The sequence below is a fragment of the Saccharopolyspora thermophila genome, from assembly GCF_014646075.1.
Classification (GTDB): Bacteria; Actinomycetota; Actinomycetes; order Mycobacteriales; family Pseudonocardiaceae; genus Saccharopolyspora; species Saccharopolyspora thermophila.
This window is the reverse complement of record NZ_BMMT01000003.1, coordinates 1-227,066: the sequence shown is the minus strand read 5'-3', so window position 1 is coordinate 227,066 and position 227,066 is coordinate 1. Positions and strand designations below refer to the sequence as shown.

The window sequence follows — 227,066 nt, the reverse complement described above, 5'->3', positions numbered from 1 at the left end:
TTCCTGGCGTTCGTGTACGGCATCGCCGCCCACAAGGTGGCTGATGCGCACCGTGCGTTGGCCCGCAACCGCTCCGAACCGGTGGCGGATGTTCCGGACACACCGGAGTCGGATGCCGGACCGGAGCAGCGGGCGATGCAGGGTGAGCTTTCGGGCAGGATGGCGCAACTGCTTCGCGTCCTCCCGGCCAAGCAGCGGGAGATCCTGCTGCTCCGGGTCGTCGTCGGCTTGTCCGCGGAGGAAACCGCCGAAGCGGTCGGTTCGACGCCGGGCGCTGTGCGCGTTGCCCAGCACCGCGCGCTGGCCCGGCTGCGAAAGACGCTGTCCGCGGAGGAGGTGGTCTGAATGGCTGAGCGGAAGGGGCCCGAGGAGGAGCAGGCAGGACAGGAACTCGAGTCCGGCCAGCTGAAGGACCGTTCGAACGGCGCAGACGAGCGGGACCAGGCTCCCGCGCAGGGGTCCGCAGACGAGGGAACGGAACTGAGCGAGAACCACCGGGATTCCGCCGACTCGGCCGAGTCCGAGACCGCCGAATCCGACACCGCGCAGACAGGGTCGGGCGGTGCCGAGGTGTTCACCTTCCGGCAGCGCCCCGACGCCGAGGACGAAGTGGTCGACATCGACGACGTCGGCGGCGAGCCGGTCGACCTGACCGCGTTGCAGGACGACGACGCGTTGCTGGACGCGCTCGGCGGGACCAACCCCGACGTGGCCTTCCCCGCCGACGACGAGCGCCCCAGCCTGGAGGCGCTGCTGGTCGCCTGGCGGCAGGACGTCGACGCCGCACCCATCGGCGAACTCGTCGACGTGGAGACCGCGGCCGCCGCCATCGCGGAGGGGCACCGCCCGCTCCGTCGGCTCAGGCGCCGCCACCTGGTGCCGGTGGCCACCGCGGCCGCGGTGCTGATGATCACCTTCACCGGTGTCGGCGTGGCCGCCCGCGACGCCCAGCCCGGCGACATGCTGTGGGGCGTGGCTCAGGTGCTCTACACCGACCATGCGCGTGCGGTGCAGGCTGCCAGCTCGGCGCGGGAGGACCTGAACACCGCCGAGAGCGCGATCGAGCACGGTAACCGGCAGGCCGCCGCGGCGGCGCTGCAGTCCGCGCAGGAGCAGATGCGCGGTGTCGACGACGAGCACGGATTGTCGGACCTGCGCGCCGCGCACGCCTCGCTGACCGCGCGGATGGACCGCGGCGACAACGCGCAGACCTCGGAGCAGTCGACGTCGCAGACGCCGCCGACGCCGAGCGTCTCGCCCTCGCCGTCGCAGCCGCAGATCCCGCCGGTGCCGCCGACCGACAGCACCTCCGAGCCGCCCACCTCGACCACGCCCACGGCGCCGACCACGTCGCCGAGTGAGACCAGCGGCAGCTCGGAGAACCCGTCCAGCGGCTGGGGATCGAGCCTGTTCCCCCACAACAGCAGCCGCACTCCCTGAGGTCGTCGGCGCAGGCCCGGACAGGGGTTCAGCCCCGCCTGAACCCCTTGGTCGTCGGCTGCGGTCAGAGGGCGGTTTCGCTCTCCGTGACGCCGTCCGCGTAGCCGCGGCAGTACTCCCAGGTCACGTACTCGCTGGGGTTCGGGTCGTAGGCCGGTTCGTGCGGGCGCATCCGGCCGTCGTGCAGCAGCTGCTCCAGGCTGGCGCGCAGCAGTTCCCAGTCGTGGTAATGGCATTCGCCGCAGTCCGCGCAGTCCACCACGATGCCGCGGATGCCGCGCGGTTCCAGGAGCGCCTGGTAGACGGCGAGATCGGTCAGGTCCGCGAGCAGCTCGGCCCGTTCCTCGTCGCCGAGCGGGGGGCCGTGGTCGGCGTCGTGATCACCGAGTGCCATGCTCGGGTCTTCCGGGTCGCCCGCGAACGGGTCTGGTGGCATCGGATCGTGCGGCACGGCCCGCACGGTACCGGCTGCACCGGCCCCGTGGGGGCCTCGGGGCGCCCTTTTTTGCGCGCTGGCCCGCGCGCGTGGCGTACCGCACGCCTGCACGGGCGGGGCGCACCCCCGCTGACCTGTGGTCCCTATCATTGGGGGAATCCCCACGCCGACACTGCGTTGTACGACGCAATCGCCGCATGGGCCGACCGACTCCAGCCGCTTCCCCCGGTTGTGGACCACAGCGTGAAGGAAGGCACATCCCTCGCCATGACCAGCGAACTCACCGCACCCGGCCTCCCCTCGAAGTTCGCGACTCTGGGTCTGACCTTCGATGACGTGCTACTGCTGCCGGACGAGTCCGACGTCATCCCGAGCGCCGTCGACACGTCCACCCAGCTCTCCCGGAACATCCGGTTGCGCATCCCGCTGCTGTCGGCGGCGATGGACACCGTGACCGAGGCGCGGATGGCGATCGCGATGGCCCGCCAGGGCGGCGTCGGGATCCTGCAGCGCAACCTGTCGGTCGAGGAGCAGGCCGCGCAGGTCGAGGTGGTCAAGCGCTCCGAGGCGGGCATGGTCACCGACCCGGTCACCTGCTCCCCCGACGACACACTCGCCGAGGTCGACGCGCTGTGCGCCCGCTTCCGGATCTCCGGTGTGCCGGTGACCGACCCGGACGGCACGCTGGTCGGCATCATCACCAACCGCGACATGCGCTTCGAGGTGGACCACACCCGCCGGGTGCGCGAGGTGATGACCCCGGCCCCGCTGGTGACCGCGCAGGTCGGTGTGACCGCGGAGGCCGCGCTCGGGCTGCTCCGGCGGAACAAGATCGAGAAGCTGCCGATCGTGGACGGCGCGGGCAAGCTGCGTGGGCTGATCACCGTCAAGGACTTCGTCAAGACCGAGCAGTACCCGCACGCCACCAAGGACCCGGACGGCCGCCTGCTGTGCGGCGCGGCGGTCGGCGTCGGCGTGGACTCCCACGAGCGCGCGATGGCCCTGGTCGACGCCGGTGTCGACGTGCTGGTCGTGGACACCGCGCACGGGCACTCCCGCGCGGTGCTGGACACCGTGGCCACGTTGAAGAAGGAGCTCGGCAACTCGGTCGACGTCATCGGCGGCAACGTCGCGACCCGCGCCGGCGCGCAGGCGCTGGTCGACGCGGGCGCGGACGCGGTGAAGGTCGGCGTCGGCCCGGGCTCGATCTGCACCACCCGCGTGGTCGCCGGGGTCGGCGTGCCGCAGATCAGCGCCATCTACGAGGCCAGCCTGGCCTGCCGCCCGGCCGGGGTGCCGCTGATCGGCGACGGCGGCATCCAGTACTCCGGTGACATCCCGAAGGCCATCGCGGCCGGCGCCAGCAGCGTGATGCTGGGCAGCCTGCTGGCCGGGACCGAGGAGGCCCCCGGTGAGCTGGTGCTGGTCAACGGCAAGCAGTTCAAGGTCTACCGGGGCATGGGCTCGCTGGGCGCCATGCAGTCGCGGGGCCAGGGCAAGTCCTACTCGAAGGACCGCTACTTCCAGGACGACGTGCTCTCCGAGGACAAGCTGGTGCCGGAGGGAATCGAGGGCCGGGTGCCGTTCCGCGGGCCGCTGGCCCAGGTGGTGGCGCAGCTCGTCGGCGGCCTGCGGTCGGGCATGGGCTACACCGGGTCCCGCACCATCCCCGAGCTGCAGGACGCGAAGCTGGTGCGGATCACCGCGGCCGGGCTCAAGGAGAGCCACCCGCACGACATCACCATGACCGTCGAGGCGCCGAACTACACCAGCCGCCGCTGAGGCGTCACCGGGAGGGCCGCGCGCCCGCGCCGCGCCCGGGCGTGTCGGTTCCCACTTCAGGTAGAACTGGGAAATCTCATCCCGGCGTGCGGGGGATGTCCGTCCCTCCCGGTGTTCTGACCCGCCGTGACGGTCCGGTGACCCGCAGCGAGGCATGCCCCCGTTGCAGGTCACCCGGATGCCGCAGAGAGAATGTCTCGTTGGACATCGGGGCCGCGAGGAAGGACTGACGTGCGGGATCAGGTGGAGATCGGCATGGGCCGGACGGCCATGCGCGGCTACGACTTGGACGACGTGGAGATCGTCCCGTCCCGGCGGACCAGGTCCTCCAAGGACGTGTCCCTGGCGTGGCAGATCGACGCGTACCGGTTCGACATCCCGCTGGTCACGCACCCCACCGACGCGGTCGTCTCGCCGGCCACCGCGATCCGCATCGGCGAGCTCGGCGGTCTGGGCGTGCTTAACGCAGAGGGCCTGTGGGCGCGGCACGAGAACGTCGAGGAGAAGCTGTTCGAGGTGGTGCGGGCCGCCGAGGAGAGCAGTGACCCGGAGGCGGCGATCCGCCTGCTGCAGGAGCTGCACGCCGAGCCGATCCGCCTCGACCTGCTCACCGCCGCGCTCCGCCAGATCAAGGACTCCGGCGTCACCGTGGCGGCGCGGGTCAGCCCGCAGCACGCCGAGGAGCTCACCCCCGACCTGCTCGCGGCCGGGGTCGAGCTGCTGGTGGTGCAGGGCACGATCATCTCGGCGGAGCATGTGGCGCGCGACGGCGAGCCGCTGAACCTCAAGCGGTTCATCGCCGAGCTGGACGTGCCGGTCATCGCCGGTGGGGTGGGCGACTACCGCACCGCGATGCACCTGATGCGCACCGGCGCGGCCGGGGTGATCGTGGGCTTCGGCCAGTCCCGCGCGACCACCACGACCCAGGTGCTGGGCATCGGCGTGCCGATGGCCACCGCGATCGCCGACGCCGCTGCGGCGCGCCGCGACTACCTGGACGAGACCGGCGGCCGGTACGTGCACGTGATCGCCGACGGGGCGCTGTCGTACTCCGGTGACATCGCCAAGGCGATCGCCTGCGGCGCGGACGCGGTGATGCTGGGCGAGGCGCTGACCGAGTCGTCGGAGTCCCCGGCGCAGGGTTACTACTGGACCTCGGCCGCGGCGCACCCGAGTCTGCCGCGCAGCGAGATCGTCGGCTTCGCCGGTTCCGGCGCGGACCTGGAGACGCTGCTGTTCGGCCCGAGCAGCGACCCGTACGGCACGCTGAACCTCTTCGGTGGCCTGCGCCGCGCGATGGCCAAGACCGGCTACCGCGACCTCAAGGAGTTCCAGAAGGTCGGCCTCATGCTCCGCGGTTGATCGCCGGGGCTCCTGCCTGGGACACCGGACCAGGCCCCGCTTCGCGTTCCGCGAGATTTCGCACGTCCGGCGCTGGCTACTGGTGAGTAGTTACGTCTAGTCTGTCGCGCATGGCGGGACGCGACGGGGCGCACGAGGACAACACCGACTTCGACGTGGTCGTGATCGGTTCCGGTTTCGGCGGCAGCGTGGCCGCGCTCCGGTTGACGGAGAAGGGCTACCGCGTCGCGGTGCTGGAGGCCGGTCGGCGGTTCACCGACGACGAACTGCCGAAGACGTCCTGGGACCTGCGGAAGTTCCTGTGGGCGCCGCAGCTCGGCTGCTACGGCATCCAACGGATCCACCTGCTGCGCAACTGCCTGATCCTGGCCGGTGCCGGGGTGGGCGGCGGTTCGCTGAACTACGCCAACACCCTGTACCGGCCGCTCAAGCCGTTCTACCGCGATCCGCAGTGGGCGCACATCACCGACTGGGAAGCCGAGCTCGCCCCGTACTACGACCAGGCGACCAGGATGCTCGGCGTCGTGGACAACCCGAGCGAAACCCCGGCGGACGTGGTGATGAAGCAGGTCGCCGCGCAGATGGGTGTCGCCGACACCTTCCACACCACGCCGGTCGGCGTGTACTTCGGCGAGCCGGGCCGGACCACCGCCGACCCGTTCTTCGGCGGCGCCGGGCCGGCCCGCACCGGGTGCACCGAGTGCGGGGCGTGCATGACCGGCTGCCGGGTCGGCGCCAAGAACACCCTGGTGAAGAACTACCTGTACCTGGCCGAGGCCGGGGGCGCGCAGGTGTTCCCGCTGACCACCGTGACCCGGCTCGCACCGGGCCGCGACGGCCGCTGGCGCATCGCGACCGTGCGCACCGGCGCGAAGCTGAACCGGCGGCCGCGGATCTTCCGCGCCGACCAGGTCGTGGTGGCGGCCGGGACGTGGGGCACGCAGAACCTGCTGCACCGCTGCCGGGCACGCGGCGACCTGCCGTGGCTTTCGCCGCGCCTGGGCAGGCTCACCCGCACCAACTCCGAGGCGATCATCGGCGCCCAGATCCGCAAGGCCGACCCCGAGCGGGACTTCTCCCGCGGCGTGGCGATCACCTCGTCGTTCCACCCCGACGCCGACACGCACATCGAGCCGGTGCGCTACACCAGGGGCGCCAACGCGATGGGACTCCTGCAGACCCTGGCGACCAGGGGCGGCGTCGAGGAGTCGCGGTGGCGGCAGTGGTGGCAGTACGTGCTCCGGCACCCGATCACCGCGCTGCGCCTGCTCTCGGTGCGTCGGTGGAGCGAGCGCACGGTGATCCTGCTGGTCATGCAGAGCCTCGACAACTCGCTGACCACGCGGTTGCGCAAGCGCTTCGGCCGCTGGCGGTTGACCTCCGAGCAGGGCCACGGGGCGCCGAATCCCACCTACATCCGGGCCGGGGAGCGGGCGAACGAGCTGGTCGCCGAGCAGATCGGCGGCATCGCCGGGGGCAGCTGGGGTGAGCTGTTCGACATCCCGATGACCGCCCACTTCCTCGGCGGCTGCCCGATCGGCGACAGCCCCGAGCGCGGCGTGATCGACCCGTACCACCGCGCCTTCGGCTACCCGACGATGTCCATCGTGGACGGATCGGCGGTCAGCGCGAACCTGGGCGTCAACCCGTCGCTGACGATCACCGCGCAGGCCGAGCGGGCCTTCTCGATGTGGCCGAACAAGGGCGAGCAGGACCCGCGCCCGCCGCAGGGAGAGGGCTACCGCCGGGTGGCCCCGGTGGCCCCGAAGTCCCCGGCGGTCCCCGCAACGGCTCCTGCGGCCCTGCGCCTGCCCCTGGTCTGAAGGCGCCCGCAGCACGAACGGGGTCGCCGCCGCTGTGGTGTCGGTTACCTGGGAGAATGAGCCGCAGCGCACCGGTTCCACCCTAGGAGGTCTCGACGACGTGTCCGGTTCCGCAAGCAACAGCGCCCAGGGGCCTGTTCTCGTTGTCGACTACGGCGCCCAGTACGCGCAGCTGATCGCGCGGCGGGTTCGGGAGGCGCAGGTCTACTCCGAGGTCATCCCGCACGACACCCCGGTCGCGGAGATCCTCCGCCGCAACCCGGCCGCGGTGGTGCTCTCCGGCGGCCCGTCCAGCGTCTACGCCGACGGCGCGCCCCAGGTGGACCCGGCGCTGTTCGACAGCGGCGTGCCGGTGTTCGGCATCTGCTACGGCTTCCAGGCCATGACCTCCGCGCTCGGCGGCACGGTGGAGCACACGGGCACCCGCGAGTACGGCCGCACCGAACTGGCCGTGACCGGCGACGGCGGCATGCTGCACGCCGAGCTGCCCGCCCACCACCCGGTGTGGATGAGCCACGGCGACTCGGTGAGCAAGGCCCCGGAGGGCTTCACCGTCACCGCCGGCACCAAGGACACCCCGGTCGCGGCGTTCGAGAACGTCGAGAAGCGGCTGGCGGGCGTGCAGTACCACCCCGAGGTGGCGCACTCGCCGCACGGGCAGGAGGTGCTGCGCCGGTTCCTGCACGAGATCGCCGGGGTTCGCCCGCAGTGGACGACCTCGTCGATCGTGGACGAGACGGTCGCCGCGATCCGCGAGCAGGTTGGCGACCGGCGGGCGATCTGCGGGCTGTCCGGCGGGGTGGACTCCGCGGTCGCCGCGGCCCTCGTGCACCGCGCCATCGGTGACCGGCTGACCTGCGTGTTCGTCGACCACGGCCTGCTGCGCTCCGGGGAGCGCGCCCAGGTCGAGCGGGACTTCGTCGCCGCCACCGGCGTCCGGCTGGTCACCGTCGACGCGACGGACCGGTTCCTCGGCGCGCTGGCCGGGGTGACCGACCCGGAGGAGAAGCGCAAGATCATCGGCCGGGAGTTCATCCGCGTCTTCGAGCAGGCCGCCCGCGACCTGCAGGCCGAGGCGGGCGAGGCCGGCGAGCAGATCGACTTCCTGGTGCAGGGCACGCTGTACCCGGACGTGGTGGAGTCCGGCGGCGGCTCGGGCGCGGCGAACATCAAAAGCCACCACAACGTGGGCGGCCTGCCGGAGGATCTGCAGTTCGAGCTGGTGGAGCCGCTGCGCGCGCTGTTCAAGGACGAGGTGCGCCGGGTCGGCCTGGAACTGGGCCTGCCCGAGACGATCGTGCACCGGCAGCCGTTCCCGGGTCCGGGGCTGGGCATCCGGATCATCGGCGAGGTGACCGCGGAGCGGCTGGCGACGCTGCGCGCGGCCGACGCGATCGCTCGCGAGGAGCTGACCGCGGCGGGACTGGACCGCGACATCTGGCAGTGCCCGGTGGTGCTGCTGGCCGACGTCCGCTCGGTGGGCGTGCAGGGCGACGGCCGCACCTACGGGCACCCGGTGGTGCTGCGCCCGGTGTCGAGCGAGGATGCGATGACGGCCGACTGGAGCCGTCTGCCGTACGACGTGCTGGAGCGGATCTCCACCCGCATCACCAACGAGGTGGCCGACGTCAACCGCGTGACCCTCGACGTCACGTCCAAGCCGCCGGGCACCATCGAGTGGGAGTGACCCCCGGCTGACCGGGGCGAGAAGCGGCCTGCACCGAGTTGCTCGGCGCAGGCCGCCTTCGTCACCGGATGGGGGTCACTGCTCGACGCGGACCCAGTCGATGAGGTACCGGACGTTGCCCACGGCCACCTTGTCCACCGTGGACTGCGGGAGACCGAAGTACGGCTCCGTGACGCCGTTGACGCCGTTCGGGTAGGTGCCGCCGAGAGCGAAGTTCAGGATCATGAACTGCGGGTCGTCGAACACCCAGGTCCAGCCGTTGTTCTGCATCTCCTGCCTGGTGATGCGGTAGACCTGGGTGTCGTCGACGAAGAACGTGAAGTCCCCCGGCGTCCAGTTCACCCGGTAGACGTGCCAGTCGGCCGGGTTCTTGCCCTCGAAGTTCTGCCGCGCGGCGATCGGCGTGTTGCCGTGGTACTCCGGTCCGTGCATCGCCACGCTCGTCCACGGCTCGCCGACGTGCTCCATCACGTCCACCTCGCCGCACTGCGGCCACGGCTTGCCCGCGTCGATGTTCGTGCCCAGCGACCACCACGCCGGCCACAACCCGGTGCCGGTGGCGTTCTCCGGGAGCTTCAGCCGCGCCGAGTAGCTGCCGTAGGTGAACTCGACCTTGTCCTGCGTCTTGACCCGGCCGGAGACGAAGTCGTACGTCTGCCCGTCCGGGGCCCGGAAACCGGGCCGGTAGCGGGGATGCAGCACCAGCGCGCCGTTGCTCGCCCCGGTGTTCGGGTCATGGTCGATGTAGATCGTCTCGGGGGAGTCGACGTACGCCTGCTGCTCCTGGTTGACGGTGCCGAAGTTCTCCCCGGTCACCTCGACCGTCCACTTCGAACGGTCGAGCTCGGTGCCGGAGAAGTCGTCGAAGAAGATCTCGGCGCGTGGCGCGGCGTCGGCTTCGAGCAGCGGGGTCGGGATCAACAGGGCGAGTGCGGCACCAGCCGCGAGCAGGCTTCGGGGGGCCATAACGCTCCTTCGTCGTGATGGGCGTGCCCCCCGTTCCGGACGCCGCCGAGTATGCTGGGACCCGGCCCCCAGCGGTCCGGTTTGGCGGAAACCCGCCGACTCACCCGTCCCGGCGGGGCCGCAGCGAGGCGACCAGCATGACAACGCCCACCGCGACGGCGGCGACGGCCAGCACCCACCGCAGCTGGCCACCGCCGCCGAACAGCACGTATCCGGCGGTGGCCAGCGAGAGCAGCCCGGCCACCAGCGTGACCATGTCGGGGCCATCGCGGTCCGGGCGGCGGTTCGGCTCAGTCACGGACGACCTCCACGTCTCCGGTGCCGACCGTCAGGTCGAGCACGATGTGGCCCCCACCAGGGCCGTTGTCGCCCTGGTCGACGACGGACCGCTCGACCGAGCGGCCCTCGGCCGAGTCGGACAGGCAGTGCACGGACCCCAACTCCGCCGCGCAGCGCGCGGTGATGTCCACATCGGACGGGACGTGGACGAGGATCGCACCGATGCCCACGGTGGCCCCGGTGCGCACCTCCTGGCCGTCGGCGATCCGCAGATCTCGCAGGTCCAGCGTGATGGAACCGGCCGATCGCTGGTAGTGCGGCGCGACCTCGTGCGGCGCCGCGGCCCGCACCTCGTCGTCGCCAAAGTCGCCGGTGAACCCGGTGCCCGGCAGCACCGCGAGCACCACCGCCAGCGCCCCGACCGGGATCGCGGCACCGATCAACCCGCGACCGCCGCGGGTGAACGCACCGACGACCATGCCCGCGCCCAGCACGGCCAGCGCGATGGCCAGCGACACCTCCAGCGGCGCGCCCAGCACCGAAGCCAGGCCGGCGGCGAACGCCGCCACGCCGAGCGTCACGAAGGTGATCCACCGCCGGCGCGGTCGCCGCGGGGCGGGTTCCTCCTCGGGCTCGCTCGGTTCGGGCAGGTCCCAGGCGAACGGTGCGACGCCCAGCGGGTCCCAGGACGGCGGGGTCTGGCGGGGCGCCTCCGCGGCGGAGGTGGTGCCCGGGTAGACCCAGGTGTTGGCGTCCTGCTGGACGACCGGCGCCGAGGTGGGCCCCGGGGTGGGCGCCGGGGGCGCGGTGCGGTCGCCGTAGTTGCGGTGCAGCAGGTAGAGCGCACCCAGGCCCAGCGCCAGACCGATGATCGCGCGAGAGCTCGTCAACCAGAACACGCTGGGAATCAGCAGCAGCACGAGTAGCACGGCCATCGCGGTCCCCGTTGGTTGCCGCGTCGGCTGCGCCGACCCCGGCATCGGGTCGCCCTCCTTCGGCAGCAGCAGCCATCCCAACAGGTACAGGACCAGGCCGGCGCCGCCGTAGAGCGCACCGACGACGAAGGCGACGCGCACCAGGATCGGGTCGATGCCGTACCGCAGGCCGATGGCCGCGGACACCCCGGCGATCTTGCGTCCGGCGCGTGGTCGCACCGGCCGGGTCTCCCACAGGTTCTGCAGGGTGTCCTCGACACCGGCGACACCCGATCGCTTTGCGCTGCTCATGGCTCCCACTATCGGCGTCCGCGGGGGCCGGAAGCATCGGGGACGCCCCTGAGACGGCCCGGAAAGTCAGGGCCGCTCCCTGATGCCGCCCCTGGCGCACCCGTGTGACCATCGAAGTCGTGAAAGCCCGGAACAAGCGCACCCACGCAGCGCCGTATGCCCACCTCGCACCGGAACCCCGGACCGTGGCCCGGCAACCGGAGGTGGCGCCCGCGTACGCGCACCTGCGGCGGCGGCGCACCGGGCGGCTGGTCGCGGGGGTGGCCGGTGGCGTGGCCGATCACCTCGGCCTGCCGGTGCTGTGGGTGCGCGCGGCGTTCACCGTGCTCGCCGTGTGCGCCGGGGCGGGGGTCGTGGCGTACGCGCTGCTCTGGGTCTTCGTGCCGCAGGACACCGGTGCGGAAAGCCCGGTCTCGGTCAAGGAGCGCCAGCAGGGCTTTGGCGTGATCCTGCTGGGCGCCGGGGCGATGGTCGCGCTGGGGTCGCTGGTGTCGCTGCCGCTCTGGTTCGCCGCCCCGCTGGTGGTGGCGTTGGTCGGGGCCGCGGTGGTGTGGCGGGAGGCCGACGAGTCCCAGCGCCGCCGGTGGCGGCAGGGCGCCCGCTCCGGGGTGGCCGGTGCGCTGCTCGGCGGTGGCGGCCGGGCAGCCGTGGTGCGGGTCCTCGCCGGCACGACGCTGGTCGTGGTGGGCATCGCGACCTTCGTGGCCGGCAGCGCGTCGATCGAGGACGTGCGGTTCGCGCTGGTGGCGGTGATCGCCACGCTGATCGGTGTCGCGGTGCTGACGGTGCCGTGGTGGGTGCGCCTGGTGCGCGACCTCAACGTGGAGCGGGCCAACCGCATCCGCTCCCAGGAACGCGCCGAGATCGCCGCGCACCTGCACGACTCGGTGCTGCAGACCCTCGCGCTGATCCAGAAGCAGGCCGACTCCGAGCGGGAGGTGCGGCGGCTGGCGCGCGGCCAGGAACGCGAGCTGCGGAACTGGTTGTACGGCCCGGACGGCTACGGCGCGGAGCGCGCGGCGCCGGTGGAGAACACCGCTCCCGCCACGTTCGCCGCGGAACTGGGCCGCATCTGCGGGGAGGTGGAGGACACCTTCGCCATCAAGGTCCAGCATGTCGTGGTCGGCGACTGCGACCTCGACGACCGGCTGTCCGCGCAGCTCGCCGCCGCCCGCGAGGCGGTCGTCAACGCCGCCAAGCACGCCGGGGTCGCCGAGGTCAGCGTGTACGCGGAAGTGGAGGCGAGCCAGGTGTCGGTGTACGTGCGGGACCGGGGCGCTGGCTTCGACCCGGACAGCGTGCCCGCCGACCGGCACGGTCTCGCCGACTCCATCCGCGGGCGCATGCAGCGGCACGGTGGGCGGGTCAAACTGCGCACCTCCCCGGGCTCCGGGACCGAGGTGCAGATGGAAATGCCCAGGACGGCGGCGTGACACCGCGTACGCTGCTGTCGGACGCAGTCTGTGGTGAAGGATGGTGATCGTGACCGGTGCAGCCGACGCCAGTGAAACCCGTCCGGTGCGGGTTTTCCTGGTCGACGACCACGCGTTGTTCCGCGCCGGGGTGCGCGCCGAGCTGGCCGCGGCGGCCGAGCAGGTGGAGGTGGTCGGCGAGGCCGGGTCGGTGGCCGAGGCCGTCGCCGGGATCGCGCACTACCAGCCCGAGGTGGTGCTGCTCGACGTACACCTGCCCGACGGGGGTGGAGCCGAGGTGTTGCGGCAGGTGCGCAGCCGCAACACCGATGTGGTGTTCCTGGCGCTGTCGGTGTCCGATGCCGCCGAGGACGTGATCGCGGTGATCCGCGGCGGTGCGCGCGGGTACGTCACCAAGACGATCTCCGGCCGGGAACTGGCCGACGCCATCCAGCGGGTGCGGGACGGGGACGCGGTGTTCTCGCCGCGGCTGGCCGGTTTCGTGCTCGACGCGTTCGCCGAGGGGCCGAACTCGGCGCCGGTCGGCGACCCGGAGCTGGACCTGCTCACGCCCCGCGAGCGCGAGGTGCTGCGCCTGCTGGCCCGCGGGTACGCCTACAAGGAGATCGCCTCGGAGCTGTTCATCTCGGTGAAGACGGTGGAAACCCACGTCTCCAGCGTCCTGCGCAAGACCCAGCTGTCGAACCGCTACGAGCTGTCCCGCTGGGCCTCCGACCGTCGCCTCGTCTGACTCCCGGGTGCGCCTGCCCGCGGGGTGCCCGGTCACTTCATGGGGTGGTTGGTGGCGAGGTCCGCGTAGAGCTGGGAGCCGCGCATGACGGCCAGCCGTAGCCGCGCCCAGCGGCTCAGCGGTTGAAGCGGCGGCAGCTCCGTGGCCGGGGCCGCGACGGCGGCCGCCAGACCAGCAGGGGCCGGGGTGTGCAGCGGGGTCGACGTCTGCACCACGGGAACCCGGGCCGGTTCGCGCGTCGGGCCGCGGCGGGTCAGCGCCACGCTGAGCAGCACCATCGCCATGCCCAGCAGCATCCGCGGGCCCAGCTGCTCGTCGAGCAGCAGCCAGCCCAGCAGCACCGACACGAGCGGCATCAGGTACGTGACGGTGGATGCCGTGGTCGCCCCCTCGTCGCTGATGACCCGGAAGTTGATGGCGAAGGCGATCCCGGTGCCGAAGACGCCGAGCGCGGCCACCGCCGCCAGCCCCACCGGATCCCAGTGCACCGGCCGCAGGCCGTCCAGCGGCAGTGCCACCAGCGCGAAACCGGTGGCCGCCGTCATCTGCATCGCGGCCAACGGCAGCGGTGGCACGCCGTGCCCGGTCAGCTTCCGTCCGATGTAGACGTACGCCACGCCGTAGCTGGCCGCGGCGGCCAGGCAGGCGAGGACGCCTCCGTCGAGCAGGTCACCGGCCTGCCACGGCGCGAAGAGCACCACCACGCCCACAAAGCCCAGCAGCAGCCCGGCGGCCCGCAGCGGCGGCATCGCCTCGCGGGCGGCGAACAGCCCGAACAGCGCGGTCCACAGCGGTGTCGTGGCGTTGAGCACGCCGGTGAGGCCGGAGTCGACGGTCTGCTCACCGAGGCCGAACAGCACCCACGGCAGGGCGCTGCCGAACAGCGCGGCCACCGCGACGCGCCGCCACAGCTGCCGGTCGCCGCTGAGCCGCAGCCCGCGCAGCGCGCACAAACCCAGCAACACCCCGGTGCCCAGCACGATGCGGACCAGCGCGACCTGGGTCGCCGACAGCGCGCCCAGCGCCAGTTTGATGAGCAGGAAGCTGGACCCCCACAGCAGCGCCAATGCGCCGATCCGCAGGTAACTGGTCGGGTTGTTCATGTCCCCTCCGTGTCCTGACGCGGGTTCGCCCGGAGGCTGGGTGGCGGTCGCTCCGGCCTCGGCCGAACCGATCTCCGCCTCCTACGGTGCGACACCCCAGCAGTAAGGACAAGTGAAATAATCTCCATCAACATTTAAGATTTGCTGTAACGTGGGGGCATGCTGGACGTACGACGGATGCAGGTGCTGCGCGCGGTGGTCAGCAGTGGCTCGGTCAGCGCGGCCGCGGCCAACCTTGGATACACCCCGTCCGCGATCAGCCAGCAGCTCGCCACGCTGGAGCGGGAGGCCGGGACTCCGCTGCTGGAGAAGGTCGGGCGCGGGCTGCGGCCCACCCCCGCCGGCACCCTGCTGGCCGAGCGCGCCGAGCAGATCGCCGAGGTGCTCGGTAGCACCGAGGCCGAGCTCGCCGACATCCGCGCCGGGCGCACCGGCCTGCTGCGGATGCGGTTCTTCCACACCGCCAGCGTCGGCCTGATCCCGCCGGCGGTCGCGAAGTTCCGCGCCGAACACCCCGAAGTGCAACTGGACCTGCAGATGGCGGAGGTCGGGCTGCTCGACGACGTGGCCGCGGGCCGGGCGGACCTGGCGATCATCGTGGTGGGCAGCCAGCGCCCCCAACGCCGCGGCGTGCGGCTGGTGCACCTGGTGGACGACCCGTACCGGGTGGTGCTGCCGACGTCGCACCCGATGGTCGAGCAGGACTGTGTCGACCTGGCCCAGCTCGCCGCCGAATCCTGGGTGAACAGCGCCGTGACCAGCGACGACGTCTGCTCTCGGCTGCTGCGCGACGCCTACGCCAGCGCCGGGTTCACGCCCCGGATCGCGTTGGAGACCGACAGCACCTACTCGGCGCAGGCGTTCGTCGCGGCCGGTCTCGGCGTCGCGCTCGTGCCGCGCCTCGGCCTGGACGTGGTGCACCCGGAGGTCGTCGTGCGCCCCCTGCGCAACCCCGAGCCGGTGCGGCACATCCACGTCGCGGTTCGCGACACCGTGGCGGACCGCCCGGCCACCCGCACCCTGCTCGCCACCCTCGCCGAAACCGCCCGCGGCTGACCGCGGCCCACCGGCCCGCGCGGGCTGCCGCGGCACCCGCGTTGGCCCGCGATATCCCCGGGGACAGGGCCCGGGCTCAGGCGCGCCGGTCGGTGTTGATCAGGGGCTGACCGTCGGTCGTGGTGACCATGCCCAGCACGTGCCGCTCGGTGATCTCGTCGTCGTCCCGGGAGAACCTGAGCACCACGATGACGTTCGATCCCATCATCACCGGCTCGCCGATGATCTCGACGTCGTCGATGGTCTTCCAGAACCGCTCGTAGCGCTCCTTGCCCTGCGCCTTCAGGTTCGGGCCCAGCAGTTTCCACGCCTGCTCGAGCTTGTCCGGCACCAGCGAGTAGTACCGCTGCACCACGGACACGACCTCGTCCGATGTCGGCTGCTTGGCCTTGCTCGACGTGGGCGGGTGGGAGGTCGGCGGGTTCGACGGCCTGCTGCTCGGCCGCGAGGACAGGGAGGTGGTGGCGGGCGCGGTGGGGGTGGCCGGGTCCGGGGCGGGGGTGTCCGGTGCCTGGCCCTGCGGCGCGCCGTCGCCGAAGGCGTTCGCCGCCAGCACGCCGACCAGCACCGCGACCACGATCGCCACCATCCACAGCGCCACCTGGCGGTAGTTGCGCCGCTGCGGCTCGACCGCGGGTGCGGCCGCGCCGACCCGGGTCGGCGGGTTGCTCATCGACGGACCGCCCAGGCGGGTCGCGGCCGCGGGCGTGCGCGGCGCCTGCGGGGCGGGCGGCCGCTGCCAGCCGGCGCTCGGCGAGGCGTTCGGGATCGGCCGCCCGTCGATCACCGCCTGCAGGAGGTCGCGGGCCTGCGCCATGGTCGGCCGGTCCACCGGGTCCGGGCGCAGCAGCTGCATCAGCGCCGGCGTCATCGGACCGGCCTGCCGCGGCGGCTCGAACTGCCCGCGCGCCACCCGGTGCAGCAGGCTGATGGCGTTCTCGTCCACCCCGAACGGCGGCTCGCCCTCGATCGCCGCGTACAGCGTCGACCCCAGCGAGAACACGTCGGAAGCCGGGGCCGGGTCACGCCCCAGCGCCACCTCCGGCGCCAGGTAGGCCGGGGTCCCGGCGAGGATGCCGCTCTTGGTGACCGCGACGTCACCGATCGCGCGGGAGATGCCGAAGTCAGTGATCTTGGCGATGCCGTTGTCGCCGAGCAAAATGTTGCCGGGCTTGAGGTCGCGGTGCACGATGCCCGCCATGTGCGCGGCGGCCAGCGCCGCGGCCACCTGCACGCCGATGCGGGCCACCTGCATCGGCGGCAGCACGCCCTGCTCGTCGATCACCGACGCCAGGCTCCGGGACGGCAGGTACTCCATGACCAGCACCGGCTGGCCCTCGTCCTCGGCGACGTCGAACACGACGATCGCGTTCTGGTGCTGCAACCGGGCGGCGATGCGGCCCTCGCGCATCGACCGCTGCCGGGCCTCCTCGGTCTCCTCGGGGGTGTATCCGGGCTGCAGCAGCAGCTGCTTGACCGCCACCGTGCGGTGCAGCCGCTCGTCGACAGCACGCCAGACCACGCCCATGGCGCCGCTGCCGATCTGTTCCTGCAAGCGATATCGGCCTGCGATAACCCGACCTTCGGCGCTCACCGGTGTCTCCTGGTACTGGCTGTGCCCAACTGGAACTGCCTGTGCGGACGTGCCTGCTTGGAACTGGGACTGACCGGACCCCCGTGGCCAGCTTTCACTCGACGGTGTGCAACGTTACTGGGCGTCTGGGAACCGGGTACACCCCGGGGCTATCACGCCGGCCGAAACGCCTGGTGGCCGGGGTGGTCAGCATCCCCGGCCACCGATGTCGACATCCGCCGTCAGTTCTCCGAGCTGTCCGCCTCGCTGGTGGCGGTCGGCCGTTCCTTGCTGCTGGTCGGCCGCTGGTGGGACGACGTCGGCCGGTTGTTGCTCGACGTCGGCCGCAGGCTGCTCGTCTCCTCCTCCGACGAGGTCGGCGGCGGCGAGGTGGTGCGCGTCGCGCTGCCGGTCGACGACTGCCGCGTGGCGCTCGGCTCCTCGTCGTAGCTCGTCGTCTCCACCGGCGGCGGAACCACCGGCGCCGACGTGGTCGGCTGCGTGTTGCCGGTGTTCTCCGGCTGGTTGTTGCCGTTCATCAGGGCCGACGTGACCAGCACCGCGATCACCGCGACGGCCACCAGTGCGATGCCGGAGATCACCACGGGCCGCTTGCTGCCCCGCGGTTTCTCGTAGATCGCCGCGTCGGCCCGCGGGTCCTTGCCCATGTACGAGGTGGCGTTCTCGTACGGCTGCTCGCTGTACGGGTCGTCTTCGTAGTAGGCGACGGTGGTGCCGCCCTGGCCGACGACGCTGGTCGGCGCGAGGTCGGGCCGGCTGGACTCGGGCGCCAGGGCGGGTGGGATCGGCGCGGCCATGGTCGGGATGGAGGTCACCGAACCGCCGTCGGCGACGGCCTGCAGCATCTCGCGGACCTGCGCCATGTCGGGCCGGTCCTCGACCCGGTTGGCCATCATCGCCATCAGCGGCTGGGTCATCGGCCCGGCCTGCTGCGGCGGCTCGATCTTCCCGGCCGCCACGGCGTGCAGCAGCGCGAGGGTGTTCTCGTTGAGTCCGAACGGCGGGCGGCCCTCGATGGCGGCGTAGAGCGTGGCGCCGAGCGAGAACACGTCGGAGGCGGGGGTGGGTTCGTGGCCCATCGCCACGTCGGGCGAGAGGTAGGCGGGCGTGCCCGCGAGCATGCCGGTCTTGGTGACCTGGACGTCGCCCTGGGCGCGGGAGATACCGAAGTCGGTGATCTTCACCGTGCCGTTGTCGCCGAGCAGGATGTTGCCGGGTTTGATGTCGCGGTGCACCACGCCGGCGGCGTGCGCCGCGCCGAGCGCGGAGGCGACCTGGGCGCCGATGCGCGCGACCTCGCGCGGCGGCAGCGGCCCGTGTTCGGACATCATCGCGGCCAGGCTGGTGGAGGGCAGGTACTCCATGACCAGGACCGGCTGGCCTTCGTCCTCCGCCACGTCGTACACCGAGATGGCGTTCGGGTGCTGGAGCCGGGCCGCGATGCGGCCTTCCCGCATTGCCCGCTGCCGCGCTTCCTCTGCCTCACCCGGATCCAACCCGGGCTGCAGGAGCAACTGCTTGACCGCGACCGTGCGGTGCAGGCGTTCGTCGACACACTCCCACACCACGCCCATCGCGCCACTGCCGATGCGTCGCTGCACTCGGTAGCGTCCGGCGACCAGGCGACCTTCGTCGCTCACCGACGTCTCCCCGTACTGCTATCGATGCCCGAGGAGCACCGCGACCCCCCGGGGAGTCCCCGGGCGCGGTCCCACCGAACATCGGCGGATTTGGCGGACCGGCTCCGGCCCTCCGACACGTACACGTTCTCACCACGACTCGGATTGGCTGGTGGCCGGGTCCGAACCGCGCTACGGGAGCCTAGCCGACGGCGCCGCGGCGTAGGCCCGAAGTCGCCAAGATCCGTACGCCGCTTTTCCGGCGGTACGCCGGGCGGGATGCCGACTCGGCCGAACAGGATCATCCGAACAGCCGTTTCCGCTGGTGATGTTGGTTCTCGCGGGTGTTCCGGGACACCGCACGGTAGTTGCGCGGCCCAACCGACCCGGTGCCGGTCGGTTTGCCCGGCGCCGGGCGGGACAGCTGTCGGCTGTCGCGGCGTGTCGATCGGTCGTTGCCGCATTGTTGTGAGAGCGCGGGCCCGCGGTCACCGCGGTGCCTGGTGGCGGGCGCTCACCAACTCGGCCCCGACGATCTCCGGTTCGATGCCGTGTTCGACGGTGAGCCGCTGGCGGAGCACCACGCGGTGCCCGTCCGGGTAGCCGGCTTCGATCTCGGCCAGCACCCGTCCGTCGGAGTCGACCCGCACCGACTGCTGCACCGAGTTGACCTCGGTCCACGCACCCAGCAGTTCCGCGCGCTGCCCGGCCAGCAGCTGTGGCGAGACGAGCGCCGTCGCGCTCGGCGGGTCCTGCTCCAGGCGCCGGTAGAACTCGGTCACCACGTTGATCGCGGACTTCTCGCTGCCCGCGGTGGGGTTCGCGGTGCTGCGCACGGCGGCGGCCGGTTCCTCGTCGACGGCACCGGTGCCGGACGCCGCGGCGACGCCGCCGTTGTCGGTGAACGGCCACGTCGCGTCGCGTACGAGGTCCGGCCGGAGCGCGAGCACCCCGGAGATCGGTGCGGTGGTGGTGACCGGGCGGGGTGCCGAGGCGGGGTCGGCGAGGATCATCGCGCCGGCGATCGCGGCGCCGACCATCAGCACGACGCCGAGGGCGCCGAAGGCCAGCCGGCTTCCCAGTGCGGGGGTGCCGTCGGTCGGTTCCGGCGCGGCGAGCAGCTCGGTCACGAGGCGTTCGTGCTCGGGCGTCAGCGGTTCGCGCCTGATCAGCTCCGCCACGGTGACCGGGCTCCGGCCGTTGTGGTCGTGCCGCCGGCTGGTCGATGGGTTCTCCACGACGTTCCGTCCTCGCGCGTGCGCCTGGTACCGACGAAAACTCGTACCCCGGCAGTGGCCCCGATCGCGAAGATCCGCCACCGAGTTCACCGAAAGGTGTGGTTGCGCAGGGTATCGAATGGAGTAGTGCGCACGTTCCGTGATCAACGGAGCTGTTCGTCCGAACTGACCAGTGGGTCGTTCCCCGAGGTGTACCGCAGTTCCCGGCGCTGCGTCCGCACGGACCCGTCGAGCTGCGTGACCCGCAGCGTGTGCACGGTGCTCGCCGGGGTGGCGAAGACGTCCACCACCTCCACCGAGTCGACGTTCGCGTACTCCGCGGCGAACGCGTCGTAGCCCTCCGCGCGCAGCGCACCGGCGGTCATCGCGTAGGCGCCGCGCAGGTCACCGCGGTTGATCGCGGCGAAATACGCCTCCGCGCGCTGTCGCATCGCCTCGGTGTCGGTCAGCACGGCGACGTACGGTGCCCTGCTGGTGCTCGGTTGGGCCGTCGGCGTGGGGCTGGGTGCGGCCGAGTCCGCGCCGGGCGCGGCTGCGCTGCTGGTCGGCGGCGCCCCTCGTGGTGCTTCCGCCACGACGGCGGGCGGCAGCGGCCGCACCTCCCCGGTCGGGCGCGGCGCCGCCGACCGCGTCGGGTCGCCGGCCAGGTAGTACGGGTCCGCGGACGGCCGCGGATACTCGCCGCGCGGCATGCTCGGCAGCTCCAGTCCGTCGAAGCTCGACCTGCCGTCCGTCGCGATCGCGCTCACCAGCACCAGGCCGCCCAGCGCGGCGGCCGCGGACGCGATCACGAACCACGCCGCGTGCCGCCACGTGCGCGGCGGGGTCACCGAGGCCGGGACCATGCCCAGGTCGAACTTGTGCAGGCCCCCGACGGGCGCGGTGTCGGCCAGCGGATCGATCACCAGGGGGTGTCCCGCCGTGGACGTGCGGGGCGCCGCCGAACCGGCCCTGCGAGGCCGGGCGGGTGGTTCGGGGGCCGGCGGCCGGTCGAGCTGACCGCTCCAGCCGGGGGTTCTGCCGCTGTGCATCCGGATCTCGACTTTCTGCGACTCGCGGGGAGTTCAGGACGTGTCGACCACGTGGAAGACCTCGGCGAGGCGGCCCGGCAGGCCGTGCCGCTCCGCCGTACGCGCCAGGTGCCGCCGGATCATCCCGCGCAGGTCCTCCAGGTGCGCGGTCTGTGACCGGTGCGCGGCCAGCGCCGCCAGCTTCGCCTCGAAGTGATCGGTCACGTCGACCGCGTGGTTGACCCGCTCGTCGGGTGATTCGGACATCCAGAGCTCGGGCACCGTCCACGGCGCCAGCCCCTCGGCGAGCAGTTCCGGGTGGGCGAACTCGTTGCGGGCATCCGGGTAGATGGCGGCCAGTGTGGCTTGACCGACGGCGCGGTGGTCGGGGTGTGACATCGCGAGGTGGTCCCAGTTGATCTCGGGAGAGTGGGTGACCACCCGGTGCGGCCGGACCGCGCGGATCATTTTGGTGATGTCCCGGCGCAGCTGCAGGTCGGCGGTGACCTGGCCGTCCCGGTAACCGAGGAAGTGCACGTCGGTGACACCGACGGCGGCGGCCGCCGCCCGCTGCTCGTCCTGACGCAGGCGCGGCATCGCCTCCCGTGGTGTGTCGTCGAAGCCGCCCGCGTCGCCGGAGGTGCACACGCAGTAGGTGACCTGGACGCCCGCGGCGGTCCAGGACGCGATCGTCCCGGCGGAGCCGAAGTCGACGTCATCCGGATGCGCGGTGACCACGAGAACGCGCTCCGCGGGCTCCGGCAACGTGGTCATGGTCACAGCCTAAGGCGCGGGCGCGCCGACTCCGCTCCGGGGTGGATCCATTGCGCACCGTGACGAACCGGTTCGTTCGGCCGCATGCCTGAAACCGAAAGGATCACTCCGGGGCGTGGCGCGGCTGCGCTCAGAACTCGCCCTTGCGGAACCTGCGCTGCGTCGACTGGAGGGCCTTGACCGAACCGATGCCGCCACCCGCGCCGAGCAGCGTCGCGAAGACGTCCGCGCCCGCCGAGTCACCGGTGCCGATCAGGAAGGCCAGCAGCGTCACCCCGAGGCCCACCCCGGCGATCGGGAAGCGCTTGCGGGCGAAGTCCACGGCCGGTTGGCCACCGGGCCGCTTCTTCGCCGCCGATGTCAGCATCGCCAGGTAGCCCGCGTGCCCGGCGGCCGCGAGCAGCGCGGCGAGCGTCACCAGGAAGGCCACTACACCGAGAACCACCATGACCACAGTCTGCCCTGCTCCGGCGTTGCCCGGTATGGGTGATATCCCGGATATCCCCGCAGGCTCCGCGGTCGCCGTCGCGAGGACCGCAATTGGTTGTCCTCGGACCCCTGGATTGAGACGGGACTCACGCCTAGGTTCTTTAGGCTATGAGTGATCGCTCGGCCGTGCCGGTTGGTACGAACTCCGCGCAAACCAGTGCCCGCGGTCCCGAGCTGCTGGGCAAACGCGCCCTCGTCACCGGCGCGGCCAGCGGCATCGGGGCGGCGGTGGCCCGCCGTCTGGCGGCGGCCGGCGCACAGGTCATCGCCGTGGACCGGGCGGCCGACGCGGTCGAGGCGCTGGCCGCCGAGATCGACGCCGAGGCCCGCGTCGTCGACCTCGTCGACCCCGACGCCGCCGCGCCGCTCGGCGAGCGGGCCGACATCGTGGTCAACAACGCCGGTCTGCAGCACGTCGCGCCGATCCACCAGTTCCCGACCGACGTCTTCAGCACCATGCTGCGGGTGATGGTCGAGTCGCCGTTCCGTATCGTGCGGACCGCGCTGCCCGGCATGTACACCCGCGGCTGGGGCCGAATCATCAACATCTCCTCGGTGCACGGGTTGCGCGCCTCACCGTTCAAGAGCGCCTACGTCACCGCCAAGCACGCGATCGAGGGGTTGTCCAAGACGATCGCCCTGGAGGGCGCCGCCCACGGCGTGACGTCGAACTGTGTGTGCCCGGGTTACGTGCGCACTCCGCTGGTGGAGCGCCAGGTCGCCGAGCAGGCCGAGTTGCACCGGGTGCCCGAGGACCAGGTCGTCGAGGACGTCCTGCTGGCCCGCACCCCGATCAAGCGGCTGGTGGAGCCCACCGAGGTCGCCGAGCTGGCGCTGTGGCTGTGCGGCCCGGCCACCGCCTCGATCACCGGGGCGTCGTTCCCGATGGACGGCGGCTGGGCAGCCAACTGACCCTGTGCGGACGAACGCGGCTCCGGCAGTGCGGGGCGGCTCGGCAGAGAGGACGTCGCGATGAGTTCCGAAGCAGTGACGGCGAGATCGTCCATCGCGCGGGTCGTGGTGGCCAGCCTGGTCGGCACCACCGTCGAGTGGTACGACTTCTTCCTCTACGGCTCGGCCGCCGCACTCGTGTTCAACAAGCTGTTCTTCCCGGCGGACGACCCCCTGGTCGGCACCATGCTCGCGTTCATCACCTACGCGGTCGGGTTTGTCGCCCGCCCCCTGGGCGGACTGGTGTTCGGCCACTACGGCGACCGGCTGGGCCGCAAGAAGCTGCTGGTGCTGAGCCTCATGCTGATGGGCGGGGCGACGTTCGTGATCGGCCTGCTGCCCACCTACCAGGCGATCGGTGTGGCGGCCCCGCTGCTGCTGACGGTGCTGCGGCTGGTGCAGGGCTTCGCCATCGGCGGTGAGTGGGGCGGCGCGGTGCTCATCGTGTCCGAGCACGGTTCGGCGCAACACCGCGGCTTCTGGGCGTCCTGGCCGCAGGCCGGCGTGCCGATGGGCAACCTGCTCGGCACCGCGGTGCTGGCGGTGCTGGCCGCGGTGCAGAGCGACGAGGAGTTCCTGGCGTGGGGCTGGCGGATCGCGTTCCTGCTGTCAGGGGTGCTCGTGCTGATCGGCCTCTGGGTGCGGCTGGCGGTGGCGGAGTCGCCGGTGTTCCTGGAGGCCGCGCGCAAGGCGGCCGAGCGGGGAGCGGAGCGGCACGCGCCGGTCGCGGAGGTCCTCCGCACGTACAAGCGGGAGGTCCTCACGGCGATGGGAGCCCGGTTCGCGGAGAACGTCGTCTACTACGTGCTCACGTCGTTCGTGCTCACCTACGTCGCGACGTTCCTGCAGCTGCCGCGCGGCGTCGCGTTGAACGCGTCGCTGATCGCGGCGGTGGTGCACTTCGCCAGCATCCCGCTGTGGGGTGCGCTGTCCGACCGGGTCGGGCGGCGGCCGGTGTACCTGATCGGCGCGATCGGCACGGGGGTGTGGGCGTTCGCGTTCTTCGGGCTGCTGGACAGCCGGTCGTTCCCGGTGATCACGTTCGCGACCACGATCGGGTTGGTGTTCCACGGCGCGATGTACGGGCCGCAGGCGGCCTACTTCGCGGAGCTGTTTGGCACCCGGGTGCGGTACTCGGGCGCGTCCATCGGCTACCAGTTGGCGTCCATCGTGGCCGGGTCGCTGGCGCCGATCATCGCGACCGCGCTGCTGAGCGCCTTCGGCTCGTCGGCGCCGATCTCGATCTACGTGGCGGTCTGCTCGGTGATCACCGTCGTGGCGGTGGTCCTCTCGCCGGAGACCCGGCAGCGTGACCTGGCGGCCGACAACGCGGTGTGAGGACGGGGTGGGAGGTCGGCCTCCCACCCCGCATCCCGGGTTCGAGCGCCGCGGCTCATCGCGGGCAGGTGTCGGCGTGCGGATCCGCTGGAACCGGCTGACGCGTGCTCAGCGGCCGAGGCGGCCCCGCCCGAGGCGGAGCATGATCATGGCCAGTTCGCGGCCCTCCGGGCCGAGTTCGCGGTAGCGGGCCAGGACGTCCATCTCGCGGTTGTAGACGATCCGCGGGCCACCGGCGGCCATCCGGGCCTGGCCGATCCGGCGGGAGATCTCGGCGCGGCGCTTGACCAGGCGCAGGATCTCGGCGTCCAGGTGGTCGATCTCCGCGCGGTAGCTGTCGATCGTCTCCGCGGTGTCCTGCGCGGTGGTGTCGGACTGCTGGTGGTCACCGTCCACGGCGGCGTTCATCGGGCGTTGTCCTCCGGTTTGGCCCCGTCCCCGGTCCCGGAACGCGCAACGCCCCGAGTCCGTTGGACCCCGGGGCGTCGTAGTGGTTTGTGAGCTCACGCAGCTACGGGCGCCGGAGTCCGGGCCCGTAGAAAAACTCGTACGTCTGCGTCAGCACGGGGACCAGTGTGCCACAAGCCGCGGTCGGCGGGCCATGAGGTGGGCCGCACCTCCCGGAGCGTGGACGCCCGGCGTCGATCACACGTTCGAGTTATTCCGTTGACGTGGCTGCTGACCAGCGAGGATCTTGGGACTCATGATGATCAGGCTTCCTGCCCGCCCGGCGACAAGTCGACCGGGGACACATCAGGCTGGCGCGATTCGTGGGGGCACCGCTTGCGCTTCTCGGCGACCGCTGCGGCTGCCGGTGCGGTGCGCTGCTTCGCGTGCTGCCGAGCGCTGCGGGCGATCACCCACACCGCCGCGAGACCACCTGCGCAGGCCAGCGCCAGCACCGCCCAGCCGTAGCCGACCGCGCGGGCGGCCTCGCCGAGGACCACCGCGACGACCGTCTGCACGGCGGCCCACAGCACGGCGCCGATCGCCGCGAACCCGGCGAACCGGCGGTACGGCAGCCGCAGCGTGCCCACCATGGCCGGGACCACCGCGTGCGCCACGGCGACGAAGCGGGTGGTGACCAGCGCGCGTCCGCCCGCGTCCTGCACGACATCCGCTGCGGCCTGCCAGCGGTGCGCGCCGATCCGGCGGCCCAGCCAGGTCGCGCGCAGCCCAGGGCCGACGGCCCGGCCCAACCAGTACCCGCCGGACTGGCCGAGCACGCTGCCGACCACGGCGGCGGCGAACAGGACCGGTGCCCACCGCGGCCCCAGCACCGCGGTGGTCAGCAGCAGGGTCGCTTCGCCCGGTACCAGCAGACCGACGAGGAGGGAGGTCTCCAACGCGAGCAGCAGCACCGCACTCAGCACGCACAGCCACGGGTCGAGCGTCGCGGCCCACGCCAGGCATGCCTGGATCGCCGTGTCGATCTGGTTGATCAGGTCCATGGGGCGGCTCGCTCCGCAGTAGTTCGGGATGATGGCTCCACCGTCCCGTGCCGCGGCCCCGGAAGGAATGGGGCCAACCCCCGGAATGGCCTCGACAAGGGATGCGGACGGCCCCCGGAATGGCCTTGCTATCGGCCGCGGACCGTGCGTTCCCGGGCATGGGCCGTGCGTTCCCGCGCCCGGACCGCGTGTTCCCGGGCCTGGCCGCGTCTTGCCGGCGCGGAAACCGGGATGCGGGTTCTGTCCGGGGTGGCCGGTAACGTGGAGGGACGATGAGCACCCTCTTCGACCTCCCGCAGCACGGATCGTTGCAGTCGGCCGGGAACGGCTCCGCCGGGCGGTCCGGACCGGATCCGGAAGCCCTGCTCAACGGCCTGAACCCGCAGCAGCGCGATGCCGTCGTGCACACCGGCTCGCCGCTGCTGGTGGTCGCGGGCGCCGGCTCGGGCAAGACGCGGGTGCTGACCCACCGCATCGCCTACCTGCTCGCCGGCGGCGTGCACGCCGGTCAGATCATGGCGATCACCTTCACCAACAAGGCCGCGGCCGAGATGAAGGAGCGCGTGGTTGACCTGGTGGGGCGCCGGGCGAACGCGATGTGGGTGTCGACGTTCCACTCGATGTGCGTGCGGGTGCTGCGGCGCGAGGCCAAGACGCTCGGGCTGTCGTCGAATTTCTCGATCTACGACGCCGACGACTCGCGGCGGCTGATCACCATGGTCGCCCGGGAGCTGGACCTGGACTCCAAGCGCTACCCGGCGCGCACGCTCGCGGTGCACATCTCCAACCTGAAAAACGAGCTGCTGACCCCGGAGGACGCCGCCGAGCAGGCGGGCAACGACATGGAGCGCAAGGTCGCCCAAGTCTACGCCGCCTACCAGCGTCGGCTCGTCGATTCCAACGCGATGGACTTCGACGACCTGATCATGCGCACAGTGCAGCTGCTCCAGGGGCATCCGGCGGTCGCCGAGCACTACCGGCGCCGGTTCCGGCACGTGCTGGTCGACGAGTACCAGGACACCAACCACGCGCAGTACGTGCTGGTCCGCGAGCTGGTCGGAACCGAGGCGACCGACACCGGCGTGGAACCGGCCGAGCTGTGCGTGGTGGGCGACGCCGACCAGTCGATCTACGCGTTCCGGGGCGCGACGATCCGCAACATCGAGGAGTTCGAACGCGACTACCCGCAGGCCCGGACGATCCTGCTGGAGCAGAACTACCGCTCCACGCAGACGATCCTGTCCGCGGCCAACGCGGTGATCCGGCGCAACCCGAACCGCCGCGACAAGCGGTTGTGGAGCGACGCGGGAGACGGCGAGCCGATCGTCGGCTACGTCGGCGACAACGAGCACGACGAGGCCGCGTTCGTCGCCGGGGAGATCGACCGACTGGTCGACGAGGGCATCGCGACGTTCAATGACATCGCGGTGTTCTACCGGACCAACAACCAGTCCCGGGTGTTCGAGGAGGTGTTCATCCGCCTCGGCCTGCCCTACCGGGTCGTCGGCGGGGTCCGCTTCTACGAGCGCAGGGAGGTCCGGGACGCGCTGGCCTACCTGCGGGTGCTGGACAACCCGGAGGACACGGTCAGCCTGCGCCGCATCCTGAACGTGCCCAGGCGCGGCATCGGCGACCGGGCTGAGTCCGTGGTGGCCGCGCACGCGGAGCAGGAGCGGATCTCGTTCGCCGCGGCGCTGCGCAAGGCGGCCGCGGGTGAGGTCCCGCTGCCCACGCGCTCGCGCAACGCCATCGCGGGTTTCGTGGCGCTGCTCGACGAACTGCAGGCGGTGGCGGCCGAGTCCGACGTGGCCGAGGTGCTGGAGGCCGTCCTGGAGCGCACCGGCTACCGGGCCGAGCTGGAAGCCAGCGACGACCCGCAGGACGCCACCCGGGTGGAGAACCTGACCGAGCTCGTCACGGTCGCGCGCGAGTTCACCGAGACCCGCGCGGGTGCCGCCCCGACCACCACCGACTCGGGCGTTGACCCGTCGGCGGAGTCCGTGGTGGCGGCGGTGCTGCCGGCCGGGGCGGACGACGAGGACGCCGCGGACCTGCCCGCGGACGACTCGCTCTCGGCGTTCCTGGAGCGGGTCTCGCTGGTGGCGGATGCCGATTCGCTGCCCGAGTCCGGTGACGGTGTGGTCACCCTGATGACCCTGCACACCGCGAAGGGCCTGGAGTTCCCGGTGGTGTTCTGCACCGGCTGGGAGGATGGGGTGTTCCCGCACCTGCGGGCCCTGGGCGAGCCGGCCGAACTGGCCGAGGAGCGGCGGCTGGCCTACGTCGGCATCACCCGGGCGCGGCAGCGGCTGTACGTGTCGCGGGCGCTGATGCGGTCGGCGTGGGGCCAGCCGATGACGAACCCGGCGTCCCGGTTCCTCACCGAGATCCCCGAGGAACTGATGCACTGGCGCCGGATCGAGCCGGAACGCGCGGCCCCGCAGGTGCGCAGCACCTGGGGCACCCGCGGCGGGTTCGACCGCACCGGAGCGGACTCGGCCCAGGCTGGGCTGGCGGCCCGCGGCATGCGCAGCACCGGCAGGAAGGGCTGGAAGGACACCGTGGCGATCAAGCTCAGCGCCGGTGACCGGGTCACGCACGACAAGTACGGCCTGGGCACGGTGCTGTCCACCGAGGGAGAGGGGCCACGGGCGACGGCGACCATCGACTTCGGCAGCTCCGGCACGGTCCGGCTGATGCTGATCGGCAGCGTCCCCATCACCAAGCTCTGACCACCGAGGCCGCCCAGCAGCTTGCGTCCGTCCCGCACCACCCCGGCGCTGGTCCCGACGAACGGGCCGCGCTCCGCCGGTCCGGGTTCCAGGGGCGTCTCCACGTGATCGATCCTCGCGGCCGTTCGGCGGAACGCCGTCACCCGTGGGCGTCGCCGAGGTCCGCGGCGGCCTCCCGCAGCCGGGCGCGCAGCCACTGGTGCCCGGGATCGGCGTCGGTGCGGGGGTGCCACGCCATGCCCACCGCGATCGGTGGCAGCTCCAGCGGCACCTCGAACGCGTGGAGTCCGAGCTGCCGCGCGGCGGATTCCGTGGTGAGGCAGATGAAGTCGGTCTCCCGGGCCAGGGCGAGCGCGGCGGCGTGCCCGGGCAGCACGGCGGCAACACGCCGCCGCAACCCGAGCTCGGCGAGCCGGTCGTCCACCGGTCCCCACGACCGGCCGCGCCGGGACACGCTGATGTGCGGGGCTTCGGCGAACCGCTCCGGGGTGATCGGCTGCTGGACAATCGGGTGGTCGGGGCGCACCGCGCCGACCAGGCGTAGCGACACCAGCGGTGCGGTGCGGGTTTCCGGGTCGAGGTGATCCAGCACGCCGACCTCGACGTCAACCAGGCCGTCGCGCAGCGCGGGCGTGCCCTCGGTCGCCTCGGAGGCGAACCGCAGCGTCACGCCCGGGGCGTCCCGCCGGGTCACGGCGAGCAACGCGGGCGCCAGCGCCGCGATCAGCAGATCGCTGGACTGCACGGTGAACGTGCGGGACAGGGCGGCCACGTCGACCGGCGCGCCGCGGGTGAGCAGGGCGCGGGAGCGCGTGACGACGGCGTGCACCTCGTCACGGAGTTCCGCGGCCCGAGGGGTCATGACCATGCTCTGGCCGGCGCGCACCAGGATCGGGTCGTGCAGGATCCGCCGGATGCGGCCGAGGGTGCGGCTCATCGCCGCAGGTGACGTGTGCAGCTTTTCGGCCGCGCGGGTCACGCTCTGCTCCTGCAACAGCGCGTCGAGCGCCACCAGCAGGTTCAGGTCCAATGTGGACATCGGTCTCCGCGGTGCGTCTCGTTCCCGGTGTCGGTGCCGGGTTCTTTACGTACGCGGCAACTATTCCATGCCGAGGTTGTGATGGCGGTAACTGGTTTTCCGGTCGAGGCTGGACGTGCGCCCGCGATCGCGGTCCTCGACCCGAATCCAGGAGGGAACAACACATGCCAACCGGTGACGTGCTCGCGGTGGTGAGCCAGAGCGGCCCGACCGTGGTCTTCCACGACGCCGACGACTTCCGGTTCCTCGGCACCGTCGAGGTGCCGGCGGAGCCGCACGAGCTGTGCTTCGACCCCGAGCACCGCCTGCTGTACTGCTCGATCGCCTACCGTGCGGGCTACTACCACGCCAACGAGGGGCGGGCTCGCGAGCTGGTGGTGATCGACCCCGATGCCCGCAGAGTCCTCGAGGTGATCGACCTGGCGCCGGAGCACGGGCCGCACGGCCTCGCGCTGGACGGTGCGCGGGGACTGCTCTATATCAGCGTCGAGGAAGGTTCGGCGGGGCCGGGCGGTGCGGTGGTGCTCGACACCAGGACGCGCAAGGTGACCGGCCGCATCGACACCGAGGCCCCGGGGCCGCACTGGTTCGCCATCACGCCGGACGGCCGCCGCGGCTACGCCACCAACAAGGAGGCCCCGTTCGTCTCCGCGGTCGACCTGGAGACCGGGCGGCTGCTGCGGCGCGTGCCGGTGCCGGGCAGCGAGGGCATCGCGATCACCCCGGACGGCGCGCAGGTCTGCGTCGCCACCCCGTACGGCGATTTCCGCAACCCGCTGCGCGCCCAGACCGCCATCCAGCTGATCGACACGGCAACGAACGAGGTGGTGCGCACGATTCCGACGGAGCATCGCGTGTTCCCCGTGCACTGCACCAGCACCGGGCTGTTGCTCGCGGGTGGGCTGCGGATGTCCGACGGCGAGTCGGCCCTGGGCGCACAGCAGCCCGGCGTGCTGTGGATCTTCGCCGTGGACAGCGGAGAACTGCTCGGCAGCGTCGACGTCGGCTGTTTCCCGCTCACCATCACCTCGTCGCCGGACGGGACCCGCGGGTACGTCGCGGCGGTGGTGTCGTCGACGGTGTCGGTCGTGGATCTGGAGTCCCACGAGACGCTCGCGACCCTGCAGATTTCCCGGAGCGGCGAGCCAGGCGCGCACGGCCTCGCGCACATCCCGGCGCGGTGACGCCGTTCGGGGCCTGTCCTCGAAGCGGCGCAGCCGCGTGACCGGCAGACCGCGGCGAAACCGTGCCACGGCGGCGGCTAGTTCGCTGCTGGATCTCGCGTTCAGAATCGGTAGCGGAGCAGCCGCCCCAGCCGGCGAACAGCGGTGATGCGCCCGGACGCGCGCAACGCGGTGCGTATCGGCCGCGGGTACCGGTCGAGTTCGGGCGCGTCGGTGAACGACCACTCGGTCACCAGCCGCAGCCCCGGCACGGCGGCCTCCAGCGAACGCGGGTCGTCGATGCCCCAGGACAGGCGCGCCCCTGCTCGCACCACGGCCGGATTGAATCGGTTCGACACCCACACCCCCAGGCTGCTGAAGGCGTCGAAGAGCAGTTCGCCGCTGGGGAAGTGCTCGCGGACGCGGCGCAGCAGCGCCACACCGTCCGATTCGGACAGATACATCGTCAGGCCCTCGGCGACCACCAGCACCGGCCGGTCCCCGGGGATGCCGTCGAGCAGATCCGGGGCGGTCACCGAAGCGCCGATGGTGTGGCGGTGCGGGCCATCGGGGAAGAAGCGGCGGCGCACCCCGACGACGTCGGGGTGGTCGATGTCGTACCACTCGACCGACTCCGGTGGGCAGATGCGCTCGAAGCGGCTGTCCATCCCGCACCCGAGGTGCAGCACGACCATCCCGGGGCGCAGCGCGTCGCGAACCCAGTCGTCCAGCGCCTTCGCGCGGATCGCCACCGAAGCCGAGTCGCGGCTGCTGACCCGGAACCTGCCGAAGTCGAAGTCGATGCGCTGCACGGCTTCGTCGGCGTAGTGGTCGCCGAGCAGCGGGTCGTCCGAGCGGTTGTCCAGCGCCCGCAGGTACAGCGTGGCCAGCATGGTCGCCTGGGCGCCGGTCAGGTCCACGCGCTCGGTTTCCCGGTGCGCGAAGCTGTAGTGCAGCAGCCGCAGGGCGTTGCGCATCCACCCGGTGCTGTTCATCAGCTTCGCGATCGCCCGCTCCGCAGCGGGCATTCGCGCCAGACCGGGCCGGTCCACCAGCGGCTGCTCGCGCCGCAGGCGCAACCCCGGCACCCGCAGCTCCAGGGAGTGCGGGTCGCCGACACCCCAGTGGATCTCGGCGTCGGCCCGTCGCAGGAAGCGCGAGTAGCGCGCGGCCCGGAGGACATACGGCAGGACGGCGTCGAACATCATCTCGCCGACGCGGAACCGTTCGACGATCCGCCGCAGCAGCCCGATCCCGCCGGCTTCGGTCAGGTACATGGTCAGCCCCTCGGCGACGACCAGGGTGGGTCGTCCCGTCGGGATCTCGTCGAGCCATTGCGGATCGGTCGCCGAGCTCGCGATCGTGCGGTAGTTCTCCGGGGTGTCCGGGTACAACTGGTCGCGCAGCTTGATGACGTCCGGCATGTCGACGTCGTACCAGTGCACCCCGGTGGGCAGGCCGAGCCGGAAGGCTCGACTGTCCAGACCGCAACCCAGGTGCAGCACCACCGCGTCAGGGTGGTCGGCGAGGTAGCCGGCGACCCAGTCGTCGAGTTCCTTGGCGCGCAGGACCACCGTCAGCTGATCCCCGATGTCGAGCCTGGCGGCGCGGAGGTCGACGTCGACGCGGTTCAGCACCTGTTCGGCGGCCTCGTCGCCGAGCACCGGATCGAGCCTGCGGTTGTCCAGCGCCCGCGCGTAGAGCGGGCCGAAGAGCGTCTGTTGTGCACCGGTCAACCGGATCTGGTTGGTCACGGCGCTCAAGCTACACTTGTTTCACAAAGTTGTGAAATGTAGAAACTGTGTGAACTCCGTCAGTGATCAAGCGGGTGGGGGAGGGAGCGGGACATGGCGCGTGACGAACGAACCGGGGAATCAGAGGGGGTTCGGCGGTTCGTCGAGCGGTTCGCGTTGGACCTGGCCGACGCCGGGATGCCGCGGATGGCGGCGCGGGTGTTCGCCAGCCTGCTCGTCGCCGAGGACGGCCGGCGCACCGCCGGTGAACTCGCGGACGTCCTGCAGGTCAGCCCGGCCGCGGTGTCCGGCGCGGTCCGGTACCTGGTGCAGGTGAAACTGGTGGTGCGGGAACGCAGACCGGGGGAACGACGCGACGACTACCGGGTGCTCGACGACCTCTGGTACACCACCGTCATGGACCGTGGCGCGCAACTGCTGGCCTGGGAAAACACGCTGGCCGAAGGAGAGGCGGCACTCGGCGCGGACTCGCGCGCCGGACGGCGACTGGCCGACACCCGAGAGTTCTTCGAGTTCCTGCGCGGCGAGTTCCCCGGGCTCATGGAGAAGTGGCGCCGCCAGCGGAAGTCGACAGGCACCACGTGACGGGTGGACCGGGCCCTGGCGGCGACCCGGTCCACACGGTCGTCAGACCGGGGAGATGCCGCGGGCCCGCATCCAGGGCAGCGGATTGATCTTCTTGCCGCTGGGGTTCCACACCTCGAAGTGCAGGTGCGGACCGGTGGAGAAGCCGCGGTTGCCCATGGTGGCGATCTGGTCGCCGGCCTTGACCTTGTCGCCCTCGTCCACCGTGATGGTGTTGACGTGGCCGTAGACGGTGATCGTGCCGTCCTCGTGCTGGACCCGGACCCACAGGCCGAAACCGCTGGCCGGGCCCGCCTCGATCACCACACCGTCGGCGACGGAATAGATCGGCGTGCCCTTGGCGTTGGCGATGTCGATGCCGTAGTGGGTGGTGCCCCAGCGGCCACCGAAACCGGAGGTGAAGTTGCCGATCGTGGGGAGGACGAACTTGGGGGCGCGAGCCGCTTCCTCAGCGGCGATGCGCTCCTGCTCGATGCGCTCGCCCTTGACGAGCTTGGCCATCTCGGCGTTGAGGTCCGAGGTCCTGGCCACCGGCAGCACCTCGGGGGCGGGGGCGCTGCCGCCGACTCCGGTGTAGCTGGCCTCGGTCATCGCGCTGTTCAGCGAAGCCGACGCGTCCGAGGGATTGAAGTCGTCGTGGTCCGGGGAAGCGTGCCCTTCGCCGGCGGCCAACGACTGACCGGCTGCCGCGAAGGCGCCGGCTGCCACGGCGGCGACGACCACGCGGCCGCGCCAGACCGAAGCGGTCGAGGAGCCCCGTCCCGGGCTCCCACTGCTGGAGGGGTCGTCGGGGGACGCCTCCGCACAGCCCACAGAAAGTCGTTCGCCGCCGGGGGAGCGGTGTCGAGCCAATGCCTGCCCTTCCGTCTCGGGGAGTCCGACCACTCGCCGGAGCGGGGGTCCCGGGCGCCGGTCGGGGAACCGGCGTCGTGATCAGACCGTGACAACGGACCGGGGGACAGTAACCAAGCTGGTCCCCTAGGGGCAAATCCCGGACCGTGACGCGTCGGACACGGTGGGTGGTCGGCCGTGGTGCTCGGGTGTCCGTTGTCGGGCTCGTGTGGATACTGGGCGTGGCGATCGCACACCGGAGCTGCCTGCGACTTCGTGATCACCGCGGGTCCATCCGATCGGCCCAGGGCGGGCGTCCCGGTGTCTTGATCCAGACACGCGGCGGCGCAAAATTGTGTCGTAAGTCACACTCAAAGAGCCGCTTGTCGAGCAACCTCGGGTGCTCCGTTCGGTCGGCCGATCCGGGATACCCGGGCGGGGCCGACCGGTGGTCCGCCGACGACCCCCGAGTTGCTAGCGTCGGCGCAGTGACTGCGCGGCCCGATCTTGGCGGTTCCTCGGCTCCGGCCACGAATCCGCAGCCCACCCCAGACCGACCAGCGCCTCTGCGCGCCGCGATCGCGCTCACCGCCGTCGGTGCCGCGCTCGTCGGACTGGGCCCGCTCGCCGGGCTCGTCGCCCCCGGTGCATCGGCGGCCTTCGCCGCCTGGCCTCTCCTCCTGCCGCTCGCGCTGGCCGCGCCCGCGCTTGCCGCCGCCTTCGCGAAGGTCGGCCACCCCGCGACCGCGGCCGCGCTGCTCATCGGGCCGGCGGTGCTGGCCCCCGGACGGTTGGTCCTCGACCTGCAGTTCCTCGTCAACGCCGGGCGCGCGGCCCGGCCGGAACTGCTGCGGGTCGACACGCTCGACGCCTACACGCCGTCGGCCGGGACCTGGCTGCTCCTCGCCGGGCACGTGGCCTCGCTTGTGGGCGGGCTCCTCGCCGTGCGCGGCATCCAGCACGGCGAGGAATCAGCCGGAGCGCACCGGCAGGGCCTGCTCACGCTCGTCCTGTGCGCCGGATTCCTGGCCGCGGTCGCCGTGCTGATGGCTCCGTTCGCCTCCGACGACCCGTACCTGCTGCCGAACCCCGCAGTCGACGCGCCGCTGCCGGTGCTGGTCGGCAGCGTGCTGCTCGCCGTCGGTGCTCCCACCGCAGCCGGGTTCTTCGCCGGTGCCGGTGACCCGGACGTCGCACGCGGCGGGCTGCTCGGGCTCGCCGTCGCGCTGGCCGGGATCGTCCTCCCCCCGCTGGTGGCGGTCGCCGTCCTCGACCAGCTCACCCTCGCCTGGGGGCCGGTCCTCGGACTGGTCGCGGTGGTCGCGCTGGCCACCCTCGCGTTGCCGGCCGGGCGGAACCGGTCGGTCGAGGCCACCGGGGACCTGAGCCTGCCGACGTTCACCCGGCTGATCGCCCTGGCAGCGGTGTTCGCCCTGATCGCCGGGACCCTGGCGCTGGTCGCGGCAGCCATGCCGCAGGTGGAGATGCCGTTCGGACTTCGCGACCCGTCGCCGTACCCGGCCCGGGTGCTGTGGCCCGCCGGCGGCCTGCTGGTGCTGGTCGGTGGCCTCCTCCTGCTGCCGCGCGTCGGGCGCTGGCTGCGGCCGGTGTTGCCGGTGGTGTGGGTCGTGGTCCCGCTCGCGGCGGCCGGAGTGCTGGACGCGGTGTTCACCGCGATGCAGGCAGCCGAAGCGGAAGCGGACTACGGATCGTGGGCCGCCGGGGCGGCAGTGCTGTTCGCGGCGCTCGCCGCAGCGATCGCGGCCGTCGCCGGCGGAGTGGAACGCGACGACGTCGACCTCACCGAGATGGCGATGCACCGGCTGGTCCTGTTCCCGTCGCTGGTGGCGCTCCCGCTCGGCGCGGGGGCGTTCAGCGTCCCGGTGGTGACCGCGTCCGACTACACGGCGCCCGGGGTGTTCACCGCCTTCAGCACGGCGTCCTGGGGGTTGGTAATCGCGCTCGCCGCGGTCGTCGGCGCTGCGGTGCTGGCCCCGATGTGCCGTCCGCAGCGGGCTGCCGCCCTCCTGTGCGGCGCGGCGCTGGTCGTGTCCGTCCGCGTGCTGGAGTACCCGCTCACCGCCGGCCGTTTCCCGGACGCCAACCCCGGCCCCGGCCTCTGGTTCGGACTGGCCTGCACCGCGGTCCTCCTGGGCACGGCCCTCGCCGCCGCCCGCAGTCGTCGCGATCCGGAACTGGCCTAGCGCGCGATCCAGCCCGTCCCCGGCGGGCGAATCACTCGATCTGACGGCTTGCCCGGTCGTTCGGGATCGGTCGAGAATCCGGCGACACCGTCACGGTGCGCTGTTCCGTTCGTCACCACGGACGTCGATATCGGCCTGCCGGAGCAGGCGAATCCCGTGCTGGACGGTTTGACCAGGCGCAACGCCCTACCGCAGGTGAGGCAGTTCACCGGGTGCGCCGCCCCATGCGTCGTCGCAGGTCGATATCGTCACCGGAGTCCGACACCGACGTCGCAGGAGAGTCGAGTGGACCTGTACGAATACCAGGCGAAGGAGCTCTTCGCCTCCCACGGCGTGCCGACGCTGCCCGGCACCGTGGCGACCGACCCGCAAGGGGCCAAGGCAGCCGCTGCAGAGTTGGGCGGGCCCGTCGTCGTCAAAGCTCAGGTGAAGACCGGTGGCCGCGGCAAGGCCGGCGGTGTGAAGCTGGCCGAGAACCCGGAGGAGGCCCAGGCCAAGGCCGAGGCGATCCTCGGACTGGACATCAAGGGCCACATCACCCGCAAGGTGCTGGTGACCACCGCCTCCGACATCGCTGAGGAGTACTACTTCTCCTTCCTGCTCGACCGCGCCAACCGCAACTTCCTCGCGATGGCCTCGGTCGAGGGCGGCATGGAGATCGAAGAGGTCGCCGCCACCAAGCCCGAGGCACTGGCCAAGATCGCGATCGACCCGATCGAGGGCGTCGACCAGGACAAGGCGCGGGAGATCGTGACCGCCGCCAAGTTCCCGGCCGAGGTCGCCGACCAGGTCGCCGACGTGATCGTCAAGCTGTGGGAGACCTTCGTCGCCGAGGACGCCACCCTGGTCGAGGTCAACCCGCTGGTCAAGGACCCGCAGGGCAAGATCATCGCGCTGGACGGCAAGGTCACCCTTGACGACAACGCCGCGTTCCGCCAGCCCAAGCAGGCCGAGCTGGTCGACAAGGAGGCGGAAGACCCGCTGGAGGCCAAGGCCAAGGAGAAGGGCCTCAACTACGTCAAGCTCGACGGCGAGGTCGGCATCATCGGCAACGGCGCCGGTCTGGTCATGTCCACCCTGGACGTCGTCGCCTACGCCGGTGAGAAGCACAACGGCGTCAAGCCCGCCAACTTCCTGGACATCGGCGGCGGCGCCTCCGCCGAGGTCATGGCCGCGGGCCTGGACGTCATCCTCGGCGACCCGGCGGTGAAGTCGGTGTTCGTCAACGTCTTCGGCGGCATCACCGCCTGCGACGCCGTCGCCAACGGCATCGTGCAGGCGCTGAAGATCCTGGGCGACGAGGCCACCAAGCCATTGGTCGTCCGGCTCGACGGCAACAACGTCGAGGAAGGCCGTCGCATCCTGGCCGAGGCCAACCACCCGGCCGTGACGATGGTGGACACCATGGACGGCGCGGCCGACAAGGCCGCCGAGCTGGCTGCGAGGGCATGAGGCCATGGCTATCTTCCTCAACGAGAACAGCAAGGTCATCGTTCAGGGCATGACCGGCTCCGAAGGCACCAAGCACACCGCTCGGATGCTGCGTGCCGGCACCAACATCGTCGGTGGTGTCAACGCCCGCAAGGCCGGTCAGACGGTCGAGATCGAGGGCAGGAAGCTCACGGTCTTCGGCACCGTCAAGGAAGCCATGAAGGAGACCGGCGCCGACGTGTCGGTCCTCTTCGTGCCGCCGAAGTTCGCCAAGGACGCCGTGATCGAGGCGATCGACGCCGAGATCGGTCTGGCCGTGGTCATCACCGAGGGCATCCCGGTGCACGACTCCGCCTACTTCTGGGCGCACGCCAGGGCCACCGGCAACAAGACCCGGATCATCGGCCCGAACTGCCCGGGCATCATCTCCCCCGGCAAGTCCAACGCGGGCATCATCCCGGCCGACATCACCGGCGCGGGCAAGATCGGTCTGGTGTCCAAGTCGGGCACGCTGACCTACCAGATGATGTACGAGCTGCGGGACATCGGTTTCTCCAGCTGCGTCGGCATCGGCGGTGACCCGATCATTGGCACCACCCACATCGACGCGCTGCAGGCGTTCCAGGACGACCCGGAAACCGAGGCCATCGTCATGATCGGCGAGATCGGTGGCGACGCCGAGGAGCGGGCGGCCGAGTACATCAAGGCCAACATCACCAAGCCGGTGGTCGGCTATGTGGCCGGCTTCACCGCCCCCGAGGGCAAGACGATGGGCCACGCCGGTGCCATCGTCTCCGGCTCGTCCGGCACCGCCGCGGCGAAGAAGGAAGCGCTGGAGGCCGCCGGGGTCAAGGTCGGCAAGACACCGAGCGAGACCGCCAAGCTGATGCGCGAGATCATCAAGGGCTGAGTCGACGGTTCTGCGCGCATTTCGGGGCCGGACGCCTTCGGGGGTCCGGCCCCGGTGGCTTTCCGCCGCTGTACGGCACACTGGCGTCCAGGCAACACCGGCGCGTGGACCGCTCCGACAGCGCCAGCCCGCGCCGCACCACGCACCCGAGCGTTTACCGAGGAGTCCGTTCCGCCATGTCCGCATTCCCCCAGTCGCCACCGTCGGCAAGCCCGGAATCCACCCGGCTCCCGCTCGGGATCAGGGAGATCCTGGCCCTGGTGGCGGCCGGAGCCGGACTGATCGGCTACCTGATCGGCTTCTTCGACGAGGCCGCCGGCGTCGTCATGGGCAGCCTCACCGGCTTCGCGCTGATCTGCGCCGCGGCGCTGGCCGGTCTCCGCTTCGTGCCGAAGACGCCCGACTGCCTGTTCGCGGCGGCACCGCTGGCCGCCTACGCCACGCTCGCCCTGCTGCAGGACCTGGTCGGCGGCACCGCGGGCGGCGTCACCGTCGTGCTCCTGCTGCTGACTCTCGCCCAGCTCGGCGGTGTCCTCGGCGTGCTGCTGATCGACGGCGGCATTCTCACCCTGCCGTCGTCGCAGCCCTCGCAGCCGTCGAAGCCCGCGTTCGGCCAGCCCGGTCCGTTCCAGCCCGGCAAGCCGGGCGCACCCGGCGGGCCGGGTGGTCCCGGGTGGCCAACGGGCCAGCCGGCGCAGCCGGGCACCGGTGGCTGGAGCCCGGTCGGCACCCAGCCGCCGCAGCCGGGCGGGTGGGTACCGGCCTCGGGCAGCCAGCCCGGGCAGCCCGCGGCTCCGTCCCACACAGCCCAGTCCGGTCCAGCTCCGTCCGGTCAGAACCAGTCCGGCCAGCCGGGCCAGGGCGGGTCCTCGTCCGGGCAGCACGGCCAGTCGGGCCACACCGGGCCGCAGGGCACCCAGCAGATGCCGCACCCCGGCGCCAATCCTTTCTGATCTTTTCACGGCCGCGCGCGTCGACGGGTCACCGTCGGCGCGCGTTGCTGTTCTGACGTCCCCCACCCGTGGCCCGCTCCCGGCACGGCGCGAACGCTTCGTGATCACCTCCGTCCGCAGTGGACAGTTGCCGTCGCCCGATGGGCGGAGTCGGCGGCGTGTTCTGGCCCCTTCGGCGGAACACCGGTGCGACATTCGGCCTCGTGTCCGTGCTCGACTCGATACCCCACGCCATCGCCGACGCCCCGCACGAGCGGAAAGTGGGCATCCGCTGGTGGTTGCTGGCCGCGGCGATCACCACCGTCCTGCTCGTCGGCTACCTCGCCACCGCCGGGCTGATCGCACTGGTCACGGCCACCGCGACCAGTGCGCAGTTCGACCCGGTCGTCGCCCTGATCGCCGCCCTGCCCGGATGGTTGGCGCTGCACCAGGCGGCGTTGACGATCACGGGTGCGCCGTTGAGCGTCCTGCCGTTGTTGCCAACCGCGCTCGTGATGCTGCTGATCGCCAGCGCCTCCGGCTGGGTCGCGCGCCGGTCGCGGGTGCGCCGCCCCGATCAGGCGTGGCCGGTGATCACCGCGATGGGCCTGGTGCACGGAATGGCGGGTACCGCCATTGCCGTACTGCTGGACGGCCCGGTCAACGCAGTGCCGGTGGACGCCTTTTTGAGCTGCGCGGCCACTGCCACCATCGCGGCGACGGCCGGTGTCGCCAACCGCTGCGGACTGGTCTACCTGGTCTGGGAACGAGTCGACGCCGTGGTCTGGTCTGGCCTGCGTGTCGGGCTGCTCGCGTTCGCCGCGCTGATCGCCGCGGGCGGTGTCGTACTCCTCCTCTCCGTCTGCCTGTCCGCGCCGGACATGGCGGCGTCCCTCGACCGGTCCGGCACCGCCGGTGACGCGATCGGAGCGACCCTGCTGTCGGTCGTGTACCTGCCGAACGCGGTACTGGCGGGCTGGGCGTTCGCCGCAGGCACCGGATTGTCGGTCGGTCGGCTCGCGGTGCACCCGCTCCACGTCGAGCCCGGGCCGGCACCGGACCTGCCGCTCCTCGCGGTGCTGCCAACGCACGCACTGCCGATCTGGTGGACTGGGTGTTTTCTCCTTCCGCTGTTCGTCGGGGTTGTGGTCGGGGTGGCCTGCCGCCGGATCGGCGGCCGACTGACCCGCCGTCTACGGGCGGTCGGCGTCGCGGCCCTCGCTGCTGCCGCGGCGACGTTCGTCCTCGCCCACGCCGCAGGCGGGGAGCTCGGCAACGGCCCGTTCGGGCTGGTCACCCTCCACCCGTTGTCGCTTGCTGCGGCGACGCTGTGCTGGATCGCCGCCCCGGCCGTGGCCGTCGCGTGGTTCGCGCCCCTTACCGACATCGAGGACGACACGACCGGAGAAGTCCGGGACGAAGAACCGGACTCCACTCCGGAGCCAGGAGCGGCCACCGAGACTGGCCCCCAGTGCGAAGACGCCCCGCAACCCGAGGACGAGGCAGCCGCGGCTGCTCCGGAAGAGCCTGCGGACACCCGCGACACCGAGGACCTCACCGCCGCGATCCCGCACGCCCGGGCGGCCGAGTACGACCACCTGGCCGCCAAGCCGGTCCAGGAACTCGACCCCACAGAGTTCGACGCCGACCTCGTCGAGGACGACGAACCGGACCCACCTCGCGGGCCGGCCGGACCGGGCACCGACCCGGACCGGGCACGCCGCGGGTGAGGGCTGCGCCACTCGGCCCGGGACCTGGCGGCGTCGCCGCCGCGAACAGCGCCTACGCTGCTGGCTGAGATCGTGCGTGCCGAGGCATGTCAGGAGCGAACGCTGAACCCGAGGACGACTGACCAGCCGAGCGCGGCGCGCTCGCAGCCCAACCGGTTCGCCACGGCTCGCCCCGCCCGGGTGGTCGTGCTGGTGTCCGGTTCCGGCACCCTGTTGCAGGCCCTGCTCGACGCGGCGGCAAAGCCGGACTACCCGGTGCGGGTGGTCGCGGTCGGCGCCGATCGCGACCGCATCGAGGGGCTGGCGCGCGCCGAGCGAGTCGGCGTTCCGACGTTCGTGCGCCGGGTCAAGGACCACCCGAGCCGGGAGGACTGGGACCGGTCGCTCACCGAGGCGTGCGCCGCGTACGAACCCGACCTGGTGGTCTCCGCGGGTTTCATGAAGCTCGTCGGCGCGGACTTCCTGGCCCGCTTCAGCGGCCGGTACCTCAACAGCCACCCGGCGCTCCTGCCGTCATTCCCCGGGATGCACGGGGTGCGCGACGCGCTGGAGTACGGGGTGCGCGTCACCGGTTGCACGCTGTTCGTGGTCGACGCCGGTGTGGACACCGGGCCGATCCTCGCGCAGGAGGCCGTCGAGGTGTTGCCCGAGGACGACGAAGCGAGCCTCCACGAGCGCATCAAGGCCGTCGAACGGCGGTTGCTGGTCGACACCCTGGAACAGCTGGCGTTGCACGGTTGGACCGTGCAGGGACGGAAGGTGAGTATCCCGTGACAGCGAACCCGCAGGAGCGGCGAGCCGTTCGCCGTGCGCTGATCGGCGTGTCGGACAAGTCCGGCCTGCTCGAGCTGGCCACCGGGCTGCACGCCGCCGGAGTCGAGATCGTCTCCACCGGCGGCACCGCGCGCACGATCGCGGAAGCAGGCGTGCCGGTCACACCGGTCGAGGAGCTCACCGGCTTTCCCGAGGCCCTGGACGGTCGGGTCAAGACGCTGCACCCGCGGGTGCACGCCGGGCTGCTGGCCGACCTGCGCCGCCCGGAGCACGCCGACCAGCTCCGCGACCTGGACATCGCGCCGTTCGAGCTGCTCGTGGTGAACCTGTACCCGTTCGTGCAGACGGTGGCGTCCGGGGCCGCCCCGGACGAGGTCATCGAGCAGATCGACATCGGCGGTCCGGCGATGGTCCGGGCGGCGGCCAAGAACCACGCCAACGTCGCGGTCGTGGTCGACCCCAGCCGCTACGAGTGGGTGCTGGAGCAGGTCCGGGAGGGCGGCTTCACGCTGTCCGACCGCGTCGAACTGGCCGCCGCGGCCTTCCGGCACACCGCGTCGTACGACGTCGCGGTGGCGTCCTGGATGAGCAAGGTCCCGACCGGGGACGAGTCGGTGTTCCCCGGCTGGATCGGGGAGACCTGGGAGCGTCGCTCCGCGCTGCGCTACGGCGAGAACCCGCACCAGCCCGCCGCGCTGTACGTCTCCGGCGGGGAGGCGACCGGTCTCGCGGCCGCAGCGCAGTTGCACGGCAAGGAGATGTCGTACAACAACTACGTCGACGCCGATGCCGCCTGGCGCGCGGCGCACGACCACCGTGAGCCCTGCGTGGCCATCATCAAGCACGCCAACCCGTGCGGGATCGCGGTCGCCGATGACATCGCCGCTGCGCACCGCAAGGCGCACGAATGCGACCCGGTCAGCGCGTACGGCGGCGTCATCGCGGTCAACCGCGAGGTGTCGGTGGCCATGGCCGAGCAGGTCGCCGAGATCTTCACCGAGGTGATCGTGGCGCCGGGTTACGCCGACGGTGCGGTGGAGGTGCTGAGCCGCAAGAAGAACATCCGGATCCTGACGGCCCAGCCGCCGCGGGGCGGCCGGGTCGAGATGCGCGCCATCTCCGGCGGCATGTTGGTGCAGGGCTCCGACGCGATCGACGCGGACGGCGACAACCCGGTGAACTGGACGCTGGCGACCGGGTCGCCGGTGGACGAGGCCACCCTGGCGGACCTGGAGTTCGCCTGGCGGGCCTGCCGGGCGGTGAAGTCCAACGCGATCCTGCTGGCCAACGACCGGGCCACCGTCGGCGTCGGCATGGGGCAGGTGAACCGCGTCGACTCGGCGCGGCTCGCGGTGTCCCGCGCGGGCGACCGAGCGAAGGGCTCGGTGGCTGCCTCCGACGCGTTCTTCCCGTTCGCGGACGGCCTGCAGGTGCTGCTGGACGCTGGCGTGCGCGCGGTCGTGCAGCCGGGCGGTTCGGTCCGGGACGCCGAGGTCATCGCCGCGGCTGAGGCGGCCGGTGTGCCGCTCTACCTCACGGGGACGCGCCACTTCGCGCACTGAGCGCGCCGATCCCCGGTCTGTGCGCGCGGTGCGGGCGGCTGTTGCCGTCCGCACCGCTTGCTTTTCTGGGCCGGTGGTGCCGGAGGGCCTCGTCGGGTTCGTGATCGTCGGCAGCGTGCGCATGGTCGTCTCCTCCGGGAGGTCGGGCCGGGCGGTGCGCCTGGCGTTCTGGTGGCCTGCGTGGCCGCGTGGGCGGGGCCGGACGGGCGGTGCCCGCATTCGCCGCAGGGCCGGTTCGAGCCGTCTCCGCGGAGCCTGCGGAAAGGGCGGTCGCTGATCATGTTGTAGCGGGTTTACGCAGGTAGATCAGCTGAATTTCGGACAATCGAACGAATGTTCACCCGATCTGGTCGGAGTTCTTGACGCGGGCCGCCGGGCACGGTTTACTTGAAGTGTTCGAACTGAGGTTCGAGTTCGGATGGATCGGAGCGGTCGGTGTCGGGGTCGACCGCTCCGAGCGGAGCGGCACTGTGTTCGGGTGCAGGCACAGTGCTGGCTCCTCCGCTGTCTTCCCCACAGCGGCGGATGGGTGCCCGCGCCGGGGTCGGGCACCCGTGCGGTCTCGATGTGGGGAGGCAGCGATGTCCGCGATGGCGTCTTTGACGACGTTGAACGCGTCCGCGGCTGCCGGGGTGTCCGCGGGTGCGTCCGCCGTCGAGGCGGCAGCTCCCGGAGCGGGGCGGGTGCTGCCCACGCGGACGGAACTCGCCGCCGTGCTGCCGTGGCCGGGTCTGCGCCGCGGCAGCACGGTGGCGGTGCATGGGTCGGTGTCGCTGGTGTTCGCCCTGCTCTCCGAGGCGACGAGGAACGGGTCGTGGGCGGCAGTGGTGGGCTTGCCCGGGATCAGCCTGGTCGCGGCGAGCGAGTGTGGGGTCGACCTCGACCGGTTGGCGATGGTGCCGCGGCCGGGCGGGGATCCGGTCGGCGTGGTCGCCGCGCTGCTGGACGGCGTGGACCTGGTGGTGGTCGGCAACACCCGGCAGGTGTCCGATCAGGACGCTCGGCGGCTTTCCGCGCGAGCGCGCAACCTCGGTTCGGTGTTGCTTCCCTTCGGTGCCTGGCCGGGCGCGGAAGTGCAGCTGCGCTGCGTCGGCGCGAGCTGGCACGGCATCGGAGAAGGCCATGGCCACCTGCGCGAACGCGCTGTGACGGTGCGGTCGCGCGGGCGCGGAGCAGCCGCTCGCCCGCGCTCCTGCCGACTGCTGCTCCCCGCGCGCGACGGGTCGATCGGGTTGCCCGCCGAGGACCGGGGCGTCCGGCCGCGACTGCGTCCGGTGGCGGGATGAGTTCCGTGCCGCCCCGCCGACTCGTCGTCTGGTGCCCCGACTGGCCGGTGGTCGCTGCCGCCCGCGCGGCCGACCTCGGCCCGCTGGTACCCGCCGCGGTGTTCGCGGCGAACCGGGTGGTGGCCTGTTCGGCGACCGCGCGCAGCACAGGGGTACGCCGCGGCATGCGGCGCCGCGAGGCGCAGGGTAGATGCCCGGAACTCGTGGCGTACGAACACGACCCCGCGCGGGACGCGAGGTTGTTCGAGCCCGTCGTGGCCGCGGTCGAGGACGTGGTGCCGGGGGTGGAGGTCGTGCGCCCCGGGCTGGTCGCGGTCCCGGCGCGCGGCCCGGCCCGCTACTTCGGTTCCGAGGCGGCCGCAGCCGAGAAGGTGCTGGACCAGATCGACGCGCAGGTCGGCGTCGAGTGCCAGGTCGGCATCGCGGACGGGCTGTTCGCGGCGGTCCTGGCCGCGCGGCGCGGCCAGGTCGTCGAACCCGGCCGCAGTCGCGAGTTCCTCGTCCCGCTGGCCATCGAGGAGATCGACCAGTTCACCGACCGGCTCACCGAGCGCGGCGCCGCCGAGCTGGCCGAGCTGGTGGACCTGCTGCGACGGCTGGGGATCCGCACCCTGGGTGAGTTCGCCGCGCTGTCGCCCGCGGACGTCGCCACCCGGTTCGGCCGGTTTGCGATGCTGGCCCACCGCGCGGCCGCGGGCCGCGAGGAGCGGCCGGTGCTCCGGCGGCGGCCCTCGCCCGAGCTGGAGGTGGCCGAGACTCTCGATCCACCGGTGGACCGGGTGGACCAGGCCGCGTTCGTGGCGAAGGTCCTGGCCGACCGGCTGCACGCCAGGTTGGCCGAACTCGGGTTGGCGTGCGCGCGGCTGGGGATCTCGGCGCGGACCGAGCACGGCGAGGAACTGCACCGGGTCTGGCGCTGCGCGGAGCCGTTGACCCCGTCGGCCACCGCGGACCGGGTGCGGTGGCAGCTCGACGGCTGGCTGCACGGCCGCGGGCGCGAGCGGCGCCCGACGGCCGGGGTCGGCCTGCTGACCCTGCGACCGGAAGAGGTGGTCGGGGCGGGTGGTCTGCAACTCGACCTGCTCAACGCGGCAACCGGCGAGGCGGACGCCCGGGCGGGCCGGGCTTTCGCTCGGGTGCAGGGGATGCTCGGGCCGGACGCGGTGCTGACGGGGGTGCTTGACGGCGGCCGGGATCTGCGTGACCGGGTGCGGTTCGTGCCGTGGGGCGATGAGCGCCGTCCGGCGCTGGATCCCGACCAGCCGTGGCCGGGGCGCATTCCGGCGCCCTCCCCCTCGGTGGTCCCGGACTCGCCGTGGCCTGCGGTGGTGCTCGACGCGCAGGGGCGACCGGTGGGCGTCACCGAGCGGCACCGCCTCACCGCCGCGCCGCGTCGCGTCGAGGTGTCGGGCGGTCGGTCCCGAGAGGTGGTGCGGTGGGCGGGCCCGTGGCCGGTGGCCGAGCGGTGGTGGGTGGAACTGCTGTCCGACGGTGCCGGGCAGACGGCTCCGGTGGCGCAGCTGCCGCCGCGGTCGGTGGTGCGGATGCAGGTGGTGCTCGCCGGCGAGGGCGGCTCAGGTGGGGACGATCTGGACGAGGGCGAGGTGGCGCTGCTGCTGGTCCACGAGGCGTCGCGGTGGTGGGTGCAGGGCGCGTACAAGTAGGCGAACACTCGTTCTAGTGAAGTATCCGATTTTCGGTGGCAGCAACGATTCGAACAGAAGTTCAATGGCCTCATGAGCTGGTTCAACCCGCACCAGAGCTGGTCCGAGCTGGAACGTGCGCTGTCCGGCCGACAGGTCCCGGACGAGGGGCGCGGTCCGCGCGACGAGCCGCACCCTGGGGACGGCAGCGACAGTCCATCGTGGACTCGGCGGTGTGCGCCGTACGAGGCGGTGGCGGGTGCCGCGGCCTCGGCGGTGCCGTACGCCGAGCTGCACGCGCACTCCAACTTCAGCTTCCTTGACGGGGCCGACCACCCCGAGGACCTGGCCGCGGAGGCGGCACGGCTGGGGCTGGAGGCGATCGCGCTGACTGACCACGACGGGCTGTACGGGGTGGTGCGGTTCGCCGAGGCCGCGGCCGAGCACGGGGTGCGCACCGTGTTCGGCGCCGAGCTGAGCCTGGGCCTGTCCGGCCCGCAGAACGGGGTCCCCGACCCCGAGGGGCAGCATCTGCTGGTGCTGGCCCGCGACCCGGGCGGTTACGCACGGCTGTGCCGGGAGATCAGCAAGGCCCAGTTGAAGGGTGCGGAGAAGGGGCGTCCCGTCTACGACCTGGAGGAGCTTGCCGATGCGGCGGAAGGGCGTTGGCAGGTGCTCACCGGCTGCCGCAAGGGTGCGGTCCCGGCGGCGCTCGTGGCGGGCGGCGTGGACGCGGCCGCCGCGGAGCTGGACCGGTTGATTGCGTTGTTCGGCCGCGACCACGTCACCGTGGAGCTGACCGACCACGGGCTGCCCACCGACTCCGAACGCAACGACACCCTCGCCGAGCTCGCCGGGCGCGCCGGGGTGTCCACAGTGGCCACCACGGGAGCGCACCTGGCCCGACCGGAGCGCGCGCGGCTGGCCGCGGTGGTGGCGGCGATCCGCGCCCGGCGGAGCCTGGACGAGATGGACGGCTGGTTGCCCGCCTGGGCCGGGAACCACCTGCGCTCCGGTGCCGAGATGGCCGAGATCTTCGCCCGCCACCCCGGAGCCGTGCAGCGGGCTGCCGAGCTGGGCCGGGAGTTCTCCTTCGACCTGCGCCTGGTGGCGCCCCGGCTGCCCCCGTTCGACGTGCCGCAGGGCCGCACCGAGGCCGACCATCTGCGCGAGCTGACCTACCGGGGAGCACTCCAGCGCTACGGCCTGCCCCAGGAGAACCCGGCGGCCTACCAGCAGATCGAGCACGAGCTGGCGGTGATCGAGGAGCTGGACTTCCCGGGCTACTTCCTGATCGTCCACGACATCGTGGACTTCTGCCGCACCCACGACATCCTGTGCCAGGGCCGGGGCTCGGCGGCGAACTCGGCGGTGTGCTTCGCGCTGCGGATCACCAACGTCGACCCGGTGCGCTACCAGCTGCTGTTCGAGCGGTTCCTGGCGCCGGAGCGGGACGGGCCGCCGGACATCGACCTGGACATCGAGTCGGACCGCCGGGAGGAGGTGATCCAGTACGTCTACCGCAAACACGGCCGGATGCACGCTGCGCAGGTGGCGAACGTGATCAGCTACCGGCCGCGGTCGGCGGTGCGGGACGTCGCGCGGGCCCTCGGCTACTCGCCCGGCCAGCAGGATGCCTGGAGCAAGGAGATCGAGCACTGGGGACCGCTGCCGGCGGACTCGGAGATCCCCGCACCGGTGCGGGAGCTGGCCGGTGAGCTGATGGGCTTCCCCCGGCACCTTGGCATCCACTCCGGCGGGATGGTGATGTGCCACCAGCCGGTCAGCGAGGTCTGCCCGGTGGAGTGGGCGCGCATGCCCGGCCGCACGGTCCTGCAGTGGGACAAGGACGACTGCGCCGCGGTCGGACTGGTCAAGTTCGACCTGCTCGGGCTCGGCATGCTCTCCGCGCTGCACTACGCGATCGACATGACCCGGGAGCACCACGGGATCGAGGTCGACCTCGGCGCCCTTGACCTCGACGACGACGAGGTCTACAAGATGCTGCGGCAGGCCGACGCGGTCGGGGTGTTCCAGGTGGAGAGCCGCGCACAGCTGGCCACGCTGCCGCGGTTGAAACCGCGGGAGTTCTACGACCTCGTGGTGGAGGTGGCGTTGATCCGCCCGGGCCCGATCCAGGGCGGCTCGGTGCACCCGTACATCCGGCGGCGCAACGGCCAGGAGAAGTGGGACTTCGAGCATCCCCTGATGGCTGGTGCGCTGAAGAAGACCCTGGGCGTCCCGCTGTTCCAGGAGCAGGTGATGCAGCTGGCCGTCGACGTCGCGGGGTTCTCCCCGGCGGAGGCGGACCAGCTGCGGCGCGCGATGGGCGCCAAGCGTTCCGCGGAACGGATGGAGCGGCTCCGCGGCCGGTTGTTCGACGGGATGGCGGCCAACGGCATCACGGGGGAACTGGCCGAGCGGATCTACCAGCGGATGCTGGCCTTTGCGAACTACGGCTTCCCGGAGAGCCACGCGTTGAGCTTCGCGCTGCTGGTGTTCGCCAGTGCGTGGTTCAAGCGCTACTACCCGGCGGTGTTCTGCGCGGCGCTCCTCAAGGCCCAGCCGATGGGGTTCTACTCGCCGCAGTCGCTGGTCGCCGACGCCCGCCGGCACGGGGTGCGGGTGCGGGGCCCGGACGTCAACGCCAGCCGGGCCAAGGCCGATCTGGAACCGGACGCCGGGAGCACGGGCGGACGGGCGGTGCGGTTGGGACTGGCGGCTGTGCGGCAGCTCGGCGACAAGCTCGCCGAGCAGCTGGTCGCGGAGCGCGAGGCGAACGGGCCGTACACCGGCATGGCCGACGTGGCGCGTCGGGTTCGGCTGACCGCGCCGCAGATGGAGGCGTTGGCGACCGCGGGGGCGTTCGGCTGCTTCGGGCTGTCCCGGCGGGAGGCGCTGTGGAATGCCGCCGCCGCGGCCGGCGACCGGCCGGACCGTTTGCCGGGGACCACTGCCTCGGCCGCGGCTCCGCCGCTGCCGGGCATGGACGGCGTGGACCTGGCCGCGGCCGACGTGTGGGCGACGGGGGTTTCGCCGGACAGCTTCCCGATCCAGTTCGTGCGTTCCCAGCTGGACCGGCTGGGCGCCGTGCCCACGGCACAACTGTCCGATGTGGAGCACGGGGCCCGGGTGCTGGTGGGTGGTGCGGTGACACATCGGCAGCGCCCGGCCACCGCGGGCGGGGTCACGTTCCTGAACCTCGAGGACGAGACCGGCATGGTCAACGTCATGTGCTCGCCGGGCTTGTGGGCGCGCTACCGGAAGGTCGGGCGCACCAGCGGGGCCCTGCTGGTGCGCGGTGTGGTGGAGAAGGCGGAGGGGGTGATCAACCTGAGAGCAGACCGGCTGCAGAAGCTGGAAGTCCGCATCCCCTCGGTCTCGCGCGACTTCCACTAGTTCCTGCACCAACGCCGGTGCCTGCGGCAGCTGACCGGCCCGGTCGTCTCGGAACCACCTCCCCTCCCAGGATGTCGCTTCGCGGGACGTCCGGACCGGACCAGCACCACAACCCCACTCCAACACACCCGAACATGCCGGCCCCAACTTCCACCAAACTGAGAAACCCCACCCCGACACCCGGGAATGCCGGCCCCAATTTTCGGCGAATTTGAAAGGCTTGCCGCGGCGCGCGTGTCGGGTGCTACGCCTGCACCACGCCGCACCGGCGGATGGCCAGGAGGGCGTAGGTGCGGGCCGCCTGTTCCAGCTCGGCGATCGGGACGTGCTCGTCGTGGGCGTGCGCGCAGCGGACGTCGCCGGGACCGTACTGCAGCGTCGGGATTCCGGCGGCCGCGTACAGACGCAGGTCCGTCCCGTAGGGCGCGCCCACCACGGCGGGTTCGGCGGCTCCGGCATCGACGACGGCGGAGCGGGTTTCGCCGAGCAGCGGGTGTCCTTCGGGCAGGCGTCCGCTGGCGAACATCCCGCCCGGCCAGCTGACCCGCACCGGGTGTTCGGCCAGCCACGGGTCCACCGCGCAGGCGCGCGCGATGGCGTCGGTGAACTCGGCCTGGGCGTCGGCGATGGACTCGTCGAGTCGCACCCCGTAGCGGCCCTCGGCAATGGCCAGATCGGGCACCGTGCTGGCCCAGTCACCGACCCGCACCAGGCCGACCGACAGCGGGTACGGCACCTCCAGGTGGGCGACCAGCGGGTCGGGGTCGGCGTTGCGGCGGGCTTCCAGATCCCGCAGCACCGGCAGCAGCCCGGCGAGCTTGTCCAGGGCGCTCACACCGCGGTACCGGGTCGATCCGTGGGTGCCCTGGCCGGCGATCTCGAGGCGGAAGGTGAGCGATCCGCCGTTGGCGGTGACGATCGTGCCCGAGCTGGGTTCGGCCAGGACGCAGGCGGCACCGCGGTGGCCGCGCCGCAGGGTCGCAAACGCCCCGAGCCCACCGTCCTCCTCGCCGACGACCGTGTGCACGGCCAGCGGCCGGGCGAGTTCGATGCCTGCGGTCCGCAGGGCGTGCAACGCCCCGAAGATCGCGGCCAGGCCGCCCTTCATGTCGCAGGTGCCGCGCCCGGCTGCGGTGTCGCCGTCGACGCGCAGCGCATACGAATCCCGGTTGGGCCAGCGGTCGAGGTCCCCGGGAGGCACCACGTCGGTGTGCCCGCAGAACACGAGCGCGGGTTCGGTGCCGTCGCCGCTCACCCCGACGCAGCCGTGGGCGATGTCGCGGTCGGCCTCCTGGCCGGGGAAGTCGTCGTGCTCGGCGAGTTCGCGGACATCGATGCGCCAGTGGTCCACCCGGTAGCCGAGGGAGGCGAGCTTGTCGGCGCACCACTGCTGGGCGTCGTGCTCGCCCACGGTGCCACCGACGCTGGGGATCGCGACTAGTTCCCGCAGATCTTCCAGGATGCTCTTCGCGTCCACCGCATCCAGCGCGCGACGTTCCAGGTCAGAGGGGATCGGTGCGGCGGTCACGTGTCGAGTGTGTCGCATGCGTCCAACTTCCCGGCGCGGGGGCCACTACCATTCCCGCGTGGCCGAAGGCGACAGGACCGAGCGGGAATTCGAGATCGGCAAGGACGGGCTGGGCGGCATCGTCGTGGGCATGGACGGCAGCCCGGCCAGCTTCCACGCCGCGGCGTGGGCGGCCGGCCTGGCGAGGCGGGAGCGCGCCCGCCTGGTGCTGGTCTACGTCGAGGCGGTGGGCGGCGTCGCCTACTGGTCACCGATGGGCGTCGCAGTGGCCAGCGAGGCGGCCGAAAGCCTGGTGGAGGAGTTGAAGAAGGAGGTCGTGTCGCATCTGAAGTGGGTGGACATCGACTGGGACTTCGTGCACCACCGCGGTGATCCGGCGGTCGGCCTGGAGCAGGTGGCCGAGCAGTACCGGGCCGACCTGATCGTGGTGGGACGTTCCCGCCGCCGGGGTGGTCTGCTCGGCACGGTGCCCGCCACCCTGGTGGTCGAAGCGGTGCGTCCGGTCGTCGTGGTGCCGTGACGGTCCGCCTGCCGGTGGGGGCCGGGGCGAAGCCGGACGACCCCCGGTAGTCGCGCTGCCACGGACAAGTCGGTGCGGAGTTGGCACACGCGTCCACGATGGACGGTTGCAGCCTGCTGGGGTCGAGTTTTGTCGACTGCCGCCTGGGGGCCTGGGTGTTGGGCGAGACGGATCTGACGCTGGTCGGCATGGGCCGCGCCGACCTGCGCGGGCTGGACCTGCGCGGCATCCGGTTCCCGCGAGGCGCCCGCATCGACACGGTGACCGCCCTGGCGTTCGCCGCCGCGCACGGCCTCCGCGTCGACTGACCGCACCGACGACAGGGCGCCCCCGACCGCGCGTCGGGGGCGCCCGCGAGCTGGGCCCGGATCACTCCATGGGCGGGCGCTCGGTGGCCGGCATCTCGGCGAGGGTGCCGTCCGCAAGCAGGTCGCTGATCGGTGCCGGCAGCACGAACGCCGTGCCGCCACCCGGCTGCTCGAACCACGGGACCGCCGTGCCGCGCAGCGCCTGGATCGGGCGTTGGACGCGGTAGGCGAAGTACGAGCGGTTCGCCCACTGCGGCGGCAGCGACCGGTGCGTGTAGGGCGTGCGCATGGCGTAGGTGACGTTGCCGTTCGGCTCGCCGAAGCGGTCCAGTTCAGTGCCGGGCTGCAGCATGACCACCCGCCGGTCCCGGTACAGGGTCAGCGGCGGTTCACCGCTGAGCGGCTGGATCTGCTGGCCCTGCGGCGGACGCGGCGGCCCGGGCGGGCCCTGCCGGTGCGGCCCGGCCATGCCGGGGCCGCCGGGGCCCGGACGCCGCTCCGCACCGCCGACCGGCGCCTGCGCGGGACCGCCCGGCGGCACCGGGGCTCCGCTCTCCCGGCGCGGCTGGCGCTTGGGCAGCGGCGGCGGCGCACCCGGTCCACCGGCGGCCGGGACAGCGGGCTGCCCAACCGGCGGTGACGGCGGGGACGTTGGCGGGGCCGCCGGAGGCGGCGCGGGACGGTCCAGACGCGGGCCGGGCTGGAACCGGGTGGCGTCGTCGCCCGGTTGGGCTGCCGGGTCCTGGAACGGCGGTTCCGGAGGGGTGCTCGGCAACTCCGGGTCCTGGTTCGCGGTGAACAGCGGGTTCCCGCCGGTCTGCGGGGGTTCCGGAGCCGGTGGTGCCGCCGGGGGTTCCGCGGCGGCCGGAGGTTGCGGTGCCGCCGGCGGTTCCGGCGCGGGGACCGGCGGTTCCGGCGCGGGGGCCGGAGCCGGGGCCAGGGGTACCGCGGCCGGCGGGCGGTCCATCAGCAGGCTGCCCAGCAGGTACGCGGCCGCGTGATCGACGCGGGCGAAGCGCACGTCCCCGCCGCCGTCCGCGCCGGCGGTGACGACCCAGTCCGCACCCTCCTGGACCAGGCAGCGCGCGGTCGGGCTGTGGCTGCCGACCCGGTAGGCGTCGCCGTCGACGCGGTAATCAGTGAGCCGGTCGTGCAGGGTGGCCAGCACTTCCTGGGTGTCCGGTGCCTCGGGCTCCTCGAGCACGTGCCGGGAGCCGCCGGGCTGGGCCGGTTCGTCGAGCACCGGCTCCGGCTCGGCCGGGGCGGTCGCCTCGACCTGCGGCCCCGGTTCGGCGGGCGCTTCCGGTTCGGCGCGCTCGGTGCGCGCGTCGGCACGCCGGTCCCGCAGTTCCGCGGCGGCCCGGTCCAGGGTGTCGCGGTCGACCTCGGGCAGCTGGAACCCGCGGTCGCGGATGTGCTGCACCAGCTCGGATTCCGGTGGCAGGCCGTACTGGGCGAGGTAGAAGGCCACCGAGCCGGGCCACAGCCACCTGCCGTCGGTGTGCCAGGCCCCGGGGACGGTGGTGGGCCGCTCCGGGTCGAGCTGGTCCTCCTCGTTCTCCTCGGCGCCGAGGACGACCGGGGCGTTCTCCAGGTACTGACGCAGCGCGCCGGCCTCGTCCGCCGCGACGGGCGGGCGTGTGGCGACCACCGGGCGGCCCTGGTCGTCGTAGTCGTCGAAGACGTTGGCGATGCGCAGCTCCGCGGTGCTCGGCTCCGGCACCGGCGGCGAGGGGAGGACGGGGTCGGGGGTGGGGTCGACCGGCGCCTCGGCGACCGGGGTGTCGGTCACGTCGGCGGACGGGGTGTCGGCCGGGGCGACGGGCTGCTGCGGCTGGGCGGTACCGTCGAGGCGTTCCCGCATCCAGTCGGGGATGTTCTCCTCGGCGCGCGGGTAGCGGCGCAGCTCGTCGATGTACGCGGCGCGCGGCAGCGGGCGCTGCCAGCGCGGCTCGGAGTCGAAGTTGATATCGATCCGGTAGCTCGACGGGCGCTCGACGACGTAGAGGGCGCTCAGCCAGGTCCCCACGTCGGGCCGGTACATGCCCTCGCGCAGCCGCTCGAAGATGTCCTGCAGCTCGGCCGGCGGCTCCCAGGGGCGGGAACTGCCGTCCTGCCCGGCAACCTCACCCAGCAGGTCGTGGTACTCACCGGTGGCGCGGTACTCCACCGTGATCTCCTGCCAGTCCTCCGGAGCGGCCTGTAACAGCACAACCCCGATCCGCCGGGCTATCTGCTCCTGCTCTTCCGGACTGATCGCTGTCGGACGCGACATGGGTGACATCCTCCCCCTCTCGACGAGGCAACCCGACTCCACCCTGCCAAGACGCTACTCGACGCGCGCCCCGCCATGTGCGCTGCGGGCGAGTTCGGTGCCGTCGATCCAGGACACGTGCCCATTTCCAAGATCGTGATCACTGCCTGCGGTGATCACGTCACAAAGCCTGCCCGCTGAGCGGCCGAAGAAACATCACACCACCAGGTGGAATGGATCAGCGGTGCGGATGCTGCGGTGGACGGTCGGCGGAAAACGAGTAGCGGTACGGCTGTGCCAGAAGCCACAGTGATCGGGTGCTGCGCCCCTACCGTCTACTCGCGTCGGTTCCGCACGCGCCGAGTCTCATGTTCTTCAGCCTCCTTGGCCGCCTGCACATGCCGGGCATCTCGATCGTGCTGGCGTTCCTGGTCGTGGACTGGACCGGCTCCTACGCCGTCGGCGGTGTGGTGGGCGGCACGATCACCATCGGACAGACGGTGGCCGGGCCGATGCGCGGCCGCGCGGCCGACCGGAGTTCGGCGTCGAAGCTGTTGGTGCTGACCGGGTTGCTGTCCGGGCTGGGCATGGCCGCGATCGTCGTGGTGACGCAGCTGCTGGACCCGGCGCGCTGGTGGCTGGTGCTCCCGGTGGCGCTGCTGACCGGGCTGGCGCACCCGCCGATCACGCAGGTGGGGCGCGCGATGTGGCCGCATCTGTGCACCGGTCCGTCGCGGGAGGCCGCGTACGCGGTGGAGGCCACGCTGCAGGAGTTGCTGTTCGTGGTGACGCCGACGCTGGCCGCGTTCACCGTGGCGCTGTGGGGTGCGGTGACCGCGATGGTGGCGGTCGCGGTGTGGGCGGCGGTCGGTCCGGTGCTGTTCGCGGGCGCGTTGTGGCGCGCCGGGTTGCGCGACGCGATGGGCGGCGGCGCGGGCGGGGCCGGCGGGGTCGGTGTGCTGTTCCGGGTGCCCGGTTTCACGGCGCTGCTGGCTTTCCTGGGTTTGCTGGTGGGTGGCCTGATCTCGATCGACCTGGTGCTGGTCGGCTGGGCACGCGGGCAGGGAGCGCCGGAGCTGGCCGGGGTGCTGGCGACCGTGTGGGCGGTCGGCTCGCTGATCGGGGGCCTGGTGATGGGCGGGGTGTCGGGGCGGCCCCGGTTGTGGTTGCGGGCGCTGCTGGCCGCCGTCGGCCTGCTGGCGCTGGTGCCGACGCTGCCACCGGTCGTCGACGTCGGCTCGCCGTGGGTGATCGGGCTGGTCCTGCTGGTCGGCGGCACGGCGGTCGCGCCGACGCTGGCCGCGAGCAACGGGCGGTTGGCGGACCTGGCGCCCGCGGCGCAGCGCAGCGAGGCGTTCGGCTGGTCCAGCAGTGCGACCACGTTGGGCGGGGCGATCGCGGCGCCGCTTGCGGGGTGGATGCTCGACATGTCGGGCCCGGCCGGGGCGGCTGCGGCGGCGGGCGGTCTGGCGCTGCTGGCCGTGGGGTTTGTCGTACATCACAGCGTCCGGACATCGCGTTCCGGCTGGTCGGCGCAGCAGACTGCGGTCACGTGACTGTTCCCCTGGTGCGACAGCAGCGTGACCGGCCCCGCGTTCGGGGCCTGGGCATGGTCGGCGCGACCGGGATCGGTGCGCTGCTGGCGGTCCAGGCGCGCATCAACGGGGCGCTCGGCGCCCGCATGGACGACGCGGTGGCCGCTGGCCTGGTCTCCTTCTTCGGTGGGTTCGTCGTGCTGCTGGTGGGCAGCGTCGTGCTGCCGCAGGCACGTCGCGGTGCACGCAACCTCGTCGCGGAGCTGCGTCGGCCCGGCGGGCTTCGCTGGTGGCAGTGCCTCGGTGGGGTGTGCGGCGGGTACCTGGTGTTCAGCCACGGGATGGCGGCGACAGTGCTGGGCGTCGCGATGTTCACGGTGGCCGTGGTCGCCGGGCAGGTCACCAGCGGGTTGGTCGTGGACCGGCTGGGACTGGGGCCGGCCGGGCCGCAGCGGGTGACCGCGACGCGGCTGCTGGGCGCGGGGCTGGCCGTGGTGGCGGTGGTGATCGCGGTCTCGGCGAAGCTGCGTGGGACCGAGGGGAGCTGGTTGGTGCTGCTGCCGGCGCTGGCCGGGCTCGGTCTCGGCTGGCAGGCGGCGGTCAACGGGCGGATGAAGCAGGCCGCTGATTCGGCGGTGTTCGCGGCCACGGTGAACTTCGGCGTCGGCATGGTCGCGCTGGCGGTGGCCTTCGCGGTGGAGGTCGTGCTGCGCGGGTTCCCCGCCTTCCCGGCCGAGGTGTGGCTGTACACCGGGGGACTCCTGGGCATCTTCGTGATCGGCGGGTCGGTGGCGCTGGTTCGCGTGACCGGGGTGCTGGTGCTCAGCCTCGGCATGATCGCCGGGCAGCTGGTGGGGGCGCTGGTGCTGGACGTGTTCGCCCCGGCGACCGGTGCGGGTGTCCCCGCGTCCACTGTGGTCGGTGTCCTGCTGACGCTGCTGGCGGTCGGTGTGGCCGCAATGCCGGACCGGGCGGGACGGGCCGCGCGCCGTCTGCCACGATGAACAGCCGTGAGTGCGACGATTCTCGACGGTAAGGCCACCAAGGACGCGATTTTCGAGGAGCTGCGGCCCAGGGTCGCCCGGCTCGTCGAGCAGGGGCAGGCCCCCGGGCTGGCGACGGTGCTGGTCGGTGACGACCCGGCTTCGCACTCGTACGTGCGCGCCAAGCACAACGACTGCGCGAAGGTGGGCATCACCTCGATCCGCAAGGAGCTGCCCGCCGACGCCACCCGGGCCGACGTCGAGGCGGTGCTCGACGAGCTCAACGCCGATCCGGCCTGCACGGGCTATATCGTGCAGCTGCCGCTGCCCCGGCACCTCGACGCGGGCCCGCTGCTGGAACGCATTGCCCCGGAGAAGGACGCCGACGGGCTGCACCCGATCAACCTCGGCCGCCTGGTGCTCGGCGAGCAGGCGCCGCTGCCGTGCACGCCGCGCGGCATCATCGAGCTGCTGCGCCGCTACGACGTGCCGCTGGCCGGTGCGCGGGTGGCGGTGGTCGGCCGCGGCATCACCGTCGGGCGGCCGATCGGTCTGCTGCTGACGCGGCGCAGCGAGAACGCCACCGTCACGCTCTGCCACACCGGCACCAAGGACCTGGCGGCGGAGGTGAGCCGCGCCGACGTGGTGGTGGCCGCCGCCGGCAAGCCGCACCTGATCACGCCGGACATGGTCAAGCCGGGCGCGGCGGTGCTGGACGTCGGGGTCACCCGCACCGACGCCGGACTGTCGGGGGACGTGCACCCGGACGTCGCAAAGGTCGCCGGGTACCTGTCGCCGAACCCGGGCGGTATCGGCCCGATGACCCGGGCGATGCTGCTGACCAACGTGGTCGAGGCCGCCGAGCGCCGCGCGGGCTGACGGGGTTTCCGAGTGAAACCGACGCGTTTTCCGGTGCAGGACCACGGGAGGGACGGCGTGGGAGATCGGTTCGGCGGCAGGTCACGTCTGCCGGTGCACGTGCCGTTCGCCCTGGTCGGGGCGGTGGGCCTGATCGGTCTGCTGCTCGTGGCGATGCAGCACTGGCGGCGCGGCGCGGTGATGCTCGGGGTCGCGCTGCTGCTCGCGGCGTTCCTGCGCGTCGTGGTGCCGCAGGAACGGGCCGGGCTGCTGGCGATCCGCAGCCGCGTTGTCGACCTGGTGCTCTACAGCGGGTTCGGCCTGGTGATCATCGCGGTGGCGATGACCATCCGCGGCGGCCTGTTCGGCTGAGCGGCCGTGGCGAGCCGACCAGCCGGTCCGTGCGGATTCCCGTCCAGGCTGGGGAGAGGGGGTACCCTGCACCGGGGTGCCTGTCACTCCCACCAGAACGACCAGGTACGGCGGCCGCGGATTTCCTGCGCGTACGCCGAGATGCTGCCCGTCTCCTGCAGGATGCGGTCCGGGCAGAAGGTCCAGTGCTCGGCCGCGACCGCGGCGGCGTGGTCCGCGTCCTGCGGCGGCGCCGCCACGCTCAGATCCAGCCGGTCCGGGCCCAGTCGCAGCAGCCGGGCCCCGAACCGGTCCTCCCAGCTGCGCGCCATCGCCGACAGCCCCGCGGTGCGCGACACGTGGTTGGCCGCGCCCGACCAGCCCAGCGCGGTCAGCACGTCCGCGCCGCGGCGCACCGGAACCAGCGCCAGCCGGGTGTTGTCGTCGATGAACCGCGGCAGCTGCTGGTTGGCCAGGATGTCCGGGTCCGCCAGCAGGTTCCCGGCCGGCGCCGGGCCGGGGCAGTGGTAGTCGAAGGGCGCCAGCACGTCGAGGTCGTAGGCCGGGCCGAGGTCGTCGTCGGCCTGCACCAGGCCGTCCCAGATCCGCGTCATCACGTCCACGACGCGCCACCGGTCGATGTGCTCCAGCGGCTCGGGCGGGACCACACCGACCGTGCAGCGCTCGCCGTACACCTCGTCGTTGTCGCACAGCAGCAACGGCCACAACCCGGTGGTGGGGTGCTCGGCGCGCAGCGCGGCGACCAGTTGCGGCGACGGTGCCTCGTCGCTGACCCAGCACAGCGGTGTCGGGTTGTCGGCGAGCGCCGTCTGCTCGGTGAGGATCTCGCCGGGCGGGAGCGGAACGGAAACCCCGGCATGGGTCCCGAAGAAAACAGCGGACAGGTCGGCCGGTGCCCCCACGTCCCGGTCGTCTCGCAACACTTCACCGCCTCCTAGCCGGACTCCCCTCATCGCGGACCACCTTAGAAGCTGTCTGCGAACTCGTTCTGCATAGGTGGTCACTTGACGCAACCGCAGACGCCGCCCGGAATGCGCCGATTCCCGGTGTGCCGCGACGCGCGTCGGAGCTGGCCTCGCCCGGGCACGCGGCTACGCCGCGGTTACGGCCGCCGCGAGCTGCGCGAGCAACGTGCCCCCCGCCACCGACGCCGTGCCCCGGCACCGTCTGTCCACTTCGGACCGCCGCGGTGCGGTGCAGCAGCTTCCAGGTGGTGACGCCGTTGAGGACCACGGCCACGGCTTCCGTGGCGTCCACTTTCCTCCGGTACCGCGACCAGGTCGGCGGTGCGGAGCACGACGTGGTCGGCCGCCGGTGCGGGGCATGGCCGCCACGCGCTACCCCGCGCGTCACCCGGTCACCCCGGGGCCGACCTCGACGATCCGGCCGATGAGGTCGCAGCCGGGCACGAACGGGGACCGGGGCTGGCCGGGTAGCGTCCGCGCAGCATCTGCACCTCGGCGAACGCCACCCGACGGCTTCGGTGCGCACCAGAACCCGGCCGCCAGGTTCCGGGGTCAGAAGCGGGATGGGCGTCGACCCGGAGCCCCTGTTCCAGGCCGAGGTGGAGTTGGTGCTCGACCAGCCCTGGGAGTGAACACGTGCAACGGGCCGGTCGGCGGCACCGACCGGCCCGACGTCGCAGCGGGTCAGTCCCCCTCGCGAGGGGTGGGCGGCTTGATCTCGCAGTCGCCGCCTGGATACACCACGCTCTCGTGGCCGTCACTGAACCGGACCCGGTACGGCGGCGCGCCGTCCTTTCCGCGGACTTCCAGGATCTCGCCGATCTTCTCGGCCTCGCCGACGTGCCTGCTGTGCACGTGGATCTTGTCACCCACGGCTGCTCTCATCACCCATCACCTCCGCGAATCCAGATTAGGTGACCCAAGCCACACCTCGCACCGGATGGCACACGGAGGTGGCGGAAGCGGCTGACGGCTCAGCCGCCGATCCGGGAGCAGGTCGTGGTCACCTGTTGGTACTTCTCCAGCTGGGCGGCGGTCCATTCGGCGCTGGATTCCAGGGTGACCTGGCCGGACGCCACCTGCTCCACCGACTTCTGCACGTCGAGCAGGTTCTGCCGCAGCGTCTGGTCCGCGGTCTGCTCGGCGAGCCGGCCGAGCTCCTCGACCTTGGCCTGCGCGTCCGCCCGCGCCTGCTGCGGATCGGCGAAGTTCGGCATGAAGCTCGCGACGTTGATCGCCTGCAGGCAGTCCCCCGCCGCGTCCAGGTTCTCCTGCGCCTGCTGGGCCTGCTCGCTGGCATTCTGCAGGCCCTGCTGGGCTTCCTGGATCTCGCCGCACGCGCCGAGGCCGACCAACAGCGGCAGCGCCAGGGCTGCCCCGACGAACTGCTTCCGAGCTCGCATCTTCCCTCCGGTGCTCCCAGCGGCACCGCCGTGGTGCCGCTCTTGCACCCTATCGACCCCGCAGCGCCCGATGGGCGAAATGTCGCATCCGATCGCCGCCCGGTACGCCGTTACGACGGGGCGATCCAGGCCATGACCTCCGGCGGCAGGTCCAGCTGTGCCAGCCAGGGGGCCGCGCCGATGCGGTAGAGCACCACCGAGCTCAGCACCAGCGCCGCGATCGTCAACCCGGGACCCACCAGCACCATCTCGACCCTGCCGCCGGTCTTCATGCGCAGTGCCTTCGGCGGCGCCACCGGGTACCAGGTCCTGCCGCCGAGCGGCACCGGCCACAGCATCGGGCAGCCCTGCTCGGTGATCGCGTCGCCGACGAAGTGCGCGACGCAGCCGATCATCACCGCCACACCGAAGGCCGCCGCGTCGGTGGGCTGGTCCCCGGCCCACGCCCAGCAGGCCAGCGTGAGCAGCAGCGACGCCGCGGTGATCAGCAGCGCGTCCTTGTTCGGGCTCCACGTGTGCAGCAGCCCGCGGACGGCCAGACCGGCGAACACGAACATCAGCACGCCCAGCGCGGTGCCCTCGCTGGTCTGCACGATGGCCGTGGTGATCAGCCCGGCCAGCACCGCGAAGACCAGGGTGTGCGTGAAGCCGCGGTGCGTGCCGTCCCGGTTGCTGTCCCGCTTGGTGCGGGTCAGCCGGTAGAGGAAGCCGCTGATGCCGCTGATGCCCGCCGACGCGCCGCGCGAGACGGCGCCGAACGTGCTGGCGACCGTCGACCTGGGGTGATCGATGTCGGGCAGCAGCGCGGCCCCGGAGGCCAGCGTGGCCCCGACCACCCAGGTCTTCGGGGATAATTGCCCTATCGCGTGCGTGTCGGCCAGGGCGGTCACCGCCGCCCAGGCGGCCAACCCGCTCATCGCGTGCGTCGGTCCGGTCGCCATGGGCACCTCCAGAGATCGCCCCGTCGAAGATCACTCGGTCGGGTATCGAGCGTAGAAGAAGATCACGACACCGCGGCTGGCCCTGCGGTAGTGGCGAACAGCGCTCCCGGCGAGGGTGGTGGTCGGCGACGGGGGCAGGGCACAATCGAACGCGTATAGCAGTACGCTTGTACCGCTTGCGTCTCGCGAGAGGAGCACCCCGCCACATGAGCAAGATCAAGGTCCAGGGCACCATTGCCGAGCTCGACGGCGATGAGATGACCCGGATCATCTGGTCCTTCATCAAGGAAAAGCTGATCCACCCGTATCTGGACATCAACCTCGACTACTACGACCTCGGCATCGAGCACCGGGACGCCACCGACGACCAGGTCACGGTCGACGCGGCCAACGCCATTGCCAAGCACGGCGTGGGTGTGAAGTGTGCCACCATCACCCCGGACGAGGCCCGCGTGGCGGAGTTCGGCCTGAAGAAGATGTGGCGGAGCCCCAACGGCACGATCCGCAACATCCTCGGCGGCGTCATCTTCCGCGAGCCGATCGTCATCTCCAACATCCCGCGCTACGTCCCCACCTGGACGAAGCCGATCGTCATCGGCCGCCACGCGCACGGCGACCAGTACAAGGCCAGCGACTTCAAGGTCCCCGGCCCGGGCACCGTCACCCTGACCTACACGCCGGAGGACGGCGGCGAGCCGATCGAGTTCGAGGTCGCCAAGTTCGGCGAGGACGGCGGCGTCGCGATGGGCATGTACAACTACCGCCGCTCCATCGAGGAGTTCGCGCGGGCGTCCTTCCGCTACGGCCTGGAGCGCGGCTTCCCGGTCTACATGTCGACCAAGAACACGATCCTCAAGGCATACGACGGCATGTTCAAGGACGTGTTCCAGGAGATCTTCGACAACGAGTTCAAGGCCGACTTCGAGGCGAAGGGCCTCACCTACGAGCACCGGCTGATCGACGACATGGTCGCCAGCGCCCTGAAGTGGGAGGGCGGCTACGTCTGGGCCTGCAAGAACTACGACGGCGACGTGCAGTCCGACACCGTGGCGCAGGGCTTCGGCTCGCTGGGACTGATGACCTCGGTGCTGATGACCGCCGACGGCAAGGTGGAGGCCGAGGCCGCGCACGGCACGGTCACCCGGCACTACCGCCAGCACCAGCAGGGCAAGCCCACCTCGACCAACCCGATCGCGTCGATCTTCGCCTGGACCCGCGGCCTGCAGCACCGCGGCAAGCTGGACTCCACCCCGGAGGTCATCGGCTTCGCCGAGACGCTGGAGAAGGTCGTCATCGAGACCGTCGAGAGCGGCCGGATGACCAAGGACCTGGCGCTGCTCGTAGGCGGCGACCAGCAGTACCAGACCACCGAGGAGTTCCTCGCGACGCTGGACGAGAACCTGCAGAAGAAGATGGCCAACCGCTGATCTTCGCCGACCCGCGAACGCCGTCCCGCCCAGGGGCGGCGTTGTCGCGTATCCGGGGCCGGTCAGGGCGCGACGACGCAGAACTCGGTGTCCTCCGGGGCGGGCGAGGACGTGCCGGTCGATCTCCGCGTCGCGGGTGCGGACCAGGGCGGCGCCCAGCGCGAGGTCCGTGCAGCGTGCGGCGATGCCACCGGGCTACCAGGCGTGCGCGGAAGCCGGGCGGGCGACACCTGACGCGTTGAACCGCTCGCGCCGACGGGTGCTTCCGGTTTCGCGGGCCCGCGACCAGGCATTACAGCTGTGGGTGACCGCACGCTCAACCAGGAGGTGTGTCGTGATCCCGGTACCCCGAACACTGCTGCTGGCCGCGACCGGCGTGCTCGGCCTGATCGCACTGACCGGCGTCGACCCGGCGACGACCAGCCTCGGTGGGGCGAAGCCGTGCACCTTCCACGTGACCGCCGACGCCCTGAACGTTCGCTCCGGGCCCAGCGTCGCGGAGCGCCGGGTCGGCTCGCTGCGGTACGGCGAGGAGGTCACCGCGACGCCAAACCTGGTCGGCGGCTTCCGCGACCTCGGCGCCGGTCGCTGGGCGGCGAACGAATTCCTCGCGCCGGTCCCCGGCAGCACCTGCGAACCCTGAGCCGACGCCGCGCCGACCGCCATGACAGCTGTCGCGGCCGACGGGAGACGCCGATGCCGTACCCACGCGCGCCCGGTCCGGGCCCAGGGGGTGCTGCGAACCGGTGATCGACCGTGGGCTAGACTCGGTGTCGAACGCAGCGAGCGCGATTAGCTCAGTGGGAGAGCGCTACCTTGACACGGTAGAGGTCACTGGTTCAATCCCAGTATCGCGCACCAGGTTTTTCCGCAGGTCAGCGGCTCTGCTCCGCCATGGGGTGCCAGCAGCCCGGAGCGGGTCATGACCAGCTTCGGCATCGGCCAGTCGCCGCGTATCGTGGCGACGGCGGGCAGCACCTGTTCGGCCTCCTCGCGCAGCTGCTCGACGACGATCACGCGGCCACCCGGCCCGGCGGCGCGCGCAGCCGGTGAGGATCTGCTGGGCGTGCGCCGCGTTCCCATCATGGAGGACGGCAGAAAGGACATGGGCGTCCGCGCCATCGTCGGCCGTCCAGGGATCTGTCCACTTCGGAGTATTCGCCTTTTCATTCCGGCGCGTACCACCCATTGTGGTGATCCAAGGGGTGCTCCGGCCCCGCCGCTGGTAGAGATCTTATTCGGATGACGGGAAATACCGTCTTCCATTCCGAAAAAGATCTTTGTTGTGGAGGGCTTGTCATGACGCGTGCACGGTGGATGCTGGGGGCGGCAGGGGCCCTGGCGACGATGGCTCTCGGTGCGGCGCTGCCCGCCTCGGCGGCTCCCGCGCCGGATGCGATCACGGAGATCACCAACGCGATCGACCGGACCAGCTGGGACGGGTCGTACCGGTACGGGCCGGTCCGGGCCACGCAGTTCTCGCCGGGCGCGACGAACAAGTGGATCCTCACGCCCAAGTACGACGGGAGCGTGACCATCCAGAACGTCGAAACCCGCCTGTGCGCGCAGCCCGAGGCATTCGTGCCCGGTGCCGAGGTCGTCACCGCGCCCTGCAACTTCAGCGACGTGCAGGACTGGCGCGTCCAGCAGCGGCCGGAAGGCACCGTGCTCAGCCCGGAGATCGCTCCGGAGCTGGCGGCCTCGGTCTACGAGATCGGCCTCCCGGGCAGCCCGGTGGTGCTCAAGCACAACCGGACGTTCGACCCGGACAGGTCGAGCATCTTCACGATCAGCCCGTTCTGAGGCGTCCCCGGGGAGGCAGGCCCGCTGGGTCGGTGCGCAGGCGCCGGCCCAGCGGGCCTTTCTCGTGCCCGGGAGCGGGCACTGTGGACAACGGGTGTCGCCCCGCGGCCCGCATTCGATCACTACATGGGGTGATCGCAGAGGTGTCGAGTGGCCCTCAGGCGCGATCTCGCCGGTAGGTTCATCCTGCTCCTGTTCAAGGAGTTGGGAAACGCGGGGAACCGGCCGCATTTCTGCCTCGCAGATCTGGTGCGCGGATTGTCCCCGACGCCTCAGGAAATGGTCGGTCTACGAAGGGAAACGGTTCATGCGTACTGCGAAGCGCCTGCTGACCGCGGTGGCTGTGGGGTTGCCGCTGCTGCTCGGAGTGGCAGGCACGGCGCTGGCCGACGACGGGCAGGGCCGCCCGGCGAAGGCTCCGAAGGCATCCCAGATCCAGAAGCGCATCCAGGAGCAGGCCCAGTCGCAGGCTGCACAGAACCACACGGTGCAGAACAACATCAACGTCTCACCGGTGACCCAGATCAACAACGGCAAGGGCGACCTGTCCGCGATGACCTGGACGCAGCAGCACAACGCCAACGGCACCGAGCAGACCGAGAGCGAGATGCAGGACGACGACTGAGCTGTCGCACCTGCGCGATAACCGTTCGCAGGACAAGGCTTGGCCCGGCGAATTCATCGCCGGGCCAAGCTGTTTCTTTCGAAGCTCGACTGCGGCCGCCCGCGGGCGGTGCAGCTCGGTGGAACTGCAGGACGGGTCAGTCTTCCTCTTCCTGCTCCTGCTCCTGAGCCGCAACCTCGACCTGGTCGGTGCTGCTGCTGTTGTCCTGGGCAACCCAGTTCAGCGCGTTCTGGTCGCCCTTGCTCCCGACGCTCCACTGGTAGATCGGCGACGAGTTGTGGTTCTGCTGGTCGGTGCTGGCGTGCTGGTCCTGGCTCAGGTCCTGGTCCTGCACCCAGACCTTCTTCTTGCCGTGCTTCCCGTCGCACTTCTCGTGGCACGGCTTGCCGTGACCGTGGTGGTCGCCGTCCGCCAGCGCCATCCCCGGAGCACCGAGCAGGAGGGGCAAGCCCAGAGCCGTGGCAGCGATGACGCGCTTGGCAGTCCGCATATCTACAATCCCCTTCGTACTTTTCCAATGATGGGTGAATGGCGCCGCAAGGAACCCCCGATTGCCCTTTCCCGTGGCGAATCGGCCCATGAGATTCCTGTCGGGGTTTTGGAAAAGCCCGCCGTGGCGGAGCCGTCTAAAACATAGCGCGGTCGGAAAGGCGCGCAAGCCGAGATTTGCGGGGCTCACCTCATGTGATGATCCAGGACGAAACCGGACTGGATCTTTCGACGCGGCGTCCGCACCCGAACGGGACTCGTCACCGCGTTGCGTGCAGGAAGGCGGCAGTCTCCGTGCGCGCGGTGATCACGAGCTGGAGGACGCGGCCACCAGCTGGTGTGTCATCTCGACTACTGTGCGTGCCCGATGTGCGACGTGATCTCGATTTGCGCGCCGGCCGGCCGCGGTGAGATGCGCGCGTCGAAAGGGCATCCGGGCGACTTGTCGACATGAATTGCGGTTGCCGGTTCCGCGTGAGATTCCGCGCCCGGAACACTGGTGGGGCAATTCAGGTTGCGTGGTGTCACGTCCGCCGGTCGCGGGCATCGCCGGGTCGTGCTGCGGTCATCCGGTCATGCGACGCGCTTTGCGCATCCGGCCCGATCCCGCGGTGGCGGGCGGTAGTGATGACCGTTCCGGGGCCATCCGAAAGGTGATCGTTGGGGTCTCGCCAGGAAAGATCGATCCGGGTGCGGTAAGAGAGGACAGGGGTCGAATTCCGGTCAACATGGAGGACGGCGGGACAATGAGCGCTCATCGGTTGCTGGGCCGTGTCGTGGCGGGAAGTGCGTTGCTGGTGGCGGCGTTGATCCCGGGAGTCGCGTCGGCCGCATCCAGCGCTGCGCAGAGCACCATCACCTTGACCGTGGCAGATCGTCAGATTTCCCGAAGTGTCGTCCTGCACTGCGAACCCGTCGGCGGCAACCATCCGCGCGCCGAGCTCGCCTGTGCGGACCTGATGAAGGTCGATGGGAACCTCGAGCGCCTGGGATCCGGCAGGGCCGGGCACTGCACCAAGGACGCCCGCCAGGTGTGGGCCACCGCGGTCGGGACCTGGCGGGGCCGCCCGATCGACTACCGCGCCACGGGGGCGAACCTCTGCGCGTTCAAGCACCAGACGGGTGCCGTGTTCGACTTCTGATCACCCAACGCCGCGTCGGTAGCTCGCTTGGCGGTTGCGGACGCGGCATCCTGCCGAGAAGGCGGGAGTGTGGCGTGAAAGTCACCGTTCGCGGGCCAGCGCACACCGCGGGCGGAGCCAAGGTGAGTTCTGCGTGCCCTGGAGGGCGTGACTCTCGCCCTTCGAACCGCCTGCGCCGCACTCGCGAAAGTGGCTCCACCGGGTTTCCCGGTGGAGCCACTCGTCGTTGTGCGGGCGGATCAGCAGCGGCCGGTCACCACCCGGTCCAGGACGACCACCTTGTCGCTGGTGGTGACAACGATCCTGGATGCCCTGCCGTTGGCGACGGTGACGCCGTTGGCGGAGATCCCGCCGCCGCTGACCGAGCCGCTGGCCCGGTGTTGACCGTCCACAGTGACCGAATACGCGATCGGGCGCGCATCTCCGGTGGAGCTGCGGACGGTCACCAGCACCGTGGGCTGTGGGGCGATCCGGATGCCCTTCGGCAGCCAGGCGGTGAGGTCGAACTTCGCGGGGTCGAAACACCGCACCTGGCTCATCTCGACGTGCAGCGGCGGGTTGGCCCAGGCCGTCGCGGTGGCCGCGGCACCCCCGGCGAGGGTGCCCAGGGCGGCCAGGGCGACCGTGACGTCACGGCGGATTCCCATGTCATGCCTCCTGAAATGAGGATCGTCAGCAAAGCAGTTACGAACGCTAGGCGGGGTCCGCGGGGGACGCCCGGCACTCGCGGACTACTTGGCACCAACGAGCTACCCACCCGAGCAGGGTTTTCCCCGTAGCGCCGTTTTCTTCGCCGCGGCAACAGATCCGGACTTAATTGATCTTCAGGTGATCGCGCAATTCTACTGTTTCGATCTTGTTCGCGTCGCTCGATTTCAATCATCTGATCAGTTGAGATGACTGCCTGGAAACAGTCGTCCCATGTAGACGGTGAGTAACCGGGCAGCCGCTCGTGTGGCGGGCAAATCTCTTTGGTGGTGCAGGGCATGGCAGAACCCGCGGAATGGTGCGAACGTTTCTCTTGCCGGTCGGTGCACCCCAATCTCCCGGATATCGCGGGAACCAACATGCCGACTTGGCACAGTCCGAACCATGGATGGGAGTAGATCGAATGCGTACGTCGATTCGCCTTCTGGGTGTTACTGCTGCTGCTGCGGCGATGCTGGCTGTCGGTTCCCCGGCCTTCGCCGGTGGCCACGACAAGCACAAGGACGACGGTCAGGTCGCGGTTGCCACGTCCGAGGGTGGTGACGGCGAGGGCGGCGACGGCGGCCTCGGCGTGAACCTCATCTGCGGCATCGGCGTCGGTATCCTCGGCGAGGGCGAAGGCTCCTGCGACGCGGGCAACGGCGGCAACGGCGTGGGTGGCGACGCCGACTCGCATGCCTCGAACAACGACTGAGGTCGCCTGAAGGGACATCCCTGATCGTCCGCACCGAGCGTGCCGATCGGCCAGTGCCGGTCGGCACGCTCTTTTTTCGCGCGCCCCCATCGCACCTCTGGGTGACTTCGGGGTGTCGCCCGCATGTCGGTCTGTGCGTGACGGCCGCTCCGGTGCCAGAGTCCACGCGTCGATTCTGGTTCGGTCGCGCGTTCCCGGCGCGAAGCCGGAATTCGACTCTGTGGTATCCATCCAGATCGGAGTACGTAGTGCGCACTGTTCGGTTCATGCTCGCCGGGGCTCTCGCAGCCGGGATGCTGGCTGCGGGCGCATCGCCCGCCCTCGCGGCCAAGAGCAAGGACAAGGAGTCCGACGACGACTCCACGGTCACTGCGGCCGCTGAGGGCGGCGACGGGGGCAACGGTGGCAACGGTGGTTTCGGCCTGAACATCTGCCCGTCCATCGCGCTGCTGGCCCCGGCGAAGGCCAGCTGCTCCGCCGGCGACGGCGGCAACGCCAACGGCGGTGACGCGGACGCCTACGCGGAGGACGACAACAACGACCGCGAGTACCACATCAAGAAGCGGAAGTAGCGCTCGGCGACTTCCCGCGCGCGAAACGGGGCCGGCCGCACACCAGCGGTCGGCCCCGCCGCTTTTCCCGCCCCCGAACGCAGAAGTGCCGACCCCACAGCGGGGTCGGCACTTTCCGTGGGCGCGCGGTGTCGCCTCAGTCGTCCGAGCTCTCCGAGTCCTCCTCGGACTCCGCGACAGCCGCCGTTGCCTCGCCGTCGGCAGCCCCGCCGTTCGGGGCGACCGAGCATTGCACCGTGATCTGGCCGGTGAAGCTGATCGGCTTACACACGCTGAACCCGGCGCCGTCCTCGCCCACGTCGCCGGCCTTGCCGATGTCGCTGTCGGCGAACGCGGCCGCCGAGGGCAGCAGGCCCGCCGCCAGCAGGCTCGTACCGAGGGCGACGGCGGTGCCGAGCAGGCGAACAGAACTGGTCACTGGTACTCCGTTTCAGGTCGTTCGATCTGAGCCGACCGCCATCGGGCCGGTGGGTCAGGGGAGAGATCCGGTACCCGCGGACCCCCCTGACCCGGCAGCGGTGTTTAGTCCCGATACCGCTCGATCTCGTTGCTGTCGTCCTCGGCCCACGCGTCCGCGTCGCCGCCGTTGGCGTCGCCGCCGTTCGCGGCGCTGCAGTCCGCCTCGGCCTTGGCGAGGATCCCGATCGCCGGGCAGATGTTCAGGGCGAACCCGCCGTTGCCGCCGTTGCCGCCGTCGCCACCCTCGGCGGCCGCGGTGACGGTGGAGTCGTCGTCGGACTCCTTCTTGCTGTCCTTCGCGGCCAGCGCGGGCGTGGCGCCCATCGCGAGCATCCCGGCGGCAGCGACACCGGCGAACAGCGCACGAACCGAACTACGCACTTCGCAGACTCCGATCTCGATGGTTGCTGACTGCGTCGTGCCGCCGGTCGGTTCCGCCAGGAACCGGACGTCGACCGGCGGATCGACGCGGCACAACCTGCCACCGAGATCACCCGTCGGCACGCCAACACGCCCACGATCCGAGTTGACCACCCATTAGAGGCTGCGGGGATGGTTTCGCGCGGCGGTGCCGGTGGCGGAACCGGTGGTGTGCGGCGGAATGCGGAAGCGTCCACACAGGATCGTCGGTCGCGAGGTACTCGCGGGTATCCCGAACGCTCCTCAGCCGCCCGCCATCGCGCCGACGATCAGGTACGGCTCCTTTCCGCTGACCACCTCCGGCGGCAGCGGGTCGTCCGGGGAGTCGTGGGAGCGGTCCTCCTCGCAGGCGAAGAACCGAATGAAGGCGCGCCGGCGCTGCGTCTGCTGGTCGCGGACCGTGCCGCGCAGCATCGGGAACCGGTCCTCGAGCGCGTCGAGGACCGCCCGCTGCGTCACCGGCTCGTCGACGTCCAGCAGCACCTCGTGGTCGGTGATCCTGGCGAGGTTGCGCAGGTGGGTGGGGAGTGCGACCCGGATCATGGCAGCGTCTGCACCTCCACCGACAGCACCGCCGGGAGGTCCCGGACGATCGGTCGCCAGCTGTTCCCGGCGTCGGCCGAGACGTACACCTGGCCACCCGTGGTGCCGAAGTAGACGCCGCAGTCGTCCAGCGAGTCGACCGCCATGGCGTCCCGCAGCACGTTGACGTAGCAGTTGCTCTGCGGCAGCCCGTCGGTCAGCGGCTCCCACTCGTGCCCGCCGACCCGGCTGCGGTACACGCGCAGCCTGCCGTCCGGCGGGTAGTGCTGCTCGTCGCTCTTGATCGGCACGACGTACACCGTGTCGGGTTCGTGGGCGTGTACCTCGATGGGGAACCCGAAGTTGGAGGGCAGGTCGCCGCTGATCTCGTACCACGACTCGCCGGCGTCGTCGCTGCGCATCACGTCCCAGTGCTTCTGCATGAACAGCACGTTCGGCCGCGCCTGGTGCAGCGCGATGCGGTGCACGCAGTGCCCGACCGCGGCGTCGGGGTCCGGGATGCCCTGCGAGTGCAGGCCGCGGTTGATCGGCTGCCAGCTCTTGCCCCCGTCGTCGGTGCGGAACACCCCGGCCGCCGAGATCGCGGCGAAGAGGCGGTCGGGGTTGTCCGGCGCGTGGATGATCGTGTGCAGGCACAGACCTCCCGCACCCGGCTGCCACCCCGCGGCCGACTCGTGCTCCCGCAGCGCCGGGAGCTCGTGCCAGGACTGGCCACCGTCGGTGGTGCGGAACAGCGCCGCGTCCTCGACCCCGGCGTACACCGTGTCCGGGTCGGTCGGCGACGGCTCCAGGTGCCAGACCCGCTCGAACTCCCACGGGTGCGGCGTGCCGTCGTACCACTGGTGGGTGCCGGGACTGCCCTCGTAGGTGAAGGCGTTGTCCACCGGCTCCCAGGTCCGGCCACCGTCGTCGGAGCGTTGGATGAGCTGGCCGAACCAGCCCAGCGACTGCGACGCGTAGAGCCGGTCCGGGGCGGTCGGCGATCCCTTGAGGTGGTAGACCTGCCAGCCGCCGAAGTACGGCCCGCTGATCTCCCAGTCCTGCCGTGTGCCGTCGGCGGTCAGCACGAAGGCGCCCTTGCGGGTGCCGACCAGAACTCGAACCCGGCTCATCCTGCACTCCTTGACCGTCCCCAGGGGCGTCTGTCGCTGGTCACGCTAGACCTGTCGGTCAGCCCTGTCTTCTCCGATCTTGCGCAATGGGGGAGGCCAGCGGCGGCAGCGCGACCAGCACGGGCGCCATCCAGTCGGCGGCGAGGTCGAGCAGCAGGTCGCGGTGGTGGTGCCGCTGCTGGGCGCAGATGTGCACCGGGCGTGGCGAGCTGCCGAGGACGCTGCGCGCGGGGACGAGCTGGGTGGAAGCGTCGGCCCGGGACGCCAGGGCGGTGGACAGCAGCCAGTAGTCCCCCGGCGGGACACCGGTGAGCGCGAACTCGCCGGTGTCGTCGAGCAGCGCCCCGCTAACCGGGATGCCGCGCGCGGACCGGCGCGGGAACAGCCCCACGTACACCGCGGCCGGACCGAGGGTGGCCTGGGCCGCCGGGCTGATGCGGGCCGAGCCGGTGACGGCGCCGCCGTGCGGCACCGGGCCCGGCACGTGCACCGGTTCCGGTGGTGCGTCGGTCAGGGCGTCCGGCAGGCGGCGGAACTCGGTCGGGCTGACCCCGACGACCTCGACGAACCGCCGGGTGAAGGTGCCGATCGAGTTGAACCCGACCGCGAAGCAGATGTCGGCGATCCGGTCGTCGCCGGCGAGCAGCAGCTGCTTGGCGCGGTGGAAGCGGTGCGCGGCCAGGAACTGGCCCGGAGGCACGCCGAGCACCCGCTCGAAGCACCTGGCCAGGTGAAACGGGCTGTAGCCGACGTAGTCCGCGACGTCAGCCAGCCTGATCGGGTCGGTGGCGTGGTCGGCGAGAAATCGCGCGGCATGCACTGCGGCGTTCGGCATACCCGCTGCCTCCCCTCGCGGGACCGGGTCCGGTCCGATGACCGTAACGCCGGTGACCGACACGCGGCACCGGCTCGCGGCGGCACCGGCGCCCTACCCCAGGCTGGCTGAACTGCCCGGTGCCCGCAGCCCCGCGGAACTATCGTCGTAGCGGCTGCGCGCCGGTGATCAGCGCTCCAGCTGAGCACGACGGGGCGCGCATGTGTCTGGATCACCGCGCAAGGAGGTTTCCTGACTTGTCCCGTTCCACGCCAACCCACCGCGCCTCGACGGCCGCGGCTCTCGCGCTGGTCGGCGCGCTCGCCAGCGGCTGTGCCGCCGCCCAGGGCGCCGGTGGCGCGTCCGGTGAGCCGCGACCGAACCTGTCCGACCTCAAGCAGTCCATTGTGGAGTACCACGATTCGGGTCGCTGGGACGCCGACATCGCCCGCATCGACGAGCAGGCCCGGCGGTACCTGGCGCACCGATTGCAGCAGGGCGTGCCGAAACCGGCTGTCGTGCTGGACATTGACGAGACCAGTCTGTCCACCTACGACTATGAGGTGGCCAACGACTTCGGCTACGACAAGGCGGAGTTCGACGAGTTCGTACTGGGCCGCAAGCCGACCGCGATCGGTGCGACCCGGGATCTGGTGCGCTTCGCCGACGAGCACGGCGTGGCGGTCTTCTTCGTCACCGGCCGCCGGGACACCGCGCAGATGCGCCAGGCCAGCGCGCAGGACCTGCGCGAGGAGGGCTACCCGGAACCGGATGGTCTGTACCTGCGGCCGGTCGGCGACCACAACCCGTCGGTGGTGCCGTACAAGAGCGGGGCCCGGGCGGACATCGAGCGGCAGGGCTACCGGATCGTCCTCAATGTCGGGGACCAGCAGTCCGACCTCGACGGAGGCCACGCCGAACGCCCGGTGAAGCTGCCCAATCCCATGTACGAGGTGGGTTGAGCGGAGTGGCCCGACCGAGTTCCCGCGCCGGGCGCCGTGGCGCGGGAACTCGGTTCTTTCGGGGGACACCCGGGCCGGAAGGGGGACGGCGGATGGATTTACCGGCGCCGGGGTCGGGGCGGGGCTGCGGGGCGGCGGTCCGCCTCTGGGGGCTCAGGCCGACGCGGCCAGCCAGGTCGAGCGGCCCGCGTGGGCGGGCAGCCAGCAGCCCTTGGGTTGCGCGCCCAGTTCCGGTGCCGGTTCGGACAGGGCGAGCAGGTCGTTGATCACCTCGCGGGCCGGGCCGGTGGTCCGCCACAGCACCTTGCTCGGGAACAGCACGTCCGGTTCGTCGCCGGGGATACGCGCCGCGTCGGCGTCGGTCTCCCCGAACAACTGCAGGATGTCGAACACGCCGCGGTGCACGCGGATGCCGACCACTGCGACCAGTCCGCCGTTGGCGTCGCGCGGGTGCGCGAACTGGAATCCGCGGGCCACCAGCGCCTGTAGGCCGTTCGTTATCTCGTTCATGGCGCCACCGAATTTCCTCGTAAGGGCTACGTCGACCATGGCTGGAGCCTCGGACGCCGGTGCGTCAGACGATCAGATCGTCGAACTCCCCGTCCTTGGCCCCATGGAGAAATGCGGCGATTTCGTCCCGGCTGTACACCAGTGCTGGGCCATCGGGGTAGCGCGAGTTTCTGACGGCGATCCCGCCGTCGACCAGTGGTGCCAATTCGACGCAGTTGCCCACCGCTCCGCTGTGGCGGCTCTTCCGCCACACCACGTCGGGAAGCTGCTTCGCGGGCATGCCGTTGCGGATGTCCGTCATCCGAACCCCACCCTTCCCCGAATAACTCTGCACGATCATCTGCACGTGCAGTTGATCGTGCACTCACGTTAGCAGGTGCAGATGCACGGTTAAATGCACGTGCAGATGAGTGAGATGTTGATCACTCTTCCGGCGGTAACGCGTGACTACGGCGCTGGCCCGTCGTTGTCCTCGCACTCGCCCGGCGTACGCTTTCTGACCTGCGGAAAGGCGTCGCGGGGTGGCTTGTCGGCCCAGCGCGGCGGACCCTGTCAACCGCCGGATCACTCCGGGAAGAACGGGAAGAGAGCGTGCACGCGAGCGCGGATCACCACGAGCGGGTCAGCGCGGCCTTGAGCGTCTTGCGGGTCTCCTCCGGCGTCTGCGCGTCAACCGCGAGCCGGTGGCTGACCTTGCTGTAGACCTCGACCTCGTCGGGTTTGTCCAGGTACAGCGCCCCGCAGAGGTGCTCCAGGTAGACGATGTCCGGGATTTCCGGTTCGGCGAAGCGCAGGATGGTGAACGCACCCTCGGCACCCGAGCGCCCAAGCTCGAACGGCAGGATCTGCAGCGTCACCGTCGGCAGCGCGGTCACGTCCAGCAGGTGCTCGATCTGCTCGCGCAGCACCTCGACCCCGCCGATCGGCCGATGCAGCACCGACTCGTCGATCACCGCCCACAGCCGCGGGCCCTTGGGCTGGTGGAGCAGCTTCTGGCGCTGCATCCGCAGCCGCACCCGCCGGTCCAGCTCCTCCTCGGTGAACTCCGGCCGCCCCTGCGTGGCGACCGCGCGGGCGTACCGTTCGGTCTGCAGCAGGCCGGGCACGAACTGGATCTCGTAGGTCTGGATCCGCGCCGCGGACTCCTCCAGGCCGACGAAGTCCTGGAACCACGGCGCGATCAGGTCGTTGAAACTGTGCCACCAACCCGGCTCGTTCGAGCGGCGCACCAGGTCGAGGAACGTGGCGCGCTCCTGCTCGTCGGTCACGCCGTAGAGCGTGAGCAGGTCGGCGACATCGCGCTCCTTGAAGCCGACGCGACCGAGCTCCAGCCGACTGATCTTGGAGCCGGAACCGCGGATCGCATAACCGGCGTCCTCGCGGGAGATCCCGTTTGCCTCACGCAACCTGCGAAGCTGGCTGCCCAGCACGAGACGGCGGGCCGTTGGGCCGCTTCCCGTGGCGCTGTCCGGGGCCACGCCGAGACCTCCTGCTGCTGCGGGCTTCTGCTCGCCTGTCGCGATCCGGTGGCGGAACGTTACGCGAGGGGATACTAGTGGAATCCCGCCACAGGTCGAGTGCCTTACCCAGATCGGGGGCAGCTACCCCGTACGTATCCGCAGCGCGGATTATCCCCTACGCTGGGTTTTGCCGGGGAAAACAGCGGTTGGGGAGAGGCATGGCGCGGACTGGTGACGGGCGGGTGGGTGTCCCGGCGGAAATCGACTCGACACGGCCCAGCAGCGCCCGGGTCTACGACGCTCTCCTCGGCGGTAAGGACAACTACGCCGCCGACCGCAAAGTACGCGACAAGCTCGCCGCGATCACCCCGAAACCGGGCGCGCTCGCCCGGGAGAACCGCGCCTTCCTGCTGCGGATCACCCGGTACCTCGCCGGCACGTGCGGCGTGGACCAGTTCCTCGACTGCGGCTCCGGGCTGCCCACCCAGGAGAACACCCACGAGGTCGCGCAGCGGATCAACCCCGACGCGACCGTGATCTACGTCGACAACGACCCCACGGCGATCGTGCACGGGCGGGCGCTGCTGGCGGAGAACGACCGCACCCACTTCGTGGCCGGGGACCTCACCGAACCCGCGCGGCTGCTCGCCGATCCGGGCGTGGCCCGCGGGCTCGACTGGTCGCGGCCGATCGCGCTGTATCTGCTCGGCATCCTGCACCACGTCGGCGACGAACACCGGCCCGCGGAGCTGGTGGCCCGCTACGTCGAGGCGCTGCCGCGCGGGTCCTACGTGGCGATCAGCCACTTCTGCCGACCCGACCCCGCGGACGCGTCGGCCACCGAGCTGGCCGACAAGATGGAGCGGGCCTACCTCGGCAGCGAGATGGGCACCGGCTGGTTCCGCCCGCACGCCGAGATCGCCACCTGCTTCGGGGGTCTCGACCTGCTCGAGCCGGGTCTGGTGCCGGTCACGGACTGGTGGCCGGACGGCCCGCGGACCGAACCCGTTGAGCCCTACCACCGGTTGCTGGTCGGCGGCCTCGCCCGCAAGCCCTGAGTCAGTACGCCTGCGTCGACACGCGGATCGGGCCGTCGTGCCAGGTCACGATCAGTGAGGAACCGTGCTGTCCCGCGGTGAACTCGATACGCAGCCAGCCGTCGGGGTGCTCCCACGTCCGCACCGAGTAGCCGGGGCTCGGCGTGGCCGAGATGAGTTCGGCGTAATTCGGGTGCAGCGAAAGGACCACCTGACCGCCCATGATGTCGTAGGCGCGCACGTCGCCGCCGTCGGACGCCGGTGCGGGAGCGGGTTCTCGGGCCACCGGTCGCTCCACTGTGGTCGTCCTGGGCATGGTTGGCTCGGGCGGTGGGGGTGTCGGAGTCGGGGTGCTGGTGACGGGCGGTGCGCCGGTGGTGGGCGGCGGCGCGGGCTCGGCCGCCGGACGGACCACGGGCACGGAGTCGGGCTGGTCGAACACGGCGCCGCGGATGACATCGCGCACGCCGAGCCAGGACAGCGTGACGGCCGCCGTGGTCGCGGCCAACCACACGCCGGCGTAGGTGAGAACTCGTTTCGCGCGCATGGGAGCCATATCCTCGACGTCCGGTCGGGGCCGCGCAAGCGCCGACCGGGCGTGCCTGACCCGCTGACCAGAATACGAAGCTTTCTCATACTCCCCGTATCGTCGCGCCATGGCTGTGGTGTTGGTTGTCGAGGACGACCCGGTCGTGCGAGCGGCCATGATCCGCGACCTCAGCGCGCGCGACTGGGTGGTGCGCAGCGTCGGGACCGCCCTGGCGTCGTTGCGGGAGGTGGCCGAACACCCGCCGGACGTCATCATCCTCGACCTCGGGCTGCCCGACCTCGACGGTCGCGAGACGCTGAAGATGATCCGCGGGATCTCCGACGTGCCCACCATCGTGGCCACCGCCCGCGACGACGAGACCGAGATCGTGCGCCTGCTGCGCGCCGGAGCCGACGACTACGTCGTCAAACCCTTCTCCAGCGAACACCTCAACGCCCGCATCGAAGCGGTGCTGCGGCGCGCCCGGGGCGCGCAACCACCGCAGCTGCTGGAGGTCGGCGGGCTGCGCATCGACGTCGACAGCCGGGTGGCACACCTCGACGGCACCGAGCTGGAGCTGACCCGCCGCGAGTTCGACCTGCTCGCCTACCTGGCCGCCCGGCCGGGGCGCGTCGTGCCGCGCCGCGAGCTGCTCGCGCAGGTGTGGCGGCAGTCCTACGGCGACGACCAGACCATCGACGTGCACCTGTCCTGGCTGCGGCGCAAGCTCGGCGAAAGCGCCGCCGACCCCCGCTACCTGCACACCGTCCGCGGTGTCGGCGTGAAGATCGTGGCTCCGGAATGAGGCGGACAATCGTGCTGGTGGCGCTGGCCGTGACCTCGATGGTCGCGCTGGCGTTCCTCATCCCGCTCGGGCTGATGATCCGCGAAATGGCCCGCGACCAGGCGATGTCCGACGCCGAGCGGCAGGCCGTGGCGCTGGCCCCGGTGCTGGCAACCACCACCGATCCCGGGCTCGTCGCCCGCGCGGTCGCCAGCACCCGCGCGGGCCAGAGTGGTCGCCTCGCGGTGTACCTGCCCGACGGCCGGGTCGTGGGGCGGTCCCGGATCGGTGCGAGCGAGGTCCGCGCGGCGATGGCCGAGATGCGCACCGCGTCCGTCGGGGTGCCCGGCGGCACCGCGTTCGTGCAGTCGATCGCACTGGATGGGGGCCGGACCGCGGTCGCCGAGGTCTTCGTCCCGGCCGAGGAGCAGACCCGCGGGGTGCTGCGGTCGTGGCTGGTGCTCGGCGCCGTCGGTCTGGTCCTGGTCAGCGCGTCGCTGGTGGTCGCCGACCGGCTCGGAGCGCGCGTCGTCCGGGCCACGACGCGGCTGGCGGAGGCGTCCTCGGCGCTCGGTGCCGGTGACCTGACGGTCCGGGTGGACCCCAGCGGACCGCCGGAGCTGGTCGAGGCGGGCCGGGCGTTCAACGCGATGGCCGACCGGGTCCGCCACCTCCTCGCCGCCGAGCGGGAGATGGCCGCGGACCTCTCGCACCGGCTGCGCACCCCACTGACCGCGTTGCGGCTCAACGCCGAAGCCCTCGGCGACGGACCGGCCGCCGAGCAGACCCGGCAGGCGATCGACCGGCTGGAGCGCGAGGTGGATTTGGTGATCACCAGCGCCCGCCGCGCCGGTCCGTGCGACGAGGCCGACTGCGACGTGGCGGAACTGCTGCGGGACCGGCTGGAGTTCTGGTCCGCGCTGGCCGAGGACCAGGGGAGGCCGTGGAGCCTGCGCGGCGCGGACGGCGAGGTGTACGTCCCGGTGCCGCGTGCGGAGCTGGAAGCGTCGGTGGACGCGGTGGTGGGCAACGTCTTCCGGCACACTCCCGAGCGCACCGAGTTCGTGGTGTCGTTGCAGCGCGGGGACGGGCTCGTAGGGGTCGTGGTGGAGGACGCCGGGCCCGGGGTGGCCGAGTCGTCCGCGGCGGTGCAGCGCGGCCGGAGCAGCGCCGGGTCCACCGGGCTCGGCTTGGACATCGCGCGCCGCGTCGCGGAGTCGACCGGAGGACGGCTCGCCGTCGACCGCTCGAGTCTCGGCGGGGCCCGGGTCTGCATGTGGTTGCGGCCGCGACCGGCCGCACCGCGCGCCGCCCGCTGCACGCGGTGCCGGGAGCCGTTCCGCCGGACCTGACCGGGCCGCGAGGTGCGTCACCGCAGCCGCACCGCGCGGACTGATCGGTTGGGGTGGTGGTTACCCTCGGGCCGTGCTGACTGTGTCGACCGTGAACGTCAACGGCCTGCGCGCCGCGGCGAAGAAGGGCTTCGTGGAGTGGCTGGCCGCCACCGGGGCCGACGTGATCTGCCTGCAGGAGACACGCGCGGAGCCCGACCAGCTCCCGCCCGGGGTGCGGGAGCCCGACGGCTGGCACAGCGTCCTGGCCCCGAGCTCGGCGAAGGGCCGCGCCGGCGTCGCCGTCTACAGCCGGGTCGAGCCGTCCGCGGTGCGCATCGGCTTCGGGTCCGCGGAGTTCGACGACAGCGGCCGGTACGCGGAGGTGGACCTGCCCGGCCTGGTGGTCGGCAGCCTCTACCTGCCCAGCGGCGACGTCGGCACCCCGCGCCAGGACGAGAAGGAGCGCTTCATGAAGGAGTTCCAGGCGTACCTGGGCGACCTCCGCGAGCGCGCCGCGGCCGACGGCCGCGAGGTTCTGGTGTGCGGCGACTGGAACATCGCGCACCGCGAGATCGATCTGAAGAACTGGAAGGCCAACCAGAAGGAGGCCGGTTTCCTGCCGGAGGAACGGGCCTGGTTGACCGAGATCTTCGACAGCGGCTACGTGGACGTGGTGCGCCGCCTGCACCCGGAGGGACCGGGCCCGTACTCCTGGTGGTCCTACCGGGGCAAGGCGTTCGACAACGACTCCGGCTGGCGCATCGACTACCACGTGGCCACGGCGAGTCTGGCGGAGCGAGCGGTGGAGGCCCGCGTGGAACGGGCTCCCTCCTACGACCTGCGCTGGTCCGACCACGCCCCGGTCACCGTGACCTACCGGGACTGATCCGGCGCCGCATCGGGTTGCCCGACGGGCCGACTCGGGCAGCAACCTCCAGGTTCAGGCGAACTTGGTGGTCGGTCCCGGTGTCGTGGCTGTGGGAGGCCGTGGAACTCCTGCCTACCCCAGGGCGGGGAAGCGGCGGGAAGGCCCGCGAGCGGCTGACTGAGAGCTTGCACCAGAAGACCTAGCTGCGGGTCTCGTCCACCACCCACGACAGGTACTCGGCCGAGCCACCCTCGATCGGGATCGCAACGATCTCCGGCACGTCGTAGGTGTGGATTTTCTTCAGGTGGTCCGTCAGGTCGGCCACTCGATCAGCAGCCGTCTTGATCTCGACGCGCCATTCCGGGTCCGTCTCGACCTTGCCCTCCCAGCGGTAGACGCTGGTGATGGGAACGATCTGCGCGCAGGCTCCCAGCTTCGCGTCGATCACGCTCGACGCCAGCTCGCGCGCCCTGTCCTCGCTGTCGGTCGTCGTTACCACGATCACGTGTCCGGCCATGCCCGGAGCGTACCGGCCAGGCCGAATGCCGAGATCAACGCGCGATCAGGTCATCCAACAGGGTGGCGATCACCGGTCGAACCCCGTAGCGCCACACCGTGGCCTAGCTCGTCCGGTGCGTGCTCGGCGCGCTTGGTGTAGGTCAGGTGGACGACGCTGCTGTCGAAGGTCTGGACGTTGGTCAGGTCGTACTGCTGGGGTGAGAATTCGCCGTTGAACAGGGGAATACCCGCTCCGGCGACGATCGGGTGGAGCTTGATGATGAGTTCGTCGATCGCCGGGCGCAGCGCCGCGGCCAGCGTCGCGCCGCCGCAGAGCCAGATGCCCGCGCCTGGTTCCCGTTTCAGCTGCAGGACGCGCTCCAGCGGGTCGGTGTTGACGAACTCCACCGTCGGGTCGGGGCTTTCGGTGATGCTGCGGGAGAACACGATGCTGCGCAGGTGCTGGTAGGCGTTCGTCATTCCGGCCTGGACGCCGATCTCCCAGCTGCGGCGGCCCTGCAGGACGGTGTCGAAGTGCTTGTTCGGCGCGTCGGTGAGGCCCACCAGCGGGCGGATGTGCGTCGGGATGATCTCCGGGTACTCGGCGTGGAGGTGGTCGCCGTGGTCGCCCTCGTGCAGGAAGAAGTCCGGGTTGTCGTTGGCCGGGCCGGTGATGACGCCGTCAATGGTCGACGCGACCAGGTAGGTGAGCTTGCGCATGGGAACCTCCGATCCCTGAACCACTTCGGATGTAGTACTTCGAATGTAGTACTCTGTACGTAGTGGTTGCAAGGCTCTTTCTCAGGAGGAGCGATGGTGCAGAACCCGGCGCGGCGGACCGCGCTGGTCAACGCGGCGATCGAGGTGCTGGCGCGGGACGGCGCGCGCGGCCTGACCTTCCGCGCCGTCGACGCCGAGGCCGGGGTGCCGAAGGGCACCGCGTCGAACTACTTCGCCAACCGGGACGATCTGCTCAACCAGGTCGGTGCGCACATCCACGAGCGCCTGTCCCTCGACCCCGCCGGCGTCGATCCGGCGCAGCCGCCGTCCCGTGACCTGCTCGCCGAGCTGATGCGGGCGCTGTACCACCACATCTCCGCCGACCGGACCGGCTGGCTGGCCCTGCTGGAACTGCGGCTGGAGGCGACCCGCCGCCCGGAGCTGCGGGCGGCGCTGACCGAAACCCTGCGCACCAACCTGGAACGGAACGTCCAGGGCCGCCGGGACTCCGGCCTCCCCGGCGACGACACGACCACGATCCTGCTCTACTACGCGATGACCGGTCTGATCCTGGAGAACCTCACGGTCCCCGACGTCCTGGCGCCGTTCGACGTCGACGACCTGATCGGCACCTTCGTCGACCGCTGCCTGGCCACCTGACTCACGCGGTCAGCAACCGCGCCAACTCCGCGCGCTCGTCGTTGTCCAGCAACATGTTCCGGGCGCGTGCGAGAGAAGTGCTCAGCGGGGGAGGAGGTCGTCGAGGGGGGTCTCCGTGTCGGCGAGGCGTGCTGGATCAACGGGGGAACCGGATCTGATCAACCTCTCAATCTGGTCGCCCACATCCCAGATGTTGACGTTCATGCCCGCGAGCACCCTGCCGTCCCGCAGCCAGAACGCCACGAACTCGCGGCCTTCGACATTGCCGCGCAAGACCACCTGGTCGTAGTCGTCCGGTCCGGCGAGTCCCCGGTATTCCATGCCCAGGTCGTACTGGTCGGTGAAGAAGTACGGCAGTTCGGCGTACTTGTCGTCGCGGCCGAGCATCGCCGCCGCCGCGACCGCGGGCTGGTTCAGCGCGTTCGCCCAGTGCTCCACGCGAATCTGCTTGCCCAGCAGCGGGTTGAAGGCGTTGGCCACGTCACCGGCCGCGACGATGTTCGGGTCGGCGGTGCGCAGCGAGGCGTCGACGACGATGCCGTTGTTCACCCGCAGCCCGGCTTCGCGGGCGAGCGAGGTCTCCGGGTCCACGCCGACCGCCACCAGCACCGCTTCGGCGGGCAGTTCGGTGCCGTCCCTGAGCCGGACACCACGCACGCGCCCGTCCGCGGTGATGATCTCGGTGACCACGGTGGCGAACCGGAAGTCGACGCCGTGGTCGCGGTGCAGGGCGGCGAAGACCTCCGCGACCTCACGGCCGAGCACCCGCAGCAACGGTAGCTCCGCGGTCTCCACGACGGTCACGGCCACCCCGGCCGCGCGCGCCGCGGCGGTCACCTCCAGGCCGATCCAGCCCGCGCCGACCACGACGAGCCGTTCCACCTCGGCCAGGGTCTGCTTGATCCGGTCGGAGTCCGCCACGCGGCGCAGATGCAGCACCCCGTCGGCCTCGATGCCCGGGACCGGCAGGGAACGCGGGTTGGCGCCGGTGGCCAGCAGCAGCTTGTCGAAATCCAGGCGGGAACCGTCCGGCAGCTCCACCTGCCGCAGTGACCGGTCGATGCGCCGCACCGACGTCCCGAGCTGCAGATCCACCCGGTTGTCGGCGTACCAGCGCTCCTCGTGCACGTAGGCGGTGTCGAAGTCGGTGTTGCCCATCAGGTAACCCTTGGACAGCGGGGGACGCTCGTACGGGCGGTGCCGTTCGTCGCCGATCAGCACGATCCGGCCGTCGAAACCCTGCTCGCGCAGCGCCTGCGCGCCCTTCGCACCGGCCATCCCGGCGCCGACGATGACGAACGTCTCCGAACCAGCCACGGTTCCGCCTCGCTCCCAGGTGACAACACCGTCCGATCAAACTCTCCTGCCGCAACCCCCGCCCAGCAACCCGGCCAGGCGAAAAGGCACCCCCGACCGGCCGATTCGGTCGGAGGTGCCCCGCACACATCACTCTTCCGGGCTATTTCACGGCGTCGAGGGCGTCCACCAGGCCCGCCCCGTAGAAACCCGCTCCGTTCGGGCCACCGGCGCACACCGCGTCCGGCTTGCCGTCGCCGTCCGGGTCGTAGTTCGCCGGGCACGGCAGGGTGTCCGCCTGGTTGGTCAGCGCGCCGACCACCTGCTGGGCGCTCCACGTCGGGTGCGTGCTCCGCAGCAGCGCCACCACGCCCGCCGCGTGCGGTCCGGCCATGGAGGTGCCCTGCATCCAGCCCCAACCGCCGCCGGGGACCGAGGACAGCACGCGGCCGTTCTGCGACGGCGTCGGCGGGATCTGCCGCGCGTCACCACCCGGCGCGGTGACCGTGATCGAACCCAGCCCGTAGTTGGAGTAGTACGACTTCACCGCCTGCACGCCCACGGCCGACACCGAGACCACGCCCGGCAGCTCGCCCGGCAGGATGTGGCACTCATGGTCGGTCAGGCGGTCCTGCGTCGGGCCGCCGTTGTTCGGGCTGTTGGTGTCGCGGATCGGCCTGGACAGGTCCCAGTTGCTGTTGCCCGCCGAGACGACCGTGACGACGTCCCTGCTCGCCGCGTAGGCGACCGCGCGGCGCACCGCCTCGGCAGCCGCCCGCTGGTCCGGGTCGCTGTCGCACCACAGGTACCACGGGTCGACGAAGTAGGAGTTGTTGGTGACGTCGAAACCATGCTCGGCGGCCCAGATGAACCCGCACACCGCGTACTCGGGGTAGATGAACCCGTCGTCGTCGATGACGCGCACCGAGGCGAGCGTGACGTTCGGGGCGACCCCGGCCACGCCGACGCCGTTGCGCGCGGCGGCGATGCTGCCCGCGACGTGGGTGCCGTGGGCCTGTTCGGTGTTCTGCGGCCGCCAGGCTTCCTGGCGGGTGTCCGGCACACCCTCGTTCACGCAGCTCACCGACTTGGACACGTCCAGGTTCGGCCTGAGGTCGGGATGCTGCGGGTCGATGCCGTAGTCCAGCACGCCGACCACGACGTCCTTGCTGCCCTGGGAGATCGCGTTGGCCTTGTCGGACCGGATCTGCCGCAGGTCCCACTGCTCCGGCTCCAGTGGCTCCTGCCCGGGCCTGGCGGCGAGCGCGTTGACGTTCAGCTCACCCTCCAGCGTCTCCAGTCGGGTGGACTGGGCGGGCGGCAGCTGCTCGGCGAGGTTGCGGCTGGCCCCGGCCTGTTCGACGGCGGGCTGGGTGCGCACGGCCGCGGCGAACCCGGGGTCGGTCGAGGTCGCGATGACCACGCCGATCTGCGGCCAGCTCTGCACGACGGTGCCGCCGGCGGCGCGCACCGAGTCCTCGGTCTGCCGCAGGCCGTCGCCGGTCGGGCCGAGCACGACGAAGTGCGCCGGCGCGGCGGTGGCCGCGGGCGCGGGTTCGGCGGCGCCGACGATGCCGGTGGGCACCAGCAGCGCCAGCGCGAGCACCGAACCGGCGATGCGCGCCGCCCGACCGCTCATCCTTGTGCGTGACACGTGTGTCCCTCCTGTGGAGACAAAGTGCGATTCACCCAGCGGTGCCCAGGGCGTTCCGCGCGGACCCACCCCGTGATCGCCGACGCGTCCACTACGGCACGTCGGCGCGGTCCTCGCCCGGCCCGAGCGGGTTTCGTCGGATTCTGACCTGATCCGGTGATCGCGGGTAGGGCGGAACGGAGTAATTCGGTAGCCGGGAACGACTCCTGCGGCCCTCCGCCACGATGTCCGAGACGCCGGGATCGCGCGACCGGCGAACGGGTTGCGGCACGTGCGGTTTCGCACAACGGGCTGCCGCGCCTGGGAAAGTGCCTAGAGTCGCAGGGGTGTCGGTAGATCTGGAACTCGCCCCGCCAGAGCCCACTCCCAGCGAGTCGGCGATGCGCCGCGCGCTCCGCCGCGCCGCGGACGGCGTCTCGCTGGACGTCACCGAAGCCGCGACCCTGCTGCACGCCCGCGGCGACGACCTCCAGGCGCTGATGGCCGCGGCCGCGCGGGCCAGGGACGCGCACCTGGTCGCCGAGGGCCGCGCCGACGTGGTCACCTACAGCCGCAACGTGTTCATCCCGTTGACGCGGTTGTGCCGGGACCGCTGCCACTACTGCACCTTCGCCACCGTGCCGCACCGCGTGGAGTCGGCGTTCCTGGAACGCGAGGAGGTGCTGGAGATCGCCCGCCAGGGTGCCGCCGCCGGGTGCAAGGAAGCACTGTTCACCCTGGGCGACCGACCGGAGGAGCGCTGGTCGGCGGCGGCCGAGTGGCTGGCGGCGCGCGGCTATTCCTCTACAGTGGACTATCTGCGCGCCTGCGCCATCGCGGTGCTGGAGGAGACCGGCCTGCTGCCGCACCTCAACCCGGGCGTGCTGTCCTGGACGGAGCTGACCAGGCTCAAGCCGGTCGCGCCGAGCATGGGCATGATGCTGGAGACCACCGCGGAGCGGTTGTGGCGCGGCAAGGGCGGCCCGCACTTCGGCAGCCCGGACAAGCAACCCGCCGTCCGGTTGCGGGCACTGGCCGACGCCGGGCGCGTCGCGGTGCCGTTCACCAGCGGAATCCTCATCGGCATCGGCGAGACCCGCACCGAGCGGGCCGAGTCGCTGCTCGCCCTGCGCGGACTGGCCCGCCAGTACGGGCACCTGCAGGAGGTCATCGTGCAGAACTTCCGCGCCAAACCCGACACCGCGATGCGCGACGTGCCCGACGCCGACCTACATGACCTGGCCGCGACCGTCGCGGTGGCCCGGCTGCTCATGCCCTCCGGAGTGAGCGTGCAGGCGCCGCCGAACCTCGTCGGCGACCAGCAGCTGCTGATGCTGCGCGCCGGGATTGACGACTGGGGCGGGGTGTCGCCGGTGACCCCGGACCACGTCAGCCCCGAGCACCCGTGGCCGCGGGTCGACGAGCTCGAGGCCATGACCCGGGAAGCCGGTTTCGAACTGCGTGAACGCCTGACGGCCTACCCGCGCTACGTGCGGGCCGGGCTGGCCGCGGACTCCACCCAGTGGCTGGACCTGCGGGTCGCCGGGCACGTCGCCGCGCTCGCCGGTCCGGACGGCCTCGCCCGTCCGGACGCCGAGCCGGTGGGCCGCGAGTGGCAGGAACCCGACGGCGGTTTCGCCTCGCTCGGCCGCACCGACCTGCACCGCAGCATCGACACCGCGGGCCGCACCACGGACCGCCGCGGCGACTTCGACACCGTCTACGGCGACTGGGACGAGCTGCGGCAGCAGCTGCCGGGCGGGCGCGCGCCGGAACATCTCGACGCCGACGTGCGCGACGGGCTGCGGCTGGCCGAGTCGGACCCGGCCGCGCTGCTCGACCAGAGCCGCACTGCGCTGGCCATGGCCCTGCTGACCTGCGACGGGCCCGCGTTGGACGAGCTGACGCGGATCGCCGACGCGCTGCGCCACGACGTCGTGGGCGACGACGTCACCTACGTGGTGAACCGCAACATCAACTTCTCCAACATCTGCTACGTCGGCTGCCGTTTCTGCGCCTTCGCGCAGCGGGAGCGGGACGCCGACGCCTACCGGTTCTCGCCGGAGGAGGTCGCCGACCGCGCCGAGGAGGCATGGCGCGCCGGGGCCACCGAGGTCTGCATGCAGGGCGGCATCGACCCGCGCCTGCCCACCTCCGGCTACGCCGAGCTGGTGCGGGCGGTCAAGCGGCGCGTGCCGGAGATGCACGTCCACGCGTTCAGCCCGATGGAGGTGGTCAGCGCCGCGGCCAAGGCCGGGGTGAGCATCGCCGACTGGCTCGCCGAGCTGAAGGAGGCCGGGCTGGGCAGCATCCCCGGCACCGCGGCGGAGATCCTCGACGACGAGGTGCGCTGGGTGCTGACCAAGGGCAAGCTGCCGGCGGCCGAATGGATCGAGGTGATCAGCACCGCGCACCGGCTGGGCATCCCGTCGTCGTCGACGATGATGTACGGCCACGTCGACGCGCCGAAGCACTGGCTCGGCCACTTCCGCACCCTCGCGGCGGTGCAGGACCGCGCGGCCGAGCACGGCGCGGCCGGGTTCACCGAGTTCGTGCCGCTGCCGTTCGTGCACCGCAACGCGCCCATCTACCTGGCCGGTCTCGCCCGGCCCGGCCCGACGCGCCGCGACAACCGGGCGGTGCACGCGATGGCCCGCGTCCTGCTGCACGGCCGTATCGACAACGTCCAGTGCTCGTGGGTGAAGCTGGGCGACGACGGCACATCCGAGGTGCTCGACGGCGGGGCGAACGACGTGGGCGGCACGTTGATGGAGGAGACCATCAGCCGCATGGCCGGTTCCGAGCACGGCTCCGCACGCACCGTGGAGGAGCTGCACCGGCTGGCGGACCGGGTGGGCCGTCCGGCGCGGCAACGGACCACCACGTACGGGCGACCCAGGCGGGTGCAGCTCGGCATCACCTCCGCTCAACCGCCTGGCTGTGCGCGGGCCACCGCGGCCCGCACCCCGCCGGAACCCCGCTGATCTGGGCCGACAGCGTCCGGCGGAGCCCCCGCGCCGAAGCCCGCGAAGCGGAAAATATGATCACTCCGTCGTGGCCGGTGTACGCGGAGCGACCACGACTTTCCCCGGCGGTCGGTACGGTCCGCCACCGAACTCGAACGAATAGGTGACCCGAACGGGTCAACTGTCGCAGGGAGGCACGCTCGTGCGTAGCCGAATGTCTCGCGTCGGTGCGCGGATCACCGTGCTCAGCGCCGCACCCACCGCCGCGCTGATGGTAACCGCAAGCGGCGCCGCTGCCGCTGAGCTGACCGTGATCGCCGAACGCAGCCCGCTCGAATCGCTGAGCACCCCGGTGGGCCTGACCGCCGTCGGGCTCGGCGTGGTCGGCATGGTCGCCGGTGCCTTCCGCAAGAAGAAGATCCAGCCGGAGAACCAGCGCAAGAACTGAGCAGGGGCGAACCGGTGGGTCGCTCCCGCCGCCGCGGCCGCACTTGCGAGAATCACGGCGTGAGCAGCGACAGCCCCGCACCCCAGAACAACGCACAGCCGCGCCCGCGCGTGCTGTCCGGCATCCAGCCGACCGCCGACTCGTTCCACCTCGGCAACTACCTGGGCGCCCTGCGGGAGTGGGTCACCATGCAGGACGACCACGACGCCTTCTACTGCGTCGTCGACCTGCACGCCATCACCGTCGCGCAGGACCCGGAGCTGCTGCGGCAGCGCACCCGGTTGTCCGCCGCCCAGCTGCTGGCCATCGGTATCGACCCCGACCGCTCGACGCTCTTCGTGCAGAGCCACGTCCCCGAGCACGCCCAGCTCGGCTGGGTCCTGGAGTGCCTGACCGGGTTCGGCGAGGCCGGCCGGATGACCCAGTTCAAGGACAAGTCCGCCCGCCAGGAGGCCGACCACGTCAGCGTCGGGCTGTTCACCTACCCGGTGTTGCAGGCCGCCGACATCCTGCTCTACCAGGCCGACGCGGTCCCGGTCGGCGAGGACCAGCGCCAGCACCTGGAGCTCACCCGCAACCTGGCGCAGCGCTTCAACTCCCGCTACGGGCAGACCTTCACCGTCCCGGCCGCGCACATCCCCAAGGACACCGCCAAGATCTACGATCTGCAGGACCCGACGTCGAAGATGAGCAAGTCGGTGCCCGCCGGGGTCGTCGAACTGCTGGAGCAGCCGAAGCGCTCGGCCAAGAAGATCCGCTCCGCGGTCACCGACCTGGAGCGCGAGATCCGCTACGACGTGGAGAACAAGCCGGGTATCAGCAACCTGCTGGTGATCTACTCGGCGCTGTCCGGCCGCAGCATCACCGACCTGGAGGCGGCCTACCAGGGCAAGGGCTACGGCGACCTGAAGAAGGACCTCGGCGAGGTCGTGGTCGAGTTCGTCACCCCGTTCCAGGAGAAGGTCCGCGGCTACCTCGACGACCCGGCGGAGCTGGACAAGCTGTTGCACCGTGGCGCTGAGCGGGCCCGCGAGGTCGCGTCGGAGACGCTGCGCACGGTGTTCGATCGGGTGGGCTTCCTGCCGCCGGTGCGCTGAACTGATCGACAACGGGTAGCCTGCCACCGTTCGGGGGAAGCCGTTGCGGCGGGAGGTGCACCGTGGCCGGTGAGCAGGACTCCACCAAGCCCGGTCGGCTGGCCCTGCTGCGGCGTCGGCACCCGTGGCTGGATCGGCTGATCCGGGCCTTCGAGCGCTACCAGCGCCAGTACGGCGACTACTACGCCGCCGCGATCACCTACTTCAGTGTGCTGGCCCTGGTGCCGCTGCTGATGATCGCCTTCGCGGTGGCCGGTTTCGTGCTGGCCGGCAACCCCGACCTGCTGGCCCGGCTGCAGACCTCGATCACCGAGGCGGTGCCCAGCCCGGCGATGAGCGAGATGCTCACCGGGGTCGTCCAGCAGGCGATCCGGCAGGCCGGTGCGGTCGGCGTGATCGGGCTGCTGGCCGCGCTGTACTCGGGGCTCGGCTGGATGACGAACCTGCGCGAGGCGCTGACCGCCCAGTGGACGCAGGAGGCGGAGAAGCAGTCGATCGTCCGGCGAACGGTGTCCGACCTGCTGTCGCTGATCGGCCTCGGCGCCGCGATCGTGCTCTCCTTCGGCATCAGCGCCCTCGGCGGTGTCGGGCGGCGGCTGTTCGAGCTGGTCGGGGTCGAGGACAGCCCGGTCGCGCTGCTGGTGCTGCGGTTGCTGTCGATACTGCTGTCGCTGGCGGCGAGCTGGCTGGTGTTCCTCTGGGTGCTGGCGCGGTTGCCGCGCAAACCCGTCTCGTTGCGCAGCGCGGTGCGGGGCGCGCTGTTCGGCGCGATCGGTTTCGAGATTCTCAAGCAGGTCGGCGTGCTCTACCTGAACAGCGTCACCACGTCGCCGGCGGGCGCGGCGTTCGGGCCGATTCTCGGTCTGCTGGTGTTCGCGAACCTCGCGTCGCGGTTCATCCTGTTCGTCACCGCCTGGACGGCGTCCGCGCCGGAGAACCTGGAGCTGGCGCGGCCGGAGCCGCCGGGCCCGGCCATCATCCGGCCGGTCGTCCAGGTCCGCCACCGGCCGGGCCTGCGCTCCGCCGTGGGTCTGGTCGGCTTGGGCGCGGTGGCGGGCTGGGCCTGGCGGCGCCGACGCCCCTGAGGGGCCCAGGCGACGTCTGCTCAGTTCGCCCGCTGCGCTGCCACGGCATCGGTGTACTGCTCGGCCTCGCCCCGCCGCAGCAGCCGCGCGGACAAGGTTCCCGGATCACGCACGCGGGCTTTCAGCTCGGCCTCGATCGGCAACGTCCCTCCTCGGCTCAGACGACATGCTGCGCGGTGGCGCGCAATTCGTCGGTGAACCCACGGGATCCCCGGTACAGCGCGCCCGGCGGTGGACGCCTGAGTGCTCGGTGCGAGTGCTGCGGATGCCGACGTGAGGCGTCAGGGGTGGTCGGCGTCCTCGGGGCGGTTGCGGCGGGCCGCTGCCGCGAGGCGGGCTCGGCGTTGGCGCACGCCGACCGCCGCGGCCACCGCGACGGCCGCTGCCGCCAGAAGAGACAGGGGGCCGCCCACCGTGCCGAACAGCGACGACGCCTGGGGTTGCGCGGCGTTGTCCTGCGCCTGGGCTTCCGCGGCCGGTGGGCGTGGCGAGGTCGTCACGAGTTCGCCGACCGGTTCGGCGCCGCCCAGCGCGAAGCCGTGATCCAGCAGGCGCATGGTCTGCGCGGACAGCCGTTCCGGCTTGTTCTCGCCACGCATCAGCACCGCGACCAGGCGGCGTCCGTTGCGCTCCGCCGCCGCGATGTAGGTGTGCCGCGCGTCGTCGGTGAACCCGGTCTTGCCGCCCAGGCCGCCGGGGTAGTGCCGCAGCATCTGGTTGTCGTTCCAGACTTCCAGCGGCGGGCCGCCGGGAGCGCCCGGCAGGGTGGCGTTGCGCGTCGCGACGATGGCGGCGAAGGCGGGTTCGCGCATCGCCGCCCGGAAGATCACCGCCAGGTCGTAGGCCGACGTGCTCATCCCCGGACCGTCCAGACCGGATGGTGTCGCGGCCCGGGTGTCGAGCGCGCCGAGCTCCTTGGCGAGCGCGTTCATCTTCTGGACGGTGGCCTCCATCCCGCCCATCCGCATCGCCAGCGCGTGCGCGGCGTCGTTGCCGGACTGCAGGAGAAGCCCGGTCAGCACCTGCTGGACCGTGTAGGTCACGCCCGGGCTCAGCCCGACCCGGCTGCCCTCCTGGTTGGCGTCCTCCTTGGTGGCCACAATCGTGTCGTTCAGCCGGAGTTCGCGCAGCGCGGTCAGTGCGGTGAGCACCTTGATCGTCGAGGCGGGCCGGTGCCGGGCGTGCGGGTCGCGGGCGGCCAGGACCTCGCCGGTGTCCAGGTCGGCGAGCACCCAGCTGGCGGCGGTGACCTCGGCGGGCGGCAGCGGTGCGCCCGGCGCGGTGATCAGCCCGCAGTCGGCCAACCGGTCGCCGCCGACCGGCGTCTCCGGTACCGGCACCGGTGGCGGGGCCGGCACACCCGGCGGCGGTACCTCGGAGGTGTCCACCGGGGGCGGCGGGGCGACGGCGTTGGGGCACGCGGGCGGCTGCGCCGCGGCAGCGCCGCCGGTCAGCGGGAGCGCGGTGGCGACGAGGGCGCACAGGGCGATCCTGGCGCGGACGACCGAACTGTGGTCACACGACGGCACACAGAGAAGGCTAGCCAATCGGCGTCACACGGCGGCGCGGACCGGACGACCCTGACCGCCGGGTGAAGCGCGTTACAGCGGATACTGGGCAACGTGACTATTTCCCGACGTGTTGCGCTGTTCCTGCTGGCCTTCGGCGTGTGGTCGTACCTGCTGTGGCCGAACTTCATGCGCAACATCTGGAACAGCGACCGCTCCTGGGCCGACGGCGCCCCGACGAGCTACCTCGTCGTGCACCTGGTGATCGCGGTGGTCTCCCTGGTCCTGGGCACCATCATCGGGGTGCTCGGCTGGCGTGCCTACCGCGCCGCCCGCCGCTGACCATGATCAGCGCCAGGAGTCAGGACTGCCTTACCCTGGGGACCCCTCCCTTTCGTCCCAGGCCGAACGTGATCCGGTAGATGTCCGGCAGGTCAAGCCTGTCGTCCTTCCGGCGCGTCATGATCCCCAGTTCGATCAACTCGTCGATGAGCTTTCCCGGCCTGAGGTCACGAGGGCCCGCAGGTGACGACTCATTGTGCGACGACCTCTGCTGAAGTGCTGCCAACTCGGACCGCGGTCCTGCGTGCTGCCAACACGCCTCCACTTCGGCTTGCTCGATGGGAACCTGCTTGCCACGCAGCGGTTCAATCGCGGTTGGCACCCAATTGATGTCGTCGGTGATTTCCTTCAGGCGCATGGAAGAGGCGGTTTGAACGCCTTGCTTGATCGGTTCCCAGTGCAGCGCAAAGGAGTGTCCTGGGTGCTGATCCTCGGAGTTTTCGGTGGCAGTCCGGAGCGCGTTGAGGAAGCTGCGTGGGCTAACTTGGCCAGCCCCATCAGCAAGGTGGTTGGGAACCCATGTGTAGGTGTGCCCTCTCCTTCGGTCAGGCCCATGTAGGGACCGGCAATCGAGACGGAGACAGTACGCTGTCGCTCGGGGTCTCCGAGCAACGGCTCCGGCGGTAGAAACCTGTTACTACTGCTCGTCCATGTTCCGGTCATATGGCGGAACATGTGGGCGTATTCGTGGTCCGCGTTTCCGAGATAATGGAAGAGTAGGCCGTAAAGGTTGGAGCGGGGCCATTCGAGGTCCGCCGGATTGGAGAGGATCTTGGAGGCATCTGAGAGAAGTTGAGTTGGAGCTTGTCGAGCCAGTCGTGCCGTATAAATACCTTAGCTCGAAGATTGCGCGTCCTGCAGAATCCCGATCGTCAGCTGGTCGGCGTGATCCCGATTCGAGTGGAGCCATTCGAGTGCATCGAACAGATTTCACTGGCACGGAACAGTGGGGTGGCGGCAGCAAACGGACCGGCGGCCTCGCGAATCCGGTCGTCCAGAGCCGTCGGGAGACAACTCGTACCGTGGTCGTCGATGACCAGGCAAAGTCGCCCGACCAGGTCGCGTACCAGCACGACGTCAAGCCCTTTGTGGCTGACCTCTGCGGCAAGTGTGCAGACGTTCTCCCACGCAGTGTCGAAACGAACGGTCACGGCAGCACCCCATCGAGCTGGGCCTTCTGGTAGAAGAACGGTATGCGTTCGGTGGCTTCCAGGTGTTCGTCGACACGCGATGCATCGATGTGCTGGCCATCGGTATAACGCTCTGTGACCCTTCACCGATGGAACGGGTTCTTCTGCGTCATGGCCAGATAAAACGCATTCGCGTTGCGCCCGCTGGCCACCAGGCAGATCTCCTCCCACAACGTGGGCAGGTGGCCGTATGACGGGCCAGGCTTGCCCGATGGATGGACGGGATGGTCAGGCTTGTTGTTCTTCTTGTTAACGAACCCGTCCAGGTAACCAATAAGGATCGCCTTCAGCCCGCATTCGGCAGCCATGCCCGCGACGTGGTCGGCATTCGGGAGCCGTTGCTCCTTACGCAGCAGCAGAGCGTTCTGGTAGTGCCGACGGGCAGCGGTCGGGAAATCCGGGGGCGGTCCGGGTTGGGCCATGATCGCGAGCACACTCACCCTACGAACACGCCCAGATGCGGTGCGACGCAGAAACGGCGCCCGTCCCCGGGGGGGACGAGCGCCGTTCGGTCGGTGTGGTCAGCGGCGGCGGAACATCAGGGCCCGCTTGACCTCCTGGATCGCCTTGGTGACCTGGATGCCACGCGGGCAGGCGTCCGTGCAGTTGAAGGTCGTGCGGCAGCGCCACACGCCGTCGACGTCGTTGAGGATGTCCAGACGCTCCTCGGCACCCTCGTCGCGGCTGTCGAAGATGAACCGGTGCGCGTTGACGATCGCCGCCGGGCCGAAGTAGTGGCCGTCGGACCAGTACACCGGGCACGACGTGGTGCACGCCGCGCACAGGATGCACTTGGTGGTGTCGTCGAAGCGGGCCCGCTCCGCCACCGACTGGATCCGCTCCCGGGTCGGCTCGTTGCCGGTGGTGATCAGGTACGGCTTGACCGCGCGGTACGCCTCGAAGAACGGCTCCATGTTGACCACGAGGTCCTTCTCGACCGGCAGGCCCTTGATCGGCTCGATGGTCAGGGTGGTCTCGCCGCCCTTGGCCAGCATGTCCTTCATGAGGACCTTGCAGGCCAGCCGGTTCACGCCGTTGATCCGCATCGCGTCGGAGCCGCACACACCGTGCGCGCAGGACCGGCGGAAGGTCAGCGTGCCGTCGACGTACCACTTGATGTAGTGCAGCAGGTTCAGCACGCGGTCGGAGGGCAGCGCCGGGATCCGGTAGGACTCCCAGTGCATGTCCTCGTCGGTCTCCGGGTTGTACCGCAGGATCTTGACGGTCACCATCGTGGCGCCGTCGGGGATCGGCGGAGCGTCGGAGGGCAGGTCGGTCGTGTCCTTGTTCGTGGTGGCGGCGGTCATCAGTACTTACGCTCCATCGGCTGGTACCGGGTGACGACGACGGGCTTGTAGTCCAGGCGGATGTCGGCCTGGAAGCCAGTCAACCCGAGCGGCGCGTTCGGGTCCTCCTTCTCCGGCAGCACCTTGTACTGCATGCTGTGCCGCATGAAGTTCACGTCGTCGCGGTTCGGGTAGTCCTCGCGGGCGTGCCCGCCGCGGGACTCCTTGCGGGCCAGCGCCGCGTTGACCAGCGCCTCGGCCAGGTCGAGCAGGAAGCCCAGCTCGATGGCCTCCAGCAGGTCGGAGTTGTACCGCTTGCCCTTGTCGTGCACGGAGATCCGGCCGTAGCGCTCCTTGAGCGCCTGCACGTCCGACAGCGCCGTCTTCAGGGTCTCCTCGGTGCGGTACACCGAGGCGTTGGCGTCCATCGTCTGCTGCAGCTCGGTGCGGATCGTGGCGACCCGCTCGCCGCCCTGCGCGGTGCGCAGGTGGTTGACCATGCCCTGCACCAGCTTGGCCGGCTCGTCCGGCAGCTCCACGTGGTCGTGGCTGAGCGCGTACTCCGCGGCGGCGATGCCGGCGCGGCGGCCGAACACGTTGATGTCCAGCAGCGAGTTGGTGCCCAGGCGGTTCGAGCCGTGCACCGAGACGCAGGCGCACTCACCGGCCGCGTAGAGGCCGGGGACGGTGTGCTCGTTGTCCCGCAGCACCTCGCCCTGCACGTTGGTGGGGATGCCGCCCATCGCGTAGTGCGCGGTCGGGTAGACCGGCACCGGCTCCTTGGTCGGCTCCACGCCCAGGTAGGTGCGGGAGAACTCCATGATGTCCGGCAGCTTGGCCTCGAGCAGCTCCTCGCCGAGGTGCGTGACGTCCAGCAGCACGTAGTCCTTGTTCGGACCCGCGCCGCGGCCCTCCAGCACCTCCAGGGCCATCGACCGGGCGACGATGTCGCGCGGGGCCAGGTCCTTGATCGTCGGGGCGTAGCGCTCCATGAACCGCTCGCCGTCGGCGTTGCGCAGGATGCCGCCCTCGCCGCGGACGCCCTCGGTGATCAGGATGCCCAGGCCGGCCAGGCCGGTCGGGTGGAACTGGTAGAACTCCATGTCCTCCAGCGGCAGGCCCTTGCGGTAGATGATGCCCATCCCGTCGCCGGTCAGGGTGTGCGCGTTGGAGGTGGTCTTGAAGACCTTGCCGAACCCGCCGGTGGCGAAGATGACCGACTTGGCCTGGAAGACGTGGATCTCGCCGGTGGCCAGCTCGTAGGCGATGGCGCCGGAGCAGACCGGGCCGTCCGGCCCCTCGCTGAGGGCGATGTCGAGCACGTAGAACTCGTTGAAGAACTCCACGCCGTGCTTGACGCAGTTCTGGTACAGCGTCTGCAGGATCATGTGGCCGGTGCGGTCCGCGGCGTAGCAGGCGCGGCGCACCGGCGCCTTGCCGTGGTCGCGGGTGTGGCCGCCGAACCGGCGCTGGTCGATCTTGCCTTCCGGGGTCCGGTTGAACGGCAGCCCCATCTTCTCCAGGTCGAGGACCGCGTCGATGGCCTCCTTCGCCATGATCTCGGCGGCGTCCTGGTCGACCAGGTAGTCACCGCCCTTGATCGTGTCGAAGGTGTGCCACTCCCAGTTGTCCTCCTCGACGTTGGCCAGTGCGGCGCACATGCCGCCCTGGGCCGCGCCGGTGTGGGAGCGGGTGGGGTAGAGCTTGGTCAGCACGGCGGTGCGGGCCCGCTGCCCGGCCTCGATCGCCGCACGCATCCCGGCGCCACCGGCGCCGACGATGACCACGTCGTACTTGTGGAATTGCATGGTCGCCTCCTCGGGCTGTGGCGAGACCCGCGATCGGCGTCGATCTCGCCACGCTGTGGTCGTCCGCGGCGCTAGCCGATGTTCGGGTCGAAGGTGAACAGAACGAAGGTGCCCAGACCCACGGTGAGCAAGACCGAGACGTACAGCAGCATCTTCAGCCAGAAGCGCGTGCCGTCCTTGCGCGAGTAGTCGTTGATGACGGTACGCAGGCCGTTACCACCGTGCAGGGCGGCCAGCCACAACATCGTCAGGTCCCAGAACTGCCAGAACGGCGACGCCCACCGGCCGGCCACGAACGCGAAGTTGATCCGCTGTACGCCGCCGTCCAGGAACAGCATGATCAGCACGTGCCCCAGCACCAGGAGCAGCAGGACCACGCCGGACAGCCGCATGAACAGCCAGCTGTAGAGCTCGAAGTTGTTACGGCGTGCAGCGGGCCGGGACGACGACCGGGGCTTGTCCACGGACAGCGGTGCTTCGGTGACAGTCATGGTCAGTGCCCCCCGAGGAGTTCGGTGACGGCGCGGCCGATGAGCGTGATGGCGGCCGGGACGATCAGCACCAGCCACAGCGCCACAACGGTCCAGAGCATGGGCTTCTGGTACCGGGTCCCCTTGGACCAGAAGTCGACCAGCATGACCCGGATGCCGTTGAACGCGTGGAACAACACCGCTGCCAGCAGGCCCAGCTCGAACAGGATCATCACCGGGTGCTTGTAGGTGTTGATCACCGTGTCGTAGGCGTTCGGGGAAACCCGGACCAGGGCGGTGTCCAAGACGTGCACGAACAAGAAGAAGAAGGTGAGTACGCCCGTGATCCGGTGGGCGACCCACGACCACATGCCCAGATCGCCGCGGTAGAGACGCCCCTTGGCGCGCGGTGCGGTGGCGCGCTGTGGTGCCTCGGCCGCGGAGGCGGTGGTGCTGGCCATGGTGGAAGGCCTCCAACCTCGCTGGTGGACTGACGGCCCCGTTCTCCGAACTGGGGCGACCGGCCCCGAGTCGCAGTTGGTCCCAACTTGGCATTGGGTGCACGCCCGTCACCGGCCACGAACTGGGGCCTTGACGCATGGGATGCTAGACCCGACGTATCGCCCGGGCCTACTCGCCTATGCCGTCTGTGATCGACCAGACAAGCACCCCGATCCGGTTGATCGATGTAGAAATCATTTCGTGACGTCCGAGCGATGCCCAAGTCGCAGCGTCAAGACTTAATTTCGAGAGCCACGTCACCGAATGGCGTGCGCCGCGCACCGGAAGAACAATTCCACCCGGAAGCCGTCAGCTCCGGGCGGCGTTCGTCCGGCGCCGCGGCCCTCCGGCGTGCCCGGAGGCGCGGCTGGGGGGTCGCGGTGGGACCGACAGGAAAGGGGAACGGCATGCGTCGAACGCCGACATGGGGAAGGCGCTCGGGTGCCGGACGTTCGCGCCGGAATGGCGCCACGGTCACTGCTGGTCGCCGCGGCGGCGCATCAATCGCCGCAGTGCTGCTCACGAGTATCGTCGCGCTGGCCGGCTGCGCCAAAGACACCGGGGGAGGGGGCGGCGACAATGCCGCTGGCCAGGGGTGCCGGCTGAACCCGCCGCCGGCCGCCGCGCCGGCCCCGACCACGCAGAACACCCAACAGCAGCCCGCGCCGAACGCGAGCAACCTTCGGGTCGGGCTGGCCTTCGACATCGGCGGGCGCGGCGACGCCTCGTTCAACGACGCCTCGGTGGCCGGGCTCGACCGGGCCAGGGCCGAGATGGGCTTCACCGACGTCAAGGAGCTTGACGCCGGTGCCGGTGAGCCCGAGGACGCCAAGCAGACGCGGCTGCGGCAGCTGGCGCGGGAGGGCTACAACCCGGTGATCGCCGTCGGCTACGCCTACGCCGACGCGCTGAAGATCGTCGCCCCGGAGTTCCCCGGAACCAGGTTCGCGATCATCGACGAGACCATCGAGGGAGTGCCGAACGTCACGTCGCTGGTCTTCGCCGAGGAGGAGGGCTCGTTCCTCGCGGGCGTCATCGCGGCGCACCGGTCGAGGAACTGCCAGGTCGGTTTCGTCGGCGGCGTGCAGACCCCGCTCATCGAGAAGTTCGAGGCCGGTTTCGTGCAGGGGGCCCGGACGGCCGCGCCGGACATCAAGATCGAACGCAGGTACCTGACCCCGGCCGGTGACTTCAGCGGTTTCCAGGACCCGAACAAGGGCTCGGAGATCGCCACCGGCCAGCTGGAGGCCGGGGCCGATGTGCTCTACCACGCGGCCGGCGCCTCCGGGAAGGGCGTGTTCTCCGCGGTGAAGTCGGCGGACGCCATGGCCATCGGTGTGGACTCCGACCAGTACAACCAGCCGACGGTGGCCGAGTACCGGGACGTGATCATCAGCTCCATGCTCAAGCGCGTGGACCTCGCGGTGTACGACTACATCGTGGCGGTCGCGCGCAACGACCTGAGCACGCTGCCGAAGAGGTTCGACCTGTCCATCGGCGGCGTCGACTACTCCACCTCCGGCGGCAGGATCAACGACCTGGTGCCCACGCTGGACGCCTACAAGGCGGCCATCGCGCGCGGCGAGATCAAGGTCTCCGCCAAGCCGTGACCGCCGCGGACGAGGGACACCTCCGGCCAGGTCGGGGGTGTCCCTCGCCTTTCATCCGATCGCGTGGCGGTTTCCCGCCAAGATCGTCCCGGTTGGCGCGAAAGCGTCCATTGTTGAGTGTCCATCTGGTTCGCTTCCGGTGACCGACGTCCCACGGAGCCCCATGAACACCACTGCTGCGCCGGACCCCGGCCCACCCGGCACCACCGGGATACCGGCCGTCGAGCTGACCGGCATCACCAAGACCTTCCCCGGCGTGGTCGCCAACTCCGACGTGAACCTCTCGGTGCGCGCCGGCGAGGTCCACGCGCTGTGCGGCGAGAACGGTGCCGGCAAGTCCACCCTGATGAAGATCCTCTACGGGATGCAGGCCCCGGACTCGGGCATTGTCCGGGTGCGCGGCGAGCAGGTGCGGTTCCGCTCGCCCGCCGAGGCGATCCGCGCCGGGATCGGCATGGTGCACCAGCACTTCATGCTCGCCGACAACCTCACCGTGCTGGAGAACATCGTGCTCGGCGCGGAGCGCAGCAACGGCATCGGCGCCACAGCGCGGCGCGAGGTGCTGGACCTGGCCGAGCGGGCTGGTTTCCAGGTGCGCCCCGACGTGCTGGTCGACAAGCTCGGCGTCGCCGACCGCCAGCGCGTGGAGATCCTCAAGGTGCTCTACCGCGGTGCGCAGATCATCATCCTCGACGAGCCCACCGCCGTGCTGGTGCCGCAGGAGGTCGACGAGCTGTTCGACACCCTCCGCACCATGCGCGAGCAGGGCTTCACATTCCTGTTCATCTCGCACAAGCTCGACGAGGTGCGGGCGATCGCCGACACCATCACGGTGCTGCGCCGCGGCACCACGGTCGGCACCGTCGCCGCCGCGGACGTCAGCAGCCGCCGCCTCGCCGAGATGATGGTCGGCAGCGAGCTGCCGGTGCCGGAGCACGGGCCGTCCACGGTGACCGAGCGCGCGGTGCTCCGGGTCACCGGGCTGTCCGCGTCGGACCAGGACCGCGCGGTGCTGTCCGACATCGACCTGACCGTGCACGCCGGCGAGGTGGTGGGCATCGCCGGCGTGGAGGGCAACGGTCAGACCGAGCTGGTCGAGGCCATCATGGGCATGCGCCCGGTCGACGCGGGCCGCATCGTGCTCGGCGACCGCGACCTGACCGGGCTGTCCACGCTGGCCCGCCGCGAGGCGGGCATCGGCTACGTACCCGAGGACCGGCACCGGCAGGGCCTGCTGCTGGACCAGCCGCTGTGGGTCAACCGCATCCTCGGCCACCAGACCCGGCGCCCGGTGACCCGCGGCATGTGGCTGGACCGGCCCGGTGCGAAGTCCGACACGCAGCGGATCGTCGAGCAGTTCGACATCCGCACCCCGGGCATCGACGTCGACGCGGCGGCGCTGTCCGGCGGCAACCAGCAGAAACTCGTCGTCGGCCGCGAGCTGTCCGGTGACCCGGTGCTGCTGATCGCCGCGCACCCGACCCGGGGCGTGGACGTCGGCGCGCAGGCGGGCATCTGGGAGCACCTGCGCAACGCCCGCGCCGCCGGGCTGGCGGTGCTGCTGATCTCGGCCGACCTGGACGAACTCATTGGCCTGTCCGACACGATCCGGGTCATGTTCCGGGGACGACTGGTCGCCGAGGCCGATCCCCGTACGGTGACCCCGGAGACCCTCGGCGCGGCAATGACCGGCGCGCGGGACGGTGATGCGGCGTGAACACCTGGCGGGCTCGGTTGCTGCCCCCGGCTGCGGCGATCCTCTTCTCGGCGGTGCTGTGCAGCGCGGTGCTGCTGGTCTCGGGCGCGAGCCCGATCGCCACCCTGCTGGAGATGGTGGCGCAGGTGGGTCGCGGGACGACCGCGGTGGACATCGTCAACACCGCGGGGGCGTACTACCTGGTGGCCGTCGCGGCGGCCATCGGGTTCCAGATGAACCTGCTCAACATCGGCATCGAGGGCCAGTACAAGCTGGCCGCGTGCGTCGCGGCGATCGTCGGCGGCGCGGTCAGCCTGCCGTTCGGGCTGCACGCCGCGCTGATCGTGGTGGTCGGCGCGGTCACCGGCGCCCTGTGGTGCGGGATCGCCGCGGTGCTCAAGGTGTACCGCGGGGTGTCCGAGGTGATCTCCACGATCATGCTCAACACCCTGGCCATCGGTTTGATTGCCTACCTCGTGCCGACCTTCGGCGAGCTGCGCGGCAACACCCGCGGCACGGCGATCATCCCGGAGAGCGGCCAGGTGCCGGGCATCCCGCTGGGCAGCGCGGGCACCGTCTTCGGGCTGGTGCTGCTGGCCGTGGTCGTGGGCATCGGCTACTCGGTGCTCATCGACCGCACCCGGTACGGCTTCGAGCTGCGCGCCGCCGGCCTGTCGCCGACCGCGGCGGTCGCCGGTGGCGTGAACTCCAGGCGCCTGGTGATGTCGGCGATGCTGCTGTCCGGTGCCATCGCCGGGCTGGCCGGGCTGCCGGAGATCCTGGGTCGCGACCACACGTTCACGCTGAACTTCCCGACCGGCTACGGGTTCGCCGGGCTGGCGATCGCGCTGCTGGGCCGCAACCACCCGGTCGGCGTGGCGTTCGGCGCCCTGCTGTGGTCCTTTTTGGACAAGAGCTCCCTGACGCTGGACAACATCGGCGTCGCGAAGGAGATCGTGACCATCCTGCAGGGCACCATCGTGCTGTCGGTGGTCGTGGCCCACGAGTTGGTGCGCCGCCGCGAACTCGCCGCAGAGCAGCGGCGGGTCGGGCGTGCGCTGGGTACCGCGGCCGAACCGGCCGCCGCCGGAACCGGAGGTGAGCGGGCATGACGGCGGTCGCGACCGAACGGGCCCCGGCCACTCGGCAGCGCGCGGGTCGGCGGCTGCCGGGCTGGGCCCGGGTGCTGCTGTGGGTGGCCGTCGGGTTCGTGGCGGTGTCGATCACCTCGTACCAGACGGGCGTGCCGCAGCTGACCTCCTCGGGCACCGTGCAGTCCGCGGTGCGGCTGGGCATCCCGATCCTGCTTGCCGCGCTGGCCGGCCTGTGGGCGGAGCGCGCCGGGGTCATCAACATCGGCCTGGAAGGCATGATGATCCTGGGCACCTGGGGCGGGGCCTGGGCCGGTTACCAGTGGGGCCCGCTGGCCGGGCTGGTCGCGGCGGCCGTCTTCGGCGCACTCGGCGGCCTGGTGCACGCGGTGGCCACCGTCACCTTCGGCGTCAACCACATCGTGTCCGGCGTGGCGATCAACCTGCTCGGCGCGGGCACCGCGAAGTACCTGTCGACGCTGTTGTTCGAGCCGATCTCGCAGAACCCGCGGGAGTCACCGCCGGTGCCGAAGTTCGACACCTACTCGGCCCAGCCGCTGGGCACCTGGCTGGAGCAGCTGGAGGACCTTCAGCGGGTGGGGATCTCCGACCTGGCGGGCATCCTCGGCGGGCTGGTCACCGAGGTGTCGCCGCTGACCATGCTGGCCTACCTGCTGGTGCCGGTGAGCTACCTGGTGCTGTGGCGGTCGCCGTTCGGGCTGCGGCTGCGCTCCTGCGGGGAGAACCCGGTCGCGGCCGAGTCGCTGGGCGTCAACGTCTACCGCTACAAGTACCTCGCGGTGGTCATCTCCGGGGCGCTGGCCGGGCTCGGCGGCGCGGCCCTGATCCTCAACCCGGGCCAGGCCGGATACCTGGAGGGCCAGACGAACAACCGCGGCTACATCGGCCTGGCGGCGATGATCTTCGGCAACTGGCGGCCGGGTGGGCTGCTCGGCGGTGCCGCGCTGTTCGGCTACTCCGACGGCCTCCAGCTGCGCAGCGGTGAGACCAGCGTGCACGCCCTGTTCTACGCGGCCACGCTGGTGCTGGTGGCGGTGGTGGCGGTGCAGCTGTGGCGGCGGAACTGGTTCGCCGCCGGGCTCGGGCTGGTCTTCGCGGCGGTGATGTACTCGGTGTACTGGTTCACCGACGAGCTGCCCGAGGAGATCACGGCCTACACGCCGCACCTGGTGACGCTCGTGGTGCTGGCAGCCGCGTCGCAGCGCCTGCGACCACCCGCGGCCAACGGCCTGCCGTACCGCCGGGGTGAGGACTGAATGGCCGGTTCTGGACTCGCTTGGCGCAGGCGGTCGCGCTGCCCGGGCGGGCCAGGCGGCCTCGCCGCGTCGAGGACGACGACCACGCACCTGCGGAGCCGGCGGTCTCGATGACGACAACGGTGGACTGGGACGCGCTGCGCGCGGCGGCGGTGGAGGCCGCCGCGCTGGCGTACTGCCCGTACTCGGGTCTGCAGGTGGGGGCGGCCGCGTTGTGCGACGACGGCCGGGTGGTCGTCGGCTGCAATGTGGAGAACGGCTCGTACGGGCTGACGCTGTGCGCGGAGTGCACGATGGCGGGCCAGCTGCGGCTGACCGGTGGCGGCCGGTTCGTCGCGGTCGCCTGCCGCAGCGGGAGCGGTGAGCTGCTGATGCCGTGCGGGCGCTGCCGCCAGCTCCTGCAGGAGCTCGGCGGACCGGACTGCCTCGTGGACACCCCGCGCGGTGTCCTGCCGATGCGCGACGTGCTGCCGGACGCCTTCGAGCTGTGAGCGCCACCGAGATCACTCGTCCGGGGTGTATCTGCGGGCGGGGTTCGTTGCTCTTTATTGGCGGGGAAGTTCCTGCGGCGAGGAGGCGAGGACGGTGCATTCCGCGATCGACGTGATCCGTACGAAGCGCGACGGGCGGCAGCTGACCGACGAGCAGATCGACTGGGTGGTCGACGCGTACACCCGCGGCGAGGTCGCCGACGAGCAGATGGCCGCGCTGGCCATGGCGATCCTGCTGCGCGGCATGACGGCGGCGGAGACGGCGCGCTGGACCGCGGCGATGGTTGCCTCCGGGCAGACCCTGGTGCTCGACGGGGTGCGTTGGCCCACTGTGGACAAGCACTCCACCGGCGGGGTGGGCGACAAGATCACCCTGCCGCTGACACCGCTGGTCGCCGCGTGCGGGGCGGCCGTGCCGCAGCTGTCCGGACGCGGACTCGGACACACCGGCGGCACCCTGGACAAGCTGGAGTCCATCCCGGGGTGGCGGGCGCGGCTGTCCGCCGACGAGATCCGCGCCCGCCTCGACGACGTCGGCGCGGTGGTCTGCGCGGCGACCGAGGGACTGGCCCCGGCCGACCGCAAGCTGTACGCGCTGCGGGACGTGACCGGCACCGTCGAGTCCATCCCGCTGATCGCCAGCTCGATCATGAGCAAGAAGATCGCCGAAGGCGTGCAGTCCCTGGTGCTGGACGTCAAGTGCGGGTCGGGCGCGTTCATGAAGGACCTCGACCAGGCGCGGCGGCTGGCCACCACGCTGGTGGAGATCGGCACCGCCAACGGCCTGCGCACCAGCGCGCTGATCACGGACATGTCGGTGCCGCTGGGCCGGGCCGTCGGCAACGCGCTCGAGGTGGCCGAGGCCGTGGAGGTGCTGCGCGGCGGCGGCCCGGCGGACGTGGTGGAACTGACGGTGGCACTGGCGCGGGAGATGCTCGCGCACGCCGGACTGTCCGATGTGGACCCAGCTGAGGTTCTGGCGGACGGCCGCGCCTTCGAGACGTGGTGCCGGATGATCGCCGCCCAGGGTGGCGATCCGGAGGCGCCGCTGCCGGTGGCTCGGTACGTCGAGGTCGTCACGGCACCGGAGACGGGGACGCTGACCCGGCTCGACGCCTACGCGGTCGGGGTGGCGGCCTGGCGGCTCGGCGCCGGACGTGCCCGCAAGGAGGATGCCGTCCAGCACGCGGCGGGGGTGTTGTGCCGTGCCAAGCCGGGCGACCAGGTGCAGGCCGGGCAGCCCCTGCTGGAGCTGCACACCGACCGGCCGGACACCACTGCGGGCGCCCGGGAGGCGTTGGCCGGCGCATACGAGATCAGCGGCGCCGACTGGAAGTCGACGCCGCTGATCCTGGACCGGGTGGGAGCGGAGCGCTTACCAGCCGGATCGTCCTGACCCGCCCGCGGAAGACCGGAGCGCGTCTGATCCAGGCAGCCCGGACCAGACGCGCGCCCGGATCAGGCGCTCTCGGCTGCGAAGTCGTCGTCGCCGTCGGCGGTCAGCGCCTTGTCGGGCTCGCGCTTGGCGCTCTTGGACCGGCCGCGGCGCTGCTGCCGGGGCAGCGTGGTGGGCGGCGGCGGGGCCGACGGGGCGCTGCCGCCGAGGATGAGCTCTGCGAAGGTCGCCATGGCCTCGTCGAGCTGCCCGGCGTGCCGCCGCTCGCTCTCCTCGTTGGCCTGGCGGACCAGCGCGCCCAGCGTCTCGCTGTCGGGCCGCTGGGCGAGCGTGCCGGACAGCTGCGTCAGGTTCTTCGACAGGGCGCCGCCGAGCTCGCCGAGGCCGCTCTTGACGCCTTCCTCGACGGTGTCCAGGCGGCTGCTGACACCGTGCTCGACGGTGTCGATCCGGGCGTTGACGTTGCTCTCCACCTGGTCGAGACGGTCGGAGACCTCGTTGAGCCGGTTGGTGAGCAGCTCCAGCCGCTCCGCCAGCTTGTCCAGCCGGTCGGTCGGGTCGACGGCGGGGCGCGCGGCGAGCTGGTCGAGCTTGGCGTCCAGCTGGTCGCGGGTGCCGGCGACCGCCTCGGCCAGCGCGTGCTGCGCGCTGCCGGTGGACTCGGTGACGGCGCGCTGCAGGGCCTCGCGGGTGCCGTCGAGGTGTTCGTGGACTCCCTCGTCGATCTCGGCGAAGCGACCGCGCAGGCTCGTCTCCAGCGAGTCGATGCGCTCCTTCACCGGGCCGTGCACCGTGGCGGGCAGCGCTTCCAGGCGGCTGTCCTGCTTGTCCAGGTGCAGCCCCAGCTCGTCGAGGCGCTTGTGGATGTGGCCGAGCTTGTCCTCCAGGCCGTCCATCCGGCCGGAGACACCGTCCATCCGGCCCGCCACGCCGTCCAGCCGACCGTCGAGCTGGGCGAAGGGCTTGGCGAGCTTGTCCACCAGGCTCTCGACGGCGCCCTTGAGGTCCAGCAGCGCGCTGTCGTGCGCCTCGAGCTTGGCCAGTGCCTCGTCGAGTCGTTCGGCGAGCACGCTGACCTCGGTGCGGTCGGGCAGCTCGGACAGTCGTTTCCGCACGGAGCCCAGTGACTCCAGCGGAGACAGCCGGGCGTGGATTTCGTCCAGGGCGTCGAAGATCTGCTGCTGTTCGCTCTCGCGGATCTCAGCCGCACGCGTGAGCATGTTGCGCATGCGGTCGAACGACATGTTCTCGGTCACGGCTAGGGGCGTCCTTCGTCGAGGGGAGGTGAGGACTCATGGAGCGTAGCTACTCGCTTCTCGCGTTCCCAGACACCCCCCGATACTTTGCGTGATTGCGACTTCTTTTCTGAATCCATTCGGCCCAGTGGCATGCGACCGAACGTCGCGAATGTTTGCGGCCAAATGGCCCAATCGTGGTGATTACATCCATTCGGGTGAGTTTCGCCGTACGAATGTCCTGGTTACCGGTACTCGTCCAGCGCCGTCATCCGGCGGTCCTGCCCGGTGGCCCGTCGGTAGCTGTCGGTGATGACGCGGTGTGGCGCTGTAACGTGGGCGCATGTCGACTCCGGTAACCCTGGACACGATCCGGCTGGCCCCGAAGGTGCTGTTGCACGACCACCTGGACGGCGGGCTGCGACCGCAGACCGTCATCGACCTCGCGCGGGCCACCGGCTACTCCGACCTCCCCCACGAAGACCCCGATGAGCTCCGCGAATGGTTCGCGGCCGCGGCCGACTCCGGCTCGCTGGAGCGCTATTTGGAGACTTTCGCGCACACCGTCGGGGTCATGCAGACCAAGGAGGCGCTGACCCGGGTTGCCGCGGAGTGCGCCGAGGACCTGGCCGCCGACGGTGTGGTCTACGCCGAGGTCCGCTACGCCCCCGAGCTGTTCCAGGAACGCGGCCTGACCCTCGAGGAGATCGTGGAGGCCGTGCAGGACGGATTCCGGGAAGGCGAGCGACGCGCCGCGGAATCCGGAAAACGTATCCGAATCGGTACCTTGTTGTGCGCGATGCGTCAGAACGCGCGCTCGGCGGAAATCGCGAATCTGGCGGTCCGCTACCGCGATGCCGAGGTGGTCGGTTTCGACATCGCCGGACCCGAAGCCGGCTATCCCCCCACCCGTAACCTGGACGCCTTCGAATACCTCCGCCAGCAGAACGCGCATTTCACCATTCACGCTGGTGAGGCGTTCGGCCTGCCGTCCATCTGGGAGGCGATCCAGCACTGCGGCGCCGAGCGGCTCGGGCACGGGGTGCGCATCGTCGACGACATCAAGGTCGCCGAGGACGGCTCGGTGCACCTGGGGCGGCTGGCCTCCTACGTGCGGGATCGCCGCATCCCGCTGGAGATGTGCCCGTCGTCGAACCTGCAGACCGGGGCGGCGAGCTCGATCGCCGAGCACCCGATCGGGCTGCTGACCACACTGCGGTTCCGGGTCACGGTGAACACGGACAACAGGTTGATGAGCCACTGCACGATGTCCAGCGAGTTCGCCGCGCTGCACGAGGCGTTCGGCTACGGCTGGGCCGACATGCAGTGGTTCACGGTCAACGCGATGAAGTCGGCGTTCATCGGCTTCGACGAGCGCCTGGAGATCATCAACGACGTGATCAAGCCCGGCTACGCCGCGTTGCTGGGCTGACTCGGCACCGCGGCCGGGACTGGGCGCACCGTCGCGGCGGCAGTGGACACCGCCGATTCCGAGCGCGATGCACGACAGTGGCGAACGGCTGCGGTAGTGGCGAACGGCTGCGGTGCGCGGAACACCAGGAGGGACAGGTGGCACGGGACGGCGAACCCACGTTGATCACATCGGTCCAGCGCGCCCTGCGGCTGCTGGAAGCCGTCGGCGAACACCCGGGTGGGTGCAGTGCGAAGACCCTCGCCCGGCGCACCGGGATCGCGTTGCCGACCACCTACCACCTGCTGCGCACCCTCGTGCACGAGGGCTACCTGGAGAAGCTCGACGACGGCGCGTTCGTGATCGGCGCACAGGTGGCCGGGCTGCACGCGGCCGCCCAGCAGCAGAACCTGCGCCGCCGGATCCGCGAGGTCATGGGTCGGTTGTGCGAGGACCTCAACGCCGCCATCTACCTCGCCCGCTACCACGAGGGAGAGGTGGAGGTGGCCGAGATCGTGGACAGCCCGCGCGCCCCGCGGGTCGACACCTGGGCTGACTTCCGGCAGGCCGCGCACGCGACCGCGATCGGCAAGTGCCTGCTGTCCGGGCTGAGCCGTGAGGAGCGCGCCGACCACTTCGCCCGGTACCCGCCCGCGGACCTCACCCCGCGCACGATCACCCGGGTTCGCGACCTCATCGACGGCCCGGTGCAGCCGATGGTCACCGACTCCGAGGAGTACTCGTTGGGCACCGCGTGCCTGGCGGCACCGGTTGTCGGCGCGGAGGTGCCGGTGACGTTGGCGATCTCCTTCCCGGCACACAAGCTGGCCGACACCCGGACTTTCGCGAAGCCGTTGCGCGCCGCGGCCGCGGAGATCAGCAGAACCCTCGCCGTGGCAGGAGATCTGCCCACAGGAGGGTGAACTCCGGGTTGCCGGGCAGAGCAGTGCCGTCGCGGTGGCGCGCGCCGTTGCTGGCCTCCCGCGACGGTCCGCCTCACGCCGGCGCGCCAGGACTCGTCAATCACCATCTGAAAATCTTTACCTTGTCGGTCTACGCGCCGCCCGCGAGCATCGGTGCAGCGGGGGCGCATTCGGTGAGGGGCGTCCACCATTCCGCCGGTGGCACGCCCCTCACCGGTGCACAGGCACCGAGGGGAACGATGTCCGAAGGAGACGAACGGGTACTGCTCGAGGCGGTGCGGAGTGGGTCGGCCGAGGCGTTCGGCGAGCTGTACTCGCGGCACAACACCGCCGCGCACACCATGGCCAGGCAGGTCGCGGACTCGCCGATCGACGCCGAGGACCTCGTTTCAGAAGCGTTCACGAAGATTCTGGACGTGCTGCGCCGGGGCGGCGGCCCGGACACCGCGTTCCGCGCCTACCTGCTCACCACGGTGCGGAACCTGGCGGCGGCGTCGAGCGCCCGCAGTCGCCGAGTGCAGCTGGCCGGTGAGCTCGACGCGTTCGACCTCGCGGGGTTCGCCGTGCCGTTCACCGATCCGGCTGTGGTGCAGTGGGAGCGGTCGTTGGTGGCCGAGGCGTTCGCGCGGCTGCCGCGACGCTGGCAGCACGTGCTCTGGTACGTGGAGGTCGAGTGCCTGTCGGCGGTCGAGGTGGGCGAGCGCTTCGGCATCAGCCGCAACAGCGCGGCCGCGCTGGCCTACCGGGCCCGCAAGGGCCTGCGCGAGGCGTACTGGCAGGTCTACCGGGGTGAACCGGTCCGCCGCCGCCTCGCCGCATCGGGCCGCCTGCTGCCCAGGGTGGCCTGAAACACCCTCTTTCGCGTGATCACGTGACGGGCGCCTCGGTCCGAGCTGCTCGGAAGGTGCCCGTCACGCCGGGAAGTCCCGCTGATCAGTGGGTCCGGAAGCGTTCCTCGAGGGCCTCCACGAGTTTGCGCCAGGACGCGACCTCCTCGTCGAACGGCGGGCTCGGGGGCAGCCGGTTCGGGCTGGGCCGCAGCACGAACGAGACCAGCCAGCCCAGCCGCTCCGAGGGCTGCAGCGCCGCCTCCACGCTGTCGTCACCGGCCCAGGCCGCCGCATCCATGAGCAGTTCCTCGGCCAGATCCAGCTGCGTCGGGTCCACTTCGGAGGGACCGGCGCCCAGGTCGTCGTCCAACCCGGTCAGCACGTAGGTGTTCTGGGGGTCGACGTCGATCTCCAGCTCGCCGCCGGTGGCCTTCTCGCGGATCTGCGGCCAGGTCGCCACGCGCGCCAGGTCGGTGTCCTCGACGGCGGTGTCGTCGGCCAGGAACCGGGCCAGCGCACGCGGCGAACCGAACACGTCGATCTTGCCGTCGCTGCCCAGGAAGATGGGGTCGTCGCCGAGGTAGCAGCGCAGCGTGTAGTGCTCGCCGGTGCTGGTGATGATCCGGATGGGGTCGATGCCGACCTCGCCCCAGAAGCCGAGCTCGACCTCCTCGATGTCGTCCACTTCGGATGCTTCGGCGGTGGCCGGCTCCTGGTCGTCGTCGGCTTCCAGCGCCTCGGCGAGTTCGGCCTCGGCCGTGGCGACGGCGTCCGCCGGGACCTCCGGGGTGATGACCACCGCGTCGATGGCGTCCAGCAGTTCGTCCCAGCGCTCGACGACCACCTGGCACAGCTCGTTCCAGCGGCGCTGGCCGTCCTTGCCGGAGAAGGCGAACGTGCCCTGGTCGAGCATGGCGAACCCGTCGGCGGCGTCGAGCACGTCGTGCACCACGTCGAGTTCGCAGACGTCAGCCAGCGAGCGGGCGATCTCGACGATGTCGGCGAGCTCGTTGATGGTCCAGGTGTCCGGCGGCTCGGCCACCAGCTCGGGCACGCCGACCAGGTCGTACTGATGGTCCTCGTCGGGGCTCAGCTCGATCGCCGACAGCGCGGGCACCACGTGCCAGGCCGGGTGGTCGTCCAGGTCGTGCTCCCGGGCGGTGCGCACGAACGCGGCCAGGCGCGCGACATCCGGGAAGGCGTACAGGTCGTCCTCGTGCCCGAGGAACGCCTCCCACTCCTCGCCGTCCTCGCGCCAGCGTGGCGCCCACAAGGTGACGACGTCGCCCTGCGGCAGCCCGAGCTCGATGGGGACGATGTCCTGCGCCATCTCTCTACCTCCGGTCACCGAACCAGACCTCGCGGAAGCCTACGGGTTGCCGGTTCGCACCGTGTTTCCCGGTCCAGCTGTCACCGTATCGAGTCCGCCGAAGGCAACGGCCGACGGAACAGTTGGTAACGATCCTCCTCCACCTGGGCCGAAACGGCCCAACGGGCGTTGCCCCTTCCGGGGCAGCCGGGGGCGCGGGCGGCGTCGAGGTCCCGGTTGGCGGTACCCAACTGCTCCACCGCGGACGATCATGATCGGAATGGATGTCACGGAGCTGTGGACGAAGATCGTGCTTTGGCTCGGGGAGCATGCGCCGGTCACCGCAGCGGCGTTACGTCCCCCCTCACCGCCCGATCTCGCCGAGCTGGAGGCGGAGTTCGCCGTCGATCTGCCCGAGGAGCTCCGCAAGTTGTGGACATGCTGCGGCGGCACCGACACCGACGTGCTGGCAGACGTGCTGCCACCCTTCTACACCCCCTACAGCGCGGACGAAGCCCTGCGGGCGTGGCGGGAGCACCGCAGGACCTGGATGGCCCGGTGGGAGCGTCCGGCCTGCGACTATTACGCGGGTTCGCCGGGGTCGAGCTTCCATCCGGCCTGGATCCCCATCGCCGGTGACGGTTTCGCCGACGAACTCGTGGTGGACCTGCGCCCGGGTCCGCTGCGCGGCTGCGTGCTGGAGTGGGAGCAGGAGACAGCCCAGGTGCTGCGCCCGGAGTGGCAGGGCGTCACGACGATGCTGTCCGACGTCTACCGGGCCCTGACCGAAGGTGTCCCGGCAGGTCACAGCTACGCCACGGTCACCGAGGACGGCCGCCTGGACTGGCAGATCCGCTGACCGCGACACCCGGGCTGGCCCCGGTCACGTCCCGACCGGGTGCCAGACCGTCTTGATCTCGGTAAAGGCGCGCAGGCGCTGGAGGTCCGGCTCGCGGGTCCAGTCCGGCTCGCGCCGCACCGGCAGGACCCGCTTGACCGTGCCCGCCGCGGCCTGCGCCAGCTCGGCCCGCACCTGCTCGCCAGCCCCGGTCGGGTCGAGGGCATTGACGTCGGCGTGCGCGGCCAGCCACGGGCCCAGCTCGGCCGCTCGGCCGGTCAGCACGTTCACCACCCCGCCGGGCACGTCCGACGTCGCCAGCACCTCCGCGAAGGTCACCGCGGGCAGCGGCCGGTCGGCGCTGGCCACCACCACGCAGGTGTTCCCGGCGGCGATCACCGGGGCGACCACGCTGACCAGCCCGAGCAGCGCCGAGTCCTGCGGGGCGAGCACGCCGACCACACCGGTCGGCTCCGGCACGCTGAACGAGAAGTACGGCCCCGCGACGGGGTTCGCCGCGCCGAGCACCATCGAGATCTTGTCCGTCCAGCCCGCGTACCAGACCACGCGGTCTACTGCCTGGTCCACCGCGGACCGGGCCTGCTTGCGGGACAGGCCCTCGGCGTCGGCGACCTCGGCGGCGAACTGCGCGCGCCGCCCCTCCATCACCTCGGCGATGCGGAACAGGACCTGGCCGCGGTTGTAGGCGGTGGCCCCGGACCAGCCGGGGAACGCCTTGCGCGCCGCGGCCACCGCGTCGCGGACGTCCTTGCGTGAGGCGAGCGCGGCATTGGCGAGGAAACGCCCGTCCGCGTCGTGCACCGGGTACACCCGGCCCGACTCGGAGCGCGGGAACGCCCCGCCGATGTAGAGCTTGTAGGTCTTGGCCACGGGCAGCCGCTCCGGGGTGCGGTCGTCAGACATCGAGGTACGCCTCCAAACCGGCCCGCCCGCCTTCGCGGCCGAACCCGGACTCCTGGTAGCCGCCGAACGGCGCGGTCGGATCGAACCGGTTGAAGGTGTTCGCCCACACCACACCGGCCCGCAGCCGCTGCGCGGCCCACAGGATGCGGGACCCCTTCTCGGTCCAGATCCCGGCCGACAGCCCGTAGGGGGTGTTGTTGGCCTTGGCGATCGCCTCCGCCGGGGTGCGGAAGGTCAGCACCGACAGCACCGGGCCGAAGATCTCCTCACGGGCGATCCGCATCGACTGCTCGACCTCGGAGAACACCGTGGGGGCGAAGAAGAAACCCCGCTCCGGCAGCGGGCACGGGCTGGTCCAGCGCCGGGCGCCCTCGGCGTCGCCGCTGTCGGCCAGTTCGGTGATCTTACGTAGCTGCTCGGCGGAGTTGATCGCGCCGACGTCGGTGTTCTTGTCCAGCGGGTCGCCGACGCGCAGCGTCCGCACCCGGTTCCGCAGCTTCGCCAGCAGTTCCTCGGCGATGGACTCCTGCACCAGCACCCGCGATCCGGCGCAGCAGACGTGGCCCTGGTTGAAGAAGATCCCGTTGACGATGCCCTCGACGGCCTGGTCCAGCGGGGCGTCGTCGAAGACGATGTTCGCGGCCTTGCCGCCGAGTTCCAGGGTCAGCTTCTTGCCCGACCCGGCCACGACGCGCTGGATCTGCTTGCCGACCTCGGTGGAGCCGGTGAACGCCACCTTGTCCACGCCGGGGTGCCCGACCAGCGCGGCGCCGATGTTACCAGCCCCCGGCAGGATGTTCACCACGCCCGGCGGCAGGCCGGCCTGCTGGCAGATCTCGGCGAACACCAGCGCGGTCAGCGGGGTCGTCTCGGCGGGCTTGAGCACCACGGTGTTGCCGCAGGCCAGCGCCGGCGCGATCTTCCAGGACAGCATCAGCAGCGGGAAGTTCCACGGGATGACCTGACCGGCGACGCCCAGCGGCCGCGGGTCGGGGCCGTACCCGGAGTAGGAGAGCTTGTCGGCCCACCCGGCGTGGTGGAAGAAGTGCGCCGCGGCGGTCGGGACGTCGACATCCCGCGACTCCCTGATCGGTTTGCCGTTGTCCAGGGTCTCCAACACCGCCAGTTCGCGGGCGCGTTCCTGGATGAGCCGGGCGATGCGAAACAGGTACTTGGCGCGTTCCTTGCCTGGCATCGCCGACCACGTGTCGTCGAAGGCCCGCCGCGCCGCCCGCACCGCCTTGTCCACATCGGACTCATCCGCACTGGACACCTCGGCCAGCGGTTCCTCGGTGGCCGGGTTGATGCTCTTGAGCGGCTCCCCGCCGCCGTCGACGAACTCGCCGTCGACGAACATCTGGTAGCTCGGCCTGAGGTTGGCGATGTCCCGCGACTCCGGCGCGGGGGCGTACTCCCATTCGATCATCAGTCCACCGCCACGTAGTCGGGGCCGCTGTAGTGGCCGTCGAGCTGGGTCCGCCGTTGCATGAGCAGGTCGTTGAGCAGGCTGGAGGCGCCGAACCGGAACAGTTCCGGGGTCAGCCACTCGGGCCCGGCGACCTCGTGCACCACCACCAGGTAGCGGATCGCGTCCTTGGTGGTGCGGATGCCGCCCGCGGGTTTGACCCCGCGCAGCTGCCCGGTCGCGTCCCGCCAGTCCCGTACCGCCTGCAGCATCAGGTGCGTCACCGGCAGCGTCGCGGCGGGCGACACCTTGCCGGTGGAGGTCTTGATGAAGTCGCCACCGGCCAGCAGCGCCAACCAGCAGGCGCGGCGCACGTTGTCGTAGGTGGCCAGCTCGCCGGTCTCCAGGATGACCTTGAGGTGCGCGTCGCCGCAGGCCGCCCTGACCGCCTGGATCTCGTCGAACACCTGGCCGTAGCGGCCGGCAAGGAACGCGCCGCGGTCGATGACCATGTCGATCTCGTGGGCCCCGGCGGCCACCGCGAACTCCACGTCGGCGAGCTTGACGGCCAGCGCGGAGCGTCCGGACGGGAACGCGGTCGCGACGGAGGCGACCCGGATGTCGGTGCCGTCCAGGGCCTGGACGGCGGTCTCAACCAGGTCGGAGTACACGCACACCGCGGCGACCTGCGGCGTGTCCGGGTGTTCCGGATCGGGGTGGCGCGCCTTGGCGCACAGCGTGCGGACCTTGCCCTCGGTGTCGGCGCCTTCCAGCGTGGTCAGGTCGACCATCCGGATCGCGGTGTCGATCGCCCACCGCTTCGCGGTCTTCTTGATGCTGCGGGTGGCCAGCCCGGCGGCCCGCTGTTCGAGCCCCACCTGGTCGACGCCCGGCAGGCCGTGCAGGAACCGGCGCAGCGACCGGTCGTCCCGGACGGCGTCGGCGAGCTCGGGCGGTGTCGGCGACGGTGCCATGCCCCGAAGTCTAAGCGCCCGCATCACCGAACCGCCAAGATTCAACCAAGCACCCCACCACGCCCGTGAACCCCCCACGCCGTGGGCCGAACTTCCCACATTTCGGCAGATCTGGGAACGTCCGACCGGGGCGGCCGCGGCTCGTCGCCCGGTGGTGGGTCGGCGCGCCCCGGCCGTGCCGACCCGGCGTCTCCGGGGTGGTCGGTATTCTCGCGCCGTGATCCGGTTGCCGCGGGCGCTGCTCTGGGACCACAACGCGCACTACCACGGTTGGTTGTTGCGGCAACTGCCGGAGCGCGGCGGAAGAGTGCTCGACGTAGGGTGCGGGGCCGGGCAGCTGGTCGGGAGAATCGCCGGGCGCGTGGACGCGGTCGATGCCGTGGATCTCTCGGCGGACATGATCGACCACGCTCGCGCGTCGCTGCCGGGTGCGGACAACGTGCGGTGGCTGATCGGGGACGTGCTCGATCCGGGCCTCGACCTGCATCCCGCGGGGTACGACGCGGTCACCGCCGTGGCCAGCCTGCACCACATGCCGTTGCGCCCGGCTCTGGAGCGGTTCGCCGAGCTGGTGCGGCCCGGCGGCGTTCTCGCCGTCGTCGGCCTCTACCGGTCGGAAACGCCAGCGGACTTCGCGACGGAGGCACTGGCCCTGCCCGCGAACGCGGCGATGGGCGCATACCTGGCGGTTCGCGGGCGCGCGGGCAAACCCCACGCTGACCGCATGCCCGTCCAGACCCCGACCACCACCCTCCGCGAACTCCGGGCGGCAACGGCGGCGACCCTGCCGGGCTCTGACCTCCGCCGCTGCCTCTTCTGGCGCTACCGCCTCCGCTGGCGCAAGCCCTGACCCGCGAACGGCGCGCGCCCCGCACACGTTCTCACTCCCCGAAGCGCCCTCGTTCGGGTGACCCCCGTCCGGGTCTCGTGGGCGTTCGGCCGGGGTAGCCCGTGGCTGGGCATTGACCCAGATTTTGTGCGTCTTCCACTCCGGAGGTGGTCACCCATGAAGGCAGTCGTGTACCGAGAGCCGTTCTCCGTCGAGATCGGTGAAGTGGAGCGACCCAGCATCCAGCACCCCAACGACGTGCTCGTGCGCATCACCTCCACCGCGATCTGCGGGTCCGACCTGCACATGTACGAAGGCCGGACGGCCGCCGAGCCGGGCATCGTGTTCGGCCACGAGAACATGGGGATCATCGAGGAGGTCGGTGAGGGCGTCACCAGCCTCCAACGCGGCGACCGGGTGGTCATGCCGTTCAACGTCGCGTGCGGGTTCTGCAAGAACTGCCTGGCCGGCAACACCGGCTTCTGCCTGACCGTCAACCCCGGCTTCGCCGGCGGCGCCTACGGCTACGTCGCGATGGGGCCCTACACCGGCGGCCAGGCCGAGTACCTGCGGGTGCCCTACGCCGACTTCAACTGCCTGAAGCTGCCCAAGGAGGGCCACGAGGCGGACTTCGTGCTGCTGGCCGACATCTTCCCGACCGGCTACCACGGTTGCGAGCTCGCCCAGGTCTCGCCTGGCGAGACGGTCGTCGTCTACGGCGCGGGGCCGGTCGGCCTGATGGCCGCGTATTCGGCGCTGCTGCGCGGCGCGGCCCGGGTGTTCTCGGTCGACCGCGTGCCGGAGCGGCTGGCCAAGGCAGAGGAGATCGGGGCCATCCCGATCGACTTCTCCCAGGGCGACCCGGTGGAGATGATCAAGGAGCAGACCGACGGCGAGGGCACCGACAAGGGCGTCGACGCGGTCGGCTACCAGGCGCAGGTCGGCGACGCCTCGAAGGAGGAGCCGGCCATCGTGCTGAACTCGGTGATCCAGACCGTGCGCCCGACCGGCCGCATCGGCGTGCCCGGGCTGTACGTGCCCTCGGACCCCGGTGGTGTCGACGAGCACGCCAAGCAGGGCATGCTGCGCGTGGCCATCGGCAAGATGTTCGAGAAGGGCCAGGTCATGGGCACCGGCCAGTGCAACGTCAAGCGCTACAACCGGCAGCTGCGCGACCTGATCATCGCGGGCCGGGCCAAGCCGAGCTTCGTGGTCTCCCACGAGCTGTCGCTGACCGAGGCACCGGAGGCGTACCGCAAGTTCGACCAGCGCGTGGAGGGCTACACCAAGGTCGTCCTGCACCCGTGACCGCGGTCAAGTGACGAGTCAAGGGCACCTTGCAGCCTGAACAGGCACTGAATTCCACAGTCCAACCACCGGGGACCAGTTCAGGCAGAAGGTGCCCTTGACCGATCTCAGCGATCGAGGACGGTGCGCAGGGCCTTCTCGAGGTCCGCCGCGGTTCCCGGGCCCGGGCTGCGCCAGGCGATGAAGCGGTCCGGACGCACCAGCACCGCGCCGTCCTCACGCACCCCGTACGGGCCTGTCCAGTCGCCGGTGGTCTCGCCGCCGATCAGCTGCGGGCGGAGGCGGACGCCGAGCTCGGTGGCCACCCGCTCCGCGGTGCGCGCCCATTGGGCGGAGCCGGTCAGCAGGACGAAACCGCGACCGAAGAGGTCGATTGTGGACACTTCACCGGTCGGGGTGGTCAGGACGACGTGCGGGGCGCGGGACCCCGGTCGGCCCGTCGGCCGGGTCGGGTCCTCCAGCAGTTCCCCCGCATCACCGGGCTCGCGGACCACCGCGCCGTTGTGCCGGTAGCCGAACATCAGCAGGGCCGGATCCTCGATCGGCGCGTCGCCCTCGACCGCGCGGTCGGGGAGGTTGCGCACGAGCGCGTTGCGGTACTGGTTCTCCGCGATCAGCTCGCCCACCGGTCGCCGCTCCGCGTCGTGGCTGTCCAGCAGGCCCGGACCGGCTTCGCCGCGGAGCACCGCGTCGAGCTTCCACGCGAGGTAGAAGCCGTCCATCACCGCGGTGTTGCCGCCCATCCCGCCCTGCGGCGGCATGGTGTGCGCGGCGTCGCCGACCAGGTACACCCGGCCGTCGCTGAACCGGTCCGCCACCCGCATACCGATCTCCGTGGTGTTTGCCTGCAGGATCTCCACCTGCAGGTCCGGGACTCCGGTGGCCAGCCGGATCTGCTCGAGGCGGCGCTGCTCGGTGAAGTCGGCCAGACCCTCCCGCCGCGGGTCAAAGCCGACGCCGACCACGAACTCGTCCGCGCGGTCGGTGCTGGCCAGCACGCCGGTCCCGCCGGACAGGCGCGGGTTCTGCAGGTAGTACATGACCTGCCGGTCGCCGACCACGTGGGACAGGTCGGCGCGCACCAGCCAGTGGATCGAGTGGCCGAGGGTGCCGCGGCCGTGCGTGCCGATGCCGAGCTGCTCGCGGATCGGGCTGCGGTGGCCGTCGGCGGCGACCAGGTAGTCCGCCTGCACGATGCGGTTGCCTCCGGCGTCGGCGAGCACCGCCCGCACGCCAGCGTCGTCCTGCTCGAAGGACTCCAGCGTCGTGCCGAAGCGGACCTCGGCCCCGAGTTCGCGGGCGCGGGCGAGCAGGATGCGTTCGGCGTTGGCCTGGCTGGCGTCGGCCGCGCTCGCCGGGGTGAGGTGGCCCATCGGCAGGAACGTGTCGTGCAGGATCTCGCGGAACACCGGCCCGCTCGCGCTTTCCGCGATGCGCAACAGGAATCCCCGGCTCTTCGGCGAGGCGGCGGTGAACTCGGCCTCCAGACCGGCCAGCCGCAGCGCCTCCATCGTGTGCTGCTGCTGGCCGCGTGCCTTGGGGTGGGACGACGTGCTCGCGTGCCGCTCGACGACCAGCGACCGCGTGCCGTGCAGGCCCAGGAAGACGGCGGTCGACAGGCCGGACAACCCGGCTCCGACGATCAGGACGGGAACGCGCTCCGACATGATGAATCCCTCTCTCGCGAACGCCGTTCGACGAACGAACACTGTTCTACAATCGAACGGTGTTCGCGTCAAGTACGGTGTTCGGCAGGAAGTCGTCGAGGAGGTCCCAGCGATGTCCGTGCCCGTCCCGCCCTGGCAGCAGCGAGCCGCGCGCAGCCGAGCGCCCAAACAGCCGCTGAGCCTGGAGCTGATCGTGCGCACCGCGCTCGACCTGCTCGACGCGGAGGGACTGGACGCGGTGAGCATGCGCAAGGTCGCCCAGCGCCTCGGCACCGGCGCCGCCTCGCTCTACGCCCACGTCCGCAACAAGGACGAGCTGCACGAGCTGATGCTCGACCTGGTGTTTGGCGAGATCGAGGTACCCCGGCCCGACCCGCGGCGGTGGCAGGACCAGATCAAGGCCGTCATCCGCCGGCAGGTGGAGGTGCTCGCCAGGCACCCCGGCATCGCCCAGGTGGTGCTACGCACCCCCGCACCCACCGGCCCGAACGCGCTGGGCATCACCGAGGCGATGCTCGCCATCCTGCGCTCGGCCGGACTCCCGGACCGCGCGGTCGCCTTCGGCGTCGACATCCTCGCCCTCTACGGCACGGCTGCGGCCCTGGAGCGCAGCGCGGGCTTCGGGCTCGACGAGGCGGAGCTCGGCGACCGGATGCGGCAGGTCGGGGAGTACCTCACGCAACTGCCCGCCGAGCGGTTCCCGACGATCGTGGCGATGCTGCCCGCGCTGATGTCCGGCGACGCCGACGAGCGCTTCGAGTTCGGTCTCGACCTGATCGTCCGCGGCCTCGCCGAGCACGCGTCCGAGCGGTCCGGGTAGGACCGGGCGCGTCCTTCGCGGTGACCGGGCACCGAGGTGCCGGCGCGGTCGGCTCGCCCGCCCTGCCGCGTCCTGCGACCGGGAACACGTTCGTGACCAGCCGCAACGTCATCGTGCGGGTGGGCCGTTACTGTTGTTGCCCATGGATGTTCGGGTCGTGGATCACCCGCTGGTCAAGTCGAGGCTGTCCACAATGCGCGATGCGCGCACCAACAGCGCCGAGTTCCGCGCCGCGCTGCAGGAACTCACGCTGATGCTGATCTACGAGGCAACGCGCGACGCCGAGGTGACGGTGGAGCCGATCCACACTCCGGTCGCGCGCACCAACGGCTACCGGTTGGCCAACCCGCCGCTGCTGGTGCCGGTGCTGCGGGCCGGGCTCGGCATGGCCGACCAGGCGCACCGGTTGATTCCGGAGGCGCAGATGGGGTTCGTCGGCCTGGCTCGGGATGAAAAGACCCTGCAGCCGACGCCGTACCTGGAGTCGCTGCCCGCCGACCTGTCCGGTCGGCCGGTGTTCGTGCTGGACCCGATGCTGGCCACCGGCGGGTCCATGGTCTACACGATCAGCCTGCTCACCGACCGCGGGGCCAGCGACGTCACGGCGATCTGCACGCTGGCGGCGCCGGAGGGCGTGCGGCGGCTGGAGGAGTCCGGCCTGCCGGTGCGGGTGGTGACCGCGAGCATCGACGAGCGGCTCAACGAGTCGGGGTTCATCGTCCCCGGCCTCGGCGACGCGGGGGACCGCGAGTACGGCGCGGTGCACTGAGCCTTCCGGGTGACGGGCGCTCACCGGGACATGCCCCGCTCGCGGCCCCGGCCACCCGCGACGGCGCTGCCCCGGGAATCCCCCGTTGCGCGCGGGGTCAGCGCCGCCAGCCCGCCATCCCGTTGCGCAGCGCCCGTTCGTAGCGGGCGGTGCGCTCGTCGCCGTCCGGGGCCGCGCCGCTGAGCTCCAGCGACACCAGGCCGTGCACCAGGCTCCAGCACGCGAACACGATCTCGTTCGGATCGGTGTCCACCAGCTCGCCGGCTTCGACGGCCCGGACGACGGCGTCCCGCAGCGGCTGCAGGGTCTGCAGCGACCGCGCCCGGGCCTCCTCGTCGGGGGTGAAGTCAGGGACCGCGTTGCCGAACATGATCGAGTAGAAGTGCCGGTTGGCCAGGGCGCTGTCCCGGTAGGCGTGGCCCAGCGCGGCCAGGTCGCGCATCGGATCGTCGGTGGGGGCCACCCGCGCCAGCCGCTCGCCGAGCCGTCGGAAACCCTCCACGTACAGCTCGCGAACCAATCCGGGCTTGCCGCCGAACAGGGAGTACACCGCCGTGGTGGAGGTGCCGACGTCAGCGGCCAGGCGGCGCAGGCTCAGGCCCTCGGGGCCGTGCGCGGACAGCAGTTCCCCGGCTCGGTCGAGCAACCGGGTGCGCAGGGCCTCGTCGTGCGCTCGAGGTCTCGCCATTGGCCGAAAGTATCGTCTTCAGCGAGTGGTATCAGCGCGATACCATCAACCGCATGGCCATGACCCTGCGCCTCACCGAGGAAGAGAACCGGCGGCTCACCGCGCTGGCGGCAGCCGAAGGGCGGTCCAAGCAGGAGGTCGTGCGCAGCGCGCTGGCCGAACGCTGGGCTCGCCAGCAGAAGGAGCAACAGCTCCACGACGTCATGCAACGGGTGCTGCCCCGGTACCGGGGCTTGCTGGACCGGCTCGGTTCCGCATGATCGACTATTGACGGGTGACCGTATATCTCGACACGTCCGACCTGCTGCTGCTCGCCACGGCGGTGACCGACGGTGACCTGATGGTGCGCGACAGCGGCCTGCTCGACGCCGCCGCGTACCGGCCCCGCGCCGAGGTGTTCGGCGTCCCGGCGTACGAGACGCTGTGGTTGAAGGCCGCCGCGCTGCTGGACTCGGTCGTGCGCACCCGGCCGCTGGCCGAGGGCAACTGGCGGCTCGGCTGGGTTGCCGCGGTGGCGATGTGCGACGTCAACGGCTGGTGGGTGGAGGCCGACGACGAGGCGGCGCTGGTGCTGGTCCGGGAGGTCGGGCGCGAGCAGCGCGAGCTCGTCGAGGTGGCCGACCGGCTGGAGAGCTGGGCCAGGCCGAAGGACGGCTGAGTGGGCCGCGGCCCGCCCGAGGCCACGGACGGGCCGCGGTGGTGTGGTCAGCTGGCGGCGCCGCTCTGGAGGCGCCGCAGGGCGATCGGTGCCCCCGCCAGGTCCTCCTCGTTGCAGAGCAACTTCAGGTCGTAGTACGGGGCGCCTTCGCGATCGTCGTAATCCAGATGGACTGCGATCACGTCGACGGGTTCGCCGAGCCACTCCTGGGCCTGACGGAGCCACTCGGCGGACCGCTCCAGGGCGGCCGGAAGGTCGTCGTCGCGGAACTCGACGGGTCGGTAGGGAACGCCCTGAACCTGGTCCTGGGGGCCAGTGGGCCGGGGGAGATCCACGGAGACGCCGGAGTCGTCGAGTTCGAGTCGGATCGTTTCCTCACTCACTGTCGCAGGGTAACCCCAACCTCGTATCCTGCGCTTTCCCCTATTGGGACGTGTTGGGACAGTGCCCACCGGAGATGCCTGTTCGTGCAGGTCATGTCCGCGGTCGGCGCGACGAGTGAGCCGGTGCGGTTGCGCCCTGAACATCGCACGTTGATGAGGGAAGGCGGGCTTTGTCCAGGGCGCACCGCTGTCGTCAAGGGGCGCGCCCCGACGACACGATCAGGTTACTCCGGCGATCACGACCAAGATCAACTGGGGTCTTTTCGCTGTCCAGCAACGGAAGTCCGCGCCCGGTCATGGCATGAGGGTCGCGGCGACGGAGGCGCCGAGCTCCCAGCACGCCTCCAGCGACTCCCTGTCCGGCGCTCCCAGCACGGTCACCGGCTCGGCCACCTGCCGCCACGACAGGCCGGTGGTGATCGACCGAATGGCCCGTAGCGCGCCCTCCACGCCCTCGTTGCCGTGTACGTAGCAGCCGTAGGGGCGGCCCACCGTCGCGTCCAGGCATGGGTAGTAGATCGTGTCGAAGAAGTGCTTCACCGCGCCGCTGATGTACCCGAGGTTCGCCGGGGTGCCCAGGAGGTAGCCGTCGGCTTCGAGGACGTCCGTGGCGGTGGCGCTCAGCGCGGGGCGGCGCACCACCTCGACGCCCTCGATCTCGTCGGTCGTGGCCCCGGCGACGACCTTCTCGAACATCGCCTGCATCCCCGGCGATGGTGTGTGGTGCACGATCAGCAACCGCGCCATCGTCAGCCCTCCCGCACGAGTTCGGACACCGACTCCGTCAGCTCGGCCAACCGGTCCGCGGCGCGCTGCTTGGCCGCGGCCAGCGAAAGCCCGCCGACGGGCTCGACGACCTGCAGGTAGCACTTGAGCTTCGGCTCGGTGCCGGACGGGCGGATCACCACGCGCAGCCCGCCGGGCCCGGTGATCAGCAGCCCGTCGGTGTCCGGCAGCAGATCGCGGGTGTCCACTGTGGTCCCACCGAGCCGGGTGGGTGGCTGTGCGCGCAGCCGCTGCATGGTCCGCGGGATCACGCTCAGGTCGGTGACGCGGACCGACACCTGGCCGGTCTGGTGCACCCCGTACCTGGTGGACAGTTCGTCCAGCAGTTCCGGCAGGCCGCGCCCGGCGGCCTTGGCGGTGGCCGCGAGGTCGCAGGCCAGCACCGCCGCCGAGATGCCGTCTTTGTCGCGCACGTGGTCCGGGTCGACGCAGTGCCCGAGCGCCTCCTCGTAGGCGTAAACGAGACCGGTGCCCGCGCCGTCCCCGGCCCGCACCAGCCACTTGAACCCGGTCAGCGTCTCGGCGTAGCGGACGCCGAAGTCGGCCGCGATCGAGCGCAACATCGTCGCCGAGACGATGGTCGTGGCCACCAGCGGATCCGGTGTCGCCGCCCGGTCCAGCGTGGCCAGGACGTGCTGGGCGAGCAGCACGCCGGTCTCGTCGCCGCGCAGCGTCCGCCAGGTCCCGTCCTCGCACACGCCCAGTGCGCACCGGTCGGCGTCCGGGTCGAGCGCGATCGCCAGGTCGGCGTCCACCTCGGCGGCCAGTTCCAGCAGCGCATCGGTCGCGCCGGGCTCTTCCGGGTTCGGGAAGCGCACGGTGGGGAAGTCGGGATCCGGCTTCGCTTGCGACGCGACGAGATGGACGTCGTCGAACCCCGCGCGGTGCAGCGCGTCGAGCAGCGGCCGCGCGCCGACGCCGTGCAGCGCCGTGGCGGCGACGCGCAGGCCCCGGGCCGTGCCGCGCGGCAACGTCGCCACCCGCGCCAGGTAATCGTCCAAAGCGGACTCATGGATCGTCCACTTTTCCTCGCGCGGCACCGATTTCGCCGCCGGGGCCGCCGCGATCGCGGCCTCGATCTCGGTGTCGGTGGGTGTCACCAACTGGATCCCGCCGCGCAGGTAGAGCTTGTATCCGTTGTCCTGCGGCGGGTTGTGTGAGGCGGTGATCTGGATTCCGGCAACCGCCCGCAGCGCGCGGGTGGCGTGCGCGACGACCGGGGTGGGCAGCGGCTCGGGCAGCAACCGCACGTCGAACCCGGCCGCCGCCAGGACCGCCGCGGCGTCGGTGGCGAAGTCCTCCGAGCCGTGGCGGCCGTCGCGGCCGACCACCACGATCCCGCCGCCGAAACCCCGCTCGGCCAGCCACGACGCCACCCCGGCGGTGGTGCGCACGACGACCGCCCGGTTCATCCCGTTCGCGCCCGCGCGCACCGGCGCGCGCAGCCCGGCGGTGCCGAACCGCGGCATCCCCGACATCCGGTCCGCCAGCTCGTCGAACGCGTCGATGTCGACCAGGCGCCGCAACTCGGCCTTCGACCGCGGGTCGATGTCGTCGTCGATCCAGCGCTGCGCCGCGTCCCGCAGCGCGGCGGACTCGACGTCGCGCCCAGCGGAAGCGACCGCACGGCCGCGAGCGCCCTGGAGATCGGGACGTCGAGTTCCGCGGCCCGAAGTGCTGCTCATGCAACCTCCACCAGCGAGCGCAGCAGCTTGCCCATGCGGCTGGCCGACGCGCGGCCCGCCTCCAGTACCTCCTCGTGGTTCAGCGGCTGCCCGCTCAACCCGGCGGCCAGGTTGGTCACCAGCGACAGCCCGAACACCTCGGCGCCCGCGGCGCGCGCGGCGATGGCCTCCAGCACCGTCGACATGCCCACCAGGTCCACCCCGAAGGTGCGCAGCATCCGGATCTCGGCCGGGGTCTCGAAGTGCGGGCCCGGCAGCCCGGCGTACACGCCCTCCTGTAGCGACGGGTCGATCTCCCGGGCCAGTTTCCGAAGCCGCGGCGAGTACAGGTCGGTGAGATCGACGAACGTCGCGCCGACCAGCGGCGAGCGCGCCGTCAGGTTGATGTGGTCGCTGATCAGCACCGGCTGCCCGACCGCCATGCCCTCGCGCAACCCGCCCGCGGCGTTGGTCAGCACCACGGTCCGGCACCCGGCGGCGACGGCGGTGCGCACCCCGTGCACGACCGGCTCGATGCCCTTGCCCTCGTACAGGTGCGTCCGCCCGAGCATGACCAGCACCCGTTTGCCGGCGACCGGCACGGACCAGACCTTGCCGCTGTGCCCCACCGCGCCGGGTTCGGCGAACCCGGGCAGGTCGGACATGCTCAGTTCGGTCTCGGGGCTACCGATCTCCTCGGCCGCCGGTTGCCACCCGGAGCCCAGCACCACGGCCAGGTCGTGGCGCGCGGCGCCGGTGATCTCGGCCAGCCGGGCGGCGGCGTTCTCGGCAGCGGGGTCGGAAAACGTCGTAGGCGTCACGGCCGCGCAGCTTAGTCCGGGGCAGGCATGGTCGCGCTCCTCGCTGCGACAACCCGCCACCCGGGTCAGCGTCCGGTCCGGAAGGTCGGCAGAACCCGGTCGAGCAGTAATTCGGCGATCGACGCCTGGTCCTCCGGCACCGTCACCCGCACCACCCACAGGTCGTCGCCGCGGCGGAGTACCTCCGCCGCCGTGCTGCGCTGCTGCAGCAGAGCACGCGACTGCAGCAGCGCCTTGGCTGCCGCCGAGTACCTCAACCGTTGCTCGGTCCCGTCCAGGGTGGCGGAGTACAGCTGGAAGTCGGCGTCGGACCCCTCCACGGAGGCGCGCAACCGATTCACGTAGTCCGACGTGGTCCGCCCGGAGCGGAAGTAACCCCCGTAGCGCTGGACCGCGATCTCCGTTGCCCCGTCCGGCGACACGAACGACACCACCAGGCTGGTGGCGATGTCGGTGCGCTCGCTGTGGAACACCCGCCATCCGCTGTTGGCGGGGGCGTCGATGCTGAACCTGCCGCCGGCGGCCCCGGTGTGCTCGGCGACGTCCTCGTGCCGGACCCACCACAACTGCGCCACCGGATCGGGCTCCTCGGTCGCCGCCGGTGTCTGGTGCGGCGGCAGCACGGAGCGCCCGGCGAGCAACCGCGTCCCGGCGAAGCCACCGGCCAGCGCGGCCGCGAACAGCACGGCGGCGGCGGTCCCGAGCGCGAGCACCGCGAACGGCGAGCGGCGTCTCGGCGGCGGATCCTTCAGCGCGAACGGCGGCAGACCGGGGTCGCGGGCCAGCGGCGCCGAGGCCGCCACCGACGCGGGCTGCCGGAACGACGGCTCGGCCACCCGCTGCCGGACCCGCACCGTCGGCGCGTCCGGGTCGAGCAGCATCGAGAACGGGCGCGCCCCCGGCTCCGGCAGCAGGTGCTGCAGCTTGCGTCGCACCTCCGTCAGCGACATGCGCTGCGCCGGGTCCTTGACCATCAGGCCGGCGATGACCTCGCCGACGGGCCCGGGGCGAGTCGTCGTCGGCACCGGGCCCCGCACCACCTCGGTGACCGTGGCCAGCGGGTCGTCGCCGACGTCGTAGGGCGGGCGGCCCTCGGCCGCGGCGAACAGCGTCGCGCCCAGCCCCCACCGGTCCGCCGCGTCGGTGACCGCCTCGCCCGCCGCGACCTCCGGGGCGATGAACGCCGGGGTGCCCAGCAGGATGCCGGTGCGGGTGATGGTGTGCTCGGCGATGTTGCGGGAGATCCCGAAGTCGCTGACCTTGATCCGGCCGTCGTCGCCGATCAGCACGTTGCCGGGTTTGACGTCGCGGTGCACGATCCCGGCTCGGTGCGCGGCCTCCAATCCGGCCGCCACGCCGTCGGCTATCACCGCGAGCTGCTGGTCGTCGAGCGCGCTGTGCTCGGCGAGGATCGCCGCCAGGCTCTGCGAGGGCACCAGCTCCATGACCACGAACGGTTCCCCGTCCTCGCGCGCCACGTCGTAGAGCGTCACGACGTTGGGGTGCGAGAGGACGGCGATGGCGCGGGCCTCGCGCAGCGCGCGTTCCCGTAGTTCGGCCGCCTCCTCCGCGGGCATCCCCGGCGGCAACCTGACCTCCTTGACGGCCACCGGTCGCCGCAGCAGTTCGTCCACACCGGACCACACGGTGCCCATCGCGCCGCCGCCGAGCTCGCGCTCCAGGCGGTACCGGTCACCGATCAGCCGGCCGGCGCCGGCAAGGGTCTCGTTGTTCTCCGCGGACACGCACACATTCTCCACAGCGGATCAGTCGCCCGAGGCCGAACGCGGCAGGATCGTTGCCCACCTGCGATGCGGCCAAGCCCGATCACGGCGTTACCAAAAGTGAACAATCCCACCCCGTGCCGTCCCGTCCGCGCCCCGACGAAGTGACCAAGGTCTTTTCGTCGCAACGAAAATTGGCCGCCGAGCGGCCAGGATGCCGATCTCGGCGCCAGTGGCCGGGACTGGTGCGTTTCGGATAACTTGGACGGCGATCGGACCTCGCTGGCCCGAGTCTTCCTCATGCCGATCCGTGCAGCGGTCGCCCGCAGGAACGCGGATCGTCGCGGTGCGCCCGTGTCGGTGGTGACGAACAATCCCGGTGGTCGGGAGTCGGCGGGTCCCCGGTGACGACCAATCGGCGTCAAGGAGGTGCCCTTGCTCGCGTTCGTCCTCCTGCACCTGCTGGTGGCCCTGGGGCTGCCGTTCCTGGCCCGGCGCAGCACCCGCGCCGCCTTCCTGACCGCGGCGGTGCCGCCCGCGGCGGCGCTGGTGTGGGTGTTGGCGCAGGCCGGGCCGGTGCTGTCCGGGCAGGTGCGCAGCGAGACGGTCGCGTGGGCGCCGCTGATCGGCCTCGAGTTCAGCTTCCGGCTCGATCCGCTGGGGCTGCTGATGACGATCCTCGTGGCCGGGATCGGCGCCCTGGTGCTGGTCTACTCCGACGCCTACTTCAGCCGCGGCGGCGGCGACGCCCGGCGCTGCGCACCGCTGCTGCTGGCCTTCGCCGGGGCGATGCTCGGGCTGGTCCTCGCCGACGATCTGATCACCGTCTACGTCTTCTGGGAACTGACCACGGTGTGCTCGTTTTTGCTGGTCGGGCAGGCCGGGATCAGCCGCGAGTCGCGGCGCTCCGCGCTGCAGGCGCTGATGGTCACCAGCCTGGGCGGGCTGGTGATGCTGCTCGGCTTCGTGGTGCTCGGCGAGTCCGCGGGCACCTACCGGATCTCGGAGCTGGTCGCGCACCCGCCGAGCGGCGCCCCGATGGCGGTGTCCGCGGTGCTGATCCTGGTCGGCGCGTTCACCAAGTCCGCGCAGATCCCGTTCCACAACTGGTTGCCCGCGGCCATGGTCGCGCCGACGCCGATCAGCGCCTACCTGCACGCCGCGTCGATGGTCAAGGCCGGTGTGTTCCTGGTGGCGCGGTTGGGCCCGGTGTTCTCCGGGGTGCCGCAGTGGTGGCTGCCCGCCGTGGTGTTCGGCCTGGTCACGATGCTGCTGGGCGGCTGGCGGGCGCTGCACGAGCACGATCTGAAGAAGCTGCTGGCCTACGGCACGGTCAGCCAGCTCGGGTTCCTGATGGTGCTCTTCGGCGCGGGCACCTACACAGCCGCGTTGGCGGGTGCCGCGATGCTGCTCGCGCACGGCCTGTTCAAGGCGACGTTGTTCCTGGTGGTGGGTATCGTCGACCACCAGGCGCACACCCGCGACATCCGCGAGCTGTCCGGGTTGGGCCACCGGATGCCGGCGCTCGCGGTGATCGCGACGCTGGGCGCGGCCTCGATGGCGGGTCTGCCGCCGTTGCTGGGCTTCCTCGGCAAGGAGGCCGCCTTCACCGGCTTCCTGCGGGGCGGCCCCACCGAACTGCTGGTGGACGTGGTGCTGGTGGTCGGTTCGATGCTGACCGTCGCCTACAGCCTCCGGACGCTGTGGGGCGCGTTCGCCGACAAGCCCGGACAGGCCCCGACCGAGGCCGAGCCGCCGAGTGCCGAGGCGCTGGTGCCGACCGCGCTCCCGGCTGTCGCGGGCGTGGTCCTGGGCATCGGCTACCCGCTCGCCGACGAGCTGGCCGGCGGGTACGCGGCGGCGTTCGTCCCCGGTGACGACCCGTACCACCTGGCGCTCTGGCACGGCTGGACGCTGCCGCTGCTGATGTCGGCCGCGGCGTTGGTCGGCGGTGTCGTGCTGCACCTCGGCCGGGTGCGCGTCACGGGGCTGCGCAACCGGCTGCCGCGGCTGCCCGACGCGCAGCGCGGTTACGAGCGGATCATGGCGCTGCTGGAGCGGGTCGCGGTCGGCGTCACCGGTCGCCTGCAGGTCGGTTCGCTGCCCACCTACCTGGGCATCATCCTGCTGACTGTGCTGGCCATCCCAGGGGCGGCTTTGGTGGTCCGGGCCAGCGTGCCGGAGGACCTGCGCGTCTACGACACCGCGCTGCAGATCCCGCTGGCGATCGTGGTGGTCGTGGCCGCCATCGCGGTGCTGCGCGCCCAGCGCCGGCTCACCGCGGTGCTGCTGGTGGGCGTGGTCGGCTACGGCATCGGCGGGTTGTTCATCGTGGACGGCGGCCCCGACCTGGCCCTGGCGCAGTTCCTGGTCGAGACGCTGACGCTGGTGGCGTTCGTGTTCGTGCTGCGTCGCCTGCCGGCACGGTTCACCCAGACCGACACGGCCCGGGCGCTGCGCGTGCCGAAGGCGATCATCGCCGGGGCCGCGGGCGTGTTCATCGCGCTGGCCTCGGTGATCTTCAGCGCGGCCCGGCAGGCGCCTCCGGAGGCCAGCGCCGAGTTCATCGCCAACGCCGAGCACGGCGCGGGCGCGACCAACGTGGTCAACGCGATCATCGTCGATTTCCGCGCGTTCGACACCGTCGGCGAGATCGCGGTGCTGGCCGTCGCCGCCACCGGCGTGGCCAGCCTGATCCTCGCGTCCCGGCACGAACGGCGGAAACGCAGCACCCGCACGACACCAGTGCGGGTCAGGACACCAATCCCGTCCGGCCAGCGGCAGAAGGAGGAGGTGCGCGAATGACCTCGCCGACCCCGAAGCGGGAGTCCTGGACGACCTGGGACATCCCCACCGAGCGCTGGCTGCTGTCCGGGTTCTGCCGCGACGGCAGGCAGCGCACCGTGCTGCTGGAACTGGCCGCCCGGATCGTGTTCCCCACCGTGCTCGTGCTGTCGATCTACCTGCTGTTCGCCGGGCATGACCGGGCGGGCGGCGGGTTCAGCGGCGGCCTCGTCGCCGGGCAGGCGTTCGTGCTGCGCTACCTCGCCGGCGGCCGGATGGACGACAGCGCGATCGTGTCAATGCGCCCACCGGTGCTGATCGGCCTGGGCCTGACCATCGCCACCGCGTCGGCGTTCCTGCCGCTGGCCTTCGGCGGCCAGCTCCTGGAGACCGCGATCTACAAGGTCTCCGTGCCGGTGCTCGGCGAGCTCAAGGTCGTCACCAGCCTGCTGCTGGACAGCGGTGTCTACCTGCTGATCGTCGGCGTGGTCCTCGATCTGCTGCGCACCCTCGGCTCGGGCATCGAGGCCGACGCCGAGGCCGCGGCCAGGGGGCAGCGATGACGATCAACCTGACGATGGCGCTGGTGCTGGCCGTGCTCTACGCGGTCGGCTTCTACCTGCTGATGCAGCGCTCGCTGATGCGCATCCTGCTGGGCATCGTGATCCTCGGGCACGGCTCCAACCTGCTGCTGCAGACCGCCGGCGGGCCGCCCGCCCGGGCCCCGATGCTCACCTCGGCGCGACCGGAGGAGATGGCCGACCCGCTGCCGCAGGCCATGGCGCTCACCGCGATCGTGATCACCTTCGCGCTCACCACGTTCCTGCTGGCGCTGGCGTACCGGTCGTGGACGCTGCTGGGCCACGACGAGGTCCGCGACGACGTGGAGGACCGGCGTATCCAACGGCTCGAGCGCCGCCTGGCCGAGTCGGAGGAGGACGCCGCGGAGGAACTGGAGAAGGAGGCGACACAGTGACGGTTCTGGTGGCCCTGCCCGTGCTGCTGCCGCTGGCCGCCGCGGGACTGTCACTGGCGCTTGGCCGGTTCGCCGACCTGCAGCGCGTCCTCGGCCTGGTGGTGCTCGGCGCGATCATCGCCGACGCCGCCGTGCTGCTCCACGTCGCCGACCGCGACGGTCCGCTGGTGCTGCAGATGGGCGCCTGGCCCGCGCCGTTCGGCATCACGCTGGTCGCCGACCGGCTGTCGGCGCTGCTGCTGGTGGTGTCGTCGGTGGTGACGTTCGCGGTGCTGATCTACTCGATCGGCCAGCGCATCACCGACTACGGGCGCCAGCGCTCCAGCACCACGTTCCACCCCATGTACCTGATGCTGTGCGCCGGGGTGTCGCTGGCCTATCTCACGGGCGACCTGTTCAACCTGTTCGTCGCCTTCGAGATCATGCTGAGCTCGTCGTACGTGCTCATCACGCGGCGCACCACGGCCACCCGGGTGCGCGCCGGCATGACCTACACGATCGTCAGCCTGGCCTCGTCGCTGCTGTTCATCACCATGATCGCGCTGGTGTACGCCTCGGCGGGCACGGTGAACCTGGCCGACCTGGGGCAGAAGGTGCACCAGCTGCCGGACGGCCTGCAGGTCGCGCTCGGACTGCTCGTGGTGATCGTGTTCGGGGTCAAGGCGGCGATGGTGCCGCTGCACTTCTGGTTGCCGGACAGCTACCCGACCGCGCCCGCGCCGGTGACCGCGGTGTTCGCCGGGCTGCTCACCAAGGTCGGCATCTACGCGCTGATCCGCACCCAGACGCTGGTGTTCAGCCACCAGGAGAGCTGGAACCTGATGCTGGGCATCGCGCTGATCACCATGATCGTCGGCGCCCTCGGCGCGCTGGCCCAGAACGACCTCAACAGGTTGCTGTCGTTCCTGCTGGTCAGCCACATCGGCTACATGCTGTTCGGGCTCGGCGTCTATGACGTGGTCGGACTGACCGGGGTGATCCTCTACGTGGTGCACCACATCACCGTGCAGGCCACGTTGTTCCTGGTCAGCGGGTTGATCACGCGCCACACCGGGACGGTGGCGCTGACCCGGATGGGCGGGCTGGCCAAGGCCGCGCCGCTGATCGCGGTGCTGTTCGCGCTGCCCGCGCTGAGCCTGGCCGGGGTGCCGCCGTTCTCGGGTTTCGTCGCCAAGCTGGCGCTGCTGCAGGCCGGTGTCGGCGCGGGCACCTGGACCGCGTACGCGGTGACCGGCGGCGCGGTGCTGACCAGCCTGCTGACCCTGTACGCGATGGCGCGGGTGTGGACGCGGGCGTTCTGGGGCCAGGTCAAGGCGCCGGAGGCGGATCCGGATCCGACCGACGAACTGGTCGTCGGCACCGCGAGCTCGTCGCGCCCGATGGTCATCGCGACCGGGGTGCTGGTGGCGGCGAGCGTGGTGATCGCGATGGTCGCGGGTCCGCTGGCGAACGTCAGCGGGCGCGCGGCGGCGGACCTGGTGCACGGCGAGACCTACCGCAGCGCGGTGCTGGGAGGTGGCTGATGTCCGAGCGGCTGATCAGCAGGCGACGGCGGGTGCTGCAGCGGCTGCCGCTGGTGGCCTGGCTGACCCTGGTGTGGGTGATGCTGTGGGGCACGTTCGACGTGGGCACCTTCGTCTTCGGGCTGGTGGTCGCGCTGCTGGTAGTGACCGTGTTTCCGCTCCCGGCGATCAACACCCGGCTCGTGGTGCGGCCGCTGCCGCTGCTGCAGCTGGTCGGCTACCTGGCGTGGGACCTGGTGGTCTCCACGTTCCGGGTGTCCTGGCAGGCGGTGCGGTACGGGCCGCGCGCCAGAGCCGGGATCGTCGCGGTGCGCCTGCGGACCGACTCCGACCACCTGACCGCGATGGTGGCCAACGCGGTGTCGCTGGCCCCGGGCGAGTTCGTGCTGCAGATCGACCGGGCCAACCGGATCTGCTACGTCTACGCGCTCGGCATGCGGGCCGAGGACGCCGAAGCGGTGCGCCGGGGCGTGCTTGAGCTGGAGGCGCGCATCGTGCGGGCGGTCGGCTCGGCGGACGAGGTGGCGCTGGTGCGCGGGCGGGAGGTGTGAGGTGTTCTGGGTTTTCGCGGTGACCTTCGGCCTGCTGTGCGCGGCCGGGCTGCTGGTGCTGGTGCGGCTGCTGCGCGGGCGCACCACGCTGGACCGGATCGTGTCGGTGGACGTGTTCGTGACGCTGATCATCGCGGCCACCTGCGTGGGGATGGCCTGGCAGCAGGACGGGTCGAACATCGCGCTGCTGGCCGCGTTCGCCCTGCTGGCCTTCATCGGCTCGGTCAGCGTCGCGCGGCTGGTGGAGAAGAAGGAGCCGTACCGGTGAGCTGGTTGGACGTGTTCTCCGCGGTGTGCCTGATCAGCGGTGCGTTGTCGTGCCTGCTCGGCGCCGTCGGGCTGCTGAGCTTCCCGGACGTGACGGCGCGGCTGCAGGCGGCCACCAAGCCGCAGACCCTGGGGCTGCTGCTGATCCTGGTCGGCACGGCGGTCCAGCTGGACTTCGTCTACGCCTCGGGGCTGATCCTCGTGGGCCTGTTCCAGATGCTCACCGCGCCGGTCATGGCGCAGCTGGTGGGCCGCGCGGCGTACCGGGCGGACAGCAACCGCCGCGACACGCTGGTGGTCGACGAGCTCGGCGACCGCATCGAGCGGGAGCGTCGGGTCCGCTGACGCGGCACTGCGCCGATCCGGCACAAAACGCCCGCGGTGGGTCACTCCCCGGGCTGAATATGATCAAATGGACCAGTACGGGTGACCCGCGGAAGTGTCGTGAATCGACGCGGCTCAGAAGGGTGTGGAGCCATCATGTGGCGGACTGGCCGCGTGCTCGCTGGCCTCGCGATCGCGTTGTTCCTGCTGTTGGCCCCGTCGGCCACCGCCGCTGCGGCGTGGGCGGACCAGGCGGCCCCGGTGGTGGCGCAGCAGCCGACCCCGAACCCGCCGCCGCAGGATGAGGACTCCCTCACCGAGCGCCAGCGCATGGCGATCGGCACCACCGGCGTGGTGCTGATCGGGCTGGTCCTGGTGTCCCGCAAGATCCGCAAGTTGCCGGTCTTCTTCGTGAAGCGGAAGAAGTAGCGGAAGAACCGGCAGCCCGGTCGGTTCTTTGCGAAAATATTTCGGTGGGAATTCTCGCCATGGACTAGACCTGGCGGCGAACCTGTGGGATTTTCACAACTGACGGCGTGCGCGGACTGCCCGCGACCGGTACGAGCCCGGCCCGCGACGCAGTAGCCGACGCCGCTGCGACCGGGGCAGCAGCCCCCCACGAACGTGGGTCGGCACCGGGAAGCCCCCCGACCGGTGCCGGCCCACACCCTTTCCGTTCCGTAGCTCTCCCGGGCCGCGTTGGGCCGTGCGTGATTGAGCTTTCAATTGTTCCGCGGAACCCGTTGCCGCGGGCAACGGCTGGACTCGAATTCTTCGGTCGCGCTGAATCCGCGCCACCCGTTCGGCGCAGTACCGCTACCGGTTGTCTCCCCGCCGTGCGGCATCAGCAGCACCACCGGCCCCGACGATGCAATATGGGCGCAAATGCGCACCGCCCCGACCTCGAACCGTGAAGACCCCTCCGCCGACCTGCGTGCCCGCTGCCGCGAATCCGTGCAGCGCCACGAACCGGAACTGGTCGCGCTGTCCCGCAGCATTCACGCCGAGCCGGAGCTCTCCTTCGCCGAGCACCGCAGCGCCGCCAAGGTCGCCGACCTGCTCGACGCGCACGGTTTCGCGGTGCGCGCGCCGGTCGCGGACCTCGACACCGCGCTGGTCGCCGAGTCCGGCAGCGGGGAACTCGTGGTCGGGATCTGCGCGGAGTACGACGCCCTGCCCGAGGTCGGGCACGCCTGCGGGCACAACATCATCGCCGCGGCCGGGGTCGGCGCGGCGCTCGCCCTGGCTGACGTCGCCGACGACCTGGGGATCACGGTCCGGCTGATCGGCACCCCGGCCGAGGAGACCGGCGGCGGCAAGGTCCTGATGCTGCAACGCGGCGTCTTCGACGGCGTGGCCATGGCGATGCTGGTGCACCCCGGGCCAGAGGAGATCTGCCGACCGACGTCGCTGGCCATCACCGACCTGGAGGTCCGCTACACCGGGCGCGCGGCGCACGCGGCATCGGCCCCCGAACTGGGCCGCAACGCGGCCGACGCGCTGACCGTCGCGCAGGTCTCGATCGGGTTGCTTCGCCAGCACCTCGAACCGCAACAGATGGTGCACGGTATCGTGACCAATGGTGGCGCGGCACCGAACATCGTTCCCGCGTACACCGCGGCGGTCTACAACCTGCGTGCGGCCGAGGCTGCCTCCCTGCAACGCCTGGAGAACCGGATCCGGGCCTGTTTCGAGGCGGGCGCCACGGCGACCGGGTGTGAGCACGAAGTCGTGCAGATCTCCCCGGTCTACGCGGAGCTGAGTCCCGACGAATGGCTGTCGGAGGCGTACCGCCGCGCGATCACCGAGCTCGGGCGCGAACCGCTCGACCGAGGCGAAGAGCAGAGCCGGGTCATCGGCAGCACCGACATGGGCAACGTGACCCAGCACCTGCCCGCGATCCATCCGATGATCGCGATTGACTGCGGCGACGCGGTCAACCACCAGGCGGAGTTCGCCGCCGCATGCGCGACCCCGGCCGCGGATCGCGCGGTAATCGACGGGGCGTTGGCGATGGCCTGGACCGCGGTGGCCGCCGCGTTGGACGGGGCGCAACGCGACCGCCTGCTGGCGGGGGCGCGCGGGCGCAGTACGTCGGAAGAGTGTGCACGTTCTGGAGGCTGCATGAGCGACACTCGTTCTTCTGCTCATGGCGGCCGGCCGGATGCGGGTGTCCCGCGAGATGCTGGAGGCGTGGCGTGACCGTGGTGGATTCTCGTGGCTCGGAGCCGGGCCGACCCTCGAACAGCGGTTCGGCGGTCGAGGAAGCGGACTGGGACGCGGCGGAGCGGTCCGCCGTGGCGCAGGGGACGCTCGTGGCGCCGGGTGTGGACGGGCCGAGTGGGCCGATTGGCAGCACCATGTCCAGCGTGGGGTCCGGTGTGGAATCTTCCGTGGCAGACCTCGGCGCCGGCCGCGGACCGTCCTGGCTGGACGCCTGGCTGAAGGCCCACGGGCAGCAGATCGTCGCCTGGCGGCGGCACATCCACGCCCACCCCGAACTGTCCCGGGCCGAGCACGAGACCACGGCCTTCCTCGCCGAGCGGCTGTCCCGGGCCGGGCTGCGGCCCCGCATCCTGCCGGTGGGCACCGGTCTGATCTGCGACATCGGCACCGCCCGCCCGGGGCAGCGGACCGTGGCGCTGCGGGCCGACATCGACGCCCTGCCGCTGAGCGAGAACACCGGACTGCCATTCTCCTCCACAGTGGACGGCGTTGCGCACGCCTGCGGGCACGACGCGCACACCGCGGTCGCCCTGGGCGCGGCGCTGGCGCTGGCCGCGGCGCCGGAGCTGCCCGGCCGGGTGCGGATGGTCTTCCAGCCCGCCGAGGAGGTCATGCCCGGCGGCGCGCTGGACGTGCTGGCCTCCGGCGCCCTCGACGACGTGGACCGCATCTTCGGGCTGCACTGCGACCCGCGCCTGTCGGTCGGCAAGATCGGCACCCGGGTCGGTCCCATCACGTCCGCGAGCGACCTGCTGGAACTGCGGCTGACCTCGCCGGGCGGACACACGTCCCGTCCGCACCTGACCGCGGATCTCGTGCACGCGTTGGGGTCGGTCATCACCGGCCTGCCGACGCTGCTGTCGCGCCGCGTCGACCCGCGCACCGGAACCGTGCTGACCTGGGGTGCCGTGCATGCGGGCGAGGCGCCGAACGCCATCCCGCAGGACGGTGTACTGAGCGGGACGCTGCGCACCAGCGACCGCGACACCTGGGCGAAGCTGGAGCCGCTGGTGCACGAACTGGTGCACAGCCTGCTGTCGCCGCTGGGTGTGGGCTTCGACCTGCAGCACCGCCGCGGCGTGCCGCCGGTGGTCAACGACGAGGAGAGCACGGCGCTGTTCCAGGCCGGTATCGCCGCCGCGGTCGGCGAGGACGCGGTGACGAGCACCCCGCAGTCCTCCGGTGGCGAGGACTTCGGCTGGTACCTGGAGCACGTGCCGGGGTCCTTCGCGCGGCTGGGCGTGCACTCCGGGGTCGGCCGAGTCAAGGACCTGCACCAGCCGACGTTCGCGCTGGACGAGCGTTCCCTGTTCGTGGGTGTCCGGGCGATGGTGCACACCGCCCTGCTCAGCCTGCAGCACTGACCACCAGCTGAAACGGGCGCCTTCGGCCAGGCGGTCGAAGGCGCCCTTGCACGCCGATGTGAGCTCGGCGGTTTCCACCCGATCAGGGTGTATCCGGCGGCAGCTGCATCTATGGGAGGGGTCGCCGCCTCTTTGAGGGCATGACTGCGAACATCAGCTGCCCGCGAACCGGTCCGGCCGCCCCCGGAACCCTCCCCGCCCGGCACGGTGCCATTCTGCGCCGTGAAGCCGAAGAGCTGCTCGGCTGCGCCGAGATCGCCGCCGGCCTCGCCGAAGGACTGTGGGTGGAACCGTGGCACGGGGTGCTCGTCCCGGAGACGCGCCAGCACGACCCGCTGACCCGGGCCGCGGCGGCGTTGCTGCGCGGCGGACCGTACTCGCTGCTGTCCGGCCCGACGGCCGCAGCCATGCACGGGTGCGGTGCCGCGGCCGGTGACGTGCTGCACGTGACCGTGCCCTACGACCGTGAGCTCCGCTCCGCGCCGGACCTCATCGTCCACCAGGCGTGGGTTCGGGAGAGCGACGTCGTCGAACTCGACGGGCTCCGCGTCCAGGCGCTGGACGTGGCGATAGCCGAACTCCTGTGCACGGGGCCGCAGCGGTTGGCCCTGGCCTGTCTGGAGCAGGCGTTGGCACAGCTCGACGACACCAGCGAGCACTTCCGGGCGCGGGTCGCGGAGCGGCTGGCCCGGCGCCGGGACCGCAGGGGCACCCGGCAGGCCGCCGCCCTGCTGGAGCTGGCCTGGTCCCGGCCACCCGACGAACTCGTGGCCGGGGGTGCGCGATGAGCCGATCAGCCCGCCGTCCGGAACCACTCGTTGGCCTGGGCACTCTCCCGAATCCGCAGGAAGCGCGCGTACGCGTCGTCGTAGTACGTGCGGTGGGCGTCGACGGGCCGCAGCGGCTCCGACGTCCCGACCAGGTCCCGGGCCACCTCGGTGATGCAGCGCTGTTCCAGCAGTGCGTGCGCGGTCACCGCCGCACCGCGCGCCCCCGCCTGCTCGTCGGTGGTGCGCACCACCGGCAGCCCGGTGACGTCCGCGATCACCTGGCGCCACAGCGGGTTCGCCGAACCGCCGCCGGTGACCCGCAGCTCGGTGGGGTGCGCGATGCTGGCCCGCAGACAGTCCCGGATCACCAGGGCCAGCCCTTCCAGGCAGGCCCGGGCGATCTCGGCCGGGCCGTGCTCCAGGCTCAGGCCGTGCAGGACCCCGCGGGCGGCCGGGTCGTAGAAGGGCGCCCGTTCCCCGCCGGGCGACAGGTACGGGAGCAGGAGCAGCCCCTTGCTGCCCGGCTCGGCGTGCTCGGCGAGTTCGGTGAGGTTTTCCGGGTTGGGCAGGCCGAGCATCCGGCAGGCCCACTCCACCACCTCGGTGCCCGCCAGGGTGGGGCTGGCGAGCATCCACCTGCCGGGCATCGGGGTGCGCAGCGACATTCCCACCGGTTCGCGGTCCAGCCGGGGATCGTCGCTGATCACCTCGGTGCAGAGGGTGGTGCCGAGGATGGTGCAGACCTGGCCTGGTTCAGTGACTCCGGCGCCGATCGCCGTGGAGACCACGTCGTAGGAGCCCAGCACCACGGGCGTGCCCGCGGCGACACCGAGCCGTTCGGCGGCCGAGGCGCGCAGGGGTGCGATCCGCTGCTGGCCGTCGACGGCGTCGGGCAGCAGCCGCTCCGCCCACCCCAGGCCGAGTTCGGCGAGCACGGCTGGGGAGTAGTCGCCGGTGCGGGCGTCGAGGAACGGGTTCGACGCTTCGGAGACGTCCCACGCCAGGCGTCCGGTGAGACAGTGGAACAGCCACCCGCCGCAGGTCAGCACCTTCGCGGCGGTGGCGACCCGGTCCCGGTCGTGGGCGTTGAGCCAGGTGAGCTGGGCGTGCGGCAGGCCGGCGAAGCCGACCGAGCCGTTGATCTTGAACAGCTCGCCGAGCAGCCCGGAGTCAGCCCAGTTCCGCGCGATGTCGGAGGCGCGCGCGTCGTTCCACAGCAGCGCTGGCCCGGTCGGGCGGCCGGTGTTGTCGACCAGCCAGCACCCGTCGCCCTGGGCGGTGATCGCCAGCGCGGCGACCTCGGAGCCCAGCGCGGCGACGAGTTCGCCCACGGTGTCGGCGACGGCCGCCCACACCTCGTCCATGTCCTGCTCGGCCCAGCCGGGCCGTGGGTGCTCGACCTTGGTCGGGCGGCGGGCCACCGCCAGCTCGGTGCCGTCCTCGGCGTAGGCGACGCTCTTCACCACCGACGTGCCGGCGTCGATCCCGATGGTGATCACGGTCGATCCCTTCTGCTCCCGCCTGCCGGGTCGGACCGGTCGGCTCGACCCGTGAACATCACAGCATCAAGTGTTAAAGATTGCAAGATTAGTGTTATGTTTGCGCTGGAATGTGACACCCAGGTCCCGGTTGCGGACCACGACCGGAAGGACGCGACGTGCATTCCAACTCCGGAGCCGACCGGATCGACCTCGTGCTGCTCGACGTCGGTGGCCCCATCTACGACGACGCCACGTACCGGGACGCGCTGCTGCGCGCGGCCACCGAACTGGCCGCCGAAGACGGCCGCACCGTCGACGAAGCCGAGTTCCAGCGGGTCTACGACGAGCGCCGCCAGGCCCAGAGCGGGTCCCTGCGCACCGCGATCGCCGGGCGGTTCCTGACGCCCGAGGACCGGCAGCGGCTGTCGGACCGCGCGGAGCGCTACTGGGAGTACCCGCCCTCGGCGCTGTACACCGACGTCCTGCCGACCCTGCGGCAGCTCGCCGGGCGCTACAAGATCGCGATCGTGGCGAACCAGCGGGCGGTGGTGGTCGACGCACTGCGCCGCGACGGGGTCGCCGACCACATCGACATCTGGGCGGTCTCGGAGGTCGTGGGCGCCGAGAAGCCCGATCCACGGATCTTCCAGTACGCGCTCCGCGAAGCCGGGGTCGAGCCGAAGAACGCGGTGCACGTGGGCAACCGCCTCGACACCGACGTGCGCGGTGCGCACCGCGTCGGCCTGCGCACGGTGTGGGTGGTGCGCGGCGAGGCACCACCGGAACCGACTCCGGAGCAGTTGGCCGAACCGGACGTGGTGGTGTACTCCCTCGCTGAACTGCCCGCGGCGCTCGATCGGTTGCAGGGGGAGTGATGAGCGAACTGGTCGCGGGTGTGGACGTCGCGACCGCCAACGTGCGCGTGCAGGTCCACGACCCGTCCGGTGCGGTGGTGGCCGCGGCGTCCCGGCAACTGCCGCAGCCGGTGCGGTCCTCCGGAGGACGCTCCGAGCAGGACGCCGGCTCGTGGTGGCCTGCGGTGCGGGACAGCCTGGCCGAGTGCACCAGGGCGCTGGGCGGGCGTGCCGCCGACATTGCCGCGGTGGCGATCTCGGCGACTTCGGGGACCGTTGTCGTCGTCGATCGCGACGCCGACCCGCTCGCACCGGCCCTGATGTACGACGACCGCCGCGCCGAGGAGGCGGCCCGCGCCGCCGCGGAGGTCGGTGCGCAGCGCTGGAGGCGCACCGGGATCACGCCGTCGGCCGGATCGGGGTTGGCCCGGATCGGCTGGCTGGCCGGCCACCTGCCGGACGGCGCGGTGCGGATCTGCCACACCCCCGACCTGCTGGCCTGGAAGCTCGTCGGCCACCCGGTCGCCACCGACTCCAGCCACGCGCTGAAGAGCGGCTACGACCCGGTCGCGGGGGAGTGGGCGACCGAGGTGTTCGACGCCCTGAAGGTGCCCGCCGACCTCCTGCCCGAGGTGGTGCGGCCCACGACCGTGCTCGGCACCGTCGGCGCGCCGGCGGCGGAGCTGACCGGGCTGCCGGTCGGCTGCGAGGTTCGCGCGGGCATGACCGACGGTTGCGCTGGCCAACTGGCGTGCGGGGCCGTCGACGTCGGGCAGTTCGTCACGGTGCTCGGCACCACCCTGGTGCTGAAGGGCGTTTCCGCGGAACTCGTGCACGACCCGGCGGGCGCGGTCTACAGCCACCTGCACCCGGACGGCATGTGGCTGCCCGGCGGCGCGGCGAACATCGGTGGCTCCGCACTGTCCGATGTGGACCCGGCCGAGCTGCCGCAGCTGGACGAAGCGGCCACCGAGCGCGGTCCGGCCAGCGTGGTCAACTACCCGCTGCGCGGAGCCGGGGAGCGGTTCCCGTTCCTCGCTCCCGAGGCCACCAGTTTCGTGCTCGGCACGCCCCAGGACCGCGTCGACGAGTACCGATCCCGGCTCGAGGGCGTCGCGTTCTGCGAACGACTGGCCCTGCAGCGACTGGCCGAACTCGGCGCCCCGGTCGATGGCCCGGTGCGCACGGCCGGTGGCGGAGCGCGCAGTGTCGCCTGGTCCCGGATCAGGGCATCGGTGCTGGACCGGCCGGTGCTGCGGGTTCACCGAGCGGGTACGGCGTTGGGCGCGGCCCTGCTCGCGGCGAGCGGTTCCGTCCACCCGGACCTGAGCACGGCTGCCGCGGCGATGGTTCCCGAGGGCGAGCTCGTCGAGCCGGTTCGTGCGGAGGTCGCCGCGCTCGACGCCAGCTACCAGCGGTTCGTCGGCGAACTGCGCAACCGTGGCTGGATCTGACGGGATCAACCGGCGACTTCGAGCGTGACCCCGGCGGCCAGCAGCTCCTCGCGCAGCGCCTCCGGGGTTCCACCGTCCACCACCACGAGGTCGAACTCGGTCAGCGGTGCCAGCTCGTGCACCGCGCGCCGGTCGAACTTCGAGTGGTCCAGCAGCAGCACCCGCTTCCCGGCGGTCTCCATCAGCGCCCGCTTGACCTGGATCGTCTCCTGCGAGCGGTGTAGGCAGTGGCCGCCGACGACCGCGGTGGTGGACATGAACAGCACGTCGGAGCGCAGCGTGCGGGCCATGGCCGCGGTGTGCAGGCCCAGGAAGGCGTCGTAGGACGGCTGGTAGTCGCCGCCGAGCCCGATCAGGTGCAGCCCGGGCTCGCCGCTGAGCAGGTTGATCACCGACAAAAAGTTGGTCACCACGGTCAGCGGCGCCAGCGGCGCCAACCGCTCCGCCACGGCCAGGGCGCTGGTGCTGTCGTCGAGGGCCACCACCTGGCCCGGGGAGACCAGCCGCACCGCGTGCTCGGCGATCCGCGCCTTCTCCTCGGCGGCATCGGCGATCCGGGCGCGCACCGAGGTCTCCAGCAGCGCGGTGGGCGTGGAGGTGGCGCCGCCGCGGACCTTGCGCAACCAGCCCTGCTGCTCCAGCACGTCCAGGTCACGGTGGATCGTCATGCCGCTGACGCCGTGTTTGGTGGCGAGCGCCTCGATGCGGACGAATCCGCTGGCCAGCACCTCCTGGCGGATCTGCTCGCGCCGGTCCTGCTGGCTGACCGGCGTGCCGCCCGAGTCGGCCACGAACACCCCCTACGCCTGTGCGATCGGAGTGATTATCACACGACAGGCGTGAAGTGTGGCCTCGATGTCACGGGCCGACGTTGTGACAGGGGCGGGTCCGCAGCTTCTCCACGTAGTCCGCTGGGGCCCCGGCGGCCTCGGCCGCATCGGCCATCACGCCGAGGTAGCGCGCCGACGGCAGCCCGCCCTCGTACGCGTCCAGCACGTACAGCCAGGCCAGCACGGGCCCGTCGAGCGTCTGCACCCGCAGGCGCAGCTTCTTGTGCATGCCCAGCTCGGCGCCCTCCCAGTTGTCGAGCTGCCGCTCGTCCTCCGGGCTGACGTCGTAGAGCACGGTGAAAACCTGGGAGCCGGGCTGCGGGACGATCGTGGCGAGGGCGCCCTCCCAGCCGTAGTCCTCCCCGCCGAAGGTCAACCGCCAGTCCATCAGCCAGCCCGTTCCCGCCATCGGGGAGTGCGGGGCGCGCTTCATCATCTGGGCCGGATCCATGTTGGACCCGTACGCGGCGTACAGAGGCACGCCCAACAGGGTAGCGATCGACGGGCCGAGCGGCGGAACGGATCACATCACAAATCCGGGTACGACAGGTCTCCGTCGGCTTGCGGCGACCGGCCTCGTCGTGTGCGGGCAGCGTCCGCCGCAGCGGTCCGACGTGCCTACCCGTCCGTAGCGTGACTGTGGTCAACTCGGGTGACACCACCCGAAATGACCGACCTCACCGCGGCGTACCGTGAGCCTGGCGCCCACGAGGACTCGGATTCGAAGAGGAGCGCGAAGTGACCCGCATCGTGATCATGGGAGGCGGCCCGGCGGGCTACGAGGCGGCATTGGTCGCAGCCCAGAACGGGGCGGACGTCACGCTGGTCGAGCCGGAGGGCCTCGGTGGGGCCTGCGTGCTGTACGACTGCGTGCCGTCGAAGACCTTCATCGCCTCCGCGGGTGCGCGTTCGGCGTTCCGCGACGCCCGTGAGCTGGGCATCCGCGCCAAGACCGAGGACTCCGACGTCGACGTCGCGGTCGTGCACGGCCGCGTCAAGGGCCTGGCGCTGGCCCAGTCGGCCGACATCCGCTCCCGGGTCCGCCGGGAGGGCGTGAAGATCCTGCCCGGCCGGGCCCGCTTCACCAACCCCACCAAGGGCATGGCGGTGCACCACGTCGGCGTCGATCTGGCCGACGGCAGCTTCGAGGAGCTGACCGCGGACGTGGTCATGATCGCCACCGGTGCCACCCCGCGGATCCTCAAGGGGGCCGAACCCGATGGCGAGCGCATCCTGACCTGGCGCCAGCTCTACGACCTGCCCGAGCTGCCCGAGCACCTGGCGGTGATCGGCTCCGGTGTGACCGGTGTGGAGTTCGCCTCCGCCTACACCGAGATGGGCGTGAAGGTCACCATGATCTCCAGCCGCGACCGGGTGCTGCCACACGAGGACGCCGACGCCGCCGCGGTGCTGGAGGAGGTGTTCGCCGAGCGCGGCACCGAGGTCGTCAAGCACGCCCGGGCCGAGAAGGTCGAGCGCACCGACTCCGGCGTGCTGATCCACCTGGCCGACGGCCGCCAGGTGGAGGCGAGCCACGCGCTGATGACCGTCGGCTCGGTGCCGAACACCACCGACATCGGCCTGGAGCGGGTGGGCATCGAGACCGACCGCAACGGCTACATCCCGGTCGACCGGGTGTCGCGGACCAGCGTCCCGGGTGTCTACGCCGCGGGTGACTGCACCGGCGTGCTGCTGCTGGCGTCGGTCGCCGCGATGCAGGGGCGCATCGCCATGTGGCACGCGCTGGGCCAGAGCGTCACACCGATCAAACTCAAGACCGTCGCGGCCAACGTCTTCACCCACCCCGAGATCGCCACGGTCGGCATCAGCCAGCAGGCCATCGACAGCGGGGAGGTTCCCGCGCGCACCGTGATGATGCCGCTGGCCACCAACCCGAGGGCGAAGATGGAGGGCCTGCGGCGCGGTTTCCTCAAGGTGTTCTGCCGTCCGCAGACCGGTGTCGTGGTGGGTGGTGTGGTCGTGGCCCCCAACGCCAGCGAGCTGATCCTGCCCATCGCGCTCGCGGTCCAGAACCAGGTCACCGTGGAGAACCTGGCGAACACGTTCTCGGTGTACCCGTCGCTGTCCGGTTCGCTGACCGAGGCCGGCCGCCAGCTCATGCGCCACGACGACCTCGACTGAGGACTGCCCGGTCGCCACGGCTACGTGCTGTGCCGGGTGCGGCCGCGTCTGCGACCGTTGTTCGCGGGAGCGAGCGCCCCGGGCGGGAAGGAGCGTCGGCGGTCATGAGCGAGTTGCCCGTGCTGATCTACGACGGTGACTGCGGCTTCTGCACGCGCAGCGTGCGCTGGGCCGAGCGGCTGCCGGTACGGATGCGGATCCTCGCCTGGCAGGAGGCCGATCTGGCGGCCTACCGGACCACGCCGGAGCGGGCCCGGCACGAGGTGCTGTGGGTCGCCCCTTCGGGGCGCGTGTTCGGCGGTGCTGCGGCGGTCGCCGAGCTGCTCCGGAGCGCCCGCCTGCCGTGGCCGGTCGTCGGTTGGGCGATGTCCGCGCCGGTGCTGCGGTGGGTGGCCGAGCGGGTGTACCGGTGGGTGGCGGACAACCGCTCCCGGTTGCCGGGCGCCACGCCCGCATGCCAGTTGCCGCCCGAGCAACGCCCGGGCCACCGGCACGGCTCCTGAAGCCCAGTGATCTCGGCCGAAAGTACTAGAGAAGGTCATCACCTTTCTGGCCGATCGGTCGACCTCGCCTGCCATATCGGCTGATCCGCCGAACCCCCGCTGCTTCATAACGTGGAGGTCGTCGGGGGTTCGAGAAGGCCGGGCACCGCCGTTCAGGGGATCGGGCGGGCCCGGCCCCATGAGCGGGTTGGTGCGTCTTGAGGCACCAACGAGCAGGAAAACGAGGTGGCTCGGGATGTACGGCAAGGCGTTCGCTCCGGAATACCAGGGGGCGCTGCGGGACATGTCGGTGAACACGGCCTACGAGGACGTGCTGGAGACCGCCCGGCAGCGGGAGCACGGCGCCGCGGAGGCGGGCAACGCGCTGGAACTCGCCCAGGCCCGGCTGGCGGTGGCCGAGGCGTGCCGTCGGCTCGGCAGGCTCGACGAGGCCGACGCGGCCTGGCGTGGCAGCTACCGGGCGGCGCGCAGCGCCGAGGACAAGGGCGCGATGGCGTGGGCGCTGTGGAGCGGCGGCACCCTCGCCCGGCAGCGCGGCCAGCTCAATGCCGCGGTCCGGTGGCTGTCTTTGGCGCGGGACCTGGCCGAGCAGGCGGGCGAGGTGGTCGCCTACGGGTACTCCCAGGCGGGCATCGCCGAGACCCTGCGAATCCGCGGTGACCAGGAGGAAGCGCGTGACCTACACGAGAAGTTGTTGGCCGAGGCCCGCAAGCGCGGCGAGTGCCGGCACACGGTGTGGGCGCTGGAAGGGCTGGCCCAGCTCGACCGCAACAGCGGCGATCTCGACTCGGCGTGGCGCCGCTTCGCCGAGGCTGCGGAGCTCGCGGAGGGCGGTGGCGACGAGCGGGGGCTCGCCTGGGCCCTGCGCGGCATGGCCGACGTGCTGTCGCTGCGCGGCGAGCCCGACGAGGCGCTGTGCTTGTTATCGCGCGGTGAGCAGATCTGCCGCCGCATGGACCTGTCCAGCGCATTGGCTTACAACCGCAAGATGCGTGGCAACGTGTTGTTCCGCGCCTGCTGGTACGGCGAGGCGGCCCGCACCTATCGCGAAGCGTGGGACATGTTCCGGTCGATCAACGAGCCGCGTGGTGCGGCGCTGGCCCGGCTGGGGCTGCTGAAGAGCCTGGACAAGCTGGGGCGTCCGCGCGCGGATACCGAGCGGGATCTCCGGGAACTGCGCGACACGCTGGACAGTCGGGAACTTCGGCACACCCGGAAGATGGTGGAGGAGGCGATTGACGAACTCGCGGACATGGCAGCCTGAACGATGGCCAGGAACGAACCGGTGGTCCATCGAAAACGGGCTTCGTCAGGCTTGTCCTCACGACGATCGCCCAGGACCGACGCAAAGTCTGGGCATGACGATCCTAGGAAACGGTACTGCCGACGAGCTCGTGCTATGCACGCCGAACAGTCGCTCCAAGTCCGTGCACAGCGGACTGAATGATGCCGACTCGACATCATCGCACTCGACTTCTGCTGCAAGGGCGTGCAAGCATTTCTCAGCGCGCCTACCCCAGCACCTGGTGTACAAATTGGACATTTTGATTCGCCGACGTGAGCGAGGCCGTTCGGCTACGGCGTGAGATTCGCCGCCGCGGCGCGGAGTTCGGCTCCGGCCGCGGTGGTGATCGGGTCGCCGTGGCCGAAACAGGCGACTTCAACGTCGAGTTCGGCGAGCCGGTGGAATGACTCGACCGCCCGCGGCCGGTCCAGGTTGCACGTGCCGAGCATGACCTCGGTGACGTGGGCGACGGTGTCGCCGGTGAACAGGATGCGCTGCTTGGGCAGGTGGAGGGCGATACTGCCGTCGGTGTGTCCCGGGATGGACAGCACCCGGGCTCCGCCGGCGAAGTCGAACACCTCGCCGCCGACGAGTTCCTGGTCCACCGGGCACGGCGGCGGCGCGGGCACGTTCGGGGCGATGCTCTCGAACAGCGGGCGTTCCCAGTCGAGCAGCACCGGATCGGGGCGTGGTCGTTCGCCGCGCACGATCGGTGCGTCATCGCGGTGGGCGAGCACCGGGGCACCGGTCGCGGCGCGGACCTCGGCGGCGGAGCCAACGTGGTCCTCGTGCCCGTGGGTGAGCACGATCCGGGCCAGTTCGACGTCGATTTCGCGCAGGTACCGGACAATGTCCGCGCCGGCTCCGGCGATACCGGTGTCGACCAGTGTCGCCGAGCGGCCCTCCCGCCACAGGTAAGCCTGGCCGAACTCGAATCGCAGCAGGTGCAGGTTCGGCACCACGGTGACGACGTCCATGTCAGCCACAGTAAGCGCGCTTCTCGTCGGCCGCGGCGATTTTCGTCGCGGGCGAACGGGTTCCCCGTGGGGCGGTCCCCCGGGCGCTCTTCCACCTCGACGAGCGGTTGCCGGGGACCGGGCCTCGCCCTGCCTCCGGGCGTGATCACCGTCGCCCCACCGCGGCCCTCTGCCGCGCCCTGGCCACCGGGCGGGTCCGTGCCCTGGACGTCGCCTGCACCCGGCGGCCCGAGGTGGTCGACGACGGGCAGCGGTCCCGGCTCTTGATCGAGGCACTCCGGGCCCACGCGAAGGAGAGCTGAATCGCACCGCAACTCCGCGGGTCCCAACCCGAGCGTGTGGTTGATCGGATGCCGCGCTGCTGCGGTCGATCACATCACCCAGGGTGGAACAGGGGGGCCGATCACGAGGATGGGAGTTGATGCACGTGCGATTCGTTCGCGTTCTCGCCGCGGGCACCGGGTTGGCTGCGGTTGTCCTGCTGGGTGCTGCCACCACCGCGGGTGCGCAGGGCGGTGCGGAGGCCAAGCCGCTGCTCAGGGTCACCGGGCTGCTCGACGGCAGCAGCGGTTCGGGTCAGGACGGCGAGGGCCAGGACGGCACCGCCCACGCGTCGGTGAGCAGCGACGGCGAGACGAAGACCGTGTCCAGCGCGAACTCGGAGGGTGGGGCCACCGAGCAGTCCGCGAAGAAGCCGAGCAAGCAGTCGGCTGACGACGACTGAGCGGTGGTCGGGGGTGTCGCGCTCCAGTGGAGCCGCGACACCCTCACCGTCCACTGAGGACTCGGCGCTGAACTGCTCGGTGCTGGAAGGATCGACCTGGACTGCTGCGCGCTCGCTCACCGGATACCCCGTTCGAACCCCAGGGGCAGCGGCCGTCTCCTCCTGACCGTTTCCGGGTTTTCCCCGATGCCTGCCGGTGAAGCCGGTGCCTGGGCTCCGCCGTGTCGACAGGTCACGGAGGAAACCCCGGCACGGAGGCCCGTTTCCCGGACTACGTCACCCGGGTCGAGCCCCATCTGGCGGAGATTGATCGGCACATTTGGTCCAGCGTTGGCTAGTCAGCCGATGGTCGCGCCGTAGACGTGCTCAACCCTCATCGTGAGGAGCACCCTGCGGTCGGACACCATCACCGACCGGTACTCGTCCCAGTCCGGGTGTTCCCCGGCGGCGGCGCGGTAGTAGTCCACCAGCGCCTCCACCTCGGGGCCGTGGGGGTCGGTCCCCGGACCGGTGATCGTGACCGCGCCCTCGGCGGTGGCCCACGAACGTCCGTCGGGGCTGGTGACCTCCAACGCGGCTCGCGGGTCCCGCCGCAGGTTCGCCGTCTTCGCCCTGCCGTCCGTCGTCGAGATGTGCAGGACACCGGCCTCCCGGTCGTAGAACGGCATGACGGGGGAGAGCTGCGGGAGCCCGGACGACTTGATCGTCGCCAGGACGCCGAGTCGGCTTTCCGCGAGCAACGCGTGCGGGTCGAACTGCGTGCTGGTCATAACCGCTCCTCTGCTGGTTTCCGGAATTACTCGATCATCGCCGCACACCTGTCGCCGCCCCGGCCACAGCTCGATCAGTTGTTCGGCCGTGGGTGCGGCCCGGTTTCCCACGGTCGTGGGGTACCCGTAGCGCACGAACCCATCAGGCCAGGACCAGGACGGTCACGGGGTGTGCGCGGAGCTTGCTCGCGAGGAGGCGGTGGTCGTCATGGCAGAATCATCAACGTTCACATCGATATGAAGGTCAAGCGGGAGTCGGCGTGCTGATCGGGGAACTGAGCCGCAGGACCGGAGTGCACGCGCACCAGCTGCGCTACTAAACCAGGCGATCTACGACCGAGCCCAGCAGCTGGCACCTCCAGGTCAGAAGGTGGCGACCATCGTGTGGGAAGGCTACGAGTCACCGTCAAGCCTCGTGCCTGGTGCCGCGGCGGAAAAATAGGCGAACGGAGCCAAACAGGACCTGTCGGAGTTCCAAAAGGGACTCCGAGCCACCCACGAAGGAGCGCCGTCGCACAACACCGTCGGTCACAGCTACGGCTCTACCGTGGTCGGCTACTCCTCCCGCGATGCGGGCCTCCATGCCGACGAGGTCGCGTTCCTGGGCTCGCCGGGTGTCGGCGTTGACCACGCACGTGATCTCGGTGTCCCGCCAGAGCATGTATGGGCTGGCACCTCGCGTGATGACGAGATTCACTTCGCCGTCGACGGCGATCCGCGAACCTGGGGCGGGTTCCCGGACCAGCATTGGTACGGAATGAATCCGGCTGACCCGGCGTTCGGTGGAAACCAGATTCCGAGCAGCCCGACGACGCGTCATAACGACTACTGGAAAGACCCGCAAACGGTCGATGCCTTGGCGCGTATCGTGGTCGGCCGCGCAGAAGGGACACACCAGTGACAGCCCCCGACATCGACGGCTACCCGGACCGCACCAAGACCGGATGGCGAATCGCCCAAGGAGTCGGCACCCCCATCGCCGCGATCCTGGCAGTCTTGAGCCTGAACCGATGGTGGTTTTTCGTCAGCTTCAGCCTCACTGCCCCCGGTAGCCTCGACGCCGATCCTTAGTCGATGGGCTGGGTGATGTTCGGCTTCCTCCTGTGGTTCATCCTGTGGTGGATTGCGGCCGTCATCATCACCATCGTGTGGGGGCTTTGCCACATAATGTCCAAGATCGTGCTTGGGCTGGGGCTGCTGCTCACGCTCGTTGCGAGCGTTGCGCCTTCTGTGTGATCAATGGTCTGCCGTGGCGCTCAGGCACGGATCGCCGTCGGCCGCGGACAACATCGTGTTCCTGGATTCGCCCGGTGTCGGCATTGACCACGCAAGCGAACTGGGCGTCGCGCCCGACCATGTCTGCTCCGGCACAACCGGACTCGACGCTATCGAGGTCGCCACGCCGTCACCTGACCCCTCGACTACGGCGACCCCTTCGACGATCACTGGTTCGGTCGCGACCCGTCCGATCCGTCCTTCGGTGCACGCGAACTGCCGGTGCACACCTGGTCGTACCACAGCGACTACTGGAAATACGATGAATCGCTCGACTGGATGGCCCGCGTGGTCGCCGGCCACACCGGCCCAACCGACACCAGGGGCGGTTCGATCATGAGAATCGAAGCAATGAAGGAACGCTTGGTACCGCCAGTCTGCGCGCTCAGGGCTCTCTGACATTCCGCACGAGATGCGAGACTCGGCTCAGCGAGGGGAAAAGACAACCCCGGCGGCGTGACCTGGTCTCGCGGGTCGCGATGTGCCGGTCACGCCGCCGGGGTGGTGCTACTGGATCGCGTTGGTCACTCGACCCAGCCGAAGGTCTTGGTCACCGCCTTCTGCCATTCGTGGTACTTCTTCTCGCGGAGTTCCTCCGGCATCTGCGGGTCCCACTGCTTGTCCTTGGCCCAGTTGGAGCGGATGTCCTCCTCGCTGGTCCAGAAGCCCACCGCCAGACCGGCCGCGTAGGCCGCGCCGAGGGCCGTCGTCTCCGCCACTACCGGGCGGATCACCGGGACACCGAGGACGTCCGCCTGGAACTGCATCAGCAGTTCGTTGACCACCATGCCGCCGTCGACCTTCAGCGACTTCAGCGGGACACCGGAGTCCGCGTTCATCGCCTCGATCACCTCGCGGGTCTGGAAGGCCGTGGCCTCCAGCACCGCCCGGGCCAGGTGGCCGCGGTTGACGTAGCGGGTGAGGCCGACGATCGCGCCGCGGGCGTCGGAACGCCAGTGCGGAGCGAACAGGCCGGAGAACGCCGGCACGAAGTACGCGCCGCCGTTGTCCTCGACCGTGCGGGCCAGCTGTTCGATCTCCGGGGCCGTCGCGATGAGCCCGAGGTTGTCGCGCAACCACTGCACCAGCGAGCCGGTGACCGCGATGGAACCCTCCAGGCAGTACACCGTGTCGTTGCTGCCGATCTTGTAGCCGACCGTGGTGAGCAGACCGTTCTCGCTGATCACCCGCTCGGTGCCGGTGTTGAGCAGCACGAAGTTGCCGGTTCCGTAGGTGTTCTTCGCCTCGCCCGGCGACAGGCACGCCTGGCCGAAGGTGGCCGCCTGCTGGTCGCCCAGGATGCCCGCGATCGGGATGCCCGCGAACACGCCGCGTTCCCGGAACTTGCCGTACACCTCGGAGGACGAGCGGATCTGCGGCAGCATCGCGGTCGGCACGCCGATCTCCGCGCAGATGTCGGCGTCCCACTCCAGCCGCTCCAGGTCCATCAGCAGCGTGCGGGACGCGTTGGTCGGGTCGGTGATGTGCAGACCGCCGTCCGGGCCACCGGTGGAGTTCCACAGCACCCAGGTGTCCATGTTGCCGAACAGCAGCTCGCCCTTCTCCGCCCGTTCCCGGGCACCGTCCACATTGTCCAGGATCCAGCGGACCTTGGGGCCGGAGAAGTAGGTGGCCAGCGGCAGACCCGTCCGGCTCTGGTAGCGGTACTGCCCGCCGTCGGCGGCGAGTGAGTTGACGATCTCGTCGGTGCGGGTGTCCTGCCAGACGATGGCGTTGTAGACCGGTTTGCCGGTGGCCCGGTCCCACACCACGGTCGTCTCCCGCTGGTTGGTGATGCCGCAGGCGGCGATGTCCGAGGACACCAGGTCCGCCTTGGCCAGCGCACCGGCGCACACCTGCCGGGTGTTGGTCCAGATCTCCGCCGGGTCGTGCTCGACCCACCCGGCCTTCGGAAAGATCTGCCGGTGCTCCATCTGGTCGACCGAGACGACGCGGCCGGAGTGGTCGAAGATCATGCACCGCGTGGAGGTGGTGCCCTGGTCGATGGCGGCGACGTAGGAGGCCATTGCCGTTCTACCTTCCTCTGTGGAGCTGTGCGATCAGCTGCTGATGGGCAGGGCGAGCGCCAGCAGACCAGCCAGGACGCCACCGGCGATCGGCCCGACGATCGGGACCCATGAGTACCCCCACTCGGCCGAGCCCTTACCGCGGATCGGCAGAATCGCGTAGACGATGCGCGGCCCGAGATCCCGGGCCGGGTTGATGGCGTAGCCGGTGGGCCCGCCCAGTGAGTTGCCGATGCCGATCACCAGGAACGCGACCGCGGCGTAGCCGAGCGCGGAGTTGCCGAAGGTCGGCACACCGTCCGCGTCGCCGGGGCCGGCCTGCGGGCTGAGGATGATCCACAGGACCAGTACGAAGGTGCCGATGATCTCGGTGAGCAGGTTCCACGGCGCGTTGCGCACCGTGGGGCCGGTGCAGAAGATGCCGCGGGTGTTCGCCGGTTCGTCGTGGGTGTCGAACTGCAGCTTGTAGGCGGCCCAGCACAGCACGGCGCCCAGGGCGCCGCCGATGAGCTGCGCGACGATGTAGACCGGGACCTGCGACCAGGGCGTCTGCCCGTTCGCCGCCAGCCCCAGGGTCACCGCCGGGTTGATGTGCGCGCCCGACTCCCACGCGACGCTCGCGCCCGCGAAAACCGCGAAGCCCCAGCCGAAGTTGATCAGCAACCAGCCGCCGTTGTGCCCGAGAGCGTTGCGCAGGGTCACGTTGGCGACAACACCGCACCCCAACAAGGTGAGCATCGCCGTCCCCAGTAACTCCCAGGTGAAGATCGCACCAAGACTGGCCATACTGCGTTCCCCTCGTCATGCCGCCGTTGGCAGGGCGGGATCGGATGGTGACTGTCCGAGATGGAGCGGGACGCTACTGCCGCATGGCAACACGTGTCCACGCCTGCCGCCACTCGTGGGCAACCCGTTGGTCCGTACTGCCCAAGCCGGGTGTTCCCGCAGGTGGCAGCACGGGTCGGCGCGGCTCTCCGCGGGTGCGTGGGCGGCGTTGCGCCCCTGCTCCCCGGTGGTCCGCCGCGCCGCGCGACCCGGTGCTCCCGGACATCGCGGTCACACTAGGCTTGTTAAAAAGCACGTTGCAATACCTTCTCGATGATGTTTTTATCGAGTTACGCGGTTGCTGTGGGGGTGCACTCCGGGCAGCGGCACCCGCGCGCCCGGTCGGCGCACCCCGGCCGGCGCCGTTCGGTCGATCAGCGGGGATAGGAGAACGCGACGATGTCCGGTCGACGTCCGTCCAGCAAGCAGCAGGACCGGCGCCGCAAGATCACCGAGCTGGTGATGGCGGAGGGCACCCTGCGCATCGACGACCTCGTCGCGACCATCGGGGCCAGCGCGATGACCGTGTACCGCGACCTCGCCGACCTCGAGTCGCAGGGCCTGGTGCACCGCAACCGCGGCAACGTCTCGGCGGCGTCCTCGCTGCTCTACGAAGCCGCCTCGGAGTACCGGCTGCAGCAGAACCAGACCGAGAAGGAGGAACTGGCCCGCGCCGCGGCGGAACTCGTCGAGCCCGGGCAGGCGATCGTCCTCGACGACTCCACGACCGGTGTGTACCTGGCCCGGCTGCTCCCGGAGCGCGCACCGCTGACGGTGGTCACCAACCACCGCGGCGTGTTCGGCGAACTGGCCGGCGCGCCGGGCATCAGCCTGATCTGCGTCGGCGGCGACTACCTGCCGTGGGCGGACGCGTTCGTCGGCGGCATGGCCCTGGACGCGTTGCGGAACCTGCGCGTCGACCTGGCGATCATGTCGGTCTCCGCGGTCACCGACGGCATCGGCTGTTACCCGCAGCAGGAGATGGTGCAGATCAAGAAAGCCATGCTGGCCTCGGCGCAGCGCCGGGTGCTCTACGTCGACCACACGAAGTTCCGGCGTCGCGCGCTGCACGCGGTGGCCCCCGTCGAGGACTTCGACATCGTGATCGTCGATTCCCGCACGTCGGCCGCCGACATCGAGGTGCTGCGCGAGCGCGGTGCGCTGGTCGAACAGGCGGGGACCGCACGCGGTTCGGCATCGAGCACGGACCGTGCTGGTCGGGCATGATGACCTCCACCTGGTGCCGGAGTCCGGTTCCGCGTCGGCGATGAGGTCACCGGTGGGACGCGAATCGAGCGAGGAGGACGCGGTGTCCAAAGACAAGACCGAGAGCCGGTTGAAGGGCGCGCTCGGACCCGCCGAGCGGGCGGAGAACTGGCGGCGCCTCGGCGCCGAGGAGTTCGACGTGGTGGTGATCGGCGGCGGCGTGACCGGTGCCGGGGCCGCACTGGACGCGGCCACCCGCGGCCTGCGGGTGGCCCTGGTGGAGGCCCGGGACCTGGCCTCCGGCACCTCCAGCCGGTCCAGCAAGCTGTTCCACGGGGGCCTGCGGTACCTGGAGCAGCTGGAGTTCTCCCTGGTGCGCGAGGCACTCCGGGAACGCGAGCTGATGCTCACCCGCATCGCACCGCACCTGGTGAAGCCGGTGCCGTTCCTCTACCCGCTCACCCATCGCTTCTGGGAGCGTCCCTACACCGCAGCCGGCCTCTTCCTCTACGACACCATGGGCGGCGCCCGCTCCGTGCCGGGGCAGAAGCACCTCACCCGCGCCGGAACGCTGCGGATGGTCCCCGCGCTCAAGCGCAACGCCATGATCGGCGGCATCCGCTACTACGACGCCCAGACCGACGACGCCCGGCACACCATGACGGTGGCCCGCACCGCCGCCCGCTACGGCGCGGTGGTCCTGAACTCCGCGCAGGTGACCGGGTTCCTGCGGGAAGCCGACCGAATTGCCGGGGTGCGGGTGCGCGATGTGGAGACCGGCGAGGAGGTCGAGGTCCGATCGCAGGCGGTGATCAACGCCACCGGGGTGTGGACCGACGAGCTGCAGAAGCTGTCCGGCGGCCGCGGCCGGTTCCGGGTGCGCGCCAGCAAGGGCGTGCACATCGTGGTGCCGCGGGACCGCATCGTCGCCGAGACCGGGCTGATCCTGCGCACCGAGAAATCCGTGCTGTTCGTGATCCCGTGGGGCAATCACTGGATCGTCGGCACCACCGACACCGACTGGCACCTCGACCTGGCACACCCGGCGGCCACCAAGGCCGATATCGACTACATCCTGGATCACGTCAACTCGGTGCTGGCCACGCCGCTGACCCACGACGACATCGAGGGCGTCTACGCGGGGCTGCGCCCGCTGCTGGCCGGGGAGAGCGAGGAGACCTCCAAGCTGTCCCGGGAGCACGCGGTGGCGCGGGTCGCGCCCGGGTTGGTGGCCATCGCCGGCGGCAAGTACACGACGTACCGCGTGATGGCGGCCGACGCGGTGGACGCGGTCGCGCCGGACATCTCCGGCCGCATCCCGCGCTCGATCACCGACCGGGTGCCGCTGCTGGGCGCGGATGGCTACCACGCGCTGATCAACCAGGCCGACCAGCTGGCTGCGGCGCACGGTCTGCACCCGTACCGCATTCGGCACCTGCTGGACCGCTACGGATCGGAGGTCCACGACGTGCTCGCGATCGGCGACGACCGGCCCGAGCTGCTCAAGCCGATTCCCGCCGCGCCGAACTACCTGCAGGCCGAGGCGGTCTACGCGTGCAGCCACGAGGGCGCGCTGCATGTGGAGGACGTGCTGACCCGGCGCACCCGGATCTCCATCGAGTACCCGCACCGCGGCGTGGACTGCGCCGAACCGGTCGCGCGGTTGATGGCCGAGGTGCTCGGCTGGGACGACGAGCGCGTGGCGCGCGAGGTGGACGTGTACACCAGGCGTGTCGAGGCGGAGCGCGACTCGCAGACGCAACCGGACGACCAGGCGGCCGACGCGAAGCGCTCAGCGGCGCCGGAGGCGCGGGACGGCCTGGTCCGAACGGATTCCTGAGGCGTCCACAACGGACCAGCAGGCGAAGCGCGCCTTCGGCCGAGCACGCATGTTCAGGTTTCCAGGCACTGTCCTAATAGGATATGGGTGATCCGGGGTTGGGTGACACCCGGGCGCGGTGGGGGAAGGTGGCGTGGCTCGGCGTGTTCCCTATGCCGGTGGGGGTGGACAGCTCGGCAGCTTCCCAGGTGGGGGAGGGGCGCTGCCAGGACTGGTCGGTGACTTCGGCGAGGAGTTCTTCGACGTGCGCCGTCAGGCGGCGAGCGTCCACCGGGGCAACCGTGCTCCACAGCTCGCCTGAGGGGGATTCGCGGCGGAGTTGGGCGTAGCGGCCGTGCGGGGTGTCGAAGAACCCCACCACGCGCCCCGCGCGCACGCGGCGACCGCTTCGGCTGCGTGCCGCCGCGCCGAACTGGCCGCGCGCTGCCGCACCGGCCACCATGCCGGTCAGCGTTTCCGCGTCGTCCGGGCGGACACCGCGCCGTTGCAGCACACCGCTCAGCTGCTCCACGTTGTCGCCGGCCTCGGCCGCCGCGGCGTCGAGATCACTGCTGCGCACCGAAACGGAACGGCCCGGGCCGGGCGGCTGCGGCGGCAGCGCGGAAAGGGCCTCCCGCGGCAGTCCGGTGATCGCCGCCGACCGCATGGTCAGCGCGTCACCGTCCTTGATGACCAGCACCGCGCTCCCGGCGTCGTCGTCGGCCGCGGCGAGCACGCGGACGCTGCGCCCCAGCCACATCCGGCCATCGACCTCGCGGGTGGGACGGGCCAGCAGGCGCAGCATCGCCTCCAGCTCCGGATCCAGCCCCGTGGGGCGGCCCAGGTCGCGGGACGCCAGCGACCGCCACGCCCGTTCGACCAGTTCGGCTCGTTCGGTGTGGGTGCGGCCCGGCGAGGGGACCTTGAGCACCAGCGGTGTGGTCTCCAGCCGGAGGTGCTCGATGAGTACGTCGAACTCCAGCGCTGACAGGGTCACCAGCCGGGGCGGGTTGGTGCGGGCCATCAACCGGGCTCGCCACCGATCACCGGGCGGGACAGGGTCTGCGGTGCGTCGAAGAACCCGCCCGGCCGCCCGACCTGCTCGGTCACCTTCCGGTCGACCGGGTCGTCGCGCTCCCGCCGCGCCCGCTTGCCGCCGGGGCCGGGCCCGGTCGAGCGCCCGTCGCCGCGCGTCGGGCCCGCACCGCCGGGCCGTGCGGGGCGCTGCTCGCCGACGTGCGGCGACACCGGCACGCGTGCGGCGGGCGCCGCCCAGCTGATCGTCACCGGCGGGTGGCCACCATGTGCCGACGGGCCACCGGCGACCGGGGCGTCCACAACCACCCGCGGCGGCGGCGTGAACGATGCGAGCGACGTCGTGTTGGCCACCGTTGACGCCTCGTAGGTGCGCATCACCTGGAACGCCCGCTGCTCGGCGGCGTGCTGCTCGGCCTCCTGCCGCTCGTAGTCGGTCTGCCCGCCGAACAGGTGGATGAGCAGCGACTCGGCGGTGCTGGGTTCCTCGGAGGTCACCTGCACCGGCGGGGGCATGTCGTGGCGCGCCTTACTGATGAACTCCGCCTGCTGCTCGGCGCGCTCCCGCATCAGGTTCGCGGCCTGTTGCGCCTGCGCGGCCCAGTCGCCCAGCGGCCGCACGCCGTCGTGCGCGCTGTCGGCGGCGGCGCCCTGCCACCCGGCCATCGCCGAGGACAGGGCGGCGGCCAGCCCGGAGTCGATTTCGCCGAGCGTGCGGGTCAGCTCGCTCCAGCGCCGGACACTGTCGACCGAGCCCTCCGGGCCCGGTCCCTCGTGGATCTGCGCGTACAGCTCAGCGTGGCGGTACCCCTGCCAGCGGTGGTCGCTCATCGGTGTCAGCAACCCCCGCCGATACCTGCGGCGCTGTCCTCGTCGATCCGCTCGTACTGGCGGTTGGCGCGCTGCAAGGACTCGGCGGCGGCCTGTAGCTGGTCGCGGTAGCCGCACAGGGCGGTCAGCGCGTCGTCACCACCGCCGAGGGAGCGCCGGTTGAATTCCTCGGCCGCGTCGGCGCTGATCGGATCGCCCGCCCACGGGCGGATCCGCAGTTCGGTGATGGCGTGCTCGATCTGCAGGCCGACCGCGTCCAGCGATTCCTGCAGCGCGTTGACCAGCCTCGGGATGGCGGCGGGATCGATCTGCACGGAGCCGCCGGACGTTCCCGGCAGGGCATCGGTCGAGCTGTCACCCCACGGAGCAGTGAGCGGCACGTCTTCCCCTCCCACAGGTCACGGGCCGGGTACGGGTGCGGGCCCTTGCGCTTGAACGCTCAGGTGGGCGGCGGCGTCCACCGGGTGCGGGGCACCCGAACGCTCAAGCTACTCAAACGTCCGCGGACCACTGTAGTCACCAATCGTCACGCTGGGGAGTGCTCCATACGCGGTGAGTATCGCTTTCGCTCCGCCCCGCCCCGTTGCGTAGCGTGTTCAATTCGTGGCGCCCGATTCGGCGTCGCTGGACCGGGTGCCGGACGTCACGAGCTCGAGTTCCGCGAGCGTGCTGATGGCGTCCTCGGCCACGCGCTGCGCCCCGGCGCACAACTGGTCGACCGGTGGCGGTGGCCGCCCGCCGTCGTCGCGGTAGAGGACGTCGAGGTGCTGGCCCTCGGCCACGTCCACCGCGACGTTGCAGGACAGGTCCAGCCCGGGGGTCTTGATCACCAGTGCCGGGAAGCCGCCGATCACCACCGGCGTCGCCTCCACCTGCGCGGTGTCGTCGGTCCACACGCCCATGCCCTCGGTGGTGATCAGCGCCAACCGGGCCCCCACCTTGCCGGTGGTGTTGCGGTAACTGCACGTCGCCGCGTTCCCGAAGCCCGCCTCGGAGTCGGGGATCGGGTCGCGGTCGAAGCCCAGCTGGTTGCGCTGGTCGTCGGTGAGCAGGCGGCACGGGTCGACGCCGTCGAGGCCGAGCTCGAACGGTCGCGGCGGCGGGGGAGCGCTCGTCGTCGGCGGCGGCGGCGGCGGGGGCGACGGCGGTGCCGTGCCGACCGCGCGCTCGGAGTACCACAGGCCGCAGCCGGTGAGGGTGGCCGCGGCCGTCGCCGCGCCGAGCGCCCCGATGATCCATCGCATGACCTTCACCGTAACGAAGCCCGGTCGGCGGTGGCGGTAGGTCGAGCGTCAGCGTCGCCAGGAGAACCAGAACACCACCAGCAGGGGCAGCAACAGCAGCAGCCCGAACTGGCGCGCCGCCAACAGCAGGACCACCGCCAACGCCACCGCGCACACCGCGAACACCACCTTCGCGGCCGGGACCGATGGTTTCACCGGGATGGGCGGGGTGGCTGGGTGTGGCTCGGGCAGGTCGCGGAACAGCGCGTCCAGCTCGGAGCGGATCCGTGCGGCGGCGGCCCGCTGGCAGCGCTCGTCGTACTCCTGGACGTCGAGGCGTCCGGCGGTGAAGTGCTCGCCAAGCAGCTGCATGGCGCGTTCCCGCTCGGGGTCGCCGACCCGCAGATCCCTGCCCCGTCGACCGTTCTCCACACCGTCATCCTACGGTCGGATGACCGCCGGAAGAGCCCCTCGCGCCGAGGTGAACGGCCGGACGACCTTGGGTGGACTCCGCCGGGAGGAACGACCGGTCAGGCTCCGGTGAGGGCGCGCTCCCTGTCGAGCAGCGGTGGCGCGCTCGGCCGGGCGAGGACCTCGTCGTCGAGCAGGCCCTCGCTGCGGGCCACGACCACCGGGACCACGATCTGGCCGCCGACGTTGGTGGCGGTGCGCATCATGTCCATGATCGGGTCCACCGCGTAGGCGATGGCGATGCCGGTGGCGACCACCTCGGGCGGGAAGCCCAGCGCGCCGACGGTCAGCGTCAGCATGGTGAACCAGCCGGTGACGCCCGCGGTGGCGATCGAGCCGAACACCGCGACCGCGACGATGGTCAGGTACTGCACCGGGCCGAGCTGGAGGCCGAAGAGGTTCGCGATGAACATCGACCCGATGGCCGGGTAGATCGCGGCGCAGCCGTCCATCTTGGTCGTGGTGGCCAGCGGCACCGCGAAGCTCGCGTAGGACGACGGCACCCCCAGGTTCTCCGCGGTCTGCCGGGTCAGCGGGAGGCTGGCGCTGGAGGAGCGGGAGACGAAGGCGAACTGCAGCACCGTCCACGCCTTCGCGAAGAACCGGGCCGGGCTGACCCGGGCGACGAGGGCCAGCAGCAGCGGGTAGATCCCGAACAGGACCAGCGCGCACGCCACGTAGGTGGAGCTGATCAGCTTCAGCAGCGGGACGAAGAACTCGTTGCCGTAGCTGGCCACCGCGTTGCCGATGAGGCCGAGCGTGCCCAGCGGGGCGAGTCGGATGATCCAGCCGAGGACGCGCTGGATGATCTCGAAGGCCGCCTTGTTGATGGTGACGAAGGGCGCCGCCTTGTCGCCCAGGCTGTAGCTGGCCGCGCCGATGATCAGCGCGACGAACACCACCTGCAGCGTCTCGCCCTCGGCGAAGGCGCTGATCAGGTTGCTCGGCACCAGGCCGTTGACCAGATCCAGCCAGGAGCCCTGCGTCTTCTGGCCGATCGCTTCGAGCTTGTCCGGGTCGGGTTCGATGACCAGGCCGCGCCCGGGCTGGAACAGCCAGCCGACGGCCAGGCCGATCAGCACGGCGATCAGCGAGGTGATGGCGAACCACAGCGCCGTCTTGCCGCCGAGCCGCGCGGCGGCGCGCCCACCGCCGACGCCGCGCAGGCTGTCGATGCCCACCACGATCGCGGTGAAGATCAGTGGCAACACGGTGAAGGTGAGCAGCTTGGTGAACGTCGAGCCGATGGTGTCCAGGGTGGTGACCAGCCAGTCGGCTCCGGTCTGCTTGGCGATCCAGCCGAGGAGCGCGCCCACGACGAGCGAGGCGACCACGGCGACGGCGAACAGCTTGGGGTTGAGGCGCGGGCGCGATCGCCCAGGGTGGGAAGGCACAAGAATCTCCTGGATTCGGGGAAGTGGGACTGCGCAGGCCGGATCGGCGCCGGGTTTCGGCGCGTCAGATCACGGACAGGTAGAGCTGGCCTGCCGTCGCAGGTCGACGTGCAGGCGCGAGGTCAGATACCACCCGGTTCCCATCGCGAACAGTTGTAACTACCCGCAAGTCCTCACTAATCCAGAGGTAACCGAATTGTGTTCATGTTCACCCGAATGCGCTGATCATGGTGTCACTGCGCGTTCGGCGTGTTCCACAACGTCACGACCCCGACCCCGACCTCGGCGAGCAGCCGACGGGTCAGCGGCAGGCTGATGCCGAGCACGCTGGACGGGTCACCGTCGACGCCCTCCACGAACCACCCGCCGAAGCCCTCCAGCGTGAACCCGCCCGCCACGTGCAGCGGCTCCCCGGTCGCCAGGTAGGCGTCCAGCTCGGCCTCGGTCGGCCGGCCGAAACGGACCGCGGTGCTCACATGCCCCTGCGCCCGTTCGCTGACCTCGCCGCCGGTCAGCCGGACCACGGCGTGCCCGGTCACCAGGTACCCCGTGCTGCCGGCGTTGTCCGCCCACCGCTTCGCGGCGGCCTCGCGGGTGCCGGGCTTGCCGACCACCTCGCCCTGCGCGGTCCGCAGCATCGAGTCGCAGCCGACGACCACCGCGTCTGGTTCCGCCGCGGCGATCTCGGCGGCCACGGCGTCCGCCTTGGCCCGCGCCAGCGCGGTGACCAGTTCGGCCGGGGTGGGGTCGGTCAGCGCGGCGGCCACCGCGTCCTCGTCCACCCCGGAGACCCGCACCAGCGGCTCGATCCCGGCGGCGCGCAGGACGGACAGGCGGGCGGGAGAAGCGGAGGCGAGCACGAAACGCACGACTGCGATGGTAGCGGGCCGGCGGCGCGGCTCCCCGGCGCCTTTCACCAGCTTTCCCGGATTTGTCCGCGGGGGTCGCGAAACCTGTTGTGGAATCGCACGAAACACGACCGCAACACCGAGAATCGTTGTGACGGAGGGACTTCCGGGTCGCGCGACCTCTCGGCCGCGCAGGATGCTCCGAACAGTGGTGTCCTTTTTGGCGGACTGATCCTAATGTTCTGCGTACGGGCCGCCGTCTCGCGAGCGGACCGGTCCGCCAACTCCTCTCCTCACCGACCCGGCTGATCACCGGGTGATCCCGCACGTCCCGGCGACGGCCGGGGTGGACCAAGCTCCCGCGCGCATCTCGGCCGCGATCGGCCACGCGCGGGTGATCCCTGCACATGGATCTAGGGAGACGACCATGAGTCGGAGAAGAACCGTTCGGCTGCTCGGCGCGGCCGTGCTCGCCGCTGGCACGATCGCCGCACTGGCGGTCCCGTCCACCGCCGCACCGACCCCCGACGTGGCATCCGAGCTGCTGGCGGCGATGCAGCGCGACTTCGGCCTGACCGCACCGCAGGCGCGGGCCCGGTTGGTGCAGGAAGCCGAGGCCATGCGGCTCGACGAGACGCTGCGCCGGTCGACCGGGGACTCCTTCGCCGGTTCCTACTTCGACGCCGCGCGGGCCGAACTGGTCGTCGCGGTGACCGACGGTGCTGCGGCGCGGACGGTGCGTGAAGCCGGTGCGGAGGCGGTGGTCGTGCCGAACAGCGCGCGGGAGCTGGACGCCGCGAAGTCCATGCTGGACAGCATGGAGTCCACGGCACCCCGCGCCGTCACGGGCTGGTACGTGGACGTGCGGTCCAACAGCGTCGTGGTGTCGGTGAACCGCGCGCAGCGCGACGCTGCCACCGAGGACTTCCTCACCCGGGTGCGCGCGGCCAGCGACGCCGTCCGCGTCGAGGAGGTCGCCGAGTCGCCCCGCCCGTTCTACGACATCATCGGCGGGGATGCCTACTACATGGGTGGGCGCTGCTCGGTGGGCTTCTCGGTACGCACGTCCTCCGGTGCGGGTGGTTTCGTGACCGCCGGCCACTGCGGCACAGCCGGCACCGCGGTGCAGGGCTACAACGGGGTTTCGATGGGCACCTTCCGAGACTCGTCGTTCCCCGGCAACGACTACGCCTGGGTGGCCACCAACTCCAGCTGGACCCCCCAGCCTCGGGTGAACCTCTACAACGGCAGCACCCGCCTGGTTTCCGGCGCGTCGGTCGCCCCGGTCGGCTCGTCGATCTGCCGCTCGGGCTCGACCACCGGGTGGCACTGCGGATCGGTGCAGGCCCTGAACCAGACCGTGCGCTACCCCCAGGGCACGGTCTACGGGTTGACGCGCACCAACGTCTGCGCCGAGCCGGGTGACTCCGGCGGCTCGTTCATCAGCGGCAACCAGGCGCAGGGCATGACCTCCGGCGGGTCAGGCGACTGCACCTTCGGCGGGACGACCTACTTCCAGCCGGTGCAGGAGGCGCTGAGCGCCTACAACCTCCGCCTGGTGACCGGCTGACCCGGTGATCGCGGCCCGCGGCGGTGGAGCAACCGCCGCGGGCCGCGGTCGTTCACCGGTCCCGGTCGAGCCGGTTTCGCGGGGACCGGCCGCCGCGCGGTCCGCGACATAGGCTGGGGTGGTGACGACTCCCGTGTTGTTGGACGGCGCCCGGCTGCGCGCGCGGCTGGTCGACCGCGGGCCCTACCGCGCGCTGGACGTGGTGACCGTCACCGGGTCGACGAACACCGACCTGGTGGCCGCCGCGGGCCGCGGCGCGGCGGACCGCACCGTGCTGATCGCCGAGGAGCAGCAGGCCGGGCGCGGCCGATTGCAGCGGCAGTGGGCGTCGCCGCGCGGTTGCGGGCTGTTCGTGAGCGTGCTGCTGCGGCCGGACGTGCCGCCGACCGCCCTGGCCTGGTTGCCGCTGGTCGCCGGGGTCGCCCTGGCCGAGACCGTGCGGCGCGAGACCGGCGTGCCGGCCGCGTTGAAGTGGCCGAACGACCTCCTGCTCGGCGACGGCGACGAGTGGCTGAAGGGCGCGGGCATCCTGGCCGATGCCGTCGCCGGACCCGACGGCATGGCGGTGGTGCTGGGCATGGGCGTCAACGTCCACCAGCGGCCCGAGGACCTGCCGCGCGGCGCCGGTGGCCTGCCCGCGACGTCGTTGGTGGCGCAGGGCGCGGACGTGGACCGCGAGGCGTTCGCGGTGGCGTTGCTCACGGCGTTCGCCGAGCTCGAGGACGTCTGGCGGGGCACCGGCGGGGACGTGGTCGCGACCGGCCTGCTGGACCGGTACCGGGCCCTGTGCAGCACCCTCGGTCAGCAGGTGCGCGTCGAACTGGGGCCGGATGAGCAGGTGCGCGGCGTCGCCACCGACATTGACGCGGCCGGGCGGCTCGTGGTGCGCGCGGCCGACGGCACCAGCACGGCGGTGTCCGCCGGCGACGTGGTCCACCTGCGCCGGTCCTGATCGGTAACGTGATCGGTGACCGGCGACGAGGGTGAGGAGGATCGGCGTGGCCTACCCGGATGGCCTGCTGGCGGCGGACGAGTACGTCGTCGTGCACAAGCACCCGCACTGGAAGATGCTCGTCGTCCCGGTGCTGGTCCTGTTCGTGGTGGTCGGCGGCGGTTCCTACCTCGCGGCGCTGGCCGCGACGACCAGCTGGCGGGTGCCGGTGTGGATCGCCCTCGGTGCGGTCGGCGCGATCCTGATCATCTGGTGCACCCTCGCCCCGCTGGTGCGCTGGCGCACCACCCACTTCGTGGTCACCACGCACCGGCTGATGGTCCGCGAGGGCGTGTTCACCCGGACCGGAGTGGACATCCCGATGTCGCGGATCAACTCGGTGCGCTTCCGGCACGGGCTGCTGGACCGGTTGCTGGGCTGCGGCACGCTGATCGTCGAGTCGGCTTCGGACGAGCCGCTGGAGTTCGACGACATCCCGCAGGTGGAGAAGGTGCACACCTTGCTCTACCGGGAGGTCACCGACGATGCTCTGGACGAGTGACCGCGCCGGGTCCGACCAGGTGCGGGCGTCGTAGGAGAGACGGAGGAACGCCGATGACGTCGCGTGAACTGGGCCTGCCCATGCAGGTGGCCTCGCCGGAGCCGGGGGAGCTGCCCGCAGCCGTGACGATCTGGGAGGTCGGGCCGCGCGACGGTCTGCAGAACGAGAAGGAGATCGTCCCACTCGACGTCAAGCTGGAGTTCCTGCACCGCCTGGCCGACGCCGGACTCGGGGTGCTGGAGGCCACCAGCTTCGTGCGCCCGGAGTGGGTGCCGCAGCTCGCCGACGCGGCGGAGCTGCTGGCCGGCCTGCAGCGGGCACCGGGCGTGCGCTACCCGGTGCTGGTGCCGAACTCGCGCGGCCTCGACCGGGCGCTGGAGTCGGACGTGCGGGACATCGCGATCTTCGCCTCGGCCACCGAGACCTTCACCCGCCGCAACCTCAACCGCGGCCTGGACGAGCAGTTCGCGATGTTCGAGCCGGTGGTGCGGCGCGCCGTGGAGGAGGGCCTGACGGTGCGCGGCTACATCTCGATGTGCTTCGGCGACCCGTGGGAGGGGCCGGTGCCGGTCGAGCAGGTCGTCTCGGTGGGGCGGCGGCTGCTGGAGATGGGCTGCGACCAGCTGTCCCTGGGGGACACCATCGGCGTGGCGACGCCCGGTCACGTCGAGACGCTGCTGCGCGCGTTCGGCACCGCCGGGGTGGCGGTGGACCGGTTGGGCGTGCACTTCCACGACACCTACGGGCAGGCCCTGGCCAACACCTACGCCGCGCTGCGGCACGGCGTGAGCACTGTGGACTCTTCGGCGGGCGGGCTGGGCGGCTGCCCCTACGCCAAGTCGGCCACCGGCAACCTGGCCACCGAGGACCTCGTGTGGATGCTCGACGGGCTGGGCGTCAAGCACGGCGTCGACCTGACCAAGCTCGTCGAGACCAGCGTGTGGATGGCGGAGCGGCTCGGTCGGCCGAGCCCGTCCCGGGTGGTCAGGGCCCTCGCTTCGTGAGCGCGCCGAAACCGGCGCTGCGCGAGGTGGCGGACCGCCCGCTTCTGGTCTGGCGCTGCGCGCGGCCGTGGCTGGCGGTCTCCTCGGCGCCCCGCGGCGGCGGCATCGGCCTGCGCTCCTGGGTGCTCAACGCGACCGTCGAAACCGATTACGACCACCCCGACCCACCTGCGCACATCGACGAGATGGCCGGTGCGGTCGGCCTGTCCGGCGACGGGGTGGGCCTGCTGACCGCCGTGGACGTGCGGCACGAGGTGAGCGCGTTCGACGGCGGCGTGCAGGTCAGCGTGACGACCGGCGCGCAACACCCGATCTGGGCGGCGGAACCGGAATCGGCGCAGCAGCTGTGGGCGCCGGGGACGATCAACGCGGTGTGCTGGTCGCCGGTGCGGCTCAGCGAGGCGGCGCTGGTCAACGCGGTCGCGACGGTGGCGGAAGCCAAGGCGCAGGCACTGCTGGAGGCGGGCGTGGCGGGGACCGGCACGGTCACCGACGCGACGGTGGTGCTCTGCCCGGCCGACGGCGAAGCCGAGCCGTACGGCGGCCCGCGCTCCCGCATCGGCGCGCCGCTGGCCCGGGCGGTGCACGCGGCGGTCACGGCAGGTCTGCGCGTCGAGCACCCCCGCCACGGCTGACCCGCACCCTCAGCCACAGCTGGCTGGGTTGTGTGGAGTGCTCCCGGTTGTGGTCAGCTGGGCGGCCTGGGACGGGGTGAACGCTTGGGGCGGTCGGGGGTAGCCGCAGTGTGTGTGGGCGGCGGTGATGTGGGGGTCAGAGGCGTTGGGCCGGGGTCCCCTTGGCCGGGGTGTCCGCGACGTCCACCGGGCCCACCACGCCGCGGAGGGCCTGGGTCCAGGTCAGCCTGCCGAACAGGTAGAAGCAGGCCACCTGCTCGCTGCTGAAACGCGCCCAGTCGTAACGGTTTCCCTGCTCCCGCCAGAAAACCTCCCAGGCCGGGTTGCCGTCGGTCTCGTCGCGCACCAGACACCACGCGTCGTCGGCTTCCGCCCCGACCGACACCAGTTCCTCCGGGACACCCATCGCCGACAACCAGCCGACCACGGATTCGCTGTTCAATTCCCGGCCTCCTGCGTCGCCTCGTCGTCCGCCGCTCCCGCCGCGTCCGCGGTTCCGGCCTCCCTGTCACCCTGCGTGATCCGCACCGTCTCCACCGCGGCACCACCAGGCTTCCCGCGCGCCGACGCGCCTCCGCCCTCGGTCACGTGCGTGGTGCGCACGGTGGTGGAGTCCTCGCCCGCACGTCGACCGGACTCAGCCGCGTCGCTGTCGCGCGCGGTCGGTTCACCGTCGGTCGCCTGCGGGACTTCTGGGGCAGAGTCGTCGCGTGCCGCAGCATCCGACTCGTCGCCTTCGGAAGCGATTCCTTGCGGGGCAACCGCCCGCAGCGGTGCGCAGACACCGTCCTGCTGCCGGGGATTCGCCGCGGAACGGTCGAGGCGCAGGGTCGTGGCCTCCGCGTTCGCGCGGGCCCTGGTGAGTTCCACCAGGTAACCCAGGGCAACCAGGTCCACCAGGGAATACGTGGTGCGGTAGCGGATCCCGCCGCCCGGCTGGGCGAACCACGGCGCCGCCACCGACTGCCACACGGGCAGCGGGCGCATGACCCGGTAGCGCCGGTAGGCGCGGTCGCGGTCCTCCGGCGGCAGCGACCGCTGCGCGAACGCCGTCCCCGCCGCGAACGCCACGCGGCCGTCCCCGCCGCCCAGGCAGTCGATCACCGCATCCGGCGCCAGCACCACCGGCTCCGCCGGTTCCACGCCGCCCTCCGGGAACTCCGCCGCCGGAGGCCACGCGTACTCGCTGCGCTCGCCGTCGCGTACCACGAACCGGTGCTCCCACTCCCATTCGCTGAGCTCGCCGAACGGCTCGTGGTCCGCCACCAGCTCTGCGGGCAGCCGCTCTGGTTCCTCGCGCTCCTCCCGGTCGCGCCGCGCGGCTGCGTAGACCTCGGTCGAGCGCGCCCGCTCCAGCGCGGCGCTGTCGTCCACCAGGTGCGACTGCGGATGGTCCTGCGGCGGGAACCGCAGGCCGGGCCGCCGCGCGTCGGGCGACTCCGGCACCGGCAGTTGCCTGCTCGCGTGGCTCGCTGCCACCGGCAGGTAGCCGATCGGGAACTGGTGCAGCACGAACGCAACCACATCCGGATTGCGCCCGGCCTGCCGCAGCGGCCGCTGCGACGGTTCCGGCTGCGGCGGGGGCGGTGGTGCCACCGGAGCCGGGAGCGGGCGCAGCGGAGCGCGCGGCACCTGCCGCACCTGCGGCACCGGCTGGGAGCCGAACGAGATTGGGCCGCGAGCCGCGGCCGGCGGCATCGGAGGCCGCGCGGCGGATACCGGAGGTGCCGTGGTGGGCGGCTGGTGCGCGGGCGGCGCCGCGAAGTGGCCGCCCGGTACCGCCGGAGGCGGTGCGGCGAAGCCGGGAGCCGCAGGCGGCGGTGGCGGCTGCGGGGCAGCAGCCCAGGCGGAGCGCACCTGGTGCGGCGCGGTGCTCGACGCCGGGTCGGTCCCGGCGGGCATCCAGCCGGGGCGGGCGGGGTGGTCGCCGACCGTGGGGATGGGGCCGGTGCCCGCGTCGGCGAGGCCAGGAGCCCAGCCTCTCGCATCGACCCGCACCGGTCCGGTGTGCTCGGCATCGCCCTGCCACGCACCCGCCGCGCCGCGGGAGATGGCCTCCCCGGCTGACGTGCCGACGTGCTCAGCTGCGCTGCCGACGTCGTCGGCGACACCCGACGCCTGGCCGTCGCCGTCCGCGACAGAACCGGCACCGGAGGTGAGTTCGTCGGCAGCGGCTCCCACGTCACCGGCGACGTCCTTCGCCGCCGATCCGACACCACCGCCGAGGTGTCCGGCCACAGCACCCACACTGTCCACTGTGGAGGAAGCGAGGCTGGTGGCGCCGGACGGCAGGCGGATGCTGGTCGGCTCCACCAGCACTCCGCTGTCCAAGTCCACCGCCTTCGCCAGGGTTTCGTGGACCTTCGCCACGTTTGCCGCCACGCCGTGCAGCGCCGAGTCCAGCGCCGCCAGCGCCTGCGGGTGTCCGGCCGCTGCCGCCTGCTCGGCCGCGTCGGTCTGCTTGGCCAGGTTCACCAGCTCCCGCACGAGCTGCACCTTCGCCGCGCCGATCTGCTCCGCGGCGTGCTCCAGGCGGTCCGCCGCGGCCCGGCACTGCCGAGCCGAGGACGGCAGCATCCCGTCGTCGGCCACCAGCCCGTTCCACTCCCGGCGCGCCGCCTGCGCCGCGTCGCCGTCGAACGCGGCGAGCGCGCTCTGGGCCGCGCTGTCGGCCGATCCGGCGAGCGCGTCGATCGACCTGGCCGCGGCCCGCCACGCGGACGCCGCCGCGCGCATCGCGTCCTCGTCGGCCTCCGGCCAGCGAGCCCCCGCACGCGCCGCGACATCCCGCAGTTCCGCGGGAAGTTCGATGCCCATCGACTCACCCCCGTCCGGTGGTCCGGCCGAGCTCGTCGGCGCCGCCGGCATCCACCTGCCGCGTCGTCGCGGCCGTTTCGGCGAACTTCGCGCCCATCTCGCGCAACCGCACCGCGATCGCGCCGAGGTCGTCGAGGGCCCGGTCGGCGCGGGCGCGGTGGGTGCGGGCGAAGCTGGCGCCGATGTCGTCGCCGCCCCAGCAGGCACCGGCCGCCGCCACGGCCTGGCGCAGCTCGTCGGCGATCCGCTGCGCCCGCCCGGCGAGGTCCTCGAACTCGCCGACGCTGCTGCCCAGCCGCCCGAGATCAGTGCGGAAACCACCCATGGTCACGTCCGTTTCGCCGGGCTTTGCTGCAACCAGCTGCCATCGCAGAAATCGTCGGCGCTGTCGCCGACATTGTCGTCCATGCCTCGCGGTTCGTTGCGCAGCACCGGAACCGACTCGCCGTCGGCGCGTCCGCCCAGCAGCAGCTCTGGATCGGTTCCGGTCGGCAGGACCTCGGCGAGCACGTCGGCGGCCCGCCGCGCGGCGGCCTGCGCGGCCTGCTCGGCCAGTTCCACGATGATCTCCGCCAGCCGATCCGGGTGATGCCGGTCGTAGACGTTGTCGGCGAGCACGACGTCGCGCAGCACGCCCTGCGGACCGACCACCACCCGCACGCTGCCGTCCCTGCTGCTCGCCGACTCGGCGATCGAGGACAGGTCGCGGCGGGTCTCGGCGAGGCGTTCCCGGCTGCGCCGGTAATCCGCCATCAGCTCCTCGACCTGGGCGCGGTGATCGGTGGGCACAGCCGCTCCCTCCTGTTGGCTCGCGGCAACCACCATGCGCGGTGGTCGGTCGGCAACGGCAGGCGGTCGTCCGCGGCACACCGCAGACGGCGCGCCACGCATTGGACGCATCCGCCGGACAGATGGTTCCATGCGCACCGCGGATTCCGACGCGCGGTCGGCCATCGGCAGCGGATCGCCCGATTTGCCGGTCACGGTGTGTGAGTACCGTCTCAGCGCCGGTCACGGTCCCGGCTGCGACGATGGGGGTATGGCCACGATCGCGTACGAGGACCTCGAACCGGGGAAGGTGTTCGACCTGGGCAAGGTCGAGGTTGACCGTGCCGAGATGCTGGCGTTCGCCGAGCGCTTCGACCCGCAGCCCTTCCATCTCGACGAGGCAGCGGGCCGAAACTCGGTGCTGGGCGGCCTGTGCGCGTCGGGCTGGTTCACCGCCTCGTTGTGGATGCGCGCCTACGTGGACCACGTGCTGGCGGACTCGACCTCGCAGGGGTCGCCCGGCGGCAACGAGCTCTCCTGGCTGGCCCCGGTGTTCCCGGGCGACGTGCTGCACATGAAGATGGAGGTCAACAGCCGTAGGCTGTCGCGTGGCCGACCGAACCTCGGCCTGGTGGAGATCACCGGCACCGCCGACCGCGGCTCCGAACGGGTGATGCGCTTCACGTTCGTCGGCATGTTCGGCACCCGCGAGCAGCACTGAGCGCGTCCGGGCGAGGACCCGGCGTGGCAGCCGCGCGCACTCGTACCGATCCGTGATCGGATCTGAGTAGTGCTACCGATGCTGGACGCGGTGTCCTACGCCCAGACTTCCGGGGCATGTCCCAACCACAGCCCGGTGAAACGCTCCAGTGGATCGCTGGTGAGCTGTCCGCCATCGGCCAGCGGTTGACCTACCTGGGCAGCATGGTGCAGGCGGTGGCGCAGGAATCCCAGCGACCGCACCCCGCGCAGCAGCTGGTGCCGCCACAACCGGCGCCGCAGCAGCCCGAACAGCCGCCGATGCACGTACCACCGGTGCCGGACGTTCCGGCGGCGCAGCCCAATCCGGGCCTGGAGCCGAGCCGTGTGCTGGCCTGGGTCGGGGCCGGGGTGACGCTCCTCGGAGTGGTGTTCCTGCTCATCCTCGCCGCGCAGCAGGACTGGCTCGGCCCGGCCGCCCGGGTCGCCGGAGGCGCGGTGCTGGCGACGCTGCTGGTCGCGGCGGGTTGGTGGCTGCGCCGCCGCTCGGCCGGGCGGATCGCCGCTTTTGCCCTCGCCACGACGGGTTTCGGCGCGCTGTTCCTTGACGTGGTCGCCGCGACCGCGCGGTACGGCTACCTGTCGGTGACCGCGGGTCTGGTGGTTGGACTGCTCGTGGCGGTCGCCGGGCTCGCCCTCGCGGACTGGTGGCGGGCGCAGCCCCTGGCCATCGGTGTTGTGCTGGCCGCCGCGCTGTGCTCGCCCCTGATCACCCGCCAGCCAGCCGCGTTGCTGCTGGGTTTCCTGGTGTCGCTGCAGGTCGCAGCGACACCGGTGCAGATCCGGCGCAGCTGGCGCGGACTGGTGCCGGCGGCCGGGATTCCGGTCGTGCTGGCCGCGCTGGCGGCGAGCTTGTGGGCGTGGCGGATGTCCGACCCGGGACTCGTCGCGGCGATCATGGTGGCCGCGGTCCTCGGCGTGCTGATCGCGGCGGTGACCGCCCGGGCCGGGGCGGATGTCACCGCGATCGGTCTGCTGGTCGCGGCCCCGACACCGGCGTTCCTGGCCGGGCCGCTGGTGCTGGAACGCCCGGCCGCCGGGACGATCGGCGGCACACTGGCGGTGCTGCTGCTTGCGGCGTGGGCGCTCGGCCGCTTCGTGCCCGCGGTGCGGCTCCCGGCCAGGTTCGTCGGCGCTGCGGGCGGCATGGGCGCGGTCGCCGTCGTGCACACCACTCTGACCATTGTGGACTCCCCGTCCTGGGGGACGGCGTTGCTCGTGGAGGCCCTGTTGCTGGGCGTCGGCGGATACCTGCTGCGCAGCGCCGGTGTGCTGATCGGCGCCACCTGCTACGCGGCAGCGGGATTCCTGCTGGCGTTGGTCAACGAGGTCCCGCTCACGGCGCTGCTGTGGTACGACGACGGCACCGGGGTCCCCGGCCTGCTGACCGGGCTGCTGATCGCGGTCGTCGCGGTGGCGTTGCCGACGGCCGCGGTGCGGATCGGCAGGTTGCCCGGGCTGCTGCCGCTGTGGTCGCTCGCGGGGCTGGCGCTGCTGTACGGCACGGCGAGCGCGACGATGGCGGCCTGCCTGCTGGTGCACGACGCGCGCGCCGGGTTCCGCACCGGCCACATCCTGATCACGTTGCTGTGGGTGGTGGCGGCGATCGCCCTGCTGCTGCGCGGCGTGCAGGTGATCCACCTGCGCATCGCGGGCATGGTGCTGATCGCGGTGTCGCTGGCCAAGCTCGTGCTGTTCGACCTGGCGACCCTCGACGGCTTCGGCCGCGTCGTCGCCTTCCTCTGCGCGGGCCTGATCCTGCTCGCGGCCGGAGCGGGCTACGCCCGCCTGCTCGGCCGCGCCTGACCGTCAGAGCTGGAGGAGCCGCAACGCGTCGGTGTGCAGGTGACCGTTGGTGGACAGCGCGGTGCCCCCGTCGTAGCGGGCCTCGCCCGCCAGGTCGGTGAACCGGCCGCCCGCCTCCTCCACCAGAACCTGCGCCGCCGCCACGTCCCACGGGTTGACGATCGGCTCCGCCGCAATGTCGATCACGCCCTCGGCGACCAGGCAGTGCTGCCAGAAATCGCCGAACGCGCGGTTCTCCCAGCACGCGTCGACCAACCGCAGGTACGACTCCCGCGACCGGTGCTCCACCCAGGTGCCCAGGTGCGTGGTGGACACGTAGGCGTCGCCGAGGTCCCGCACGCCCGACACCGACATCCGCTCCGGCTCGGCGTCACCGGTGCGGCACCAGGCGCCCTCCCCGGCTGCGGCCCACCAGCGCTTGCCCAGCGCCGGGGCGCTCACCACGCCCACCACCGGGCGCCCCCCGTCGACCAGGGCGATCAGCGTCGCCCACACCGGGATGCCGCGCAGGAAGTTCTTCGTCCCGTCGATCGGGTCCAGCACCCAGGCCCGGCCCTCGCCCGCCGTGCCGCCGCGCTCCTCACCGGCGACCACGTCGTCCGGGCGGTGCTTGCCGAGCACCTCGCGCACCGCGTCCTCCACGGCCAGGTCGGCGTCGGTCACCGGGGTGCGGTCGGGCTTGCGGTCCACGCTCAGATCCCGCGCCCGGAACCGGTCCGCGGTGATCCGGTCGGCGACGTCGGCCAGGTGTAGTGCGAGATCGAGATCGCTGGTCACGGCGGGAACCCTAGTGCAGCGCGCGCCGCGCGGCGGAGCCCGCCCCGCAACCAGGCGGGTCCGGCGAAACGCCCATACGGCGGACGTGATCATCAGTGCCCTCTAGTCTGGAAGACGTGAGCGTGGTGCTGCTGGCAGAAGACGACCCGGCCATCGCTGTGCCGCTGTCCAGGGCGCTGGAGCGTGAGGGCTACACGGTGCGGGTGATCGAGGACGGCCCTTCGACGCTGCGCACCGCCGCCTCCGGCGGGGTCGACCTGCTGGTGCTGGACCTAGGGCTGCCGGAGATGGACGGCCTGGAGGTGTGCCGGCGGTTGCGGGCGCAGGGGCGCGGCCTGCCCGTGCTGATGCTCACCGCCCGCACCGACGAGGTGGACTTCGTCGTCGGACTCGACGCGGGCGCCGACGACTACGTTGCCAAGCCGTTCCGGCTGGCCGAGCTGATGGCCCGCATCCGCGCCCTGCTGCGCCGCGGCGCCCCCGAGACCCTGGAGGCGTCCGGGGTCCGGCTCGACCTCACCGCGCGTCGCGTGCTGGTCAACGAGCACGAGGTGCAGCTGGCGAACAAGGAGTACGAGCTGCTGCGGGTGCTGATGCAGCACGCTGGCCAGGTGGTGACCCGGGAGGAGATCCTGGAGGAGGTCTGGCCGGAGTCCGACCGCAAGGGCAGCAAGACGCTGGACATGCACATCTCCTGGCTGCGTCGCAAGCTCAGCGACAACAACGGCCGGCTCGACGAGACCCGGATCGCCACGGTGCGCGGCGTCGGGTTCCGCTTCAACGCGGACTGACCGATGCGCCGCCGGATCCTGCAGGCCACGCTCCTCGCGGTGGCGGTCACCGCGGTCGTGCTGGGGCTGCCGCTGGGGTTCAGCGCGCTCAAGCTGGTGCAGGACATCACCGCCGGTGACCTGTCGACCCGCGCCCAGCAGATCGCGACGCTGCTCGACGAGCAGATCGCCTCGCGCCGCGCCATCGACCTCAACGCGGTGCGGCTGGCCGTGCCGGACGGCGCCCGGCTGATCGTGCGCACGCAGGCGCACGACTACGTCTACGGGCCCGATCCCGGCGAGGACCCGCTGGTGGAGAGCGTGCCCATGGTGCAGAGCGGCACGGTGACCATCGCCGCGCCGAGCGCGCCGGTGCGCACGCAGCAGCTTCAGGTCGCGGCGCTGGTGCTGATGCTGGTGGTGCTGTCGGCCGGCACCGGGATGATCGTGGCGATCCTGACCGCGCGCCGGTTGGCCGACCCGCTCCGGCACGTCGCGGCCCGTGCCGCCCGGCTCGGTGCCGGGGACTTCCGGCCCGACCCCAAGCGGCACGAGGTCCCGGAGCTGGACCGGGTCGCCGACGCGCTCGACGCCTCCGGGGCGGCGCTGTCCCAGCTGGTGCAGCGGGAACGCGACCTCGTCGGCGACGTCTCGCACCAGCTGCGCAGCAGGCTGACCGCGCTGCACCTGCGGTTGGAGGCGCTCGCCGCGGCCGAGGATCCGGAGGTGCGGGAGGAGGCGAGCGCGGCCCTGGAACAGGCGGAACGGCTGGCCGGGGTGCTCGACGACCTGCTTGCCGCGGCGACCGCGGCGCGGGCGCGGGACGCCGAGCCGCTGGACGTCTCCAGTCTGCTGTCCGACGTCGCCGCCGAGTGGCGCGACCCGCTGAAGGCCGAGGGGCGGACGCTGCGCCTGAAGGTTTCGGACGGGCTGCTGGCGCGCGCCACGCCCACCCGCCTGCGGGAGACGATCGGGGTGCTGCTGGACAACGCGCTGCGGCACGGGGAGGGCACCGTCACGCTGGCCGCGCGGCAGGGCAGCGGCACCGTCGTCGTCGAGGTCAGCGACTCGGGGTCGGGGGTGCCGGACGCGCTGGTGCCGTATGTCTTCGAGCGCGGTTTCTCCGGGCATGGCTCCACGGGGGTGGGGCTGGCGTTGGCGCGGGCGCTGGTCGAGGCCGACGGTGGGCGGCTGGAGCTGAGCCAGGCCCGACCGGCGATGTTCGAGGTGTTCCTGCCGATCGCCCGCGCCGACGACATCCTCGGCGTCCCCTGGAAGATCGAGTCCACCCCCCGCTGACCCACCTGGGAACCCGCACTGACCCACGTGGGAACCCGCATTGACCCACGTCGGAACCCGCGCCACCCCACCCGGGAACCAAACCCCGGCCCCGCGCGAACGAAGCCCCGGGTTCCCAGTTTTGCCTGAATGTGGGAACCGGGTCCGCCCAACTTTCGGCCAAATTTGGAGGCCCTCGGTGTGTCGTACGCACGACACACCGATGCTTGTGGACAACCGCGCTTCCCCGAGAACCGCCGCGACGGTTCCCCGGTCAGCGGGTGAGGGAGTGGTGGCGTCGGGCCGGTCGGGGGTGGCTGTCGACCTGTTCGGTCGGGAAGACCCATTTGCGGAACGCCCACCAGCGGAACGCCATGCCGAGCAGCACCCCGATGATCTGTCCCGAGGTGAAGTCGGCGATCTCCTCCACCAGGCGGCTGGTGTACGGCTCCTGCAGGTGCAGGACGTAGCGGGAGATCCACAGCGGCGCCGAGTACACCCCCACGGCGATACCGCTGATCAGAAAGTACAGCGTGGCCTCGTGGTGCCGCCGACGCCCGCCGCGGGTGCGGAACGACCACTCCCGGTTCAGCACGTACGACACGATCGTCGCGACCAGCACCGCGATGACCTTCGACGTCACCGGTTTCGGTGACAGGATGGTCAGTTTCAGCACGTAGAAGATGCCGGTGTCGATGAGAAACGTGATTGCGCCGACGATTCCGAACTTGAGTAGCTCGCGGTACCGGATCGCCAGGGATCGGTACGGCTTCGGGATGCGCGCGAGCACGGAGTCGACACCGGACACGCCCCCGAGTCTACGGAACTGGGCCATCCGGGGGATGTGGCGTCAACGGAGGATCACCGATGGTGTCGGCCGCGTCGTCGGACCCGGCGACTGGGTGCTACTCGGGGTGCTCGGTCGTGGTGCGCTCGACGGCGGTGTGCCCGATGTGGACGGGAACCACAGCCCGACCTCTACCGAGTCGTGGTCCCCGGCCGAGCCGAGCGCGGCGGTCACCGGGATCCGCACCGTGCGCACGATCCCGTCGTGGTCCCGCTCCGCGGGGACCGGCCACGGGTGGTCCGGCAGGGGGGTCACCCACACGGCAGCGGTGAACGACTGCCCGGGCTCCAGCGGCGCGGCACACCGGATCCGCCGGTCGACCGGCTGCGCCTCGCACCGCGGCGGCAACCCGAGGGTCAGGACGCCGTCGGGCAGGTCGGCGACGATCTCGACCCGCCCCACGCTGGCCCCGGTGTTGCGCACGTCGAGCGTGATCCGGCTGCCCAGCCACGGGGCGTGGTACCAGGCGGTGATCGTCACCTCGACGCCGTCCACCGGGGGCCGGATCACCACGGGAATCGCCGGCAGCCGCAGCGCGGTGGTGCTGCCCGCGTTGATGTGCGTGGCGATCTCGCCGCCGGACGCGGTGTCGTCGGCCCGCACCTGGAAGTCGAACACGAAGGACTCGCCGGGTTGCAGACCGCGGTCGGTGGTGCAGGTGACCGAGCGGGACGCGGTGGCGCAGCGCACCGACGGCCCCTGCGTGCGGGAGACCGCCGGGCCTGCGTTCTGCGGTGCGGTCGAGGCCGGGCCGGACGGCACCGCGCTCGGGATCCGTGCCGTCACGCCGGGCGGCAGCGACACAGTGGTGCTGACCGGCGCGGAGGGGCCGGTCCCGATGTTGTGCACCGTGATCGGCAGCGGCACCGGGTCACCATCGGGCACCAGCTGGAGCGGCCCGCCGGGGCCGGTGGCGTCCAGCGTCGCCGTCACGCCGGGCGGCGGGGGTGCCTGCGGCGGCTGCGGTGTGAGTGGGCGCGGAGCCGGGCGTGCGGGAGGCCGCTGGGGAGCCGGAGGCAGCGGCGCGGGCGGCTGGACCCGCGCCGGGGGCGGCGGGGCTGCGGCGATCGGGGCGGACTGCTGCTCGCCCGCGGTCAGGCCGAACGCGACCGCCGCGACGAGCGCGGCCGCCGACAACCCGGCGACGGCCGTCTGCCGCGGCACCGCGGTCGCCGCTCCCGCCGCCCCGGAAGCGCCGCAGGCCGCCGCGCCGGACGAGGACACCGCCAAATAGCTGGTGGCGGTGGCACCGAGCACCAGCGGCGCGATGACGACCCGCAGCGTGCCGTTGACGTCGGCGAGTTCGGCGGCCAGCGCGCGACACCGGTCGCAGCCGTCGAGGTGGGCCTCCACCTGCGCCGTCTCCCGCTTGGACAGCCCGCCGCGGGTCCACGCACCGAGCCGGTCCACGGTGGCGCGGCACCGCTGCGCACCGGACTCGTCAGCCAACTGCCCGAGGTGCACCTGCAGGTACGCCTGGCGCAGCCCTTCCCGGGCGCGGTAGGCCAGCGCGGACACACCGTTGGGTGACAGCCCGAGCAGCGGTGCGACCTGCGCCGGGGTCTGGCCCTCGATCTCGATGTGCCACAGCACCGTCTGCCACCGCTCGGGCAGGCGGGCGAAGGCATGCGCGGCGAGGGTGCGTTCGAGCCCGTCGACCGTGGTGTCGGTGAACGGGACACTGAGGTCGGCACCGGAGACCTCCGCCAGGTCGTCGGCGAGCTGCACCTTGCGCTCCCGCCGGGTCCGGTCGTAGGCGGTGTGCCGGAGCGCGGTGAGCAGGTAGGCGCGGAACGCGCTGGTCGGCCCGCGTCCGGCGCGGAGCGTGTCGAGGACCTTCGCGAACGCCTCGGACACCAGGTCGTCCGCCTCGGCGGGGGATCTGGCGAGCTGCCGGGCCATGTTGTACGCCGCGCCGACGTGCCGTTCGTAGAGCTGGGCGTAGGCCGCCGACGAGCCGCTCCGGACCTCGTCGAGCAGCTCCCCGTCGCTCGGACCGTGCACATCAGCCGGGACCGTGGCCACGCCGCACCTTCCTCCCCGCGGGGCGTTGTCGTGTCCGTCGTCGTAGGGAGTCACGGTCAGCGGCGACCATGACGCGCCGGAGGTGACGTTTATTGTGATCTACCTTCTGTTGCGAACGCCATCGAGTGCACCGTCCTGGGCGACACCTTGCTCCGTCCTGATGACAGGGAGTGGTGCGCAGGAGCCGCGGTGAGCATGAGGCGCTCCCGGTGTCGACCACGCGGTGGCCCGCGCCCTGCCGGCCTGCCTGTGAGGTGGGTCGCGTTCGCCGGTCCCGCCGCTGGTGCGGGCGTTGCACGGCTCTAGGCTGAACGCGTGGACCAGCGCACCGGAACTCCTGTTGTCGGCATGGTCGGTGGGGGCCAGCTCGCCCGAATGACCCACCAGGCCGCGATCTCGCTGGGGCAGTCGCTGAAGGTGTTGGCCACCTCGCCGGACGACTCCGCCGCGCTCATCGCGCCGAACGTGGAGATCGGCCACCACACCGATCTGGAGGCGCTGAAGAACTTCGCCCAGGGCTGCGACGTGGTCACCTTCGACCACGAGCACGTGCCGAACGAGCACCTGCGCGAGCTGGAGGCGTCCGGGGTTTCCGTGCAACCTGGGCCGGATGCGTTGCGGCACGCCCAGGACAAGCTGGTGATGCGCCGCGCGCTGGCCGAGCTCGGGCTGCCGGTGCCGCCCTTCGCCGAGGTCACCGAGGTTGCCGACGTGCTGCGGTTCGGCGCGGAGCACGGCTGGCCGTGCGTGCTCAAGACCGCCCGCGGCGGCTACGACGGCCGCGGCGTCTGGGTACTCGACACCCCGGACGGGGCCAGGCGCACCGTGCGCGAGCTACTGGACAGCGGTGCGCCGCTGCTGGTGGAGCAGAAGGTGGCGCTGCGCCGGGAACTCGCCGCGCTGGTCGCGCGCTCCCCGTTCGGGCAGGGCGCGGTGTGGCCGCTGGTCGAGACGGTGCAGCAGGACGGCATCTGCGTGCAGGTGCTCGCGCCCGCCCCGAACGCCTCGGCGGAACTGGTCGAGCAGGCCCAGACCCTGGCGCTGCGGGTCGCCGAGTCCCTCGGCGTCACCGGTGTGCTCGCGGTGGAGCTGTTCGAGACCGACCACGGGCTGGTGGTCAACGAGCTGGCGATGCGCCCGCACAACTCCGGGCACTGGACGATCGAGGGCTCCCGCACCTCGCAGTTCGAGCAGCACCTGCGCGCGGTGCTGGACTACCCGCTGGGCAGCACGGAGCTGACCGCACCCGCGGTGGTGATGGCCAACCTGCTCGGCTCGCCGACCGAGCCGAAGATGGGCGTGGACGAGCGGCTGCACCACCTGTTCGCCCGCTACCCCCACGCGAAGGTGCACCTGTACGGCAAGAGCGAGCGGCCGGGCCGCAAGCTCGGGCACATCACGCTGCTCGGCGACGACCTGGCGCAGGTGCGGGAGCAGGCGCGGCTGGCCGCGCACTGGCTCTCGCGCGGCGAGTGGCTCGACGGCCACCAGATCCACTGAATCCCGCGGCAGGTCCGCCCGAGAAAGCGAGAGGTTCCACGTGGCAGCCGAGAACCCCCTGGTCGGCGTGATCATGGGCAGCGACTCCGACTGGCCGGTGATGCAGGCCGCCGCGGACGCGCTCACCGAGTTCGACGTGCCCTACGAGGTCGGCGTCTACTCCGCGCACCGCACGCCGCAGCGGATGCTGGACTACGCGCGCACCGCAGCGGATCGCGGCATCCGGGTGATCATCGCGGGTGCGGGCGGCGCCGCGCACCTGCCGGGGATGGTCGCCTCGGCCACGGTGCTGCCGGTGATCGGCGTGCCGGTGCCGCTGAAGCACCTGGACGGCATGGACTCGCTGCTGTCGATCGTGCAGATGCCCGCCGGGGTGCCGGTGGCGACGGTCTCGGTCGGCGGCGCGCGCAACGCGGGTCTGCTCGCGGTCCGCACGCTGGCGGCCGACTCCGGCGAGCTGGGCGCGAGGCTGCGGGCGGCCATGGCGGCCTTCCAGTCAAGGCTGGAGAACATGGTCCTGGACAAGCACACCGCCCTCCAACAGAAGCTGGAGGGCTGAGCGCCCACCGGACGCGGCATCAGCCGAGCTGGTTGACCATCACTGCTTCGTGCGCGGCCCCGAGTGGGCCGCGTTCGTCGTAGAGGCGGGCGTTGGCCACGCCGATGCCCGTGGTGTGCACGTCGCGCTCGATCTCCATGCCGAGCCACTCGCCCTGGAACGGGCGGTGCAGGTAGAGCGTGATGTCGGTGTTGATCCACGGCCCGAAGATCGGCCCGATCGGGCTGGCGGCGCTGATGCAGTCGACGAGGACCGCGACGTGGGAGAGCGGGCTCAGCGGCTCGTCGGGCAGCAGCGGCAGGGGCATCCGCATCCACGCCCGGCCGGTGCCGGTGGCGCGCTGATCGGCCAGCCAGCGGACCCGCACGACGTCGTGCACGCCCGGGCGCAGCCCGAGTTCCGGCGGCAGCAGGTGGCCGTCCGGGATGCCGTCCGGTCCGGGAAACGGCGTGCCGGCAACGGGTTCCGCGCCATCCACAGTGGAACAGCGGAGCAGCTGGGCGGTGGCGTGCGACACCACGGTGTCGCCTGCGGTGAGGGTCGCAGTCAGGACGTGCAGGCGCTTTCCTGTCCGCAGTGGACGGACCGAGACCGCGAGCGGAGTGCGCGGCACCGGGCGCATCAGGTCCACGGTGAGCCGGGCGACGAACAGGTCCGGGTCGTCGGCGGCGCGCTCGACGGCGCGGGCCAGCAGTCCGGCGACCGGGCCGCCGCCGGTCAACTCGCCCCACGGGTTGCCCGCGGCCGCGGTGGGGACGAACAGGTCGCCGTCGGTGGTGAACAGTGCCTCGGTGTCGAACATCCCTCGATGTTACCGATGAGTAGTAAGGTCGGGTAGGCGGCCGTTCCCGGTTAACTGGCGACTTTGTCCTGGTCGCGCCGGGTATCGCCGGGCACGTGTGACCCTGTACTCAGTCCGGCATTTGCTTGAAGCTTCATGTATAAGCTGCGGCGGTACCGCAGCCGACCCCGGAAGGGTTCCCCCATGCAGCACAGCCTCCGCGACGTGATGGTGCTGATCGCCCGCCTCGTCGTGGGCGGGACGTTCCTCGCGCACGCCTACCAGAAGTTCGTGCTCTACGGCATCGACAAAGTCATCGCGTCGTTCGCCGGGATGGGCCTGCCCGCGCCCGCGGCGTGGTTCACCGCTTTCGTCGAGCTGCTCGGCGGCCTCGCCCTGGTGCTGGGCGTGCTGCTACCCGTCGCTGGGGTCCTGCTCGCCGCGGTTATGGTCGGCGCGCTGTTCACCGCCCACCTCGGCGGCGGATTCTTCGCCTCGGACGGCGGTTTCGAATACGTGCTGGTGCTCGCCGCGGCCAGCCTGGCGCTCGGCTTCAGCTGCCCGCGCTACACGCTCCAGGCGATGTTCAAACGCCGCACCGCGACCCCCTGAGCGGCCGCGAAAGTCACAGTTCCACGGTGATGCGCTCGTCGGCCCGGCGTCGCTCCAGCCGGTTCGGGTCGAGGTTGGTGCAGTGCACCAGGGCGGCCTGCGCGGCCAGCACGGTCAGCAGGCCGTCCACCACGCCGTCCGGCAAACTCCACTCCAGTGTGGACAGCACGCGGTCGTCGCGGCCGATGCCCAGGACAGCGGCTCGCTGCCGAGCCGCGGCGACGACGTCGTCCACGGACATCCCCAGCAGCGCGGGCTCGTCACCCGTGACCGGCACCAGCGGGCTGAAGTCGTCGCCGTGCACGCGGATGTCCGACACGTAGTCGACCACGCCACCCGGCAGACCCCGCACCGGTGCGCCCAGCGGGTCGAGGCCCACCGCGGCCACGGTCGCCGCGCCCGTGCCCCGGTCCAGGTCGGACGCGGGCACGAAGGCGAGTTCTGCGCCCTTCGGGTCGTTGGTGATGTGTGCCCCGCACCACCACGCGCCCAGCAGCACACCGACGGTCTGCCAGTGCGCCGGGAGCGCCACCGCGACCGGCGCCCCGGCCTGTAGATCCATCTCGTCGACCAGCCAGTTCGCCGTCTTCGCAGCCCAGTTCGCGGCGGTCGCGCGGGACAGCTCGATGCGCGCCCCGGTGGTGTCGTCGTAGTGCGTGATCAGCGGCTTGGGGGCGCCACTGGCCAGCAGCGGACCGAGCAGTGCCTGGGTAACGCTCATGCCCCGAGCCTAACCGGGCCCCGAACCGCCGCCCCCGCACGCGCCCCGGACCGGTCTTTCAGTTGACGCAGGGGATTCCGCCATCGGAGGTGATCGGCTGCTGCCGGTGGGCCGTGCCGTCCAGCGCCAGCCGGGCGGTCGGGCCCAGGCGGGGTGGCTCGGCCGCCGTCAGACCGCTGAAGAACCGCTGCACGGCGGACGGATCGACGGTCACGATGCTCTGCCCGCGGTCGTCGCGAGCACCGGCGTCAAGGACCGGCATCGTGACGAACGCGACCCGGCCGGACGCCAACTGCTGCATCTGCTGCACGAAGCCCATCGGGTCCCAGTCCTCGTCCAGCACCACGGTCCGGCGGGCGGCCTGCACCAGGTCGTTCACCATCGCCGGATCGGTGAGCGTGCCGGTGGACAGCACCTTGTTCGCCAGCGCCGCCATGAAGACCTGTTGCCGGACGATCCGGTCCAGATCACCGCGCGGCAGCCCGTGGCGCTGCCGCACGAACGCCAGCGCGTCACCGCCCGAGACGGTGTGCCGCCCGGCCGTGAAGTCGGCTCCGGAATCCTTGTCGCTGGTCGCGTTGCGCAGGCACACCTCGACGCCGCCGACGGCCTCGGTGAGCTCGTAGAAGCCGAGCAGGTTGATCTCGGCGTAGTGGTCGATGCGCACCCCGGTGAGGTTCTGCACGGTCTGCACCAGCGCGCGCTGTCCGGCCAGCCGGGCCGCGTGCTCCACCTCGGCCTCCGGCGTGCCGGCGGCGCGCAACCGGTCCGCGGTGGCGCTCTTGGTCAGCCCGTAGACCGCGTTGATCTTCTCGGACCGCCCGCCGGGCATCCTGGCGTAGGTGTCGCGCGGGATGGACACCGCGGTGGGTTGCGCCGCGTTGTGCGGAATCCGCATCACCACGAGGCTGTCGGTGTTGAGCCCGCCGATCGCCTCGGTGCGCAGCTGCTTGAGCACACTCTCCGGCAGCGGGTTGCCCTGCGCGTCGGTGCGGCTGTCACTGCCGACCAGCAGCACGTCCATCGCCCCGTCGTCGGCGGGCGGGGTCTGCGGCACGTCGGCGAGCACCCTCGCGGAGCTGACGTCGCTGAGCCGGTCCACCACCACCCAGCCGATCGCGGTGAGCGCCAGCACGACGGCCGAGACCAGCGCCATCGCGCTGCGACCGGCGATGCGGAACCCGGACCCGCGTGGGCCCGCCCGTTCCACACCCTGCTGTTCCGGGGTTTGCTGTTCCGGTTCGCTCACCTTCCCCCTCCCCCGAGCGCCTCCGCTGCCGACCCAGGTTAACCGGCACCGGGGCGCGCGCGGCACCTCAGTGAGGAGTAATGGTCACCGCGTGGGGAGGGAAACGCCGCCCGGTTCAGTTCACGCAGACGATGCCGCCGGCGGTGATGGGCTGCTCCGCGGCGTCCTCCTGCTGGGTGTGCAGCGGCGCGGCCGCCTGCCGCGGGCCGTCGAGCCGGACGGTCCGCGGCCCGGCGAAGTTCTGCGCCCCCGGTCCCTTGTAGTCCTTGCCCAGGTAGACCTGCACGCTGCCGGGGTGCACGCTGCTGCGCGCCTCGGTGGGCAGCCCGCCGAGCAGGTCCGCGAGTTGAGCGGCGATGGCGTCCTCACCGGGCGCGAAGTAGATCACGGAGCCGTTCCTGGCCTCGGCGTTGGAACCGCCGCCGGCCTTGAAACCCTGCGCGGACACCTCGTCGAGCACCCGTGCGGCCAGTCCGCGGACGCCGGAGGCGTTGAACACGCTCACCGTGATCGACGCCCGGGCCTGCCGCGCGGCGATCTTCCGCTGCCGCTCCTGCGGGGACAGCAGCAGGTCCGCGGTGAACTGCCGGGTCTCGGCGATGTTGATGGTGACGTCCTCCTCGCCGGATTTGCCGACCAGGTGCACCGGGGCGGTGTAGAACTGCACGTTCCCGCCGGCGATGCCCTGCATCTGCTGCGCGAAGCCGAGAATGTCGTTGGCCAGCGCGGGGTCCAGCGTGATGGACTTCTGGATGGCGTTGACCAGCGCGGTCAGCTTGGCCGGGTTGGCCAGGGTGCCGGTGGACAGGATCTTGCGCGCCAGCGCCGACAGGAACGCCTGCTGGCGCTTGCCGCGGTCCAGCTCGTTGATCAGGCCGTGCCGCTGCCGTACGAAGGCCAGCGCGTCGCCGCCCTGGATGGTCTGCACGCCCTTGCGGAAGTTGGCGCCGGAGTAGCTGTCCTTGGTGTCCTTCTTCAGACACACCTCGACGCCGCCGACGGCCTTGGTGATCTCGTAGAAGCCGAGCAGGTTGACCTCGGCATAGTGGTCGATGGTGACGCCCGTGAGGTTCTCGATGGTCTGGCGCAGCAGGGCTCGTCCGGCCTGCCCGCCCTTCTGGGCGAGTTCCTTCTCGTCGGTGATGCCCTGCCTGCGGAGCTTGGCGATCTCGGCCTGCTTGCCGCGGTTCAGCGTCTCGGTGAGCTTGGTCTTGCCCTCCCCGAGCCCGATGTCGACGAGCGTGTCGCGGGGGAAGGACATCGCGCTGGCGCTCTGCCCGCCGTTGGGGATACGCATCAGGATGATCGCGTCGGTGAGGTCGCCGCCGTCGTAGCTGGTGCGCAGCTCCCGCAGCACCTCGTCGGGCAGCGGGTTGCCGAAGGCGTCGGTGCGGCTGTCGTTGCCGATCAGCAGGATGTCGGTGGCGCCGTCCGGTGCGCTGAGGCCGCGGCGGATGACGTCGGCGGTGGAGGTGCTGCCCGCGCCGGGCCGGAACATCGCCCAGCCGAACCCGGTGGTGCTCAGCACCAGCACGGACAGCAGGGCGAACAGCGTGCGGCCGGCGTAGCGGGCGCCGCGGCGCTTCGGGCGCCGCTCCCAGATGTCGTCTTCCGGGGGAAGCTCTTCTTGCCCCTTACGGGTGGCCGGTCTGCGGCGGGCGTCACCCTGCGCTGCTTTGCGGCCGGGGCCACCGGGAGGTGGGGCGCTGCCCGCGCGGCCGCTGCGCCGACCGCCCGGCGGGTTGCCGCCCACGCCGCCGGCCCGGCCCTGACCGCCGGGGCCACGGGGCGGAACGGGTCTGCCCGGTTGCCCCTGTGGGCCGCCTGGCCACCTCGGCCGGTCCTCCACGCCGCTTCCTCCTTGGCCTCACCGCGAGCGTTACACCTTGGCGGAGTGATTTTGCTCGTGTTCCGGATGAAGGCTAACGGTGATCCTGCGGTGCGTGTGTAGGTCCCGGGATAAGGGGTGACATCCCTCATACGGGTGAGCACTGTTCGTGACTACCCGTAGCGAGGGAGGGCCTTCGGTCGCTCCCCGTGGCATGCCAGACTGCGCAGGACGACCGGAGGTGAGGAAGGGCCCGATGCGAATCCTGGTTACCGGTGGGGCCGGTTTCATCGGCTCCCACTACGTTCGGCAGCTGCTCGGCGGCGCCTACCCGGCGGTGGACGCCGCCGAGGTGATCGTGCTCGACAAGCTCACCTACGCGGGTAACGAGGCGAACCTGGCCCCGGTCGCCGACGACCCGCGGCTGCGGTTCGTCCGCGGCGACATCTGCGACCGCGACCTGGTCGCCGAGCTGATGCGCGGCGTCGACCTCGTCGTGCACTTCGCCGCGGAGACCCACGTGGACCGCTCCATCACCGGCGCGGACGCCTTCGTGGTCACCAACGTGGTCGGCACCACCACGCTGCTGCAGACCGCGCTGGAGGCCGAGGTCGGCAAGTTCGTGCACGTCTCCACCGACGAGGTGTACGGCTCGATCGAGTCCGGTTCGTGGCCGGAGGACCACGCCCTCGAGCCGAACTCGCCGTACTCGGCGGCCAAGGCCGGCTCGGACCTGCTGGCGCGCGCCTACCACCGCACCCACGGGCTGCCGGTGTGCATCACCCGCTGCTCCAACAACTACGGCCCGTACCAGTTCCCGGAGAAGGTGCTGCCGCTGTTCATCACCAACCTGATGGACGGGCAGCAGGTGCCGCTCTACGGCGACGGGCTCAACGTGCGCGACTGGCTGCACGTGACCGACCACTGCCAGGGCATCCAGCTGGTCGCGCAGTCCGGGCGGCCGGGCGAGATCTACAACATCGGCGGCGGCACCGAGCTGACCAACAAGGAGCTCACCGAGCTGGTGCTGGCCGAGATGGGCATGGACTGGTCGATGGTACGGCCGGTGGAAGACCGCAAGGGTCACGACCGGCGCTACTCGGTGGACCACAGCAAGATCGTCCGCGAGCTGGGCTACGCGCCCAGCGTGGACTTCACGACCGGGCTGCGCGAAACCGTCCGCTGGTACCGGGAGAACCGCGACTGGTGGGAGCCGCTGAAGGCGCGCGCGGCGGTGGCCCGGTGACCCGCGGACTGGCCCTGCTGGTGCCCGGCGGTCACGGCCAGGTCGGCTCCGAACTGCGCCGGCTGCTGTCCGCGCGGCCCGGCGCCCTGGTACACGCACCGGGTTCCGGAGAACTGGACATCACCGACCCCGAGCAGGTCGACGACGCGGTCGACTCCTTCGCCGAGACAGCCCGGGACGCCGAACTGCGGCCGGTGGTGGTGAACGCGGCGGCCTACACCGCCGTGGACGCGGCGGAGTCGGAGCCGGACCGCGCTGCCCGGGTCAACACCGACGGTCCCGCGGCCCTGGCCGTGGCGTGCCGGGAGAGCGGCCTGCCGCTGCTGCACATCTCGACCGACTACGTCTTCCCGGGCGATGCGGACCGGCCGTACGAACCGACCGACGAAACGGGACCGCGCACCGTCTACGGCCGCACGAAGCTGGCCGGGGAGCGTGCGGTGCTGGAGTCCGGCGCGCGCGCCTGGATCGTGCGCACCGCCTGGGTGTACGGCGCGCGGGGCGGGAACTTCGTGAGGACCATCGCGAGGCTGTCCGCGCAGCGGGAAACTCTGTCCGTTGTGGACGATCAGCTCGGATGCCCCACGTGGGCGGCGGATCTGGCACGGGGCCTGGTGGAACTAGCCGAGCGCGTGGCTGATCGGCGCGGGCCGGAGCAGAAGGTGTTGCACTGCACGAATTCCGGCCAGGCGAGCTGGTGGGAGTTCGCCCGCGCGATCTTCGAGGAGCTGGGCCTGGACCCGTCCCGGGTCCACCCCTGCACCACGGCGGACTTCCCGCGCCCGGCCCCTCGCCCCGCCTACTCGGTCCTGTCGGACGCGGCCTGGCGAGCAGCGGGCCTGACGCCCCTGCGTCCCTGGCGAGAAGCCCTCGCGGCGGCCTTCGCCCAGGACGGAGAAGCCCTCCGCACCCCGTAAATTCCCAATTCCAGGTAAGTTTGGGTGTCTTTCGGCGTCGCGCGCTCCTGTGGGGGCGGGACGGAAGGCCGGGGCCGGGAGGCTTGGGACTGCGGGGTCAGGTTGCTGCCTGGCGGTAGGCTTCCAGGGTTTTTTCCGCGCAGGTGCGCCAGGTGAAGGTTCTCGCCCTGGCTCGGCCCTCCTCCCGGCCGGGCGGGGCGGTGAGGGCGTGGTGCAGGGCTTCGTTCAGGGCCGCAGCGTCGCCCCGCGGAACGCGGTAGGCGTGGCCTGCCGTCACCTCGCGGAGGGCCGGGATGTCCGTGCACACCACCGGGGTTCCGCAGGCGAGCGCCTCCAGAGCGGGCAGGCCGAAACCCTCGTCGCGGGACGGCAGAACCAGCGCCGCGGCACCGGCGACCAGGCCGCGTAGGTGGTTGTCCGGGAGGTAGCCGGTGCGGATCACGCCGTTGCCGCAAGCCGCGCCGGAAGGCCCCGCGATGACCAGCGGAGGCAGGTCCGGGCCGTGCGCGGCCAGCAGCACGTCCAGGCCCTTGCGGGGGCCCTCGGCGCCGACGAACAGCAGATATTCCGCGGGTACTCCATAGTGGACTCTCGTGGCGGCGTCCAGCGGAGTCGCGTCGAACCACTCCGGATCCACACCCAGCGGCGTCACCACGATCTTCTCAGGCGGCACGTCCAGGCGAGCACTGACGACGTCCGCAACCGCCGCCGTCGGGGTGCAGACGACAGCCGCTCGATGCGCGGATCTGCGCACCAGCACAGCAAGATCTCGATCGGCCAGCGCCGGATCATCGAGAAAGGCCAGGTCGTGCACGGTGACCACGCCGCCCGCGCGCACGGACGGCGGAAGCACGAAATTGGTGCCGTGCACCACCGCGGCCCGCCCGGCGAGTAGCTCGATCGGCGGAAAAGCACTGCGCCGCCACAACATCCGTACCGCGCGCGCCGGGACCGGCAGACCCACCGCGCGGGTCCCGGCCGGTACCACCGAACGCAGCTCCCGCCATCCCCGGGTGGTGAAACCCACCAGCCGAACGTCCACAAAGGACGCCAGTTCGGCGACGAGCGACGCCGTGTAGCGGCCGATGCCGGTGCGCCTGCCCAGCAGCGGAGTGCCGTCGAGCAGCACCCGCGGTTCAGCGCCCGCGGAGCCGCTCACCGGCCAGCCTCCGCAGCCGCCCGGTCGCCCGCCTGGCGACCTCCACCGGCCCGCCCGCGTCGAAATACTCCCGCAGCAGAGCCAGATCCCGCCGCATCGCCGCCACGCGGCCGGGCCGCGGGGTGCGCACCAGCGGCGCCGACGCCGGTAGCCGGTCGGCGGCCGGGCGCGGATCGCGGCAGAACTCGGTCAGCGGCGCGAGCACCGACTCCCAGGTGAACCGCTCCCGCACCGGATCGATGCGGCGCCGGCACTCCGCGGCGAACTCCTCGTCGTAGAGCACCTGTTCCAACGCCGCGGCCAGCGCGTCGGGGTCCTCCGGCGGCACCACGACGCCGATCCGCTCGTCGCGCACCAGGTCCGCGAACGAGTCACCGTCGGTGGTCACCACCGGCAGCCCCGACCACAGGTAGTCCAGCACCCGGGTGCGGAACGCGAACGTCGTCTCCACGTGCTCGAAGTGCGTCGTCACCCCGCAGTCCGCGTCCAGCAGGTAGTTCTGCCGCTCCCCGTACGGCACCCAGCTCTCGTTGAAGAACACGAACTTGTCGGTCAGGCCGAGCCGCCGGGCCAGCGCTCGCGTCTGCTCGGCCATGCCCATCTCCGGTACGTCCGGGTTCGGGTGCTTCATGCCGAGGAAGAACAACCGGACGTCGGCGCGCCGCTCGGCAAGCCGGTGCACCGCGTGCAGCAGCGTCAACGGGTCGAACCAGCTGTAGACGCCGCCCGCCCACAGCACCACCTTGTCGTCGGCGGAGATGCCCGGCCGGACGCCCTTGATCGCCGGGCCGGTCCGCCGCGGCGGCACCGATGGCAACCCGAACGGCACCACGGACAGCAGCGAGCGGACCGTCGGGTCGTTGTCGTAGAGTCCCGGCGTCAACCGCCCCAACGACGCCAGGTGCCCCAACCAGAAGTGCCGCTGCCGCTCGGAGGCGCAGAGGAAGAAGTCACCGCGCCGCAGCTGGGCGTTGAGGACGTTCGTCACGCCGATGAGGTCCTTGGCGCGCCGCTCGTCGTCGGTGTCGCGGCCCTGCTCCAGCAACTCCAGGTGCATCGGGTCGTAGACGTCGCAGACCACGATCTTTCTCGACTCGGCCTTCTTCAGCGCGGGCACCATCTCCAGCACGTGCCCCTGCAGCACGACGATGTCCGCCCAGTCCACGTGCGCCCCCAGCTCCCGCGGCTGGGCGGCCACCACGGCGAAACCCGCTTCGGGCGGGTTGACCAGCGCGTTGACGCTGACCAACCGGACCTCGTGCTCGGCGGAGAGCACCTCGGCCATGTGCCAGGCGCGGATCGCCGGACCCGCCATCCGCTCGCTGACCGTGTCCCCGGTGATCACCGCGATCCTGCGCGGGCGCCCGAACACCTCGTCCAGGCCGAACACCTCGACCAGCGCGTCGTGCGCGGCGAGGTAGCGCGGCAGCGGGTAGGCGGGCTCCATCGCCTTGCGCATCAGTGGAACCAGGTCCGCGTCGGTGCGCACCCGGGCCTGTTGCTCCTCCTCGCGGGACCGCCTGAGCGACGGCAGCATCTCCACGAACTGGTCGATGGCCAGCATTCCGGCCAGCGCGGAACGGTCGATCGGCACCGGGCTGTCGTCCTCGCGCTCGCCCCGCCTGGTGATCTCCAGCTGGGTCGGGTCGATCTCGCCGCGCGCGGTGGCCCGCCGCACGGCCAGCGCCATCGCCGCGGGCAGCGCCCGGGCCAGGGTCTCGTCCGAAAGGTTCTTGTACAGGGCCGCGAGCGCGTTGCGCTCCAGCAGGTAGTGCTCGCGCGCGGACGACACCTCGGCCATCGACGCGTGGTGGCGGTGGAAGGTCAGCGAACGCGGCTCGTAGCGGACCCGCCAGCCGCGCAGGTTCAGCCGCCAGCCCAGGTCCACGTCCTCGTAGAACATGAAGAACCGCTCGTCGAACCCGCCGACCGCGGCGAACAGCTCGGCGCGCACGAACAACGCCGAGCCGGTGCCGAACAGCACGTCCCGGGCCGCGTCGTGCGAGCCGTCGTCCACCTCGCCCGCGTGTCGCTTGTATCCCATGCCGAACCAGGTCAGCCCGCCGTCGACGAAGTCGACGTGCCGCCCCTCCCAGTCCAGGACCTTGCTGGCCACCGCGCCCACGGTCGGCTCCGCGCGCAGCACCGCCACCGCGGCCCGCACCCAGGCGCGGTCCGGGCGGGCGTCGTTGTTGAGAAACGCCAACACCTCACCGGATGCGTTGCGGGCGGCGAGGTTGCAGCCCCCGGCGAACCCGAGGTTGCGGTCCGACTCGATCACCCGCACGTCCGGGGCGGCGGCGCGGATCCGCTCGACGCTGTCGTCACCCGAGGCGTTGTCGACGCAGAGCACCTCCAGTCGGTCGGCCGGGTAGTCCAGCTCGTCGCGTAGCGCGCGCAGGCACGTGATGGTGTCGTCCGCGCCGCGGTAGTTGACCACGATCACCGACACCAGGGGCAGGACGCTGCGATCGGACAAGTCAGCCACGCCCACAAGACTGCACCATCCCCCACCCGGGTGTGCGGGGTGTCGGCGAATCCGGGGAGGCCGGCACCACCCGGGGACCGAGTCGGCACGGGTTCAGACACCGGACCATGCGCGCCACACGGTGCGGCGGGAGACGGACGCGAAGTGACTGATGCGGGCCCGGGCGCGCAGCGCCGCCGGGAGACCCGCGACGACCTCCGCCAGCACACGGAGCCGCAGGGCGACGCGGAAGTTCGGCGGCGGCGCGGAGTGCCTACGCAGCGGGAGAACGAACGTGATCGCGGCGAAGCGAGCGAGCTCGCGCAGCGCCACCAGCGCGGGAGCACAGCGCAGCAGCATGAACAACCGGTTCCGCTCGTTCCAGCGGTGGAACAACGCCGACCCCAGATCCGTCGTGGCACCGTGCAGGTGCCAAGCGCACGCGTTCGGCACTGCGACGATGCGGTGCCCGGCCAGGCGAAGCCGCCACGAGGTGTCGGTGTCCTCGTAGTAGCAGAAGAAATGCGCAGGCACCCCGCCGACGGAACGAAGGTGGGCGGTGCGCAGCAGCGCAGCACCCCCACAGAAACCGAACACGTCGCCGGCGGCGTCAGGCACGTCAGCGCCGTGGCCGTCCGCGGTGAGACGCACGCCCGCCGACTGCACCCGGCCGTCGGGCGTGCGGAGCACGGACGACGCCGCAGCGGCGCCCGGGTCGGCGTCGAGCGCGGCCTCGAGCGCGGAAAGCCAGTCGGCGGCCGGCGCGGCGTCGTCGTTGAGCCACGCGACGAACGGAGTGCCAACGCGCGACAGCGCAGCGGCGACGCCCCCGGCGTAGCCGGTGTTGCGCGGCAGGCGCAGCACCTCCGGAGCGCTCGGATGCGACGCGAGGACGTCGGCGGAGCCGTCGTCGGAGGCGTTGTCGACGACGAGCACCCGATGCGGGCGGTCCTGAGCGGCCAGTGCGTCCAGGCAGGCACCCAGGTGGTCCCGGCCCCGCCAGGTCACCACGACCACCGTGCTGCGCACCTGATCCGACGTCACGCCCGATGACGTTACCGCCACCCGGCAGCAGGTCACTCGATCAGCTGGCAGGGCCCTGTTGAGCTGCGCAAACCCCGCTTCCGGGGCCGGCACACCCCTGGGCAAACGCCAACGACGGCCCGGCGACGGCTCGTGGGAAGCTGTGCGGGTGCCCGAGCTCGTCGTGATCGCTGAGCAGCTGCTCGCCCCGGTGCCCGGCGGCACCGGTCGCTACACGCGGGAACTGCTGCGCGCGATGGCGGCCACCGCGCCGGACGGCTGGGAACTGTCCAGCGTGGTCAGTCGCAGTGGCGATCCGGCCGTGGCCCGGGTGCCCGGCGTGCGGGGGCCGCGGGTACTGCCGCTACCGCGCCGCGCGCTGATCGCCGCCTGGGAACGCGGTGTTCCGCTCTGGCCGGGCGGTGACGCCGTGCACGCCATGACCCCGCTGGCCCCACCGGCCCGGCGCGGGCGCGGACTGGTCGTGACCGTCCATGACACGGTGCCCTGGACGCACCCGGAGACGCTGACGCCGCGGGGCGTCACGTGGCACCGGCGCGCGATCGGCCGCGCCGCCCGCCGCGCCGACGCGATCGTCGTGCCCACCGCCGCGGTCGCCACCGACCTCGCACACCACGTCCGCGTCACCGCCGACCTGCACGTCATCGGCGAGGGCGTCACCCCGGCGCTGCTGTCCGAACCGGACCCGGCGGTCGTCGAACGGCTTGCGCTGCCCGACCGGTACGTGCTGGCCGTCGGCACGATCGAGCCGCGCAAGGGCTACCAGCACCTGGTGCGGGCGATGGCCGAACCAGGTGCGCCGGACGTGCCGCTGCTGATCGCCGGCCGCCGCGGCTGGGGTGATGTCGACCTCGGCGACCGGGTGCGCGTGCTGGAATCGGTGACCGACGACGAACTCTCCGTCCTGCTCCGCCGCGCCACCGTGCTCGCCGCACCGAGCCTCGCCGAGGGCTTCGGCCTGCCGCTGGTCGAAGCGATGGCGCTCGGCACACCGGTGGTGCACTCCGACGCCCCCGCGCTCGTCGAGGTCGCCGGTGGCGCCGGGGTGGTGGTGCCGCGCGCTGACCCGGCCGCGCTCGCCGCCGCCCTGCGCGCCGTCGTCGACGACCCCGCGCACCACGCCCGGCTCGTCGCCGCGGGTGTCCGCCGCGCGGCGCACTTCACCTGGACCCGCGCGGCCCGCGCGGTGTGGCAGGTGCACCTGGACCGCGCCGCCCGCTGAAACAGGACACATTTTCACAGACCCCGCACGGGTGACGTGGTTCGCGCCTTACGCTGCTCTGGTGCACAGAGGCGAGCCGCACATTCTCATCGACGCAACTGCGGTACCCGCGGACCGAGGCGGCGTCGGCCGGTACGTCGACTCGCTGCTCGCGGCTCTGGACGCCGATGGCGCCCGGCTCACCGTCGCCTGCCAGCCCCGCGACGCCGAGCTCTACGCGGGCCTCGCACCGCACACCGACGTGGTGCCCGCCACCGAAGCCGTCGCCACCCGAACCGCCCGCCTGACCTGGGAGCAGACCACCCTGCCGCTGCTCGTGCGCCGCCTCGGCGTCGACGTGCTGCACTCGCCGCACTACACCACGCCGCTGGCCAACCCCGCCGCCTCGGTGGTCACCCTGCACGACGCGACGTTCTTCACCAACCCCGCCGTGCACTCCCCGGTGAAGGCCAGGTTCTTCCGCGCCTGGACACGCACCGCGCTGCGCCGCGCCACCCTGTGCATCGTGCCGAGCCGGGCGACCGCGGCCGAGCTGTCCCGCTCGGTCGGCGCCGACCCCGCCGCGATGCAGGTGATGTACCACGGCGTCGACCCGGACCGGTTCCACCCGCCGACGCCCGAGGAGGTCCAGGAGGTCCGCGACCGGCTGAGCCTCTACGACCAGCCGTACGTGGCCTTCCTCGGCGCTCTGGAACCCCGCAAGAACGTTCCGGCGCTCATCCGCGGCTTCATGCTCGCCTGCCAGGGCCGGTCCGACTCGCCCGCGCTGGTGCTGGCCGGGCAGCCCGGCTGGGACACCCGCGTCGAACGCGCCCTGGAGGCGGTGCCGCACCGCATCCGCGTCATCCGCGCCGGCTACCTGCCGTTCCGGCAGCTGGCCGGGTTCCTCGGCGGCGCCCAGGTGGTGGCCTACCCGAGCGTCGGCGAGGGCTTCGGCTTACCCGTGCTGGAGGCGATGGCCTGCGGCGCGGCGGTTCTGACCACACGGCGGCTGAGCCTGCCGGAGGTGGGCGGCGACGCCGTCGCCTACTGCGGTGTCGGCGCGGGAGACATCGCCGCCGGCCTGGCGGAACTGCTCGACGACCCGGCGCGCCGCGCGGCCCTCGCCGCGGCGGCCCAGCGACGCGCCAAGGAGTTCACCTGGGCGGCCTGCGCCGCCCAACACCGCGCGGCCTACGACCGCGCCCACCACGCGCACACCCGGTCCCGATGACTCCCAGCGGGTCTGCTGCCGCCGATGATGCCCGGTTCGGCAGAATGTGACGGCGTGACCGACGCGCGCACCTACGGCGACGAAGTAGCCGTCGTCGTCGTGACCTACTCGCCCGGGGAAACCCTGGAGCGGTTCCTCGACACCCTGGACAAGGCCACGGAGCGCTCGGTGCGGGTAATCCTCGCCGACAACGGCTCCACCGACGGCGCGCCGCAGCGCGCTGCCGCCGACCGCGAGCACGTCCACTTCGTGCCCACCGGCGGCAACCTCGGCTACGGCAGCGCGGCCAACCGCGGCGTGGCCGAACTCGGCGACGAGTACGGCTGGGTGGTCGTCGCCAACCCCGACCTCGAGTGGGGACCGGGTTCCCTCGACGAACTGCTGGCCGCGGCCGGGCGCTGGCCGCGCGGCGGCGCCTTCGGCCCGCTGATCAGGGAGCCGAACGGGGCCGTCTACCCCTCGGCGCGGCTGCTGCCCTCCCTCGGCCGAGGCGCCGGGCACGCCGTGCTCGGCAAGATCTGGCCGGACAACCCGTGGTCCCGTGCCTACCGGCAGTCCGAGGCGGCCATCGAGGAACGCACCGCGGGCTGGCTGTCCGGGTCGTGCCTGCTGCTGCGCCGCACCGCGTTCGACTCGGTCGACGGCTTCGACCCGCGCTACTTCATGTACTTCGAGGACGTCGACCTCGGCGACCGGCTGGGCCGCGCCGGCTGGCTGAACGTCTATGTGCCCAGCGCCGAGATCATGCACATCGGCGGCCACTCCACCTCCGGCGCCTCGGCCCGGATGCTGCGCGAACACCACCGCAGCGCCTACCGCTACCTAGCTGACCGCCACCCTGGACCGGTGTGGGCCCCGCTGCGCGCCGCCCTGCGCGCCGGTCTGGAGCTCCGGGCGCGCATCGAAACCCGTTCGGCGGGCAGCTAGTACTGGTGGTAGTTCTGCGCCTGGGAACCGAGGGGCCCGAACTCGTTCGGGCCACGCTTGGCCTGGTACGGGTTGGGCGGCAGCTGCTCCTGTCCGTAGTCCTCGGCGGGCCAGCCGCCGTGCCGCGGTTCCGGGTTGAGCCGCTGCTCGAGCGACCGCTGTTCAAGCGGCCGCTGCTGCCCGGACGACGGCAGGACCTGCGTGGTGTCCGGGGAGGAGTCGGCCTGGTTGACGACCTCGCGCGGGATGCGGACGGTGCTCGCGGCGTCCATCGGAGAGGTGGCGTTGTCGGGGGTGACGACGAATGCGCCGCGTGCCCGCGCGCGAGCAAGTGCTTCGTCGGCTCGGAGGCGCGGGTCCATAGGGCTGCCCTCTCAATACTTCGCAGTTCGGTGGGCGTCGAGCGGGGACCGCTGCGGCGGGCCCGGTGCCCATTATGCCGCCGTCCCTGCCAGAGTATTCCCCCCAATGGGTTTTCGTCATCGAAGTCCATCAGGAAGAGGAGGACCGAGGTCGATGTCCGCCGATGTGCAGGACCCGCCGCCGGCGGCGGAAGCCGTGGTGCTGGTGGGCGGCCAGGGCGTCCGGCTGCGCCCGCTGACGCTGTCGGCACCGAAGCCGATGCTGCCTACCGCCGGGGTCCCTTTCCTGAGCCACCTGCTGTCGCGCATCCGGGCCGCGGGCATCGAGCACGTGGTGCTCGGCACCTCCTACAAGGCCGAGGTGTTCGCCGAGCACTTCGGCGACGGCTCCGAACTCGGGCTGCAGCTGGAGTACGTCGTGGAGCAGGAGCCGCTGGACACCGCGGGCGCGATCCGCAACGTGGCGGACCGGCTGAGCGCCGACGACGTGCTGGTGTTCAACGGCGACATCCTCTCCGGGGTGGATTTGAACGACCTGCTGGCGACCCACCGCGGCACGGCGGCCGATGTGACGCTGCACCTGGTGAAGGTGGCCGACCCGCGCTGGTTCGGCTGCGTGCCCACCGACGCCGACGGGCGGGTCACGGCGTTTCTGGAGAAGACCGAGAACCCGCCGGTGGACCAGATCAACGCCGGATGCTACGTGTTCCGCCGCGACGTGATCAACACCATCCCGGCCGGGCGCCCGGTGTCGGTGGAGCGCGAGACATTCCCGCAGCTGCTCGCCTCCGGGGCGCGGGTGCAGGGCTACGTCGACAACTCCTACTGGCTGGACATGGGCACCCCGGCGGCGTTCGTGCGCGGGTCGGCGGACCTGGTGCTCGGCACCGCGCCCTCGAACGCGTTGCCCGGTGAACCCGGCGAGGCGTTGGTGCTCGCCGGCGCGTGGGTGGCCGCCGACGCGGAGGTGCGCGGGGGCAGCACCGTCGGCGCGGACTGCGTCGTCGAAGCCGGCGCCAGCGTGGTGGAGTCGGTGCTGTTCGACGGCGTCCGGGTGGCCCGCGGCGCGGTGGTCGAGCGGTGCGTGATCGGGGCCGGCGCGATAATCGGGGAGGGCGCTGTGCTGCGCGACGCCGTCATCGGTGACGGCGCGCGGATCGGCGCCGACTGTGAACTCCTGCACGGCGTCCGGGTGTGGCCGGGCGTCGAGCTGCCGCCCTACAGCGTGCGGTTTTCCGCGGACTGATGCGATGACCGAGGCCCTGACCCGGACGTGGCGACCGCCGTACCCGCTGGACCTGCCGCGGGTGCTGGCCCCGCTGCGCCGCGGCACCGGCGACCCCACCACGCGGGTCGACCCGTCGGGCGACGTGTGGTGGGGCACCACGACCGCGGCCGGTCCCGCCACGTTGCGGCTGCGCCGGGGGCCCGCCGGAGAGGTGCTGGCGACGGCCTGGGGACCGGGCGCGCACCTCGTGCTGGACACCGTCCCGACCCTGCTCGGCGCGGCCGACGACGACACGGGTTTCGTCGCGGTGCACGAGGCCGTGGCGCGGGGGATGCGCGCCTCCCGCGGCGTGCGGCTGTGCGCCTCGGGGCGGGTGTGGGACGTGTTGGTCGCCGCGGTGCTGGAGCAGAAGGTCGCCAACCGGGAGGCGTGGCGCTCCTGGCGGGAACTGTGCTGGCGGTTCGGCACCCGCGCGCCGGGACCGGTGCGAAAGCTGTGGGTGGCGCCGGATCCGGAGCAGATCCGCCGCATCCGCGACTGGGAGTGGCACCGCGCGGGTGTCGACGGGGCCCGCCGCCGCACCCTGCGGGCCGCCGCCTCGGTGGCGACCAGCCTGGAGCGCGCGGTGCAGCTGGGCGGCGCCGAGGGCCGCGAGTTCCTGCAGAAGGTGCCCGGCATCGGGCCGTGGACGGCGGCGGAGGTGGCGCAGCGCGCGTGGGGCGACCCGGACGCGATCAGCGTCGGCGACTTCCACCTGCCGGCGATCGTGGGCACGGCCCTGGTCGGACACCCCCTCGACGACGAAGGGATGCTGGAGGTGCTGGCCCCCTACGAGGGCCACCGCCACCGGGCGGTCCGCTACCTGGCAGCGGCCGGGGCCAACCGCCCCCGCCACGCCCCCCGGATGCCCGTCCGCGACTACCGCACGATCTGACGGCCATCAGCTCAGGCGGGTTCGGGCCGCGGCGATCAGGGGGCCGAGGTCGGACTGCTCCGGCAGGGAGTCCAGCGGCCACCAGCGCAGGTCCAGGGACTCGTCGCTGCGCTGTGGTTGCGCGCCCGCCGGGGCGCGGACGACGAAGCGGACGTCGAAGTGGCGGGTCGGGCGCCCCAGCGAGCAGGTGATCGGGTGCACGTCGAGGTGCACCGGCTCCGGGTCCACCACCAGACCGTCCACCCCGGACTCCTCCGTCGCCTCGCGCAGCGCCGCCCCGGCCAGCGAGGTGTCCTCCGGTTCGCAGTGGCCGCCGAGCTGCAACCACGCACCCACCCGCGGGTGCAGGGTGAGCAGCACGTTCTCGCCCGCGGCGTCCACCAGCACCGCCGACGCCGTCACGTGGCCCGGCTCACACGCCCGCAGGCACGCGTCCGCACGAGTGTCCAGCAGCGTCAGGAACGCGTGCCGCAGCGCCTCCTGCTGCGGGTCGTCGGGACGCCAGTCGCCGAGTACGCGCCGGGTGTCGGTGTGCAGTCCGCTCACAGCTCCACCAATCCGTCGTCGAATCCGCGGGGCTCGCGCGGGCCGTCAAAGGGCTCGGCGGGATGGCCCACCGCCACCGCGCCCAGCGGCTCCCAGTTCTCCGGCAGGTCCAGGGCGGAGCGCACCACGTCCGGGCAGAACAACGTCGACGACACCCAGCAGGACCCGAGCTCCTCGGCCGCCAGCGCCACCAGCAGGGCCTGCACCGCGGCCCCGCCCGCGACGGTGAACATCTGCCGCTCCGCGTCGCTGCGCCGCTCGTCGGGGTAGTCGTGCGCGCCCTCGCGCACCAGGAACGGCAGCACGACCTCGGGCGCGCTGTAGAGCAGGGTGCCCCGTGCGACGCGGCGCTGCGCGGCCTGCTCCGACAACCCGTCGGCGCGCAGGTCGTCCAGCCACGCGGTGCGCATCGCATCCAGCAGCTTCGTCCGCAGTGGACGGTCGCGCAGCCACACGAAGCGCACCGGGTGCGTGTGGTGCGGCGCGGGCGCGGTCAGCGCAGCGCCGACCGCGCGGCGCACGGCGTCGGTGTCCACCGGTGTGTCGGCGAAGGTGCGCACCGAGCGGCGCATCAGCACCGCCTCGCGTCGGCCCTGCGCCAGGGCCTCCGCGGTGCCCATGGAGAACAGGTCGTCCGCCACCGGCCGCACCAGGTCGCGGGCCCGCGACCCGTCGTCCTCGGTCGCCAGCCCCCGCACCACGGCCACCGGAACCGCGCCCAGCTTGCCCTTGACCAGATCCGCCGCCGCGGCGATCTCGTCGGCCACCGCGACCTCGGTCACCGCCAGCTCGTTGCCCTGCGAGTCAATGCTGCCCCCGTAGCGGTGCAGGACGCTGATCCCGGCGGCGCCGATCGCCACGTCGGTCTGCCCGACCCGCCAGGCGCGGCCCATCGTGTCGGTGATCACCACCCCGACCTGGACGCCGAGTCGCTCGGCCAGCCCCGCCCGCAGGCGGCGGGCCGACGCGTCCGGGTCCTCCGGCAGCAGCGCGATCCGGTCCAGCGGCACGTTCGAGGCGTCCACGCCGGAGGCCGCCTGCACGATGCCGAGCCGGTTCTGGGTGATCAGGAACTGCCCGCGCCGGGCCACCACGTGGTCGGCCTCGGCCAGCACCAGTTCCCGGCGCAGCCGGTCGCGTAGCTCCGGGTCACGCGGCGCGGCGACCATCCGGCCCTCGACCTTGGAGACCACCTTGCTGGTGACCACCACGATGTCGCCGTCGCTGAGCCACGGCGCGTGCGCGGCGATCGAGGCGGCCAGGTCGTCGCCGGGGCCGAACTCCGGCAACCCGGTCACCGCGAACAGCCGCAGTCCCCCGGTGGCCGCGTGATCCCTCATCGCCCCTCCCGGGCCAGGTCGAACGCCGCCCGGGCCATCGCCGCGGTGGCGTCCACATCGGACATCAGCAGCGGGACCGCGCGTACCCGCACCCCGGGCACCTCCGCGCGGTCGCCGGTGTGCACCAGCCAGCCGTCCAGGATGCCATCGGAATCCCGGCGGGAGCCGTAGTGCCGACCGACCGCCTCCGCGGTGCTGTCCACCCCGATGCCGGCCAGGCAGGCGTCGGCCATGCCGCGCAGCGGCCTGCCGCCGACGATCGGGGACAGCCCCACGACCGGCGCCGACGTCGCCCGCAGCGCGTCGCGGAAACCGGGCACCGCCAGCAGCGTGCCGATGCTGACCACCGGGTTCGACGGCGCCACGAGCACCACGTCGGCCTGCTCGAGCGCGTCCAGCACCGCCGGGGTCGGCTTCGCCTCGGACGCCCCCACCGGCACGAACGCGTGCGCGGTCGGCTCCGCCCGGTGTCGCACCCACCACTCCTGGAAGTGCACCGCGCGCGGATCACCGCTGTCCGGGTCGTCGATGGCGACGTGCGTCTCCAGCCGCTCGTCGGTGACCGGCAGCAGCCGCACCCCCGGCTTCCAGCGGTCGCACAGCGCCTCGGTCACCGCCGTCAGCGAGTAGCCCGCGCGCAGCATCCGGGAACGCACCAGGTGGGTGGCGATGTCCCGGTCGCCGAGCCCGAACCAGCTCGGCTCCACGCCGTAGGCGGCCAGTTCCTCCTTGACCGACCAGGTCTCGTCGACCCGCCCCCAGCCCTTCGCCGAGTCGACCCCGCCGCCCAGTGTGTACATGCAGGTGTCCAGGTCCGGGCACACCCGCAGGCCGTGCATCCACACGTCGTCACCGACGTTGACCACCGCGGTGATCTCGTGCTCGGACGGCTCCGCCGGCTCGCCGACCGCGGGCAGGCCCAATGCGGCCTTGACCCCGAGCAGAAAGCGGGCGCCGCCGACCCCGCCGACCAGAACTACGACCTTCACGGCCCCGATCCTCGCACGCGGCCCGACGGCCACGGCGCTCACCCGGCCGAGGACCTGGGGCCTTCGTCACAGGAAACCGAAGATGCTGCGGAACGCGCTCTGGCCCAGGTAGGTCAGCACCGTGTCGCCGCCGACGAGGCCGAAGACGACGTAGGCGAGCTCGAAGAACACCCGCCCGACCAGCGGCACCCCGATCAGCAGCACGAACAGCGCCAGCGGCGCCCACGGGCGGGCCTGCTCGCCGAACCGGCGCGCCGGGCCGGACAGCCACGGCTCGATCGCCCCGTACCCGTCCAAACCCGGGATCGGCAGGATGTTCAGTACGAACGCGATCACCTGCAGGAACGCCAGGTAGGACAGCCCGGACGACAGCCCCAGCGGCATCGGCACCAGCTGCACCGCCGCGGCGATCAGCATGCCCAGCACCAGGTTCGTCAGGGGGCCGGCCAGCGACACCATCGACTCGATACGCCGGGTGCGCAGCGCGTGGTGGTTGATCCACACCGCGCCACCCGGCAGCGGGATGCCGCCCAGCGCCACGAAGATCAGCGGCAGCACGATGCTGAGCACCGGGTCGGTGTAGCGGCGGGGGTCCAGCGTCAGGTAGCCCTTCGCGCGGACCGCGAGGTCGCCGCCGCGGTAGGCCGTCACGGCGTGGCCGAACTCGTGCAGGCACAGCGAGGTCGCCCAGCCGCCGAGCACGAGCAGCACGATGCCGGTGACCCGGAGACCGTCGCCGTCGAAGGTGGACAGCACGCCACCCAGCACGGTCAGGGCGACCAGGCCGAGGAACAGGGGGCTCACGCGCGCCGTGGTGTTCTGCACGGCACCAGTGTCCACGAACGCGAGACCGGCGGTGTTGACCAAGGGGTGGTATCCATGATCTTGGGACGCCGGTGCGGTCGGACGGACTACCGGTGCTGCGCCGAAAGCGCCCACCCGGTGGCACTCGCGGCCCAGGGTGGGGATGTCCCCCTACGGATGGTCTCCGCTTGACCGCGAGGAGCTACACGGGTGTAATCACAGCAGTGTCATTCGTCGCTGAAACGATCGTCTGGCGTTGACGGTCGCGCAGCGACCGACCGGGAGCGGGAGACCCGGTCGGGCACCGGTCGATCGCCGTGCCGCCGGCGGTGAGAGGGGGCGGCGCTGGTGGTCGGCGACGGCGGCGCCGCCGTCGGAGTGCGAGGTCCCGGACCGGGACCGGCCGACCTGCGAGCAGGAGTGCGTCCTGTTCCGGCCCTGGGGAGGGCCGGCGGGAACGGGAGAAATCGGGGGAAACAAACGATGTGGGAACCAGGGGACAGCCGTCTCGCGGAGCGTGGGGACGCTTCCGTGGCGGAACTCGACGTGCTGGCCGAGCTGTTCGAGCTGGGCGACGACGAGCAGGAGTGGCAGGAGCGCGCGCTGTGCGCGCAGACCGACCCGGAGGCGTTCTTCCCGGAGAAGGGCGGCTCGACGCGGGAGGCGAAGCGGATCTGCGCCGGCTGCGAGGTGCGCTCGGAATGCCTGGAGTATGCGCTGCAGCACGACGAACGCTTCGGCATCTGGGGTGGACTGTCCGAACGGGAGCGTCGCAAGCTCAAGCGCCGCGCCGTGTGACGCACCTTCGCGTCCATTGGACGTCATGCCGCTGGGCCGAACGGCCGTCGACCGCGCATCCGGCAAGTTTTTCACTGCGGTCACGCCCGATTCAGGCGAGCATCCTTCCCCTTCTGGTGCACTAGCGTGCAGCGGTGAGTGGATCAGGTCCGGGGGAGGGCAGTGTGGTCGCGACCGCGCCGGTGCTGGCGGTGGTGGTGCGTCGGGGCGCCGCGGCGTGGTTGCCGAAAGTGCTGGCGCGACTGGGAGTGGGGCAGGCGACGACCTCCGCAGCCGGATTCGCACCGCGGCGCCGGGTGCTGCGGGTGCTGTCGGCCCCACCGGTGGTGCTCACCGCCGTCCTGATCTTGTTCGCACTGGTCAACGGCCTCATCGCGGGGCGGTTCGGGGCGGGCCTGCACGGCGGGCGGCTGCTGCCGGTGGCGGACCTGGAAACGACGTGGCACGACTACCTGGCCGCGTGGCACCCGGTCGGCGGCGGCACGGGTTCGCCCGCCTCGCCGTCGTTGCTGGTGCTCGCGGTGCTGGGTGCTGTCCTGGGTGGACCGTCCGCGGTGGCTGCCGGGCTGGTGCTGTTCGGCGCCCCGTTGGCCGGTGTCAGCGCGTACGCCGCGACACGCTCGCTGCCCGTTTCCCGGGTACGCCGCGCCGTGGCGGCCGGGGCGTACGCGCTGCTGCCCGCGGCTTCGGTGTCCGCCGGGCAGGGGCGGCTCGACGTGGTGGCCGCGCACATCCTGGTGCCGCCGCTGATCGCCGGGATCGGGGCCGTCGTCGCGCGGCCGGTGGGGCAGTGGTTGCCCACGGCGTGCCTGACGGCGCTCGGCCTGGCGGTGCTCGGGGCTTTCGCGCCGCTGGCGCACCTCGCGCTGATCGCGTTGGCGCTGGTCGCCTTCGTGGTGCTGCCCGATCGGGAGGCGCGCGGTCTCCGCCGGGTGGCCGGGCTGGCCGCGGTGGTGCTGCTGTCCGTGGCGTGCCTCCTGCCGTGGCCGGTGGTGTGGTTGCAGCACCCCGAGATCCTGCTCCACGGCCCGGGCGCCCGGGCCGTGGAGGAACCGGCGGGGGCGTGGGTGCTGGCGCTGAGTCCGGACGGGTCGCCGGCGAGCCTGGCCGGTGCGCTGTTCGTCGTCGCCGCGGTGCTCGCGGTCGTGCTGGGCCGCACCCGCCGGATGGTGCCCGGAGCGGTCGTCGCGGTGGCCGGCCTGGTGCTGGCGGTTCTGGTGGACGTGGTCGCGGCGGAACCCATCAGCGGCGGGGTGCGCACCACCGGCTGGACGGGCGGGCCCCTGGTGCTCGTCGCCGCGGGGTGCGCGTGGATCGCGGTGGAGACGCACCAGGCCAGGCTGCCCCGCTCCCTCGTGTCGGTGGGGGTGGTCGTGCTGGCCGCGGCGAGCGCGGTCGCGATGATCAGCGGCCCGCTGCGCACCGGCCGGGACGTCGCCACGGACCTGCCGGGCCCGCTGCTGGTGCTGGATCCCGGCCCGCAGCCCGCGCGGCTCGTCGACCGCACCGGTCCGCGGTTCGGCGACGACGACCTCGCCCCGGTCGGCACGGCCGTGCCCTGGCTGCGCCGCGTGGACGACGACCTGCAGGCCGCCGATCCGGCACGGGCGCGCGGGGCGCTGGCGGCGGCTGCCGCTCGGGGAGTGGCGTTCCTCGCCGTCCCCGACGCGTCGCGGCTGCCCGAACTCGCCGGTGACCTCGTCGCCGAGCACGGCAGGCTGCCCGACGGGCGGCGCGTCCTGCGGGTGCTGCTGCCGACCAGCCCGGTCGAGCTGCTCGGCCCCGACCTCGCGCGGCAGGCCCGCACCGAACCGGCACCGACCCCGCAGGCCCGGCCGCTCGTGGTGGCGGCCGACCTGCCGCAGGTCACCGTCCGGGTGTCCGAAGGCGGTGCCGGGCGGGCGCTGGTGCTGGGCGCGGAGAACGAACCCGGCTGGTACGCGCGGATCGACGGCCGTACGGTCCCGCTGGCCACCGCCTGGGGCCACCAGGTGGCGATCCCGCTGCCGGAGCATGCCGCCGAGGTGCGGGTCGGCTACACGGAGGTGCCGCGCACGGCGTTGCTCGCCGTGCAGGCCGGTGCGGTGCTCTTCACACTGGTCGCCGCGCTTCCGGGGCGCCGCCGCGCCGCGCCGGCGTGAGCGGTCGCCGGGGCCTGCGCCGCACGTCACCGCCGCCCGGGTGCCCCCGTCGGGTGGCCGCCGCCCGAACGCTCCCACCCGGCGGCGCTGGACGCGCTGGTGCGGGCGCTCACTGCCCCTCGATGACGTCCGGGTCCAGGCCCAGGTAGGCGGCGACCTGCTCGACCAGCACGTCGTGCAGCAGGTCCGCCATGTCCGTGCCGTCGCGGGCGCGCGCCTCCAGCGGCCGCCGATACAGCACGATGCGGGCGCGCGTGGGCAGGCCGCGCCGGTCGACGCCGGCCGGGACCAGCCGCGCGAGTGGCACGTTGGCGTCGACCACAACGTCGTCGTCCCACACCAGCTTGTCCGGTGTGGTGCTGCTGATCTCCGGCACCTCGTCGACCGCCACATCCAGCTGCGTCAGCTCCGCGTGCCAGCGCTGCTCGATCGGTTCGAGAGCCTCCAGAACCAGGGCGTCGAACCGCTGCGAGCGGCTACGCGACACCGGCACGGAGGATGGGTACAGCGGTCCACGCAGGCCGCGGCCGCGCCGGTCCCGCCGGAAGCGGCTTCGACGCCGAGATCCACGTGCGGTCACCACGGGCCGAGGGTACGCCCTCAGCACCCCCCGCCGGGACAAGCGTCGGGGGGATTTCACGGTGGCTCGCCGCACCGGTGGGTTCGCGATCAGCAGAACGGCCGGAACCAGGGGTTCCGGGGTCCCCGGGCACCGGTTTCCGCGTGCCTGCGGCGCGCGCCGGATCGGGGGCGCTATCGTGCTGTTCGTGCGGAGCGTGAGGCGGTGCTCGCGGACCGGGTGTACCAACCCGGCAGTCGCCACGCTCACTTATGCCTACGCGGACTCCACCGCGGTGGTCGGTCCCCTGGCCACGTACGCCGAACCACACAGCTACGACCTGTGTGAGGCGCACGCGCTGCGGCTGACCGTGCCCAAGGGCTGGGAGGTCGTGCGCCACGAAGGTGAGTTCACGCCGCCGCGACCGTCCGACGACGACCTGACGGCGCTCGCCGAGGCGGTCCGGGAGGCCGGTCGACCGGACCGGCCGGTCGAGCCGCCGAACTTCGGACCGGGCGGCAGCCGCCGCGGGCACCTGCGGGCGTTGCCCGATCCGATCGACGATTGAACACATCGTGACGAACAGCTCCTCCGCGTCCCAGCGGACGCCACCACGACGTCGATCGCCGGTAGGCTTCTGACCACGTCGTGGGGACGCGATTTGGGAGGGTGCACGTGCGGGACCTGTCGGGGATCGTCAAGGCGTACGACATCCGCGGGGTGGTCGGGGAAGGGCTCGACGTCGACGTGGCGCGGGAGATCGGCGCCGCGTTCACCCGGTTGGTCGGGGGTCCGGCCGTGGTTGTCGGGCACGACATGCGGGAGTCCTCGCCCGGGTTGGCCGCCGCGTTCGCCGAAGGCGTCACCGGCCAGGGCGTCGATGTGATCAACATCGGGCTGGCCAGCACGGACATGCTGTACTTCGCGTCCGGGCGGCTCGACCTGCCCGGCGCGATGTTCACCGCCAGCCACAACCCGGCCCGCTACAACGGCATCAAGCTCTGCCGCGCCGGAGCGGCGCCCGTCGGCCAGGACAGCGGCCTGTCGGAGATCCAGGAGCTGGTCGCGCACGGGGTGCCGGAGTTCCTGGGCGCGAAGGGCACCGCCACCCAGCGGGAGATGGTCGCCGAGTACTCCGCCTTCCTGCGTGAACTCGTCGACCTGCGCGGCATCCGTCCGCTGAAGGTCGTCGTCGACGCGGGCAACGGGATGGGCGGGCACACCGTGCCCACCGTGTTCGCGGACCTGCCGATCGAGCTGGTCCCGATGTACTTCGAGCTGGACGGCACGTTCCCCAACCACGAGGCGAACCCGCTGGACCCGGCGAACCTGGTGGACCTGCAGGCCAAGGTCCGCGAGATGGGCGCGGACGCCGGGCTCGCGTTCGACGGCGACGCCGACCGCTGCTTCGTGGTCGACGAGCGGGCCGAACCGGTCTCGCCGAGCGCGATCACCGCGCTGGTCGCCGTGCGCGAGCTGGCCAAGGAGCCCGGTGCGACGATCATCCACAACCTCATCACCTCCAGAGCGGTGCCCGAGATCGTCGCCGAGCACGGCGGCAAGCCGGTGCGCACCCGCGTCGGCCACTCGTTCATCAAGCAGACGATGGCCGAGACCGGGGCGATCTTCGGCGGCGAGCACTCGGCGCACTACTACTTCCGTGACTTCTGGCGTGCCGACTCCGGCATGCTGGCCGCGCTGCACGTGCTGGCCGCGCTCGGCGGGCAGGACAGGCCCCTGTCGCACCTGATGGCCGACTACTCGCGCTACGTCGCCTCCGGCGAGATCAACTCGACCGTCGACGACCAGCGGGAGCGGATGCGGGCCGTCGCCGAGGCTTTCGGCCACCGCAACGGCGCTCGTGTCGACGAGCTCGACGGGCTTACCGTGGAGCTGGGGGACGGTTCCTGGTTCAACCTGCGCCCGTCCAACACCGAACCGCTGCTCCGGCTCAACGTGGAGGCGAGGGACACTGAGGCCATGGCCGCGCTGCGGGACGAGGTGCTCGCGGTCGTCCGCGGGTGAAGTGCCGGCGCCGCCGCGACGGCCGAGTGCGTATCCGCCGGGTCGGTGCGCGAGTTTGGGAGGAAAAGTGGCCGTTGACCTGCAATCCGAGTTGCTGGAGATCCTGGCTTGCCCGTGCCCGCAGCACGCGCCGCTGCGCCCGGGGCTGGGCGACGACGCGCAGGCCGACTACCTGACCTGCACCTCCTGCGGCCGCGCCTTCCCGGTGCGGGACGGAATTCCGGTGCTGCTGCTGGACGAGGCCGTGGGGGGACCGGACCCCGGCACGGCCGGGGAGGGGTGAGGCACCGTGCTGGACGACAGCCTGTTCGACGACCCGGCCCGGTTGGCCGACGTGGACACCGGCGGGCTGTTGCGCGCCGCCGCGCTGGCCGGGGCGCAGGTCCGCGCCGCGGTGGAGACCGCGGCCGAGGTGGGGCTGGCTGACCTCGCCGACGGCCGGCCGCGCGCGCTGGTGCTGCTGGCCCGCCCGGGTGTGGGCCCGGCCGTGTGTCGACTGTTGGCCGCGCTGGCCGGGCCGCGCTGCCCGGTCCCGGTGGTGATCTCCGACGTCGTGCCCGCGTGGATCGGTGCGCTGGACGTGGTGTTCGCGCACACCGACGACGTCGGTGACGCGGTGCTGGCCGAGTCGGTGTCGGTGGCCTGCCGCCGCGGCGCGACGGTCGTGCTCGCGGTCCCGGCGGACGGGCCGGTCGCGGCGGCCGGCGCGGGGCGCGCCAGGGTGCTGCCGCCGCGCATCCCGGTGCCGCCGGCGCTGTCGTTCGCGCACGCCCTGACGGTCGGACTGTGCACGCTCAAGGCCCTCGGCCTGCTGGACTTCGACGCCGACCAGCTCGCCGACGAGATGGACAAGGAAGCCGAACGCGCCCACCCGGGGCACGAGTCGCTGACCAACCCCGCGAAGTCGCTGGCGCTGCGGTTGGCTGACCGCGCCCCGCTGTTGTGGGGCATCGACCCGGTGTCCACGGCGGTGGCGCTGCACGGCGCGTTCGCCCTCGGCTGCCACGCCGGGGTGGCCTGCGACGTCGCCGACTACTCGCAGGCGGTCACCGAGTGGGCGCTGCACCGGGCCGCCGCGGCGGTGGGTACGGAGTCGGACATCTTCGCCGACCCCGAGGACACCCCCGGGGCGCCGATGCGCGTGTTCCTGGTCACCACCCGGCACGACGAACGGGGCGAGCTCCACGAACGGGCCGCGGCGCGCGATCTGCCCGGAGCAGACATCGTCGCGCCCGGCGACTCGGTGCGCGCCGACGCGGTGTTGCGCTCCGCGGCACTGGCCACCCGGTTCGACCTGGCCGCCGTCTACCTGGGGTTGGCCACCGGGACGGTGAACGGCCCCGGCTGGCCCGCGCTGGCGGTGCACTGAGGGAAAGTTCCGGGAATACTCCCGATGCCGCCCACGGGGCAGGTGCGCTGTGCTGTGCTGGGCGTCGGACGAGCAGGCGCAACACGAGGAAGCGAGAACGACTGTGGAGCTACTGCGGAACGCGGTGCGCCCCTACGCGTGGGGCTCGCGTACCGCTATCGCTGATCTGCTCGGCCGCCCCGTCCCCACCCCGCACCCCGAGGCAGAGCTGTGGATGGGCGCGCATCCCGGGGACCCGTCCCGGGTAGTGCGGTCGGACGGCGAGGAGGTGTCGCTGCTGTCGTTGCTCGACGCCGATCCCGCGCACCACCTGGGCGATGCGTGTGTTCGCCGCTGGGGCAGCCGGTTGCCGTTCCTGATGAAGGTGCTCGCCGCCGACGAGCCGCTGAGCCTGCAGGCGCACCCGTCGGCGGAGCAGGCCGCGGAGGGCTTCGCGCGGGAGGAGGCGGCGGGCATCGCCCGCAACGCCCCGAACCGCAACTACCCGGACCCGACGGCGAAACCGGAGCTGATCTGCGCGCTGACCGAGTTCCACGCGCTGGCCGGTTTCCGCGAGGCGCAGCGCACCGTGCGCCTGTTGGACGAGCTGGCGGTGCCCAGTCTGCGCGCGCACCGTGAACTGCTGGCCGCGCAACCGGACGCCGCCGGGTTGCGCGCGCTGTTCACGACGTGGATCACGTTGCCCGAGCACTACCTGCGCGAGATCCTGCCGGAACTGCTGGAGGCGTGCGTCGAGCACGTGCGCGGGCACGGCGAGTTCTCCCTGGAGTGCCGGACGGTGCTGGAGCTCGGCGAGACCTATCCGCACGACGCGGGGGTGCTGGCCAGCCTGCTGCTGAACCGGCTGGTGCTCCAGCCCGGCGAGGCGATCTTCCTGCCGGCCGGGAACCTGCACGCCTACCTGCACGGCACCGGCATCGAGATCCTGGCGAACTCCGACAACATCCTGCGCTGCGGATTGACCCCGAAGCACGTGGACGTGCCCGAGCTGCTGCGGGTGCTGGACTTCGCCTGCGGGGACATGCGGGTGCTCAAAGGGGAGTCGCTGGACGCGAACCTGACCGCCTACCGCACCCCGGCCGACGAGTTCGAACTGTCCAGATTGGACTGGACGCCGGCCGAGTCCGGCACCGTCCACCTCGACTCGCCCGGGCCACAGATCCTGTTGTGCACCAAGGGAAGCGTCCGGTTGGTCAGCCGCCACCAGGGCAACGGCTCACTGCCCCGCGAACTGCTGCTGCCGCGCGGCCAGTCGGTGTGGCTGGCCGCCTCCGACCCGGCCGTGTCGGTGCAGCCGGTGGAACTCGAGGACGGCACCGCCCAGGTGTTCCGGGCCGCCGCGGGTGTGTTCTGACCCGGTGATGACACGAGGTCGGCGGCCGCGCGGCGGGCGGGCCGTCCCGCACCGCTGCCTTCCGACGCGAGTACTCCGTTCCGCCCTTCGGGCCACGCTGGCGTCGCGCAGCGGGTAGATTCCTCGGCGACGTCGAGCCGGGCACCGCCCGGACCCCACACGCAATCGGGAGAGACATCGTGTCAGCAGGAGGCGGGACCAAGGCGATCCTTGCCGCACTGGCCGCCAACGCGGGCATCGCCGTGGCGAAGTTCGGGGGGTTTCTGTTCACCGGGTCCTCGTCGATGCTCGCCGAGGCGGTGCACTCGGTGGCCGACACCTCCAACCAGGGGCTGCTGCTGCTCGGCAAGAAGACCTCGCAGCGCAAGCCCACCGAGGAGCACCCGTTCGGCTACGGCAGAGACCGCTACTTCTACTCGTTCGTGGTGGCGTTGCTGCTGTTCACCCTCGGTTCGGTGTTCGCGGTGTACGAGGGCGTGCACAAGATCCAGCACGCCGAGCCGCTGGAGTCGGCGTGGGTGGCGGTGGTGATCCTGCTGATCGCCACCGGGCTGGAGACGTTCAGCTTCGTCACCGCGATCAGGGAGTCCCGGACGCTCAAGGGCCCGCTGACGTGGTGGCAGTTCATCCGGCAGGCCAAGACACCCGAGCTGCCCGTGGTGCTGCTGGAGGACCTGGGGGCCCTGATCGGCCTGGTGCTGGCGCTCGGCGGTGTCGGGCTCACGGTGCTGACCGGCAACCCCGTGTTCGACGGGATCGGCACCGTCTGCATCGGCCTGCTGCTCGGCGCGATCGCCGTGGTGCTGATCGTGGAGACCAAGAGCCTGCTGATCGGCGAGGGCGCGAACCGCGAGGTGCTCGACGAGATCATCGCCGAGCTGGGGGCGTCGGAGCGGGTGGAGAAGGTCATCCACATCCGCACCCAGTACCTGGGGCCGGACGAGCTGCTGGTGGCCGCCAAGATCGGTCTCGTGTCGTCGCTGTCGGTACCGGAGGTGGCCGCCGAGATCGACGCCGCCGAGGCACGGATCAGGGACAAGGTGCCCGCGGCGCGGCTGATCTACCTGGAACCGGACCTGGACCGCAGCCGCGCGGCGGCCTCCTGAGCCACCGGTTCGCATCACGAGGCGTTAACGAATTGTGTGGCGAACTCAAGTCCGCGAGTTCCGGACGAGGCATTGCCGCGCTAGAGTCCGCGCGGAGTGGAGGTGGAGGCGCTGACGATCGGTGTCGTTCGCGACGCGGACAGTCAGCGTTCGCGGGCTACCCGCACGCTACGCAAGCCATTCCGCGCACTCTCCTAGGGTGTGACCCACCATTTGGGATCAATGAGGGAGGCGACAGTGCCAGGCTCTGGGCTGTGGCGAACCAAGTCGGTCGAGCAATCCATCTTGGATACCGACGAGCCGGATACCAAACTACGAAAGAATCTCGGCACCTGGGACCTGATCGTCTTCGGGGTGTCGGTGGTGATCGGTGCCGGCATCTTCACGCTCGCCGCACGCACCGCGGGTGACGTCTCGGGCCCGTCGGTGTCGCTGGCGTTCGTGCTCGCCGCGATCGCGTGCGGCCTGGCCGCGTTGTGCTACGCCGAGTTTGCCTCCACCGTGCCCGTCGCGGGCAGCGCGTACACCTACTCGTACGCGACGTTCGGCGAGTTCATCGCCTGGATCATCGGCTGGGACCTGATCCTGGAGTTCGCCGTCGCCGCGGCCGCCGTCGGCAAGGGCTGGTCGGTGTACCTGGAGCAGGTGCTCGAGCTGATCGGCGTGCAGGTGAAGACGGTGCTGCCACTGGGCCCGTTGCAGTTCGACTGGGGAGCGGTGCTGCTGGTGGTGGTGCTGAGCACGCTGCTGGCGCTGGGCACGAAGCTGTCCGCGCGGGTCAGCCTGGTGATCACGCTGATCAAGGTGGCCGTGGTGCTGCTGGTCATCGTGGTGGGCCTGGCCTACGTCAACGCCTCGAACTACTCGCCGTTCATCCCGCCGGCGCAGCCGGCCACCGAGGACAGCCCGAAGATCGAGCAGTCGCTGCTGTCGCTGATCCTCGGCGGTGAGACCAGCACCTACGGCGTGTTCGGTCTGCTGGCCGCGGCGTCGCTGGTGTTCTTCGCGTTCATCGGCTTCGACATCGTCGCCACCACCGCGGAGGAGACCCGCAACCCACAGCGGGACGCCCCGCGCGGCATCCTGGGCAGCCTGGCGATCGTCACGGTGCTCTACGTCGCGGTCGCGCTGGTGGTCACCGGCATGGTGCCCTACACCGACCTGGCCACCCAGGAGGACGGCACCCGCTCGACGCTGGCCACCGCGTTCGCGCAGCACGGCGTCACGTGGGCGGCGGCGATCATCGCGGTGGGCGCGCTCGCCGGTCTCACCACGGTCGTCATGGTGCTGCTGCTGGGCCAGACCCGCGTGCTGTTCGCGATGTCCCGCGACGGCCTGGTGCCGCGCGGCCTCGCCAGGACCGATCCGAAGCACGGCACCCCGGTGCGGGCGACGGTGCTGGTCGGCGCGGTCGTGGTCGTGGCGGCGGGCTTCTTCCCGGCGGACAAGCTGGAGGAGATGGTCAACGTCGGCACGCTGTTCGCGTTCGTGCTCGTGTCGCTCGGCGTGATCGTGCTCCGCAGGACCCGGCCCGACCTGCCGCGCGGCTTCCGCGCGCCGCTGGTGCCGGTGGTGCCGATTCTGGCGCTTCTGGCCTGCCTGTGGCTGATGCTGAACCTGACCGCGCTGACCTGGGTGCGGTTCGTGGTCTGGATGGTTGCGGGCGTGGTCATCTACTTCCTGTACGGCCGCCGGCACTCGCGCCTGGGCCAGGCGCAGGCGGCGGAGGTCGAGTCGGGTGGCGAGGTGCCCCGCGGCGCCGACTGATCGCTGATGACGTTCACCAGGCGGCGTCGTCCCAATCGGGGCGACGCCGTCCGTTTTTCCCGCCGAAATATGCCGGAAGGTGAGCCCCCAGGCCCGGGTGAGCCCCCAATCTCAGGCGAACCTGGGAAGCCCCAGGCGTCAACCCGTGCGTTCGGTCAAGATTTTTCCGTTCCCTGTATTGCCGGTAAAAATTCTTCGCTTGCCTCTTCGTGTCCGCGAGGGTGGGTGAGGCAACCCCGCCCGCCGCGTGTCGGGGGTCAGTGCTCGGAGGCGCGCAGCGCCATGGCGCGCTCCCACGGTGCCGTCCGCCCGCGGGGTTCGGTGATCTCCGGCAACACCGACGGCTCCGAGCGGGGCTTCGCGCCCTGCTGACGCGGTGCGCTGCGCTCCCGCTCCGCGGGCTTGGCCCGCGCCGGTTCCGGTTCCGGCTCCGCCGGCTGCTGGGCCAGCTCCTCGATGCTCTCGGTCAGCGAACCGCCGTCCCCGCCCTGCGCGTGCAGGTGCGGGGTGGGCGGCGCGCTCGGCACCCGGTGGGCGGTCGACGGGAGCCCGGCGCCGCGCACCGGCGTCTCCAGGCCCGCGGCCATGGCCACCGCGCGGTCCCACTCCGGGTCGCCGCTGTAGTCGGTGTGCGCGAGCACGCCCGGAACCCAGCGGCGGCAGGAGAACGGCCCGCGCTGCGGGTCGGGCAGCCAGTGGTCGCTGCCGAGCACGAGGGCCCCGGTGGGGCCGCGGGTGGCGGCGGGCAGCGGTCCCTCGGTGCCGTCCGCGCGGAAGCCGACGCCGATCAGCATCCCGCCGTAAACCTGCCGGTTCCACGTCGACACCGCGCCGCCGAGCGGATCGGTGCCCCGGCACAGCGAGCGCCAGCGGCCGCCCAGCGCCCCGGCGAGATCGCGCAGCGCGGCGTGCGGCACCACGCCGGGGAACGCCCGCGGGTAGGCCCACTGCAGCTGCGAGCCCGCGGTCACCAGGCCGACCCGCTCGCGATCGGCTTCCGGCAGCGACTCCAGCAGGCGGGCGGTGGCGACGGCGGCGAGCAGGCTGCCCTGGCTGTGCCCGACCAGCACGACCCGGGTGTTCGGGTCGGTGAGGTGCTCGGCGGCCCGGTCGGCCAGCTCCGGAATGACCTTGAGCGCGTAGCACGGCGGCACCACCGGGTGCGCCTCGCGCGGCCAGAACAGCGCGAGGTCGCACAGGACGCCGAGGTAGCGCGCGTTGTCGCGCCGGGTGGCCGCCAGGTGCACCATCCGCAGCAACCCGACGGCCAGCGTCGCCAGCGCGGCGACGCCGACGCCGACCAGCCAGGGCGCCCCCGTCCAGGCGGGCATCCCGGCCACCCGCGCGACCAGCGTGATCGCGGTGCTGACCGTCAGCACCCCGGCGATCACCAGCAGCACGTAATGCGCGTAGCGGCGCTGCAGGTCCGCCCACTTCCAGGCGTTGGCCGCGGCGTGCTGGTCCTGCTTGCGCCCGGCGTGCAGCAGGGCGACCTCGTCGGGGATGTCGTCGTTGTCGTGGCGCTCGTCGCGCCAGCGCCGCACCAGCACCCACGGGACGGCGACCGCCGCGGCGATGACCATGAGCACCGCGGTGGCGCCCCAGAAGACCGTCACGTCGTCGTAGGCGGTGGGCAGCCGCAGCTCGACCGGGGTGTTGAGCGCCTCGCGCACGCTCAGCGCGAGACCCGCGCCGAACCCGCTGCCGAGCATGCACGCCAGCATCAGCACCGGTGCGCTCATCCAGCCACCGGCCCAGGGGCGCAGCGGGCGCGGGCACGACTTCCAGCCCGGCCTGGCGAGCAGCGCGGCGGGCACGAGCAGCACGGCCACCGCCACGCAGGTGATCACCATCGCGCCGGTGATCGCGTCGATCGTGCTGCCGGAGCCGGGCAGCGGACCGGCCAGCGGTCCGGGCAGCAGCGCCACGGACGCCAGCAGCACGGACGCCGCGGTCATCAGCACGCGCCGGGGCGCGCGGCCGAGCATGGTGCGCAGCATTCGTTCCCGGCCGTCGAGCCGCATCCCGGCCGGGTCGTCGAGTGCCACGGTGCCGGCCAGCGCAATGGCGAGCAGCCCGGCGGCCACCAGCCACCGCGGGTCGAGCGAGACGGCGAACGGACCGCCGAGCACCAGGATGGCCGCAGTGGACAGTGCCGCGGTGACGTGCAGCGCGCGCAGCGCCGGGGTGTCCGGATCGGACACCACGTTCGCGCCGGGCAGCATCGGGGCGCGCGCCGAGTGCCGCGGTTCGTCGGTCTTCGGCGCCGACACCTGCCAGGACACAGTGGACAGCCGGTGCATCAGCAGCACGACCAGCGCGATCGGCAGCAGCGCGATCGTCGCCCGCACCAGGTCGAGACCGCGCAGCGCCTCGGGGACGAAGTCCATGCACGGCGTGCCGGGCTGCAGGCACTGCGCGGCGACCAGGTCGAGGCTCACCACGGTCAGCTGCGCGACGAACAGCATCGTCAGCAGCAGCGCGGCAAGCCGCAGCAGCCCGCGCAGGACCGCGGACAGGGCGCGGCTGACCGGGTTGCTCATGCTCGCCGGTGGCAGCATCCAGTGCGCCATGTTGGCCAGCGCGAACGGGAACAGCAGCGCCCAGGTTGCCTTCGCCGGCCCACCCGAGGTCATGTTGCCCCAGACGTAGCCCTCCACGATCCGCGGCACCGAGCGGTCCCCGGCCGACAACATCGGCCCGGGCACCGGTCTGCGTAGCCGGTCGGCCGGTCGCACGATGCGCCCGACGCCGTCCCCGGCGACGTCCACCGAGGCCACCGCGTCCGTCAGTTCGTCGCCGGTGGTGCCGAGGATGCCGTGCACCCGCAGCTCGACCACGCGGGTGTCGGGCCCGGGTACCTGCACTGGAGCCTCCTGGGTGGGTCATTGATCATCGACGCCGGTGGTCGATTCTCCACCGGCGATCGACATCTGGCGAGCGCTACCGGTCCGATTGTGATCGCCCGCGCTACGCCGCGTCATGGGTTCGGTGCGAAACGTTGGCGGGCAGTCGGGCTCGAATGCCCCGGAAGCCGAGTGGGGAGCCTCCTCAGCCGGCCCCCGGAGCTGCTCGGCTAACGTCGTCGGCGTGGGACGGCTCATCGTCATCGAAGGACTGGACGGCGCCGGCAAGCGGACGCTCGCCGACGGGCTCGCCGCCGAGCTCGCCACCCGCGGCTGCTCCGTGGCCCGCGCGGCCTTCCCGCGCTACGCCGAGGACATCCACGCCGAACTCGTCGCCGAGGCGCTGCGCGGTCGGCACGGCGACCTCGGCGCCTCGGTGCACGGCATGGCCGTGCTCTACGCGCTCGACCGCCGCGGCGCGGCGGACACGCTGCGCGCCGACCTGGCCGGGCACGACGTGGTGCTCCTCGACCGCTACGTCGCCTCCAACGCCGCCTACGGCGCCGCCCGGCTCCACCAGGACGCCCGCGGCGACTTCGTCACCTGGATCCACGACCTGGAGGTGACGCGCTTCGCGCTGCCGCGGCCGGACCTGCAGATCCTGCTGCGGGTGCCGACCGAGGTGGCGGCCAGTCGCGCCGCGCACCGGGAACGGACCGAAGTGGACCGGCAGCGCGACAACTTCGAGTCGGACGTCCCGCTGCAGCAGCGCTGCGCCGAGGTGTACGCGCAGCTGGCCGACCTGGGCTGGTGGTCGCCGTGGATCGTGGTGGACGGTGTCGGCCAGGTCGACTTCGCGGCGCTCGTGGACGACCACGTACTGCGCTAGCCGTTCCCGACTGCGACCGCGCGGACACGCGCCGAAACAGTCCGATGTGTCCGCTGCCGCGGTTCGGCGCGAGCAGGAATGCACATCGCTGCTCCATTCGGCGGTACCGGGTGTGCCGAACCGGTCTTTGCGGCGCGACCTGCGGCGACGATCAGCGGGTGGATGCACGGCAGCGGAGTGACAAGTGCAACCATGGTGGTCATGAAGGCACGCGTGCTCGTGGTGGACGATGACCCGGCCCTGGCCGAGATGCTGACCATCGTGCTCAGAGGAGAGGGATTCGAGACCGCTGTCGTCAGCGACGGCACCAAGGCGCTGCCTGCCCTGCGGGAACTCAAACCCGACCTCGTCCTGCTCGACCTGATGCTGCCCGGGATGAACGGCATCGACGTCTGCAAGGCGATCCGCACCGAGTCCGTCGTGCCGATCGTGATGCTGACCGCCAAGAGCGACACCGTGGACGTGGTGCTCGGCCTGGAGTCCGGCGCCGACGACTACGTGGTCAAGCCGTTCAAGCCGAAGGAGCTGGTGGCCCGGCTGCGCGCCCGGCTGCGCCGCACCGACGCCGAACCCGCCGAGGTGCTCACCATCGGCGACGTGACCATCGACGTGCCCGGCCACGAGGTCACCCGCGACGGCCAGCCGATCGCGCTCACCCCGCTGGAGTTCGACCTGCTGGTGGCGCTGGCCCGCAAGCCGCGCCAGGTGTTCACCCGCGAAGTCCTGCTCGAGCAGGTGTGGGGCTACCGGCATGCCGCCGACACCCGGCTGGTCAACGTCCACGTGCAGCGGCTGCGCTCCAAGGTCGAGCGCGACCCGGAGCGCCCCGAGGTGGTGCTCACCGTCCGCGGCGTCGGCTACAAGGCGGGCCCGCCGTGATCCGGAACCGACCCGTGCGGCCGGTGGGCCGCGGGCCGTCCCCCGATGAGCCCCGGCCGGTGAGCGCGCGGACCGGTGCGTGCCCGGATCCGCGCTTCTGACACAGTTGCTGGTCGGGTCGTGGTTGTGGAGGGGCCCCGGGGGACGGTTGCCGTGAGCATGTGGACACGTCGCGGCCGCGCGGTGCGGCTGCTGGTCGCTCGTGTCCGTGAGGAGCTGCGCAGCCGGTGGCGCCGCTTCGAAACGCTGTGGCGGCGCTCGATGCAGCTGCGGGTCGTGGTCAGCACGCTCGCGCTGTCGACGGCCGTGGTGTGCGCGCTGGGCATGGTGCTGCAGTGGCAGATCACCGACCAGCTGCTGGCCGCCAAGGAGAACGCGGCGATCGCGCAGGTCGAGTACAGCCAACCGATCCTGGAGCGCGAGCTGACCGCGGTCGACCCCAACGCCGACAACGTCTCCGAACAGCTGCAGGCCGCGCTGAACCGGCTCACCACCACCTCCTCCGGCCAGTCCACCACCGAAACGGTGGCCGGGGCCTTCGAACCGGTGCTGGTCGATGGTCACGCCCCGGGTGACAGGCGGCTGCAACCGGCGGCGGGCCCCATCGAGGAGGTGCCGCAGGACCTGCGGCAGTCCGTGGAACGCGGCCTGCTCACCACCAAGATCACCACGGTGCAGAACGAGAACGGCCGCGTCACCATGCTCGCCGTCGGCACCCCCGTGAGCACCGCGACCCGGCCGCTGCAGGTCTACCTGCTGTTCCCGCTGACCGCCGAACAGCGCACCCTCGCCGTCGTCCAGCAGACCCTGCTGCTCGGCGGCGCCGTCCTGCTGGTGCTGCTGGGCGCCATCACGAACCTGGTCACCAGGCAGGTCGTCCGGCCGGTGCGGCAGGCCGCGCAGATCGCCGAACAGCTCGCCCAGGGCGACCTGGACAAGCGGATGCGCGTCATCGGCGAGGACGACGTGGCCCGCCTGGCCGAGTCGTTCAACGAGATGGCCGACAGCCTCAAGCAGCAGATCACGCAGCTGGAGGAGTTCGGGCAGCTGCAGCGCCGGTTCACCTCGGACGTCTCGCACGAACTGCGCACCCCGCTGACCACCGTGCGGATGGCCGCCGACGTGCTGCACGCCTCCCGCGAGCAGTTCCCGCCCGGCCTGTCCCGCTCCACCGAACTGCTGGTCGACGAACTGGACCGCTTCGAACTGCTGCTGGCCGACCTGCTGGAGATCTCCCGCCTTGACGCCGGCGTCGCCGACCTGGCCGCCGAACCGCTGGACCTCACCGAGATCGTGGCGCGCACCATCGAGTCGCTGCGCGCCATCGCCGACAGCAGCGGCGTGGAACTGCGGACCCTCCTGCCCGGCGCGGAGACCGACCTGAACATCGTCGCCGACGCGCGCCGCGTCGAGCGGATCATGCGCAACCTGGTGGCCAACGCGATCGACCACGCCGAAGGCGGGCCGGTGGAGATCCGGTTCGGCGGCAACGACAAGGCCGTCGCGGTCACCGTCCGCGACTACGGCGTCGGCCTGCGCGCCGGCGAGGCGGAGCTGGTGTTCACCCGCTTCTGGCGCGCCGACCCGTCCCGAAACCGGCGCACCGGCGGCACCGGGCTGGGCCTGTCGATCAGCCTGGAGGACGCCCGGCTGCACGGCGGCACCCTGGACGCCTGGGGCGAACCCGGGGAGGGCGCGTGCTTCCGGCTCACCCTGCCCCGGCACCCCGGTGGGGAATTCGACACCAGCCCGCTGCCGCTGGCGAGCACCCGCCGCATCGCCGCGCCGGAAGCGCTGCTGGCCGCCCCCGTCGACCCGCCGCAGGAAGGCGAGCCGGCCGAACCGGAGATCCGCGACCGCGGACCGGCCCGGCTGTCCGAGCAGACCTGGGAGGACGCGTGATCAGACCCGCCCGGCTCGTGGCGTCCCTGGTGGTTGCGCTGCTGGTGGTGTCGGCCTGCGCGTCGATCCCCGAGAGCTCGGTCCCCAAGGCCGTCAAGAACGTCGGAGAGATCAACCCGAGCACCCCGATCAGCCCGCCGCCCGTCGGCACCGACCCGCTCGCCCTGGTGCGCAGCTTCGTCGACTCGGCGGCCGCGCCCGAGAACAACCACGAGTCGGCGCGGCTGCACCTGGCCCCGGCGGTGGGCCGCGACTGGTCCCCGGCGCCGAGCATGCTCATCGTCGACAACGTCGACACCATCCCCGCCCCGCAGCAGGTGGCGCTGCCGGACGGCGTGCAGGTGGTGACGCTGCAGGCCGACAAGGTGGGCCGGCTGCTGCCGGACGCGTCCTTCGTGCCGGAGAGCGGCGAGTACCAGGCGCAGGTGCGGGTGGAGCGGCAGGCCGACGGGGCGTGGCGTATCGCCACCCCGCCGCCGGAACTGGTCGTCAGCCGCGGCTCCTTCGACCGCGTGTACCGCGCGGTCCCGATCTACTTCCTGGACCATGACGCCACCGGCGTGGTCCCCGACCTGCGCTACGTGGTGGCGCAACCGGCGAGCACCCTGCCCAGGCGGGTCATCGACCTGCTCACCGCCGGTCCCTCGGAAGGTTCGGGCTCGGCGATGCGCACCGCCATCCCTGCCGGCGTGCACCCCAAGACCAACACCAGCGAGGCCGCCGGTGACGGCGCGCTGGAGGTCAACCTCACCGAGCTCGGCGACGTCTCCCGCGAGACCCGCCGCCTGATCGCCGCCCAGGTGGTGTTCTCCCTGCAGAGCGTCAGCACCGCCCGGGTGCGGCTCAAGGAGGAGGGCATGCCGCTGCTGCCGGAGGCGCAGGACCTGCGGCCCACCGACCTGGCAAGCTACGAGACCGACAACGCGCCCCGCGCCGACCTGCCGGGGCTCGCCGTCGTCGACGAGCGCCTGGTGAGCCTCGACCGCAACGCGCTGCCGGTCCCCGGTCCGGCCGGGTCCGGTGAGTACGACGTGGTCCGCGCCGGGCAGTCGCCCGACGGCAGCCAGATCGCGGCCGTCACCCGCCGCCCCGGCGGCGTGGTGCTGCGCGTCGGCCGCTACGGTGGGCAGCTGGCGGAACTGCCCGTGGTGGGCGTCGACATGACCAAACCGACCTGGCGCGGCCGGGACGAGGTGTGGACCGCGGTGGACGGCCGCGAGGTGTACCGGGCACTGGTCAGCGGCAACAGCTGGTCGGCCCAACGGGTCGACGCCCGGGAGCTGACCGCGGGCAGCCCCGTCACCGACCTGCGGCTGTCACGGGACGGCACCCGGATCGCGGCCGTCGTCGGCGGCCAGGTGGTGGTGGCCGCGGTGTCCGACCAGGACGGCCGGGTCGCGGTGCGGCATCCGACCATCCTGCCCAGCCCACACGACGTGCGGATCACCGGTGTCGAGTGGTTGCGCAACGACACGCTGGTGGCCATCACCGACAGCAACGCCACACCGGTCTACGAGCTGTCCGTCGACGGTTACCGGTGGAAGCAGTACACGGCGGCGAACCTCGGCCAGCCGCTGCGGGCCGTCACGGTCGCCCCGGGCGGCCGGGTGGTCGTCGCCGACCACAGCGGGCTGTGGGAGTCCCGCGACACCGACGACGTCTGGGCCCTGCTCCAGGTGCCCATCGGCGGCAACTCCCTCCCGTTCTTCCCTGGCTAGGGAGTTCGGCGGCGCGCGCCGACGAGGAGGACGATGGCCCGACACGCTCCGGTGAGTCGCAACGTGAATCCGGCCATGCTGGACCGATGCACTGGCTTGCCGAAGGGCTCTCTGGACTCGTCGACCTGCTGCTCCCGCTGCACTGCGCGGGCTGTCGTCGCGCGGGCACGGCCTGGTGCGCGGACTGCGCGCGCGAACTGGGCGGCCTGCACCGGGTGGCACGGCCACTGCTGGGACCGCAACCGCCGGTCTACGCGCTGGGCCGGTACCGCGGTGCCGCGCGTCGCGCCGTGCTGGCCTACAAGGAAGCCGGCCAGCGGCACCTCGCCGCCCCGCTCGCCGAGCACCTGGTGACCGGGCTGCGCGTGATCACCGCCCTGCACGGGTTCGACCGCTCGTGGTGGCTGGTGCCCGCGCCGTCCCGCGCGATCGCCGCCCGGCGCCGCGGCGGCGCGCACATGACCCGCATCGCGCACCGCGCGGCGGCCGCGCTCACGGCGTCGGGTTGGCCGACCGCGGTGGCGGACTGCCTCGTGACCGCGTCCACCGCGGCCGACCAGGCCGGGCTCGACACCGTCGAACGGGTCGCCAACCTGTCTGGTCGGGTGCTCGCCCGGACCGGTCGGTTTCCGCCCCGCGGCGCGCAGATCGTGCTCGTCGACGACGTCATCACCACCGCGGCGACGGCCGCGAGCAGCCTGGCGGTGCTGGCGGCAGTGGGTTCGGGCGCCGCGGCGGTGCTCAGCCTGACGGCGACGGCCGACTGCGACGAACGGGTGGACCCCGACGCCCCGAACGGGCGCGGGAACTCGTGTCCGCCACCACACGTTCCCGGGGGGTGAGCAGGCAGGAACCGGTGCCGTGCCGACCTCGCGCAGCGACCGCCCCGTACGCCCGAACGGGTGAAAAACCGATCGGTGGTGGCAACGCGAACGCGGTGTTCAGCACACGTCGCCTGCTTCCTTCGGTGGCACCAATCACTCTCAGTGGCTGCTTGACTTCGCCCGACTCGGGGGGTGTCACAACTCGGTAAAGCAAGCTAACGTGCCACTCAATCCAGCCAACCCCGGCCCGGAGGGAGGAGCGAAACCCATGTCCCTGGCGCCGGAACCGAGCTGATCGCCGTTCCCGGCGCATCCCGTGCACACCTCTACTACGGAGCACGCAAGGAACGGAGGTCGTGAATGGACATCGTCGTCAAGGGTCGCAACGTCGAGGTTCCCGAACACTACCGGAACCACGTCACCACGAAGCTGACCCGGCTCGAGCGGTACAACAGGAAGGCCATCCGGGCCGACGTGGAGCTGTTCCACGAGCCGAACCCGCGCCAGGCCAAGAACTGCCAGCGAGTTGAGATCACCCTCGTGGGCAAGGGCTCGCCGGTCCGCGCAGAGGCATGCGCAGGCGACTTCTACGCCGCACTCGATGCCGCCACGACCAAGCTGGAGAACCGCCTCCGGCGTCTGCACGACCGTAGAAAGGTGCACTACGGCCAGCACAACCCGACTTCCGTCGCGGAAGCGACCGCAGCAATGGCCAGCCGCCCCGTGGCGATGGGTGGAGCCGTCGGCGAGACCCGGACCGCGCTACTGGAAGCACCGGCTGACGAGCACGCCGCCGAGGTGCCCGAACAGCGGATGGCCGAGGACAACGGCTACTACGAGCCCGGCCGCATCGTCCGCGAGAAGGAACACCCGGCCAAACCGATGACCGTGGACCAGGCCCTCTACGAGATGGAACTGGTCGGGCACGACTTCTACCTGTTCGCCGACGCCGACACAGGTAAGCCGAGCGTGGTCTACCGCAGGAAGGGATTCGACTACGGAGTGATCAGGTTGACCGAGCCCCGGTAGGACGAATGAATCCGGCTGGGCGAGTCTGCGCCACAGCCAGCCTCAGCGGTTGTCCCCCGCGTACCGTGGTTCGCGGGGGACAGTCGTGTGCGGGGTCGCCCGGACGGACCGGCCCGGCGGACGCGTCGTCCCGACCAGCTCTAATACCATGGCCACAAAGCGTCCGTGACGGACGCGTCACGATCAGCTAGTGAGGTCGACCGGATGGTCCTGTCCCGACTGCTCCGCGCCGGCGAGGGCAAGATGCTCAAGCGTCTGCGCAACATCGCAGCGCACATCAACGAGCTCGAACCAGACGTCGTCGGGCTGTCCGACGCCGAGCTGCGGGGCAGGACCGACGAGTTCAAGCGCCGCCACGCCGACGGCGAATCGCTCGACGACCTGCTCCCGGAGGCATTCGCCGTGGCCCGCGAAGGTGCCAAGCGCACCCTCGGCCAGCGCCACTTCGACGTGCAGCTGATGGGCGGCGCCGCGCTGCACCTCGGCAACATCGCCGAGATGAAGACCGGTGAGGGCAAGACCCTCACCTGCGTGCTGCCCGCCTACCTCAACGCGATCACCGGCAAGGGTGTGCACGTCGTCACCGTCAACGACTACCTGGCCCGCCGCGACGCCGAGTGGATGGGCCGTGTGCACCGCTTCCTCGGCTTGGAGGTCGGCGCCATCCTCGCTGACATGACCCCGGAGCAGCGCCGCAGGGCCTACGCCGCGGACATCACCTACGGCACCAACAACGAGTTCGGCTTCGACTACCTGCGCGACAACATGGCGTGGAGCCTGGCCGACTGCGTGCAGCGCGGGCACCACTTCGCCATCGTCGACGAGGTCGACTCCATCCTCATCGACGAGGCCCGGACCCCGCTGATCATCTCCGGCCCGGCCGACCAGTCCTCCCGCTGGTACCAGGAGTTCGCCCGGCTCGCGCCGATGCTCCAGCGCGACGTGCACTACGAGGTCGACGAGCGCAAGCGCACTATCGGCGTCACCGAGGAGGGCGTCGCCCTCATCGAGGACCAGCTCGGCATCGACAACCTCTACGAGGCGGCCAACACCCCGCTGGTCGGCTACCTCAACAACGCGCTGAAGGCCAAGGAGCTCTACAAGCGCGACAAGGACTACATCGTCCGCGACGGCGAGGTGCTGATCGTCGACGAGTTCACCGGCCGCATCCTCGCCGGACGCCGTTACAACGAGGGCATGCACCAGGCCATCGAGGCCAAGGAAGGCGTCGAGATCAAGGCCGAGAACCAGACGCTGGCCACCATCACGCTGCAGAACTACTTCCGCCTCTACCACAAGCTGGCCGGCATGACCGGTACCGCCGAGACCGAGGCGGCCGAGTTCCACACCACCTACAAGCTCGGCGTGGTGCCGATCCCGACCAACGAGCCGATGGCCCGCGTCGACCAGCCCGACCTGGTGTACAAGACCGAACCGGCGAAGTTCGAGGCGGTCGCCGACGACATCGAGGAGCGCTACCGCACCGGCCAGCCGGTGCTGGTCGGCACCACCAGCGTGGAGCGCTCCGAGTACCTGTCCAAGCTGCTCACCAAGCGGGGTATCCCGCACAACGTCCTCAACGCCAAGAACCACCAGCGCGAGGCCGCGATCATCGCCGAGGCCGGGCGCAAGGGCGCGGTCACGGTGGCCACCAACATGGCCGGCCGCGGGACCGACATCGTGCTTGGCGGCAACATCGACTACCTCGCCGACGCCGAGCTGCGCCGCCGCGGCCTGGACCCGGTGGAGAACCGCGAGGAGTACGAGGCCGAGTGGCCCGCGGTGGTCGAGAAGATCAAGGCCCAGGTGGAGGCCGAAGCCGAGGAGGTCCGTGCGCTCGGCGGCCTGTACGTGCTCGGCACCGAGCGCCACGAGTCCCGCCGCATCGACAACCAGCTGCGCGGCCGCTCCGGCCGCCAGGGCGACCCCGGCGAGTCCCGCTTCTACCTGTCGCTGGGCGACGAGCTCATGCGGCGGTTCAACGCGGCCATGGTCGAGACCGTGATGACGCGGCTCAGGGTGCCCGACGACGTGCCGATCGAGCACAAGATGGTCAGCCGCGCGATCCGCAGCGCGCAGACCCAGGTCGAGCAGCAGAACATGGAGATCCGCAAGAACGTCCTCAAGTACGACGAGGTCATGAACCAGCAGCGGACCGTCATCTACAACGAGCGCCGCCGCGTGCTGGAGGGCGAGGACCTGCACGAGCAGGTCATGCACATGCTCAGTGACGTGGTGACCGCCTACGTCGACGCGGAGACCGCCGAGGGCTACGCCGAGGACTGGGACTTCGAGAAGCTCTGGACCGCGCTCAAGACGCTGTACCCGGTGTCGATCAGCTGGGAGCAGCTCGTCGAGGACGAGGAGGACCTGACCAGGGAGCGCCTGCTGGAGGTGATCCTGGAGGACGCCCGCGCGGCCTACGCCCGGCGGGAGGCCGAGGTCGACGCCAAGGTCGGCAAGGGTGCGATGCGGGAGCTGGAGCGCCGCGTGGTGCTCAGCGTCCTGGACCGCAAGTGGCGCGAACACCTCTACGAGATGGACTACCTCAAGGAGGGCATCGGCCTGCGGGCGATGGCGCAGCGTGACCCGCTGATCGAGTACCGCCGCGAGGGCTTCGACATGTTCGGGGCGATGCTCGAGGCGTTGAAGGAGGAGTCGGTCGGCTTCCTGTTCAACGTCCAGGTGGAGGCCGCCGAGCCGCAGCCCGCGCCGGAGGAGCCGTCCGTTCCGGTGTCGGTCAGCCAGGTCAGCACCGGCACGCCGGACGTGCCGCAGACGCCGCAGCCAAAGCGCCGCAGGCCCGCATCGGCCGGCCCCGCGTTGAGCCAGCTCGCCGCGGCACCTGGCGCCGCCGGCGACCAGGTTCCGAGCGCGCTGCGCGGCAGGGGCCTGGACGCGCCGCGCCAGCAGGGGCTCAACTACTCGGGGCCGACCGAGACCGGCGACGTGCAGACCACCAGCGACCCCGCGGGCCCGGCGGCCCGCAGTGGTAGTCGGCGCGAGCGCCGTGCGGCCGCTCGCGCCGAGGCGAAGAAGCAGCGCAGGCGCTGATCAGACCGGGGACAGCCGGGTGCAGATCCAGCGCCCGCAGTCCTGCTCCAGCCGCAACACAAGGGCCCGGACCCGGTCCTGCGTCCCGATGATCACGCAGGCTTCCACCGCGTAGTCGGTGACCGGACACGCGTGCACGGATCGCAGCCGGAAGTCCGGGCCCTGTGCTGTCCACGCCCGTGCGGACAGCAGTTTCCCGGCCACCGCTGCGGTGACGTGGTCGCGCACCCGGTGTACCGGGGCGCGGCCGGCCACAACGGGGAAGAGCTCCTCGGCGAGCGCGGTGGCGATGGCTACCGCGCTGCACTCCTCGGGGCGGTGGGCGACGGGTGTTTCGACGGACAGGACTGCGGTCATGGCACCTCCGGATTTCTCCCAGCTGTACTGAGGAACTCGGTGCCGGATTCCGGTCACGTTCCGCCCCGGAAACGCCGGATCGTGTGAGACCGTGCAGCGGTGGAGCTCAAGGGACTGCTGCTCGACTACGCCGGAGTGCTGGACGATCCGGGCCACGCGTCGACGGGCGTGCCACCGCTGCTCGAGGTGGCCCGCCACGTCCGCCGGAGCGGGATCGGCATCGCGGTGGTGTCCAACGCCGCCAGATTGCCCGACCCGGCGGTCGCGGACGTGTTCGACGCCGTCGTGCTCTCCGGTGCGGTGGGGGTCGCCAAGCCGGACCGTGAGATCTACGTGCTGGCCGCTCGCCGGTTGGGGCTGCACGCGCGGCAGTGCGTCTTCGTGGACGACCTCCACCACAATGTGGCCGGAGCGGTGGACGCGGGAATGGTCGGCGTGCACCATCGGGACGTCGATTCGACGGTCACCGAGCTGGCGGTTCTCTTCGGCCTCGAACTGCCCCCTGACCTGGCGCTTTGTCGTTGAAGGGGGGTGCTTTCAGGGGGTGTTTCGGGGGTGTGTAGATTATTCCCCGTCAGCGCGACGCGGGCCGGGAAATCCGGGCCGGGGCTGACGGCGGGGTCGCGAACCAAGCTCCCACGGGTGAGTGGTAGAGTGGGCGAGCCCGAAAAATGACAGCACTTTGATGAAGTTAATATCGCTTGCGTGCGTTGAAAACCGGTGACTTGATGGTTTTC

General features: G+C 71.5%; 217 protein-coding genes, 1 tRNA gene and 3 pseudogenes (1 of these 221 running past the window's edge). 125 read left to right on the top strand and 96 right to left on the bottom strand.

Going from position 1 to position 227,066, the window contains the following annotated elements:
* Together IEY17_RS07210 and IEY17_RS07205 are read left to right on the top strand one after the other, a co-directional pair.
* Positions 1–345, top strand: partial view of a sigma-70 family RNA polymerase sigma factor gene (locus IEY17_RS07210; protein WP_188986502.1) — the 3' portion only. It extends 228 nt beyond the left edge of the window; the window shows 345 of its 573 coding nt (coding positions 229–573); its start codon lies off the left edge, out of view; the stop codon is at positions 343–345.
* Positions 346–1,440, top strand: a complete 1,095-nt coding sequence (locus IEY17_RS07205) for an anti-sigma-D factor RsdA (RefSeq protein WP_188986501.1) — start codon at positions 346–348, stop codon at positions 1,438–1,440. It abuts the gene before it with no gap.
* 64 nt (positions 1,441–1,504) lie between these two features.
* Here the strand turns inward: IEY17_RS07205 and IEY17_RS07200 are convergent, their stop codons facing one another.
* Positions 1,505–1,876, bottom strand: coding sequence for a DUF5319 domain-containing protein (locus IEY17_RS07200; RefSeq protein ID WP_188986620.1), 372 nt, complete (start codon positions 1,874–1,876; stop codon positions 1,505–1,507).
* Positions 1,877–2,143: 267 nt separating this feature from the next.
* Between IEY17_RS07200 and guaB the strand changes: the two genes are divergently transcribed.
* From guaB to guaA, 4 genes are all read left to right on the top strand, one after another.
* Positions 2,144–3,658 (top strand): IMP dehydrogenase, encoded by a 1,515-nt coding sequence (gene guaB / locus IEY17_RS07195; RefSeq protein ID WP_188986619.1) that lies wholly within the window; start codon positions 2,144–2,146, stop codon positions 3,656–3,658.
* A gap of 231 nt (positions 3,659–3,889) precedes the next feature.
* Positions 3,890–5,020: a GuaB3 family IMP dehydrogenase-related protein gene (locus IEY17_RS07190; protein ID WP_188986500.1), complete on the top strand. Its 1,131-nt coding sequence runs from the start codon at positions 3,890–3,892 to the stop codon at positions 5,018–5,020.
* A 110-nt stretch (positions 5,021–5,130) separates the two neighbouring features.
* The gene (locus tag IEY17_RS07185; RefSeq protein ID WP_188986499.1) at positions 5,131–6,843 is read left to right on the top strand and encodes a GMC family oxidoreductase N-terminal domain-containing protein; all 1,713 of its coding nucleotides are present in this window, start codon (positions 5,131–5,133) and stop codon (positions 6,841–6,843) included.
* A gap of 100 nt (positions 6,844–6,943) precedes the next feature.
* Complete coding sequence (guaA, locus tag IEY17_RS07180) at positions 6,944–8,530, top strand: glutamine-hydrolyzing GMP synthase (protein WP_188986498.1); 1,587 nt, start codon at positions 6,944–6,946, stop codon at positions 8,528–8,530.
* A 75-nt stretch (positions 8,531–8,605) separates the two neighbouring features.
* Here guaA and IEY17_RS07175 read toward each other — a convergent pair whose 3' ends face one another.
* From IEY17_RS07175 to IEY17_RS07165, 3 genes are all read right to left on the bottom strand, one after another.
* Positions 8,606–9,496, bottom strand: coding sequence for a glycoside hydrolase family 16 protein (locus IEY17_RS07175; protein ID WP_188986497.1), 891 nt, complete (start codon positions 9,494–9,496; stop codon positions 8,606–8,608).
* Between the two features lie 100 nt (positions 9,497–9,596).
* Complete coding sequence (locus IEY17_RS07170) at positions 9,597–9,794, bottom strand: hypothetical protein (protein ID WP_188986628.1); 198 nt, start codon at positions 9,792–9,794, stop codon at positions 9,597–9,599.
* The gene (locus tag IEY17_RS07165; protein ID WP_188986496.1) at positions 9,787–11,001 is read right to left on the bottom strand and encodes a PspC domain-containing protein; all 1,215 of its coding nucleotides are present in this window, start codon (positions 10,999–11,001) and stop codon (positions 9,787–9,789) included. The genes IEY17_RS07170 and IEY17_RS07165 overlap by 8 nt, the downstream gene beginning before the upstream one ends.
* Positions 11,002–11,120: 119 nt before the next feature.
* On the opposite strand from IEY17_RS07165, the gene IEY17_RS07160 reads away from it, so the two are divergent.
* Positions 11,121–12,434 carry an ATP-binding protein gene (locus IEY17_RS07160; protein ID WP_373289850.1) on the top strand — a complete coding sequence of 438 codons (1,314 nt, stop codon included), beginning with the start codon at positions 11,121–11,123 and terminating at the stop codon, positions 12,432–12,434.
* A gap of 40 nt (positions 12,435–12,474) precedes the next feature.
* Positions 12,475–13,164, top strand: a complete 690-nt coding sequence (locus IEY17_RS07155; RefSeq protein ID WP_188986495.1) for a response regulator — start codon at positions 12,475–12,477, stop codon at positions 13,162–13,164.
* Between the two features lie 32 nt (positions 13,165–13,196).
* Here the strand turns inward: IEY17_RS07155 and IEY17_RS07150 are convergent, their stop codons facing one another.
* Positions 13,197–14,267 carry a DMT family transporter gene (locus IEY17_RS07150; RefSeq protein ID WP_188986494.1) on the bottom strand — a complete coding sequence of 357 codons (1,071 nt, stop codon included), beginning with the start codon at positions 14,265–14,267 and terminating at the stop codon, positions 13,197–13,199.
* A gap of 159 nt (positions 14,268–14,426) precedes the next feature.
* On the opposite strand from IEY17_RS07150, the gene IEY17_RS07145 reads away from it, so the two are divergent.
* Positions 14,427–15,323, top strand: coding sequence for a LysR family transcriptional regulator (locus IEY17_RS07145; protein ID WP_188986493.1), 897 nt, complete (start codon positions 14,427–14,429; stop codon positions 15,321–15,323).
* A 76-nt stretch (positions 15,324–15,399) separates the two neighbouring features.
* Here the strand turns inward: IEY17_RS07145 and IEY17_RS07140 are convergent, their stop codons facing one another.
* The 6 genes from IEY17_RS07140 to IEY17_RS07115 form a co-directional block, all read right to left on the bottom strand.
* The gene (locus IEY17_RS07140; protein ID WP_188986492.1) at positions 15,400–16,917 is read right to left on the bottom strand and encodes a serine/threonine-protein kinase; all 1,518 of its coding nucleotides are present in this window, start codon (positions 16,915–16,917) and stop codon (positions 15,400–15,402) included.
* Between the two features lie 221 nt (positions 16,918–17,138).
* Entirely contained in the window at positions 17,139–18,557 is a 1,419-nt protein-coding gene (locus tag IEY17_RS07135) for a serine/threonine-protein kinase (protein WP_188986491.1), read from the bottom strand.
* Positions 18,558–19,024: 467 nt separating this feature from the next.
* Positions 19,025–19,774 carry a hypothetical protein gene (locus IEY17_RS07130; protein WP_188986490.1) on the bottom strand — a complete coding sequence of 250 codons (750 nt, stop codon included), beginning with the start codon at positions 19,772–19,774 and terminating at the stop codon, positions 19,025–19,027.
* 143 nt (positions 19,775–19,917) lie between these two features.
* Positions 19,918–20,679: a hypothetical protein gene (locus IEY17_RS07125; protein ID WP_229679912.1), complete on the bottom strand. Its 762-nt coding sequence runs from the start codon at positions 20,677–20,679 to the stop codon at positions 19,918–19,920.
* A 159-nt stretch (positions 20,680–20,838) separates the two neighbouring features.
* Entirely contained in the window at positions 20,839–21,558 is a 720-nt protein-coding gene (locus IEY17_RS07120; RefSeq protein WP_188986488.1) for a PIG-L deacetylase family protein, read from the bottom strand.
* A 130-nt stretch (positions 21,559–21,688) separates the two neighbouring features.
* Complete coding sequence (locus IEY17_RS07115; protein ID WP_188986487.1) at positions 21,689–22,006, bottom strand: hypothetical protein; 318 nt, start codon at positions 22,004–22,006, stop codon at positions 21,689–21,691.
* A 149-nt stretch (positions 22,007–22,155) separates the two neighbouring features.
* On the opposite strand from IEY17_RS07115, the gene IEY17_RS07110 reads away from it, so the two are divergent.
* Positions 22,156–22,959 carry a 3-hydroxybutyrate dehydrogenase gene (locus tag IEY17_RS07110; protein WP_188986486.1) on the top strand — a complete coding sequence of 268 codons (804 nt, stop codon included), beginning with the start codon at positions 22,156–22,158 and terminating at the stop codon, positions 22,957–22,959.
* A gap of 60 nt (positions 22,960–23,019) precedes the next feature.
* On the top strand, positions 23,020–24,336 hold the full coding sequence (locus tag IEY17_RS07105; protein WP_188986485.1) for an MFS transporter: 1,317 nt from the start codon (positions 23,020–23,022) through the stop codon (positions 24,334–24,336).
* 108 nt (positions 24,337–24,444) lie between these two features.
* Here IEY17_RS07105 and IEY17_RS07100 read toward each other — a convergent pair whose 3' ends face one another.
* Together IEY17_RS07100 and IEY17_RS07095 are read right to left on the bottom strand one after the other, a co-directional pair.
* Positions 24,445–24,744, bottom strand: coding sequence for a chorismate mutase (locus IEY17_RS07100; RefSeq protein WP_188986484.1), 300 nt, complete (start codon positions 24,742–24,744; stop codon positions 24,445–24,447).
* 302 nt (positions 24,745–25,046) lie between these two features.
* The gene (locus IEY17_RS07095) at positions 25,047–25,787 is read right to left on the bottom strand and encodes a DedA family protein (RefSeq protein ID WP_188986483.1); all 741 of its coding nucleotides are present in this window, start codon (positions 25,785–25,787) and stop codon (positions 25,047–25,049) included.
* Positions 25,788–26,059: 272 nt separating this feature from the next.
* On the opposite strand from IEY17_RS07095, the gene IEY17_RS07090 reads away from it, so the two are divergent.
* On the top strand, positions 26,060–28,519 hold the full coding sequence (locus IEY17_RS07090) for a UvrD-helicase domain-containing protein (RefSeq protein WP_188986482.1): 2,460 nt from the start codon (positions 26,060–26,062) through the stop codon (positions 28,517–28,519).
* Between the two features lie 139 nt (positions 28,520–28,658).
* On the opposite strand, the gene IEY17_RS07085 is transcribed toward IEY17_RS07090, so the two are convergent.
* A complete protein-coding gene (locus IEY17_RS07085; protein ID WP_188986481.1) occupies positions 28,659–29,558 on the bottom strand; it encodes a LysR family transcriptional regulator in 900 nt (299 codons plus the stop codon).
* 164 nt (positions 29,559–29,722) lie between these two features.
* Between IEY17_RS07085 and IEY17_RS07080 the strand changes: the two genes are divergently transcribed.
* Positions 29,723–30,742: a YncE family protein gene (locus IEY17_RS07080; RefSeq protein ID WP_188986480.1), complete on the top strand. Its 1,020-nt coding sequence runs from the start codon at positions 29,723–29,725 to the stop codon at positions 30,740–30,742.
* Between the two features lie 101 nt (positions 30,743–30,843).
* On the opposite strand, the gene IEY17_RS25265 is transcribed toward IEY17_RS07080, so the two are convergent.
* Entirely contained in the window at positions 30,844–32,475 is a 1,632-nt protein-coding gene (locus IEY17_RS25265) for a class I SAM-dependent methyltransferase (protein WP_229679911.1), read from the bottom strand.
* 93 nt (positions 32,476–32,568) lie between these two features.
* On the opposite strand from IEY17_RS25265, the gene IEY17_RS07070 reads away from it, so the two are divergent.
* A complete protein-coding gene (locus IEY17_RS07070; protein WP_188986479.1) occupies positions 32,569–33,060 on the top strand; it encodes a GbsR/MarR family transcriptional regulator in 492 nt (163 codons plus the stop codon).
* 42 nt (positions 33,061–33,102) lie between these two features.
* Here IEY17_RS07070 and IEY17_RS07065 read toward each other — a convergent pair whose 3' ends face one another.
* Positions 33,103–33,768, bottom strand: a complete 666-nt coding sequence (locus IEY17_RS07065) for a M23 family metallopeptidase (RefSeq protein WP_229679910.1) — start codon at positions 33,766–33,768, stop codon at positions 33,103–33,105.
* Positions 33,769–34,379: 611 nt separating this feature from the next.
* Here IEY17_RS07065 and IEY17_RS07060 point away from each other — a divergent pair.
* From IEY17_RS07060 to IEY17_RS07015, 10 genes are all read left to right on the top strand, one after another.
* A complete protein-coding gene (locus tag IEY17_RS07060; protein WP_188986477.1) occupies positions 34,380–36,095 on the top strand; it encodes a hypothetical protein in 1,716 nt (571 codons plus the stop codon).
* 285 nt (positions 36,096–36,380) lie between these two features.
* The gene (gene sucC, locus IEY17_RS07055) at positions 36,381–37,547 is read left to right on the top strand and encodes an ADP-forming succinate--CoA ligase subunit beta (RefSeq protein ID WP_188986476.1); all 1,167 of its coding nucleotides are present in this window, start codon (positions 36,381–36,383) and stop codon (positions 37,545–37,547) included.
* A 4-nt stretch (positions 37,548–37,551) separates the two neighbouring features.
* Positions 37,552–38,436, top strand: a complete 885-nt coding sequence (sucD, locus tag IEY17_RS07050) for a succinate--CoA ligase subunit alpha (protein ID WP_188986475.1) — start codon at positions 37,552–37,554, stop codon at positions 38,434–38,436.
* Between the two features lie 176 nt (positions 38,437–38,612).
* Positions 38,613–39,389, top strand: coding sequence for a DUF5336 domain-containing protein (locus IEY17_RS07045; protein WP_188986474.1), 777 nt, complete (start codon positions 38,613–38,615; stop codon positions 39,387–39,389).
* Positions 39,390–39,592: 203 nt separating this feature from the next.
* Positions 39,593–41,098, top strand: a complete 1,506-nt coding sequence (locus IEY17_RS07040) for a cell division protein PerM (RefSeq protein ID WP_188986473.1) — start codon at positions 39,593–39,595, stop codon at positions 41,096–41,098.
* A 180-nt stretch (positions 41,099–41,278) separates the two neighbouring features.
* Positions 41,279–41,872: a phosphoribosylglycinamide formyltransferase gene (purN, locus tag IEY17_RS07035; protein WP_229679928.1), complete on the top strand. Its 594-nt coding sequence runs from the start codon at positions 41,279–41,281 to the stop codon at positions 41,870–41,872.
* Positions 41,869–43,434 (top strand): bifunctional phosphoribosylaminoimidazolecarboxamide formyltransferase/IMP cyclohydrolase, encoded by a 1,566-nt coding sequence (gene purH / locus IEY17_RS07030; protein ID WP_188986472.1) that lies wholly within the window; start codon positions 41,869–41,871, stop codon positions 43,432–43,434. Before purN ends, purH begins: the two co-directional genes overlap by 4 nt.
* A 581-nt stretch (positions 43,435–44,015) precedes the next feature.
* Positions 44,016–44,720, top strand: a complete 705-nt coding sequence (locus IEY17_RS07025) for a hypothetical protein (RefSeq protein ID WP_188986471.1) — start codon at positions 44,016–44,018, stop codon at positions 44,718–44,720.
* A complete protein-coding gene (locus IEY17_RS07020) occupies positions 44,717–46,384 on the top strand; it encodes a DNA polymerase Y family protein (protein ID WP_188986470.1) in 1,668 nt (555 codons plus the stop codon). The genes IEY17_RS07025 and IEY17_RS07020 overlap by 4 nt, the downstream gene beginning before the upstream one ends.
* 72 nt (positions 46,385–46,456) lie before the next feature.
* Positions 46,457–49,762, top strand: coding sequence for an error-prone DNA polymerase (locus IEY17_RS07015; protein ID WP_188986469.1), 3,306 nt, complete (start codon positions 46,457–46,459; stop codon positions 49,760–49,762).
* A gap of 244 nt (positions 49,763–50,006) precedes the next feature.
* Here the strand turns inward: IEY17_RS07015 and IEY17_RS07010 are convergent, their stop codons facing one another.
* Positions 50,007–51,290: an ArgE/DapE family deacylase gene (locus IEY17_RS07010; protein ID WP_229679909.1), complete on the bottom strand. Its 1,284-nt coding sequence runs from the start codon at positions 51,288–51,290 to the stop codon at positions 50,007–50,009.
* A gap of 58 nt (positions 51,291–51,348) precedes the next feature.
* On the opposite strand from IEY17_RS07010, the gene IEY17_RS07005 reads away from it, so the two are divergent.
* Positions 51,349–51,810 (top strand): universal stress protein, encoded by a 462-nt coding sequence (locus IEY17_RS07005; RefSeq protein WP_229679908.1) that lies wholly within the window; start codon positions 51,349–51,351, stop codon positions 51,808–51,810.
* A 98-nt stretch (positions 51,811–51,908) separates the two neighbouring features.
* On the top strand, positions 51,909–52,118 hold the full coding sequence (locus IEY17_RS07000; protein WP_188986466.1) for a hypothetical protein: 210 nt from the start codon (positions 51,909–51,911) through the stop codon (positions 52,116–52,118).
* Between the two features lie 61 nt (positions 52,119–52,179).
* Here the strand turns inward: IEY17_RS07000 and IEY17_RS25755 are convergent, their stop codons facing one another.
* Positions 52,180–54,393 (bottom strand): TNT domain-containing protein, encoded by a 2,214-nt coding sequence (locus IEY17_RS25755; RefSeq protein WP_188986465.1) that lies wholly within the window; start codon positions 54,391–54,393, stop codon positions 52,180–52,182.
* 347 nt (positions 54,394–54,740) lie between these two features.
* Between IEY17_RS25755 and IEY17_RS06990 the strand changes: the two genes are divergently transcribed.
* Genes IEY17_RS06990 through IEY17_RS06975 form a run of 4 tightly spaced genes read left to right on the top strand, consistent with a single transcriptional unit; the run spans position 54,741 to position 58,120 of the window.
* Complete coding sequence (locus IEY17_RS06990) at positions 54,741–55,928, top strand: MFS transporter (RefSeq protein ID WP_188986464.1); 1,188 nt, start codon at positions 54,741–54,743, stop codon at positions 55,926–55,928.
* Entirely contained in the window at positions 55,925–56,911 is a 987-nt protein-coding gene (locus tag IEY17_RS06985) for a DMT family transporter (protein WP_229679907.1), read from the top strand. The genes IEY17_RS06990 and IEY17_RS06985 overlap by 4 nt, the downstream gene beginning before the upstream one ends.
* Positions 56,912–56,917: 6 nt before the next feature.
* On the top strand, positions 56,918–57,769 hold the full coding sequence (locus IEY17_RS06980; protein ID WP_188986463.1) for a bifunctional methylenetetrahydrofolate dehydrogenase/methenyltetrahydrofolate cyclohydrolase: 852 nt from the start codon (positions 56,918–56,920) through the stop codon (positions 57,767–57,769).
* A gap of 57 nt (positions 57,770–57,826) precedes the next feature.
* Positions 57,827–58,120: a DUF3017 domain-containing protein gene (locus tag IEY17_RS06975; RefSeq protein ID WP_188986462.1), complete on the top strand. Its 294-nt coding sequence runs from the start codon at positions 57,827–57,829 to the stop codon at positions 58,118–58,120.
* An 83-nt stretch (positions 58,121–58,203) separates the two neighbouring features.
* On the opposite strand, the gene IEY17_RS06970 is transcribed toward IEY17_RS06975, so the two are convergent.
* The 4 genes from IEY17_RS06970 to IEY17_RS06955 form a co-directional block, all read right to left on the bottom strand.
* Entirely contained in the window at positions 58,204–59,043 is an 840-nt protein-coding gene (locus tag IEY17_RS06970) for a DUF4253 domain-containing protein (protein WP_229679906.1), read from the bottom strand.
* A gap of 726 nt (positions 59,044–59,769) precedes the next feature.
* Positions 59,770–59,970, bottom strand: coding sequence for a DUF1918 domain-containing protein (locus tag IEY17_RS06965; RefSeq protein ID WP_188986460.1), 201 nt, complete (start codon positions 59,968–59,970; stop codon positions 59,770–59,772).
* Positions 59,971–60,059: 89 nt separating this feature from the next.
* Positions 60,060–60,488 carry a hypothetical protein gene (locus IEY17_RS06960; protein ID WP_188986459.1) on the bottom strand — a complete coding sequence of 143 codons (429 nt, stop codon included), beginning with the start codon at positions 60,486–60,488 and terminating at the stop codon, positions 60,060–60,062.
* A 110-nt stretch (positions 60,489–60,598) separates the two neighbouring features.
* Positions 60,599–61,429 carry a metal-dependent hydrolase gene (locus tag IEY17_RS06955; protein WP_188986458.1) on the bottom strand — a complete coding sequence of 277 codons (831 nt, stop codon included), beginning with the start codon at positions 61,427–61,429 and terminating at the stop codon, positions 60,599–60,601.
* Positions 61,430–61,635: 206 nt separating this feature from the next.
* On the opposite strand from IEY17_RS06955, the gene IEY17_RS06950 reads away from it, so the two are divergent.
* The 3 genes from IEY17_RS06950 (at position 61,636) to IEY17_RS06940 (ending at position 63,717) form a co-directional block, all read left to right on the top strand.
* Entirely contained in the window at positions 61,636–62,856 is a 1,221-nt protein-coding gene (locus IEY17_RS06950) for an NADP-dependent isocitrate dehydrogenase (RefSeq protein ID WP_188986457.1), read from the top strand.
* A gap of 334 nt (positions 62,857–63,190) precedes the next feature.
* Entirely contained in the window at positions 63,191–63,499 is a 309-nt protein-coding gene (locus IEY17_RS06945) for an SH3 domain-containing protein (protein WP_188986456.1), read from the top strand.
* 143 nt (positions 63,500–63,642) lie between these two features.
* Positions 63,643–63,717: transfer RNA gene (locus tag IEY17_RS06940), tRNA-Val, on the top strand.
* Here IEY17_RS06940 and IEY17_RS06935 read toward each other — a convergent pair.
* Positions 63,688–63,873, bottom strand: a complete 186-nt coding sequence (locus IEY17_RS06935; protein WP_188986455.1) for a hypothetical protein — start codon at positions 63,871–63,873, stop codon at positions 63,688–63,690. The two genes, IEY17_RS06940 and IEY17_RS06935, sit on opposite strands and share 30 nt — an antisense overlap.
* Positions 63,874–64,155: 282 nt before the next feature.
* Between IEY17_RS06935 and IEY17_RS06930 the strand changes: the two genes are divergently transcribed.
* Entirely contained in the window at positions 64,156–64,659 is a 504-nt protein-coding gene (locus IEY17_RS06930) for an RICIN domain-containing protein (RefSeq protein ID WP_188986454.1), read from the top strand.
* Between the two features lie 307 nt (positions 64,660–64,966).
* Positions 64,967–65,284, top strand: coding sequence for a hypothetical protein (locus IEY17_RS06925; RefSeq protein WP_188986453.1), 318 nt, complete (start codon positions 64,967–64,969; stop codon positions 65,282–65,284).
* 136 nt (positions 65,285–65,420) lie between these two features.
* Here the strand turns inward: IEY17_RS06925 and IEY17_RS06920 are convergent, their stop codons facing one another.
* Positions 65,421–65,774: a hypothetical protein gene (locus IEY17_RS06920; protein WP_188986452.1), complete on the bottom strand. Its 354-nt coding sequence runs from the start codon at positions 65,772–65,774 to the stop codon at positions 65,421–65,423.
* A 520-nt stretch (positions 65,775–66,294) separates the two neighbouring features.
* On the opposite strand from IEY17_RS06920, the gene IEY17_RS25255 reads away from it, so the two are divergent.
* Positions 66,295–66,915 (top strand): SSI family serine proteinase inhibitor, encoded by a 621-nt coding sequence (locus IEY17_RS25255; protein WP_229679905.1) that lies wholly within the window; start codon positions 66,295–66,297, stop codon positions 66,913–66,915.
* Positions 66,916–67,154: 239 nt separating this feature from the next.
* Here the strand turns inward: IEY17_RS25255 and IEY17_RS06910 are convergent, their stop codons facing one another.
* Positions 67,155–67,562: a hypothetical protein gene (locus IEY17_RS06910; protein ID WP_188986451.1), complete on the bottom strand. Its 408-nt coding sequence runs from the start codon at positions 67,560–67,562 to the stop codon at positions 67,155–67,157.
* A gap of 512 nt (positions 67,563–68,074) precedes the next feature.
* Between IEY17_RS06910 and IEY17_RS06905 the strand changes: the two genes are divergently transcribed.
* Both IEY17_RS06905 and IEY17_RS06900 read left to right on the top strand, forming a co-directional pair.
* Positions 68,075–68,317, top strand: coding sequence for a hypothetical protein (locus tag IEY17_RS06905; RefSeq protein ID WP_229679904.1), 243 nt, complete (start codon positions 68,075–68,077; stop codon positions 68,315–68,317).
* A 248-nt stretch (positions 68,318–68,565) separates the two neighbouring features.
* Positions 68,566–68,889: a hypothetical protein gene (locus IEY17_RS06900; RefSeq protein ID WP_229679903.1), complete on the top strand. Its 324-nt coding sequence runs from the start codon at positions 68,566–68,568 to the stop codon at positions 68,887–68,889.
* Positions 68,890–69,025: 136 nt separating this feature from the next.
* On the opposite strand, the gene IEY17_RS06895 is transcribed toward IEY17_RS06900, so the two are convergent.
* From IEY17_RS06895 to IEY17_RS06875, 5 genes are all read right to left on the bottom strand, one after another.
* Positions 69,026–69,307 (bottom strand): hypothetical protein, encoded by a 282-nt coding sequence (locus IEY17_RS06895; protein WP_188986450.1) that lies wholly within the window; start codon positions 69,305–69,307, stop codon positions 69,026–69,028.
* Positions 69,308–69,411: 104 nt separating this feature from the next.
* On the bottom strand, positions 69,412–69,852 hold the full coding sequence (locus IEY17_RS25250; protein ID WP_229679902.1) for a hypothetical protein: 441 nt from the start codon (positions 69,850–69,852) through the stop codon (positions 69,412–69,414).
* 159 nt (positions 69,853–70,011) lie between these two features.
* Positions 70,012–70,311 carry a MoaD/ThiS family protein gene (locus IEY17_RS06885; protein ID WP_188986449.1) on the bottom strand — a complete coding sequence of 100 codons (300 nt, stop codon included), beginning with the start codon at positions 70,309–70,311 and terminating at the stop codon, positions 70,012–70,014.
* Complete coding sequence (locus tag IEY17_RS06880; RefSeq protein WP_188986448.1) at positions 70,308–71,423, bottom strand: WD40/YVTN/BNR-like repeat-containing protein; 1,116 nt, start codon at positions 71,421–71,423, stop codon at positions 70,308–70,310. Before IEY17_RS06880 ends, IEY17_RS06885 begins: the two co-directional genes overlap by 4 nt.
* A gap of 58 nt (positions 71,424–71,481) precedes the next feature.
* Positions 71,482–72,258, bottom strand: a complete 777-nt coding sequence (locus IEY17_RS06875; RefSeq protein ID WP_188986447.1) for a helix-turn-helix domain-containing protein — start codon at positions 72,256–72,258, stop codon at positions 71,482–71,484.
* A 236-nt stretch (positions 72,259–72,494) separates the two neighbouring features.
* Here IEY17_RS06875 and IEY17_RS06870 point away from each other — a divergent pair, with 236 nt between their 5' ends.
* On the top strand, positions 72,495–73,199 hold the full coding sequence (locus tag IEY17_RS06870; protein WP_229679901.1) for an HAD family acid phosphatase: 705 nt from the start codon (positions 72,495–72,497) through the stop codon (positions 73,197–73,199).
* 153 nt (positions 73,200–73,352) lie between these two features.
* Here IEY17_RS06870 and IEY17_RS06865 read toward each other — a convergent pair whose 3' ends face one another.
* The 3 genes from IEY17_RS06865 to IEY17_RS06855 form a co-directional block, all read right to left on the bottom strand.
* On the bottom strand, positions 73,353–73,709 hold the full coding sequence (locus IEY17_RS06865; RefSeq protein ID WP_188986445.1) for a hypothetical protein: 357 nt from the start codon (positions 73,707–73,709) through the stop codon (positions 73,353–73,355).
* Positions 73,710–73,773: 64 nt separating this feature from the next.
* Positions 73,774–74,010, bottom strand: coding sequence for a DUF397 domain-containing protein (locus tag IEY17_RS06860; protein WP_188986610.1), 237 nt, complete (start codon positions 74,008–74,010; stop codon positions 73,774–73,776).
* Between the two features lie 307 nt (positions 74,011–74,317).
* Entirely contained in the window at positions 74,318–75,187 is an 870-nt protein-coding gene (locus tag IEY17_RS06855; protein WP_188986444.1) for a helix-turn-helix domain-containing protein, read from the bottom strand.
* Positions 75,188–75,387: 200 nt separating this feature from the next.
* On the opposite strand from IEY17_RS06855, the gene IEY17_RS06850 reads away from it, so the two are divergent.
* Positions 75,388–76,227: an SAM-dependent methyltransferase gene (locus IEY17_RS06850; protein ID WP_188986443.1), complete on the top strand. Its 840-nt coding sequence runs from the start codon at positions 75,388–75,390 to the stop codon at positions 76,225–76,227.
* 1 nt (position 76,228) lies between these two features.
* Here IEY17_RS06850 and IEY17_RS06845 read toward each other — a convergent pair whose 3' ends face one another.
* Positions 76,229–76,753 (bottom strand): hypothetical protein, encoded by a 525-nt coding sequence (locus IEY17_RS06845; RefSeq protein ID WP_188986442.1) that lies wholly within the window; start codon positions 76,751–76,753, stop codon positions 76,229–76,231.
* A gap of 109 nt (positions 76,754–76,862) precedes the next feature.
* On the opposite strand from IEY17_RS06845, the gene IEY17_RS06840 reads away from it, so the two are divergent.
* From IEY17_RS06840 to IEY17_RS06830, 3 genes are all read left to right on the top strand, one after another.
* Positions 76,863–77,540: a response regulator transcription factor gene (locus tag IEY17_RS06840; RefSeq protein WP_188986441.1), complete on the top strand. Its 678-nt coding sequence runs from the start codon at positions 76,863–76,865 to the stop codon at positions 77,538–77,540.
* The gene (locus IEY17_RS06835) at positions 77,537–78,871 is read left to right on the top strand and encodes a sensor histidine kinase (protein WP_188986440.1); all 1,335 of its coding nucleotides are present in this window, start codon (positions 77,537–77,539) and stop codon (positions 78,869–78,871) included. Before IEY17_RS06840 ends, IEY17_RS06835 begins: the two co-directional genes overlap by 4 nt.
* A 73-nt stretch (positions 78,872–78,944) precedes the next feature.
* Positions 78,945–79,739, top strand: a complete 795-nt coding sequence (locus tag IEY17_RS06830) for an exodeoxyribonuclease III (protein ID WP_188986439.1) — start codon at positions 78,945–78,947, stop codon at positions 79,737–79,739.
* Positions 79,740–79,920: 181 nt separating this feature from the next.
* On the opposite strand, the gene cutA is transcribed toward IEY17_RS06830, so the two are convergent.
* Both cutA and IEY17_RS06820 read right to left on the bottom strand, forming a co-directional pair.
* A complete protein-coding gene (gene cutA, locus IEY17_RS06825; protein ID WP_188986438.1) occupies positions 79,921–80,238 on the bottom strand; it encodes a divalent-cation tolerance protein CutA in 318 nt (105 codons plus the stop codon).
* 50 nt (positions 80,239–80,288) lie between these two features.
* A complete protein-coding gene (locus IEY17_RS06820) occupies positions 80,289–80,939 on the bottom strand; it encodes a dihydrofolate reductase family protein (RefSeq protein WP_188986437.1) in 651 nt (216 codons plus the stop codon).
* A 93-nt stretch (positions 80,940–81,032) separates the two neighbouring features.
* Here IEY17_RS06820 and IEY17_RS06815 point away from each other — a divergent pair, with 93 nt between their 5' ends.
* Positions 81,033–81,599, top strand: a complete 567-nt coding sequence (locus tag IEY17_RS06815; protein ID WP_188986436.1) for a TetR/AcrR family transcriptional regulator — start codon at positions 81,033–81,035, stop codon at positions 81,597–81,599.
* Positions 81,600–81,680: 81 nt separating this feature from the next.
* On the opposite strand, the gene IEY17_RS06810 is transcribed toward IEY17_RS06815, so the two are convergent.
* Both IEY17_RS06810 and IEY17_RS06805 read right to left on the bottom strand, forming a co-directional pair.
* Entirely contained in the window at positions 81,681–82,916 is a 1,236-nt protein-coding gene (locus IEY17_RS06810; RefSeq protein WP_188986435.1) for an NAD(P)/FAD-dependent oxidoreductase, read from the bottom strand.
* Between the two features lie 142 nt (positions 82,917–83,058).
* Positions 83,059–84,549 (bottom strand): S8 family peptidase, encoded by a 1,491-nt coding sequence (locus tag IEY17_RS06805; RefSeq protein WP_229679900.1) that lies wholly within the window; start codon positions 84,547–84,549, stop codon positions 83,059–83,061.
* Between the two features lie 380 nt (positions 84,550–84,929).
* On the opposite strand from IEY17_RS06805, the gene IEY17_RS06800 reads away from it, so the two are divergent.
* From IEY17_RS06800 to yhjD, 4 genes are all read left to right on the top strand, one after another.
* Complete coding sequence (locus IEY17_RS06800) at positions 84,930–87,512, top strand: bifunctional FO biosynthesis protein CofGH (protein ID WP_229679926.1); 2,583 nt, start codon at positions 84,930–84,932, stop codon at positions 87,510–87,512.
* A 196-nt stretch (positions 87,513–87,708) separates the two neighbouring features.
* Complete coding sequence (locus IEY17_RS06795) at positions 87,709–87,942, top strand: hypothetical protein (RefSeq protein ID WP_229679899.1); 234 nt, start codon at positions 87,709–87,711, stop codon at positions 87,940–87,942.
* 59 nt (positions 87,943–88,001) lie between these two features.
* Positions 88,002–89,039, top strand: a complete 1,038-nt coding sequence (trpS, locus tag IEY17_RS06790; protein WP_188986433.1) for a tryptophan--tRNA ligase — start codon at positions 88,002–88,004, stop codon at positions 89,037–89,039.
* Between the two features lie 62 nt (positions 89,040–89,101).
* Entirely contained in the window at positions 89,102–90,124 is a 1,023-nt protein-coding gene (yhjD, locus tag IEY17_RS06785; RefSeq protein WP_188986432.1) for an inner membrane protein YhjD, read from the top strand.
* Between the two features lie 20 nt (positions 90,125–90,144).
* Here the strand turns inward: yhjD and IEY17_RS25750 are convergent, their stop codons facing one another.
* Both IEY17_RS25750 and IEY17_RS06780 read right to left on the bottom strand, forming a co-directional pair.
* Entirely contained in the window at positions 90,145–90,267 is a 123-nt protein-coding gene (locus IEY17_RS25750; RefSeq protein ID WP_268240302.1) for a hypothetical protein, read from the bottom strand.
* Positions 90,268–90,405: 138 nt separating this feature from the next.
* Positions 90,406–91,653 (bottom strand): D-alanyl-D-alanine carboxypeptidase family protein, encoded by a 1,248-nt coding sequence (locus tag IEY17_RS06780; protein WP_188986431.1) that lies wholly within the window; start codon positions 91,651–91,653, stop codon positions 90,406–90,408.
* 93 nt (positions 91,654–91,746) lie between these two features.
* On the opposite strand from IEY17_RS06780, the gene IEY17_RS06775 reads away from it, so the two are divergent.
* Positions 91,747–91,974 (top strand): SCO4848 family membrane protein, encoded by a 228-nt coding sequence (locus IEY17_RS06775; RefSeq protein ID WP_188986430.1) that lies wholly within the window; start codon positions 91,747–91,749, stop codon positions 91,972–91,974.
* Positions 91,975–91,993: 19 nt separating this feature from the next.
* On the opposite strand, the gene IEY17_RS06770 is transcribed toward IEY17_RS06775, so the two are convergent.
* From IEY17_RS06770 to sdhC, 7 genes are all read right to left on the bottom strand, one after another.
* Positions 91,994–92,332, bottom strand: a complete 339-nt coding sequence (locus IEY17_RS06770) for a hypothetical protein (protein ID WP_188986429.1) — start codon at positions 92,330–92,332, stop codon at positions 91,994–91,996.
* A 514-nt stretch (positions 92,333–92,846) separates the two neighbouring features.
* Complete coding sequence (locus IEY17_RS06765; RefSeq protein WP_188986428.1) at positions 92,847–93,125, bottom strand: hypothetical protein; 279 nt, start codon at positions 93,123–93,125, stop codon at positions 92,847–92,849.
* A 122-nt stretch (positions 93,126–93,247) separates the two neighbouring features.
* Complete coding sequence (locus IEY17_RS06760) at positions 93,248–93,598, bottom strand: hypothetical protein (protein WP_188986427.1); 351 nt, start codon at positions 93,596–93,598, stop codon at positions 93,248–93,250.
* Positions 93,599–93,685: 87 nt separating this feature from the next.
* Entirely contained in the window at positions 93,686–94,471 is a 786-nt protein-coding gene (locus tag IEY17_RS06755) for a succinate dehydrogenase iron-sulfur subunit (RefSeq protein ID WP_188986426.1), read from the bottom strand.
* Positions 94,471–96,258 carry a succinate dehydrogenase flavoprotein subunit gene (gene sdhA, locus IEY17_RS06750; protein WP_188986425.1) on the bottom strand — a complete coding sequence of 596 codons (1,788 nt, stop codon included), beginning with the start codon at positions 96,256–96,258 and terminating at the stop codon, positions 94,471–94,473. The genes IEY17_RS06755 and sdhA overlap by 1 nt, the downstream gene beginning before the upstream one ends.
* 71 nt (positions 96,259–96,329) lie before the next feature.
* Complete coding sequence (locus tag IEY17_RS06745) at positions 96,330–96,749, bottom strand: succinate dehydrogenase hydrophobic membrane anchor subunit (protein WP_188986424.1); 420 nt, start codon at positions 96,747–96,749, stop codon at positions 96,330–96,332.
* 2 nt (positions 96,750–96,751) lie between these two features.
* Positions 96,752–97,189: a succinate dehydrogenase, cytochrome b556 subunit gene (gene sdhC, locus IEY17_RS06740; RefSeq protein WP_188986423.1), complete on the bottom strand. Its 438-nt coding sequence runs from the start codon at positions 97,187–97,189 to the stop codon at positions 96,752–96,754.
* A 552-nt stretch (positions 97,190–97,741) separates the two neighbouring features.
* Here sdhC and IEY17_RS06735 point away from each other — a divergent pair.
* From IEY17_RS06735 to IEY17_RS06710, 6 genes are all read left to right on the top strand, one after another.
* Positions 97,742–98,839: a BMP family lipoprotein gene (locus IEY17_RS06735; protein ID WP_229679898.1), complete on the top strand. Its 1,098-nt coding sequence runs from the start codon at positions 97,742–97,744 to the stop codon at positions 98,837–98,839.
* A gap of 163 nt (positions 98,840–99,002) precedes the next feature.
* Positions 99,003–100,556, top strand: coding sequence for an ABC transporter ATP-binding protein (locus IEY17_RS06730; protein WP_188986421.1), 1,554 nt, complete (start codon positions 99,003–99,005; stop codon positions 100,554–100,556).
* Positions 100,553–101,647, top strand: a complete 1,095-nt coding sequence (locus IEY17_RS06725) for an ABC transporter permease (RefSeq protein ID WP_188986420.1) — start codon at positions 100,553–100,555, stop codon at positions 101,645–101,647. The genes IEY17_RS06730 and IEY17_RS06725 overlap by 4 nt, the downstream gene beginning before the upstream one ends.
* Complete coding sequence (locus IEY17_RS06720) at positions 101,644–102,903, top strand: ABC transporter permease (protein ID WP_188986419.1); 1,260 nt, start codon at positions 101,644–101,646, stop codon at positions 102,901–102,903. The genes IEY17_RS06725 and IEY17_RS06720 overlap by 4 nt, the downstream gene beginning before the upstream one ends.
* A gap of 110 nt (positions 102,904–103,013) precedes the next feature.
* Positions 103,014–103,394 (top strand): cytidine deaminase, encoded by a 381-nt coding sequence (locus IEY17_RS06715; protein ID WP_188986418.1) that lies wholly within the window; start codon positions 103,014–103,016, stop codon positions 103,392–103,394.
* Positions 103,395–103,488: 94 nt separating this feature from the next.
* The gene (locus IEY17_RS06710) at positions 103,489–104,790 is read left to right on the top strand and encodes a thymidine phosphorylase (protein WP_188986417.1); all 1,302 of its coding nucleotides are present in this window, start codon (positions 103,489–103,491) and stop codon (positions 104,788–104,790) included.
* 62 nt (positions 104,791–104,852) lie between these two features.
* Here the strand turns inward: IEY17_RS06710 and IEY17_RS06705 are convergent, their stop codons facing one another.
* Positions 104,853–106,046 (bottom strand): hypothetical protein, encoded by a 1,194-nt coding sequence (locus IEY17_RS06705; protein WP_188986416.1) that lies wholly within the window; start codon positions 106,044–106,046, stop codon positions 104,853–104,855.
* Between the two features lie 322 nt (positions 106,047–106,368).
* Here IEY17_RS06705 and IEY17_RS06700 point away from each other — a divergent pair, with 322 nt between their 5' ends.
* The 3 genes from IEY17_RS06700 (at position 106,369) to IEY17_RS06690 (ending at position 109,207) form a co-directional block, all read left to right on the top strand.
* Positions 106,369–107,457 (top strand): adenosine deaminase, encoded by a 1,089-nt coding sequence (locus IEY17_RS06700; RefSeq protein WP_188986415.1) that lies wholly within the window; start codon positions 106,369–106,371, stop codon positions 107,455–107,457.
* Positions 107,458–107,594: 137 nt separating this feature from the next.
* Positions 107,595–108,359: an IclR family transcriptional regulator gene (locus tag IEY17_RS06695; protein ID WP_188986414.1), complete on the top strand. Its 765-nt coding sequence runs from the start codon at positions 107,595–107,597 to the stop codon at positions 108,357–108,359.
* 239 nt (positions 108,360–108,598) lie between these two features.
* A complete protein-coding gene (locus IEY17_RS06690; RefSeq protein WP_188986413.1) occupies positions 108,599–109,207 on the top strand; it encodes an RNA polymerase sigma factor in 609 nt (202 codons plus the stop codon).
* Positions 109,208–109,292: 85 nt separating this feature from the next.
* Here the strand turns inward: IEY17_RS06690 and IEY17_RS06685 are convergent, their stop codons facing one another.
* Positions 109,293–110,519: a primosomal protein gene (locus IEY17_RS06685; RefSeq protein ID WP_188986607.1), complete on the bottom strand. Its 1,227-nt coding sequence runs from the start codon at positions 110,517–110,519 to the stop codon at positions 109,293–109,295.
* Between the two features lie 259 nt (positions 110,520–110,778).
* On the opposite strand from IEY17_RS06685, the gene IEY17_RS06680 reads away from it, so the two are divergent.
* Positions 110,779–111,357 (top strand): SMI1/KNR4 family protein, encoded by a 579-nt coding sequence (locus tag IEY17_RS06680; RefSeq protein ID WP_229679897.1) that lies wholly within the window; start codon positions 110,779–110,781, stop codon positions 111,355–111,357.
* Positions 111,358–111,381: 24 nt separating this feature from the next.
* Here IEY17_RS06680 and IEY17_RS06675 read toward each other — a convergent pair whose 3' ends face one another.
* Genes IEY17_RS06675 through deoC form a run of 3 tightly spaced genes read right to left on the bottom strand, consistent with a single transcriptional unit; the run spans position 111,382 to position 114,639 of the window.
* Positions 111,382–112,260 carry an aldehyde dehydrogenase family protein gene (locus IEY17_RS06675; protein WP_188986411.1) on the bottom strand — a complete coding sequence of 293 codons (879 nt, stop codon included), beginning with the start codon at positions 112,258–112,260 and terminating at the stop codon, positions 111,382–111,384.
* Positions 112,253–113,686: an aldehyde dehydrogenase family protein gene (locus tag IEY17_RS06670; protein ID WP_188986410.1), complete on the bottom strand. Its 1,434-nt coding sequence runs from the start codon at positions 113,684–113,686 to the stop codon at positions 112,253–112,255. The genes IEY17_RS06675 and IEY17_RS06670 overlap by 8 nt, the downstream gene beginning before the upstream one ends.
* Positions 113,686–114,639: a deoxyribose-phosphate aldolase gene (gene deoC, locus IEY17_RS06665; protein ID WP_188986409.1), complete on the bottom strand. Its 954-nt coding sequence runs from the start codon at positions 114,637–114,639 to the stop codon at positions 113,686–113,688. The genes IEY17_RS06670 and deoC overlap by 1 nt, the downstream gene beginning before the upstream one ends.
* 217 nt (positions 114,640–114,856) lie before the next feature.
* Between deoC and IEY17_RS06660 the strand changes: the two genes are divergently transcribed.
* Together IEY17_RS06660 and IEY17_RS06655 are read left to right on the top strand one after the other, a co-directional pair.
* On the top strand, positions 114,857–115,489 hold the full coding sequence (locus IEY17_RS06660; protein ID WP_229679896.1) for a class I SAM-dependent methyltransferase: 633 nt from the start codon (positions 114,857–114,859) through the stop codon (positions 115,487–115,489).
* Positions 115,490–115,645: 156 nt separating this feature from the next.
* Positions 115,646–116,776, top strand: a complete 1,131-nt coding sequence (locus IEY17_RS06655; protein ID WP_188986407.1) for a glutathione-independent formaldehyde dehydrogenase — start codon at positions 115,646–115,648, stop codon at positions 116,774–116,776.
* A gap of 107 nt (positions 116,777–116,883) precedes the next feature.
* Here IEY17_RS06655 and IEY17_RS06650 read toward each other — a convergent pair whose 3' ends face one another.
* Positions 116,884–118,443 carry an FAD-dependent monooxygenase gene (locus tag IEY17_RS06650; protein ID WP_188986406.1) on the bottom strand — a complete coding sequence of 520 codons (1,560 nt, stop codon included), beginning with the start codon at positions 118,441–118,443 and terminating at the stop codon, positions 116,884–116,886.
* A gap of 112 nt (positions 118,444–118,555) precedes the next feature.
* Between IEY17_RS06650 and IEY17_RS06645 the strand changes: the two genes are divergently transcribed.
* Both IEY17_RS06645 and upp read left to right on the top strand, forming a co-directional pair.
* Positions 118,556–119,263, top strand: coding sequence for a TetR/AcrR family transcriptional regulator (locus IEY17_RS06645; protein ID WP_188986405.1), 708 nt, complete (start codon positions 118,556–118,558; stop codon positions 119,261–119,263).
* Positions 119,264–119,405: 142 nt separating this feature from the next.
* The gene (upp, locus tag IEY17_RS06640; RefSeq protein ID WP_188986404.1) at positions 119,406–120,032 is read left to right on the top strand and encodes a uracil phosphoribosyltransferase; all 627 of its coding nucleotides are present in this window, start codon (positions 119,406–119,408) and stop codon (positions 120,030–120,032) included.
* Between the two features lie 97 nt (positions 120,033–120,129).
* On the opposite strand, the gene IEY17_RS06635 is transcribed toward upp, so the two are convergent.
* The gene (locus IEY17_RS06635) at positions 120,130–120,720 is read right to left on the bottom strand and encodes a TetR/AcrR family transcriptional regulator (RefSeq protein WP_188986403.1); all 591 of its coding nucleotides are present in this window, start codon (positions 120,718–120,720) and stop codon (positions 120,130–120,132) included.
* Positions 120,721–120,773: 53 nt separating this feature from the next.
* On the opposite strand from IEY17_RS06635, the gene IEY17_RS06630 reads away from it, so the two are divergent.
* Complete coding sequence (locus IEY17_RS06630) at positions 120,774–120,980, top strand: ribbon-helix-helix protein, CopG family (RefSeq protein WP_188986402.1); 207 nt, start codon at positions 120,774–120,776, stop codon at positions 120,978–120,980.
* A 14-nt stretch (positions 120,981–120,994) separates the two neighbouring features.
* Positions 120,995–121,378 (top strand): type II toxin-antitoxin system death-on-curing family toxin, encoded by a 384-nt coding sequence (locus IEY17_RS06625; RefSeq protein WP_188986401.1) that lies wholly within the window; start codon positions 120,995–120,997, stop codon positions 121,376–121,378.
* A gap of 47 nt (positions 121,379–121,425) precedes the next feature.
* On the opposite strand, the gene IEY17_RS06620 is transcribed toward IEY17_RS06625, so the two are convergent.
* The 5 genes from IEY17_RS06620 to IEY17_RS06600 all read right to left on the bottom strand — a co-directional run bounded on the left by IEY17_RS06620 (position 121,426) and on the right by IEY17_RS06600 (position 126,777).
* Positions 121,426–121,761, bottom strand: coding sequence for a hypothetical protein (locus tag IEY17_RS06620; RefSeq protein WP_188986400.1), 336 nt, complete (start codon positions 121,759–121,761; stop codon positions 121,426–121,428).
* Positions 121,762–122,055: 294 nt separating this feature from the next.
* Complete coding sequence (locus IEY17_RS06615; protein WP_188986399.1) at positions 122,056–122,508, bottom strand: flavodoxin family protein; 453 nt, start codon at positions 122,506–122,508, stop codon at positions 122,056–122,058.
* Between the two features lie 2 nt (positions 122,509–122,510).
* Complete coding sequence (locus tag IEY17_RS06610) at positions 122,511–124,232, bottom strand: phospho-sugar mutase (protein ID WP_188986398.1); 1,722 nt, start codon at positions 124,230–124,232, stop codon at positions 122,511–122,513.
* A complete protein-coding gene (locus tag IEY17_RS06605) occupies positions 124,229–125,032 on the bottom strand; it encodes a purine-nucleoside phosphorylase (protein ID WP_188986397.1) in 804 nt (267 codons plus the stop codon). Before IEY17_RS06605 ends, IEY17_RS06610 begins: the two co-directional genes overlap by 4 nt.
* A gap of 65 nt (positions 125,033–125,097) precedes the next feature.
* Positions 125,098–126,777: a serine/threonine-protein kinase gene (locus tag IEY17_RS06600; RefSeq protein ID WP_229679895.1), complete on the bottom strand. Its 1,680-nt coding sequence runs from the start codon at positions 126,775–126,777 to the stop codon at positions 125,098–125,100.
* A 408-nt stretch (positions 126,778–127,185) separates the two neighbouring features.
* Between IEY17_RS06600 and mbhE the strand changes: the two genes are divergently transcribed.
* From mbhE to IEY17_RS06545, 11 genes are all read left to right on the top strand, one after another.
* On the top strand, positions 127,186–129,561 hold the full coding sequence (gene mbhE / locus IEY17_RS06595; protein ID WP_229679894.1) for a hydrogen gas-evolving membrane-bound hydrogenase subunit E: 2,376 nt from the start codon (positions 127,186–127,188) through the stop codon (positions 129,559–129,561).
* Positions 129,558–130,103, top strand: a complete 546-nt coding sequence (locus IEY17_RS06590) for an MnhB domain-containing protein (RefSeq protein WP_188986394.1) — start codon at positions 129,558–129,560, stop codon at positions 130,101–130,103. The genes mbhE and IEY17_RS06590 overlap by 4 nt, the downstream gene beginning before the upstream one ends.
* The gene (locus tag IEY17_RS06585) at positions 130,100–130,516 is read left to right on the top strand and encodes a Na(+)/H(+) antiporter subunit C (protein WP_188986393.1); all 417 of its coding nucleotides are present in this window, start codon (positions 130,100–130,102) and stop codon (positions 130,514–130,516) included. Before IEY17_RS06590 ends, IEY17_RS06585 begins: the two co-directional genes overlap by 4 nt.
* The gene (locus IEY17_RS06580) at positions 130,513–132,039 is read left to right on the top strand and encodes a Na+/H+ antiporter subunit D (protein ID WP_188986392.1); all 1,527 of its coding nucleotides are present in this window, start codon (positions 130,513–130,515) and stop codon (positions 132,037–132,039) included. Before IEY17_RS06585 ends, IEY17_RS06580 begins: the two co-directional genes overlap by 4 nt.
* The gene (locus tag IEY17_RS06575; protein WP_188986391.1) at positions 132,039–132,590 is read left to right on the top strand and encodes a Na+/H+ antiporter subunit E; all 552 of its coding nucleotides are present in this window, start codon (positions 132,039–132,041) and stop codon (positions 132,588–132,590) included. Before IEY17_RS06580 ends, IEY17_RS06575 begins: the two co-directional genes overlap by 1 nt.
* Before the next feature lies 1 nt (position 132,591).
* Positions 132,592–132,858 carry an MrpF/PhaF family protein gene (locus IEY17_RS06570; RefSeq protein ID WP_188986390.1) on the top strand — a complete coding sequence of 89 codons (267 nt, stop codon included), beginning with the start codon at positions 132,592–132,594 and terminating at the stop codon, positions 132,856–132,858.
* Positions 132,855–133,202, top strand: coding sequence for a monovalent cation/H(+) antiporter subunit G (gene mnhG, locus IEY17_RS06565; RefSeq protein ID WP_188986389.1), 348 nt, complete (start codon positions 132,855–132,857; stop codon positions 133,200–133,202). The genes IEY17_RS06570 and mnhG overlap by 4 nt, the downstream gene beginning before the upstream one ends.
* A gap of 135 nt (positions 133,203–133,337) precedes the next feature.
* Positions 133,338–133,610, top strand: coding sequence for a hypothetical protein (locus tag IEY17_RS06560; protein WP_188986388.1), 273 nt, complete (start codon positions 133,338–133,340; stop codon positions 133,608–133,610).
* Positions 133,611–134,066: 456 nt separating this feature from the next.
* Positions 134,067–135,383 carry a M20 family metallopeptidase gene (locus IEY17_RS06555; RefSeq protein ID WP_188986387.1) on the top strand — a complete coding sequence of 439 codons (1,317 nt, stop codon included), beginning with the start codon at positions 134,067–134,069 and terminating at the stop codon, positions 135,381–135,383.
* Complete coding sequence (locus tag IEY17_RS06550) at positions 135,380–136,771, top strand: amidohydrolase (RefSeq protein WP_373289848.1); 1,392 nt, start codon at positions 135,380–135,382, stop codon at positions 136,769–136,771. Before IEY17_RS06555 ends, IEY17_RS06550 begins: the two co-directional genes overlap by 4 nt.
* A 140-nt stretch (positions 136,772–136,911) precedes the next feature.
* Positions 136,912–137,559, top strand: coding sequence for a hypothetical protein (locus tag IEY17_RS06545; RefSeq protein ID WP_229679931.1), 648 nt, complete (start codon positions 136,912–136,914; stop codon positions 137,557–137,559).
* 5 nt (positions 137,560–137,564) lie between these two features.
* On the opposite strand, the gene IEY17_RS06540 is transcribed toward IEY17_RS06545, so the two are convergent.
* A complete protein-coding gene (locus IEY17_RS06540) occupies positions 137,565–139,040 on the bottom strand; it encodes an FGGY-family carbohydrate kinase (RefSeq protein WP_188986386.1) in 1,476 nt (491 codons plus the stop codon).
* Positions 139,041–139,198: 158 nt separating this feature from the next.
* Here IEY17_RS06540 and IEY17_RS06535 point away from each other — a divergent pair, with 158 nt between their 5' ends.
* Both IEY17_RS06535 and IEY17_RS06530 read left to right on the top strand, forming a co-directional pair.
* A complete protein-coding gene (locus IEY17_RS06535) occupies positions 139,199–139,897 on the top strand; it encodes an HAD family hydrolase (protein ID WP_188986385.1) in 699 nt (232 codons plus the stop codon).
* A complete protein-coding gene (locus IEY17_RS06530) occupies positions 139,897–141,330 on the top strand; it encodes an FGGY-family carbohydrate kinase (RefSeq protein ID WP_188986384.1) in 1,434 nt (477 codons plus the stop codon). The genes IEY17_RS06535 and IEY17_RS06530 overlap by 1 nt, the downstream gene beginning before the upstream one ends.
* Before the next feature lie 5 nt (positions 141,331–141,335).
* On the opposite strand, the gene IEY17_RS06525 is transcribed toward IEY17_RS06530, so the two are convergent.
* Complete coding sequence (locus IEY17_RS06525; RefSeq protein ID WP_188986383.1) at positions 141,336–142,121, bottom strand: DeoR/GlpR family DNA-binding transcription regulator; 786 nt, start codon at positions 142,119–142,121, stop codon at positions 141,336–141,338.
* A gap of 67 nt (positions 142,122–142,188) precedes the next feature.
* Positions 142,189–142,641, bottom strand: coding sequence for a gamma-glutamylcyclotransferase family protein (locus IEY17_RS06520; protein ID WP_188986382.1), 453 nt, complete (start codon positions 142,639–142,641; stop codon positions 142,189–142,191).
* Positions 142,642–142,898: 257 nt separating this feature from the next.
* On the opposite strand from IEY17_RS06520, the gene IEY17_RS06515 reads away from it, so the two are divergent.
* The 3 genes from IEY17_RS06515 to IEY17_RS06505 all read left to right on the top strand — a co-directional run bounded on the left by IEY17_RS06515 (position 142,899) and on the right by IEY17_RS06505 (position 146,069).
* Complete coding sequence (locus IEY17_RS06515; protein WP_188986381.1) at positions 142,899–144,302, top strand: NAD(P)H-quinone dehydrogenase; 1,404 nt, start codon at positions 142,899–142,901, stop codon at positions 144,300–144,302.
* Between the two features lie 104 nt (positions 144,303–144,406).
* Positions 144,407–144,805 (top strand): thiol-disulfide oxidoreductase DCC family protein, encoded by a 399-nt coding sequence (locus IEY17_RS06510; protein ID WP_188986380.1) that lies wholly within the window; start codon positions 144,407–144,409, stop codon positions 144,803–144,805.
* A gap of 235 nt (positions 144,806–145,040) precedes the next feature.
* Positions 145,041–146,069: a tetratricopeptide repeat protein gene (locus IEY17_RS06505; protein ID WP_188986379.1), complete on the top strand. Its 1,029-nt coding sequence runs from the start codon at positions 145,041–145,043 to the stop codon at positions 146,067–146,069.
* Between the two features lie 311 nt (positions 146,070–146,380).
* Here the strand turns inward: IEY17_RS06505 and IEY17_RS06500 are convergent, their stop codons facing one another.
* On the bottom strand, positions 146,381–147,067 hold the full coding sequence (locus IEY17_RS06500; RefSeq protein WP_188986378.1) for an MBL fold metallo-hydrolase: 687 nt from the start codon (positions 147,065–147,067) through the stop codon (positions 146,381–146,383).
* 421 nt (positions 147,068–147,488) lie between these two features.
* Here IEY17_RS06500 and IEY17_RS06495 point away from each other — a divergent pair, with 421 nt between their 5' ends.
* A complete protein-coding gene (locus tag IEY17_RS06495; protein ID WP_188986377.1) occupies positions 147,489–147,791 on the top strand; it encodes a hypothetical protein in 303 nt (100 codons plus the stop codon).
* Positions 147,792–148,129: 338 nt separating this feature from the next.
* On the opposite strand, the gene IEY17_RS06490 is transcribed toward IEY17_RS06495, so the two are convergent.
* Entirely contained in the window at positions 148,130–148,561 is a 432-nt protein-coding gene (locus IEY17_RS06490) for a PPOX class F420-dependent oxidoreductase (RefSeq protein ID WP_188986376.1), read from the bottom strand.
* 460 nt (positions 148,562–149,021) lie between these two features.
* On the opposite strand from IEY17_RS06490, the pseudogene IEY17_RS06485 reads away from it, so the two are divergent.
* From IEY17_RS06485 to IEY17_RS26035, 4 genes and pseudogenes are all read left to right on the top strand, one after another.
* Positions 149,022–149,462 (top strand): annotated as a pseudogene (locus tag IEY17_RS06485) (alpha/beta hydrolase); the annotation flags it as partial.
* Positions 149,459–149,632, top strand: a complete 174-nt coding sequence (locus IEY17_RS06480; protein ID WP_188986375.1) for a hypothetical protein — start codon at positions 149,459–149,461, stop codon at positions 149,630–149,632. The pseudogene IEY17_RS06485 and the gene IEY17_RS06480, both read left to right, overlap by 4 nt.
* Positions 149,633–149,635: 3 nt before the next feature.
* Positions 149,636–149,797 carry a hypothetical protein gene (locus IEY17_RS06475; protein ID WP_188986374.1) on the top strand — a complete coding sequence of 54 codons (162 nt, stop codon included), beginning with the start codon at positions 149,636–149,638 and terminating at the stop codon, positions 149,795–149,797.
* Positions 149,798–149,810: 13 nt separating this feature from the next.
* Positions 149,811–150,176: an alpha/beta hydrolase gene (locus IEY17_RS26035; protein WP_188986373.1), complete on the top strand. Its 366-nt coding sequence runs from the start codon at positions 149,811–149,813 to the stop codon at positions 150,174–150,176.
* 184 nt (positions 150,177–150,360) lie between these two features.
* Here IEY17_RS26035 and glpK read toward each other — a convergent pair whose 3' ends face one another.
* Positions 150,361–151,863, bottom strand: coding sequence for a glycerol kinase GlpK (gene glpK, locus IEY17_RS06465; protein ID WP_188986372.1), 1,503 nt, complete (start codon positions 151,861–151,863; stop codon positions 150,361–150,363).
* A 33-nt stretch (positions 151,864–151,896) separates the two neighbouring features.
* Entirely contained in the window at positions 151,897–152,649 is a 753-nt protein-coding gene (locus IEY17_RS06460) for an MIP/aquaporin family protein (RefSeq protein ID WP_188986371.1), read from the bottom strand.
* A gap of 438 nt (positions 152,650–153,087) precedes the next feature.
* On the opposite strand from IEY17_RS06460, the gene IEY17_RS06455 reads away from it, so the two are divergent.
* Both IEY17_RS06455 and IEY17_RS06450 read left to right on the top strand, forming a co-directional pair.
* Positions 153,088–153,915 (top strand): DeoR/GlpR family DNA-binding transcription regulator, encoded by an 828-nt coding sequence (locus tag IEY17_RS06455; RefSeq protein ID WP_188986370.1) that lies wholly within the window; start codon positions 153,088–153,090, stop codon positions 153,913–153,915.
* Between the two features lie 82 nt (positions 153,916–153,997).
* Positions 153,998–155,734, top strand: coding sequence for a glycerol-3-phosphate dehydrogenase/oxidase (locus IEY17_RS06450; protein WP_188986369.1), 1,737 nt, complete (start codon positions 153,998–154,000; stop codon positions 155,732–155,734).
* A 73-nt stretch (positions 155,735–155,807) separates the two neighbouring features.
* On the opposite strand, the gene IEY17_RS06445 is transcribed toward IEY17_RS06450, so the two are convergent.
* The 8 genes from IEY17_RS06445 to IEY17_RS06415 form a co-directional block, all read right to left on the bottom strand.
* Entirely contained in the window at positions 155,808–156,737 is a 930-nt protein-coding gene (locus IEY17_RS06445) for an ESX secretion-associated protein EspG (protein ID WP_188986368.1), read from the bottom strand.
* Positions 156,737–157,579, bottom strand: coding sequence for a PPE domain-containing protein (locus IEY17_RS06440; RefSeq protein ID WP_188986367.1), 843 nt, complete (start codon positions 157,577–157,579; stop codon positions 156,737–156,739). The genes IEY17_RS06445 and IEY17_RS06440 overlap by 1 nt, the downstream gene beginning before the upstream one ends.
* A 5-nt stretch (positions 157,580–157,584) precedes the next feature.
* Positions 157,585–157,959: a hypothetical protein gene (locus tag IEY17_RS06435; RefSeq protein WP_188986366.1), complete on the bottom strand. Its 375-nt coding sequence runs from the start codon at positions 157,957–157,959 to the stop codon at positions 157,585–157,587.
* Between the two features lie 216 nt (positions 157,960–158,175).
* On the bottom strand, positions 158,176–158,823 hold the full coding sequence (locus tag IEY17_RS06430) for a DUF3558 domain-containing protein (RefSeq protein WP_188986365.1): 648 nt from the start codon (positions 158,821–158,823) through the stop codon (positions 158,176–158,178).
* 48 nt (positions 158,824–158,871) lie between these two features.
* Positions 158,872–159,234 (bottom strand): DUF1707 SHOCT-like domain-containing protein, encoded by a 363-nt coding sequence (locus IEY17_RS06425; RefSeq protein WP_229679893.1) that lies wholly within the window; start codon positions 159,232–159,234, stop codon positions 158,872–158,874.
* A 98-nt stretch (positions 159,235–159,332) separates the two neighbouring features.
* On the bottom strand, positions 159,333–160,667 hold the full coding sequence (locus tag IEY17_RS06420) for a dicarboxylate/amino acid:cation symporter (protein WP_188986364.1): 1,335 nt from the start codon (positions 160,665–160,667) through the stop codon (positions 159,333–159,335).
* 69 nt (positions 160,668–160,736) lie between these two features.
* On the bottom strand, positions 160,737–160,811 hold the full coding sequence (locus IEY17_RS26030; RefSeq protein ID WP_373289853.1) for a putative leader peptide: 75 nt from the start codon (positions 160,809–160,811) through the stop codon (positions 160,737–160,739).
* 89 nt (positions 160,812–160,900) lie between these two features.
* Positions 160,901–161,536, bottom strand: a complete 636-nt coding sequence (locus IEY17_RS06415; RefSeq protein WP_188986363.1) for a Maf family protein — start codon at positions 161,534–161,536, stop codon at positions 160,901–160,903.
* Between the two features lie 406 nt (positions 161,537–161,942).
* Here IEY17_RS06415 and IEY17_RS06410 point away from each other — a divergent pair, with 406 nt between their 5' ends.
* The 5 genes from IEY17_RS06410 (at position 161,943) to IEY17_RS06390 (ending at position 166,217) form a co-directional block, all read left to right on the top strand.
* Positions 161,943–163,085 carry a S1 family peptidase gene (locus tag IEY17_RS06410; RefSeq protein ID WP_188986362.1) on the top strand — a complete coding sequence of 381 codons (1,143 nt, stop codon included), beginning with the start codon at positions 161,943–161,945 and terminating at the stop codon, positions 163,083–163,085.
* 121 nt (positions 163,086–163,206) lie between these two features.
* Positions 163,207–164,037: a biotin--[acetyl-CoA-carboxylase] ligase gene (locus IEY17_RS06405; protein WP_188986361.1), complete on the top strand. Its 831-nt coding sequence runs from the start codon at positions 163,207–163,209 to the stop codon at positions 164,035–164,037.
* Positions 164,038–164,083: 46 nt separating this feature from the next.
* The gene (locus IEY17_RS06400; protein ID WP_188986360.1) at positions 164,084–164,578 is read left to right on the top strand and encodes a PH domain-containing protein; all 495 of its coding nucleotides are present in this window, start codon (positions 164,084–164,086) and stop codon (positions 164,576–164,578) included.
* Positions 164,579–164,631: 53 nt separating this feature from the next.
* On the top strand, positions 164,632–165,582 hold the full coding sequence (locus tag IEY17_RS06395) for a hydroxymethylglutaryl-CoA lyase (RefSeq protein WP_188986359.1): 951 nt from the start codon (positions 164,632–164,634) through the stop codon (positions 165,580–165,582).
* Positions 165,579–166,217 carry an adenosylcobinamide amidohydrolase gene (locus tag IEY17_RS06390; RefSeq protein ID WP_188986358.1) on the top strand — a complete coding sequence of 213 codons (639 nt, stop codon included), beginning with the start codon at positions 165,579–165,581 and terminating at the stop codon, positions 166,215–166,217. Before IEY17_RS06395 ends, IEY17_RS06390 begins: the two co-directional genes overlap by 4 nt.
* Before the next feature lie 136 nt (positions 166,218–166,353).
* Here IEY17_RS06390 and IEY17_RS06385 read toward each other — a convergent pair whose 3' ends face one another.
* Genes IEY17_RS06385 through IEY17_RS06370 form a run of 4 tightly spaced genes read right to left on the bottom strand, consistent with a single transcriptional unit; the run spans position 166,354 to position 169,823 of the window.
* A complete protein-coding gene (locus IEY17_RS06385) occupies positions 166,354–166,659 on the bottom strand; it encodes a hypothetical protein (protein WP_188986357.1) in 306 nt (101 codons plus the stop codon).
* The gene (locus IEY17_RS06380; protein WP_188986356.1) at positions 166,656–169,034 is read right to left on the bottom strand and encodes a glycohydrolase toxin TNT-related protein; all 2,379 of its coding nucleotides are present in this window, start codon (positions 169,032–169,034) and stop codon (positions 166,656–166,658) included. Before IEY17_RS06380 ends, IEY17_RS06385 begins: the two co-directional genes overlap by 4 nt.
* A 4-nt stretch (positions 169,035–169,038) precedes the next feature.
* Complete coding sequence (locus IEY17_RS06375; protein WP_188986355.1) at positions 169,039–169,359, bottom strand: hypothetical protein; 321 nt, start codon at positions 169,357–169,359, stop codon at positions 169,039–169,041.
* 2 nt (positions 169,360–169,361) lie between these two features.
* Positions 169,362–169,823, bottom strand: a complete 462-nt coding sequence (locus tag IEY17_RS06370; RefSeq protein ID WP_188986354.1) for a YbaB/EbfC family nucleoid-associated protein — start codon at positions 169,821–169,823, stop codon at positions 169,362–169,364.
* Between the two features lie 250 nt (positions 169,824–170,073).
* Between IEY17_RS06370 and IEY17_RS06365 the strand changes: the two genes are divergently transcribed.
* Together IEY17_RS06365 and IEY17_RS06360 are read left to right on the top strand one after the other, a co-directional pair.
* Complete coding sequence (locus IEY17_RS06365; protein ID WP_188986353.1) at positions 170,074–170,523, top strand: MaoC family dehydratase; 450 nt, start codon at positions 170,074–170,076, stop codon at positions 170,521–170,523.
* A 116-nt stretch (positions 170,524–170,639) separates the two neighbouring features.
* A complete protein-coding gene (locus IEY17_RS06360) occupies positions 170,640–172,367 on the top strand; it encodes a DUF2339 domain-containing protein (RefSeq protein ID WP_188986352.1) in 1,728 nt (575 codons plus the stop codon).
* Between the two features lie 3 nt (positions 172,368–172,370).
* Here the strand turns inward: IEY17_RS06360 and hisN are convergent, their stop codons facing one another.
* Entirely contained in the window at positions 172,371–173,144 is a 774-nt protein-coding gene (gene hisN, locus IEY17_RS06355) for a histidinol-phosphatase (RefSeq protein WP_188986351.1), read from the bottom strand.
* 116 nt (positions 173,145–173,260) lie between these two features.
* Here hisN and IEY17_RS06350 point away from each other — a divergent pair, with 116 nt between their 5' ends.
* Both IEY17_RS06350 and IEY17_RS06345 read left to right on the top strand, forming a co-directional pair.
* On the top strand, positions 173,261–173,935 hold the full coding sequence (locus IEY17_RS06350; protein ID WP_188986350.1) for a response regulator transcription factor: 675 nt from the start codon (positions 173,261–173,263) through the stop codon (positions 173,933–173,935).
* A 3-nt stretch (positions 173,936–173,938) separates the two neighbouring features.
* Positions 173,939–175,213, top strand: a complete 1,275-nt coding sequence (locus IEY17_RS06345; protein ID WP_188986349.1) for an ATP-binding protein — start codon at positions 173,939–173,941, stop codon at positions 175,211–175,213.
* A 253-nt stretch (positions 175,214–175,466) separates the two neighbouring features.
* Here IEY17_RS06345 and IEY17_RS06340 read toward each other — a convergent pair whose 3' ends face one another.
* Together IEY17_RS06340 and IEY17_RS06335 are read right to left on the bottom strand one after the other, a co-directional pair.
* Entirely contained in the window at positions 175,467–176,000 is a 534-nt protein-coding gene (locus IEY17_RS06340; RefSeq protein ID WP_188986348.1) for a GtrA family protein, read from the bottom strand.
* Between the two features lie 42 nt (positions 176,001–176,042).
* Positions 176,043–178,064 (bottom strand): sigma-70 family RNA polymerase sigma factor, encoded by a 2,022-nt coding sequence (locus IEY17_RS06335; RefSeq protein ID WP_229679892.1) that lies wholly within the window; start codon positions 178,062–178,064, stop codon positions 176,043–176,045.
* A 315-nt stretch (positions 178,065–178,379) separates the two neighbouring features.
* Between IEY17_RS06335 and IEY17_RS06330 the strand changes: the two genes are divergently transcribed.
* Together IEY17_RS06330 and purE are read left to right on the top strand one after the other, a co-directional pair.
* Positions 178,380–179,564 (top strand): 5-(carboxyamino)imidazole ribonucleotide synthase, encoded by a 1,185-nt coding sequence (locus tag IEY17_RS06330; RefSeq protein ID WP_188986347.1) that lies wholly within the window; start codon positions 178,380–178,382, stop codon positions 179,562–179,564.
* A gap of 73 nt (positions 179,565–179,637) precedes the next feature.
* Positions 179,638–180,123, top strand: coding sequence for a 5-(carboxyamino)imidazole ribonucleotide mutase (purE, locus tag IEY17_RS06325; RefSeq protein WP_188986601.1), 486 nt, complete (start codon positions 179,638–179,640; stop codon positions 180,121–180,123).
* 19 nt (positions 180,124–180,142) lie between these two features.
* Here the strand turns inward: purE and IEY17_RS06320 are convergent, their stop codons facing one another.
* On the bottom strand, positions 180,143–180,925 hold the full coding sequence (locus IEY17_RS06320; RefSeq protein ID WP_188986346.1) for a thioesterase family protein: 783 nt from the start codon (positions 180,923–180,925) through the stop codon (positions 180,143–180,145).
* A 183-nt stretch (positions 180,926–181,108) separates the two neighbouring features.
* On the opposite strand from IEY17_RS06320, the gene IEY17_RS06315 reads away from it, so the two are divergent.
* The gene (locus IEY17_RS06315; RefSeq protein WP_188986345.1) at positions 181,109–181,516 is read left to right on the top strand and encodes a DoxX family protein; all 408 of its coding nucleotides are present in this window, start codon (positions 181,109–181,111) and stop codon (positions 181,514–181,516) included.
* A gap of 13 nt (positions 181,517–181,529) precedes the next feature.
* Here the strand turns inward: IEY17_RS06315 and IEY17_RS06310 are convergent, their stop codons facing one another.
* The 3 genes from IEY17_RS06310 to IEY17_RS06300 form a co-directional block, all read right to left on the bottom strand.
* A complete protein-coding gene (locus tag IEY17_RS06310) occupies positions 181,530–182,237 on the bottom strand; it encodes a TIGR03089 family protein (protein ID WP_188986344.1) in 708 nt (235 codons plus the stop codon).
* A 58-nt stretch (positions 182,238–182,295) separates the two neighbouring features.
* Positions 182,296–183,486: an LCP family protein gene (locus tag IEY17_RS06305; RefSeq protein ID WP_229679891.1), complete on the bottom strand. Its 1,191-nt coding sequence runs from the start codon at positions 183,484–183,486 to the stop codon at positions 182,296–182,298.
* Between the two features lie 115 nt (positions 183,487–183,601).
* Positions 183,602–185,239: an LCP family protein gene (locus IEY17_RS06300; protein WP_229679890.1), complete on the bottom strand. Its 1,638-nt coding sequence runs from the start codon at positions 185,237–185,239 to the stop codon at positions 183,602–183,604.
* Positions 185,240–185,570: 331 nt separating this feature from the next.
* Between IEY17_RS06300 and rfbB the strand changes: the two genes are divergently transcribed.
* Both rfbB and rfbD read left to right on the top strand, forming a co-directional pair.
* The gene (gene rfbB, locus IEY17_RS06295) at positions 185,571–186,560 is read left to right on the top strand and encodes a dTDP-glucose 4,6-dehydratase (protein WP_188986343.1); all 990 of its coding nucleotides are present in this window, start codon (positions 185,571–185,573) and stop codon (positions 186,558–186,560) included.
* On the top strand, positions 186,557–187,477 hold the full coding sequence (gene rfbD / locus IEY17_RS06290) for a dTDP-4-dehydrorhamnose reductase (RefSeq protein ID WP_188986342.1): 921 nt from the start codon (positions 186,557–186,559) through the stop codon (positions 187,475–187,477). Before rfbB ends, rfbD begins: the two co-directional genes overlap by 4 nt.
* A 97-nt stretch (positions 187,478–187,574) precedes the next feature.
* Here rfbD and IEY17_RS06285 read toward each other — a convergent pair whose 3' ends face one another.
* The 3 genes from IEY17_RS06285 to IEY17_RS06275 all read right to left on the bottom strand — a co-directional run bounded on the left by IEY17_RS06285 (position 187,575) and on the right by IEY17_RS06275 (position 192,147).
* Complete coding sequence (locus tag IEY17_RS06285; RefSeq protein WP_229679889.1) at positions 187,575–188,636, bottom strand: glycosyltransferase family 4 protein; 1,062 nt, start codon at positions 188,634–188,636, stop codon at positions 187,575–187,577.
* Entirely contained in the window at positions 188,614–191,124 is a 2,511-nt protein-coding gene (locus IEY17_RS06280) for a glycosyltransferase (protein WP_188986341.1), read from the bottom strand. Before IEY17_RS06280 ends, IEY17_RS06285 begins: the two co-directional genes overlap by 23 nt.
* Before the next feature lie 93 nt (positions 191,125–191,217).
* Positions 191,218–192,147 (bottom strand): glycosyltransferase family 2 protein, encoded by a 930-nt coding sequence (locus tag IEY17_RS06275; RefSeq protein WP_229679887.1) that lies wholly within the window; start codon positions 192,145–192,147, stop codon positions 191,218–191,220.
* Between the two features lie 148 nt (positions 192,148–192,295).
* On the opposite strand from IEY17_RS06275, the gene IEY17_RS06270 reads away from it, so the two are divergent.
* The 3 genes from IEY17_RS06270 (at position 192,296) to IEY17_RS06260 (ending at position 195,509) form a co-directional block, all read left to right on the top strand.
* Positions 192,296–193,369 (top strand): glycosyltransferase family 4 protein, encoded by a 1,074-nt coding sequence (locus IEY17_RS06270; RefSeq protein WP_188986340.1) that lies wholly within the window; start codon positions 192,296–192,298, stop codon positions 193,367–193,369.
* An 82-nt stretch (positions 193,370–193,451) separates the two neighbouring features.
* Entirely contained in the window at positions 193,452–194,582 is a 1,131-nt protein-coding gene (locus IEY17_RS06265; protein ID WP_188986596.1) for a glycosyltransferase family 4 protein, read from the top strand.
* A gap of 27 nt (positions 194,583–194,609) precedes the next feature.
* Positions 194,610–195,509, top strand: a complete 900-nt coding sequence (locus IEY17_RS06260) for a glycosyltransferase family 2 protein (RefSeq protein ID WP_188986595.1) — start codon at positions 194,610–194,612, stop codon at positions 195,507–195,509.
* Here IEY17_RS06260 and IEY17_RS06255 read toward each other — a convergent pair.
* The gene (locus IEY17_RS06255) at positions 195,506–195,781 is read right to left on the bottom strand and encodes a hypothetical protein (RefSeq protein ID WP_308423955.1); all 276 of its coding nucleotides are present in this window, start codon (positions 195,779–195,781) and stop codon (positions 195,506–195,508) included. The genes IEY17_RS06260 and IEY17_RS06255 overlap by 4 nt on opposite strands.
* 244 nt (positions 195,782–196,025) lie before the next feature.
* Between IEY17_RS06255 and manB the strand changes: the two genes are divergently transcribed.
* Both manB and IEY17_RS06245 read left to right on the top strand, forming a co-directional pair.
* The gene (gene manB, locus IEY17_RS06250) at positions 196,026–197,117 is read left to right on the top strand and encodes a mannose-1-phosphate guanylyltransferase (RefSeq protein WP_188986338.1); all 1,092 of its coding nucleotides are present in this window, start codon (positions 196,026–196,028) and stop codon (positions 197,115–197,117) included.
* 4 nt (positions 197,118–197,121) lie between these two features.
* A complete protein-coding gene (locus tag IEY17_RS06245; RefSeq protein WP_188986337.1) occupies positions 197,122–198,033 on the top strand; it encodes a DNA-3-methyladenine glycosylase family protein in 912 nt (303 codons plus the stop codon).
* Between the two features lie 6 nt (positions 198,034–198,039).
* On the opposite strand, the gene IEY17_RS06240 is transcribed toward IEY17_RS06245, so the two are convergent.
* The 4 genes from IEY17_RS06240 to IEY17_RS06225 all read right to left on the bottom strand — a co-directional run bounded on the left by IEY17_RS06240 (position 198,040) and on the right by IEY17_RS06225 (position 201,733).
* Positions 198,040–198,579: an NUDIX hydrolase gene (locus IEY17_RS06240; protein WP_188986336.1), complete on the bottom strand. Its 540-nt coding sequence runs from the start codon at positions 198,577–198,579 to the stop codon at positions 198,040–198,042.
* Positions 198,576–199,919 carry a coenzyme F420-0:L-glutamate ligase gene (locus tag IEY17_RS06235; protein WP_188986335.1) on the bottom strand — a complete coding sequence of 448 codons (1,344 nt, stop codon included), beginning with the start codon at positions 199,917–199,919 and terminating at the stop codon, positions 198,576–198,578. The genes IEY17_RS06240 and IEY17_RS06235 overlap by 4 nt, the downstream gene beginning before the upstream one ends.
* Positions 199,916–200,908 (bottom strand): 2-phospho-L-lactate transferase, encoded by a 993-nt coding sequence (gene cofD / locus IEY17_RS06230; protein WP_188986334.1) that lies wholly within the window; start codon positions 200,906–200,908, stop codon positions 199,916–199,918. Before cofD ends, IEY17_RS06235 begins: the two co-directional genes overlap by 4 nt.
* A 66-nt stretch (positions 200,909–200,974) precedes the next feature.
* On the bottom strand, positions 200,975–201,733 hold the full coding sequence (locus IEY17_RS06225; RefSeq protein WP_188986333.1) for a site-2 protease family protein: 759 nt from the start codon (positions 201,731–201,733) through the stop codon (positions 200,975–200,977).
* A 462-nt stretch (positions 201,734–202,195) separates the two neighbouring features.
* Between IEY17_RS06225 and IEY17_RS06220 the strand changes: the two genes are divergently transcribed.
* A complete protein-coding gene (locus IEY17_RS06220) occupies positions 202,196–202,510 on the top strand; it encodes a WhiB family transcriptional regulator (RefSeq protein ID WP_229679886.1) in 315 nt (104 codons plus the stop codon).
* 134 nt (positions 202,511–202,644) lie between these two features.
* Positions 202,645–204,651 (top strand): hypothetical protein, encoded by a 2,007-nt coding sequence (locus IEY17_RS06215; RefSeq protein ID WP_188986331.1) that lies wholly within the window; start codon positions 202,645–202,647, stop codon positions 204,649–204,651.
* A 109-nt stretch (positions 204,652–204,760) separates the two neighbouring features.
* Here IEY17_RS06215 and IEY17_RS06210 read toward each other — a convergent pair whose 3' ends face one another.
* Positions 204,761–205,234 carry a metallopeptidase family protein gene (locus tag IEY17_RS06210; protein WP_188986330.1) on the bottom strand — a complete coding sequence of 158 codons (474 nt, stop codon included), beginning with the start codon at positions 205,232–205,234 and terminating at the stop codon, positions 204,761–204,763.
* Positions 205,235–205,418: 184 nt separating this feature from the next.
* Here IEY17_RS06210 and IEY17_RS06205 point away from each other — a divergent pair, with 184 nt between their 5' ends.
* From IEY17_RS06205 to IEY17_RS06175, 7 genes are all read left to right on the top strand, one after another.
* Positions 205,419–205,778: a DUF3499 domain-containing protein gene (locus IEY17_RS06205; protein WP_188986329.1), complete on the top strand. Its 360-nt coding sequence runs from the start codon at positions 205,419–205,421 to the stop codon at positions 205,776–205,778.
* Positions 205,779–205,885: 107 nt separating this feature from the next.
* Positions 205,886–207,235 (top strand): phosphomannomutase/phosphoglucomutase, encoded by a 1,350-nt coding sequence (locus IEY17_RS06200; protein WP_188986328.1) that lies wholly within the window; start codon positions 205,886–205,888, stop codon positions 207,233–207,235.
* A gap of 67 nt (positions 207,236–207,302) precedes the next feature.
* Positions 207,303–207,518, top strand: a complete 216-nt coding sequence (locus tag IEY17_RS06195) for a Trm112 family protein (protein WP_188986327.1) — start codon at positions 207,303–207,305, stop codon at positions 207,516–207,518.
* Positions 207,519–207,524: 6 nt separating this feature from the next.
* Positions 207,525–208,604 carry an SIS domain-containing protein gene (locus IEY17_RS06190; RefSeq protein ID WP_188986326.1) on the top strand — a complete coding sequence of 360 codons (1,080 nt, stop codon included), beginning with the start codon at positions 207,525–207,527 and terminating at the stop codon, positions 208,602–208,604.
* A gap of 103 nt (positions 208,605–208,707) precedes the next feature.
* Positions 208,708–209,958, top strand: coding sequence for a mannose-6-phosphate isomerase, class I (gene manA / locus IEY17_RS06185; RefSeq protein WP_188986325.1), 1,251 nt, complete (start codon positions 208,708–208,710; stop codon positions 209,956–209,958).
* 179 nt (positions 209,959–210,137) lie between these two features.
* Entirely contained in the window at positions 210,138–211,064 is a 927-nt protein-coding gene (locus IEY17_RS06180; RefSeq protein ID WP_188986324.1) for a cation diffusion facilitator family transporter, read from the top strand.
* Between the two features lie 237 nt (positions 211,065–211,301).
* Positions 211,302–212,831 (top strand): amino acid permease, encoded by a 1,530-nt coding sequence (locus IEY17_RS06175; RefSeq protein WP_188986323.1) that lies wholly within the window; start codon positions 211,302–211,304, stop codon positions 212,829–212,831.
* 257 nt (positions 212,832–213,088) lie between these two features.
* On the opposite strand, the gene IEY17_RS06170 is transcribed toward IEY17_RS06175, so the two are convergent.
* Positions 213,089–215,698, bottom strand: a complete 2,610-nt coding sequence (locus IEY17_RS06170) for a hypothetical protein (protein ID WP_188986322.1) — start codon at positions 215,696–215,698, stop codon at positions 213,089–213,091.
* Positions 215,699–215,921: 223 nt separating this feature from the next.
* Here IEY17_RS06170 and IEY17_RS06165 point away from each other — a divergent pair, with 223 nt between their 5' ends.
* From IEY17_RS06165 to IEY17_RS26025, 8 genes and pseudogenes are all read left to right on the top strand, one after another.
* Entirely contained in the window at positions 215,922–216,566 is a 645-nt protein-coding gene (locus tag IEY17_RS06165; protein ID WP_188986321.1) for a dTMP kinase, read from the top strand.
* A gap of 201 nt (positions 216,567–216,767) precedes the next feature.
* Positions 216,768–217,445 (top strand): MtrAB system response regulator MtrA, encoded by a 678-nt coding sequence (gene mtrA / locus IEY17_RS06160; RefSeq protein WP_093160527.1) that lies wholly within the window; start codon positions 216,768–216,770, stop codon positions 217,443–217,445.
* Between the two features lie 159 nt (positions 217,446–217,604).
* Entirely contained in the window at positions 217,605–219,347 is a 1,743-nt protein-coding gene (mtrB, locus tag IEY17_RS06155; protein WP_188986592.1) for an MtrAB system histidine kinase MtrB, read from the top strand.
* Entirely contained in the window at positions 219,344–221,065 is a 1,722-nt protein-coding gene (locus IEY17_RS06150) for an LpqB family beta-propeller domain-containing protein (RefSeq protein ID WP_229679885.1), read from the top strand. The genes mtrB and IEY17_RS06150 overlap by 4 nt, the downstream gene beginning before the upstream one ends.
* An 86-nt stretch (positions 221,066–221,151) precedes the next feature.
* Positions 221,152–221,907 carry a ComF family protein gene (locus IEY17_RS06145; protein WP_229679884.1) on the top strand — a complete coding sequence of 252 codons (756 nt, stop codon included), beginning with the start codon at positions 221,152–221,154 and terminating at the stop codon, positions 221,905–221,907.
* Between the two features lie 342 nt (positions 221,908–222,249).
* Entirely contained in the window at positions 222,250–222,918 is a 669-nt protein-coding gene (hpf, locus tag IEY17_RS06140) for a ribosome hibernation-promoting factor, HPF/YfiA family (RefSeq protein WP_188986320.1), read from the top strand.
* A 204-nt stretch (positions 222,919–223,122) separates the two neighbouring features.
* A pseudogene (gene secA, locus IEY17_RS06135) lies at positions 223,123–225,667 on the top strand (preprotein translocase subunit SecA); the annotation flags it as partial.
* Positions 225,668–225,717: 50 nt separating this feature from the next.
* Positions 225,718–225,972 (top strand): annotated as a pseudogene (locus IEY17_RS26025) (hypothetical protein); the annotation flags it as partial.
* Here IEY17_RS26025 and IEY17_RS06130 read toward each other — a convergent pair.
* Positions 225,973–226,329, bottom strand: coding sequence for an Rv3235 family protein (locus IEY17_RS06130; RefSeq protein ID WP_188986318.1), 357 nt, complete (start codon positions 226,327–226,329; stop codon positions 225,973–225,975).
* A 99-nt stretch (positions 226,330–226,428) separates the two neighbouring features.
* Here IEY17_RS06130 and IEY17_RS06125 point away from each other — a divergent pair, with 99 nt between their 5' ends.
* A complete protein-coding gene (locus IEY17_RS06125) occupies positions 226,429–226,854 on the top strand; it encodes an HAD-IA family hydrolase (RefSeq protein WP_188986317.1) in 426 nt (141 codons plus the stop codon).
* Positions 226,855–227,066: the final 212 nt, after the last annotated feature.

Coding starts and splice junctions, on each gene's coding strand:
- IEY17_RS07205 (WP_188986501.1), top strand. CDS start 346: ATGGCTGAGCGGAAGGGGCCCGAGGAGGAGCAGGCAGGACAGGAACTC.
- IEY17_RS07200 (WP_188986620.1), bottom strand. CDS start 1,876: ATGCCACCAGACCCGTTCGCGGGCGACCCGGAAGACCCGAGCATGGCA.
- guaB (WP_188986619.1), top strand. CDS start 2,144: ATGACCAGCGAACTCACCGCACCCGGCCTCCCCTCGAAGTTCGCGACT.
- IEY17_RS07185 (WP_188986499.1), top strand. CDS start 5,131: ATGGCGGGACGCGACGGGGCGCACGAGGACAACACCGACTTCGACGTG.
- IEY17_RS07175 (WP_188986497.1), bottom strand. CDS start 9,496: ATGGCCCCCCGAAGCCTGCTCGCGGCTGGTGCCGCACTCGCCCTGTTG.
- IEY17_RS07165 (WP_188986496.1), bottom strand. CDS start 11,001: ATGAGCAGCGCAAAGCGATCGGGTGTCGCCGGTGTCGAGGACACCCTG.
- IEY17_RS07155 (WP_188986495.1), top strand. CDS start 12,475: ATGGTGATCGTGACCGGTGCAGCCGACGCCAGTGAAACCCGTCCGGTG.
- IEY17_RS07150 (WP_188986494.1), bottom strand. CDS start 14,267: ATGAACAACCCGACCAGTTACCTGCGGATCGGCGCATTGGCGCTGCTG.
- IEY17_RS07145 (WP_188986493.1), top strand. CDS start 14,427: ATGCTGGACGTACGACGGATGCAGGTGCTGCGCGCGGTGGTCAGCAGT.
- IEY17_RS07120 (WP_188986488.1), bottom strand. CDS start 21,558: ATGACCACGTTGCCGGAGCCCGCGGAGCGCGTTCTCGTGGTCACCGCG.
- IEY17_RS07115 (WP_188986487.1), bottom strand. CDS start 22,006: ATGGTGGTTCTCGGTGTAGTGGCCTTCCTGGTGACGCTCGCCGCGCTG.
- IEY17_RS07110 (WP_188986486.1), top strand. CDS start 22,156: ATGAGTGATCGCTCGGCCGTGCCGGTTGGTACGAACTCCGCGCAAACC.
- IEY17_RS07105 (WP_188986485.1), top strand. CDS start 23,020: ATGAGTTCCGAAGCAGTGACGGCGAGATCGTCCATCGCGCGGGTCGTG.
- IEY17_RS07100 (WP_188986484.1), bottom strand. CDS start 24,744: ATGAACGCCGCCGTGGACGGTGACCACCAGCAGTCCGACACCACCGCG.
- IEY17_RS07095 (WP_188986483.1), bottom strand. CDS start 25,787: ATGGACCTGATCAACCAGATCGACACGGCGATCCAGGCATGCCTGGCG.
- IEY17_RS07090 (WP_188986482.1), top strand. CDS start 26,060: ATGAGCACCCTCTTCGACCTCCCGCAGCACGGATCGTTGCAGTCGGCC.
- IEY17_RS07085 (WP_188986481.1), bottom strand. CDS start 29,558: ATGTCCACATTGGACCTGAACCTGCTGGTGGCGCTCGACGCGCTGTTG.
- IEY17_RS07080 (WP_188986480.1), top strand. CDS start 29,723: ATGCCAACCGGTGACGTGCTCGCGGTGGTGAGCCAGAGCGGCCCGACC.
- IEY17_RS07070 (WP_188986479.1), top strand. CDS start 32,569: ATGGCGCGTGACGAACGAACCGGGGAATCAGAGGGGGTTCGGCGGTTC.
- sucD (WP_188986475.1), top strand. CDS start 37,552: ATGGCTATCTTCCTCAACGAGAACAGCAAGGTCATCGTTCAGGGCATG.
- IEY17_RS07045 (WP_188986474.1), top strand. CDS start 38,613: ATGTCCGCATTCCCCCAGTCGCCACCGTCGGCAAGCCCGGAATCCACC.
- IEY17_RS07025 (WP_188986471.1), top strand. CDS start 44,016: ATGTCCGCGATGGCGTCTTTGACGACGTTGAACGCGTCCGCGGCTGCC.
- IEY17_RS07020 (WP_188986470.1), top strand. CDS start 44,717: ATGAGTTCCGTGCCGCCCCGCCGACTCGTCGTCTGGTGCCCCGACTGG.
- IEY17_RS07015 (WP_188986469.1), top strand. CDS start 46,457: ATGAGCTGGTTCAACCCGCACCAGAGCTGGTCCGAGCTGGAACGTGCG.
- IEY17_RS07000 (WP_188986466.1), top strand. CDS start 51,909: ATGGACGGTTGCAGCCTGCTGGGGTCGAGTTTTGTCGACTGCCGCCTG.
- IEY17_RS25755 (WP_188986465.1), bottom strand. CDS start 54,393: ATGTCGCGTCCGACAGCGATCAGTCCGGAAGAGCAGGAGCAGATAGCC.
- IEY17_RS06990 (WP_188986464.1), top strand. CDS start 54,741: ATGTTCTTCAGCCTCCTTGGCCGCCTGCACATGCCGGGCATCTCGATC.
- IEY17_RS06965 (WP_188986460.1), bottom strand. CDS start 59,970: ATGAGAGCAGCCGTGGGTGACAAGATCCACGTGCACAGCAGGCACGTC.
- IEY17_RS06960 (WP_188986459.1), bottom strand. CDS start 60,488: ATGCGAGCTCGGAAGCAGTTCGTCGGGGCAGCCCTGGCGCTGCCGCTG.
- IEY17_RS06955 (WP_188986458.1), bottom strand. CDS start 61,429: ATGGCGACCGGACCGACGCACGCGATGAGCGGGTTGGCCGCCTGGGCG.
- IEY17_RS06950 (WP_188986457.1), top strand. CDS start 61,636: ATGAGCAAGATCAAGGTCCAGGGCACCATTGCCGAGCTCGACGGCGAT.
- IEY17_RS06930 (WP_188986454.1), top strand. CDS start 64,156: ATGACGCGTGCACGGTGGATGCTGGGGGCGGCAGGGGCCCTGGCGACG.
- IEY17_RS06925 (WP_188986453.1), top strand. CDS start 64,967: ATGCGTACTGCGAAGCGCCTGCTGACCGCGGTGGCTGTGGGGTTGCCG.
- IEY17_RS06920 (WP_188986452.1), bottom strand. CDS start 65,774: ATGCGGACTGCCAAGCGCGTCATCGCTGCCACGGCTCTGGGCTTGCCC.
- IEY17_RS06910 (WP_188986451.1), bottom strand. CDS start 67,562: ATGGGAATCCGCCGTGACGTCACGGTCGCCCTGGCCGCCCTGGGCACC.
- IEY17_RS06905 (WP_229679904.1), top strand. CDS start 68,075: ATGCTGGCTGTCGGTTCCCCGGCCTTCGCCGGTGGCCACGACAAGCAC.
- IEY17_RS06885 (WP_188986449.1), bottom strand. CDS start 70,311: ATGATCCGGGTCGCACTCCCCACCCACCTGCGCAACCTCGCCAGGATC.
- IEY17_RS06880 (WP_188986448.1), bottom strand. CDS start 71,423: ATGAGCCGGGTTCGAGTTCTGGTCGGCACCCGCAAGGGCGCCTTCGTG.
- IEY17_RS06875 (WP_188986447.1), bottom strand. CDS start 72,258: ATGCCGAACGCCGCAGTGCATGCCGCGCGATTTCTCGCCGACCACGCC.
- IEY17_RS06865 (WP_188986445.1), bottom strand. CDS start 73,709: ATGAACGAGATAACGAACGGCCTACAGGCGCTGGTGGCCCGCGGATTC.
- IEY17_RS06860 (WP_188986610.1), bottom strand. CDS start 74,010: ATGACGGACATCCGCAACGGCATGCCCGCGAAGCAGCTTCCCGACGTG.
- IEY17_RS06850 (WP_188986443.1), top strand. CDS start 75,388: ATGGCGCGGACTGGTGACGGGCGGGTGGGTGTCCCGGCGGAAATCGAC.
- IEY17_RS06845 (WP_188986442.1), bottom strand. CDS start 76,753: ATGCGCGCGAAACGAGTTCTCACCTACGCCGGCGTGTGGTTGGCCGCG.
- IEY17_RS06840 (WP_188986441.1), top strand. CDS start 76,863: ATGGCTGTGGTGTTGGTTGTCGAGGACGACCCGGTCGTGCGAGCGGCC.
- IEY17_RS06835 (WP_188986440.1), top strand. CDS start 77,537: ATGAGGCGGACAATCGTGCTGGTGGCGCTGGCCGTGACCTCGATGGTC.
- cutA (WP_188986438.1), bottom strand. CDS start 80,238: ATGGCCGGACACGTGATCGTGGTAACGACGACCGACAGCGAGGACAGG.
- IEY17_RS06820 (WP_188986437.1), bottom strand. CDS start 80,939: ATGCGCAAGCTCACCTACCTGGTCGCGTCGACCATTGACGGCGTCATC.
- IEY17_RS06815 (WP_188986436.1), top strand. CDS start 81,033: ATGGTGCAGAACCCGGCGCGGCGGACCGCGCTGGTCAACGCGGCGATC.
- IEY17_RS06800 (WP_229679926.1), top strand. CDS start 84,930: ATGCGCCGCGCGCTCCGCCGCGCCGCGGACGGCGTCTCGCTGGACGTC.
- IEY17_RS06795 (WP_229679899.1), top strand. CDS start 87,709: ATGTCTCGCGTCGGTGCGCGGATCACCGTGCTCAGCGCCGCACCCACC.
- IEY17_RS06770 (WP_188986429.1), bottom strand. CDS start 92,332: ATGCGCCTGAAGGAAATCACCGACGACATCAATTGGGTGCCAACCGCG.
- IEY17_RS06755 (WP_188986426.1), bottom strand. CDS start 94,471: ATGACCGCCGCCACCACGAACAAGGACACGACCGACCTGCCCTCCGAC.
- sdhA (WP_188986425.1), bottom strand. CDS start 96,258: ATGCAATTCCACAAGTACGACGTGGTCATCGTCGGCGCCGGTGGCGCC.
- IEY17_RS06745 (WP_188986424.1), bottom strand. CDS start 96,749: ATGACTGTCACCGAAGCACCGCTGTCCGTGGACAAGCCCCGGTCGTCG.
- sdhC (WP_188986423.1), bottom strand. CDS start 97,189: ATGGCCAGCACCACCGCCTCCGCGGCCGAGGCACCACAGCGCGCCACC.
- IEY17_RS06730 (WP_188986421.1), top strand. CDS start 99,003: ATGAACACCACTGCTGCGCCGGACCCCGGCCCACCCGGCACCACCGGG.
- IEY17_RS06720 (WP_188986419.1), top strand. CDS start 101,644: ATGACGGCGGTCGCGACCGAACGGGCCCCGGCCACTCGGCAGCGCGCG.
- IEY17_RS06715 (WP_188986418.1), top strand. CDS start 103,014: ATGACGACAACGGTGGACTGGGACGCGCTGCGCGCGGCGGCGGTGGAG.
- IEY17_RS06700 (WP_188986415.1), top strand. CDS start 106,369: ATGTCGACTCCGGTAACCCTGGACACGATCCGGCTGGCCCCGAAGGTG.
- IEY17_RS06690 (WP_188986413.1), top strand. CDS start 108,599: ATGTCCGAAGGAGACGAACGGGTACTGCTCGAGGCGGTGCGGAGTGGG.
- IEY17_RS06685 (WP_188986607.1), bottom strand. CDS start 110,519: ATGGCGCAGGACATCGTCCCCATCGAGCTCGGGCTGCCGCAGGGCGAC.
- IEY17_RS06680 (WP_229679897.1), top strand. CDS start 110,779: ATGGATGTCACGGAGCTGTGGACGAAGATCGTGCTTTGGCTCGGGGAG.
- IEY17_RS06675 (WP_188986411.1), bottom strand. CDS start 112,260: ATGTCTGACGACCGCACCCCGGAGCGGCTGCCCGTGGCCAAGACCTAC.
- IEY17_RS06670 (WP_188986410.1), bottom strand. CDS start 113,686: ATGATCGAATGGGAGTACGCCCCCGCGCCGGAGTCGCGGGACATCGCC.
- deoC (WP_188986409.1), bottom strand. CDS start 114,639: ATGGCACCGTCGCCGACACCGCCCGAGCTCGCCGACGCCGTCCGGGAC.
- IEY17_RS06655 (WP_188986407.1), top strand. CDS start 115,646: ATGAAGGCAGTCGTGTACCGAGAGCCGTTCTCCGTCGAGATCGGTGAA.
- IEY17_RS06650 (WP_188986406.1), bottom strand. CDS start 118,443: ATGTCGGAGCGCGTTCCCGTCCTGATCGTCGGAGCCGGGTTGTCCGGC.
- IEY17_RS06645 (WP_188986405.1), top strand. CDS start 118,556: ATGTCCGTGCCCGTCCCGCCCTGGCAGCAGCGAGCCGCGCGCAGCCGA.
- upp (WP_188986404.1), top strand. CDS start 119,406: ATGGATGTTCGGGTCGTGGATCACCCGCTGGTCAAGTCGAGGCTGTCC.
- IEY17_RS06635 (WP_188986403.1), bottom strand. CDS start 120,720: ATGGCGAGACCTCGAGCGCACGACGAGGCCCTGCGCACCCGGTTGCTC.
- IEY17_RS06630 (WP_188986402.1), top strand. CDS start 120,774: ATGGCCATGACCCTGCGCCTCACCGAGGAAGAGAACCGGCGGCTCACC.
- IEY17_RS06615 (WP_188986399.1), bottom strand. CDS start 122,508: ATGGCGCGGTTGCTGATCGTGCACCACACACCATCGCCGGGGATGCAG.
- IEY17_RS06610 (WP_188986398.1), bottom strand. CDS start 124,232: ATGAGCAGCACTTCGGGCCGCGGAACTCGACGTCCCGATCTCCAGGGC.
- IEY17_RS06590 (WP_188986394.1), top strand. CDS start 129,558: ATGACCTCGCCGACCCCGAAGCGGGAGTCCTGGACGACCTGGGACATC.
- IEY17_RS06585 (WP_188986393.1), top strand. CDS start 130,100: ATGACGATCAACCTGACGATGGCGCTGGTGCTGGCCGTGCTCTACGCG.
- IEY17_RS06575 (WP_188986391.1), top strand. CDS start 132,039: ATGTCCGAGCGGCTGATCAGCAGGCGACGGCGGGTGCTGCAGCGGCTG.
- IEY17_RS06560 (WP_188986388.1), top strand. CDS start 133,338: ATGTGGCGGACTGGCCGCGTGCTCGCTGGCCTCGCGATCGCGTTGTTC.
- IEY17_RS06555 (WP_188986387.1), top strand. CDS start 134,067: ATGCGCACCGCCCCGACCTCGAACCGTGAAGACCCCTCCGCCGACCTG.
- IEY17_RS06545 (WP_229679931.1), top strand. CDS start 136,912: ATGACTGCGAACATCAGCTGCCCGCGAACCGGTCCGGCCGCCCCCGGA.
- IEY17_RS06530 (WP_188986384.1), top strand. CDS start 139,897: ATGAGCGAACTGGTCGCGGGTGTGGACGTCGCGACCGCCAACGTGCGC.
- IEY17_RS06510 (WP_188986380.1), top strand. CDS start 144,407: ATGAGCGAGTTGCCCGTGCTGATCTACGACGGTGACTGCGGCTTCTGC.
- IEY17_RS06505 (WP_188986379.1), top strand. CDS start 145,041: ATGTACGGCAAGGCGTTCGCTCCGGAATACCAGGGGGCGCTGCGGGAC.
- IEY17_RS06500 (WP_188986378.1), bottom strand. CDS start 147,067: ATGGACGTCGTCACCGTGGTGCCGAACCTGCACCTGCTGCGATTCGAG.
- IEY17_RS06495 (WP_188986377.1), top strand. CDS start 147,489: ATGCACGTGCGATTCGTTCGCGTTCTCGCCGCGGGCACCGGGTTGGCT.
- IEY17_RS06490 (WP_188986376.1), bottom strand. CDS start 148,561: ATGACCAGCACGCAGTTCGACCCGCACGCGTTGCTCGCGGAAAGCCGA.
- IEY17_RS06475 (WP_188986374.1), top strand. CDS start 149,636: ATGGGCTGGGTGATGTTCGGCTTCCTCCTGTGGTTCATCCTGTGGTGG.
- glpK (WP_188986372.1), bottom strand. CDS start 151,863: ATGGCCTCCTACGTCGCCGCCATCGACCAGGGCACCACCTCCACGCGG.
- IEY17_RS06460 (WP_188986371.1), bottom strand. CDS start 152,649: ATGGCCAGTCTTGGTGCGATCTTCACCTGGGAGTTACTGGGGACGGCG.
- IEY17_RS06455 (WP_188986370.1), top strand. CDS start 153,088: ATGTCCGGTCGACGTCCGTCCAGCAAGCAGCAGGACCGGCGCCGCAAG.
- IEY17_RS06445 (WP_188986368.1), bottom strand. CDS start 156,737: ATGGCCCGCACCAACCCGCCCCGGCTGGTGACCCTGTCAGCGCTGGAG.
- IEY17_RS06440 (WP_188986367.1), bottom strand. CDS start 157,579: ATGAGCGACCACCGCTGGCAGGGGTACCGCCACGCTGAGCTGTACGCG.
- IEY17_RS06430 (WP_188986365.1), bottom strand. CDS start 158,823: ATGCGATGGATCATCGGGGCGCTCGGCGCGGCGACGGCCGCGGCCACC.
- IEY17_RS06410 (WP_188986362.1), top strand. CDS start 161,943: ATGAGTCGGAGAAGAACCGTTCGGCTGCTCGGCGCGGCCGTGCTCGCC.
- IEY17_RS06395 (WP_188986359.1), top strand. CDS start 164,632: ATGACGTCGCGTGAACTGGGCCTGCCCATGCAGGTGGCCTCGCCGGAG.
- IEY17_RS06380 (WP_188986356.1), bottom strand. CDS start 169,034: ATGGGCATCGAACTTCCCGCGGAACTGCGGGATGTCGCGGCGCGTGCG.
- IEY17_RS06375 (WP_188986355.1), bottom strand. CDS start 169,359: ATGGGTGGTTTCCGCACTGATCTCGGGCGGCTGGGCAGCAGCGTCGGC.
- IEY17_RS06365 (WP_188986353.1), top strand. CDS start 170,074: ATGGCCACGATCGCGTACGAGGACCTCGAACCGGGGAAGGTGTTCGAC.
- IEY17_RS06360 (WP_188986352.1), top strand. CDS start 170,640: ATGTCCCAACCACAGCCCGGTGAAACGCTCCAGTGGATCGCTGGTGAG.
- IEY17_RS06345 (WP_188986349.1), top strand. CDS start 173,939: ATGCGCCGCCGGATCCTGCAGGCCACGCTCCTCGCGGTGGCGGTCACC.
- purE (WP_188986601.1), top strand. CDS start 179,638: ATGGGCAGCGACTCCGACTGGCCGGTGATGCAGGCCGCCGCGGACGCG.
- IEY17_RS06320 (WP_188986346.1), bottom strand. CDS start 180,925: ATGTTCGACACCGAGGCACTGTTCACCACCGACGGCGACCTGTTCGTC.
- IEY17_RS06315 (WP_188986345.1), top strand. CDS start 181,109: ATGCAGCACAGCCTCCGCGACGTGATGGTGCTGATCGCCCGCCTCGTC.
- IEY17_RS06310 (WP_188986344.1), bottom strand. CDS start 182,237: ATGAGCGTTACCCAGGCACTGCTCGGTCCGCTGCTGGCCAGTGGCGCC.
- rfbB (WP_188986343.1), top strand. CDS start 185,571: ATGCGAATCCTGGTTACCGGTGGGGCCGGTTTCATCGGCTCCCACTAC.
- IEY17_RS06260 (WP_188986595.1), top strand. CDS start 194,610: ATGCCCGGTTCGGCAGAATGTGACGGCGTGACCGACGCGCGCACCTAC.
- IEY17_RS06255 (WP_308423955.1), bottom strand. CDS start 195,781: ATGGACGCCGCGAGCACCGTCCGCATCCCGCGCGAGGTCGTCAACCAG.
- manB (WP_188986338.1), top strand. CDS start 196,026: ATGTCCGCCGATGTGCAGGACCCGCCGCCGGCGGCGGAAGCCGTGGTG.
- IEY17_RS06245 (WP_188986337.1), top strand. CDS start 197,122: ATGACCGAGGCCCTGACCCGGACGTGGCGACCGCCGTACCCGCTGGAC.
- IEY17_RS06235 (WP_188986335.1), bottom strand. CDS start 199,919: ATGAGGGATCACGCGGCCACCGGGGGACTGCGGCTGTTCGCGGTGACC.
- IEY17_RS06220 (WP_229679886.1), top strand. CDS start 202,196: ATGTGGGAACCAGGGGACAGCCGTCTCGCGGAGCGTGGGGACGCTTCC.
- mtrA (WP_093160527.1), top strand. CDS start 216,768: ATGAAGGCACGCGTGCTCGTGGTGGACGATGACCCGGCCCTGGCCGAG.
- mtrB (WP_188986592.1), top strand. CDS start 217,605: ATGTGGACACGTCGCGGCCGCGCGGTGCGGCTGCTGGTCGCTCGTGTC.
- IEY17_RS06145 (WP_229679884.1), top strand. CDS start 221,152: ATGCACTGGCTTGCCGAAGGGCTCTCTGGACTCGTCGACCTGCTGCTC.
- hpf (WP_188986320.1), top strand. CDS start 222,250: ATGGACATCGTCGTCAAGGGTCGCAACGTCGAGGTTCCCGAACACTAC.
- IEY17_RS06130 (WP_188986318.1), bottom strand. CDS start 226,329: ATGACCGCAGTCCTGTCCGTCGAAACACCCGTCGCCCACCGCCCCGAG.